Consider the following 228,624-nt stretch of genomic DNA (forward strand, 5'->3'; position numbering starts at 1 on the left):
GGCGCAGGTCGGCCTCGATGACGGGGCGGATGCCGGGGCGTCGCACCTTCACCACCACCTCGGCGCCGTCGTGCAGTCGCGCGCGGTGCACCTGCGCGATGGAGGCCGCGGCCAGCGGCGTGGCGTCGAACGAGGCGAAGACGTCGGAAGGCTCGCCCCCGAGGTCTTCCACCAGCTGGTCGTGCAAGGCCTCGAAGGGCACCGCCGGCACGCGGCTGTGCAGCTTCTCGAATTCGGCGATCCACTCGGGGCCGAAGAGGTCGGCCCGGCCGGCGAGGATCTGCCCGAGCTTCACGAAGGTGGGCCCGAGTTCTTCGAGCGCACGCCGCACCTGCAGCGGCGGCGACAGCCGGGCCAGCTCGGCGGCGCTCGTCCAGTGCACGAGCTGGCCGGCTTTTTCGAGCAGGTCGGCCCAGCCCATGCGGCGCACGGCGTCGCCCAGCCCGTGGCGCACCAGCACCGCCACGATCTCCTGCAGGCGGGCCAGCTCGCGTGGCCTCGAAAGCGTGCTGCCTGTCATGGCGCGGTCATTCATGCGGGCGAGTCTAGGGCTTGATGGCGCTGCACCGCCACCGCCCGCGCGCCACAGCGCTGCCGCTAACTTGATCCCGCGCAAGCCCGCGGACAGAGCTGCGTGTGAACCTCTGCCCACCCGCCCACCATCGCCAGGAGATCGCCATGACCTACCGCAGCCTGCTCGTCCTGCTCGACGACGACCCCTTGTGCGCCGCGCGCGTCAAGGTGGCGATCGACCTCGCCCGCCACTTCGAAGCCCACCTCACCGGCCTCGCGCCCACCGGGCTCGTGGAGCTGCCGATCTCGGTGGAGGCCGCCACGGTGGTCACTGAGCTGGCCCAGGCGGCACAGGCCGAGCTGGGCGACCGCGCCCGTGCCGCTGCGCAGGCCTTCGACGCCGCCTGCGTGGCCGCCAAGCTCAGCGCCTGCCGCTCGGTGGTGCTCGAGGCCGAGCCCGCCGACGCCCTGCTGCAGCAGGCCCACAGCCACGACCTCATCGTGCTGACCCAGCCCGACCCGGCCGAGACGGGCTACACCATGCGCCGCGCGGTGGTCGAACGCCTGGTGCTCTTCAACGCACGGCCCACGCTGCTGATCCCCTATGCCGGCACGGTGGAGGCCCCGTTCCAGAACGCCCTCGTCGCCTGGGACGGCAGCCGCGAGGCCGACCGCGCCATCGCCGATGCCCTGCCCTTCCTGCGCAAGGCACGCCGCGTCGACGTGGCGGCCTGGCGCGAAAACGGCCTGCTGGCCGACACGACACCCAGCTCGGAACTCGAAGCCCTGCGCGAATGGCTGGCCCGCCATGGCGTCACGGCCACGGTGCGCAACGAAGTGGCCTCGGCGCCGATCGCCGATGCGATCCTGTCCCGCACCGCCGACCTCGACACCGACCTGCTCGTGATGGGTGGCTACGGCCACACCCGCTGGACGGAGCGGCTGCTGGGCGGCGCCACGCGCGGCGTGCTGGCCACGATGACCGTGCCGGTACTGATGTCACGCTAACGTCGCCCCGATGAGCATCCGCCACCTCGACCGCCTGCTGGAGCCCCGATCCGTTGCCGTCATCGGAGCCTCCGGGCGGCCGGCGAGCGTGGGCGCGACCGTCTGGAACAACCTCAACGGCGGCGCGTTCGCGGGCCCGGTGTGGCCGGTCAACCCGAAGCACCGCGCGCTCGGCGACACGCCCGTCTTCGCACGCGTGCAAGACCTGCCCGCCGCGCCCGACCTCGCCGTCATCTGCACGCCGGCCCCCACGGTGCCCGGCCTGATCGAAGAACTCGGCCGCCTGGGCACGCGCGCGGCCATCGTGATGACCGCCGGGCTCGACCGCGACACGCGCAACGCCATGCTGGCCAATGCGCGGCCCCACCTGCTGCGCGTGCTGGGGCCCAACTGCCTCGGGCTGCTCTCGCCGCGCATCGGCCTCAACGCGAGCTTCGCGCATGTGGACGCGCGCGCCGGCAGTCTGGCGTTCGTGTCGCAGTCGGGTGCGCTGGTCACGGCCGTGCTCGACTGGGCACGCCCGCGCGGCATCGGCTTCTCGCACATGATCTCGCTCGGCGACCACGCCGACGTCGACTTCGGTGACCTGCTCGACCACCTGGCGAGCGACGCCAACACGCGCTCGATCCTGCTGTACATCGAGTCGGTGGAGTCGACGCGCAAGTTCATGTCGGCCGCCCGCGCCGCCGCGCGCAACAAGCCGGTGGTGGTGGTGAAAGCCGGCCGCGGCGCGCGCGGCGCTGCTGCCGCCGCCTCGCACACCGGCGCCCTCGCCGGCTCCGACCTCGTGTACGACGCGGCCATCCGCCGCGCCGGCATGCTGCGGGTCGACACGTTGCAGGAACTCTTCGTCGCCGCCGAGACGCTCACCCGCTTCGGCCACAACCAGGACGACGAGCTCACCATCGTCACCAACGGCGGCGGTGCCGGCGTGATGGCGGCCGACGCCGCCGAACGCGCCGGCGTGCGCCTGGCCAACCCGAGCCCCGCCCTGCTCGCCGCACTCGACGAGAAGCTGCCGCGCACCTGGTCTCGCCACAACCCGGTCGACATCATCGGAGACGCGCCCGCGCAGCGTTACGTCGACACGCTCAACACCCTGCTCGCCACGCGCGACGCCGGCGCGCTGCTCTTCATCCACGCGCCCACCGCCATCGTGCGCAGCGACGACATCGCCCGTGCCTGCCTGCCGGTGGCGCAGCAGGCGAGCGGCCGGCTGCTCTCGTGCTGGCTGGGCGACGACGCGGTGCTGCCCGCGCGCCGCCTGTTCGAAGAAGCCGGCATCGCCGACTACGCTACGCCCGAGCAGGCGGTGGCCGCCTTCGCGATGCTCGGCACCTACCGCCGCAACCAGGCGCTGCTGCTCGAAGCGCCCGCCGTCAATGGGGTGGCCGAGCCGGCACTCGAGACGGCACGGGCCATCGTCGCCAAAGCCATCGAGAAGTCTCAGCTGATGCTCGACGAAGCCTCGGCGAAAGCGCTCATGCGCGCCTATGGCATCGGCGTGGTCGAGACGGTGGCCGTGCCACCCGATCCGCAGGCCGCGGTGGACGAAGCCGCGCGCCTGGGTTACCCGGTGGCGCTGAAGATCCTCTCGCCTCAGCTCTCGCACAAGTCCGACGTCGGCGGCGTGCGCCTCGGGCTGCGCAATGCCGACGAGTTGCGCACGGCGGCGCGCCAGATGCTCGACACCATCCGCGCGAAGCGCCCCGACGCGCAGCTCGAAGGCTTCACCGTGCAACCGATGGTGGCGCGCCCCCATGCGCAGGAGCTGATCGTCGGCGCGAGCGTCGACCCGGTGTTCGGCCCCGTCATCCTCTTCGGCCAGGGCGGCACGGCAGTCGAGGTCATGGCCGACCGCGCACTCGCACTGCCACCGCTCAACCGCGTACTCGCACGCGACCTGATCTCGCGCACCCGCGTGGCGCGCCTGCTCGCCGGCTACCGCGACCACCCGCCCGCCAAGCTCGATGCGATCTGCGACGTGCTGGTGGCCGTCTCGCGCCTCTTGGCCGACCTGCCCGAGATCGCCGAACTCGACATCAACCCGCTGTGGGCCGACGCCGACGGCGCCATCGCCCTCGACGCGCGCGTGCGCCTGAGCCCCACGCCTGTGGCCGGTGCAGCCCGCTTCGCCATCGCACCCTACCCGGCGGGGCTGGCCACGCGTGCCAGCTGGCACGGCCGCACGCTGGAGTTGCGACCCATCCGCCCCGAAGACGCGGCGATGCACGCCGACTTCGTGGCGAGCCTGTCGCCCGAGGACCTGCGCTTCCGCTTCTTCAGCACCCGCCGCGAGATGCCGCCGAGCGAGTTGGCGCGGCTCACGCAGATCGACTACGACCGCGAGATGGCCTTCGTTGCCATCGACACGCATGGCGGCGGCACGCCCGAGATCCTGGGCGTGGCGCGGGCCGCGTGCGACCCCGACAACATCGACGCCGAGCTGGGCGTCGTCGTGCGCTCCGACCTCAAGGGCCAGGGCCTGGGCACGCTGCTCATGGACCGCCTCACCGAGCACCTGGTGGCCCGCGGCACGCAGCGCCTCGTCGCCCTCGTGCTGCACGACAACAGCGCCATGCGCGACCTCGCCCACGAGCGCGGCTTCGTGCGCGACGAAGCCTGGCGCGACCCCGGCAGCCTGCGCCTCGTGCTGCCCCTGCAAGCGCCGCCCACCTGATGAAGAAAACCGCCTCCCCCACGGGCCCCGGCCTGCGCGAACGGCGCGACAGCCCCTGGCTGCGCGACGCCGCCACCCGCGCCGCCCCCGAAGCCACCGCCCCCACCCCGCCGCTCGACCGGCCCTGGGAGATCGACAGCCCCTTCCCCACCACCGTGGCGCCGACCACCGCGCTCGGGGCCTTCTTCGACTGGTGGACCAACCTCGCCGCCTCGCCCGCGAAGCAGGCCGAGCTGGCGCACGAAGCGGCGCAGCTCGCGGCCGACACCTGGTCGGTGTGGCACGGCCAGCAGGTGATCGACCCGCTGCCGCAAGACAAGCGCTTCGCCGACCCCGCCTGGCAGCAGATGCCCTACCGCGGCCTCGCGCAGAGCTTCCAGCTCTGGCAGCGCTGGTGGCACCACGCCACCACCGGCGTGCCCGGCATCACGCGCCACCACGAAGACATGGTGAGCTTCGCTGCGCGGCAATGGCTCGACATGATCGCGCCGTCGAATTTCGTGAGCACCAATCCGGTGGTGCTCAAGCGCACCGCCGAACAGGGCGGCCTGAACCTCCTGGCCGGTGCGCAGCACGCCGTCGACGACGTGCGACGCGATCTGGCCGACCTGCCCCCGCTCGGCGCCGAGCGCTACCAGCCGGGCGTCGACGTGGCCATCACACCGGGCCGCGTGGTCTTGCGCAACCGGCTGATGGAGCTGATCCAGTACGAGCCCACCACACCCACCGTGCACCCCGAGCCGGTGCTGATCGTGCCCGCGTGGATCATGAAGTACTACGTGCTCGACCTGTCGCCCTCGAATTCGATGGTCCGCTTTCTCGTGTCGCAGGGCTTCACCGTGTTTGCGATCTCGTGGAAGAACCCCGGCAGCGACGACCGCGACCTCGGCATGGACGACTACGCCCGCCTCGGCGTGCTCGACGCGCTGGAGGAGATCGCCCGCATCGTGCCCGGCGCGTCGGTGCACGCCGCGGGCTACTGCCTCGGGGGCACGCTGCTGTCCACCGTGGCGGCGTGGCTGGGCCGGCACGGCCGCACGGCCCACAAGGGTGCGCCGCTCAAGACCGTCAGCCTCTTCGCCGCGCAGACCGACTTCACCGAGCCCGGCGAGCTGGCGCTCTTCGTCGACGAGGCGCAGGTCGCCTTCCTCGAGCGCCTGATGGCCCGCCGCGGCTACCTCGACAAGCGCCAGATGCGCGCCACCTTCCAGCTGCTGCGCTCCAACGATCTGGTGTGGTCGCACCGGCTGCGCAGCCACCTGCTGGGCGAGCGCGAGCCGATCAACGACCTCATGGCCTGGAACGCCGACGGCACCCGGCTGCCCTACCGCATGCACATGGAGTACCTGCAGGGCCTCTTCCTGCACAACGCGCTGGCCCGCGGCGAGTGGCGTGTGCAGGGCTCGCCGGTGCACCTGTCCGACATCCGCGTGCCCGTCTTCAACGTGGGCACCGTGCAAGACCACGTGGCCCCGTGGCGCTCGGTCTACAAGCTCAACACCCTGTGCGACGCCGAGCAGACCTTCGTGCTCACCGCCGGCGGCCACAACGTGGGCATCGTCAACCCGCCCGGCAACCCGGTGCCGTCGAGCTACCGCCTGCACACCCGGCAGGCCAGCGACCCGCTGCTCACCCCCGACGAGTGGCTCGCCGCCACACCGCTGAACCCAGGCTCCTGGTGGACGGCCTGGGTCGCCTGGCTCAGCCAGCACTCGGGGCGGCGCCGCGCGCCGCCTTCGCTGGGATCGGGGCGCACCCCACCGACGCAGCGGGCCCCGGGCCTCTACGTGTTGGAGCGCTGAGGCACCGGGGCGTCATCGCCCGGGCCTCACCCAGAGGACGGGCCTGACACGGGGCCGCTAAGATCGCCCGCCGCGCCAACGGCCTCGGCAGCCCACCCCGTACCCATGCAATCCATCCTCGACTTCCTGCCCACCGGGTGGCCCGAGAGCAATCTCATGATTGCCTTCGGCGTGCTGCTGGCCTTCGGCACCCTGGGGGGCCTGCTCGCCGCGCGGGTGCGCTGGCTGCCCACGATCACCGGCTTCATGGCCTGCGGCCTCGTGATCGGGCCGAGCGGCATCGGGCTCCTGCCGCAGAGCACGCTCGACGGGGCACGTGCACTGGTGGACATCGCGCTCGGGCTCATCCTCTTTCGCCTGGGTGCGGCGCTGCACCCGTGGGCGGTGGCGCGTGACCGCCGGTTGCTCATCACGAGCCTGGTGGAGAGCCTCGCCACCTTCGCGGCCATCCTTGCGCTGATGCACCTGCTCGGCGCCTCGCACACGGTGGCCACGCTGGTCGCTGCGATTGCCGTGTCGTCGTCGCCCGCCGTGCTCATCCACGTGGCCGAGGAGCTGCATGCCAGGGGCCCCACCATCGAGGCGGCCATGTCGCTGGTCGCGATCAACAACGTGCTGGCGTTCGTGCTGTATTCGATGACGCTGCCGCTGGCCTTGCAGACCGCGCGCTTCGATTTCCTGGACTCGCTCGCCCTGCCCGCCTACCAACTGGTGGGCGCGGTGATCGTCGCGCTCGCGGTCGGCTTCATCGCCACGCGCATCGCGCGCCAGACGCGCCGCAACGAGCAGCATTTGCGCTTCGCGCTGGTGGTGGGGGCCGTGATGCTCTCGCTCGGGCTGGCGGTGGCACTGAAGGTGTCCACGCTCTTCACCGCGCTTGCGCTCGGCATCGTTTGCCGCTGGTTGCAAGGCCGCTCGCGGCTCACGCGGGTGGAGTTCGGCGGCGGGGGCGACGTGTTCTTCATCATCCTCTTCGTCGTGGCGGGCGCGAACCTGCACCTGTCCGACCTGGTGAAGCATGCGCCGGCCGCCCTCGGCTTCGTGCTGATGCGCTGCCTCGCCAAGGCGGTGGCGGTGTATGCGTGCGGGCGGGCGTTCGGCTTTGCCCACCGGCGCTCCACGGCGGTGAGCCTGATGCTGCTGCCGATGGCGGGGCTGGCCATCGGCCTCGTGCAGTCCACGGCCGGGCTGGTGCCCGACCTCGGCGCGCAGGTGGCTGCGGTGGTGCTGGCGGCAGTGGCCGTCTTCGAGACCTTCGGCCCGCCGCTGGTGGCCTATGCCCTGCGCCTGTCGGGCGAGGCGCGGCCCGTGGACGACCCACCGCAGGCTAGGCCGTCTGCAGCAGATGGATCAGCACATCGATGACGTCTCGCCCGCCCGGTGAACGCAGGCGGTGCTGGCGCAGGGTGCGCGCGAGTTCGCTCGGCCCAAGCTGGCGGTAGTCGGATCGGATCAGGATGCCCGCGATGGCGCGCTGCACGTCGAGCGAGCGCGCCGCCGGGAAGAGCCGCGCGATGGCCTGCAGGCTCTGCGCATCGGCCAGGCGCTGCTTGGCGAGGGTTTCGAGGGCACGCGCCTGCGCGGTTGCCGAGGTCATGCGGCCGATGCCGGCCGCGATGGCCCGCACTTCCGCCACGTCGGCCAGCGGCCGGTGCCGCAGGTAGACCTGCGCCACCGCCACGTCGCCGTCGCTTGCGCTCGTGAGGGCGCGCAGCGTGCGCTCGTGGCCGGGGCGGTCGCCCAGGCAGGCGAGCGCGGCCGAGTGCGCCACGTTGTCGGGGCGTGAGCCGCCGAGGGCGAGCACCTTCGAGGCGAGCGACGCATCTTGCGCTGCCACCTTGGTGCAGATGTGGTCGACCTCGTGCAGGCCCAGCGTGCCGCGCGACATGCGGGTGGCCACCATGCGCACGAACTCGGCCTGCTCCTCCTCGGCGCTGAGCCAGCCCAGGTCGTGGGCGAGCGCCATCATGCGGGTCTGCGCGCTGGCGCGGTCGGCGTCGCGCGCGAGTTCGAGGAAGCGTGTGCGGGTGCCGTCGTCGCGGCGGATGCGCTCGAGCGCCGCGGCCACCTCGGGCTGGCGGCGCTTCTCGGGCCCGATGGCCGCGGCGAAGCGCTCCAGGTGGTCGAGGAACATGCGCGACTCGGCGGGGCTGCGACGCAGCATGGCGTGCAGCGATTCGACCTTGCTCGCATCCGACGTGCGCGTGTCGGTGAAGCGGCACATGTCTTCGCGGTAGCCGCTGCGGGCCTCCGACGCATCGATGCCGCGTGTGGAGACCATCGAGGTCGGGCCGAAGAGCTGCAGCAGCGTCGGGCTGGCCCGGCCGCCGGCCACTTCGCCGCCCGGGGCCGACTGGAAATAGCGGTCCATCAGCGGGCCGGCGTAGCGGCCGAGCGGTGCCTTGGAGGCAAAGCCGTAGAGCAGCGGCACGTCCTTGAAGATGGTGCGCAGGCGGTCGCGGTTGCTCTGGCCGTACTTCACGTTGAGCGCGGCGGCCACGCGTTCGGCATCGCTCTGGGTGTGGCCGGCGCGGGTAAGGCTGCGCAGCACCTCGCCTTCGGCCACGTGGCGCGGGTCGTCTTTCAGCGTGTTGCAGCCGAAGAGGTAGACCTCCTTCACGTGCGCGAGCACGCCGTCGCACGAGTTGCTGCACGACGCACGCTCCAGCTCGGTCACGGGCAGGTTGTCGCGGTCGCCGAGGCGGTCGGTGTAGAACTCGGTGCCGTCGTCGAAATGGCCCGAGATGACGAGCGCATCGCACTGCACGCCGCTGCGGCAGGCGTTGGCAAACCAGTCGGGCTGGTTGCTCTGCACCAGCTCGACGAAGCGGTAGTCGCCCGCCGGCAGGTGGCGCTTGAAGCTCTCACGCTCGTCCGACGAGTTGATCGTGATGGTGCAGACCGTCTTGGGCTCGGCGTGGGCCGCGTGGGGCAGCACGGCGGCCAGGGCCGACAGCAGCAGAGCGCCCGCCCGGGGCAGGCGGCGAAGCACGGCGATGGGGTACAGCATGCCCTCGAGTTTTTCACGGCACGCGCGCCCGTGGGGCAGATGTAACGGAATCTTCGTGCGCTTTGCTCACCCAGCGGCGTTCAGCCGTTCTCGAGCCTCGCCAACAGCGCGTCCACCATCTCCCCACCACGGCCAGCCGGGCGCTTGCGGTGCTGCGAAAGCACCTGCCGCAGCTCGGCCGCGTCGATGCCGCGACGGTCGGCGCGGATGAGGACGCCGGCGATAGCGTTCTGCACCTCGACGGAACTCGTCTTCGCGTACTGCTCCGACAGTTTCAGCAGCACCTCGCGGTCGGACACGTAGTGCCGCCCCACCACTTCGAGCGCACGCACCTGGGCGTCGCCGGCCGGCATGTCCACGATGCGCTGCGTGAGCCGCCGCAGCTCGGCCACGTCGGCGATGGGCCGGCGCCGCAGGTAGGCCTGCGCGGCCTGCACATCGGCCTCGCGGGTGCTGGCGAGCGCATCGAGCGTCTGCGCGCGGCCCTCGGCGCTGCCGAGGCAGGCGCGCATGGCGGCGTGCGGCACGGTGTCGGCGGCACCGCCAGTCAGCACGCGGCGAGAGAAAGCGCCGTCGAGTTCACCGTCTTCGTTGAGCCGGCAGGCGAGATCGATCTCGGAGATGCCGACGGTCTTGCGCGACTGCAGCTCGCCAAGCATCAGCGCGAGCTCCTGCCAGCGCTGGTCGTCGTCGAGCCAGCCGAGGTTGCGCGCGAGGTTCACCAGGCGCACGCGGGTGGGGGCCTGGGCCGCTTCGCGCTGGCTCGCGAGGAAACGCTCGCGCGTCGCACTGTCGCCGGCGATCTCGGCCAGCTCGCGCGCCACGGCGGGCTGCGCGCGGGTCTTCTCGTCGAGCGAGCCGGCCAGGCGCTGGATGCGGTCGAGGTAGCGCATGGCGCTGCCGTCGGGCCGGCGCATGAGCTGGTGCACGAAGTCGAGCTTGCCGGCCAGCGGCACGCGCTCGTCGGCAAAGCGGCACATGTCGCGGCGGTCGGCCATCGCCGCATCCCCCCGTTTCGCACCGGGCGCCGAGGCGAGCGAAAACACCGAGAAGGCGCGCAGCAGCGCCGGGTCGGCGCGGCCGGTGCCGATCTTGGGCTTGCGCTGGCGCAGGTGGCGCTCGAGCGTGTCGGCCGCGATGGGCCCGAGCGGCGCAGCCGACGAGAAGCCATAGATGACCGGCACCCCGGCGAAGAGCTGGCGCATTCGGCCGCGGCTGCTCTGGCCATGGCCGGCATCGCCGAGCAACTTGAGTTCGGCGTTGGCTTCGCCCAACGAGCGCCGCTGGCGCACCGACTCGTGCACCGCCTCGGCCGAAGCGCTGCTCTGGGCGTGGCGGCTGAGCGTGTTGCAGCCGAAGAGGTAGACCTCCTTCAACTGCGAGAAGAGGCTGGGGCACGAGGCACTGCACGAGGCGCGCTCCAGCTCGGAGACGGTCACGAACTCGTGCACGTCGATCTGGTCGGAAAAGAATTCGTTGTCGCCGTCGAAATGGCCCGATACCACCAGCACGTCGCAGCGGGTGGCCGCCTTGCACGAGGAGGCCAGCCAGTCGGAGCGCCCGCGTTCCACGAGTTCGACGAACTCGTATTTCGAGGCCGGCAGGTAGCGCCGGAACACCTCTTTCTCGTCGGGCGAGTTGACGGTGACGGTGCACACCGTCTGCTTGGCATTGCCTGCCGCCTCGGCTGGCGACAGCACCGCGGTCGAGAGCCACAGGAGGAGCAGAAAGGCGGGCTTGAGCATGGTCGGCAGGCGGGTTGGGCGCAGATCCTTGAAACAGTTTTTAACCCATCAGCAACCGGCGTGCCGCACCGCGCCGGCAAAGGCCACACGGCTGCCTGACCGGCGTCAACTCCGGTCGGTGAGCCGCGTGATGCCCAGCGCCTTCAGCACGTATTTCTCGTAGACCGGCTCGGAATTGCCGGTCTTCATCTTGTGCAGGAAGTACTTCTCGAAGGCGATCTTCGCCAGGTGCACCCATTTGCCCTTCTTGAACCAGTTGACGTTGCGCGGCGGGATCTGCGGCAGCGCCACGAAGGCGGCACCGGTGTCACCCATGTCGGCGAGGCAGATCGCATTCCAGGTGCCGCGGGCGTCGGCGGGTTGGCCTTGGATGTCGGCCACGATGTTGTGCACGATGGCGGTGACCATCGACTCGATCATGTAGCCCGTCTTGGGAGCGCCGGTGGGCACGGGCGTCGCTTCGACCGGCGGGATGGCCACGCACACGCCGGCCGAGAAGATGTTCTTGTACTTCTTGCTGCGCTGGTGCTCGTCGATCAGCACGAAGCCGCGCGGGTTGCACAGGCCCTCGACGGCGGCCACCGGGTCCACGCCCTTGAAGGCCGGCAGCATCATGCTGAACTTGAAGGGCAGCTCGTGCTCCTTTTTCACCTGGCCCATGTCGTCGAGCTCGGTCACGAACATCTTGCCGGCCTCGACCTTCGTGACGCGCGCGTTGCAGATCCACTTCACGTCGTGGTTGCGCAGCTCGCTCTCCAGCATGGTCTTCGAATCGCCCACGCCGCCCAGGCCCAGGTGGCCGATGTAGGGCTCGCTGGTGACGTAGGTGATGGGCACCTTGTGGCGCAGGCGGCGCTTCTGCAGGTCGCGGCTGAAGATGAAGGTGAACTCGTAGGCCGGGCCGAAGCAGCTCGCGCCGGGCATCGCGCCAATGATCGCGGGGCCCGGTTCTTCCAGGAACTTGCGGTACTCGCCGAACGTGTGCTCGGCGTGGTCGACGGTGCAGATCGACTGGGTGAAGCCGCCGTCCGGGCCGGCGCCGGGCACTTCTTCGAAGGCCAGGCGCGGGCCGGTCGTGATCACGAGGTAGTCGTAGGCGATGCGGCTGCCGTCCTTCAGCTCCACCGAATTGCCTTCGGCATCGAGGCGCACCACCGGCTGCGCGATGAACTCGATGCCCTTGGCCGCGAGCGCCGGCCCGATGGGCAGCGTGATGGCTTCGCGCTCGCGCCAACCCACCGCGAGCCACGGGTTCGAGGGCACGAACTGGAAGTAGTCGACCGCGTTGATGACGGTCACGCGGTGCTCGCGGCCGAGCGCAGCCTTCAACTCATACGCGGCGGGCATGCCGCCGATGCCGGCGCCGAGAACGACGATGTGGGCCATGAGAGTCTCCTTCAGGGACGAGGGGTGTGTAGCAAGGCGTTGGCGTGCTGCACGGTGGCGTCGTCGAGCTCCCCCGCCAGGGCGGCGAGCTGCAGGCGATGGACGATGAGACGGGTGCGTGCTTCGAGCAGCGCGAGTTCGGCAGCCGAGGCGTCGTTCTCGGCGTTGAGCAGGTCGAGCGTGCTGCGGTCGCCGGCCCGCAGGCCTACGCGCGTGGCGTCGAGGCGGGCGCGGCTGGCGTCGAGCGCGGTGGCGAGCGCCGAGATGCGGCTCCTGCCGACCGCGAGATCGAGCCATGCGGCGCGGGTCTGCTGGGCCACGCGCTGGCGTGCCTGGTCGAGCGAGGCTTGCGCCTTGGTCGTGAGCGCGCGGGCTTCGGTGGCCTGGGCGCTGCGCATGCCGCCGGTGTAGAGCGGAATGGCGAGCTGCACGCCCACCGCACTGTTGCGGGCGGTGCTGCTGGCGGTGCCGAAATCACCATCGCCCGAGAGGCGCTCGCGCGCCACCTGCGCCACCACGTCGACGGTGGGCGAGAAGGCTGCGGCCGACGCACGCGAGCGCGCTTCGGCTGCGCGCAGCGAGGCCTCGGCGAGCTTCAGCCCGAGGTTGTGCCGCTCGGCACGGGCCAGCCAGTCGGGCAGCGCGCCGATGTCGTCGACCGGGGCGCCGCTGGGCAGGGCGAGCGTCTCGGTGGGCTCGTTCAGGCCCGCCATGCCGGTCACGTCGGCCAGGGCGTTGCGGGCGAGTTCGAGCTGGGTCTGGGCGGCTAGGCGCTCGGCGTCGAGCGAGGCAGCGCGTGCGGTGGCCTCGTGTACGTCGGTCACCGGGCGGTCGCCAAGGCGGAAGCGGTCTCGCGCTTCGGTGGCGGCCTTGTCGACGGCGCGCTGCTGGCGCTGCAGCAGCTGCAGCCGCTCGGCGGCCAGCGCCGCGTTGAAGTAGAGCTCGGCGGTGCGCAGCATCAGCTCCTGCCGCGCCTGGGCCCACTCGTGCTGGGCCGCGTCGGCCGCGATGGCGAGCGACTCGGCCTGCGCGCTGCGCTCGCGGTTGTAGACCGGCTGGCGCAGGCCGAGCGCGTAACGCGTGGCGGTGCCGCCCGTGACCGAGGTGTCGAATGCCACGCCGGTGGCCGAGCCGAAGCCGGGGGCCGAGAACTGCGCGCCGCGCACGGCGGTTTCGCCGTTGGCATACGACACGCCGCCTTCGAGCACGACGCTCGGCCGCCACAAGGCCCTCGCCTGCTCGCCGCGCGCCGCGCCGGCCTCGCGTGCAGCGCGGGCGACGGCCGATTCGGGTGCGTGTTGCTCGGCGCGCTGCCAGGCTTGCAGGAGGTCGAGTGACCAGGCGGCAGGTGCAAACAGCACGGCCCCTGCGGCCACAACGACCGCCGATACACGCAGGCGCCGTGCGCCGGTCATGACGCCGCCCCGCTCGCGGCAAGCTGCGACTGCACCCAGCGCTGGATGTCGCCAGCCGACATGGCGCCGCTCTTGCGCGCCACCTCCGCGCCGCGGTGGTAGAGCACCATCGTCGGGATGCTGCGGATGCGGTTGCGCACGCTGGCCTGGGGCGAGGCCTCGGTGTCGACCTTGGCGAAGCGCACCTGCGGCATCTGCGCCGCGGCTTGCTCGAACTGCGGCGCCATCATCCGGCAGGGGCCGCACCACTCGGCCCAGAAGTCGACCACCACCGGCAGCTCGGTGCCGTCGATGAAGGACGGGAAGCGCTCGTCGCTGAGCGCCACGGGTTTCGCCGCCATCAGCTCGGTGCTGCATCGGCCGCAGATCGGGGCATCGGCGAGGCGTTGGTCGGGCACCCGGTTCTTGGTGCCGCAGGCGGGGCAGACGAGTTGCATGGCCGGCTCCTGCGTTCAGCAGCCCGCGGGCACGCCGAGCTTGCGCAAGATGATCTCGAGCGGGCACCAGCGCGTGAACGAGCTTTGCAGCAGGTTCACGCCCACGAAGGCGGTGAACGCCAGCCACCAGGTGCTCACGAAGAGCATGCTGCCGGGCACGCCGAGCGCGAGCGACAAGAGGATGAAACTGCCTGCGAACAGGCGGACGAGTTGCCATGAGCTCATGACGTTGCTCCTTCAGTGGGGATGGAAGACGGCTGCGGCACGCTCTGGTGCCGGTAGGCCACGAAATACAGCAGCGGGATCACGACGAGCGTGAGCACCGTGCTGACGAAGATGCCGAAGATCAGCGAGATGGCGAGCCCGTTGAAGATCGGGTCGTCGAGGATGAAAAACGCGCCCAGCATGGCGGCGAGGCCCGTGAGCAGGATGGGCTGCGCGCGGGTGGCGGCCGAGCGCACCACCGCCTCTTCGAGCGGCATGCCGTGGGCGACCTGCAGCCGGATGAAGTCGACCAGCAGGATGGAGTTGCGCACGATGATCCCGGCCAGCGCGATCATGCCGATCATGCTGGTGGCGGTGAACGGCGCCCCCAGCAGCGCATGGCCCGGCATCACGCCCACGATGGTGAGCGGGATGGGCGCCATGATGATGAGCGGCGTGAGGTACGAGCCGAACTGCGCGACGACCAGCAGGTAGATCAGCACCAGGCCCACCGCATAGGCCGCACCCATGTCGCGGAAGGTCTCGTAGGTGATCTGCCATTCGCCGTCCCACTTGAGGGCGTAGTCGCGCCACGGGTCGGTGGGCTGGCGGATGAAGGTCTCGCCGAGCGTGCCGCCGCCCGGCGTCTTCACCTGTGCGAGTGCACCGCGCATCTTGAACATGCCGTAGAGCGGGCTGTCGACCGCACCGGCCATGTCGCCCACCACGTAGTGCACCGGCAAGCCGTCCTTGTGGTGGATGGGCTGCTCGCGCAGCGTGTCGCTCACCGTCACCAGCTCGCGGATGGGCACCACCTGCCCCGCCGCGCCGCGCACGCCGAGCTGCAAGAGCGCATTGAGGTCGCCGTGGCTTTCGGCCGGCAGCTGGATCATGGCCGCCGCCGGGTACTTGCTCTGGTCGTGCAGGTAGGCGGCGGCCTCGCCGGCCAGGCCCGCGCGCAGCGTGCTCACAATGGCGGCCTGAGGCACGCCCAGCATCGCGGCCTTGCGGCGGTCGACCAGCAGCAGCTTGCGCGGCGCATCGGCGATGCCGGAGTCGTCGACATCCACCACACCGGCGGTCTGCTCGAACACCTTGCGCACCGCCTGCGCCACCTCGCGGCGGCCCTGCGCCTCGGGGCCGTAGACCTCGGCCACGATGGGCGAGAGCACGGGCGGGCCGGGCGGCACTTCCACCACCTTCACGTTGGCGCCGTGGCGCTGGCCGATCTTCTGCAGTGCCGGGCGCAGGCGGGTGGCGATGGCGTGGCTCTGCTCGCTGCGCTGGTGCTTGTCGACGAGGTTGACCTGCAGGTCACCCACCTCGCCGCCCGAGCGCAGGTCGTACTGGCGCACCAGGCCGTTGAAGTTGATGGGCGCGGCGGTGCCGGCATAGGCCTGGTAGTCGGTGACCTCGGGCTGCGCCGCCACGTGCGCACCCAGCTCGCGCAGCACGGCGGCCGTGCGCTCGAGCGGCGTGCCGGCGGGCATGTCGACGATGACCTGGAACTCCGACTTGTTGTCGAAGGGCAGCATCTTGAGCACCACCAGGCCGAGCGCCGGCAGCACGAGCGAGACGGCGATGAGGCCCGCCACCGCGAGGCCGAGCAGCTTGCGGTTGCGGCCACCGCGACGTGCGTCGAGCAGCGGGCGGAAGATGCGGTCGAAGAGCGGCCCGAGCTTGGCGGCCAGCCCCTTGGGCTCTTGATGCGCGTGGCCGGTGTGCTTCATCCACAGCCGGGCGAGCCACGGCGTGACGATGAAGGCGATGGCCAGCGACAGCAGCATGCCCATGCTCGCGTTGATGGGGATGGGGCTCATGTACGGGCCCATGAGGCCGCTCACGAAGGCCATCGGCAGGAGTGCCGCGATCACCGTCAGCGTGGCGAGGATGGTGGGGCCGCCCACCTCGTCGACGGCGCCGGGAATCAGCTCGGCGAGCGTCTTCTCGGGGTGCAGCGCCATGTGGCGGTGGATGTTTTCCACCACCACGATCGCGTCGTCGACCAGGATGCCGATGGAGAAGATCAGCGCGAAGAGCGACACCCGATTGAGCGTGAAGCCCCAGGCCCACGAGGCGAAGAGCGTGACCGTGAGCGTGAGGATCACCGCGCTGCCCACGATGGCGGCCTCGCGCCGGCCGAGCGCCACGAACACGAGCGCCACCACGGAAGCCGTCGCGAACAGCAGCTTCTGGATCAGCTTCATCGCCTTGTCGTTGGCGGTGGCGCCGTAGTTGCGCGTCTCGGCCACCATCACGTTGGCGGGGATCAGCGTGTTGCGTGCCGATTGCACGCGCTCCATCACTGCGTCGGCAACGGCGATCGCGTTTTCGCCGGGCTTCTTGGTGATGGCGATGGTCACGGCGGGGGAGTCGCCCTCCTTCGTGCCGTGCCACACATAGCGCTGCGGTGGCAGCGGGCCGTCGGCCACACGCGCCACGTCTTGCAGGAACACCGGCTTGCCGTTGCGCACGCTCACCACGAGCGAGCCCACGTCGCGCGCATCGCGCAGGAAGGGGCCGGCCTCCAGCGCCACCGAGCGGTCGCCGCCGAGCAGCTCGCCCACCGGCGTGCCGAGGTTGGCCGATTGCAGCGCCTGCCGCAGCTCGGCCACGGTGACACCGGCCCCGGCCATGCGCGCCGGGTCGATCTCGACCCGCACCGCACGCCCCGGCCCGCCGACGGTGGCAACCGTGCGCGTGCCGGGCACGCGCTTGATCTCGGCTTCCAGCGTGTGGGCCACACGCTCGAGGTCCTGGGCGCCGGTGTCGGCGTCTTTCGCGTAGAGCGTGAGCGTGACGATGGGCACGTCGTCGATGCCCTTGGGCTTGACGATGGGCTCGCCCGCGCCCAGGCCACGCGGCAGCCAGTCGGCGTTGGCATGCACGGTGTCGTAGAGGCGCACCAGCGCCTCGGTGCGCGGCACGCCCACCTTGAACTGCACCGTGATCACCGCCAGCCCCGGGCGCGACACGCTCATCACGTGCTCGGTGCCGGCGATCTGCGACAGCACCTGCTCGGCGGGCGTGGCCACCATCTGCTCCACGTCGGCCACCGAGGCCCCGGGGAACGGGATCAGCACGTTGGCCATCGTGACGTTGATCTGCGGCTCTTCCTCGCGCGGCGTGACCATCACCGCGAAGGCACCCAGCAGCAGCGCCACCAGGGCCAGGAGCGGCGTGATCTGCGCCGACTGGAAGAAGCGTGCGATGCGACCCGAGACGTTCACGTCAGCGCCCCTTCGCCGCAGCTTGCGCATCGAGCGCCACACGCTCGCCGGCCTTGAGGCCGGAGAGCACCTCGACTTGACTACCGTTGACCGGCCCCAGGCGCACCTGGCGCAAGAGTGGGCGACCATCGGCACCGATCACGTACACGCCGGCCAGCTCGGCACGGCGCACCACGGCGCTCACCGGCACCGCGATGCGCTGCCCCGCCTCGCCGCGCGCCGGCAGCCAGGCGCGGGCGAACATGCCCGGCGACAAGGCCGTGCCCGGCGGCAACTCGAGTCGCAGCTGCACCGTGTGCGTGGCTGCGTCGACCGCCGGCAGCACCTGCCAGCGCAACGGCGTGATGCGACCGGCCGCGGCGCCCGGCACTTCGGCGAGCGGCGCGGCGCCCGACTCGGGAGCGGCGGTCTGCGGCACCGACGCGGTGACGCGCAGCTGCGCCGGGTCGTACACCGTCACCAGCGCGCGGCCAGGCATGGCCATGTCCCCCAGCACCACCGACACCTCGGAGACGATGCCGTCATACGGCGCCTTTACCGTGTAGAAGCCCGACTCGGTGCGTGCCGCCCCGGCCGAGGCCAACTGCGCGGCGGCCTGCGCCTGCGCCGACTTGTGCTGCGATTCGGCCCGCTCGAGCGCCGCCTGGCTGATGTAGTTCTGCTGGAAGAGCTGCTTCTGCCGCTCGAACTCGCGGGTGGCGGCCTCTTGCGCGGCATGCGCGGCCTGCACCTGCGCGGCGGCGGCAGCGGCCTGCTGCTCGGCGGCGCGCGCGTCCAGCCGCAGCAACACCTGGCCGCCCTTCACCCGCTCGCCCGCCTTCACGTTCACCGCGACCACCGCGCCTGGCACCTGGGCGGCAATGACCGTCTGGCGCACGGCCTCCACCACGCCGTCGTAGGCATTGGCCTGTGCGCCCGAGGCGGCAGCCACCTGGACGGCCACCAACTCGGCCGGAGCCGCCACTGAAGCACTCGCCGCAAAGGCGAAGCCAATCGCCCATGCCAGCGGGCCGGCGAAGAGCGCCGCGCGCGTCGAAATGTGCTTCATGCCTGATGCCGTCATGGTTTGCTCCGGTTCATTTAAATGATAGTATTTGCGCAAATAGTTAAATAGTCAAGTAGCCACACGACAACCGAAGAGGCTTCGATGAGGCATGATTCACCACCCTCCACACTTCTGTGCCCGAGCATGCAAGGTTTGACTCCCGAGGCGCTGGCGCAGGTCGCCGCCTATTTCCAGGCGCTGTCGGAACCGACGCGCCTGCAGATCCTCAATCTGCTTCGCGGCGGCGAACACAACGTCGGCGAGCTGGCCACGGCCTGCGGCTACACCTCGGCCAACATCTCGCGCCACCTGGCGCTGCTGATGAAACACGGCCTGGTGACACGTGAAGGCCGCGGCACCGCGGTCTACTACCGCATCGCCGACGAGTCGGTGTACGCCCTGTGCGACCTGGTCTGCGGCAGCATCGCCCGCCAGTGGGACAAGAGCGCCCAAGACCGCAAGGCCTTCGCGCGCGTCAAGGCGCCGAGCCCGGTCGGGCGCAGCAAGCGGGTGTGAGGCAGAGGGGGATGTGATGCACGCGCGCCCTGCAGCGGGTGTGCAGGGTTCGAAGGCTCTTCGTGCTTGGTGCCGGCGGCGGGACTCGAACCCGCACCTCCATGAGGAGCAGGGATTTTAAGTCCCTTGCGTCTACCGATTTCGCCACGCCGGCTGGCAGATGGCTGCGGATTCTAGGTCGGCCCGCCCTCAGAAACTGACGCTGTAGCGCCGCCCCTTGAACGAGAGCACCGCACTCTTCAGGCGGATCTGCTCCAGCACCAGGTCGTTGGCGACCCTGTCGCCTTCCTTGAACACCTGCCCATTGAGGATGAGCATGCGGCTGGCCGGGTTCTTCGAGTAGCTGGCTCCGCTGACCGAGAGCGTCGGCAGTTGACGGCGGATGTCGTCCGGCAGCTCGGAGATCGACGGCACCGGCGTGTCTTCGTCGCGCGGTGCGGCAGGGGCTGCCGCCACGGGTTTCTCTGCCGGCTTGGGAGCGGGCTTGGGTGCCGCGGCGACTCGTGCGGGCGCCGTCGACACCGGAACGCTCTTGCGTTCAACGGGCGCCGGCTGTGCCGCCACGGGCTCTGGAGCGGGCTGCGGTGCGGCGGCGGGCGGGGTTTCGAGCACGGGGGACGGCGCTGGCAGCACCGGCGCTTGCGCCACGGGCGGCGCGACACGCACCGGCTCGGGCTCCACCGCCGAGCGCCCAAGCACCAGCCAGGCAGCCATGCCCACCAGGGCCAGCGACAAGCCACCCACGGCCCACCACAGCGGCTGCACCGAGCGGCCCGCGGGCTCATCGCCGTCGTCGCCATCGGCCACGCCATGCGCGATCTGCTTGCTGTGCAGGCTGGGCACGGCACCACGCTCCCGCTCCGAATCGGCCCTGCGCAGCGCATCAAGGATGTAAGACATCGGCCGCCTTTCAGTTCGACGCCACGGTGGGCAGCAGCCGGGGCTCGTCGACCCCTGCGACCCGGTTGAGGTGCATCAGCGTGATCGGCCCCACCCGGCCATCGGGTTTGAGGCCATGTGCCAGCTGGAAATTCGCGATGCGCTCCTGCAGCGCGGCATCCAGCGTGCCCGGCGTGTTCGGCAGGGCTTCGCCTTGCGCACGCGCGACCTGTTGCGCCACCCAGTCGACCACCGGGCCGTTCTGGCCCACCGGCACGCGGCCGACGTAGGCCGGTGGCGTGCGCCAGAGGGTGGCGAACTCGCCCCGCCACGACTTGGCCAGCGCCGAGAGCAGCACGGTCTGCGTCGCCCCGCCGGCCCCGCGCAGGGTGGCGCTGTCGGCCCCGAGCGACATCAGCAACACGTAGACGGGCTTGCCCGCGTCGTCGTAGACAGTGAGCACGCCGGGGCGGTCAAGCGCGCGCAGCATGGCCAGGCCCCCGTCGTCGCTCTTGAAGCATTGCAGCTGCTGGCGCGCGGCGGTGCCGCACGGGTCGGCCTCGGCCAGGGGCGTCTTCCAGGCGGCCGCGAGTTCGCGCATGGCCTGGGTTTCGCTGCGCAAGCCGTCGAGCGTGAGCGTGGGAGCAGGCTTCACGGCAGACGCCGCCGCAGCCGGCTGCGATGCCACGGTGGCCGCAACGGCCGCCTTGGCGGGCACGGCGGATGCCGCCGCAGCCGCAGCGGTCTTGCCCGAGCCACCGTCGCGCACCCAGCTCACCACGCCGAAGAGCAGCGCCCCCGCCAGCAGCCCGGCCGCAGCGGCGTAAACCGGCTTGCGGTTGAAGCCGCTCACGGCCGCGGAGAGCGGGCGGTCGGCCTCGCCGAAGACTTCGGCCGAGGCGTGGTCGACCATCTCGCGGTTCACCCGCGAGCGGCCTTCGGCATACGCGCCGAGAAGCGATCGGTCGCACAGCAGGTTGATGCGGCGCGGCACGCCGCGCGACAGCTCGTGGATGCGTTTGCGCGCCGCACGGTCGAACGGCACCATGCCGCTCAGGCCCGCCACGCCGAGGCGGTGGCGGATGTACTGCACCGTCTCGCTCTCGGTGAGCGCCTTGAGGTGATACCGCGCGATCACGCGCTGCGCCAGCTGCTCGAGCTCGGGCCGGGCCAGCATGTCGCGCAACTCGGGCTGGCCGATGAGGATGATCTGCAGCAGCTTGCGTTCGCTGGTCTCGAGGTTGGTCAGGAGGCGCAGCTGCTCCAGCACTTCAGGCGAGAGGTTTTGCGCCTCGTCGATGATGAGCACGTTGTTCTGCCCGACCGCGTGGGTCTTGAGCAGGAACTCGTTGATCGGGTCGAGGTATTCCTTGACGCTCTCGCTGCGCACGCGCTCGGCATCGAGCGGGATGCGGAACTCCTCGCACACCGTGCGCAGGAGTTCGATGACGGTGAGCTTGGGGTTGAAGATGTAGGCGACGTTGCAGCGCTTGGGGATCTGCTCCAGGAAGCAGCGACACACCGTGGTCTTGCCTGCGCCGATCTCGCCAGTCAACAGCACGAAACCACCACCGCCGCGCAGGCCATACAGCAGATGCGCCAGCGCCTCGCGGTGCCGCTCGCTCATGAAGAGGTAGCGGGGGTCGGGGGCGATGGAGAACGGCTCTTGCCGCAGGCCGAAGAATTTGGCGTACATCGTGGCCGCGAGTCTATCGCCCACGATGCCCCCTGGGATGCCTGGGCTATGCTGCCGCGGCGCGCACACCACCATGCCGAAGAACCCGTACTACGACCCGACCAAGCCGCATCACCGGCCCGAGGGCTTCCAGAACCGGCACACCGAGTTCACGCCCAAGACACTGGCGGAGGTCTTGCGATGGCGATTCGATGCGACGCGCCACGGGTTGCCCAAGCCGCCGCGCGAGCCGATTCCGCAGGTGCCGGCCGATGTGGCGTTCTTGACGCGCAACGCGCTCGCGCGCCACCAGATGCAGCCGTCCGTCACCTGGATCGGCCATGCCACGGTGATGGCGCAGATCGGCGGCCTCACCTTGCTCACCGATCCGATCTTCTCGACGCGCGCCTCTCCGGTGTCGTTCGCGGGGCCGAAGCGGCACCAGCCGCCAGGCGTGCCGCTCGAGGCCTTGCCGCGCATCGATCTCGTGCTCGTCTCGCACAACCACTACGACCATCTGGATGGCGCGTCGGTCGACGCCCTGCACCGGCAGGCCGGGGGGCCACCGCTCTTCGTGGTGCCGCTCGGGCTGAAGCCGTGGCTGGCCACGCGGGGCGTGCGGCACGCCGTCGAACTCGACTGGTGGGACGCGCACCGCCTGCGGCACGACGGCCGCGAGGTGGAGGTGATGCTGCTGCCGGCGCACCACTGGTCGGCGCGAGGCCTCGACGACCGGATGGCCACGCTCTGGGGCGGCTTCGCCGTGCTGGCCGACGACTGCCACCTCTTCTATGCCGGCGACACGGCCTATTCGCGCGACTTCACCGACATCCGCGAGCGCCTCGCCGATCGGCAAGGGGCGGGCCAAGGTGGCGGCTTCGACATCGCCCTGCTGCCCATCGGGGCCTATGAGCCGCGCTGGTTCATGGCCGGGCAGCATGTGAACGTGGAGGAGGCGGTGAAGATCCACCTCGACCTCGGTGCCAAGCGCTCGCTCGGCGTGCATTGGGGCACCTTCGCGCTCACCGACGAGCCGCTCGACGAACCCCCACGCGTGCTGAAGGACGTGCGCACGGCGCGTGGTCTCGCTCACGACGCCTTCCACACCATCGCGATCGGCGAAACGCTGCGGCTCGCGCCACGGCGTTGAAGCTCAGGGCTGCTCGGTCCATTCGATGCGTGCCCCGAGGGCACAGAGGTTCTCGACGAAGCGCGGGTGGGCTCGCCGGATCGGCGCCGCATGGCGGATCACCGAGCGGCCCTCGATGCTCGCCGCCACCATCAGCAAGGCAATCGCGACGCGGATGATGTAGGGGCTGTCGACCTGCGCGGGCGTGAGCGGCCGGCCGCCGAAACTGATGGCGCGGTGCGGGTCGGAGAGGAACACATGCGCCCCGAACTTCGACAGTTCCGAAGTCCAACCCATCGCGCCGTCGTAGACCTTGTTCCAGAACATCGCACTGCCCTCGGCGCGCACACCCAGCGCCATGAAGATCGGCAGCAGGTCCACCGGCAGATAGGGCCACGGCGCCGCCTCGATCTTCTGCAGCATGTTTCGGGTGAAGGGTTCGGCCACGCGCAGCCCGTCGTGCACGCGGGCATGAGACCACCCGTCGCGGTGCGTGACATGCACGCCGAACTTCGCGAGGCTGCGGTCGATGAGCGGGAAGTGCTCGGGCCGCGAGTTGCGCACCGTCACCTCCCCGCCGGTGATCGCGCCCAGGGCCAAGAAGGTTGTCACCTCGTGGAAGTCTTCGGCAAACCTGAACTCCGCGCCGCCGAGGGCATCGACACCTTCGATCACCAGGCGTGAGGTGCCGATGCCTTCGATGTGCGCGCCGAGGCAGCACATGAACTCGCAGAACTCTTGCACGTGCGGCTCGCAGGCGGCGTTGGTCAACACCGAGCGGCCGCCGGCGAGTGCGGCGCAGAGCACGAAGTTTTCGGTGGTGGTGACGGAGGCGTAGTCGAGCCAATGCTCCGTGGCGCGCAAGGGGCCGTCGCAGCGCACGACGAAGCCGTCTTCGCCGGGCTCGATGTGGGCGCCGAAGTGGCGCAAGGTCTCCACGTGCGGGTCGATCTCGCGCACGCCGAGCGTGCAGCCTTTCACCTCGTCTTCGATGCGCGCCTCGCCGAAGCGTGCGAGCAGCGGGGGCACCAGCATGATGGACGAGCGCATTTCCAAGGGCAGACGGTGGCGGCGCGCGTCGAACATGCTGTGCCGGTGGTGCAGGCCGACGATGCCCCGCGCCATGTCGGCATGCACCTCGCTGCCGATGGATTCGAAGAACTGCAGGATCTTGCGCACGTCGGTGATGTCGGGCACGCCACGCAGGTGCACCGGCTGGCGCGTGAGCAAGGTCGCGCAGAGGATTGGCAGCACCGCGTTCTTGTTGGCCGACGGTTCGATCCGGCCCGACAGCGGCACGCCGCCATGAACGATGAGGTGGGATGAGGCAGTCACGGTTCTGAGCTCCGGTTGGCGCCGCCCGACTTGGCGGCTTGCACGAGAGCTTCCCGCGGGCGTGGGAAGCCGCGATGAAGCCGCGAGCCCTTGTGTGAAGACTGGGTGAACCGCGGCCTGCGTCGGCGCTCCAAACGCTCAGGGCTCGTTCTCTTGCCGCTACCGGCAAAACACGACACCATCCCAGCCAGTTGCCTTCAGCAGTTCATTCGATGAAAACCACCCTCCTCTTCCCTGCCATCGCCATCGTGTGCAGCACGGCCGCATACGGCGCCACACCGGCCGATGCGGCCAAGGCCGCCGAGAGCTGCGAGGCCGCCGTCACCGAGACCATCAAGGAGATGCGCGGCCGCGATGCGAGCGATGTCCAGTTCCAGAAAGACAAGCGCATGCTGTCGCCCACGACCGGCGAAGAGACCGACGTGAAAGGCGCGGGCCGCTACCGCAACGCGGCCGGCGCGTCGGCGCCTTTCACCTACGGCTGTGCCTACAACAGCAAGACAGGCGCGACCTCGGGCATCGTGTTCCGCGACGCTGGCGGCCTGCGCGCGAGCGAAGGGAAGGAATGGCAACCCGACCTCATGAGCGTGTCGCCCGAAGCGTGTGAAACCGCTGTCGCCGCCACGTTGAAGAGCAAACACCCGCGAGTGGGCCGCATCGCCTTCGGCTCCGACTCGCGCCAGCTGCGCCCCGCCCCCGGCGGCCGCGCCAGCCTGGAAGGCATTGGTGCCGTACAGCGTGCGCCGGGCATGAACCTCGTGCAGTTCAACTACCGCTGCGAATTCGAGCCCGGCAACGGCAAGCTGGTCGCCGTACAGGCATTTGAATGACCGGTTGAGCGCGCACCACGCAAAGCAAAACGCCCCGATGAACGGGGCGTTTTTTCAGGGCTGAGCCGAAGCGTCTGGAGGCGCGGGCCGGAGTCGAACCGACCTACACGGATTTGCAATCCGGTGCATAACCGCTTTGCTACCGCGCCGTTGACTGTTGCCGCCGAAGGCATTGGGCGCCTTGGCAAAAAGGGAAGCCGAAGCTTCCCTTTTGAATTTGGAGCGGGATAAGAGGCTCGAACTCTCGACCTATACCTTGGCAAGGTATCGCTCTACCAACTGAGCTAATCCCGCGTGTTCCGATCAACTCAACTGCTTGAATCAACCGAAGCTGAAAGTATAAATGAAAAAAGCTCCGGCCTGCAAGACCGGAGCAGCTTTCAACTCAATGCTTCAGCGAATCGCCACTCGCAGCCGGCGCGTCCACCTTCTTCACGGCTTCTGCGTCGACCTTCGGCGGCTCTTCTTCCGACAGCGCTTGCGGCGCCGACTCGAGTGCAACCTCGAGGACCTGGTCGATCCACTTCACCGGCACGATCTCGAGATGGTTCTTCACGTTCTCGGGAATGTCCTGAAGGTCCTTGGTGTTCTCTTCCGGGATGAGCACCGTCTTGATGCCACCTCGGTGAGCCGCCAACAGTTTTTCCTTCAGGCCACCGATGGCCGTGACTTCACCACGCAGCGTGATCTCACCCGTCATCGCCACGTCGGCGCGCACCGGAATGCCCGTCAACGCAGACACGAAGGCCGTGGTCATCGCGATGCCGGCACTCGGGCCATCCTTCGGCGTGGCGCCATCAGGCACGTGAATGTGGATGTCGCGCTTCTCGAAGAGCTCGTCCTTGATGCCCAGGCGGCGTGAACGGCTGCGCACGACAGAGCGTGCAGCTTCCACCGACTCCTTCATCACGTCGCCCAGCGAGCCGGTGCGGATGATGTTGCCCTTGCCCGGCATCACGGCGCTTTCGATCGTCAGCAGGTCGCCGCCGACTTCCGTCCACGCCAAACCGACCACCTGGCCGACCTGGTTCGCGTTTTCAGCGCGGCCATAGGAGAACTTGCGAACGCCGAGGAAGTCGTTGAGGTTTTCCTCGGTCACGACCACCTTGCCGGTGTAGGTCTTGAGCTGCAGGCCCTTGACCACCTTGCGGCAGATCTTCGACACCTCGCGCTCGAGCGAACGCACGCCGGCTTCACGGGTGTAGTAGCGAATGATCCCGCGCACCGCCGATTCGGTGACGTCGAGCTCTTCGTCCTTCACGCCGTTGTTCTGGCGCTGCTTGGGCAAGAGATACCGCGTGGCGATGTTGACCTTCTCGTCTTCGGTGTAGCCCGACAGGCGAATCACTTCCATCCGGTCCAGCAGGGCCGGCGGAATGTTCATCGAGTTCGACGTCGCGATGAACATCACGTCGCTCAGGTCGAAGTCGACCTCAACGTAGTGGTCGCTGAAGGTGTGGTTCTGCTCGGGGTCGAGCACTTCCAGCAGCGCCGACGACGGGTCACCACGGAAATCCATGCCCAGCTTGTCGATCTCGTCGAGCAAGAAGAGCGGGTTGCGCGTGCCGACCTTCGAGAGGCTCTGCAACACCTTGCCCGGCATCGAGCCGATGTAGGTGCGGCGGTGGCCGCGGATCTCGGCCTCGTCACGCATGCCGCCGAGCGCCATGCGCACGAACTTGCGGCCGGTGGCGCGCGCCACGCTCTGACCGAGCGAGGTCTTGCCGACGCCTGGAGGGCCGACGAGGCACAGGATCGGCGCCTTGACCTTGTCCACGCGCTGCTGCACCGCGAGGTACTCAAGGATACGGTCCTTGACCTTCTCGAGGCCGTAGTGATCCTCGTTCAGCACTTCCTCGGCATGTGCGAGGTCGTGCTTGATCTTGGTCTTCTTCGTCCAGGGCAGGTTGATCAGCGTGTCGATGTAGTTGCGCACGACGGTCGCTTCGGCCGACATGGGCGACATGAGCTTCAACTTCTTCAGCTCGGCGTCGACCTTCTTGCGCGCATCCTTCGGCATCTTCGCCGCGATGATCTTCTTCTCCAGCTCCTCCATGTCGGCGCCTTCTTCGCCGTCACCGAGTTCCTTCTGGATCGCCTTGACCTGCTCGTTCAGGTAGTACTCGCGCTGGCTCTTCTCCATCTGGCGCTTCACACGCCCACGGATGCGCTTCTCCACCTGGAGGATGTCGACTTCGTGCTCGAGTTGTTCGAGTAGCTTCTCCAGCCGCTTGTCGACGGCGAAGAGGTCGAGCACCGACTGCTTGTTCTCGAGCTTCAGCGGCAGGTGTGCCGCGATCGTGTCGGCCAGGCGACCGGCATCGTCGATGCCCGCGATGGAGGTCAGGATCTCCGGCGGGATCTTCTTGTTGAGCTTGACGTACTGGTCGAACTGCTGCGTCACGGCGCGGCGCAGGGCTTCGATCTCAGGCTTGGTGTCGGTCTCGGGCGGCACCGGCGTCACTTCGGCCATGAAGTGCTCGCCGTTGTCGCTGATGCTGTGGGTGTTGGCGCGCTGGATGCCTTCGACCAGCACCTTCACCGTGCCGTCGGGCAGCTTGAGCATCTGCAGGATGCTGGAGACGCAGCCCACCTCGAACATGTCGTCGGGCTTGGGCTCGTCTTTGCCGGCCGCGCGTTGCGCCACCAGCATGATCTGACGACCCGCTTCCATCGCGGCTTCCAACGCCTTGATGGACTTCGGCCGCCCCACGAACAGCGGGATGACCATGTGGGGGAAGACCACCACATCCCGCAGCGGGAGCAGCGGCATGGTGATGGGCTCAGCAGGCAAAACAGGATGTCCGGACATAGGAACCTCTCTTTCTCAGGCCCACATAAGGCCCGAGGAATCAATTGCAAGACACCTGCCCGATAGGCACAGGCTATTCAGGATCCTCAGTCTCAGAGGGGCGTCAGGCACTGGCTTTGGCCTGTTCTCGGTACACCAACAAGGGCTTGGCGTTTTCTTCGATGGTGTGCTCATCGAGCACCACCTTGGCCACGCCGTCCAGCGTGGGCAACTCGAACATGGTGTCGATCAGGGAGAGCTCCATGATCGAGCGCAGGCCGCGGGCGCCGGTCTTGCGAGCCAGGGCCTTCTTGGAGATCGCGCTCAGCGCGGAGGGGCGGATCTCGAGTTCGACCCCGTCCATGGCAAAGAGCTTCTGGTACTGCTTGACCAGCGCGTTCTTCGGCTCGGTCAGGATCTGCACCAGCGCGTCTTCGGTCAGCTCACCCAGCGTGGCGACCACCGGCAGGCGGCCGACGAGTTCGGGGATCAGGCCGAACTTGATCAGGTCTTCAGGCTCGACCTCGCGGAAGACCTCGGACACACGCTTCTCGCTCTTCGAGTGCACCGTGGCACCGAAGCCGATGCCCGACTTCTCGGAGCGGTTCTGGATGACCTTCTCCAGCCCGTCGAACGCGCCGCCGCAGATGAACAGGATGTTGGTCGTGTCGATCTGCAGGAAATCCTGGTTCGGGTGCTTGCGACCGCCCTGCGGCGGCACCGAGGCCATCGTGCCTTCCACGAGCTTGAGCAGCGCCTGCTGCACGCCCTCGCCCGACACGTCGCGGGTGATGGACGGGTTGTCGGCCTTGCGCGAGATCTTGTCGATCTCGTCGATGTAGACGATGCCGCGCTGGGCCTTGTCGACGTCGTAGTTGCAGTTCTGCAGCAGCTTCTGGATGATGTTTTCGACGTCTTCACCCACGTAGCCGGCTTCGGTCAGCGTGGTGGCGTCGGCAATCACGAAAGGCACGTTGAGCAGGCGGGCCAGCGTCTGCGCGAGCAGCGTCTTGCCCGAGCCCGTGGGGCCGATCAGGAGGATGTTGCTCTTGGCCAGCTCGACCTCGTCTTTCGACGTGGCCATGTGCTTGAGGCGCTTGTAGTGGTTGTAGACCGCGACCGACAGCGTGCGCTTGGCCGTGTCTTGTCCGATCACGTATTGGTCGAGGCTGGCCTTGATGTCGGCCGGCACCGGCAGATCAGACTTGGCGGCTCGAGCTTCCGGCGTATCGGCCGGCACCTCATCGCGGATGATGTCGTTGCACAGCTCGATGCACTCATCGCAGATGAACACCGACGGGCCGGCGATCAGCTTCTTCACCTCATGCTGGCTTTTGCCGCAGAAGGAGCAGTACAAAACTTTCTCGCTGGAGGAGCCTTTTTTTTCGGCCATTTAAGTGGGGCGCACGAGGCGTGGAAGAGGCTGGTTGGGATGATAGAGCAAAAGAAAACGGGGCCTTGGCGGTAAAAAAGGCCCCGTTTCGATTGCAGTTACGGGCCTTGGCCCTGTGTTTGCGCGTCAGCTGGTGGCCGGGCCGGCGCGCTTGTTGAGCACCTGGTCGATCAGGCCGTAATTCTTGGCCTCCTCCGGGTCCATGAAGAAGTCACGCTCCATGTCGGCACGGATCTTCTCGATGGGCTGGCCGGTGCGCTCGGCGTAGATGCGGTTGAGCTGCTCGCGGGTCTTCAGGATCTCGCGTGCGTGGATCTCGATGTCAGTGGCCTGGCCCTGGGCGCCGCCCGAGGGCTGGTGGATCATGACGCGAGCGTTCGGCAGCGCGAAGCGCTTGCCCTTGGCGCCTGCCATCAGCAGGAAGGAGCCCATGCTGGCCGCCATGCCCACGCACATGGTCGACACGTCGGGCTTGATGAACTCCATCGTGTCGAAGATCGACATGCCGGCCGTCACCGAACCGCCGGGCGAATTGATGTAGAAGTGGATGTCCTTGTCGGGGTTTTCGCTCTCGAGGAAGAGCAGCTGGGCCACGACCAGGCTGGCGGTCTGGTCATTCACCGGGCCGACCAGGAACACGATCCGCTCGCGCAGCAGGCGGCTGTAGATGTCGTAGGCCCGCTCGCCGCGGCCCGACTGTTCGATGACCATGGGCACCATGCCCAAACCCAGAGTGTCCAGCGCGCTCATGCGTGTGCGTCCTTCAGAAGTGATGCCTACAGGTTGGGCTTGATTATGTCGCCTCAAGAGAGACACGACAGAAATGCGATCGATGGAAAAACAAAGGGCGCCTCGCCGTGCCGGCTGGCGCCCTCTCCTTCTGGCTGAAAGCCCGATCAGCCGGCCATCAGCTCGTCGAACGGCACAACCTTGTCGGTGACCTTGGCCTTGCCGAGCACGAACTCCGTGACGTTGTTCTCGATGACCACGCCTTCGACTTCAGCCATGCGCTCACGGTCGCTCAGATACCAGCGCACCACTTCAGCGGGCTTCTCGTAGCTCTGTGCCATTTCCTCGATGTGGGCCTGCAGCTGTTCAGGCTTGGCCTGCAGGTTGTTGGCGCGCACGAGTTCGGCGACGACCAGACCGAGGCGCACGCGGCGCTCGGCCTGGGGCTTGAAGATCTCTTCGGGGATCGGGGCCTTGTCGGCGTCCTTGATGCCGCGCTTCTTCAGGTCGGCACGGGCCGACTCGATCATGCGGGCGGTCTCGTTGGCGACAAGCGCCGTCGGCAGGTCGAGCTCGGCGGTCTTGGCCACGGCGTCCATCACGGCAGCCTTGTTGCGGGCCAGCACGCGGAACTTCACTTCGCGCTCGAGGTTCTTCTTGATGTCGGCGCGCAGCGACTCGACGGTGCCATCGGGAATGCCCAGGCTCTTGGCCAGGGCTTCGTTCACTTCGGGCAGGTTCTGCGCTTCGATCTTGCTCAACGTGACCAGGAAGTCGGCTTCCTTGCCGGCGACGTCCTTGCCCTGGTAGTCCTCGGGGAACTGCAGCGGGAAGGTCTTCGACTCGCCGGCCTTCATGCCGCGCACGGCCTTCTCGAACTGCTCCAGCATCTGGCCTTCGCCGATGATGAACTGGAAGCCTTCGGCCTTGCCGCCGTCGAAGGGCACGCCGTCGATCTTGCCTTCGAAGTCGATCGTCACGCGGTCGCCTTCGCCGGCGGCGTCGCCCTGGGCGCGCTGGGCGAAGGTGCGGCGCTGCTTGCGCAGGATGTCGAGGGTCTTGTCGATGGCGGCATCGGTGACTTCGGCGCTGATGCGCTCGACTTCGGCAGTGGAGATGTCGCCGAGCTTCACTTCCGGGTAGACCTCGAAGGTGGCGTCGAAGGCGACCTGGCCCTCGGGCGCGTTTTCCTTCTCGGTGATGCGGGGCTGGCCGGCCACGCGCAGCTTGGCTTCGTTGGTGGCCTGCTCGAAAGCCTGGCCGACCTTGTCGTTCATCACCTCGTAGTGAACGGAGTAGCCGTAGCGCTGGGTCACGACGCTCATCGGCACCTTGCCCGGGCGGAACCCGTCGGCCTTGACCGTGCGGGCCAGGCGCTTCAGGCGCGACTGCACCTCGTTGTTGATGGTGTCGGCCGGCAGCGTCAGCGTGATGCGGCGTTCGAGCTTTTCGAGGGTTTCAACAGTGACAGCCATGATGTGTACGGGACTCTCTGGTTGGATAAGGCTGGTGCGCGGGGCGGGACTCGAACCCGCACACCATTGCTGGCGTCAGGACCTAAACCTGGTGCGTCTACCAATTTCGCCACCCGCGCGGGTGCCTGAAAAGTGCATCGGGGTCGCTGGCGCGACCCCGTCACACTGATCCGGCCGAATTCGGGGACCGCGGATTTTAGCCGCTTGTGGCGAGCCTTCCGACCGCGTGTTGCTCCTGCCCGGCAGGTTTGACGCGGAACCAGGCTGCATACATCGCAGGCAAGGCCAGCAGCGTGAGCGCCGTCGCGACGATCAGGCCACCCATGATGGCCACCGCCATCGGGCCCCAGAAGACGCTGCGCGACAGCGGGATCATCGCCAGCACCGCCGCCGCGGCTGTCAGGATGATCGGTCGGAAGCGCCGCACCGAGGCTTCGACCACGGCGTCCCAGGTCGGCACGCCGCGGGCACGGTCCTGCTCGATCTGGTCGATGAGGATCACCGAATTGCGCATGATCATGCCCATCAGCGCGATCACGCCCAAGAGCGCCACGAACCCGAATGGCCGGTTCAGCAGCAAGAGCGCCGCCGCCACACCCGCGATGCCCATCGGCCCGGTCAGGAAGACCAGCATCGCCCGGCTGAAACTCTGCAGTTGCAGCATCAGCAGCGTGAACATGATGAAGAGCATCAGCGGCGCGCCGACGGCGATCGAGCCCTGGCCTTTGCTGCTCTCCTCGACCGCACCTGCCACTTCCACGCGGTAGCCCGCGGGCATCTTGGCGCGGATGGGGGCGAAGAGCGGATCGAGCTGCGCCGTCACCGTCGCGCCTTGCAGGCCCTCGACGATGTCGCCCTGCACGGTGGCCGCGTAGTCGCGGTTCTCGCGCCACAGCACGCCGGGCTCCCACACGAAGTTCGCCTTGGCGACCTGGCTCAGGGGGATGCTGCGGCCGGTGGTGGTCGGCACATAGGCGTTTGCGAGGTCGGTGATCGCCTTGCGCTCTTCCAGCGGCTGGCGCAGCACGATGTCGATCAGCTTGTCACCATCACGGTATTGCCCGACGGTGGTGCCGCTGTTGAGCGTGCGCGCCGCCTGGGCGATGGCCTGGCTCGACACACCCAGCGCCCGCGCCTTGTCCTGGTCGACCTCCAGGCGCAGCACCTTGACCGACTCGTTCCAGTTGTCGTTCACGCCGCGCATGTTGGGGTTCTTCAACATGATGACCTTCACCTCGTCGGCATAGGCGCGCACCTTGGCCGGGTCGGGCCCGACCACGCGAAACTGCACCGGGTACGGCACCGGGGGCCCGTTGGGCAGCAGCTTGGGCCGCGCACGCACTTCGGGGAACTCGGTGGCCAACAGCCCGGGCAGCTCATGCCGCAGCTTCTCGCGTGCGGCCAGGTCCTTGGGCAGCAGCACGATCTGGCTCACGTTGCTCTGCGGGAAGATCTGGTCGAGCACGAGCGCGAAGCGCGGCACGCCGCTGCCCACCCAGGTGGTGACGTGGTCGACGCCTTCAAGCTTCATCAGGCGCGCTTCGACCTTCTTCGTGATCACCTCGTTGGCGCTGTACGACGAGCCCTCCGGGAGCCACAGGTCGACCAGCAGTTCGAGCCGGTTGGAGTCGGGGAAGAACTGGTTCTGCACCTTGCTCATGCCCACCATCCCCAGCGCCAGCGTGCCGACGGTCAAACCGATGGTGATCCAGCGGTGCCTCACGCACCAGTCGACCAACGCACGGAAGCGCGTGTAGAACGGGGTGTCGAAGAGCTCGTGCGGCTGGTCGGCCTCGCCTTCACCGCGGGCATGCGGTTTGGTCTTGAGCAGCACCGTGCCGAGGTAGGGCACGAAGTAGACCGAGACGAACCACGAGATCAAGAGCGCCGCAGCCGTCACAGCGAAGATAGCGAAGGTGTATTCGCCAACCGTCGATTTCGCCAAGCCGATCGGCAGGAAGCCGACCGCCGTGATCAGCGTGCCGGTCAGCATCGGCATCGCCGTCGCGTCATACGCGAAGGTGGCCGCACGCGCCTTGTCGTAGCCCTCTTCGAGCTTGCGCACCATCATCTCGACCGCAATGATCGCGTCGTCGACCAAGAGGCCGAGCGCGATGATCAGCGAGCCGAGCGAGATCTTGTGCAGGCCCACGCCCCAATAGAACATCGTGACGAAGGTGATGGCCAGCACCAGCGGAATGGTGATGCCCACCACCAGCCCCGGCCGCCAGTCGAGCCGCAGCGGCTTGAAGTGCAGCCCCAGGCTCACGAAGCTCACCGCCAGCACGATCACCACCGCCTCGATCAGCACGCCCACGAACTCGTTGACCGAGCGCGCCACCACCGTCGACTGGTTCTGGAACTGGTGCATCGTGATGCCCGCCGGCAGGTCGTCGCGGATTGCATCGGTCGCCTTCTTGAGCGACTGGCCCATCTCGATGATGTCGCCCCCCTTGGCCATCGAGATGCCGAGCGCGATCACCTCCTTGCCCTGGTGGCGCACCTTCACCTGCGGTGGGTCCACATACGCGCGTTTGACCTCGGCGATGTCGCCAAGCTTCAAGCTCGCGCCGTTGGCGCGGATCGAGAAGTTCTTCAGTTGCTCGACCGAGTTGAACTGCCCGCCCACGCGCACCTGCACATAGTCGGTGGGCGCATTGATGACGCCGGCCGACTCCACCGCGTTCTGCTGGCCCAGCTGCGCGAGCACCGCATTGAAGTCGATGCCCAGCTGCGCCAGGCGCTTCTGCGAGATCTCGATGAAGATCTTCTCGTCTTGCGCGCCGAAGACTTCGACCTTGTTGACGTCTTTCACCTTCAGCAGGCGCTGGCGCACCTGGTCGGCGTGCTCCTTCAGCTCGTCGTAGCTGAAGCCGTCGCTCGACAGTGCATAGATCGAGCCATACACATCGCCGAACTCGTCGTTGAAGAACGGCCCGACCACGCCGCCCGGCAAGGTGCCGCGCATGTCGCCCACCTTCTTGCGCACCGTGTACCAGATCTGCTGCACGTCCTTGGGCGGCGTGGAGTCCTTCAGCTGGAAGATGATGAGCGTCTCGCCCGGCTTGGAATAGCTGCGGATCTTGTCGGCGTAGGGCACCTCCTGCAGCGTCTTCTCGAGCTTGTCGGTCACCTGCTCGGCCACCTGCTGCGCCGTGGCGCCGGGCCAGTAGGCCCGCACCACCATCGCGCGGAAGGTGAACGGCGGGTCTTCGTCCTGCCCCAGCTGGAAGTAGGCCGCGAGGCCCAGCACCATGAGGATGACCAGCAGGTAACGTGTCAGCGCCGGGTGCTCCAGCGCCCACTTCGAGATGTTGAACCGCGCCGCACGCACAGCGCCAGATGCATCGCTCACGCCAGCCTCGCTCACTTCACGGCCACGGGGGTGCCGATGTCGGCCGAGGCCGTCGCCGGAGCGCTCGGGTCGACGTAGAACTTGACCTGCTCGCCGGGGTTGAGAACATGCACGCCGGCGGTCACGACTACGTCACCCGGCGAGACACCACCGGTGATCACCGCATCGTTGCCCTCGGCCCCCGCGAGTTGCACCTTCTTGAGCGCCACGGTCATGGTCGTCTTGTCGACCACCCACACGTTCGTCGCGCCCTGCGCTTCACGCAGCGCCGACAGCGGCAGCTTGGTCACGCCGGGCTGGCGCGGCAGCTCGGCCACGATGGTGGCGGTCTGGCCCAAGCGCACGGCAGCGGTGGCCGGCGTCTGGCCGAGGTCGGCCTTCACGGCGAAGGTGCGGGTCACCGGGTCGGCCGCAGCGGCCACTTCACGGATCTGCGCCGGGAATGTGTCGGTCGAGCCCCACAGCCGTGCCTTCAGGCGCCCCGGCTGCGAGGCGAGGCTCTTGAGCAGGTTGACCTTGTCTTCAGGCACGTTGAACACCACGTCGCGCGGGCCGTCGTGGGCGAGGCGTACCACCGGCGCGCCGGCTGCCACCACCATGCCGGGCTCGGCATCGACGCCGGTGATGACGCCGTTGGCGTCAGCCACGAGCGTGGTGTAGCCGGCCTGGTTGCCCTGCACGCTGGCCTGCGCGCGGGCCTGGTCGAACTGGGCCTGCGCGGCTTTGAGCGCCGTCTCGCGGCGCTCGAGTTCCGCCGAGCTGATGAAGCCTTGGTCGCGCAGTTCCTTGAAGCGCTTGAAGTCGGCCTGGGTCTGGTCGAGGTTCGCCTGGGCCGCCACCAGGGAAGCCTGGGCCGCGGCTTGGCCGAGCTTCAGGTCCTGCGGGTCGAGCTGGGCCAGCACCTGCCCGGCCTTCACCGAGTCGCCCACGTTGACGACACGGCGCACGATCTTGCCGCCCACGCGGAAGCCCAGCCTCGACTCGGTACGCGCCCGCACTTCGGCCGCGTATTCATAGGCACCGCCCGCGCTCTCCGTCGAGATGGTGATCGTTCGCACGGCGCGAACCGGCGCGGAAAGAGGTTCGGCCTTGGTGCAAGCGGCCAGAACGGCCACGCTGAGCAACGGAACGAGCAGGGTGTGACGCATGGGGGACCTCGGCAGGACAGGTTTCGAGCAACTGACTGACTGGTCAGTAATGTATTCAGGCAAACCCGGGCCTGTCAAACGACTTTTGCTCGTCGCGAGGCGCCGGATGCGGCAAATGCCGACGTCGGCATGACAAGCCGGCACGGCGACAATGCGCGCCTCTCATGAGCATCGACCACTACGAAAACTTCCCGGTCGCCTCGGTGCTGTGCCCGCCGTCGCTGCGCCCGGCCGTCGCCGCGATCTATTGGTTCGCCCGCACGGCAGACGACCTCGCCGACGAAGGCGACGTGTCTCCTGCCGAACGCACCGCTGCGCTGCGGGCCTATCGCGCCGAACTGAGGTCCGTGGCGCAAGGCCGCACCCCGTCGCCTCGCTGGTCGGCCGTCTTCACGCCGCTCAAGCGCACGCTCGACCAGCACCAACTGCCGCTGGACCTGCTGGAAGACCTGATCTCCGCCTTCGAACAAGACGTGCACCAGCACCAGTACGCCGACCGCGCCGGCGTGCTCGACTACTGCCGCCGCTCGGCCAACCCCGTGGGCCGCCTGCTGCTGCACCTCTACGGCATCCGCGATGCCGGCGCGCTCCGGCAGTCCGACGCCATTTGCAGCGCGCTGCAGCTCATCAACTTCTGGCAGGACCTGAGCGTCGACACCACCCGCGGCCGCGCCTACATCCCGATGGCCGACCTCTCGCGGCACGGCATCCGGCTCACCGCGCTGCTGGCCCGCGACGACTCGCCGGCCGTGCGCCGCGTCGTCGCCGAGATGGTGGGTTGGGCGCGGGGGCTGATGCTGGAAGGGGCCCCGCTCGTCCACACCATTCCCGGCCGCGCCGGCTGGGAGCTGCGCCTCGTCGTGCAAGGCGGCCTGCGCATCCTGGAGAAGATCGAACACGTGCACCACGACACCCTGCACATCCGCCCCACGCTGCGCTGGTACGACGCGCCCCTGCTGCTCTGGCGCGCCCTGCGCATGAAGCCCGGCACGGCCGCCTCGCTGCGGGAGGCCCGCCCATGACGCCCGAGCAATACGTGCAGCAGAAGGCGGCGGCCAGCGGGTCGAGCTTCTACTACGCCTTCCTCTTCCTGCCGCCGCCCCGGCGTGCGGCGATCACCGCCTTCTACGCCTTCTGCCGTGAGGTCGACGACGTGGTCGACGAGGTGCACGACCCCGGCGTCGCCGCGACCAAGCTCGCGTGGTGGCGCAAGGAAGTCGCCACGAGTTTTGGCGGCCAGCCGAGCCATCCGGCGATGAAGGCGCTGATGCCGCATATCGCCGACTACGACATCCGCGCCGAGCACCTCATCGCCGTCATCGACGGCTGCCAGATGGACCTCGACCAGAGCCGCTACCTCGACTTCCCGGGCCTTGAGCGCTACTGCCACCTCGTGGCCGGCGTGGTGGGTGAGGTGGCCTCCGGCATCTTCGGCCGCAGCGAGGCCTCGACGGTGCAGTACGCACACAAGCTCGGCCTCGCGATGCAGCTCACCAACATCATCCGAGACGTGGGCGACGACGCGCGCCGTGGCCGCGTCTATCTGCCGGTGTCGGAGCTGCAGCAGTTCGACGTGAAGGCGCACGAGGTACTCAACCGCGGCTACAGCGAGCGGTTCACTGCGCTGATGACATTCCAGGCCGAACGCGCGCACCGCCTCTACGATGAAGCCGTCGCGCTGCTGCCCGAGGCCGACCGTAAGGCGCAGAAGCCCGGGCTCATGATGGCCAACATCTACCGCACCTTGCTGCGCGAGATCGAGGCCGGCGGCTTCCAGGTGCTGCACCAGCGCATCTCGCTCACGCCCGTGCGCAAGCTGTGGATCGCCGCCCGCACGAACTGGCGAGGCCGTTGATGGCCGCAGCGCGGCGGGTGGCCGTCGTGGGCGGCGGCTGGGCCGGGCTGGCGGCGGCCGTCGAGGCCACACGCCGCGGGCATGAAGTCACGCTGTACGAGATGGCGCCGCAGCTCGGCGGCCGCGCGCGTGCCGTCGACTTCGGCGACGCCCTGCTCGACAACGGCCAGCACATCCTCATCGGCGCCTATGCGCAGACGCTGGCCTTGATGCGCTTCGTGGGTGTCGACCTCGACCGGGCACTGCTGCGCACGCCGTTGAAGGTCACCTATCCCGATGGCGCGGGGCTGCAGCTGCAAGCGGGCTCGCCCCTCATCACCTTCGCCTCGGCGGTGATGCGCTACCCCGGCTGGGGTTGGCGCGAGAAGCAAGCCATGCTGATGGCATCGACCGGGTGGGCGCTGCGACGGTTTCGCTGCGATCCGCAGCTCACCGTGTCGCAGCTCACCGCGCGCCTTCCGGCCAAGGTGCGCGACGAGCTGCTCGACCCGCTGTGCGTCGCCGCCCTCAACACACCGGCCCCTCAGGCCAGCGCTGCGGTGTTCCTGCGTGTGCTGAAAGACGCCCTCTTCTCCGGCCCCGGCTCGGCCGACCTGCTCCTGCCACGGCAACGCCTGAGCGAACTCTGGCCCACCCCCGCGGCACGCTGGCTCAAGGCATCGGGTGCGACGGTGCACGTGTCGACCCGCGTGGAGCGCCTCGTGGCCGACCAAGGGCGCTGGCAACTCGATGGCGCGAGCTTCGATGCGGTCGTGCTGGCGTGCACCGCCAACGAAGCCGCTCGGTTGACGGCCCCGATCGCGCCCGAGTGGTCGGCCCAGGCCGCCCAGCTGCGCTACGAACCCATCGTCACGGTCTACGCGAAGCAGCCCACGCCGAAGCGCCTGCCGCAACCGATGATGGCCCTGCGCAGCAACGACGTGCATCCCGCGCAGTTCGCCTTCGACCTCGGCGCGCTGGGGGGGCCCGATGGCGTGATCGCCTTCGTGGTCAGCGGCGCGGCCGAATGGGTGGCGCGCGGCATGGCAGCCGTCGAACAAGCCGCCCTGCAGCAAGCCCACGCCGCCTTCGGTGGCCTGCCGTTGCAAGCGCTGCGCACCACCACCGAGAAGCGTGCGACCTTCCTCTGCACGCCCGGCCTGCGCCGTCCGGCGCAGCACATTGCGGCCGGTCTCCTGGCGGCGGGTGACTATGTCGAAGGCCCCTACCCGGCCACGCTCGAAGGTGCGACCCGCTCCGGGCTTGCGGCCGGCATGGTCGTCTGATTTTCGCGATGCAAAACGAGCGTGAATCGGGTGAAAATCCCCGCATGAAAAGCAAAGAGGATCAAAAGCCGGCGATCCAGGTGCTGGAGCGCATGTTCTCGCTGCTCGACCTGCTGGCCTCGCACCAGGACCCGGTCTCCCTGAAGCTCATCAGCGAGCAGACCGGACTGCACCCCTCCACCGCCCACCGCATCCTGAACGACCTGACCGTCGGCCGCTATGTCGACCGGCCCGAAGCTGGCAGCTATCGGCTTGGCATGCGCCTGCTCGAACTGGGCAACCTGGTGAAAGCACGCCTCGACGTGCGCGACGCCGCGCTGGGCCCGATGCGCGAGCTGCACAAGCTCACGCACCAGCCGGTGAACCTCTCGGTGCGTCAGGGCGACGAGATCGTCTACATCGAGCGCACCTACAGCGAGCGCTCGGGCATGCAGGTGGTCCGCGCGGTGGGTGGCCGGGCGCCGCTGCACCTCACGTCCGTCGGCAAGCTCTTCCTCGCGCACGACGATCCGCAACGCGTGCGCGCCTACGCCACGCGCACCGGCCTGGCCGGCCATACCCGCAACAGCATCACCGACATCGGCAACCTGGAGCGCGAGCTCTCGAAGGTGCTGCAGTACGGCACCGCGCGCGACGACGAAGAGCTGGAGCTCGGCGTGCGCTGCATGGCCGCCGGCATCCTCGACGACCAGGGCAAGCTGGTGGCCGGCTTGTCGATTTCGGCCCCAGCCGACCGCCTGGAAGAGGCGTGGCTGGAGCGCCTGAAAGCCACGGCATCGCAGATCTCGTCGGCGCTCGGGCACCGCGCCTGAGCCACCCGCCTCAAAGCAAAAGAGCCCGGCAGTGCCGGGCTCTTTTGCTTGAACTTCTGCGCCGGCTCAGGACGTGAGCTTCGGCACTTCGAGCGTCTCGCGCGCCTTCTCGCTCGCGGGCTCGGGCAGCGAGACGGCCGCCGGCACCACAGGCGTCACCGCCGGTGCCGCAGCGGGCACCACCGGCACGAGCGGCGTCACAAGCGGCGTGACGAGGGGCGACACGATGGACGGCATCGTGGGCGTCGCACGCACCGGCGCAGCCGCGGTGATGTGCTCGTTGACCCACTTGCGCACACGCTCGGCGTCGCCGATGCGCGAATACTTGCCGGCCGAATCGAGGAACACCATGATCAGCTGACGACCCGCCATCTGCGCCTGCATCACCAGGCAGCGGCCGGCTTCGGAGATGTAGCCGGTCTTTTGCAGGCCGATGTTCCAGTCGGGGTCGCGCACGAGGCCGTTGGTGTTGCGGAACTGCAGGTTGCGGTGGCCGACGGCCACCTGATGCTCCGGCGACGTCGACAGCTCGCGGATCAGCGGATAGTGATGCGCGGCCTTCACCAGCGTGGCGAGGTCACGTGCGCTCGACTGGTTGCGGCTCGACAGGCCGGTGGGCTCGACGTACTTGGTCGCCGGCATGCCCAATTCGACGGCCTTGCGGTTCATCGCGGCCACGAACGCATCGAGCCCACCCGGGTAATGGCGGCCGAGCGCGTGTGCGGCGCGGTTTTCCGACGACATCAGCGCGAGATGCATCATCTCGCCGCGGGTGAGTTGCGTGCCGACCGTGAGGCGCGAGCGACTGCCCTTCTCGGTGTCGACGTCGTCCTGGCTGATCGTCAGCACCTCGTCCAGCGGCAGCTTGGCTTCGGTGACGACCAGCGCGGTCATGAGCTTGGTGAGCGAAGCGATCGGCAAGACCGCTTGCGGGTTCTTGCTGAAAAGCACTTCGTTGGTGTCCTGGTCCATCACCAGGGCCACGCTCGACTTGAGGTCGAGGGGGTCAGTGGCGCTGTGCAGGCCAGCGATCTGCCCGAAGGAAGGACGAGCGGGCACCACACGCGCAGCACGCAGACGCACGCTGGAACGCTTGACGCTACGCACCGCCACGGCCTTGCTCGACTTGGCCGGCGCCTTGGAGACGACCGCGGCGCGCTTCTTAGCGGGCTTGCCAGCCGCACCGGCCGACAAGGGCAGGCAGGCGGCAAGCACCACGGTCACCAGGCCACGAAACAACAACGACACTGATTTTTGAGTGAGACGCGCCACAACAACTGCCTTTCACGCTCGGTCGCCCGAGTGTAGGTCAACGAAAAAACCCTCGCAAGATCAAAAACTTGCGCGTTTTTCCTAAAGTCAGACCTAGGAGTTGTCAGGTTTGTGAGAAATATCACCCCTGCGCAGCCACGCGCTCGCTCTTGCTGTGCAGCTTGTTCAACGCCGAGAGGTAGGCCTTGGCTGACGCGACGACGATGTCGGGATCGGACCCGACGCCATTGACCACACGCCCGCCGTGTTGAAGCCGCACAGTGACCTCGCCCTGGGATTCTGTGCTGCCCGAGGTGATGGCGTTCACCGAATAAAGCAGCATTTCCGCCCCGCTTTTCACCTGCGTCTCGATCGCCTTGAGGCTGGCATCGACCGGGCCGTTGCCATCGCTTTCGGCATGCAGCTCCTGCTCGCCGGCCGCGAAGGCCACACGGGCGTGCGGGCGCTCGCCGGTCTCGGAGCGCTGCGAGAGCGCCAGCAGCCGGTAGTGCTCGTGCTCGGTGGTCACCGACTCGTCCATCACGAGGGCGAGGATGTCCTCGTCGAAGATGTCGCTCTTGCGGTCGGCCAGCTCCTTGAACTTGGCGAAGGCCGCGTTGATCTCGGCTTCGGACTCCATCTCGATGCCGAGCTCGTGCAGGCGCTGCTTGAAGGCGTTGCGACCCGAGAGCTTGCCCAGCACGATCTTGTTGGCCGTCCAGCCCACGTCTTCGGCACGCATGATCTCGTAGGTGTCGCGCGCCTTGAGCACGCCGTCCTGGTGGATGCCCGAAGCGTGCGCGAAGGCGTTGGCGCCGACCACGGCCTTGTTGGGCTGCACCACGAAGCCGGTGGTCTGCGAGACGAGGCGCGAGGCGGGCACGATCTGCGACGCGTCGATGTCGAGCGAGAGGCCGAAGTAGTCCTTGCGGGTGCGCACGGCCATCACGATCTCTTCCAGCGCGCAGTTGCCCGCGCGTTCGCCGAGGCCGTTGATCGTGCATTCCACCTGGCGCGCACCACCGATCTTCACGCCGGCCAGCGAGTTGGCGACGGCCATGCCGAGGTCGTTGTGGCAGTGCACCGACCAGATCGCCTTGTCGGAGTTGGGAATGCGCTCGCGCAAGTTGAGGATGAAGTTGCCGTACAGCTCGGGGATGGCGTAGCCCACGGTGTCGGGAATGTTGAGCGTGGTCGCGCCCGCGTCGATCACGGCTTCGAGCACGCGGCAGAGGAAGTCGGGGTCGGAGCGGTAGCCGTCCTCGGGCGAGAACTCCACGTCTTCCGTCAGGTTGCGCGCGAAGCGGGTCGAGAGCTTGGCCTGCTCGAACACCTGGTCGGGCGTCATGCGCAGCTTCTTCTCCATGTGCAAAGCGCTCGTCGCGAGGAAGAGGTGGATGCGGGTGGAGTTGCCGCCCTTCAGCGCTTCGGCGGCGCGCGAGATGTCACGGTCGTTGGCGCGCGCGAGGGAACAGACGGTGCTGTCCTTGATCGCCTGCGCGATCGCGCGCACGGCTTCGAAGTCGCCGTTGGACGAGGCGGCGAAACCTGCCTCGATCACGTTGACCTTGAGCCGCTCGAGCTGGCGCGCGATGCGCAGCTTCTCGTCCTTGGTCATCGAGGCCCCAGGCGACTGCTCGCCATCGCGCAAGGTGGTGTCGAAAATGATGAGTTTGTCGGTCATGGGGTGCTCCTCAATGGCTGGCTTTTCCGCGATGTTAGGCGAGTGCTGCTTGCGCGAACTGCAACTTGCCCTGGCGGCGGGCGCGATGCAATCCTGATGTGATGGCTTTCAGCGATGCCGAGACGATGTTGGCATCGATGCCCACGCCGAAGAGCGTGAGGCCGTCGCCCACGCGCAGCTCGAGGTAGGCCACGGCCTTGGCGTCGGCGCCGCTGCCGATGGCGTGCTCGTGGTAGTCGAGCACGCGCACCTTGCTGGCCAGCTGTCGGTTCACGCCTTCGACGAAGGCTTCGATCGGCCCGGCGCCCTGCCCTTCGACCTTCAGGCCGCGGCCGTCGACGTAGACGCTGGTCGAAAGCTTCACCTGCCCGTCGGCGATGGGCGAGATCGTCGCGCGCACGACCTGCGCGTCCCAGGCGCCGGCGGCGCTGTATTCGCGCTGGAAGATGTTCCACAGTTCGGCGGCGGTCTGTTCCTTGCCGGTGTCGTCCATCACGGCTTGCACGACCTGGCTGAACTCGATCTGCAAGCGACGCGGCAACTCGAGGCCGTATTCGTTTTCGAGCAGGTACGAGATACCACCCTTGCCCGATTGGCTGTTGACGCGGATCACCGCGTCGTAGCTGCGGCCGAGGTCCTTCGGGTCGATGGGCAGGTAGGGCATGTTCCACACGTCGCCCTCCTGGCGTGCGGCGAAGGCCTTCTTGATCGCGTCCTGGTGCGAGCCCGAGAACGAGGTGTAGACCAGGTCCCCGACGTAGGGATGGCGCGGGTGCACCGGCAGCTGGTTGCAGTGCTCGACGCAACGGCGTACCTCGTCGATGTCGGAGAAGTCGAGCTTCGGCGACACGCCTTGCGTGTAGAGGTTGAGCGCGATGTTGACGAGGTCGCAGTTGCCGGTGCGCTCACCGTTGCCGAAGAGGCAGCCTTCGATGCGGTCTGCCCCCGCCATCAAGGCGAACTCACCCGTGGCGGTGCCCGTGCCGCGGTCGTTGTGCGGGTGGACCGAAAGCACGATGCTGTCGCGGCGCGCGAGATTCCGATGCATCCACTCGACCATGTCGGCAAAGATGTTCGGCGTCGAACGCTCGATCGTGGTGGGCAGGTTGATGATGCACTTGCGCTCGGGCGTCGGCTGCCACACCTTGGTGACAGCATCGACGATGCGCTTGGCGAAGTCGAGCTCGGTGTCTGAGAAGGTCTCGGGTGAATACTCGAAACGCCACTCGGTTTCGGGCTGGTCGGCGGCGAGCTGGTTCATCAGCTTCGCGTGCTCCACTGCAAGGGCGACGACGCCCTCCTGGTCGAGGCCGAGCACCACGTCGCGCATCACCGGCGCGGTAGCGTTGTAGAGGTGCACGATCGCGCGCTTGGCGCCCTTGAGCGACTCGAAGGTGCGCCGGATCAGCGGCTCGCGGGCCTGCGTGAGCACCTGGATCGTCACGTCATCCGGCACGAGATCCTGCTCGATCAAGGTGCGCAGGAAGTCGAATTCCGTCTGCGATGCCGAGGGGAAACCGACCTCGATCTCCTTGAAGCCGATGCGCAGCAGCGTCTCGAACATGCGCAGCTTGCGCGGCAGGTCCATCGGCTCGATCAGCGCCTGGTTGCCGTCGCGCAGGTCGGTGCTGAGCCAGATCGGCGCGTCGGTGAGAACGGCATCCGGCCAGGTGCGGTCGGCCAAGCCGATGGGCGCAAAGGGTCGGTACTTCTGCTGCGGTTGCTTCAACATGGTCATCCCCTGAAGAGAGTTGAACGGCAACCAGCAAACCCAAATGCAAAACGGCCCGATGCTGGTTGCAAACGGGCCGTTGAGAACGAAAACGATGGACGTGAACGATCAGCGAGCCCGTGGCACCTCTAGTAGAGCTAGCGCGAGGGAGATCGAGAACGTCATGGCTGGCGAATATATCAGCGTTTGCTTCAGCGGTGCAGGCCTTCTTCGTCGGGCTCGTCCATCGAAGTGGCAATAACGCTCACCGGGCGGCCTTTCACGCGCTTCCAGGCGTAGACACCGTAGCCGGACAGCCCGTAGATCACGAACAGGCCGAACAGCACCAGCGGAGGGTGCAGCGTGATGAAGGCGATGCCAAGTGCAATGGCCACGATCACGATGAACGGGACCGAGCGCTTGAAGCTCACGTCCTTGAAGCTGTAGAACGGCACGTTCGTCACCATCGTGAGGCCGGCATACAACGCAAAGCCGAAAGCGGTCCAACGCAGCCAATCACCCGTGAGCGCCACCTTGAAGCCCGAGTCGTCCATCAGCCAGATGAAACCCATGACAAGAGCGGCAGCCGCCGGGCTGGGCAGGCCCTGGAAGAAGCGCTTGTCGACCACACCGAGGTTGGTGTTGAAACGTGCAAGGCGGAGCGCAGCGCACGAGCAATAGACGAAAGCGGCGATCCAGCCCAGCTTGCCCAGGCCCTTCAGCGCCCACTCGTAGACGATGAGCGCAGGTGCCGCGCCGAAGGAGACCATGTCGGACAGGCTGTCCATCTGCTCGCCGAAGGTGCTCTGCGTGTTGGTCATGCGGGCCACGCGCCCGTCAAGGCTGTCGAGCACCATCGCGCAGAAGATGCCGATGGCCGCCTGCTCGAAGCGGCCGTTCATCGCCATCACGATGCCGTAGAAGCCACCGAAGAGCGCCGCCAGCGTGAAAAGATTCGGCAGGATGTAGATGCCTTTGCGGCGCGGGCGAGCCGGCGCTTCGTCTGCGTCGGCCAAGGGTTGCACGCCGTCATGCATGTCGTTCATCTGCGTGTGAAGAGGTCGGAAACCAAGGCTGGGAGGATACCGCAGCCCCCAGCAAAAACGCCGCAAGGTTTCCCTTGCGGCGTCTCGTGCGGAGAACCGTGATTGATCAGTTCTTGCTCTGGTCGACCAGCTTGTTCTTCTTGATCCAGGGCATCATCGCGCGCAGCTTCTCGCCGACCTGTTCGATCGGGTGCTCGGCCATCAGGCGGCGGCGCGACAACAGCGTGGGAGCACCGGCCTTGTTTTCGAGGATGAAGCTCTTGGCGTAATCGCCGGTCTGGATGTCCTTCAGCACCTGCTTCATGACCTTCTTGGTCTCTTCGGTCACGACGCGCGGGCCGGTGACGTACTCACCGTATTCGGCGTTGTTCGAGATCGAGTAGTTCATGTTCGCGATGCCGCCTTCGTAGATCATGTCCACGATCAGCTTCAGCTCGTGCAGGCACTCGAAGTAGGCCATCTCGGGCGCATACCCGGCTTCCACCAGGGTCTCGAAACCAGCCTTGATCAGCTCGACGGTGCCGCCGCACAGCACGGCCTGCTCGCCGAAGAGGTCGGTCTCGGTTTCTTCGCGGAAGTTGGTTTCGATGATGCCGGCCTTGCCGCCGCCGTTGGCCGCGGCGTAGCTCAGGGCCAGGTCACGCGCCTTGCCCGACTTGTCGGCATGCACGGCGATCAGGTGAGGCACGCCGCCACCCTGGGCGTAGGTGCCGCGCACGGTGTGGCCGGGGGCCTTGGGGGCAACCATCCACACGTCGAGGTCGGCGCGCGGCGTGACGAAGCCGTAGTGCACATTGAAGCCGTGGGCGAACACGAGCGAAGCGCCTTGGCGAATGTTCGGCTCGATGTCCTTGTAGTAGACGGCAGCGATCTGCTCGTCGGGCAGCAGGATCATGACGACGTCGGCGGCCTTCACGGCGTCAGCGACTTCCGCGACCTTCAGGCCGGCCTTCTCGACCTTGGGCCACGAAGCGCCGCCTTTGCGCAGGCCGACGGTGACCTTCACGCCGCTGTCGTTCAGGTTCTGCGCGTGTGCATGGCCCTGCGAGCCGTAGCCAATGATGGCGACGTTCTTGCCCTTGATCAGGCTCAGGTCGGCGTCCTTATCGTAGTAAACCTTCATGTCTAGCTCCTTCTCTCTGTCGTCAGTTCAAAGCGGGGGTTCGGGGATATTTGGTGAGGGGACTCACGCGCGCAGGATGCGCTCGCCGCGACCGATCCCGCTGGTGCCGGTGCGCACGGTTTCCAAAATGGCAGTGCGATCCAGGGCTTCGATGAAGGCATCGAGCTTGGACGCGTCGCCAGTCAATTCAATGGTGTAGCTCTTCTCGGTCACGTCGATGATGCGGCCGCGGAAGATGTCGGCCATGCGCTTCATCTCCTCGCGCTCCTTGCCGACGGCGCGCACCTTGATGAGCATCAGCTCACGCTCGGTGTAAGCGCCCTCGGTCAGGTCGACGACCTTCACGACTTCGATCAAACGGTTGAGGTGCTTGGTGATCTGCTCGATCACGTCATCGGAGCCGGTGGTCACGATGGTCATGCGCGAAAGCGACGGGTCTTCCGTCGGCGCCACCGTGAGGCTTTCGATGTTGTAGCCGCGGGCCGAGAACAGGGCGACCACGCGCGAGAGGGCTCCTGGTTCGTTTTCCAGAAGCAAGGCAATGATGTGTTTCATGGGTGTGCAGCGCGCTCTTCAGGCCGTGGGCGGTAACCCATGACCCTTGGCCACGCTGTCCGTGAATGGAAGTTAGAAATGGCCGAAGCGGTTCGGCGCGTCTCCCAGGCGTTCGGGTGGGCGCGGTAACGCACCACCCTTGGCCGGGTTCAGCGCCTCACAGGTCTTCGGACCCGAGCAGCATCTCCGAAATGCCCTTGCCAGCCTGCACCATCGGCCAGACGTTTTCCGTCGGGTCGGTGCGGATGTCGAGGAACACGGTGCGGTCCTTGAGCTTGATGGCTTCGCGCAGCGCGGGCTCCACGTCGCCCGGCTTCTCGACCAGCAGGCCAACATGGCCATAGGCCTCGGCGAGCTTCACGAAGTCGGGCAGCGCGTCCATGTAGCTGTGCGAGTAGCGGCCCTGGTAGTCCAGCTCCTGCCACTGGCGCACCATGCCCAGATAGCGGTTGTTGAGCGACACCACCTTGACCGGCGTCTTGTACTGCAGGCAGGTCGACAGCTCCTGGATGCACATCTGGATGGAGCCTTCGCCGGTGATGCAGAACACGTCTGAATCGGGCTTGGCCATCTTGATGCCCATTGCATACGGCAGGCCCACGCCCATCGTGCCCAGGCCCCCGGAGTTGATCCAGCGGCGCGGCTCCTCGAAGCGGTAGAACTGCGCGGCCCACATCTGGTGCTGGCCGACGTCGGAGGTGATGTAGGTGTCGCGGTTGCGGGTCAGTTCGCAGAGCGTCTCGACGACGTACTGCGGCTTGATGACCTCGGTGCTGCTCTTGTACTTGAGGCACTCGCGCTTGCGCCACTCGTTGATTTGGCCCCACCAGGTCGACAGCGACTGCACATCGGGCTTGGCCTGCGCTTCCTTGATCTGGGCGATCAGTTCTTGCAGCACGTCCTTCACGTCGCCGACGATGGGAATGTCGACCTTCACGCGCTTCGAGATCGACGATGGGTCGATGTCGATGTGGATGATCTTGCGCTCGACGCTGGCAAAGTGCTTGGGGTTACCGATCACGCGGTCGTCGAACCGGGCGCCCACGGCCAGCAGGACGTCGCAGTTCTGCATCGTCATGTTGGCTTCATAGGTGCCGTGCATGCCGAGCATGCCGAGGAACTTGGGGTCGCTTGCCGGCATGGCGCCCAGGCCCATCAGCGTGTTGGTGCAGGGGTAGCCCAGTAGGTTGACCAGCTCGCGCAACTCTGCCGAGGCATTGCCGAGCACGACACCGCCGCCGGTGTAGATGTACGGGCGCTTGGCCGCCAGCAGCAGCTGCACGGCCTTGCGGATCTGCCCACCGTGGCCTTTGCGAGCCGGGTTGTACGAGCGCATCTCGACGCTCGCCGGGTAGTGGAACGGCGCCGTCTTGAGCGAGACGTCCTTCGGGATGTCGACCACCACCGGGCCAGGGCGGCCGGTGCGGGCGATGTGGAAGGCCTTCTTCAGCGTGGTGGCGAGATCGCGCACGTCCTTCACCAGGAAGTTGTGCTTGACGATCGGGCGGGTGATGCCGACGGTGTCGCACTCCTGGAAGGCGTCGAGACCGATGGCGGGCGTGGGCACCTGGCCGGTGATGATCACCATCGGGATCGAGTCCATGTACGCCGTGGCGATGCCGGTGATGGCATTGGTCACGCCAGGGCCCGAGGTCACCAGCGCCACACCGACATCGCCGGTGGCACGGGCGTAGCCATCGGCCGCGTGAACCGCCGCCTGCTCGTGGCGAACGAGGATATGCTCGATGCTCTCCTGCTTGTACAGGGCGTCGTAGATGTAGAGGACCGCGCCACCTGGGTAGCCCCAGAGGAACTTGACGCCTTCAGCCTGAAGGCAGCGGACCAGGATTTCCGAACCGTTCGGATCGGCGGAGGGGGAGTTTTGCGGCTGCGCCGAGGCGGCGCGTTTGATTTCCGCGGCAGACATGTCCATGTTGAACCTTTGCGAATTTCTCTAACGAAAATCCATCGGTGCACCTCTCCGCGCTCTTGTGAAGCGGGTGTGGTACCTGCTCGGTAATAACGAAGGCGCCCAGGTCGGGCGCCAAATTAAGACCAGATGTTGTGCGAACGCACATTATAGTAGAGCCGCAAGGGCTCGCGGGGCGAGACGGAATTCACGGGTGCCATAATCCCGCCGGTTTTCGAGCGGCCGGCCCCCCGGGCATCCCCTTGGCATCTGACAAAGAACTCTCGGATTTCCTGAAAAGCGTTGAGAGACGCGCCTTCAAGCGCGTCGCGTATGCCGTTCGGGACGACGATGCCGCGCTCGACATCGTCCAGGACGCCATGATCCGTCTGGCCGAGAAATACGTCGACCGCCCCGCCGCCGAACTGCCGCTGCTCTTCCAGCGCATCGTGTCCAACGCGACGATGGACTGGTTCCGCCGCCAGAAGGTCCGCAACGCGGTGGTGCGCAATTTTTCCGAGTACGAATCCTCATCCGAAGACGGAGATTTCGATCTGCTGGAAACTCTGGCGGCCGAAAATGACTCTCCTGCAGCTGAGAGTGCAGCGGACTCGGTTTCCCGGGCGCAGATCATGCTTGCCATCGATGGTGAAGTGGCCAGGCTGCCTGCCCGTCAACGAGAAGCCTTCCTGCTGCGTTACTGGGAGGAACTCGATGTCGCCGAGACAGCCGCCGTGATGGGTTGCTCGGAGGGAAGCGTCAAGACTCACTGCTCTCGTGCAGTGCACGCCTTGGCCGATGCCCTGAAGGCAAAGGGAATTACGCTATGAACCGCACCGAACTTCGTCCTTACGCACCTGCCGAGCTGGAAGCCTTTGAGGCCCGGCTCGCCCTGCGCATGACCGCTCGGTTGACGGAAAAGTCCGCCGAGCTGCCGCAAGACGTCACCGAGCGGCTGCGCTTCGCCCGCGAGCAGGCACTGCAGCGCGCCCAGGCGGCGCGCGCCACCACGAGCGCGGCGTCTGCCACCGTGGCCAATGGCGGTGGCACCCTCGTGCTGGGCAACCCTGGCGGCTCCGGGCGGTGGATGCAGCTTGCCGCATGGCTGCCGCTCGTGGCGCTGGTGGGGGGTCTGGTGTTGATCCAGCGCCTGCACACCCAGAGCCAGATCGCGGCCGCAGCTGAAATCGACGCGTCCATCCTCGCAGACGACCTTCCCCCCGCAGCCTACAGCGACCCCGGGTTCGTGGAGTTTCTGAAAACTCCCCGCGATTGACCGGAGTCGCGACCGTGCCCCCACTCTTCCGCCTCGACCGTCTCACGCGGCGCAGCAGCGCTTTCTGCGGTTTGGCGCTGGCATCGTTTGCGCTGCTCGCGATCGCCCTGCCGGGCGTGGCCCAGACGACTTCGACCGCCTCCAATACCAAAGGTGCGCAGGCGGTTCCACCGGGTGGTGTGACCTGGTCCTCCCTCAGCCCCAGCCAGCAGCATGCGCTGCGCCCACTCGAAGCCGAGTGGGGGCGCATTGACAGCCCGCGGCGCTCGAAGTGGCTCGAGATTGCCGATCGCTTCCCCTCGATGTCGCCCGCTGAACGGGCCCGCGTGCAGACCCGCATGACCGAATGGGCCAAGCTGACACCGCGCGAGCGCGGCCAGGCCCGCATGAACTTCCGCGAGGCCCAGCAGGTGCCCGCGCAGGAGCGCAAGGCCAAATGGGACGAGTACAACGCGCTTCCGCCTGAGAAGCGCCAGCAACTCGCGGCCAAAGCCGTGCCCTCGGCGCGCAAGCCGACCAGCGAGGTCGCTGCCGACTCGAGCCGGAAGTCGAACGTGGTGCCCAACCCGTCCTACGCCCCCAAACCCAAGCCGGTCGCCCCCACCGTGGCGCAAGCCCGCCCTGGGGCCACCACCAACCTGATCACCAAACGGCCGAACCCGCCCGCCCATCAACCCGCGGGGCTGCCGAAGATCGCGGTGACCTCGGGTTTCGTCGACCAGTCGACCCTGCTGCCCAAGCGTGGCCCGCAAGGGGCCGCGACCCGGTCGGCTGCGGCTCCAGCCTCAGCCCCTTCCCGTCAATGAGTTCGCTCCCAGCCGCCTCGGGCGGCGAATGGCAGGCACCCAGCCTGCGCCGCCGGTTCGCCTGCCTGCTCTACGAGTCGTTGCTGCTCTTTGGTGTCGGCCTCGTGTCCGGCGCCCTGGGCACGCTGCTCGTGAAGATCACCGGGCTGGCCTCGGCCAGCTCGCGCGACGCGTTGCTGCAAGGGGTAGGCATTGCGGTCTACGGCCTGTACTTCGTCTGGTTCTGGACGCGCCGTGGCCAGACGCTCCCCATGCAAACTTGGCGCATCCAGCTGGTGACGAGCCGCGGCGAACGCCTGGGAGTCGTCCGTGCCCTCGTGCGCTATGTGGCATGTGCCCTGTGGATCGCGCCCGCGGCCGTGCTGGCCAAGGTCAACCACTGGCCACCGGCCACGACGATGGTGGCTGTGGCCATCGGCGTCGTGGCGTATGGCCTGCTCGCCCTGCTCCACCCTCAGCGCCAGTTCTGGCACGACGCCCTGTGCGGCACGCGCCTCGTCACGGTGGATTCCGGCAAGCCTGTGGCCACATAAAACCATCGAATTCGCCGGGCACAATCGCGGCCCATGAGCAATTCTTTCAAGGGCCGCACCGGCCTTGACCGCATCGTCCGCGCCACCGGCTATTCGTTCGACGGCCTGAAGACGGCTTACCGAGGCGAGAGCGCCTTTCGGCAGGAAACCTGGCTCGCCGTCGTGCTCATCCCGGCATCGTTCTGGGTGGGCCGCAGCTGGGTCGAAGTAGCCCTGCTGGCTGGCAGTGTGCTGCTGGTGATGATCGTGGAACTGCTGAACTCGGGCATCGAGGCGGTGGTCGACCGCGTGTCGTTCGAGCTGCACGATCTCTCCAAGCGAGCCAAAGACCTGGCCAGTGCTGCCGTGTTCCTCTCGCTCGTGTTGTGCGGCAGCATGTGGGCGGCCGCGCTGTGGCATCGCTTCCTGTGAGCCACTTCTCGCTGTGCATCTATTGCGGCTCCAAGGTCGGGCTGCACGTGGGTTATGAAGCCGCCGCTCGCCGGGTCGGCACGCTGATCGGCGAGCGTGGATGGCAGCTCGTCTACGGCGGCGGCAACGCCGGCCTGATGGGCGCCGTGGCGAACGCGACGCTCGCCGCAGGCGGTCGGGTCGTCGGTGTGATCCCGAAATCGCTGATGGACCGCGAGCACGGCCACACCGGCCTGCATGAGCTGCACGTGGTCGACACCATGCACCAGCGCAAGCAGATGATGGCCGAGCGGGCCGACGCCTTTCTCGCCCTGCCAGGCGGCATCGGCACTTTCGAAGAACTGTTCGAGGTGTGGACGTGGCGCCAGCTCGGCTACCACGACAAGCCGGTCGGCCTGCTCAACGTCGAGGGCTATTACGACCGGCTCCTAGCCTTCCTCGACCACAGCGTCGCGCAAGGCTTCGTGCTTCCTGCACAGCGCCCGCTGCTGCAATCGTCATCGGATCCGGTCGAGTTGCTCGACGGCCTGTCGCATGACGCAAAGTCAGCCACCGCCCCCGACGACTACCGAAAGATCTGACCCAACAAAAAGCCCGCTTGAAGCGGGCTTTTTCGTGAGCGAAGAAGAAAGCTCAGACGGCCGCTTCGTCGGTCTCGCCGGTGCGGATGCGCACCACCTGCTCCACCGCCGTGACGAAGATCTTGCCGTCGCCGATCTTGCCGGTCTTGGCGGCTTTCACGATGGCCTCGATGCAGCGGTCGACGTCGCCGTCTTTGACCACCACCTCGACCTTCACCTTCGGCAGGAAGTCGACCACGTATTCCGCGCCGCGGTACAGCTCGGTGTGGCCCTTCTGGCGGCCGAAGCCCTTGACCTCGGTCACGGTGAGCCCCGTCACGCCAACCTCGGCGAGGGCTTCACGCACTTCTTCGAGCTTGAAGGGCTTCACGATCGCGGTGATCTGTTTCATGACGGACTCCGGGGCAGCAAAAAGATGGGCGTAGTTTAAGCGCGGAACTTCGAGGTCACGGGGTAGCGCCAATCCCTACCGAAGGCACGATGGGTAATGCGGATGCCCACCGGCGACTGGCGACGTTTGTATTCGTTGATCTTGATGAGTCGCGTGACGCGCTCCACATCGGCGGGTGCGAAGCCGGCCGCGACGATCTCCTCGATGCTCTGGTCTTCTTCCATGTAGCGCTGCAGGATGGCGTCGAGCACCTCGTAGGGCGGCAGGCTGTCCTGGTCCTTCTGGTCGGGGCGCAGCTCGGCCGAAGGCGGGCGCGTGATGATGCGCTGCGGAATGACCTCGCGGCCCTGGGCGTTCTTCCAGTTGGCCAGGCGGTAGACGAGCGTCTTGGCCACGTCCTTGATCACGGCGAAGCCGCCGGCCATGTCGCCGTAGAGCGTGCAGTAGCCGGTCGCCATCTCGCTCTTGTTGCCGGTGGTCAGCACGATGGAGCCGAACTTGTTCGACAAGGCCATCAGCAGGATGCCGCGCACGCGGGCCTGGATGTTCTCTTCGGTGGTGTCTTCCTTCAGGCCGGCGAATTCGGATGCCAGGCTTTGTCGGAAAGCTTCGAACATCGGCACGATCGAAATCTCGTCGTAGCGCACACCCAGGCGTTCGGCCATGTCGCGCGCGTCGATCCAGGAGATGTCGGCCGTGTACGGCGACGGCATCATCACCGTGCGCACCTTCTCCGGCCCGAGCGCATCCACCGCCACCGCCAGCACCAATGCCGAGTCGATGCCGCCACTCAAGCCGAGCAGCACGCCGGGGAAGCCGTTCTTGCCGATGTAGTCGCGCACGCCGGTGACGAGCGCACCCCAGGCCTGCGCTTCGATCTCGGGCACCGACGCGACCGTGCCCTGCACCTCGCTCGCACTCACCTCGACCAGCAGCAGCGACTCTTCGAAAAACGGCGCACGGGCGCCGACCCGCCCGCTCGCATCGAGTGCAAACGAGGCGCCATCGAACACCACTTCGTCCTGCCCGCCGGTGAGGTGCGAATACAGCACCGGCATGCCGATGTCTTGCGCGCAAAGGCGCATGCGCTCCTCGCGCTCGGCCACCTTGCCCAGGTGAAACGGCGACGCGTTCAGCACGCACAACACCTGGGCCCCCGCCGCTTTCGCCGCACGCGGTGGCTCATCGAACCACGCGTCTTCGCAGATGTTGATGCCGAACTTCAGCCCGCCGACCTCGACCACCAGCGCACCCTGCCCTGCGTCGCGGCCCGAGGCAAAGTAGCGCCGCTCGTCGAACACCTGGTAGTTCGGCAACTCGCGCTTGCAGTACGTCGCCACGACACGACCGCCATCGAGCACCGACGCCGCGTTGTAGCGCTGCTGCACGGCATGCGACTTCGACCTAACATCGCCGCGCTCACCCCATTGATGCGGATGCCCCACCACCACATGCAGCCCCGGCAGATCGGCCAGCGCTTGCGCGCATTCGGCGAGCGCCTGCGCACACGACTGCATGAAGGCCGGGCGCAGCAGGAGGTCTTCCGGGGGGTAGCCGCACAGCGCGAGCTCGGGTGCGAGCACCAGTTGCGCACCCTGCGCATGCGCACGCCGCGAAAACTCGACGATCTTGCGGGCGTTGCCGGCCAGATCGCCGACCGTTGCGTTGATCTGCGCGAGTGCGACCTTGACCCTGGCGTTCGATGACATATGCGTGAGGAAAAAAGCTCAAAGAATTATGTCATCCGGGTCCACGACCACCCGGGTGATGTGGACGCCGCGCAGTGGAATGCGCTGCTCCATCAGCAGCCCAGCGCCACGCCCTTCATGCGGCACGAGTACCTCGTGGCGATGCACGAGTCGAAGAGCGCGATCGACCAGACCGGGTGGCAACCCCAGTTCCTCACCGTGTACGACGATGACGCACTCGTCGCGGCCTGCCCGTTGTACCTGAAGTCGCATTCCTACGGCGAATACGTCTTCGACTGGGCGTGGGCCGACGCCTACCAGCGCCATGGCCTGCGCTACTACCCGAAGCTGCTGAGCGCCGTGCCCTTCACGCCGGTGCCCGGCCCTCGCCTGCTGGCGTGCGACGCCGCGGCACGCGTGGCGCTCCTGCGCGGCATGGCGCAGATCGCAGCCGATGCCAAGCTCTCGTCGGCCCATGTGCTCTTCCTCGATGAAGCCGACCAGCAGGCCGCACGGGACGCCGGCTGGATGATGCGCAGCACCGTCCAGTTCCATTGGCAGAACCGCGAGCCGCAGCGCTACGCCGACTTCGCCGAATTCCTCGCCAGCCTGCAGCGCGAGAAGCGCAAGAAGATCCAGCAGGAGCGCCGCAAGGTGGCCGACGCGGGTGTCACGTTCACCGCGCAGCAAGGAGGCGAGATCTCACGCGAGGACTGGGACTTCTTCTACCGCTGCTACACCCGCACCTACCGCGAGCACCACTCGTCGCCCTACCTCACGCGCGACTTCTTCCAGCGCATGGCCCACACGATGGCCGAGAACTGGCTGCTCTTCATTGCCCGCCGCGGCGACACGCGCATCGCCGCGTCGCTGATCGCCATCGACCCCGGGCGCCGCGCCGCCTACGGCCGCTACTGGGGCGCGACCGAGCACGTCTCCTGCCTGCACTTCGAGGCCTGCTACTACCAGCCGCTCGCCTGGTGCATCGCGCAGGGCTACCAGCGTTTCGAAGGTGGCGCCCAGGGCGAGCACAAGATGGCGCGCGGGCTGCTGCCGGTGCAGACCTGGTCGGCACACTGGCTGGCGCACCCGCAGTTCGCGCAAGCCGTGGCCGATTTCCTCGAACGTGAAGGTGCCGGCGTCGAGAGTTACCTCGACGAGTTGAACGAGCGTCAGCCCTTCAAGGCTTGAAGTCGCCAGAGACCGCCGTCACGAAGCTCTCAGGCTTCACGTACTTGCGCAGCGCGGCGTTCACCTGCTCCAGCGTGAGCTTGCCCAAGGCCTCGTCGACCCGGGCCGACACCGCAAACGTGCGGTTGAGGTCAAGGTTCGCCGCGAGCGCTGCGGCCAGGTTGCGGTCTTGTGCGCGCGACAACTGGCGGAACGCCAGCAGGCCTCGCTTGCCTTCGGTGAGCTCTTGCGCGGTGAAGCCCTCCTTCAGCGCACGCGCCAGCTCGTCACGGAAGGCGGCTTCCACTTTCGCCAGGTTCTGCGGCGCGAAGATGGCGCTGCCCTGCAGCATGGAATGCGGCTCGTGGCTGTTCCAGATGATGCCGGTGCGCACGTCGTAAGACAGGCCCTCGTTTTCGCGGATGCGCTTCCACAGCCGCGATTGGCCTCCTGTGCCGAGCAGGTAGTTGGCCATCGACAAGGCCGGGTAGTCTTCGTCGAGGTCGTGCAACGGCACGCTCTGGCGCACGAGCAAGGTCGCGTTCTGCTTGTCGGGTGCGGCGAGCTGCAGTCGCTGCGGCTTCACCGGCGCGATCGGGCGTGGCACGCGGGTGTAGGGCTCGCCGCCCGTCCAGCCACCGAGGGCCTTGTCGAGCGCAGCGCGCACCGAGGCGACGTCCATGTCACCGGCCGCGCCGAACTCGCTGCGTGCCGCGCTGTAGAAGCGCTTGTGGAAGGCCTTGAGCTGGTCCGCGGTGACGGCGTTGATGTCGCTCACCATCTCGTCGAAGCTGCTGGTGTAGCGCACGTCACCACGCGGGTACGGGTTCATGGCACGCGACACCGCGTTCTCCGCAAGCGCCTCGGGCTCCTTGCGCTGCTGCTCGATGTCGGCCAGCGCGGCGCGCTTCAGCTCGTCGAGCACTTCGGGCGGGAACGACGGGTTACGCAGCACGTCGCCGACGAGCGCGATCGCCTCGGGCAAGGTTTCGCGGCGCGAGGTCAGGCTCACCGTAACGACCCCACCGCCACCGCCGATGCGCATCTCGGTCTTGAGCGCATCGAGCCGGTCCTGGATTTGCTGGCGCGAGAGCGTGGTCGTGCCCTTGTCGAGCATGGCCGCCACGAACTCGGGCAACTCGCCTTGCCCGAAGAGCGTCTTCTCGTCACCGAAGCGCAGAGTGAGCAGCGCGGTGACCGCACCGCCCCGCGCACCTTTGGGCAACAGGGCAACCTTCAGCCCACCCAGCTCGAAGCGCTGCGTGAGGCGGTCGATGTTGGCGGGTGTCGCATCGAAGGCCTGCACCGCCACGGCAGCGGCTTGCGGCTTGAAGCTCTTCAGTTCCGCCGCCACGTCGGCCCGGCGCGGAAGCGGCGCGCGCACCGGCGCGTCAACCGGCAGGTAGGTGCCGAGCGTGCGGTTCGACGGCAGCAGGCGCTCGACCGCCACGCGCTGCACGTCGGCGAGCTTCACGTCTCGCACACGGTCGCGCAGCAGGAAGAAGAGACGCCAATCGCCCTGGGCCACCGATTCGCTGAGCGCCACGCCCACCGTCTCGGGGTTGGTGAAGGCCTGTTCCCACGCCTTCAGCCACTGCGCCTGGGCGCGCTTGAGTTCCTCTTCGGTGACGGGCTCCTTGGCGATGGACTCGACGGTGGCGAGCAGCTCGTTGCGCGCCTTGTCCACGTCGAGGCCCGGCGCCAGCTGCGCGCCGAAGATCGCGAAGCCCGGCTCGGCCAGGCCTTGCGAAAAGGCATACGTTCCGGCCGCGAGCTGCTTCGCGGTCAGCCGCTTGTGCAGCCGGCCCGACGGCGTGTCACCGAGGATCTGGTTGAGCACCTCGATGGCCGCGAAGTCGGGGTGGGCGGCAGGCGGCACGTGATAGGCCGCCATCAGCAGCGGCACGCCGCCCGTGCGGCGCAGCGTGACGCTGCGCTCGCCGTCTTGCACCGGGTCGAGCGTGTACTGCGTGGGCAGCTTGCGCGCGGGCTTCTTCAGCTTGCCGAACGATTGCGCCACCCAGGCCAGCACCTTGGCCTGGTCGAACTTGCCGGCCACGATGAGCGTGGCGTTGTCAGGCTGGTAGTACTGGCGGTAGAAGGCCTGGAGGCGCGGGATATCGACGTTTTCAACGTCGGTGCGCGCGCCGATCGTGTTCTTGCCGTAGTTGTGCCACTGGTACATGGTGGCCAGCGTCTTCTCGAAGAGGATGCGCTCGGGGCTGTTCTCGCCCATCTCCATCTCGTTGCGCACGACCGTCATCTCGGTGTCGAGGTCTTTGCGGGCGATGAAGCTGTTGACCATCGCATCGGCCTGCCAGTCGAGGTACCACTTCAGGTTTTCGTCGTTGCTGGCGAAGCTCGCGAAGTAGTTGGTGCGATCGAACCACGTACTGCCGTTGGCGTTCAGGCCACGCTTGGTGAATTCGCCCAGCGCATTGCGCGTTTTCGGCGTGCCCTTGAAGAGCAGGTGCTCGAGCAGGTGCGCCATGCCGGTCTCGCCGTAGTTCTCATGCCGCGAGCCGACGTGGTAGGTCATGTTGACCGTGGTGGTCGGTTTGGCTTCGTCGGGAATCAGCAGCAGCTGCAAGCCGTTGGTGAGGCGGTACTCGGTGATGCCCTCGACCGACTGCACCTTGCTCACACCGGGCGGCAGCGCTTGCGCCAAGACAGGCGGCACGAAAGCCAACAACGCAAGATGGAAAGCGGCCCACCAGATTCGACGCAGCATCGGCACCTCTCGGATCAACGGAAAGTCAGTGTAGAGCCGGGTCGATGGCCCGAGTTCCGGCATGAAAAAGGGGAGCCGCAGCTCCCCTTCTTTGTCATCAATACAAAAGCGCGACTTACTTGCCGGGCTTGTAGGCCGCGATGCCGTTCGCGATCTCCTGGCGGGCCGACTCGGGGCCTTCCCAACCGACGACCTTCACCCACTTGCCGGCTTCGAGGTCCTTGTAGTGCTCGAAGAAATGCTGGATGGCCTTGAGGCGCATCTGGTTGATGTCTTCCGGCTTCTGCCAGTGCGTGTAGATCGGCAGGATCTTGTCGATGGGCACGGCGAGCACCTTGCTGTCGCCGCCGGCCTCGTCTTCCATCTTCAGCACGCCGATGGCGCGGCAGGTGACCACCACACCAGGGGTCAACGCAAACGGCGTGATCACGAGCACGTCGACCGGGTCACCGTCATCCGACAGCGTCTGCGGCACGTAGCCGTAGTTGCAGGGGTAGTGCATCGCCGTCGTCATGAAGCGGTCGACGAAGAGTGCGCCGCTTTCCTTGTCGACCTCGTACTTGATCGGGTCGGCGTTCATCGGAATCTCGATGATGACGTTGAATTGCTCGGGCGCCTTGGCGCCGGGGGTCACGTTGTGAAGGCTCATGGTCTCGGTCTCTAGTCGTAATGCGCGGGAAAACCCGAAGTGTAGCCGCCACATCCTTACGCGAACCCTCGCGGGCACCCCTTGAATGACCGATGGAAAACACCATGCGCGCTTCGTTTGCCAGGGTCAGGGCCATCCCGTAGCATGCGCCGCAGACCCGGCCGTACCCCGCCCCCGGGGTGAAGTAGTGCCTGGCGCAGTCTCTCTCACGTGTTTGAACAACCGATAAGAGGAGTCCCACTGATGTCGACGAACCTGGCGCTTTACTTTGCGCTTGCCTGCGGCATTGCCGCAGTTTTATACGGCTTCGTTCAGAGAAGCTGGATCCTGGGCCAGAACGCTGGCAATGCCCGCATGCAAGAAATCGCGGGTGCCATCCAACAGGGCGCCGCGGCGTACCTGGCCCGCCAGTACCGAACGATCGGCATCGTCGGCGTGGTGCTCGCCGTGCTCATCGGCATCTTCCTCGACGTGACGACGGCCGCTGGCTTCGTCGTCGGCGCCGTGCTCTCGGGCGCTTGCGGCTTCATCGGCATGAACATCTCGGTGCGTGCCAACGTGCGCACCGCGCAGGCCGCAACGCAGGGCATCGGCCCGGCGCTCAACGTGGCGTTCAAGGGCGGCGCGATCACCGGCATGCTGGTGGTGGGGCTCGGCCTGCTGGGCGTGACGGTCTTCCTGCTGTACCTGCTCAACGGTGGCAGGCCCGTCGCCGACGGCACGCTGTCGACGCTGCTCAAGCCGCTGCTGGGCTTTGCCTTCGGCTCGTCGCTGATCTCGATCTTTGCGCGTCTGGGCGGCGGCATCTTCACCAAGGGCGCTGACGTCGGCGCCGACCTGGTGGGCAAAGTCGAAGCCGGCATCCCCGAAGACGACCCGCGCAACCCCGCCGTGATCGCCGACAACGTGGGAGACAACGTGGGCGACTGCGCCGGCATGGCGGCCGACCTCTTCGAGACCTACGCGGTGACGCTGATCGCCACCATGGCGCTCGGTGCGCTGATGGTGACGGGTGGCGCGATCAACGCGGTCGTCTTCCCGATCGTGCTGGGTGCCGTGTCGATCATCGCGTCGATCATCGGCTGCAGCTTCGTGAAGGCCTCGCCCGGCATGAAGAACGTGATGCCGGCGCTCTACCGCGGCCTCATCGTCGCGGGCGTGCTGTCGCTGATCGCCTTCTTCTTCGTGGCACGCACCATGTTCCCGGCGCCCGTGGCGCTGGCCGGTGGCGGCACCGTGAGTGCGATGTCGCTCTTCGGTGCCTGCGTCGTGGGCCTGGTGCTGACCGCCGCGATGGTGTGGATCACCGAGTACTACACCGGCACCGACTACAAGCCGGTGCAGCACGTGGCGCAAGCCTCGACCACAGGCCACGGCACCAACATCATCGCGGGCCTCGGCGTGTCGATGAAGTCCACCGCGTGGCCGGTGATCTTCGTGTGCATCGCCATCTTGGCGTCGTACTGGCTGGCAGGCCTCTATGGCATCGCCATCGCCGCGACGTCCATGCTCAGCATGGCTGGCATCGTGGTGGCGCTCGACGCCTACGGCCCGATCACCGACAACGCCGGCGGCATCGCCGAGATGGCCGAGCTGCCCGACAGCGTGCGCGACATCACCGACCCGCTCGATGCGGTGGGCAACACCACCAAGGCGGTGACCAAGGGCTACGCGATCGGCTCGGCCGGCCTTGCGGCGCTCGTGCTCTTCGCCGACTACACGCACGCGCTCGAGTCGCGCGGCATGCACGTGAGCTTCGACCTGTCGAACCACATGGTGATCGTGGGCCTCTTCATAGGCGGCCTGATCCCCTACCTCTTCGGCGCGATGGCCATGGAGGCCGTGGGCCGCGCCGCAGGTTCGGTGGTGGAAGAGGTGCGCCGCCAGTTCCGGGACATCAAGGGCATCATGGAAGGCACCGGCAAGCCCGAATACGGCAAGGCGGTCGACATGCTGACCACCGCTGCGATCAAGGAAATGATCGTCCCGAGCCTCTTGCCGGTGGTCGTGCCGATCCTCGTCGGCCTGCTGCTCGGCCCGGCCGCACTCGGCGGCCTGTTGATGGGCACCATCGTGACCGGCCTCTTCGTCGCCATCTCGATGTGCACCGGCGGCGGCGCATGGGACAACGCCAAGAAGTACATCGAAGACGGCCACCACGGCGGCAAGGGCTCCGATGCGCACAAGGCGGCCGTGACCGGCGACACCGTGGGCGACCCCTACAAGGACACGGCCGGCCCCGCCGTGAACCCGCTGATCAAGATCATCAACATCGTGGCGCTGCTGATCGTGCCGCTGCTGCCGATGGCGTCTGCCACCAGCAGCACGGCAGCACACAGCACGCCGGCCGCTGCATCGGCACCCGCCGCAGCAATGCCAGAGGCGGCCGCGTCGATGGCCTCAGCACCGGCTGCTCCAGCGGCTGCGAGCGCGGCCAGCCAATAAGCGCGCATCGCACAACGGAAAGGGCTCCATCGGAGCCCTTTTTCTTTGGCCGCGAGAAAGCAAAAAGCCCGGCACCTTTCGGTACCGGGCTTGTGCTGTTCAATGGTCGGGGTGGCGGGATTCGAACTCGCGACCCCTTGCACCCCATGCAAGTGCGCTACCAGGCTGCGCTACACCCCGACGAGCCGCGCAGTATAGCCTGAAAAATCCGGGCTTCCGCCTCAGACGACGAGCAAGCCGCGAATGGAGATGAGCTCCTGTCGCATCTGCCCCATCGACACTTCGGTGGTGATGACTTCGGGGACGGGCACAGGCTCCTCCGCAGCCGACGCGGCCGTGTCATCGGCCACCATCACGTCACCCTCGTCGAGGCCTTCCAGGTCTTTGCCGTCTGAGACCGAAGCTGGTTCGCCACGGCTGTGGACCAGCTCGGTCAGCCGGTTGCGTGCGCCACTGATGGTGAAGCCCTGCTCATACAACAGCTCGCGAATGCGGCGGATGAGCAGCACCTCATGGTGCTGGTAATAGCGGCGGTTGCCCCGCCGCTTCATGGGTTTGAGCTGCGTGAACTCCTGTTCCCAATAGCGCAGCACATACGGCTTCACGCCGCACAAATCGCTCACTTCTCCGATGGTGAAGTAGCGTTTGGCAGGAATGGCGGGAAGCGCTTTCTCCATTTAAATCAATAAGATCAGGAGAGAAAGCTAGACTTTACTCGAAGTCGTCTCCCGCAGGGATGTCGCCTTGGACAACCCCCTTAAGTTTGTGGCTCGCGTGAAATGTGACGACGTTGCGGGCCTTGATCGGGATGGCCTCGCCCGTGCGCGGGTTACGGCCGGGCCGCGGCGCCTTGCGGCGAATGTTGAAGTTGCCAAACCCCGACATCTTGACGTCTTCTCCCGCAACCAGCGTGCCATGGATGATGTCGAAGAAGGCTTCGACCATGTCCTTGGATTCGCGCTTGTTCAGCCCGAGCCGCTCGAACAACAGCTCAGCCAGCTCGGCCTTGGTCAGCGTCGGCGTCTCCAGCGTCGGGAGAATCACCCGGTCGGGCGCTTTCTCTGGAGGTGGGGTGCTCATTCGGGTTATCCAGTAGGTCAAGCGCGCAGCCGAACGCCGAGCTTCTGGCTGAGCGCAGCCACCACGTCAGCCTTGACCGACTCGATGCGCTCGTCGGTCAGCGTGCTCGAGTCGTCCAGGATCTCCAGGCGCAGCGCCAAGCTGCGCTCACCGGCCGCCATGTCGGTCGACGCTCCGGCGGCGGGCTTGTAGACGTCGAAGAGCTTCACCGAGCGCACGAGTTGCGAGTTCGCCGCTTTGGCAGCGTCGATCAGCGCATCGTGGCTCACCTGCTCACCAGCGATCACCGCGATGTCGCGCCAGGCAGATTGCTGGCGCGGAATGGATTGGAAGGCCGGCAGTGGCTGCTCCATCAGTGCCGCCGCATCGAGTTCAAACACCACTGGCGTGCCCGGAAGCTCGTAGGCCTGGCGCCACTGCGGGTGCAACTCGCCGACGAAGCCGATGGCGCGGCCATCGACCTCGACACGCGCCGAACGCCCCGGGTGCAACGCAGGGTGAGTCGCCGGCACGAAGCGCGCGACACGTGGCGCCAGCAGCGCTTCCACGTCGCCCTTCGCATCGAAGAAATCGACTTGGCGTGCCTTGGTGCCCCACTGGAGCTCGTCGACCGACTCGTAAGCCAACCCCGCCACGCGCATCGGCTGTTCGATGCCCGCCACCGTGCCCACACCATCGATCACAGCCGCATCTCGCTTGAAGACACGCCCGACCTCTGAAATGCGCACCCGCGTGGCCTTGCGGGCGAGGTTGAAGCGCAGCACCGAAACGAGGCTGCCGATCAGGCCCGAGCGCATCACCGACAGCGGGCTCGCAATCGGATTGAGCACGCGGATCGGGTTGTCATTGCCCGCAAGCTCGCGCTCCCAGCGTTCCTCGACAAAGCTGAAGTTGATCGTCTCCTGATAGTCGAGTGCCGCCAACGCATGGCGCAGCGCATGCACACCGCGGCGCGACTCGCTGCGCACATGCGCGCGGATCGGCGCCACCGGCGGGGTGTCGGGCAGGTTCTGATAGCCCAGCACGCGCACGACTTCTTCGATCAGGTCTTCCTCGATCTGCAAATCGAAACGCCAGCTCGGCGGCGTGACGGTCAGCAGGCCCGGCGCTTCGGTCACGTCCAGGCCCAGGCGGCGCAGCACTTCCACGCACTGGGCCTGCGTGACCGGCATGCCGATCACCTTGGCTGCGCGCTCGACGCGCAGCGGCACCGGCTTGCGTGCCGGCAGCTCGGTCGTCTGGTCATCCATCGCACCCGGCTCACCACCGCAGATGTCGAGGATGAGCTGCGTGATGCGCTCGATGTGCTCAACCGTCTGCGCTGGATCGACGCCACGCTCGAAACGATGACCAGCATCGGTGCTGAAGTTGTAGCGGCGCGAACGCCCTGCCACCGCCTCGGGCCACCAGAAGGCAGCCTCGACGTAGACGTTGCGCGTGTCGTCGGACACGGCCGTTGCATCACCACCCATGATGCCGGCGAGCGACTCGACGGCCCGATCGTCAGCAATCACCCCGACCTGCTCGTCGACTTCGATCGTGTTGCCGTTCAACAGTTTGAGCTGCTCGCCTTTGCGACCCCAACGCACGACGAGGCCGCCGTGGATCTTGTCGAGATCGAAGATGTGCGATGGGCGGCCGTACTCGAACATCACATAGTTCGAGATGTCGACGAGTGCCGTCACCGAGCGCTGGCCACAACGCGCAAGGCGGTCGATCATCCATGCAGGAGTTTTTGCCTTGGTGTCGACGTTGCGGATGATCCGGCCCGAGAACCGCCCGCACAGATCGGGCGCTTCGATGCGCACCGGCAGCTTGTCGGCGTGAGCCACTTTCGCCTTCGCGAAGTTCGGTTTCAGCAACGGCGATCCCGTCAGCGCTGCCACTTCGCGTGCGATGCCGTAGACGCTCAAGCCGTGCCCGAGGTTCGGCGTGAGCTTGAGCGTGAAGAGCGTGTCGTCGAGTTTCAGGTGCTCGCGGATCGAGGCACCCACCGGCGCGTCGTCGGCGAGGATCAAGAGACCGCCGTGGTCCTCCGACAATTTGAGTTCGCGGGCCGAGCACAACATGCCCTGGCTCTCAACGCCGCGCAGCTTGCCGAGCTTGATCTCGAACAGTGCACCGCCCTCTTCCGCCGGCGGCAACTTGGCGCCCACCAGCGCACATGGCACCTTGATGCCGGGACGCACGTTGGGTGCGCCACAGACGATGTTGAGCGTCGGGCCGCTGCCCGTGCGCACCTGGCAGACATTGAGGCGATCGGCGTTGGGATGACGCGCGACGTCCAGCACCTCGGCGACCACCACGTTGGAGAACGGCGGCGCGACCGGGCGCAGCTCTTCGACCTCCATGCCGGACATGGTCAGCAGGTCGGCCAACTGCTCGGTGTTGAGGGGCGGGTTGCAGAACTCCCGCAGCCAGGACTCTGGAAATTGCATCTCGTCGTCTGCTCTGGATTACTTGAATTGAGAGAGGAAGCGCAGGTCGCCTTCGAAGAACATGCGCAGGTCGCTCACGCCGTAGCGCAACATCGCCAGGCGGTCGATGCCCGAACCGAAGGCGAAGCCGATGTAGCGCTCCGGGTCGAGCCCCATGTTGCGCACGACCTGCGGGTGCACTTGGCCCGAGCCCGACACTTCCAGCCAGCGGCCCTTCAACGGCCCGCGTTCGAACATGATGTCGATCTCGGCGCTGGGCTCGGTGAAGGGAAAGTAGCTGGGGCGGAAGCGCAGCTTGAGCTCGGTCGTCTCGAAGAAGGCCTGGATGAAGTCGAGGTACATCGACTTCAGATCCTTGAAGCTCACGTTCTCGCCGATCCACAGGCCTTCGACCTGGTGGAACATCGGCGAGTGCGTGGCGTCGCTGTCGACGCGGTAGGTGCGGCCCGGCGCGATGACGCGGATGTCGGGCATCTTCGACTGGCCTTCGTACTTCTTCGCGTGCGCCTGGGCATATCGCACCTGCATCGGCGAGGTGTGCGGGCGCAGGTTGAGCCAGCGGCCTTCTGCGTCTTTCATGTCGACGTAGAAGGTGTCCTGCATCGAACGCGCCGGGTGGTTCTCGGGGTTGTTGAGCGCGGTGAAGCTGTACCAGTCGGTTTCGATCTCGGGGCCGTCGGCCACGTCGAACCCCATCGAGCCGAAGATCGCCTCGATGCGCTCCATCGTGCGGGTGATCGGGTGCAGGCCAGCGGTGCCGCGTTTGCGGCCGGGCAGCGTGACGTCGAGCGCTTCGGCTTTCAGCTGCGCCTGCAGTTCCGCATCGGCCAGAGCCTGGCGGCGTGCATTCAGCGCAGCTTCGACACGCTGCTTGGCGGCGTTGATGTCAGCGCCTCGGGTCTTCTTCTCTTCGGGCGATAGGGCGGCCAGGCCCTTGAGCAACTCGGTGACACGCCCGGCTTTGCCGAGGTAGCGCGCCTTGGCGTTCTCCAGATCGGCAGGTGCGGCGGCCTCGTTGAAGTCGGCCTGCGCAGCTTGCACCAGTTGATCGAGATCGTTCATCGGTTCAGTGGGACGGAAGAATGCGGATTCGGGACAAACAAAAAAGGCCGCACACGAGGTCGGCCTTTGAAAGCTTGCGTGCGCCGGGCCGTACTGCACCCGGCGTGATCACGACATCAAGCGAGCTGGGCCTTCACCTTCTCGACGATGCTGCCGAAAGCGGCAGGATCATTCACAGCCATGTCGGCAAGGACCTTACGGTCGATGTCAATGTTGGCCTTCTTCAGGCCGGCCATGAACTTGCTGTAGGTGACACCCAGGCCACGGCTCGCCGCGTTGATACGGGCGATCCAGAGCTGGCGGAACACACGCTTCTTGGTACGGCGATCGCGATAGGCATATTGCCCAGCGCGCATGACCGCTTCCTTGGCGATGCGGAATACGTTCTTGCGGCGGCCGCGGAAACCCTTGGCGAGTGCGAGAACTTTCTTGTGACGAGCACGTGCGGTTACACCACGTTTGACGCGAGGCATGACGTTTCCTTTCTAGAAATCAGAGACCGGCGAACGGCAGCATTTGCGCCATTCCTGCCATGTTGGTCTCGTGGACGCCGACAGCACCGCGGAGCTGGCGCTTGTTCTTCGTCGACTTCTTGGTCAGGATGTGGCGCTTGAACGCCTGACCGCGCTTGACGGTGCCACCCGGACGAACGCGAAAACGCTTCTTCGCACTGCTCTTGGTCTTCATTTTGGGCATGACTGCTCCTTCTAAATTGCTCCTGCAGGCGCCCGCGAAATCTCTCGCGGTCTTGTAAGCCTGCAGAGGCTTCTTGCATCGCCCTGGTGACCAAACCAAGGTGATGAACTCTTCAAACCAGCTCTATCGCTTCTTCGGCCCGAGGACCATGATCATCTGGCGGCCTTCGAGCTTGGGCATATTCTCGACCACCGAGCAATCTGCCAGGTCGTCGCGAATGCGCTCGAGAAGCCGCATGCCGATGTCCTGGTGGGTGATCTCGCGGCCGCGGTAGCGCAGCGTGACCTTGCCTTTGTCGCCGTCTTCCTCGATGAAGCGGCGCAGGTTGCGCAGCTTGATCTGGTAGTCGCCTTCATCGGTACCCGGGCGGAACTTGACTTCCTTGATCTCGATGACTTTTTGCTTGGACTTGGCTTCCGCCGCGCGCTTCTGCTCCTGGTACTTGAACTTGCCGTAGTCCATCAAGCGGCACACAGGCGGGTCGGCCTGCGCGGCGATCTCGACAAGGTCAACGTCCAGCTCACCTGCCATCCGCAAAGCTTCTTGCAGGGGGACGATGCCCAGCGGCTCGTTCTCCACCCCGTTCAGCCGGACTTCCGGCGCCATGATTTCGCGGTTCAGGCGGTGCTTGCGTTCCACGTTGGGAGCGCGGCGGTCAGCAAAGGTAGCGATAGTTCAAATCCTTCAGCGAACCCCAAGGCGACAGGGCCCAAAAACAATCAACGCGCGCCAGGCAACCGGACCTTTCGTCAAACACGATTGGCAATGTCACCCGCGATCTTCGAGCTGAAGTCGGCGAGGGGCATCACACCGAGGTCTTGGTTGCCGCGAGCGCGCACGGCAACAGCCCCGTTCGCCTTCTCCTTGTCACCAACGACCAGGAGGAACGGGACCTTTTGCAGGGAATGCTCGCGGATTTTACGGGTAATTTTCTCGTTGCGCAAATCGCTTTCGACTCTAAGCCCTTGTTTTTGAAGCGTTTTCACCACCTCCGAGGCGTAATCCGCCTGGTCGTCGGTGATGCTCATGACCACCGCCTGCACCGGCGACAGCCAGACCGGCAGCGCGCCCGCGTGTTGCTCGATCAGGATGCCGATGAATCGCTCCAGGCTGCCGACGATGGCCCGATGGAGCATCAAGGGCCGATGTCGGGCGCCGTCTTCACCCACGAAATCGGCGTCCAGGCGCTCCGGCAGGTTCGGATCGACCTGGATCGTGCCGCACTGCCAGGGGCGCCCGAGCGCATCCTTCAGCGTGTACTCGATCTTCGGGCCGTAGAACGCCCCCTCGCCCGGCAGGTACTCGAATTCACAGCCGGACGCACGCAAGCCGTCGGCCAGGGCGGCCTCGGCCTTGTCCCAGCTTTCTTCGGTCCCGATGCGGTTCTCGGGCCGCGTGGAGAGCTTGTAGATGATGTCGGTGAAGCCGAAGTCCTTGTAGACCTTCTGCAGCAGCGTCGTGAACGCCGTCACCTCGGCCTGGATGTGCGCTTCGGTACAGAAGATGTGACCATCGTCCTGCGTGAAGCCGCGCACGCGCATGATCCCGTGCAGGCCGCCCGTCGGCTCGTTGCGGTGGCACTGGCCGAATTCGCCGTAACGCAGCGGCAGCTCGCGGTAGCTCTTGATGCCTTGTTTGAAGATCAGGATGTGCCCGGGGCAGTTCATCGGCTTCAGCGCGTACTCGCGCTTCTCCGATTCCGTGGTGAACATGTTCTCGCGGTACTTGTCCCAGTGGCCGGTCTTCTCCCACAGGCCCTTGTCGAGGATCTGCGGCCCCTTCACCTCCTGATAGCCGTTCTCGCGGTAGACGCGGCGCATGTACTGCTCGACCTCCTGCCAGATCGTCCAGCCCTTGGGATGCCAGAAGACCGTGCCGGGTGAATGCTCGTCGATGTGGAAAAGATCCAGCTCACGCCCGAGTCGACGGTGGTCGCGCTTCTCGGCTTCCTCGAGCATGTGCAGGTACTGCTGCAACTCGTCTTTGGTGGCCCAGGCCGTGCCATAGACCCGCTGCAGCATCTCGTTGCGATGGTCACCGCGCCAATAGGCACCAGCCACCTTCATCAGCTTGAAGTGCTTCAACTTGCCCGTACTCGGCACGTGCGGGCCGCGGCAGAGGTCTTCGAACTTGCCTTCGCGGTACAGCGAGACGTCTTCGTTCGCCGGGATGCTCGCGATGATTTCGGCCTTGTAGTGCTCGCCCAGGCTCTTGAAATAGGCCACGGCCTCGTCGCGCGGCAGCACACGGCGCTCGACCTTCTCGTCCTTCTTCGCCAGCTCCGTCATCTTGGCTTCGATGGCGACCAGGTCTTCGGGCGTGAAGGGTCGCTTGTACGAGAAGTCGTAATAGAAGCCGTTTTCGATGACCGGGCCGATCGTGACCTGCGCCTCGGGGAAGAGCTCCTTCACCGCATACGCCAGCAGGTGCGCGGTCGAATGGCGGATGACTTCCAGTCCGTCGGCGTCCTTGTCGGTCAGGATCGCCAGCGTCGTGTCGGCTTCGATGCGGTGGCTGGTGTCGACGACCTTGGCCTCGGCGCCCTGCCCCACGCGGCCCGCCAAAGCGGCCTTGGCCAGGCCGGCACCGATGGAGGCCGCGACCTCGGCCACCGTCACGGGGCCTTCGAACTGACGCTTGGAACCGTCGGGCAACTGAATGGAAATCATGATGAGCAAACTCCAGAAAGCAAAAAGCGCGGTGACGAACCGCGCTTTTTGATGATGACGAGAAGAGACGTGACGAAGCCGCGGCCGACTAAACCTTTACCTGCCGGGTCGTAGTTCGCGGTGTCATAACCAGGGTGCCCTTCTCGCTCTTGTGGATTGCCAGTGGTGTACTGGGGAGCAGGAATTCTAGTTCAGCCCCGCGCGCGGTATTCGGAAAAGATGCCCAGTTCCACATACCGGCTCGACTCCAACAGACCTGCGGCGCTGAGCGACGCGATGACCTGGGCGGGCGGAATGCAGCCGGCGATGGTGTCCCAGTAATAGCGCCACAGCATCGGCGTGGTGGACGACTTCGACACGAAGCGCGCCAGCAGAGGCACCACACCGCGCATATAGGCCTTGAGCACCCAGGTGCCGAGCCGGCTCTGCGGCATCGTGATCTCGAGGATGAGCAATCGGCCGCCCGGCTTCAGCACGCGGCGGAACTCGGCACAAGCCTTCGAGAAGTCGCTGATGTGACGCAGCGCGTAGCCCATCACCAGGAAGTCGACCGAGGCGTCGGGCACCGGAATCTCTTCCGCACGGCCCAGCTTGCACACCACTTCAGCCGGCAGCTTGGCCTGAGCCATCATGCCGGGGCTGGGGTCGACACCGATCAGCTTCGACGGCTCGCCCGTGATCTTCAAAATCTCTTGCGACACGATGCCCGTGCCCATGCCCACGTCCACCACCATCATCCCGGGCTTGAGACCCGCGCGCTTCAGCGCACGCCCCCGGTAGCTCGGGCCGGTGCCAAAGCCCAGAATGGCTTCGAGCTTGTTGTAGTCGACCGCCGTGTCGTCGAAAGTCTTGCGCAGGAAACTCTCGCGGGCCTGCAGGTCGTCGGACGGGTAATAGTCCGGCAGCGGCTGGTGCGGAAGTTGAACGGCTTGGGCACTCGGGCGGCCTTGCGGCGTGGTCATGTACGGCTCCTCCTGTGGTGGACGACGGTCGTGTGTCGGTGATCAAAGTGGCAACGCGGCGATGGGCTCGCGCCGCTCGACGAGTTGCTGGAACTCGTCTCGCAGGCGTTCGCTCTCCGCCACTGCCTGCCTCCAGGCCCTCACCCGGGCAGGCACATCGTGGGTATAGCGTTTGAAATCGTTGCGGTCCGGGAGCTTGCCATTGGGAAGCGTGGCAATCCATTCGGGATTAGGCGATACAACCACCACATTATCCAGGTGGGCGCTGGCGCGATGGCGGTGCTTCAGCGCCTTGTCGAGCCAACCGGGAATAATCGTCTTCTGGAAGTGCGGATAGAGCACCAGGCCGTCGCGCAGCGAGGCGTAATTCAGGTGCAGGTGGTAGTCGGTGATGCCGCCGTCCCAATATGCACCGCGCGGGCCGCCGGGAATGTCGTGCACCGCATCCAGCCAGAATGGGATCGAGCAACTCGCCAGAATGCTCGGCTGCAGGTTCTGGGCATCGAGCGCGACGACGCGCGTGCTGTAGTCGTGGGTGTGCAGCGGGAAGGCATCACGCGCATCGGAAAAGATCACACGCTCGAGCCACGCCCCCATCGCCTTGCGGCTCACGACGTTGGTGGCGAAGGCGCCGAGGTAGCCCAGGGGCGTCGTGACCCGTGACAAGCGACGGCCTTCGCGCTTGAGCACGTGCCGCCCCCGGCTGGTGAACACATGCAGCCGAAACTTCGGATGGCTCAGCACCTGCGTTTCCTGGCCGGCGAAGTGCTCCAGCAGCTTGGCGCCAAACACCTCGCTCACGTGCGTGGGCGTGGGCGGCTTGCCGGCCTTGTGCTCGTATTCCTGCGTGATGTAGTCGTCGGCCAGTCGAGCGAAGGCCTGGCGCGGGTTGCCGAGACAGGCTGTCGCCATGCGCCACGCGCCGATCGACGCGCCGATGAGGTGAACGGGCTGCGTCACATCCTGCAACCACTCGCCGAAGATGAACTGATCGAGCGGGCCGAGCACCAGACCCTTCGGCCCCCCGGCCGCACCGGGGATGGCGCGCACGTCGGCCGCCGCGAGCCCGTGCTCGCGCAGGTGTTTGATTGCACGCGGGCCGGCGTGGACCTGCAGGGCTTGCATGACGACGGGCCGATCAGCGCTTGGTCTGCAGCTTGGCGAACGCAGCCGCCATCGCCGAAGGCGTCTGCGCCTGCCCGGGGGCACGCTGGCCGCCCATGCGCTCGCCGCGTGCTGCCGGCCGGTAGCTGTTGTCGCCGCGCTCACCCCGAGGTGCCGGCGCGGTGTCGAGCTTCATCGTGAGCGAGATGCGCTTGCGGGCCAGGTCGACCTCCAGCACTTTCACTTTCACGATGTCGCCCGTCTTCACCACTTCGCGCGCGTCGTTGACGAACTTGTTCGAGAGCTGGCTCACGTGCACCAGGCCGTCCTGGTGCACACCGAGGTCGACGAAGGCGCCGAATTGGGCCACGTTGCTCACTGTGCCTTCGAGCGTCATGCCCGGTTGCAGGTCCTTGATGTCTTCCACGCCGTCGTTGAAGCGCGCCACCTTGAAGTCGGGGCGCGGGTCGCGGCCGGGCTTTTCCAGCTCGGCGAGGATGTCCTTCACCGTGATGGCACCGAACTTGTCGTCGGCGAACGCCTCGGGCTTGAGCGCACGGATCACGTCGCTTCGGCCCATCACCTCGGTCAGTGGCTTGCTCACCTTGGCCAGGATCTTCTCGACGACCGGGTAGGTCTCGGGGTGCACGCCCGATTGGTCGAGCGGGTTCTCACCGCCGCTGATGCGCAGGAAGCCGGCGCTTTGCTCGAAGGTCTTGGCGCCGAGCCCGCTCACATCGAGCAACTGCTGTCGGCTCTTGAAGGCCCCGTTGGCATCGCGCCAGCGCACGATGCTGTTGGCCACCGCGGTGCTCAGGCCCGACACACGCGCCAGCAGCGGCGCCGAGGCGGTGTTGAGGTCCACCCCCACCGAGTTCACGCAGTCTTCGACCACGGCGTCGAGGCTCTTCGCCAACTCGCCCTGGTTCACGTCGTGCTGGTATTGGCCAACGCCGATGCTCTTGGGTTCGATCTTCACGAGTTCGGCCAGCGGGTCCTGCAGACGTCTCGCGATGCTGACGGCGCCACGCAGGCTCACATCCAGATCGGGCAGCTCCTTGCTCGCGAACTCGCTTGCCGAGTACACCGAGGCGCCCGCCTCGCTTACCACCACCTTCTCGATGTGGGTGCCAGGGGCGAGCTGCTGGATGCGCTTGATGAGGTCGGACGCCAGCTTGTCGGTCTCGCGGCTCGCCGTGCCGTTGCCGATGGCGATGAGGTTCACGCCGTGCGTGGCACACAGGCGACCCAGCGTGTGGATGGAGCCTTCCCAGTCCTTGCGCGGCTCGTGCGGGTAGACGGTGTTGGTGTCGAGCACCTTGCCGGTGGCATCGACCACCGCCACCTTCACGCCGGTGCGGATGCCGGGGTCAAGCCCCATCACCACGCGCGGGCCGGCGGGTGCGGCCAGCAGCAGGTCGCGCAGGTTTTCGGCGAACACCTTGATCGCCACCTTCTCGGCCTCTTCGCGCAACCGGCTGAAGAGATCGCGCTCGAGGCTCAGGCTGAGCTTGACCTTCCAGGTCCAGGCGATGGTCTTGCGGATCAGGTCGTCGGCGGGCCGCTTGGCGTGGCTCCAGCCCAGATGGCGGGCAATGCGCCCTTCGGCGAGCGTGGGCTGGCCGGGCACCACTTCTTCGTCGACCACCAGCTTGGCGTCGAGGATTTCCTGGGTGCGCCCGCGGAACACCGCCAGCGCCCGGTGCGACGGCACGCGGCCGATCGGCTCGTCGTAGTCGAAGTAGTCGCGGAACTTGGCCACGTCGGCGTTGTTCTCGTCCTTGCCGTCCATCAGCTTCGACTTGAGCAGGCCCTCTTCCCAGAGCCACTCACGCAGCTTGCCCACCAGCGCGGCGTCTTCCGCCCAGCGCTCACTGAGCAGGTCGCGCACGCCGTCGAGCACGGCAAACGCATCGGCAAAGCCGGCGTCGGCATTGATGAAGGCGGCTGCTTCGGCCGCGGGGTCGAGCGTGGGGTCGGCAAAGAGCTTGTCGGCCAGCGGCTCCAGCCCCGCTTCGCGGGCGGTCATGCCCTTGGTGCGGCGGCGCGGCTTGTAGGGAAGGTAGAGGTCTTCCAGTTCCTGCTTGGTGGGCACGGTTTCGATGGCCGCACGCAACTCGGGGGTCAGCTTACCTTGCTCATCGATGCTCTTGAGTACCGCGGCGCGGCGCTCTTCGAGCTCGCGCAAGTAGCCGAGGCGGCTTTCCAGCTCGCGCAGCTGCGTGTCGTCGAGGCCGTCGGTGGCCTCCTTGCGATAGCGGGCAATGAAGGGAACGGTGGCGCCACCATCGAGCAACTCCACCGCGGCGTTCACCTGGGCCGCGCGAACCTTCAGTTCGCCAGCCAACTGAAGAAGAATCTTGTTCAAGTACAGCGGTCCGCAGAGGGACGAAAAACGAAAGCGGCGAAGTGTGCCACACGGTCATTTCGCCTCGGACGCAGCCCCTTCGGATGGTTCGGGAACGATGCCACGCTGATCGGGCGGAAGCGTGGCGCGCAGCGCGTCGATCTGCTCTTTCTTCTGCGCCGGGCTCAGGTTCGGGTTCTGGTCGATCACGGCGGCCATCATCACGGCGCGAGCGTTGCGCAGGTCTTGCCCGAAGAGTGCGCTGGCCGTGCCGTCGTCGAAGTGGCGGCGCTGGATGAGGGCGACCTTCGCGAAGTAGTCGTCAACGCTTTCCGCCGTTTCAGGAATGGCCAGTTGCGCGCCCTCGCTGCGCAGGTCCACCTGGTAGCTGCGGTAGCCCTGCAGCAGCTTGAGCGCCTTCTCGGCTTCCTCCTTCGGCAAGCCCTGCCGCAGGGTGTATTCCAGCTTCGCGGTTTCCTCCGGGGTGGGTGGGTCCGACATCTGGAGCATGAGGGTGTCGAGCGTGGCCCGGGTGTCGGCGTCGACGTTCAGCCCGCCCCCGAACCCGAGCTGGAAAAGCCGGGAAACGTCCATGCGCGTACCAAGGACATCCACCTCCACGAGGGCCGGGTTGCCGCCTGAATCGCGGGCGCCGCCCGAAGGCGCCTCAAAGCCGCTTGGTTTTGTGTTTGAAGCGTTTCCGTGGATCGGCTCACTCGCCGTCGGGGCCTCGTTCGCCCCGAACCAGACCCCGCCCACCGCGGCGGCCACGAGAGCCACCCCGAGCCCGGCGAGGACAGCACGCCGCTTCCACCACGGCACATTGTTTAGATGCACAGCCATTCAAAAAATCTTTCTACCCAATCAGTATTGAGTTGCTACGACCCAGAAACCGCCCCGAAAGCCTCACATAAGTCGATAAATCGTGGATCAGGGAAATCGATGAAACGTTTTAAACGCACTGTCGTTCAACATTCGCGAGCCGAATTAGAACAGCCGTACACAAATAGTTCGTCCTCGGCGCTAGTTCAACCCCAGGAGACACCATGCAACTTGCACTGAACCCCACATTGCGCCATCTCGCGCGTTTCGCCAAGGCCTCCGTGCTGGCGGCCACCCTCGCCCTCACCGGCCTGGCCAACGCCCAGTACCAGAAGGGCCCGGACCCCACGGTCTCGGCGCTCGAGCGCACCGGCCCCTTCACCGTGCGCACCCAGACCGTCTCCCGCACTGCGGCGAGCGGCTTCGGCGGCGGCACCATCCACTACCCGACGGCCTCGGGCACCTACGGCGCGATCGCCGTCTCGCCGGGCTTCACGGCCTATGAGTCGTCGATCAGCTGGATCGGCACCCGCCTGGCCTCACATGGCTTCGTGGTCATCACCATCGACACCATCACCACGGGTGACCAGCCCGACAGCCGTGGCCGCCAGCTGAAGGCCGCGCTCGACTACGTGGTCGCGCAAAGCCGCCGCAGCACCAGCGGCGTGTACAACAAGGTCGACTCCAGCCGCCTCGGCGTGGCGGGCCATTCGATGGGTGGCGGCGGCACGCTCGCGGCAGCCCGCGACAACCCGTCGTACAAGGCGGCCGTGCCGCTCGCTCCGTGGCACACCACCAAGAGCTGGCGCACCGTGCGCGTTCCCACCCTGATCATCGGCGCCGAAAACGACGCCATCGCCGGGGTGGCCTCGCACTCGATCCCGTTCTACACGAGCCTGCCGTCGACCACCTCGAAGGGCTACGCCGAGCTGAACGGTGAAGGCCACTTCTTCCCGCAGCTGTCGTCGAACTACCCGATCGTCGGCCGCTACATGATCTCGTGGTTCAAGCGCTTCATGGACAACGACACGCGCTACAGCCCGTTCCTGTGCGGCAGCCAGCACCAGGGTGACCTGGGCGTCTTCGGCCCGTTCTCCGACTACCGCGAGAACTGCCCGTACTGATCCGGCGGTGAGTTGGCGCGCGACACGATCGCGCCCTCAAACCCACAGGGCGCCAGCCTCGGCTGCGCGCCCTGTTTCTTTTTTTGGGCCGCGACAACTCAGCAACGCCGTACAACGCAAAAAGAGCACGCTAGTGCACCATCCACGCGTCGACATTGAACGGGCGTCTAAAACCGCTTCTAGATCGGCGCCGATCCCAAAAACCAGGAGACACCATGCAAGTTGCTTCGAAGCCCACCCTGCGCCACCTGGCGCGATTCACGCAGGCATCCGTCCTCGCGGCTGCCGCCCTGTTCGCCGGCGTCGCCAGCGCGCAGTACCAGAAGGGCCCGGACCCCACGGTGGCCGGTCTCGAGCGTGACGGCACCTTCGCCATCCGCACCACCACCGTCTCGCGCCTGAGCGCCAGCGGCTTCGGCGGCGGCACCATCTACTACCCGACCGCCACCGGCAGCTACGGCGTTGTCGCCGTGTCGCCCGGCTTCACCGCCTACCAATCGTCGATCAGCTGGATCGGCAGCCGCCTCGCCTCGCACGGCTTCGTCGTCATCACCATCGACACCAACACCACCTCCGACCAGCCCGACAGCCGCGCACGCCAGCTGAAGGCCGCGCTCGACAAGGTCGTGAGCCTGGCCAGCAGCCGCACCAACGTGCTCTACGGCAAGGTCGACTCGTCGCGCCTGGCCGTGGCCGGCCACTCGATGGGCGGTGGCGGCAGCCTGGCGGCTGCGCGCGACTACCCGTCGCTCAAGGCGTCGGTGCCGCTGGCGCCGTGGCACACCACGAAGAGCTTCTCGACGGTGCGCGTGCCCACGCTGATCGTCGGTGCCGATGGCGACACCGTCGCGAGCGTGACCTCCCACTCGATCCCGTTCTACACGAGCATCCCGTCGAGCACACCCAAGGGCTACCTCGAGCTCAACAACGAAGACCACTTCTTCCCGCAAGACAGCGGCGAGTACGGCCTGGTCGGCAAGTACATGATCTCGTGGTTCAAGCGCTTCGTCGACAGCGACACCCGCTACAGCCCGTTCCTGTGCGGCGCTCCGCACCAGACGCAGATCGCCAACACGCTGCGTGTGTCCGACTCGCGCACGAACTGCCCGTACTGATCTTCAGTCGGGCCAAGGCACGCCGGCCGTCGGGAGACGCGCCGCGTGCCTTCAGCAAAGCCCTGACCACGCCAGTGCGCCGGCTCCCGCCGCGCGCCCGGTCGCCAGGCAAGCAGTGAGCAGGTAGCCGCCCGTCGGCGCCTCCCAATCGAGCATCTCACCCGCGCAGAAGATGCCGGGCCGCCGTGCCAGCATCAGGCGCTCGTCGAGTGCTTCGAAGCGCACGCCACCCGCGGTGCTGATGGCTTCGTCCAGCGGCCGTGCCGCCACCAGCTTCACCGGAAGGGCCTTGATCGCCTGCGCGAGCCGGCCTGCGTCGGCCAGCTCGTCCTTCGACAGCAGCTCGTGGAGCAGCCCGGCCTTGACGCCATGCAGCCCAAGCCGGCTCTTCAGGTGCGTGGACAACGAGCGCGGGCCACGCGGATGGGCCAGCTCGCCCCGCACCCAGTCGAGGCTGCGCGCCGGCAGCAGGTCGAGATGGATGAGCGCATCGCCGTGCGCCTCGATCTCTTCGCGCAGCCCGGCCGACGCGGCGTAGATGAGACTCCCCTCCAGGCCGGTCTGCGTGAGCACGCATTCCCCGACCTGATCGAAAGCCACGCCCTGCCGAGGCTGGAACGACAGGCGCACCGACTTCAACGGCTGCCCCGCGTACCGCTCCTGCAGGTGGGCCGACCAGCCGACGTCGAAGCCGCAGTTGGACGGCCGAAGCGGCGCGAGTTCGTCGGCCGACAGGCCCAGCCATTGCGCCCAGGCGCCATCGGAGCCAAGCCTCGCCCAGCTCGCACCACCGAGCGCGAGCACGACCGCATCGACCTCGACCGACTGCGCCCCGCCCGGAGCCTCGAACGCCAGCGTCACGCGGTCGCCTGCGGCCACGCCCTGGCAGCGGTGCCGCATGTGAAACCGGACTCCGGCCGCACGCAGCCGCTGCAGCCACGCGCGCAGCAACGGTGCCGCTTTCATGTCGGTGGGGAAGACGCGGCCCGATGAGCCCACGAAGGTGTCGACGCCCAGGCCCTGGGCCCAGGCCCGCAGTTGCTCGGGGCCGAAGCTGTGCAGCCAGTGTTCGAGATGCGCCCTCTGCGCGCCGTAGCGGCCGAGAAAGCGCTCCAGCGGCTCGCTGTGGGTGAGGTTGAGGCCCCCCTTGCCCGCGAGCAGGAACTTGCGGCCCACCGAGGGCATGCCGTCGTAGACGTCGACCTGCGCCCCGCCCTGCGCGGCCACCTCGGCGGCCATCAGGCCGGCCGGCCCTCCGCCCACGATGGCGATGTGCGGAGTTCGAGAAGGAGCGTTCATGGAGGCAGCAGGCGTTCGACGACAGCCCGCATTGTCGGCGGGGCAGCGCCTCCCCGCCGCTGCCTCCCGGAGACGATCAGTCGGCGGCGCGCAGCGCGGCCTTCAGCTGCTCGCCCAGCTCGGGCTTGGCGGCAAACGGGTCGGTCGGATTGCGGTGCTGCAGGATGTCTTCCATCCGCGTCTGCACACCACCGAGCGCGTGCGGGTGGCTGAAGATGTAGAAGCGGCCTTCGGCCACCGCATCGAACACCGACTGCGCCATCGTGGCCGCCGTCACCTTGCCGCTGCTCACGGCCTTGTCGCTCATGGCGCGGGCGATGAGCTGGCTCTTGGTGGGCTTGGCATCGGCGTCCGTCATCTCGGCCGGGCGGTTGCGTGCGCTCTTGCTGATGCCGGTCGGGATGAAATACGGGCACAGCACCGAGGCGCCGATCTGGTCGGTGACGAGACGCAGGTCTTGAAAGAGCGTCTCGCTCAAGGCCACCACCGCGTGCTTGGTCACGTTGTAGACGCCCATGTTCGGCGCATTCAGCATGCCGGCCATCGAGGCGGTGTTGACGATGTGGCCTTCGTAGGCGGGGTTCTTCTTCGCCGCGTCGAGCATCATCGGCGTGAAGACGCGCACGCCGTGGGCCACGCCCATCAGGTTGACGCCGACGACCCACTCCCAGTCTTTCAGCGACTGTTCCCAGATCAGGCCACCGCCGCCGACGCCGGCGTTGTTGAACACGAAGGTCGGCGCACCGAAGCGCTCGAAGGTGGCGGCGCCGAGTGCTTCCACTTCGGCTGCCTTGGCCACGTCGAGCTTGAAGGGCAACACCTTGGCACCCAGGCCTTCGATCTCGGCCGAGGCGGCGTCGAGCGCGTCTTTCTGCACGTCAGCCATCACGACGTTCATGCCGAGCTTGGCGGCGATGAGCGAGGCTTCGAGGCCGAAGCCCGAGCCCGCGCCGGTGATGACGGCAGTGCCGCCCTTGAAGTTCTTCATTTGCTTTCTCCTGAGTCAGTTTTCGGCTTCTTGATCTGGTAACCGATGCGCGGGAAGTGCACATGCAGCGTGCCGGCACGTGGGTCCTGGCGTTCGATCACCACTTCGTTCTGGTTGAGGCCGACCAGCACACCCGCGACGAGGTCGGTGGCGTAGTCGGTGGGTGACACCGTCACGGCGTCACCCGCTGCGAACCCGGCATCGGCCTCCACCTTCGTGGCCGCGAAGCCGTGGGTGCTTGCGGCCAGGTCGAGTGCAGCATCGCTGCGCATCTTCTCGGGCGTGCCGTGGCCGAAGGCGGCCACCCGCTCGTACCAGGCGAGCAGGCGGGTGAACGGTGCCAGCACGGTCGCCACCGGCGGCGCGCGGCGGATGTACCAGAGCGACTGCGCCACCGAGAAGTCGGCGATGCAGGCATGCGTGCCCAGCAGGAAGGGTCGCCCGTCAGCCAGCTCGGTGTCGAGCCAGCCAAAGTAGCTGGCGAGCTGAGCCGCGCCGTCGGCCACGGTGGCACGGCGCAGGTTGGGCGTCATCGCGGCCCGGTCGGCGGCGAAGGCCTTGAGGAAGTCGGGCGGTGCGTCGCCAAACAAGTGCTGCGCCCCGGCCGGCTGCATGGTGTACGGAATGGCGGCCCAGAAGAGCGTGGAGTCGGCCCACTGCGCGAGCATGTGCTGCAGGCCACCGGCGGCCACCGGGTACAGCGGCGGCTGCGGTGCCATCGCATCGATCACGCGGCACATCAGCGCGGTGTCGCAGTAGATGTCGGCACCGACCTGCAGGAAAGGCGTGCGCCGGTAACCGCCGGTGAGCGCCACCACGTCGGGCTTGGGCAGCATCACCGGCACCGTGACCGACTTCCACGCCAGGCCCTTGTAGCCGAGGATGAGGCGGACCTTCTCCGAGAAAGGCGAGCCCGCGTAGTGGTGCAGCACGAGGTCGGACATGAGCGTGTTCCTTTTCAATCCGACGCGTTGTTGCGCATGATCTTGCGGCCGCCTGCCGGCAGGCCCTTGAGGTACTTGAAGGTGCCGCTAGCCTGCGCGACGAGCGCGCCCTTTTCGTCGAACACCTGCGCTTCGCAGAACGCGAGCGAGGCGGTGCCATGCACCCGTTTGCCCTTCGCATGCAAGCGGCCAAGGCCCGGGCGCATGAAGCTCGTCTTCATCTCGATGGTGACGACGCCGATGCCGTTGCTCTGGCCTTCTCCGCTCATCCCCGTGGCACGCGCGGCATGCGCCATCGTCACGTCGAGCAGCGTCATCGTCACACCGCCGTGCGCCACGCTCCACGAGTTGCACAGCTCCTCGCGCAGCGTGACGGCAATCTCCGCTTCGCCGTCTTCGAACTTCAGCAGCTCGAAGCCGAGGTGTTCGACGAAGGGGATGAAGGTGTGGAACTTCATGACGCCGATGCCGGCTCAGCCGCCGTGGATGGCGGAGACGCCGCCGTCCACCGCGAGGATCTGCCCGGTGATGTGCTTGCCCGCGGCGGACGCAAACAACAGCGCCGCACCCTTCAGGTCATCGTCGTCGCCAATGCGTTGCAGCGGAGCACGCGAGGCCATCTTGTCGGTGCCCACGCGCTCGATCGTGCCCTTGGTCATCTTGCTCGGGAAGAAGCCCGGCGCGAGCGCGTTGACGGTGATGCCGTACTTGCCCCACTCGCCTGCCAGCGTGCGCGTGAAGTTGACGGCCGCGCCCTTGCTCGTGCCGTAGGCGATGTACTGGATGTCGGGGCCGGCGCCCGAGAGGCCGGCGATCGACGCCACATTGATGATGCGGCCCTGCTTGCGCGGGATCATGCTCAGCTTGCCAATGGCCTGGCTCATCAGGAAGATGCTCCGGATGTTGAGGTTCATCACCTTGTCCCACGCCTCGAGCGGGTAGTCCTCGGCCTTGGCGCCCCAGGTGGCGCCGGCGTTGTTGACGAGGATGTCGACGTTGCCCAGGCGCGCCATCGCATCGGCGGCGATGCGGTGGATCTCCTCGGGCACGCTCGCGTCGGCGGCGACCCAGAGCGCGTCGATACCGCGCGCCTTTAGGTGCGCGGCCGACTCTTCCAGGTCGGCGGCCTTGCGCGAGGTGAGCAGGATGCGCGCACCGGCCTCGCCGAGCGCTTCGGCGATCTGCAGGCCGAGGCCGCGCGAGCCGCCGGTGACGAGTGCGGTCTTGCCGCTGAGGTCGAAAAGTTTCTGGACGGGGGTGCTCATGGTGTTTTCTTCTCCGGTGCGGAAGCGTTGTCGTCTTTCATGCGCGAGCGCACGTAGATGAGGGCGAAGCCGAGCGCGGCGACCCCGCCGCCGATGGCAAGCACGGTGGTGCCGAGCGCGCTTTCGGTGCGTTGTACGTAAAGCCCGAGGCCGACGGCCAGCAAGCCGCCGTAGATCAGGACCCAGATGAGGTTGTCGACCGTCGTCGTCTTCATGCTCAGAACCAGTCGTCGTGCATCGTGCGGCAGGTGTCGTCGCGCGTCTCCACCACCTTGAGCCACGCCGGCACACGCGGCAGCTCGTAGCGGAAGAAGAAGCGCGCCGCGGCGAGCGTGCCCTGGCGCAGGTTCTCGTCGGTCTTCGACGCTTGCGCACAGAGCGCCACGTCGAGCCAGATCCAGGCGAGCACCGTGTGGCCGAAGGCCTGCAGGTAGGGCACCGCGTTGGCAAGCGCATCTTCCGGCACGCCGGTCGCCCAGGCCGCTTTGGTGGCGTTGCCCAGGTGCTTGAGCGCACCGGCCAGCGCGTTCGCGGGCTCGGCCCACTCGGGCGTCTGCACCGCGCGCTCGATCGTCGCGTTGACCTTGGCAGCCAGGAGCGCAAGGCCCTTGCCACCATCCATCACCACCTTGCGGCCCAGGAGGTCGAGCCCCTGGATGCCGTGCGTGCCTTCGTGGATCATGTTGAGGCGGTTGTCGCGCCAGTACTGCTCCACCGGGTAGTCACGCGTGTAGCCGTAGCCGCCGTGGATCTGGATCGCCAAGCTGTTGGCTTCCAGGCACCACTCGCTCGGCCAGCTCTTCGCGATGGGCGTGAGCATCTCCAGCAACAGGCCGGCTTCGGCGCGCTTGTCGGCGTCACCCGTGTGCAGTTCGTCGACGAGACGTGAGCAATACAGCTCCAGCGCGAGCGCGCCTTCGCAATACGACTTCTGCGCCAGCAGCATGCGCTTCACGTCGGCGTGCTGGATGATCGCGACCTGCGGCTGCTTGGCATCCTTGCCGCCCACACCGATCGGGCGACCTTGCGGCCGACCCTTCGCGTATTCGAGGCTCGCTTCGTAGCCCGCATACCCCAGCATTACCGCACCGAGGCCCACGCCGATGCGCGCCTCGTTCATCATGTGGAACATGCACTTGAGGCCGTCACCCGGCTTGCCCACGAGGTAGCCGATCGCACCGGCCTTGCCCCGCACCGGGTACTTGCCTTCGCCGAAGTTGAGCAGCGTGTTCGGGATGCCGCGGTAGCCGAGCTTGTGGTTCAGGCCGGCGAGTGCCACGTCATTGCGTTCACCGGTGAGCTTCGCGTCGGCGTCGACCAGCTTCTTCGGCACGATGAAGAGCGAGATGCCCTTGGTGCCGGGGATCAGGTTGCCATCCGGCCCGGGAATCTTGGCCAGCACCAGGTGCACGATGTTTTCGGTGAGCTCATGCTCGCCGTTGCTGATCCACATCTTGTTGCCGCGCAGGCGGTAGCGTGGGCCGAGCGGGTCGCGCTCGAAGTCGTCGCCATCGGGCGTGGCGCGGGTGAGGATGTCGGACAGCGACGAGCCGGCCTGCGGCTCGGAGAGGCACATGGTGCCGAAGAAGCGGCCGGCGAATTCGTTCTTCGCGAAGACGTTCTTCTGCGCTTCGGTGCCATGGGCCATCAGCAGGTTGGCGTTGCCGGCGGTCAGCATGCCGCCACCGCCGAGGCCGATGCTGGCCTTCGAGAAGAAGGTGTTGGCCGCCATCTCCACGACGCAGGGGAGCTGCATGCCGCCCACGTCGTAGTCTTGCGCGGCGGCCAGCATGCCGGATTCGACATACGCCTTGGCCGCGTCGTGCGAGGCCTGCGGCAGGATCACCTTCTCGCCGTCGAAGTGCGGCTCCTGCGTGTCGGACAGGCGGTTGAACGGCAAGAACTTGTCGCGCGCGATCCGCTCGCAGGTGTCGAGCACCGACGAGAAGGTCTCGCGCGAATGGTCGTTGAATCGCTCGCGTTGGGTGAGCTGCTCGGCAGCGAGCCAGTCGTAGAGCAGGAAGTCGAGGGTGGCGCGGTAGGTCATGGAAATATCCGTTCGCCCTGAGCTTGTCGAAGGGCTGGTGCGATGCGAGAGGGCTTCGACAGGCTCAGCCCGAACGGTGGCGGTCTCAGAGCACTTCGAACACGCCCGCAGCACCCATGCCGCCGCCGATGCACATGGTCACCACCACCCGTTTCGCACCGCGGCGCTTGCCTTCGATGAGCGCGTGGCCGGTGAGGCGCTGGCCGCTCACGCCATAGGGGTGGCCGACCGCAATCGCGCCGCCATTGACGTTGAGGCGGTCCATCGGGATGCCCAGCGTGTCGGCGCAATACAGCACCTGCACGGCGAAGGCTTCGTTGAGTTCCCAGAGGTCGATGTCGCTGACCTTGAGGCCGAGTTTCTTCAGCACCTTGGGCACGGCGAAGACCGGGCCGATGCCCATCTCGTCGGGCTCGCAGCCAGCCACCGCAAAGCCGAGGAAGCGGCCCAGCGGCTTGAAGCCGCGCTGCTCGGCCAGCTTCTCGTTCATCAGCACGCAGGCGCCGGCGCCGTCGCTGAACTGGCTCGCGTTGCCGGCGGTGATGAGGCCGCCCGGCAGTGCGGGCTTGATGCCGGCGATGCCTTCTTTCGTGGTGCCGGCGCGCAGACCTTCGTCGGCGCTGATCGTCACTTCCTTGGTGCGCAGGCCCATCACCGGGTCGGCCACGCCCGCCACGGTGGTGACCGAGATCATCTCGGCGTTGAACTTGCCGGCTTCCTGCGCCGCGCAGGCCTTCTGCTGGCTGGCGGCACCGTACTCGTCCATGCGGTCGCGGCCGATGTTGTAGCGCTTGGCCACCTGCTCGGCGGTCTGCAGCATGCTCCAGTAGATCTCGGGCTTGTGCTCCTTCAGCCAGCCGTCGGCGGCCATGTGGCGGTTGGCTTCGTTCTGTACGCAGGAGATGCTCTCCACGCCACCAGCCACGTACACGTCGCCCTCGCCCGCGATGATGCGCTGGGCGGCGGTGGCGATGGTCTGCAGGCCGCTGGAGCAGAAGCGGTTGATGGTCATGCCGCTGGTCGTGATCGGCAGGCCGGCGCGCAGTGCGATCTGGCGGGCGATGTTGCCGCCGGTCGCGCCTTCGGGTGTGGCGCAGCCCATGATCACGTCATCGACCTCGGCCCCTTCGATGCCGGCGCGCTCGACGGCGGCCTTCACCGCAAAGCCGCCCAAGGTCGCACCGTGGGTCATGTTGAAGGCACCCTTCCAGCTCTTGGCGAGCGGCGTGCGGGCGGTGGAAACGATCACGGCTGAGGTCATGGGGTACTCCGAGGTGTTCTTGGGATCAAGCCGCCTTCTGGGCCGGCAGGTAGATGCTGTTCTTGGGCTTGGCGAAGACCTTGCGCAACGCGGGCTCGAACTCACTGATGGGCAACGTCTCAGCCTTCGGGTCGAAGGCCGGGTTGTCGTAGAGCGCGCAGAACTCGGCCGTGCGCTCGTAGCTCGGGTGGCCTTCGAACTGGTCGCGCAAGTGACGGTCGAGGCCCAGGTGGTGGAAGAAGTAGTAGCCCTGGAAGATGCCGTGGTTCTGCACCATCCAGAGGTTCTCGGCGCTGACCCAGGGCTTCAAGATCGCCGCGGCGATGTCGAAGTGGTTGGCCGGGCCGAGCGTGTCGCCGATGTCGTGCAGCAGCGCGCACACCACGTACTCGTCGTCGCGGCCGTCCTTCATCGCGCGCGTGGCGGTCTGCAGCGAGTGGGTGTAGCGGTCGACGGGAAAGCCGCCGTAGTCGCCTTCGAGAAGCTTCAGGTGCGCGATGAGGCGATCGGGAAGGCCGCGCTGAAAGGCGCCGGCTTCTTCTTTGATGATGGACCAGTCTTCGGCGGTGCTGGTCTCCATGCTGGTGAAGGTGGCGCGTTTCATCGGCAGTGTCTCCTTAGCTGAACGTCTTGCCCTCGGCCGCTAGCTTGGCAAGCAGCGGCGCCGGCTCCCAGAACTTCGCATCGTCGAGCGGGTTCTTCTGGAAGCGCTTCATGGCCGCGACCACGTTGAAGAGGCCTTGCGTGTCGGCATAGCACATCGGGCCGCCGCGGAAGGCGGGGAAGCCGTAGCCGGTGAGGTAGACCATGTCGATGTCGGACGCGCGCAGCGCGATGCCCTCTTCGAGGATCTTGGCACCTTCGTTCACGAGCGCGTAGACCAGGCGCTGCACGATCTCCTGGTCGCTGATCTTGCGCGGGGTGATGCCCTTCTCGGCCCGCACCTTCTCGATCATCGCGACCACTTCCTTCGACGGGATCGCATCGCGCTTGCCGGGCTTGTAGTCGTACCAGCCGGCATTGGTCTTTTGGCCGTAGCGGCCCATCTCACACAGCACGTCGGCCGTCTTGCTGTAGATCATGTCGGGCTGCTCGACGTAGCGGCGCTTGCGGATGTACCAGCCGATGTCGTTGCCGGCGAGGTCGCCCATGCGGAATGGGCCCATCGCGAAGCCGAACTTCTCGATCGCGCGGTCAACCTGCTCGGGCGTGGCGCCCTCTTCCAGCAGGAAGCCGCCCTGGCGCGAGTACTGCTCGATCATGCGGTTGCCGATGAAGCCATCGCACACGCCCGAGACCACGCAGGTCTTCTTGATCTTCTTGCCGAGCGCCATCACGGTGGCGAGCACGTCTTTCGCCGTCTTCTCGCCGCGAATGACTTCCAGCAGCTTCATCACATTGGCCGGGCTGAAGAAGTGCGTACCGATCACGTCCTGCGGGCGCTTGGTGAAAGCGGCGATCTGGTTCACGTCGAGCGTGGAAGTGTTGCTCGCAAGGATGGCGCCGGGCTTCATCACCTCGTCGAGCGCCTTGAACACCTTCTCCTTCACGCCCATGTCTTCGAACACGGCCTCGATCACCATGTCGGCGTCTTTCAGGTCGCCGTAGTTGAGCGTGGTGGTGAGCAGCGCCATGCGCTCGTCGAGCTTCTCCTGCTTGAGCTTGCCCTTCTTGACCTGCGCTTCGTAGTTCTTGCGGATGGTGGCGACGCCGCGGTCAAGCGCCTCCTGCTTCATCTCGAGCATCACCACCGGCAGGCCGGCGTTGAGGAAGTTCATCGCGATGCCACCACCCATGGTCCCGGCACCGATGATGGCGAGCTTCTTCACATCGCGCACCGGCGTGTCGGCCGGCACGTCGGGGATCTTGCTCGCGGCGCGCTCGGCCACGAACACATGGCGCAGTGCACGGCTCTCGGGCGTGAGCATCAGTGACTGGAAGGTCACGAGCTCCAAGCGCATGCCTTCGTCGAAGGGCTTGTAGACGGCGTTGGCCACGGCCTCGACGCATTGCAGTGGCGCCGGGTAGTTGCGCGACATCGCGCCGACGGTGTTGCGGGCGAACTGGTAGTAGCCGTCGGCGTTGGGGTGCGTGGCCTTGAGGTTGCGCACGAGCGGCAGCGGGCGCTTGTCGGCGACTTCAGCGGCCAGTGCGAGCGCAGCGTTGAGAACGTCGCCGTCGACCAGCTTGTCGAACAGCTTCTGGCCCGGCAGCGACGCGAGCATTTCGCTCTTTACCGGCTCGCCGCTCACGATCATGTTCAGCGCAGCTTCGACGCCGAGCACGCGCGGCAGGCGTTGCGTACCACCGGCACCGGGCAGCAGGCCGAGCTTCACTTCAGGCAGCGCCACTTGCGTGCCTTTGGCCGCCACGCGGTAGTGGCAGCCAAGTGCCAACTCCAACCCGCCCCCCATGCACACGCCGTGGATCGCGGTCACCACCGGCTTGCTCGACGCTTCGACGGCAGCGATCACGCTCAGCAGGTTCGGCTCGGCCATTGCCTTGGGCGAACCGAATTCCTTGATGTCGGCGCCACCGGAAAACGCGTTGCCGGCGCCAGTGATCACGACGGCCTTCACGGCGCCGTCGGCCTCGGCCTTTTCCAGCCCTTGCGTGATGCCCAGCCGGGTGGCATGACCCAGGCCGTTGACCGGCGGATTGTTCAGCGTGATGACGGCGACGCTGCCGCGCAATTCATAGGTGGCGCTCATGGCGGATGACCCTTCTGAAGCCGGATGGAACGGCAAAAAGCGAACGATCGTTCGAGTCTAGAAAACAGAACGGCCGGCTCCTGTCTCGTCAGCGACAAACCGGCGGGCCGGGGTGTCGTGCGAAGCAGTGCCGGCCGAGGTGGCTCGCGGCTTCAGTCGATCTTAGACCTCCAGCCACTCCTTGCGAATGGCCGCGTCAGCGCGCAGCTGGGCCGGCGTTCCTTCGAACACCACCTGGCCGTGGCCCATCACGTAGCAACGCTCCGAGATCTCGAGCGCGATGGTGAGCTTCTGCTCGACCAGCAGCACCGAGATGCCACGGCGCTTGAGTTCCTTCAGGTACTCGGCCACGAGTTCGACGATCTTGGGCGCGAGGCCTTCGGTCGGCTCGTCGATCATGATGAGGTCGGGGTCGCCCATCAGCGTGCGGCACAGCGTGAGCATCTGCTGCTCGCCACCCGAGAGCACGCCGGCCTCGGTGTGCTGGCGCTCCTTGAGCCGCGGGAACATCTGGTACATGTCGTCGAACGACCAGCGCGGCTTCTTGCTCGTGCCTTTCTCCCCGAGCATCAGGTTCTGGTGCACGGTGAGCTTGGGGAAGATGTCGCGGTTCTCGGGCACGTAGCCGATGCCGGCGTGGGCGATCTGGAAGGCCTTCTTGCCGAGGATTTCTTGATCGCGCCACTTGACCGAGCCGTGGCCGTCGACCAGGCCCATGATCGTCTTGGCAGTGGTCGAGCGACCCGAGCCGTTGCGGCCCAGCAGCGCCACGATCTCGCCCGGCTTCACGTCGAGGTTCACGCCATGCAGCACATGGCTCTTGCCGTAGAAGGCGTGCAGGTCTTTGAGTTGAAGCATCGTCATGTCAGGCCTCCTGCCGGGCCGTCCCAAAGGAGGCCTGCGCCCCCTCGGGGGGAAGTGAACGGAGTGAACGTGGGGGCGTCATGTCAGTGCCCCGCAGCTTGCTGTTCGGCCAGCACGGAGCCGAGATAGGCCTCCTGCACACGCGCATTGGCGCGCACGGCATCGGGCGTGTCGAAGGCGATCACCTCGCCGTACACCAGCACGGCGATCTTGTCGGCCAGGCCGAACACCACGCCCATGTCGTGCTCCACGGTGAGCAGCGTCTTGCCGACGGTGATCTCTCGGATGAGCTGGATGAAGCGCGAGGTCTCGCTCTTGCTCATGCCGGCGGTCGGCTCGTCGAGCAGGATCACGCTGGCACCGCCGGCGATGGTGATGCCGACCTCGAGCGCACGCTGTTCGGCGTAGGTGAGGTTCATCGCCGCTTCGTCGCGCTTGGCTTCGAGCTTGATCATTCGCATGACCTGCTCGGCGCGGTCATTCGCGTCGTGCAGGTTGGCGAGGAACTTCCAGAACACGTAGCGATAGCCCATCGACCACAGCACCGCGCAGCGGATGTTCTCGAACACCGACAGGCGCCCGAAGAGGTTGGACACCTGGAAGCTGCGCGCGAGCCCGCGGCGGCTGATCTCGAACGGCCGCAGGCCGTCAATGCGCTGGCCATGCAGCTTGATCTCGCCACTCGTGAGACCGAAGCGGCCGCTGATCAGGTTGAACAGCGTGGACTTGCCGGCGCCGTTGGGGCCGATGATGGCCACACGCTCGCCTTCCTTCACCTTGAGCGAAGCGCCACGGATGATTTCGGTCTTGCCGAAGCTCTTGCGGCAGTCATTGAGCTCGATGGCCCAACCGCCCTTGTCGTTTGCCACGTTGCCCTGGCTCATGCAGCACCTCTGCGGTGAATCTCTTTTTCGATTTCTTCCTGGATGGCGCCCCACTTCGCATGGAAGCGGCGACGCACCAGCTCGAACAGCCCACCACCCACCAGCAGCAGCGCGGCTGCTCCGATCCAGTTGGTCATGTCCTTGGTGTTGAGCACCTGGCCCATGAACTTGATGGTGTCGCCGGTGCCGGCTTCGAGCTGCACGTGATAGACCATCTCGATGATGGCGGCACCACCGACCAGCCACACCACGGTGGTGAGGAAGAGGCCCACGTAGCTCAGGGCCAGACGCTTCCACTTGCCGAACGCCGCCACGCGCACGTTCATCATGATCAGGCTGGCGATGCCGCCGGGGGCGAACATCACCATCACCAGGAACACGATGCCGAGGTACAGCAGCCAGGCCTTCGTCATCTCAGACAGCAGCACGAAGGCCAGCACCGCCAGCACCGCGCCGATGATCGGGCCGAAGAAGAACGAGGCACCCCCGAGGAAGGTGAACAGCAGGTAGCCGCCCGAGCGCGCCGCGCCCACCGACTCGGCCGTCACGATCTCGAAGTTGATCGCCGTCAGGCCGCCACCGATGCCGGCGAAGAAGCCGGCGATGATGAAGGCGATGTAGCGCACCACCTGGGTGTTGTAGCCGACGAACTCCACACGCTCCGGGTTGTCGCGCACCGCATTGAGCATGCGGCCAAGCGGCGTGCGCGTCAGCATGAACATCAGGCCGGTGCAGACGAAGCAGTAGACCGCGATCAGGTAGTACACCTGGAGGCCCGGGCCGAAGGTGATGCCGAAGAACGGCTCGCCGACCACGCGGTTGCCGCTCACGCCGCCCTCGCCGCCGAAGAAGCCCGAGAACATCAGCGACATCGCGAACACCAGCTCGCCCACACCCAGCGTGATCATCGCGAAGGTGTTGGCCGCCTTCTTGGTGGTCACCCACCCGAGCAGTGCGGCGATGCTCGCCCCCGCCAGCCCGCCCACGATGGGCAACAGGCTCACGGGAATCGGCAGCTTGCCACCGCCCACGAGGTTGAGCGCATGGATCGTGAAGAACGCGCCCAGGCCGGTGTAGACGGCATGGCCGAAGCTCAGCATGCCGCCTTGGCCGAGCAGCATGTTGTAGCTGAGGCAGATGATGATCATGTAGCCCATCTGCGACAGCACCGTCAGCGCCAAGCTGCTCTTGAAGAGCAGCGGGGCCACCAGCAGGAGCAGTGCAAAGCCGCTCCACAGCAGAAGACGGCCCACGTTGAAGGGCTGGAATTGGAAGTATTGTGTTTTGCTCATGTCAGCCCTCACGCGTGCCCATGAGGCCCTTCGGGCGGAAGATCAGCATCAGCACCAGCAGGACATAGGGAAGGATCGGGGCCACCTGCGAGATCTTGAGTTCCATCAGGGGGTAGCCGAAAGTGGACGGAGAGACGCTCACGTTGAGATGGCGCAGCGCCGTCAGCACCGACTGGTCCATCGCGACGGCAAAGGTCTGCACGATGCCGATGAGCAACGACGCGGCAAACGCGCCGGCCAGCGAGCCCATGCCACCCACCACCACCACCACGAAGATGATCGGGCCGACCGCAGCGGCCATGCCGGGCTCGGTGACGTAGGCGTTGCCGCCGATCACACCGGCAAGGCCTGCAAGCGCAGCACCGCCGCCGAACACCAGCATGAAGACGCGCGGCACGTTATGGCCGAGCGCTTCGGACATCTCAGGGTGCGTCAGCGCCGACTGGATGATGAGGCCGATGCGGGTCTTGGCCAGCAGCAGCCAGACCGAGAAGAGCATCAGCAAGGCGACCAGCATCATGAAGCCGCGGTACATCGGGAACTGCGTGCCGTAGATCGTGAACAGCGGGCCACTGAGAGCCTCGGGCACCTTGTAGTCGACCGGCAGGCGCCCCCAGGTGAGCTGCACCAGCTCGAGCAGCACGAACGACAGGCCGAAGGTGATCAGCAGTTCGGGCACGTGGCCGAACTTGTGCACGCGGCGCAGGAAGAAACGCTCGAAAGCCGCACCGGCCAGGAAGGCCAGCAGCGGGGCCACGATCAGCGCGGGCCAGTAGCCCACGTATTTCATCGTGGTGAACGCGAAGTAGGCGCCGAGCATGTAGAAGCTGGCATGGGCGAAATTGAGCACGCCCATCATGCTGAAGATCAGGGTCAAGCCCGAACTCAGCATGAACAGCAGCAGCCCGTAGCTGATGCCGTTCAGTAGCGATATGGTGAAGAACTCCATCGCGTCGTCAGGTCCAATTGGTGAGTGTGGAAAGCCGATGTACGCATGCGTGGCAAGCCATGCGAAGCCGAAGCATTGCTGCCGCAAAAAAACACGGCAGCGTACTACGTGGCGTAACGCTGCGCGGTCGCGGTCGAGACACGATCAGTACCTCGCCCACCCGTGCGCGAGCAGTGCGCACCGTAGTTGATTTCCAGGGTGCCCGAGATAGGGACTACCCCGCTGCAACGCACAAAAAGAGGCAAGCCCGTGAAGACTTGCCTCTCTTTGCAGAGACATGCAGAGATCGCTCGCAGAAGGCCTTCGCAGACCTTCCGCAAGCGGGCTCGGGAATCAGCCCGGGCGCTTCATCTGGCAGGTGGTCGGGGTGCTGGCCACATACGGCTCGAACACCTTCTCGGCGTGCCAGGTGTTGCCGGTGTTCTCACGGTTCACCGGGTTCTTCTTGTCGACCTTGTTCCAGCTGGCCAGGTACAGCGTCTGCTGCAGCTGGTGGTCGCTGGCGCGCATCTGGATGTCACCCGAGTACGACTTGACCGACAGGCCTTCCATCGCCTTGGCGACCTTCACCGGGTCGGTCGACTTGGCCTTGGCAATGCCGCCGCTGAGGATGTCGAACAGCGACAGCGAGGTGGCGGTGCTGAAGTCTTCACCCTTGAAGCGGGTCTCGAAGGCCTTCATGGCTTCCTGGTACTCGCCCGGCAGGTTCGGGTAGCCCGGGTAGACATAGCGCACCTTGCCCAGGCCGTAGTTGCCCAGCGCGGTCGGCGAGCCGGCAGCGCCAGCGTAGTAGGTGTACCAGTTGACGTTCAGGCCGGCGTCTTGGGCGGCCTTGAACAGCAGGGCCATGTCGTTGCCCCAGTTGCCGGTGATCACGGTGTCGGCACCCGACTGCTTGATCTTGGCGACGTAAGGCGAGAAGTCCTTCACCTGGGCGATGGGGTGCAGGTCTTCGCCGACGATCTGCACGTCGGGGCGCTTGCGGGCCAGGTTTTCCTTGGCGAACTTGGCGACCTGATGGCCGTGCGAGTAGTTCTGACCAATGATGTAGACCTTCTTGATGTCCTTCTGGTCCTTCATGTAGGTCGTCATCGCTTCCATCTTCATCGACGTGTCGGCGTCGAAGCGGAAGTGCCAGTAGTTGCACTTGCTGTTGGTCAGGTCAGGGTCGACCGCAGCGTAGTTGAGCAGGATGACTTCCTTGCCGGGGTTGCGCTCGTTGTGCTTGCTGATGGCGTCGATCAGGGCCATGGCGGGGGCCGAACCATTGCCGTTGACGATGTAGCGGATGTTCTGGTCGATGACGGCCTTCAGGACGCTCAGGCTTTCCTGGGCCGAACCCTTGTTGTCGAACGGAACGATCTCGTACTTCACGCCCGCCGGGTTGCCCTTGCCGCTCTTGCGATCGGCGACGGACTGGAAGGTGTGCAAGATGTTCGTGCCGATGTTGGCCATCGGACCCGACAGCGGGTCAACGAATGCCAGCTTGACGGTCTCCCCGGCCTGGGCGAACGCTGCGCTCACGCTGAGCGACAGGGCCGCTGCGGCCACCGACATGCCGAACATCTTCTTCGCGAATTTCATGACTTCTCCTTGGTGCACAAAAAACAAAACCCCATGAACATACCTGAATAGACCCTTCGGCCGATTCAAGGATTACCCGGAATCGCACGACAGTGCAAACCCTCTCTCCCGCTCTGCAGAACTGGCGTCTAACCAGGGAGCTGATGGTCTTTGAACGTCTCTCGCAACTTGAGTTTCTGGATCTTGCCGGTCGCCGTATGAGGGATTTCGCTAACGAAGGCCACGTCGTCCGGGATCTGCCACTTCGCGATGCGGCCCTCGAAGAACCCGAGCAGCTCTTCGCGGGTCAGCTCGGCGCCCGGCTTCTTCACGACGACCAGCAAGGGGCGCTCGTCCCACTTCGGGTGCCGGCAGGCGATGGCCGCGGCCTCGTGCACCGCCGGGTGGGCCATTGCGATGTTCTCGAGGTCGATGGAGCTGATCCATTCGCCGCCGGACTTGATCACGTCCTTGCTGCGGTCGGTGATCTGCATGAAGCCGTCGGCATCGATGGTGGCCACGTCGCCGGTCGGGAACCACTCGAGCCCTTCGACCTTCACGAGTGGTGACTCTTCGCGCTGGTAGTAGCTGGCGATGACCCAGGGGCCTCTCACCACCAGGTTGCCCGACGCCTTGCCATCCCACGGCAGCGGCTTGTTGTCGTCATCGAGGATCAGCATGTCGACGCCGTAGACCACACGCCCTTGCGTGAACTGCAGGCGCTCCTTGGCTTCCTTGCTGAGCGACACGTGCTTGCCCTTGAGCTTGGCCAGCGTGCCGAGCGGCGACATCTCGGTCATGCCCCACGCATGGATCACTTCGACGCCGAACTCGTCTTGCAGCGTGCGCAGCATCGACGGCGGGCAGGCCGAGCCGCCGATCACCGTGCGCTTGAAGGTGCTGAACTTGAGGTCGTTCTGCTTCACGTAGTTGAGGAGGCCGAGCCACACGGTCGGCACGCCGGCGCTGAAGGTGACCTTCTCGGTCTCGAAGAGCTCGTGCAATGACTTGCCGTCGAGGTGCGGCCCCGGCATCACGAGCTTGGCGCCGACGAGCGCCGCGGAATACGGCAGCCCCCAGGCGTTGACGTGGAACATCGGCACCACCGGAAGGATGGTGTCGGCCGCCGAGCAACCCAGCGCATCGGGCAAGGCGCTCGCGTAGGCGTGCAGCAGCGTCGAGCGGTGGCTGTAGACGGCGCCCTTGGGGTTGCCGGTGGTGCCCGAGGTGTAGCAGATGCTCGAGGCGGTGCTCTCGTCGAACTCGGGCCAGGCGTAGTGGCCGTCTTCGGCCTCCACCAGCTCGTCGTAGCAGAGCAGGCCCTTCAGGCTGCTGGCGGCCGGCATGTGCGCGCGGTCGGTCATCAGCACGAAGTGCTTCACGCTCTTGAGCATCGGCGCGATCTTCTCCACCAGCGGCAGGAAGGTGAGGTCGAAGCACAGCACCTTGTCCTTCGCGTCTTCGGCGATCCAGACGATCTGCTCCGGGAAGAGCCGCGGGTTGATGGTGTGGCACACCAGCGCCGAGCCGGAAGCAGCATAGTAGATCTCGAGGTGCCGGTAGCCGTTCCAGGCCAGCGTGCCCACGCGGTCGCCGGCTTCGCAGCCGAGCCGCGCGAAGGCCTGCGCCAGCTTGCGCGCACGCAGTTCGCAGTCCTTGTAGGTGTAGCGGTGGATGTCGCCTTCGGTGCGCTTGGAGACGATCTCGGTGTCGGCCGAATGCCGCGCCGCGTGCTTGATGAGCGACGAGATCATCAGCGGCATTTCCATCATCTGGCCCATCAGGTGCGCCATGTTCTTACCTCGTGAGATTGCTGCAATGCAACGGATGATAGGAACGAGGCAAGATGCGCGATTTCACTGTTTACCCCTAGAGAAATCGCAGTCGGACGCGCTCGCTACACTGCCGCGATGGTTGAAGTTTTCGATGGCGCCGAAGCGTCGGTTGTGCTTGAGCGCCGATGGCCGAATCGCTTTGCCACGCTGGGCGATCGTTTCTACACGCCCATGCAGCCGCAAGGCCTGCCCGAGCCCCATTGGGTCGCGTGGAGCGAGCGGTGCGCCGAGCTGCTGGGCTGGCAAGGCCAACGCGACGAGCTGCTGCCGGTCTTGAGCGGCAATGCCTCGCTGCCCGGCATGCAGCCGCTGGCCAGCGTCTACAGCGGCCACCAGTTCGGCGTGTGGGCGGGCCAGCTGGGCGACGGCCGCGCGCACCTGCTCGGTGAGCTCGACACGGCCAGCGGGCCGATGGAGATCCAGCTCAAGGGCGCCGGCCTCACGCCCTACTCGCGCATGGGCGACGGGCGTGCGGTGCTGCGCTCGTCGATCCGGGAGTTCCTGTGCTCGGAGGCGATGGCCGCACTCGGCGTGCCGACGACGCGCGCCCTGTGCATCACCGGCTCGGCCCTCCCCGTGCGCCGCGAAACCCTCGAGACGGCGGCGGTGGTCACGCGCGTGGCGCCGAGCTTCATCCGCTTCGGGCACTTCGAGCATTTCACGCACACCGCCGAAGACACCGAGGCGCTTCGTCAGCTCGCCGACTTCGTCATCGCCCACCACTACCCCGAGTGCGCCACTTTGGCGCAGCCCTATGCGGCTCTGCTCGAAGCGGTGGCGCGCAAGACGGCCGAGCTGATGGCCTGGTGGCAGGCCGTGGGCTTCTGCCACGGCGTGATGAACACCGACAACATGTCGATCCTCGGCCTCACCATCGACTATGGGCCCTTCGGCTTCCTCGATGCCTTCGACCCCGGCCACGTCTGCAACCACTCTGACCACCAGGGCCGCTATGCCTATGCGCGGCAACCCAACGTGGGCTTCTGGAACTTGCACGCGCTCGCACAAGGGCTGATGCCGCTGATCGACGATGCCGACGCCGCGCTTGCCGCGCTCGAGCCCTACAAGACAGCCTTCCCCCAGGCCCTCACGCGGCAGATGCGCGCAAAGCTCGGCCTCGCGACCGAGCACGACGGCGACATGGCGCTGATCGACGGCCTGCTCAAGTGCATGGCCGCCGACCGCACCGACTTCAGCATCACCTTCCGCCGCCTCGCCCAGTTCAACTCGGCCGAAGGCGCGAGCAACGATGTGGTGCGCGACATGTTCCTCGACCGCCCCGCCTTCGACGCCTGGGCGCAGGCCTACAGTGCGCGCCTGCGCGCCGAAGGCAGCGTCGATGCCGAGCGCGCAGCGCGCATGAACCGCGCGAATCCGAAATACGTCTTGCGCAACCACCTGGCCGAGGTCGCGATCCGCGCGGCCGAGCAAGGCGACTTCAGCGAGACACACAAACTGCTGAAAGTTCTGGAGCGTCCCTACGACGAACAACCCGAGCATTCGGCCTATGCCGACTTCCCGCCCGAATGGGCGAAAACTATCGAAGTGTCGTGTTCATCATGAGCAAGTACAAAGTTGAAAAGTCAGATGCAGAGTGGCGGGCGCAGCTCGACCCGATGCAATACGAAGTGGCGCGCCACGCGGCCACCGAGCGCGCCTTCACCGGCAAGTACTGGGATCACTTCCAGAAGGGCCAGTACAACTGCATCGGCTGCGGCACGCCGCTCTTCAAGTCCGACACCAAGTTCGACGCCGGCTGCGGCTGGCCGAGCTACTGGGAGCCGATCAACAGCGAAGTGATCGAGCGCGTGGTCGACAAGAGCCACGGCATGGTGCGCGTCGAAGTCCGCTGCAACAACTGTGGCTCGCACCTCGGCCACGTCTTCGAAGACGGCCCCGCCCCCACCGGCGACCGCTACTGCATCAATTCGGCGGCGATAGACTTCAAGCCTTCGACCTGACCCCCGCGGCGCCTCGCGCGCCGCCGCCCCGATGAAGCTCCTTCTCGATTTCCTCCCGCTGCTGCTGTTCTTCGGCACCTTCAAGTTCGCCGAGGCGCACAAGGAGTGGGCCGCAGCCTTCTGCAGCAATCACCTGAGCTTCCTGGTCTCGGGGGGCGTGGTCGGCGTCGAAGAAGCCCCGGTGCTGCTGGCCACGCTGGTGGTGATTGCCGCCACGCTCGTGCAGGTGGCCGTGCTCAAGCTGCGTGGCAAGAAGATCGATCTCATGCTGTGGATCACGCTGGCGCTCGTGGTGGTGCTGGGCGGTGCGACGGTCTGGTTCCACAACGCCACCTTCATCAAGTGGAAGCCGAGCGCGGCCTTCTGGGCGATGGGCCTCGCCTTGTGGGTGAGCCAGGCCATCTTCAAGAAGAACCTGCTGCAGTCGATGATCGGCGGCGAGCTGCACCTGCCGCCCACGGTGTGGCAACGCCTCAACTTCGCCTGGGTCGCGTTCTTCGGCCTGATGGGCCTGCTCAACCTCTACGTCGCCTACAGCTACAGCACCTCGACCTGGGCCACCTTCAAGGTCTTCGGCGTCTACGGGCTGATGATCGCCTTCACGGTCGCCCAGGTGATCTACCTGAGCCGCTACCTGAAAGACGCGCCCGAATCGGCGCCGGCCGCCGACAAGCAGCCCTGAGCCAAGACGACATGCACGTCACCGCCTCGGAGATCGAGGCCGCACTGCGTGAGCAGCTGCAGCCCGAAGCGCTCTCCATCACCGACGACAGCCACCTGCACGCGGGCCATGCCGGTGCCCGCGAAGGCCGCCATTTCAGTGTGCACATCGTCAGCAGCCGCTTCGCCGGAACGCCCCGTCTGAAGCGGCATCGCCTCGTATATGATGCCCTCCGCCTTTTGATCCCACGCGGCATTCACGCCCTGGCGATCGACGCCCGGGCTCCCGGCGAAGGCTGACAACGACAGGCGCCGCAGAGACGCCGATTCGCACCAGCGACAGACGACAACACCTCCCCTTTTCCATTCACCCGCCTCCATTCATTCGCTGAAAGGCAATCTGCCATGAAGAAGCTGTCCATCACCGCTCGTGCCTCGTTGCTGGCCCTCGCGATCCCCCTGCTGCACGGCTGCGCCGAGACCGGCAAGGCCACGGGCGAAGGCGCCGAAGCCGCAGGCAACGTGGCCATCGTCAACGGCAAGTCCGTGCCCCGCTCACGCGTGGAAGTGCTGCTGCAGCAGGCCACGCGCGGCGGCCAGCCCAAGACGCCCGAACTCGAAGCGCAGGTCAAGGACGAGATCGTGCTGCGCGAGATGTTCATGCAGGAAGCCGAGAAGCTCGGCCTTGCCCGCACGGCCGACTACAAGGCCCAGATGGAACTGGCCCGCCAGAGCATCATGATCCGCGAGCTCTTCAACGACTACAGCAAGAAGAACCCGGTCACCGACGAAGAGATCAAGGCCGAGTACGAAAAGGCCAAAGCTCAACAAGGCGGCACCGAGTACCACGCACGCCACATCCTGGTGGAGAAGGAAGCCGAGGCCTTGGCGCTGATCAAGCAGATCAAGGGCGGCGCCAAGTTCGATGAGCTCGCAAAGGCCCACTCGAAGGACCAGGGCTCGGGCTCCAACGGCGGCGACCTCGACTGGGCCAACCCCAACTCCTACGTGCCGGAGTTCGGCCAGGCCCTCACCAAGCTGAAGAAGGGTGAGATGACCGAGACGCCGGTGAAGACGGAGTACGGCTACCACATCATCAAGCTCGAAGACACGCGCGAGGCCGGCTTCCCGAGCCTCGACGAAGTCAAGCCGCGCATCCAGCAGAGCCTCGCGCAGCAGAAGCTGGCGAAGTACCGCGAAGACATCAAGGCCAAGGCCAAGACCGACTACAAATTTTCGTCACAGAACTGAGCCCCCCAGTCGCTGCGCTCCTGCCCCCGAGGGGCGCCGCCTGGCGGCCCGGCAAAGCCGGCTCCGCGGGCGTGGCTCGATGCGGGCCGGCTTCGCGGCCCTTCACAAAAGCACTCTTCGGAGTGCTTTTCGCTTTCTAGTTGGGGACGAGGCGACCAGCCTCGATCTTGAGCTGCCGGTCGCAGCGCGCCGCGATGCTGCGGTCGTGCGTGACCAGCACGAGCGTGGTGCCGGCTTCGCGGTTCAGCTCGAACATCAGCTCCATCACCTTCTCGCCGGTGGCGAAGTCAAGGCTGCCGGTGGGTTCGTCGGCCAGCAGCACCGCCGGCTTCACGACGAAGGCGCGTGCAAGCGCCACACGCTGCTGCTCGCCGCCCGACAGCACCTTCGGGTAGTGCGTGAGCCGCTCGCCCAAGCCCACCCGGTGCAGCATCTCTTGCGCCTGCAGGCGCGCGTCCACCCGGCCCTGCAGTTCGAGCGGAAGCATCACGTTTTCGAGCGCCGTCAAGTTGCCGAGCAGCTGGAAGCTCTGGAAGACGAAACCGAGCTTGGCCGCCCGCACGGCCGCGCGGGCATCTTCATCGAGTGCGAACAAATCGGTGCCCGCGAGGCGAACCGTGCCGGTGCTCGGCGTGTCCAAGCCAGCAATGATCGACAGCAGCGTGCTCTTGCCCGAGCCGCTTGCGCCCACGATGGCGGCCGATTGGCGCGCCGCGAGCGTGAAGTCGATGTCGTGCAGTATCGTCAGCGGGCCGCTCACATCCTGCACTTGTTTGGTGACGTGCTCGACGGCAATGATGGATTCGGACATGGATGGAACGATGAGCTCGATGACACGCAGAACGCTGCTGGCCCACTTTACCGTGCTTGCCCTGGTGGCCGCCGGTGGTGGGCTACCGGCCAGGGCCGAAGCTCGCCACACCATCCTCGTGGTCGGTGACAGCCTCTCGGCTGAATACGGCATCGAGCGCGGCAAGGGCTGGGTCGCGCTGCTGGAGCAGCAGCTTGCGCAAGACAAGCAAAGCGCCACGGTCGTCAACGCCAGCATCAGCGGAGACACCACCTCGGGCGGGCGCTCGCGCCTGCTGGCCCTGCTCAAGCAGCATCGGCCCACGCTCGTGGTGATCGAGCTCGGCGCCAACGACGCACTGCGTGGCCTGCCGCTCAAGATGACGCAAGACAACCTGCTCGCGATGACGCGTGCCGCGAAGGCGACGGGCGCGAAGGTGCTGCTGGTGGGCATGCAGGTGCCCCCGAACTACGGCCGGCGCTACAGCGAAGATTTCGCGGCGCTCTTCGGCTCGGTCTCCAAGTCGGAGGGCACCGCCCTCGTGCCCTTCCTGCTGAAAGGTGTGGCCGACGTGCCGAATGCCGAGGCGCTCTTCCAGGCCGACCGCATCCACCCGAAGGCGCAGGCTCACCCGACCATGCTCGCCAATGTGTGGGCCGGGTTGAAGCCGCTGCTGCGCTGAGACGCGGGCACCGGCCTCAGCCGCACTCGCAGCATCACCTGGACCGCTCGCCGCGCTCGGGCCGCTCGCCACCGTTACCACCCCGGTCGGGGCGCTCGCGCGGTTCTTCGCGCACGCGAGGGATGAACGCATCTCGCGGCGGCGGCTGCACCTGCGGACGCATCACCTGAGGCGGCTGCGCGGGCGTCACCTGCGGAGGCGGCGCCTGCCGCACCGGCGGCTGGGGTTGCGGCTGAGGCTGCGGAGCCTGCACGCGGGGCGGCGGTGCCTCGGGGCGACGGCGGTCTTCGCGGGGCGAACGGTCGTCACGCGATCGATCGTCACGCGGCGGGGCCACGCGCTCCACGTCGCGATGCGGTGGCGCCGAGAAGCCAGGCTGCTGGGGGCGCTGCGGCGCGGGTTGCATCTGTGGCGGCTGAGGCTGCGGGGCTGGCGGTGTGACGCGCGGCGGGGCTTCCACGCCGGGGCGACCGACGAAGCCGGGTTGTGCCGGCGGGTTCGGCGCCGGCCGCACGATCGGTGCCTCGCGTCCGTCACGCCCTCCCCTGCCATCGCGCCCGTCACGGCCATCGCGAGGATCCCCGTCCCGCCCCCGCGCATCGCGCTCGGGCACACGCACATCTCGCTCGGGCGCACGCGGCGCCGAGATCACGGCCGGCGCACGTGGGCCACCGGCGTCGGCATCACGCCCGGGGCCCGGCCTCGGTGCTCCCGGGCGCGACACGCGCGGATCCACCACCTGCCGTGGCGAGCCGGGCTCGAACCGCGGAGGGGCCACGACGGGCGCATCGGCGCGCGGCCGTTCATTGCGGATTTCGCGCCAAGTGCGTTCGTTGACGGGCCGGAACGCCGGCGCCACCGGCTGGCGGCGCTCCACCACCTGCGAGGGCACCACGGTCACGGCGCGCTGCATGTCGCGGTGCACGTAGCGGGTGTTGGCCACCACCTGGCCGGGGTTGTTGATGATCGTCGTCACGTTGGTGATGTTGGTGACGTGCGTGACGTTCACGTTCTGCACGTAACGCGGGCTCACGCGGTAGCCTGGCACGAAGACCTCGCGCGGCCCGAGCGGGAACCAGCCGACCGTGGGCGCACTGCCCACCCGCACCGACACGCTCACACCCGGTCGGCCCACCCAGGCCACGAGTGCCGGCGCATAGACCGGCCGCTGCACGTAGCGGCCCGGCGCCCAGCACCACGCGTTGCGATACCAGACCCAGCGCCCGTAGTGGAAGGGCGCGAAGCCCCAGGGTGCATCGTCGACCCAGGTCCAGCCCCAGGGGCTGATCCATGCCCAGTGGCCCATGCGGTACGGCGCCCAGCCGGCCACCACGGTGCGCGGGATCCAGACCGCGCCGTATTCGGTCTGCGGCTCCCAACGGCCGTAGCGGTCGAGGTCTTCCACGCCGGTCATCTCGGGCGACACGTAGCGTGCCGACACGCTGCGCTCGTCGCGCGCGTTTTCGGCGGCCACCCAGTTCGAGAAGTCGTCGCGCCGCGGCTCGGTGATCGAGTACTGCGGCGCGCCGCGCTCCTTCCAGAATTCGACGCGCTGGCCCTGTTGCACCGTGAGCGCGGTGCCGTCGGCTTCGTAGCGCGCGCGGCCGTTCGACGCGGTCACGCTGCTGGTGCCGTCGGCACGGTCGAAGCGGTACTGGCCCGGGCCCTCGGTGACGAACCGGCCTTCATCGGTGCCGAGGCCGAATTCGTCGGCCGCCTCGCGGGTGCGCAGGTGCGCCGCGACGCTGCCATTGAGCAGGTACAGGTCGACGCGGTCGTCGTCCAGGCGCTGCACCTCCACCTCGGTGTTGGCACTCAGGTGCAGCACGGTCGACCCGATGCGCACCTCGGCCCGGCCATCGGCCTCGGTCGACAGCCGGTCACCGGTGGTGACGGGCCGGTTGCGCACAGCGCTGATCCACTCGTTGCTGTCGGTGGCGTAGATCCACACCTGGCCCCTGACCTCGGCGATGCGCCCGGCGCGGCCCGGCGGGTCGGCCTCGGCCGCCTGGACGGGCAGCGCCAGCAGGCTCAGCAAGGCGAGGCCGAACCACAAGGCCAGCCAGTGGGGCCACGCCAGGCGGTGGCGAGAAAGAGCGGAGGAAGTCGTTTTCATGGGCATGTCTCGCATTCGAGCGCTGTCAACAGCCGCGGTTCCGGTTCAACGCAGGGGAAGTGCCCCGCGCTGACCACAGAAACGTTTCTTCGCAATCGAGACGCCGGAAGCGGGGGGTCAGTCGTCTTCGGCCGGGTCCAGCTCGGGAAAGAGCACGCTCGTGAAGCCGAAACGGCTGAAATCGCGCACCCGCATCGGGTAAAGCTTGCCGATGAGGTGATCGCATTCGTGCTGCACCACGCGGGCATGGAACCCGTCGGCCTCGCGGTCGATGCGCTCGCCCTTTGGGCCGAAGCCGGTGTAGCGGATGCGCGCGAAACGCGGCACCACGCCGCGCATGCCCGGCACCGAGAGGCAGCCTTCCCAGCCCTCCTCCTCGTCGTCGGACACCGGCGTGATCTGCGGGTTGAGCAGCACCGTCTCGGGCACGGGTGGCGCGTCGGGGTAACGGTCGTTCTTCTTGAAGCCGAAGATCACGAGCGCCAGGTCGACGCCGATCTGCGGCGCGGCCAGCCCGGCCCCGTTGGCGGCGTGCATGGTGTCGAACATGTCGGCGATGAGCGCGTGCAGCTCGGGGGTGTCGAAGCGCTGCACGGGCTTGGCGACGCGCAGCAAGCGCGGGTCGCCCATCTTCAGGATTTCGCGAATGGCCATGCCGGCATTCTGGTTCAGGAGAGCGAGCAGGTGAAGCTCGTGGCCAAGGCCGGGTTGCCGCCGATGTAGCGCGCGAAGGTCGGGAAGCGGCACAGCGGGCGCATGCGGTTGATCTGCCCGTTGGCATCGGTGCCGAAGATGACGAGGTTGCGCGACGAGGGCCGCGCATTCGCCTCCACCCACTGCACCGTGGCATCGAAGTAGTCGGCATAGAAGGGCCCCACGCCGCCCCCGCAGTGCTGCACGCCGGGCAGCAGGAAGAGCTCCATGTGGGCATCGCGCACCGCGTCGCCGCCCGACATCACGCCCGCTTCCACGAAGTACTTCACCGAGCCCTTGTAGCTGATGGCCCAGTCGTGCGTGCCGTGCACGAGCACGAGCTTGCGGCCCTGTGCGAAGAAGGTGCTGAGGTTGGGCGACGCATCGAGCGTGGCCGCCGCTGCGGCCAGCTGCGGCTGGAAGTTGGCGGGCGAGAAGTTCGCGAGCGTGTTGTAGCCCGGGTCGTTGGCAAGCCAGTAGCGCACCATGCCGTCGGCGAAGGTGAACTGGTTGGTGAGCGGCTGTGCGGGCGGGTTGCCGATCCAGCCCGGCCAGCCGATGTCTTCGCCACCCGGGCTCCAGCCGGGGTACACGAGCGTGCCGTTGGGCAGGCGGTATTCGGAATAGATCGTGCGCGCTGCGGCGACCTGCGGCGCGGTGAGGCAGCTGTCGTTGTCGGCGCCGGTGCACTGCAGCGCGCCGGGGTCGAAGTTGCAGGCCCAGGGTTGGCCGACGAGGCCGTCTTGCAGGCCATCGGCGGCATCGCAGCGCGCGACCACCGCATTGGCGATGGTGCGAGCCTTCGCCGCGTTGATCGCCGCACCCGGTGCGCTGTAGGCCTGGGCGTTGCGGATGAAGGCCTGGAACATCTCGGTGAAGCTCACCGCCGGCATGACCGCGAGGATGCCGTCGTAGTCGGCCGGATAGCGGCTCGCCTGGATCAGCGCCTCGCGGCCACCGTTGGAGCAGCCCTGGAAGTAGTGGCGCTGCGCGTCGCGCCCGTAGCGGCGGCGCACCAGCTCCTTGGCCACGCCGAGCGTGGTGTGCGGCGCGAGGTAGCCGAAGTCGTTCTTCGCCTGTGCGTTGTTGAGCGCCCACGAGGCATCGAGCGGGTCGCCCACGTGGCCGCCATTCGAGGCCACGCGCACATACGACGAGATCGAGGCCTGCGGCACGAGCTGCAGTACGCCGTCCCAGCCGCCACCGCCGTTTTGCACCAGCTTGTTGTTCCATTGCGTGGGCAAGTGGACTTCGAAGTTGAAGCCCGGCCGCACCGAGCCTTCGACGCGGCAGTATTCGCCGATGCCGCCGCTCGCGGCCACCGTGGTGGCGCGGCTGATGGTGGCACCCGCGACGGTCTGCCCGGCGAGGCTGGTGCAGGGGTTGGGGGCCGCGGAGGTCTCGCCTCCACCGCAGGCCGACACGCCGGCCACGAGGATCGACAGCGCCATGAGGCGCCGGGAGGTTGAGTGGGTGTGCTGCATGGCGTCCTTCCCTGTGTGTGGGCCTGCACGGCTTTGCGTGCATTCTGCGGCTGTGTTAGCTTTCGGCCCCTGCCGGCGCCCGCCGGCTTTGCAACCGGCTGTACGGTGAGATCCCTTCTGCGTTCGTGGCGAATCTGGTGGCTGGCGCTGGCCGTGGTGGCGGCGCCGCAGCTGTCGCTCGTGCACGCGCTGTCTCACCTGGCGCCCGCGGTCGCCACCGCGAAAAGCGCAGACGAGCGCCAGCAAGCGCCCGAGAAGGCCTGCGACAGCTGCCTGCTCTTCGCACACCTGGGTCAGGCCCTCACCGCGCAGCACACCTGGGCCGCCCTCGACACCCAGGCCGCGGCGCCGGTGTCGGTGGCCCTCACGCAGATCGCCCTGCGTGCCCCCGCCCACTTCCAAGCCCGCGCCCCACCCGTCTTCCTGTGACCTGACCGAAGCCGCTCGACACCGAGCGGCGCATTTCCATTTCCGTCACACAGGACTTCTTCCATGTTCGCAATCCGCACCGCGGTCGCAGGCGCCTGCCTGGCCGCGACCCTGCCCGCCTTCTCGCAAACCGCCTCGACCGCCGCGCCCCCCGCGCCGAGCTTCAACCCCGCGATCTCGCTCATCCTCAACGGCACCTACGCCAACCTCTCGCGCGACCCCGAAACCTACCGCTTCCAGGGCTTCATCCCGAGCGGCGGCGAGATCGGCCCGGGTGGCCGCAGCTTCCAGCTCGGTGAATCGGAACTCACCCTCAGTGCCGCGATCGACCCCACCTTCAACGGCCGCTTCACCGCCGCCGTCACGCCCGAGAACGAAGTGGAGGTGGAAGAAGCCTGGTTCGAGCGCACCGGCCTCTTCAACGGCGCCACGCTCAAGGGCGGCCGTTTCCTCTCGTCGTTCGGCTACCTCAACGGCCAGCACGCCCACACCTGGGACTTCACCGACGCACCGCTCGCCTACCAGGCCTTCTTCGGCGGCGCGCTGAAGAACGACGGCCTGCAGCTGCGCTGGCTGGCTCCGACCGACCGCTTCATCGAACTCGCGGCCGAGGTCGGCGCCGGCCGCACGTTCCCCGGCAGCGACACCTCGCGCAACGGCGCGGGCGTGTTCGCCCTGATGGCACACACGGGCGACGACATTGGCACCAGCTCGAGCTGGCGCACCGGCATCTCGTGGCTGCGCCACCGCGCCAGCCAACGCACCTTCGAAGACAGCGACAGCCTGGGTACGCCGGTGACCAACAGCTTCACCGGCCGCAGCACGACCTGGGTGCTCGACGCCGTCTACAAGTGGGCCCCGCAAGGCAACGCCACCGGCCGCAGCTTCAAGCTGCAAGGCGAATACTTCCGCCGCAGCGAAAGCGGCATGCTCGACTTCGACACCACCTCGCAAGCCGGTGGCCCTTTGAGCGACAGCTACCGCAACACGCAGAGCGGCTGGTATGCACAGGCGGTCTATCAGTTCATGCCACGCTGGCGCGCTGGGCTGCGCTACGACCGGCTCGATGCGGGCAACGCACGCATCGGTCTCGTCGACAGTGGCACGCTCACCGCGGCCGACCTGCCCTCGCTCGTCAAGGCCAAGCCCGAGCGCAGCACGGTGATGCTCGACTACTCGCCGACGGAGTTCAGCCGCGTGCGCCTGCAGTTCGCCGCCGACCGCAGCCGGGGCGACGGCACCGATCGCCAGGTCTTCCTGCAGTACATCATGAGCCTCGGCGCTCACGGTGCGCACACGTTCTGAGGAGGCCACGCCATGAACCTTCGACACGTCTTGTGCGTGGTGTTGGTGGGCTTCGGCCTGCAGGCGCACGCTGCGCTGAAAGTCGTCGCCTGCGAACCGGAGTGGGCGGCGCTCGCCACCGAACTCGGCGGCGATCAGCTGCAGGTCTCGTCGGCCACGACGGCCCTGCAAGACCCGCACCGCATCGAAGCACGCCCGAGCCTGATTGCGCGGGTGCGCAACGCCGACCTGCTCGTCTGCACGGGCATGGAGCTCGAAACCGGCTGGCTGCCGGTGCTGCTGCAGCAGTCGGGCAATGCCAAGGTCGCACCCGGTGCGGCGGGCTTCTTCGAAGCCGGCAAGTTCGTCACCCCGCTCGACGTGCCGGCCCGGCTCGACCGCAGCGACGGCGACGTGCACGCCGCCGGCAACCCGCACATCCAGCTCGACCCGCGCAACATCGCGCTCGTGGCCAAGGCACTCGCCGATCGCCTGGCGCAGCTCGATGCGGTCAATGCACGGGTCTACCAGGAGCGCCACACCGCCTTCGCCGCACGCTGGGCCGACGCCCAGCGCCGGTGGGAGCAGCAGGCCACGCCGCTCAAGGGGGTCGCCGTGGTGGTGCATCACCAAAACATGCGCTACCTGTCGCACTGGCTGGGCCTGCGCGAAGTCGGCACGCTCGAGCCCAAACCCGGGCTGGAGCCGAGCGCCGGCCACCTGGGGGCGCTGAAGGCGCAGCTTGCCAAACAACCGGCGAAGCTCGTGCTGCGCGCGGCCTACCAGGACCCGCGGGCCTCGCAGTGGCTCTCTGAGCAGGCGCGCATCCCAGCCGTGGTGCTGCCCTTCACCGTGGGCGGGAACGAACAGGCGAAAGACCTGTTCGGCCTCTTCGACAGCACGCTGTCGCTGTTGCTCGCGGCGGCACGATGAGCCTCGACCTCGCCATCCTCCTCGCCCCGTTCGTGGCGGGCCTGCTGGTGCTCGCCACCCACGTGCCGCTCGGCGCGCAGGTGCTCAAGCGCGGCATCGTGTTCATCGACCTCGCCATCGCGCAGATCGCAGCACTCGGTGTGATCGTCGCCGGCCTGCTCGACGTGGCGCCCGGAGGCTGGCAGGTGCAGCTGGCCGCCGCCACCGCGGCGGTGGCCGGCGCGCTGCTGCTCACCTGGACGGAAAAGCGCTGGCCCGAAGTGCAGGAAGCGCAGATCGGTGTGCTCTTCGTGCTGGCGGCCACGGCCGGCATCCTGCTGCTGGCGAAGAACCCGCACGGCGGCGAGCACCTGCGCGACCTGCTCGCCGGTCAGATCCTGTGGGTGGGCTTCGCGCAGCTGTGGGTGCCGGCCGCGATCACCGCGCTCATCCTCGCGCTGTGGTTCGGCTGGCGCGAACGGCTGCCACGGCTCGGCTTCTACCTGCTGTTTGCTTTGGCCGTCACCGTCTCGGTGCAGCTGGTGGGCGTGTACCTCGTCTTCGCCAGCCTGATCGTGCCGGCCCTCGGCGTGCGCCAGCACCCCGAGCGTCGGCGCCTGCCGTTGGCCTATGCCATCGGCCTCGGCGGCTATGCGCTCGGGCTGGTGCTGTCGTCGCTGTTCGACCTGCCGAGCGGTGCGCTCATCGTGTGGTGCCTGGCGGTGCTGGCCGTGCTCGCGCACGCCAGCTCACCGCGGCGTCGTTCAGCCGCCTGAGGCCAGCAGCTCGCGCAAGGCCGCTTCGTCGATCACGGCGACGCCGAGTTCAGTGGCCTTGTCGAGCTTGCTGCCGGCCTCGGCGCCGGCCACGACGTAGGTCGTCTTCTTCGACACCGAGCCCGAGACCTTGCCGCCCTTGGCCTCGATCATGTCCTTGGCCTCGTCGCGCGAGAGCGAGGGCAGCGTGCCGGTCAGCACGAACACCTTGCCGGCCAGCGGCTTCGGGCTCAGGTCGCCGGCGCCTTCCTTCTCTTCCCAGGTCACGCCGACGGCCTTCAGGCGCTCCACCACCTCGCGGTTGTGGTCCTGCCGGAAGAAGGTGTGGATGCTCTCGGCCACGATCGGGCCGACGTCGGGCACTTCGAGCAGCTGCTCGACGGTCGCGTCCATGATCAGATCGAGCTTGCCGAAGTGCTTGGCGAGATCCTTCGCGGTCGTCTCGCCCACCTGCCGGATGCCCAGCGAGTAAAGGAAACGGGCGAGCGTCGTCTTCTTGCTCTTCTCCAGGCCCGCAAGCAGGTTCTGCGCACTCTTCTCGCCCATGCGCTCCAGCGCCATGAGCTTGGCCAGACCCAGCGTGTAGAGCTCCGGCAGCGTGCGGATCAGGCCCGAGTCGATCAGCTGGTCGACCAGCTTGTCACCCAGGCCTTCCACATCCATCGCGCGCCGGCCGGCGAAATGCAGGACGGCCTGCTTGCGCTGCGCCGGGCAGAAGAGCCCGCCGCTGCAGCGCCAGTCGGCGCCGCCCTCTTCACGCGCGATGTCGCTGCCGCAGACGGGGCATTTGCCGCCGAGTCGCTTGTAGAGATCGAAAGGCTCGCCGACGTTGGCGGGGCGCTTCTCCAGCACCACGCCCACCACCTCGGGGATCACGTCACCGGCGCGGCGCACGATGACCGTGTCGCCGATGCGCACGTCTTTCCGGCGGGTCTCGTCTTCGTTGTGCAGCGTGGCGTTGCTCACCGTCGTGCCGCCCACGAACACCGGCTCCAGCTTGGCCACCGGCGTGAGCTTGCCGGTGCGGCCGACCTGGATGTCAATGTCGCGCAGCAGCGTCATCTGCTCCTGCGCGGGGTACTTGTGCGCCACCGCCCAGCGCGGCTCGCGCGACACGAAGCCGAGCTGTTTCTGCAGCTCACGCGAGTTGACCTTGTAGACGATGCCGTCGATGTCGAACGGCAGGCTGTCGCGCTTCTCGCGGATCTTCTGGTGGAAGGCGACGAGCCCCTCGGCACCCTTCACCACCACACGCTCGTCGCTCACCGGCAAGCCGAAGCGCTGCAGCGCGTCCAGCATCTCGCTGTGCGTGGGCGGCACCTCCCAGCCCTGCACGTCGCCCAGGCCATAGGCGAAGAAGCTCAGCGGCTTCTTCGCTGCGGCGGCCGAGTCGAGCTGGCGCACAGCACCCGCCGCCGCGTTGCGCGGGTTCACGAAGGTCTTCTCGTTCTTCGCACCTTGCGCGATCAACTGGCGCTGCCGCTCGTTGAGCTTCTCGAACTGGTCACGGCTCATGTAGACCTCGCCGCGCACCTCGAGCACCGGCGCCTCCACGCCCGTCAGCCGCAGCGGGATCTGACCGATGGTGCGGATGTTGTGCGTGACGTCTTCGCCCTTCTCGCCATCGCCGCGCGTGGCGGCCTGCACCAGCACGCCGTGTTCGTACCGCAGGTTGATCGCGAGCCCGTCGAACTTCAGTTCGGCCGCGTACTCGACCGGCGGGTCCGCGTCGGTGAGCTTCAACTCGCGGCGCACTCGCGCGTCGAAGGCAACGGCGCCGCTCGATTCGGTGTCGGTCTCGGTGCGGATGCTCAGCATCGGCACCGTGTGGACCACCGGCGTCAGGCCATCGAGCACTTGGCCGATCACCCGCTGCGTGGGCGAGTCAGGCGTCAGCAGCTCGGGGTGCTCGGCCTCGATGCCCTGCAGCTCCTGAAAGAGCTTGTCGTACTCGGCGTCCGGTATCTCCGGGTCGTCGAGCACGTAGTAGCGGTGGGCGTGGTGGTGGAGTTGCTCGCGCAGCTGGGCTGCGCGTTTCGAGGTGGCATCGGGCGTCATGCCGGAATTTTGCGGCAAGGCCGAGGCCCTGCGTCGGCTGGCGAACCGTGTCAGCTGAAGAGCCGCCGCGCCACCATCGACCCCGCCGCAATGTCGCGCGCCTCCAGCGCCTCGTACAACTTGCCCAGCTCGGCGCCAATCGCCGCAAAACCGGCAGGGCTCAACGGCTGGCCGTTGTCGTCGACGATGGCGGCATCCATGCCCAGCGACAGCGCCTGCGCGCTCGCCTGCCAGGCGATGAAAGGCTCGGCCTTCGCTTCGGTCTGCGGCACGTCGAAGCTGAGCGTCACGTCGCGCACGGCGGCCTGGTTGGGGTCGTCGGCCAACGCGGCTTGCGCATCGAAGGTCAGGGTGAGGATGGGCGGTGCGCCCTCCTCTTTCGACGGCATCACCAGGCGGCCGGGCACCATGCCGGGCACGAAGCCGTGGCGGGCGGCGTGCTGCTGGATGTAGCCCACGCTCCAGGCCACCGAGCGGGCTTGCAGGTGCACGGCGAGCTGCGCGTCGTGCTGGCCGGCGAAGGCGTCGAGCTCCTTGGCACGCGCCGCAGCGTCGAGCATGTCGGGGAAGTCGGCCATCGCGCCAATGGCGTCGGCCATCGGCTGGATCTTCTGCACGAATTCCGAATACTCGATCTCGTTCAACGCGCCGGTGCGGTTGGCCAGCTGCACACCGGCCTGCAGCTCGCCGTAGTGGCGGCCGGGCAGCGGGGCTTCCCACTCGCCGGTCTCGGTGTTGAGGCCTTCGATCAGGAAAGGCTTGCTGCCGGCGCGGCGCGTGGTGGGCTGATGCGCCAGCACGAGTTCGCCAGTCACGGGAGATTCGAGCGTGAGCGTCGCAATCGCATCGACCAGCGCATCGATGCGCGGCGTCGCGCGCCGCACCGTTGCGATGGGCAGGGGCGACACGGGTTTGTCGTCGTCGAGCAGGACAGGCGCGGCGTCTTGCAGCACAGGCTCGGCGGGCAGGTCGCCCAACACCGGCTCGATGAGGTCGCGCGGCGCCTGGCGCTCGCGTGGCTCGGGCGCCGGCTGTTCGGCGCGCTTCGGCCCGGCTTTGCGGGCCTGCCACGCGCCATGCGCGACCACCCCGGCCAGCACCACACCTCCGAGGCCGGCCAGCGCGATGGTCAGGCTGTTCATGGGCTCAGGCCGCTTCCGCCATGCTGACGGCCGACTCCATGTCGACCGCCACGATGCGCGAGACCCCCTGCTCCTGCATGGTCACGCCGATCAGCTGCTCGGCCATTTCCATCGCGATCTTGTTGTGGCTGATGAAGAGGAACTGCGTGCCGCTGCTCATCTCCTTCACGAGCTTGGCGTAGCGCTCGGTGTTGGCGTCGTCGAGCGGCGCGTCCACTTCGTCGAGCAAGCAGAAGGGCGCAGGGTTGAGCTGGAAGATCGCGAACACGAGCGCGATGGCGGTCAGCGCCTTCTCGCCACCCGAGAGCAGGTGGATCGTGCTGTTCTTCTTGCCCGGGGGCTGGGCCATCACCTGCACGCCGGCATCGAGGATCTCGTCGCCCGTCATCACGAGCTTGGCCTGCCCGCCGCCGAAGAGGCTGGGGAACATGCGGCCGAAATGCGCGTTGACCTGATTGAAGGTGTTGCCCAGCAGGTCGCGCGTTTCGAGGTCGATCTTGTGGATGGCGTTTTCGAGTGTGGTGATGGCTTCGTTCAGGTCGGCGTTCTGCGCATCGAGGAAGGTCTTGCGCTCGCGCGAGGCGGTGAGTTCGTCGAGTGCCGCCAGGTTCACGGCGCCCAGCGCATTGATCTCGCGGTTGATGCGGTCGATTTCGCCTTGCAGGCCGTAGAGCTTGACGTTGTTCTCGGCGACGTTTTTCGCCAGCGCTTCGAGGTCGACTTCGGCGGCGGTGAGCTGCTCCATGTACTGCGCGCCGCCGAGCTGCGCGGCCTGCTCTTCGAGCTGCAGCTTGGTGATGCGGTCGCGCATCGGCTGCAGGCTCTGCTCGTGCTGCAGGCGCTGCTCGTCGGCACGGCGCAGGCGCAGGGTCAGGTCGTCGTACTCGCTGCGCTTGGCGCCCAACGCGGCTTCGCGCTCGAGCTTCACGGCGAGCGCGGCCTCCAGGCCGGCCTGGGCCGACGCGTCGGTGAGGCGGGTCAGCTCTTCCTGCAGCTGCACGGCCGACTGTTCGTTCGACGCGACCTGCTGCGTGGCGGTCTCGATGCTGCGTTGCAGCTCGCTGCGGCGCGCGGCCAGCGAGCGTGAGGAGAACTGCGCTTCCTGCGCCTGACGTTCCAGCGAGCGCAGCTGCTCTCGCGCCTCGGAGAGCTTCCGCTCCGCGGCAATCACCGCTTCTTCCAGCTCGGCGTGGCGCTCCTGGGTGTTGGCGAGCTGCATGTCGAGCTCTTCGAACTTGGCTTCGCCGGTGGCGCGGCGCTCGTTCAGCTCTTCGAGCTGGCCATCGACTTCGGCCAACTCGGCATCGAGCTGGCCACGGCGAGTGCTCGTGGCTTCAGCTTGCTGAGACAGGCGCAGCAGCTCCACCTGCAGCTGGTGCGCACGCGTCTGCGTCTCGCCGGCTTCGCGGCGCGCGGTGACGAGGCGCTGAGACGCATCGGTGTACGCCGCTTCGGCGCGCACCAGGCTGCTGCGCGACTCTTCGGCGATCAACGCCTGCGCCTTCGACTGGCGCTCCAGGTTCTCGATCTCCTGCGCACGGGCCAGCATGCCGGCCTGTTCGGAATCGGGTGCGTAGAACGCGACCGCGAACTGGCTCACCGCGTGGCCCTCGCGGGTCATGATCACTTCGCCGTGTGTCAGCTTGTCGCGCGCCGCAAAAGCTTCGTCGATGTTGGCGGCGGTGTAGACGCCTTCGAGCCAGTCGTTCAGCAGCGCCTTGAGGCCGGCATCGCCCAAGCGCAGCAGATCGGACAGGCGCGGCAGCGTCTGGTGCGTGTTGGCAATCGCCGCTTGCGGCGGCGTGTAGAACGCGAGCTTGGCCGGCGGCGCGTCGGCGGCAAACGCACGTGCCGTCTCGATGCGGCCGACTTCCAGCGCGTTGATGCGCTCGCGCAGGGCCGATTCGAGCGCCGTCTCCCAGCCCGATTCGATGTGGATCTTGGTCCACAGGCCTTGCAAGCCTTCGAGGCCGTGCTTGGCGAGCCAGGGCTTGAGCTTGCCTTCGGTCTGCACCTTCTCTTGCAGCGCCCGCAGCGCTTCGAGGCGCGCGCTCAGGTCGGACAGCTTGCCGCTCTCGGCGTTGACCTGCTCCTGCTTGGCGCGGCGGTCTTCGTCGAGCGCGGGCACCTGCTCGCTCAGCTCGTGCAGGCGCTCGTCGGCCACGGCTTGCGCCTCTTCGGCCACGGCCGATTGCTGCTTCAGCTCTTCGAGCCGCGCCATGTCGGGCGATGCCAGCTGGCGGCGCTCGCCATCGAGCCGCTCGCGGCGGGCGTTGAGTTGCTTGCGCTGGTCGTCGATGTTGCGGCTCTCGGCGGCCAGCACCTGGATCTGCTGCTGCACGCTCGTGACCGAGCTGCGCTGCTCGTTGGCGCGGCTTTGCGCGGCGCGCACGGCGTCTTCGGCATTCGGCAGGTTGCCGGCTTGTTCTTCGGCTTGGGCGGCGAGGATCTCGCTCTGCTCGTCGGCGGCCGCGATCTGCTCGGCGATCTGCTCCAGCTCGGCCTGCGCTTCGGCCTGACGTTCTTCCCACTGCTCGTTTTGCGTCTTCAGCTCGACGAGGCGCTGCTCCACGCGCTGGCGGCCTTCGACCACGTAGCGGATGCGCTCTTCGAGCCGGCTGACTTCGAGCGAGGCCTCGGCCAGCGAACCCTGCGCGGTGTGCAGCTCGTCGCTCGCCGCGTAGTGCGCCTGGCGAATCGTCTCCAGCTCGGCTTCGCCGTGGCGCAACTCGGCCATGCGGGCTTCAAGCGCGTTGGTCGCTTCCAGCACTTCCTTCTTCACCCGCTCCTGCTCGATGGCGGCGTCGCGGTGCTTGAGGAACCACAGCTGATGCAGCTTGAGCGAGCCGCTCTCCTGCAGCGCGCGGTACTGGCTCGCCACCTCGGCCTGCTTCTCGAGCTTCTCGAGGTTGGCATTCAGCTCGCGCAGGATGTCTTCGACGCGGGTGAGGTTCTCGCGCGTGTCCTTGAGGCGGTTTTCCGTCTCGCGGCGGCGCTCCTTGTACTTGGAGACACCCGCGGCTTCTTCGAGGAAGAGGCGCAGCTCTTCAGGCTTCGATTCGATGATGCGGCTGATCGTGCCCTGGCCGATGATGGCGTAGGCGCGGGGGCCGAGGCCGGTGCCGAGGAAGACGTCTTGCACGTCGCGGCGGCGCACCGGCTGGTTGTTGATGAAGTAGCTGCTGGTGCCGTCTCGCGTGAGCACGCGTTTCACCGCGATCTCGGTGAACTGGTTCCACTGGCCGCCAGCGCGGGCGTCTTCGTTGCTGAACACGAGCTCGACGCTCGCGCGGCTCGCACCCTTGCGATTGCCCGAGCCGCTGAAGATCACGTCTTGCATCGACTCGCCGCGCAGTTCGCTGGCCTTCGATTCACCCAGCACCCAGCGCACCGCGTCCATGATGTTGGACTTGCCGCAACCGTTGGGGCCGACCACGCCGACGAGCTGGCCCGGGAGCTGGAAATTCGTGGGCTCGGCGAAGGACTTGAAGCCCGAAAGCTTGATGGAATTCAGACGCATGGGGAGAGCTGTGCCAGGTGCGGCTTCGGCGTGCGCCGAGCGCGTCTAAGTGCTTGATTTACTTGGGAAATTACGCCATCCGGCGGGTTTCCAGCGAGGCGCGATGATACCATCGCACCCCCTCTGATCCCCCCGTAGAAACCTCTCGACACGCCATGGCCAAGATGTCCGCCAAAGTTGCCGCTCCGAAGCAGAAACCTGCCTCGCCAAAACTCAACCAGCGCGAGAAGCCGGCCAACCCGCCGACCGCGCCGAGCAAGGACCTGCAGGTCTTCGAAAACCCGGCGCCGCAGCGCGACTACGTCATCCAGTTCCAGGTGCCCGAGTTCACCTGCCACTGCCCGCTGACCGGCCAGCCCGACTTCGCGCACTTCACGATCGACATGATTGCCGACAAGCTCTGCATCGAGCTGAAGAGCCTGAAGATGTATTTCTGGAGCTACCGCAACGAAGGCGCGTTCCACGAGAAGGTGACCAACACCATTCTCGACGACATCGTGAAGGCGTCGAACCCGCGCTTCGTGCGCATCACCGCCAAGTGGTACGTGCGCGGTGGCATCTACACCAACGTGGTGGCCGAGCACCGCCAGAAGGGCTGGAAGCCGCAGCCGGCCGTCGAGCTGCCCAAGCACGTGGAAGAGCGCGGGCTGCTCTGACCGGTCAACGCATGGGCGCGCCGAGCGCCATCGTCCAGTAGTGCGTGTAGGTGCTGCGCGGCCCGCCGAGCACGCAGGCCACGCCCACGTGCACCAGGTCGGGTTTCATGAGGTTGGCGCAGTGGCCGGGGCTGTCGAGCCACTGCTGCACGGTGCCGTCGACCGAGCCGCGGCCACCGGCGATGTTCTCGGCCAGCGTGCGCCAGTTGTAGCCCACCGCGTCGGCACGCTGCCGCAGCTCGGTCTTGTCGGACCCGGTGTGCGAGAAGAGGTTGGCGGCCACCATGTCGCGCGAATGGCGCTCGGCGGCGCGGGCGAGCGCGTCGTTCCAGGCGAGCGGTGGCGCAGGGCCGAAGCGGCCGGCGCTCCCGCAGCTCGCACCGCGCGCACGGGCCGCGTTGACCCGGCCCAGCACACTGGCTTGGAAGTTGGGAATGCCGCAACTGCGCGCCGCGGGCGTGGCGGGTTGCGGCACCGGAGCCGCGGCCTGCGGGCCGGTGGTGCAGGCCGCGGTTGAAAGCCCCAGCAGGACGGTCGACACGAGCGTTCTCATGCCGAGGTTGTAGCAAACCGCGATCCGGCACCTCCTTTGCCAGGGTTTCGGCATGGCCAAACCCGACATTCGCATCGGCATCTCCGGCTGGCGCTACGAACCCTGGCGCGGGGTGTTCTACCCCGAAAAGCTGGCCCAGCGCCGCGAGCTGGAATACGCCTCGCGCATGCTGCCCACGATCGAGATCAACGGCTCCTTCTACTCGCTGCAGCGGCCCGAGTTCTATGCGCAATGGGCCGCCGACACGCCCGACGACTTCGTCTTCGCGGTGAAGGGCCCGAAGTACATCACGCACATGCGGCGGCTGAAGGAGGTGGAGACGCCGCTCGCCAATTTCTTCGCCAACGGGCTCTTCGAGCTGGGGCCGAAGCTCGGGCCGATCCTCTGGCAGTTCCCGCCCATGCTGCCGTTCATGGCCGAGCGCTTCGAGGCTTTTTTCGCACAGTTGCCTCGTGACACCGAAGCAGCCGCCGAGATCGCCGCCAAGCACGACAAGCGCGTCGAAGGCCGCACCAGCCTTCAGCCCGACGCCAAGCGGCCGATGCGCCACGCGGTGGAGATCCGCCACGAGAGCTTCGCCGACCCGGCGTTCATCGCGCTCTTGCGCAAGTACCGCATCGCGCTCGTCGTGGCCGACACGGCGGGCAAGTGGCCGCTGCTCGAAGACTTGACCGCCGACTTCGTCTACCTGCGCCTGCACGGCGACAAGGAGCTGTATGCCAGCGGCTACAGCGACGCCGCGCTCGAACGGTGGGCAGACCGCATTCGCACCTGGAGCAAGGGCGGCCAGGTGGACGAAGCTCGCCTCGCCTCGCCCAAACCAGCGCCCCGACGCGCCAAGCGAGACATCTACGCCTACTTCGACAACGACGTGAAGGTCCATGCGCCTTACGACGCGGCCACGCTCATGCGCAAGCTCGACCTTCAGAGCGGCCTTGGCGAAAAGGGCCAGCCGGTCTGGCCTCCCGGCTGGAAGGCACCGGCGATCCGCACCGGTTCCGACGGTTTCGGGAAACGCGCTCCCCGATAATCGGGCGCATGAACCCTCTGCTGGCCAAGCTGCACCCCTACCCCTTCGAACGGCTGAGCGCTCTCAGCAAGGACATCACCCCCAACCCCGCCTACAAGCCGATCAGCCTCGGCATCGGCGAGCCCAAGCACGCGACGCCGCAGCTCATCCTCGATGCGCTGGTGGCCGGCTTCGGTGGCCTCGCGGCCTACCCGGCGACGGCGGGCGACCGCGCCATGCGCGAGTCGTGTGCCGGCTGGCTCGCCCGCCGCTATGGCGTGACGGTGGACGCCAGCACGCAGGTGCTGCCCGTCAACGGCTCACGCGAAGCGCTTTTCGCCCTGGCCCAGACGGTGATCGACCCGACGAAGCCCGGCGCCACCGTCGTCTGCCCCAATCCCTTCTATCAAATCTACGAGGGCGCGGCCCTGCTCTCCGGCGCTACGCCGCACTACGTGGCGAGCGACCCGAAGCGCAACTTCGCCGCCGACTGGGACGCCGTGCCCGAGAGCGTGTGGGCCAAGACCCAGCTGATCTACGTCTGCTCGCCCGGCAACCCGACCGGCGCGGTGATGCCGCTGGCCGAGTGGAAGCGCCTCTTCGAGCTGAGCGAGCGCCACGGCTTCGTGATCGCCTCCGACGAGTGCTACTCCGAGATCTACTTCCGCGAAGAGCCACCGCTCGGCGGCCTCGAAGCCGCCGCCCAGCTCGGCCGCCAGGATTTCAAGAACCTGATCGCGCTCACCAGCCTCTCGAAGCGCTCCAACGTGCCCGGCATGCGCTCGGGCTTCGTGGCCGGCGACGCGCAGATCATCAAGAAATTCCTGCTCTACCGCACCTACCACGGCAGCGCCATGAGCCAGATGATCCAGCACGCGAGCATCGCCGGCTGGAACGACGAGCAGCATGTGGTCGACAACCGTGAGAAGTACCGCCGCAAGTTCGCGCAGGTGATGCCCGTGCTCGAGCAGGCGCTCGACGTGAAGCTGCCCGACGCGAGCTTCTACCTGTGGGCGGGCGTGCCGGGTGGAGACGACGTCGCCTTCGCCCTCGGGCTCCTGGCTCAATACAATGTGACCGTCCTGCCCGGCAGCCTGCTCGCCCGTGAAGTCGACGGTGTGAACCCAGGCAAAGGCCGGGTGCGGCTGGCCCTGGTGGCCGAGGTCGAGGAATGCCTCGAAGCCGCGCACCGCATCCGCTCTTACGTCGCTTCTCAGTGAAGTCCCTCTAAGCCCAAAACCTCTCATGACCCAACAGCTCCAGAACATCATCGACCTCGCCTGGGAGGGCCGTGCGAGCCTCAACCCGCAAAACGCGAGCCCCGAGATCCGCAATGCCGTGACGCAAGTGGTCGACGACCTGAACGCCGGCCGTACCCGCGTGGCCGACCGCAAGGGCGTGGGCGACTGGACGGTGAACCAGTGGGTCAAGAAGGCGGTGCTGCTGTCGTTCCGCCTGAACGACAACGCGCTGATGCACGCAGGCGACCTCGCCTTCTTCGACAAGGTGAAAACCAAGTTCTCGAGCCTCAGCGAAGAAGAAGTGCGCGCGACCGGCGTGCGCATCGTGCCGCCGGCCGTGGCCCGCCATGGCAGCTACGTCGCGAAGAACGTGGTGCTGATGCCTTCTTACGTCAACATCGGCGCCTACGTGGATGAAGGCACGATGGTCGACACCTGGGCCACCGTGGGCTCGTGCGCGCAGATCGGCAAGAACGTGCACCTCTCGGGCGGCGTGGGCATCGGCGGCGTGCTGGAGCCGCTGCAGGCCAACCCGACCATCATCGAAGACAACTGCTTCATCGGCGCCCGCTCCGAAGTGGTCGAAGGCGTTATCGTCGAAGAGAACTCGGTGATCTCGATGGGCGTGTACATCAGCCAGAGCACCAAGATCTACAACCGCATGACGGGTGAGATTTCCTACGGCCGCATTCCTTCGGGCTCGGTGGTCGTGAGCGGCTCGCTGCCTGCGGTCGACGGCAGCCACAGCCTCTACTGCGCGGTGATCGTCAAGCGCGTCACCGCCGAAACGCGCGCCAAGACCAGCATCAACGAACTGCTGCGCAGCTGATTTCCATAAAAACGAAGAAGTCTCGCCTCGCTCTCTGAACCTGATGGATCGAGCCCCTGAAAGGACTCCGATGAACACCACGACGAGCAGCACCGCCGCATCCGGCGGCAACATGGAACGCGTGCTGCGGCTGATGGCCGAGAAGAGTGCGTCCGACGTCTACCTGTCGGCCGCCACGCCCATCCTCATCAAGATCAACGGGCAGATCCTCCAGCTCTCCGACCAGCCTCTGAGCGCAAGCCAACCGCGCCAGCTGCTGGCCGAGCTGCTCACCCCGAGCCAGCTCGAAGACCTGGAAGACACGGGCGAGCTCAACGTGGGCATCGGCATCAGCGGCGTGGGCAGCTTCCGCCTGAGCGCCTTCCGCCAGCGTGGCTCGATTGCGGCCGTCTTCCGCTGCATTCCGCACGACATCCCGGCGCTGGGCAGCCTCAACCTGCCGCCCGTGCTCAACACGATGATCCTGGAAAAGCGTGGGCTCATCCTGCTGGTGGGCGCCACCGGCACCGGCAAGAGCACCACGCTCGCCTCGATGATCGAGCAGCGCAACCAGCAGATGGCCGGCCACATCCTCACCATCGAGGACCCGATCGAGTTCATCTTCCACAACAAGCGCTCGATGGTGAACCAGCGCGAGGTGGGCCGCGACACGCAGTCGCTGCAGATCGCGCTGAAGAACGCGCTGCGCCAGGCACCCGACTGCATCTACATCGGTGAAATCCGCGACCGCGAGACGATGACGATGGCGATCTCGTATTCGCTGTCGGGTCACCTGGTGGTGTCGACGCTGCACGCCAACAACAGCTACCACGCGCTCGGCCGGATCTTGTCGTTCTACACGCCGGAGTCGCGCCCTGCGCTGCTGTCGGACCTGGCCTCGGGCTTGAAGGCGATCGTGTCGCAGCGCCTCGTGCGCGCCTCGGCCGGTGGCCGCCGCCCGGCGGTGGAGGTGATGCTCAACACCAAGCTCGTGTCCGAACTCATCGAGCAAGGCGACTTCAACGGCGTGAAAGAGGCGATGGAAAACTCCATGGCCGAAGGCTCGCAGACCTTCGAGGCCGACCTCGCCCGCCTCATCGGCGAAGGCGTGATCACGCGCGACGAAGGCCTGGCCTATGCTGACTCGCCGACCAACCTGATGTGGCGCCTGCAGAACGACACCGAGCCGGTGTCGCGCCTGCAACCCAAGAAGGAAGAAGTCGACGACCAGCCGACCTTCACCGAGATCACGCTCGACGTGCCCGGCGACGACGGCCGCAACAGCGGCTTCCGGGCCACGCGCTTCTGATCGATGTCGGCTGCCTTTTCGTCGACGCTCGGACTGACCGAACAGCTGATCGCCCGCCGCTCGGTCACCCCCGACGATGGTGGCTGCCAGGACCTGATCGCCAAGCGCCTCGCGCCCCTCGGCTTCGAATGCGAGACCCTCGCCTTCGGGCCGGATGCCTTCCGCGTCACCAACCTCTGGGCCGTGCGCCGGGGCCGGCCGGGCAGCAAGCTGCTCGTCTTCGCCGGCCACACCGACGTGGTGCCCACCGGACCGCTGACGCAGTGGACGAGCGACCCCTTCGTGCCCACCCACCGTGAGGGCAAGCTCTATGGCCGTGGCGCGGCCGACATGAAAACCTCCATCGCCGCCTTCGTGGTGGCGGCCGAGGAATTCGTCGCGCAGCACGGCGAGCGTTGCGGGGGCATCGCGCTGCTCATCACGAGCGACGAGGAAGGCCCCTCGGTCGACGGCACCGTCAAGGTCTGCGAAGCGCTCAAGGCGCGCGGCGAGAAGCTCGACTACTGCATTGTCGGCGAACCCACCTCGGTCAACACGCTCGGCGACATGATCAAGAACGGCCGGCGCGGCTCGCTCTCGGGCAAGCTCACCGTCAAGGGCGTGCAAGGCCACATCGCCTACCCGCAGCTCGCCAAGAACCCGATCCACCTCGCCGCCCCGGCGCTGGCCGAGCTGGCCGCCATCGAGTGGGACCGCGGCAACGAATACTTCCCGCCGACGAGCTGGCAGATGTCGAACATCCACGGCGGCACCGGTGCGTCGAACGTGATCCCCGGCGAGTTGGTGATCGACTTCAACTTCCGCTTCTCGACCGAGCAGACGCCCGAAACGCTCAAGGCCCGGGTGCAGTCGGTGCTCGACCGGCACGAGCTCGAATACGCGATCACCTGGTCGCTGAGCGGCGAGCCCTTCATCACGCCGCGTGGCGCACTGGTCGACGCGCTCGATGCGGCGATCCGCAGCGAGACGGGCGTCACGACCGAACTCTCGACGACGGGCGGCACCTCCGACGGCCGCTTCATCTCGAAGATCTGCGAGCAGGTCGTCGAATTCGGCCCGCTCAACGAGAGCATCCACAAGATCGACGAACACGTGCGCGTGGCCGACATCGACCCGCTCAAGAACATCTACCGCAAGACACTGGAAGGACTGCTGCTGTGAAGCTCATCGACTGCATCACCGCGCAAGCCGCCCGCCTCAAAACGGCGGGCGTTTCGTTTGGGCATGGCACGACCAACGCGTTCGACGAGGCCGCGTGGCTCGTGTTGTGGGCGCTCGGCATGCCGATCGACGAGCTGGAGCCGCACGCCAAGCGCGAGCTCTCCGACGCCGAACTCGCGAAGATCGACGCGGTGATCACCGAGCGCATCGAGACGCGCCGCCCCGCCGCCTACATCACGAAGGAAGCCTGGCTGCAGAACGTGCCTTTCTACATCGACGAACGCGCCATCGTGCCGCGCTCCTTCATCGCCGAGCTGTTGGCCGATGGCGAGGGCGAAGGCACGCTCGACGCGTGGCTCTCCGAACGCACGCAGCGCGTGCTCGACCTGTGCACCGGCAACGGCAGCCTGGCCGTCATCGCGGCGATGGCCTACCCTGAGGTCACGGTCGACGCCGCCGACATCTCCGATGACGCGTTGGCGATTGCGAAGATCAACGTCGACAAGCACAAGCTCGGCAAGCGCATCACGCTCATCAAGTCGGACCTGCTGAACGAGCTGAAGGGCCCCTACGACCTGATCGTCTGCAACCCGCCCTACGTCAACGCACAGAGCATGCGAGAGCTGCCGAAGGAATACCTGCACGAGCCGCAGCTGGCGCTGGCCGGTGGCGACGACGGCATGGACCTGGTGCGCCGCATCCTGAAAGACGCCCCCTCGCGCATGAGCGACATCGGCGTGCTGGTGCTGGAGATCGGCAACGAGCGCCCCCACTTCGAGCACGCGTTCCGCAAGCTCGAAGTGGCGTGGCTGGAGACGAGTGCGGGCAGCGACGAGGTGCTGCTCGTGACCCGAGACGCGCTGCAACGCTGGCAGCGCTGAGCTCCGTTCAGACCTTCGCCAGCGCCTGCTCGAAGTCGGCCTGCAGGTCGACGTAGTCTTCGATGCCGACCGAGATGCGCACCAGCGATTCGCTGATGCCCATCTTCTGGCGTTTCTCCAGGCCCATCTCCCAGAAGATGGTCTGTGCCACGGGGATGGCCAGCGTGCGGTTGTCGCCCAGGTGGCTGGACTTGATGACCAGCTCCAGCGCATCGAGCATGGCGAAGGTGTCATGCCCCGGCTTCAGCTCGAAGCTCATCAGCCCGCCATAGGCCTTGAACCAGCGCTTGGCGTTCTCGTGCTGGGCGTGGCTCTTCAGGCCCGGGTAGTACACCGCCGCCACCTTGGGGTGCTGCTCCAGCCAGGTGGTGAGCTTCAGGGTGTTGTCGCAGACCCGGTCCATGCGCAGGGTGAGCGTCTCGGCCCCGTTCGAGATGCGGTGCGCCGCCTCGGCGCCGAGCGTGGCGCCGAAGTCGCGCAGGCCCTTCTTGCGGATCTGCAGCAGGCCCCAGCTCTTGGGCGCGCCCTTCTTGTAGGACGCCTGGATGTTGGGGAAGGTCGACCAGTCGAAGAGCCCGGTGTCGGTGATCGCGCCGCCCAGCACGTTGCCGTGGCCGCTGATCGACTTGGACAGCGAATTCATCACCAGGCCAGCCTTCACCACGGAGGGCCGGAAGAGGTACGGCGTGGTCATGGTGTTGTCAACCACGTACAAAATGCAGCGTTCCGCACACAGCTTGCCGATGCCTTCGAGGTCGGCCACCTGCGTTCTCGGGTTGGCAATCGTTTCTACGAAGACAATACGGGTCTTGGGCGTGATGGCCTGGGCCACCAGGCGGGCGTCGGTCGCATCGACCAGCGTCACCGAGCAGCCCAGGTTTTCAAGCGTCGTGAACAGGCTGGCCGTGTTGCCGAAGAGGAACTGGCTGGCCACGACGTGATCGCCCTGCTTGAGCAAGGCGATGAACATCGAGCCGATGGCGCCCATGCCGGTGGCGAAGCTCACGGTGCCCACGCCGCCTTCCAGCAGCGTGATCTTGGCTTCGAGGGCTTGCGTGGTGGGGTTGCCCTGGCGGGCGTACACATGGCCGCTGCGCTCGCCCTGGAAGACCGAGGCGAGCTCGGCGGCGGTCTCGTAGCCATAGGCCGCCGAGGTGTGCAGAGGTTTGTGGGTGGCACCGTGCTCCACGCCGCCCAGGCGGTCGGCATGGAGAAGTTGGGTGGTGAGGCCGCGGCTCATGTTGGGTCTCGCAGGAATTTGGATTGAAGTCTGAGCATGATAGTCATCAAGAACGTCACCCTGCGCCGCGGCACGAAGATCGTGCTGCAGGACGCGAGCGTCACCCTGCAGCCGGGTGAAAAGATCGGCCTCGTCGGCCGCAACGGAGCCGGCAAGTCGTCGCTCTTCTCCCTGCTGACGCATCGGCTGCAGTCCGATTCGGGCGACGTTTCCATCCCGCCGCGCTGGCGTGTGGGCGAAGTGGCTCAGAACATGCCCGAGACCGAGCAAGGCGCCACCGATTTCGTGCTCGAAGGCGACACCCGCCTGATGGAAGCCAACGCCGCACTCGCTGCGGCCGAAGCCGCCGACGACGGCCACGCGATGGCCGACGCCCACCAGGAGATCGCCGAAGCCGGCGGCTTCGAAGCCCGCCCGCGCGCCCAAGCCCTGCTGATGGGCCTGGGCTTCCGCCTCGACCAGCTCGACGACCCGGTCAACAGCTTCTCGGGCGGCTGGCGCATGCGCCTGCAGCTCGCGCGTGCGCTGATGTGCCCCGCCGACCTGATGCTGCTCGACGAGCCCACCAACCACCTCGACCTCGACGCCCTCGTCTGGCTCGAAGCCTGGCTGCAGAAGTTCGAAGGCACGATGATCGTGATCAGCCACGACCGCGAGTTCCTCGATGCGATCACCAAGGTCACGCTGCACCTCGATGAAACACGCCTGACCCGCTACACCGGCAACTACACCGCCTTCGAAGAGATGCGCGCCGAGCGCCTGCTGCAGGCGCAGGCCAACTACGCCAAGCAGCAGGAGCGCATGGCGCACCTGCAGAAGTTCATCGACCGCTTCAAGGCCAAGGCCAGCAAGGCCAAGCAGGCGCAAAGCCGGGTCAAGGCGCTGGCCCGCATGGAAAAGCTGGGCCCGGTGCTCACCAGCAGCGACTTCCAGTTCGAGTTCCGCGAGCCCGTCTCGCTGCCCAACCCGATGCTCGCGTTCTCGATGATGTGCTGCGGCTACAACGGCGTGCCCATCGTCAAGGACATCAACCGCTCGGTGCTCGCCGGCCAGCGCATCGGCATCCTCGGTGCCAACGGCCAGGGCAAGTCGACGCTCGTGAAGACGATTGCGCACGAGATCCCGCTCATCTCGGGCGAGGTGACCGAAGGCAAGGGGCTGTCGATCGGCTACTTCGCGCAGCAGGAGCTCGACGTGCTCTCGCTCGACGACGGCCCGCTGATGCACATGATCCGCCTCGCGCGCGACGTGGGGCCGCAGGCGCGCGAGCAGGAGCTGCGCGACTTCCTGGGTTCCTTCCGTTTCGTCGGCGACATGGTCCAGCAGGCGGTGGGCACGCTCTCGGGCGGCGAGAAGGCCCGCCTCGTGCTCGCGATGCTCGTGTGGCAGCGCCCCAACCTGCTGCTGCTCGACGAGCCGACCAACCACCTCGACCTCACCACCCGCGAGGCGCTCTCGATGGCGCTCAACGAGTTCGAAGGCACGGTGATGCTGGTGAGCCACGACCGGGCGCTGCTGCGCGAGGTATGCGACGAGTTCTGGCTCGTCACCGAAGGCACCGTGAAGCCCTTCGACGGCGACCTCGACGACTACCAGAAGTGGCTGCTCGAAACCTCACGCGAGATGGCCCGAGCCGCGAAGGATGCGGCCAGCGGCAAGGTCAGGAAAGAGAAGCAGGCCGCCGTGGTGGCCGCAGCACCGCCGCCCGAGCCGGCCAAGCGCGAAGACCGCAAGCTCTCGGGCCAGGCCCGCCAGAAGCTCGCGGAGCAGACCAAGCCGCTGCGCAAGGAGTTGGAGACGCTGGAAAAGCGCATCGCCGCGCTGACCCAGGAGAAAGACAACATCGAGGCGGCCTCGGCCCGCCCCGACCTCACGCCGGCCCAGCGCGTGGAGCAAGGCAAGCGGCTCAAGCAGATCGGCGACGAGACCGAGCAGGCCGAAGGCCGCTGGCTCGAACTCACCACGCAGATCGACGAGCTCTCGGCGGGCGCCTGATCAGAGCCTGAACGCGCGCACCGCCTCGGCGAGCTTGCTCGCCTGGTGCTTGAGGCTTTCGGCCGCGGCGGCCGACTCTTCCACCAGCGCCGCGTTCTGCTGCGTCACCTGGTCGAGCTCGGCCACCGCGCCGGTGACCTGCTCGATGCCCGCGTGCTGCTCATGCGCCGCATGGCCGATCTCGCCGATGAGGTCGCTCACGCGCTGCACCTGCGCGACGATGTCGCTCATCGTCGCGCCGGCATCGTTCACCAGCTGTGAGCCCGACTCCACGCGTGTCACGCTTTCGCCGATCAGGCTCTTGATCTCGCGCGCCGCGCCAGCACTGCGCTGGGCCAGCGAGCGCACCTCGGCGGCCACCACCGCGAAGCCACGCCCCTGCTCACCGGCGCGCGCCGCTTCCACCGCCGCGTTGAGCGCGAGGATGTTGGTCTGGAAGGCGATGCCGTCGATCACGCCGATGATGTCGGCGATCTTCTTGGAGCTCTGGGCGATGTCGCTCATGGTGGCGACCACCTGGCCCATCATCTCGCCGCCCCGCGCGGCCACGCTGGTGGCGGAGCTCGCGAGCTGCGAGGCCTGCTGCGCGTTGTCGGCGTTGCTGCGCACCGTGCTCGCCAGCTGCACCATCGAGGCGGCCGTGCGCTGCAGGTTGGCCGCCTGCTCTTCGGTGCGCTGGCTCAGGTCGATGTTGCCGGCGGCGATCTGGTCGGAGCCCGTGGCGATGGAGTCACTCGACGACTTGATGTGCGAGACCACCTCCGCAATCGCACCGGCAGAGCCGCCCAGTGCGCGCAGCATCTGGCCCAGCTCGTCTTGCGTCTCGGCACGTGCACGGAAGCTCAGGTCGCCACTCGCCAAGGCGTTCGACGCGGCCAGCGCCTGTGCCATCGAGCGCGAGGTGGTGCGGGCGATGGTCACGATGAGCCACGCCGCCGCCAGCCCACCCAGCACGATGACAGGTGCCAGCAGCCACAGCAGGCGCCGCGTGGCGGCCAGCTCACGCTCGAATTCGGCGTTGAGCACCTCGAAGGTGGCCGCGCCAAGTGCGTACTGCGCGTCGACGTGACCCGTCATCGCACTGAAGAACTGGCCCGGCGCCAGGGTGAGCGCGGTCGCCTCCAGCACCTGCGACTGGATGAGCTTCACCGCCTCGTCGGCCCCGGCCGCGGCCTGCTGGCGACGCTCGGCCAGCGGGCCGAGCGCGGCGGCGTCCGCATCGGTCGCGTGGTCGAGGTCGGCGTTCACGCGCGCGGCCTGGTCCTGCACGGCTTCGACGAGCTGATTCAGCGTCACCCGGTCGGTCGGGTCGAGCTGGCCCTTGGCCAGGTAGCCGGCCCCGCGGGCGCGGGCCTGGCCGAGGTATTCGCTGAGCTGGGGCAGGCTGCGCAGAGCGGCCAGGCTCAGGTGGTGCGTGGCGGCCACGGTGTCGCGCGACAGGCCGCTCGCGTCCATCAAGTCGTCAACGAGCGCCAGCTCTTCCTTGATCAACGCGCTGTGGCGCGCAAAGCTGGCCGGCAGCGCGAGCTGGCCGCCGGCCACATCGGCCGACAGCGCCTGCCATTGCGCACGCATGCGCTCGCGGCGGCTGCTCACGCGCGCGCTGGGCGTGGCACCGGCGGCGTCGAGCACCTTGGCGATGGCCGCGTCGACCTCCTGCTGCTTGGCCTGCCGCGGCGTCTGTTTGCTGGCGTCGCCGCTGAGCAAGGTGTTGGTGAGACCCCGATGCTGCTGCGTGAGCTGCACCAGGCGCAGCACCTCGGCCACGGGCGCGAGGCCCGCCTGCTGCCGCTCCCGGGCGTGGATGTGCTTCAACTCACCGACCACCACATAGGCCGTGGGTGGCACCAGCAACACCAGGGTCAACCCACCGAGCACCGCAAACTTCTGCCAGATCTTGAGCCGGCCAATCCAGGATTTCATGAACGAGAGAGCGCGAGGCCTTGAGACAACCCCAGCTCTATCGACGCGGCAGCGCCCGACTTGAACGCGCACGCTTGAGGTGCGTCCAATGCCCCTCGTCGGGTCACGGGATTTATATTGCGCACAATTTAATTGCTCAATTCATTTATCATCCGTCCCCATGCGATCCCTCCGCAACGACTCTCAACAGGCCCGCGCCGACTGGCTGCAACTCGACCAGCAGCTGTGCTTCGCGCTGTATTCCACGTCGCTGGCGATGACCAAGCTCTACAAGCCGCTGCTGGCGCCGCTGGGCCTCACCTACCCACAGTACCTGGCGCTGCTGGTGCTCTGGGAGCGCGACGGCCTGGGCGTTGGCGAGTTGGGCGAGCGGCTCTTCCTTGACTCCGGCACGCTGACCCCACTGCTCAAGCGGATGGAATCCGCCGGCTGGCTGAAGCGCGAGCGCGACTCGGCCGACGAGCGCCGCGTCGTCGTCAAGCTCACGCCCGAAGGCCGCGCGCTGCGCCAGAAGGCCAAGAGCGTGCCGTTGCAGCTGAGCCAGGCGATGCAGTGCGACGTCAACGACATCAACAGCCTCACGCAGCGGCTGCAACAGCTGCGCGCCAATCTCCTCGATGGCACCGCGGGTGATGCCGCGGCGGCACATTGACCTTTCCTTCTTTCCACCACCCCTGAACGGAGCTTCACATGGCCCTCGAAAAAGTTCTCTACACCGCCCACGCCACCTCGACCGGCGGCCGCACCGGCACGTCCGAATCGTCCGACGGCGCGCTCAAGGTCAACCTGAGCACCCCGAAGGAGCTGGGCGGCGCGGGTGGCCCAGGCACCAACCCCGAGCAGCTCTTCGCCGCCGGCTACTCGGCCTGCTTCATCGGCGCGATGAAGGCCGTGGCCGGCGCACAGAAGATCAAGCTGCCGGATGACGTGTCGATCACGGCCGACGTGGGCATTGGCCCCATCACCGGAGGCTTCGGCATCCAGGTGGCCATGGCGATCAAGATCCCCGGCTTCGAGAAGGCCCAGGCCGAAGCGCTGGTGGCCGCGGCCCACAAGGTGTGCCCGTATTCGAACGCCACCCGCGGCAACATCGACGTGACGCTGACGGTGATCTAGCAGGGCGTCAGGAGCTGAAGGATCAGCTCCACCCGCGCCTTCACAGGCGTGAGTTCCCCGGCCGACGGCAGCACGTCGTCGGCCCGTCCGATCACCCGGCCGTTGCCGCAGCGGCTGCTGCGCCACACCGTCACCCCCTGGTCTTGGGCTTCGAGCAGCGCAGCTTCGAGCGCCGTGTGCACCGTGCCGTTGCCGGTGGCCGCGACCACCAGGCCCTGCACGCCGATCTCGCAGGCCGCGCGCACGAGTGCACCACTCGCCCCGGCGTGGCTGGTCACGATCTCCACCTGCGGCCAGGCGTCGTCTTCCACCGGCAGCCATTGCAGCCCGAGCGCTTCGCCCTGCGGCCAGGCGCGCCACGCCGTCACACGGCCCTCTTCCACCACACCGAGCAAGCCGGCGTCGCCCGAGCTGAACGCGTCGAGCCGGTAGGTGTGGGCCTTGCGCACGTCGGTGGCGGCGTGCACCGCCCCGGCGGTCACCACGACCACGCCTTGCGCGCCTGACGTGCCGGCCACGGTCACGGCGTCGAGCAGGTTCTGCGGGCCGTCGGCATTCAGCGAGGTGGCCGGTCGCATGGCGGCCGTCATCGCCACCGGCTTCTTCGGCGCGAGCACGCGTTGCAGGAAATAGGCGGTCTCTTCGAGCGTGTCGGTGCCGTGGGTCACGACCACGCCGGCCACGTCGTCGCGCGCCAGGTGATGGGCCGTGCGCAGCGCGAGCGCGCGCCAGATGGCAAAGCCCATGTCCTTGCTGTCGGCCTGCGCCACCTGCTCGCATTCGAGTGGCAGGCCCGCCAGCGCCGGCACGGCCTTCACCAGCGCTTCGACACCGAGCTGCGCCGCGGTGTAGCCCACGTTGTCAGCCGCATCGGCGGCGGTGCCGGCGATGGTCCCGCCGGTGCCCAGCACCACGATCGTCCGAGAAGTGTTTTGCATTTCTTGATGAGCTGGATGAAAATACAGGCACTGGATGAAACCTCAGGACGGCCCACGATGGAAGCGCCCAAGCTCACCGAACGCCAACAGCAGATCCTCGATCTCGTGCAAAGCGCCATCGAGCGCACCGGCGCCCCACCCACCCGCGCCGAGATCGCGAGCGAGCTGGGCTTCCGTTCCGCCAACGCCGCCGAAGAGCACCTGCAAGCCCTGGCCCGCAAAGGCGTCATCGAGCTCGTGGGCGGCACCTCGCGCGGCATCCGGCTGAAGTCTGACACGTTGCGCGCGCTGAACGAGATCCGCGGCAAGCAGTTCAGCCTGCCCCTGCCCAGCCTCTCGCAGCTCACGCTGCCGCTGGTGGGCCGCGTGGCCGCCGGCAGCCCCATCCTCGCGCAGGAGCACATCGACCAGACCTACCTGATGGAAGCGAGCATGTTCCCGCGCCGCCCCGACTACCTGCTCAAGGTGCGTGGCATGAGCATGCGAGACGCCGGCATCATGGACGGTGACCTGCTCGCCGTGCAGAAAGCCAAAGACGCGAAGAACGGCCAGATCGTCGTGGCCCGCCTGGGCGAAGACGTGACCGTCAAGCGCTTCCGCCGCACCCGCACCAGCATCGAGCTGCTGCCCGAGAACCCTGACTTCAAGCCCATCGTCATTCCCTTCGGTGACGTCGACTTCGAACTCGAAGGCATCGCCGTCGGCCTGATTCGCAACAACATGATGATGTGAGGCGGATCATGGCCTCGATCAAATCACCGAAGGCCCGCAGCGCAGATGAGTGCGAGCGGCTGGAGCAGCTGCCCAACATCGGCCCCTCGCTGGCAGAAGACCTGCGGCTGATCGGCATCCACCAGCCGCAACAGCTGCGCGGCAAGGACGCCTTCGTGCTCTACCAGAAGCTGTGTTCGGTGACGGGCACCCGGCAAGACCCCTGCGTGCTCGACACCTTCATGGCGGCGACCGATTTCATGGGCGGTGCGGCACCGGCGCCCTGGTGGAACTACACAGCGCAACGCAAGGCGCTGTTCGGTCAGGTGTAGGTGCGTGGGATAGAGCTGAGGGTTTGAGCGAGAGCGCAGCGGCGGGGTACCGTGTTGCGTTCATGTCCCCCTTCCTTGAGCCTCCCGGCTCAAGGAATTCCTCCTAATACTTGTATCTTTCTTTCACCCCCTTGCAGGAGACTGCAGGGAGAGCCAAGTTCGCGGTCGGCGCGCCAAACCTGATCCTTACGAGAGCTTGCAGTTCGAAGTGAAGCTATTGGCCAACGCGCCGGCCCGTTCTTCCCACAACCGTGTAGCCCGAACAGTTGCCAATCATGAACATGCATCCGCAAGTCAGGGTAGCGAGCGGCGAGCAGCGGCCCAACGCAGGCATCGACGTGTCCAAACAGCATCTGGATGCTTGTTGGAGCGAAGTTGAACTGCGCGTGGCCAACGACGCCGGTGGGTGGAACGAGCTGATCGCCAGGCTCGTGGCCGAGCGCGTAGACCTCGTGGTCATAGAAGCCACGGGAGGCTACGAGCGAGGCTTGGTGTGTGCGCTGCAGGAAGCGGACGTAGCCGTCGCACGGATCAATCCGCGCCAAGCGCGCGACTTTGCCAAGTCGATGGGTGTACTGGCCAAGACCGATCGGGTGGACGCACGCTGCCTGCGTGACCTGGCCGACGTGCTGGCACGGCACAAGGAGCGCCACAAGTACATCACCGCTCCGTCGGACCCGCAGCGTGAGGCGCTCAACTCGCTGATGCTGCGGCGGCGCCAGCTGGTGGACATGCGTGCCGCAGAAGCCAACCGCCTGGCGGTGGCGGCGCACAAGAAGGCCAAGAGCAGCGTCCTGGCCGTCAAGCGTGTGCTGGATAAGCAGATCGAGCAAATCGACCAGGAAATCCAGCGGCACATCGATGACCACTTCGACAGCCAGAGGCAGCTGCTGGACAGTGTCAAAGGCGTGGGTGCAGTGACCATCGTGACGCTGCTGGCGGCCTTGCCGGAGTTGGGCAAGTTGAACCGGCGGGCCATCGCCAAGCTCGTGGGGACGGCCCCCATGGCGCACGATTCGGGCCCGCGCAAGGGAAGTCGCCACATCTGGGGTGGTCGTGCGGCGGTGCGCTCGGTGATCTACATGGCGGCGTTGTCGGCGAGCCGAAGCAACCCGGTCATCAGCACGCACTACCAGCGCTTGGTGGCCGCAGGCAAGCCCAAGAAGGTCGCGCTGGTGGCCTGCATGCGCAAGCTTCTCGTCATCCTCAACGCAATGCTGCGTGACGGCTCCGCATGGAATCCCGACAAACACATCCCTCTCAAGACCTCTTCTTGACTTGACACCGAACACAGTTGCTTCACTCCACACGGCACCCCACCACTGCGCTCGGGCACGCATGTGCACGTCCCTGCAGGCATGCCCCCAGGGTCTCGCGGGAAGGGCGTGGGGTGAACGGCGGAGTGAAGTATTAGGAGGAATTTGGTGACCCGGGAGGGTCACCAAAGGGGGACATGAACGGAGCCGTTCACCCCGCGCCCTTCCCGCCGCGCCAACCGACGCAAGCGAGAACTCAGGCAGCCCGAGGCTTCAACACCAGCACCCGCTTCGCCGGCTCCGCCGCCCACACCGGCACACCCTGCACCTCACGCCAGCGGTCCATGAAGCTCCTGTACAGCGGCGAAAAGACGATCCCCGACTGCCCCGTCGAATGCATGAAGCGCGACTTGCTCGGGTCCGCCAGGTCATACACCGCGCGAAACGACGGCCCGTGTTCATCGAGGTACAGCTCGCCCGTGGTCGCATCCGGTTTCTGCGACACCCGCGATACGTTGACCGTGTAGGTGTCGCCACCCACCGGCGTGCGCAGCTCGAAATACTTCGCGAGCAGCTTCACCCGGCTGAACGGCCGGTGCTCCGAACGCGCCTGGTGCGCCTTGCCCCACTGCCACTTCGACACATCCGCCCCCTGCAGGGCTTGCAGCTCGTCGAGGGCGCGGGTGAACGCGGCGTTGACCTGGTCCTGGCAGCTCTCTTGCGCCGGGGTGCCCTTGTCGTCGCACCACCAGGCGTCGTTGCGATCCAGCGCGCCTTCGAGCGCCTCGCGGAAGCTGCGGGTGGCGATCAGCTTGTCGAACTGGGTGGCGCCCACCTCGTCGCGGAAGAGGCCCACGGTGAGCTGCCGCGCCCAGGCCCAGGCGATGAGCGGCGCGGCCTTGTCGGCGGCCATCGTGCCGTCGAACGCGGCCAGCTCCTTCTGCGCAGCGCCTGCCAGTGCGTGCGGCGACTGCGCCTTGCGCAGGAAGGGCAGCAGCCGCTGCGTGCCGAGCGACAGCACATCGGCCTGCATCGCCTGCAGGCTCTCCAGGCTGTGCTTGGGCTTGGCATCGAGCAGCTGCTCGATGCGCTGCTGCCGGTACGGCGCGGCCCATTCGCTGGTCAGGAAGTGCGGGTAGTCGGCCGCGTGGATGCGCTGGTTGGCGGTGGCGATCCAGCCGCGCGGCGGGTCGGTCTCGCGGGGCGTCCACGTCGGCTCGAGCACGCCGGCCCAGTCGTAGCGGGCGTCCCAGCCCGGCGCGGGCACCAGGCCCTTGAGGTCGTTTTCCGGCTTGCGCACCGGCACGCGGCCGGCCGACACCATGCCGATGTGGCCGTCGACGTCGGCCACCACCATGTTCTGCATCGGTGCCAAGTGCTTGCCGGCGGCGGCGATGAACTCGGGCACCGAACGCGCGCTGTTGAAGGCGAGCGCGGCGTCGAGCGTGCCGCTGTCCTTGTCGAGCGCCGTCCAGCGCATGGCCAGCACGTAGGCGGGGCGCGACGACGAGACGATGCCCTCGGTGGCGCCGCCCACGTCGGAGATCACCGGCCCGTGCCGCGTGCTGCGTGCGGTGAGCGTCACCTCGCTGCCGCCGCGCACCTTGATGGTTTCGGTGACGCTCGCGAACTTGGCCCAGCCCTCGGGCGTCTGGTACTCGTTGGCATCGTTGGGGTTGACGCGCTCGAGGTAGAGGTCTTGCACGTCGGGCCCGGTGTTGGTGAAGCCCCAGGCGATGCGCTCGTTCTGGCCCAGCACCACCATTGGCAGGCCCGGCATGGTGGCGCCGGCCACCTTGAAGCCGGGCGCTTCCATGCGGGCGAAGTACCAGAGCGCCGGGGCGGTGAGCTTCAGGTGCGGGTCGTTGGCGAGCAACGGCTTGCCGCTCTCGGTGTGCGAGCCGTGCACCACCCAGTTGTTGGAGCCCACGCCTTCGATGCCCGACTCGGGCGCCGCGCTGAGCGCCGTCTGGCCGAGGTTGGCGTTGAGCTTCAGGTTGCGGTAGAGCGCGGCGTAGTCGGCGGTCGGCAGCGGCTTCTCGCCGGGATACGGCGGCAGCAGCTCCTGGATGCGCTCAACCGGCATCTGCAGGGCCATGCGAAGCCGCAGCAATTCACCCGACCAGTTGGCGCCCAGGTCCCAGGCCATCATCGTGGCCCAGCCCATGCTGTCTTCGGGCACCCAGGGCTCGGGCTGCACGCCGGTCAGCATGAACTCGGGCGGGCGGGCGCTCAGCTCGTTCTGCACATAAGCGTTGATGCCGGCGGCGTAGGCGGTGAGCGCGGCGCGGCCTTCGGCGCTGACCTGTTCCCACTGTTGGGCGGCCATGCGGCGCACGCCCAGGGCGCGCAGGAACTTGTCGGTCTCCAGCGCCGATTCGCCGAAGGCTTCGGACAGGCGGCCGCTCGCGATGCGCTTGTGCGTCTCGAGCTGCCAGAGCCGGTCTTGCGCGTGCACGTAGCCGAGGCCGAAGAAGGCGTCGTCACGCGAGGCGGCCTTGATGGTCGGGATGCCGTCGGCGTCACGCTCGATGCGCAGCTCGCTCTTCGGGCCGCTTTGCAGCGTGATCGTGCCCTGGGTGGTGGGCAGAACGCGCCGGCTGTAGATCCACAAGGCCACGGCCACGATCAGCGCCAGCCACAGCAGCGCCCAGGCGCCGCGACGTATCCATTTCATGTGTTGTTGTCCTGTCTCCATCGAACGGGACAGAGCGTAACCGGATGCACGCTGCGCAGGCCATCCTGCGAAACGACGAACGCTGCGCCGTATTGCCGGTCTCAGCGGCTGCTGACGGCGAGCCGCAGGCCCAGCCCGATGAACATCGCCCCCGCGGCACGCTGGCACCACAGCCCGAGGCGGCTGCCCTGCACCTGCTGCGCGAAGCGCTCGCGCGCGGTGCCGGCGAGCCAGGCAAAGGCGAGCGTCACGAGCGTGCCGTTGACGGTGAAGACGAGGCCGAGCAGCCCGAAGCCCAGTGCCTGGTGCGGCGCATTCGGCGTCATGAACTGCGGCAGGAAGGCGAGGAAGAAGAGCGCCACCTTGGGGTTGAGCGCATTGGTGAGCACGCCGCGCCAGAACACGCGGCGCGCGTCGAGCGCCACCGGCTGCTGGGCCTCGCGCAGGCGCGCCCGCAGCATGCCGAGGCCCATCCACACCAAGTAGCCGGCGCCGGCCCACTTCACGAGGTTGAAGGCCAGCTCGGAGCTGGCCAGCAGGGCCGACAACCCGACCGTCGCGAGCGCCACGTGGAAGAGGCAGCCGGCGCCAATGCCCAGCGCCGCCAGCAGGCCCGCACGGCGCCCGCCGCTCGCGGCATGGCCGGCCACGTAGAGCATGTCGGCACCCGGCGTGATGTTGAGCAGCAGCCCGGCCGCGATGAACAGCGGCAGGTCGTGCACCCCGAGCGCCTCGAGCATCAGAGGCCCGCCAGAAAATCGCTCTTGCCGAGCTCCACACCGTTGTGGCGCAGCAGGGCGTAGGCGGTGGTCACGTGGAAGTAGAAGTTGGGCGTGGCGTAGTGCTTGAGGTAGGCCTCGCCTTTCATCACGAGCACGCCGTCGCGGCGGGGCACGTTGATGTCCTTCTCTTCAGTACCCGCGATCTGCTCGGCCGGCACCGATTGAACGAACGCGATCGTCTTGGCGATGCGTGCCTTCAGGTCGCCGAGGCTTGCCTCGTTGTCGTCGTGCTTGGGTGCCTCCACGCCACCCAGGCGGGCGATGCAGAACTTGGCCGTGTCGCAGGCGATCTGCACCTGGCGGGTGAAGGGCAGCATGTCGGGGGCGAGGCGCGACACGAGATAGACGGCCGGGTCGAACTTCTTCGCCTGCGCATGGGCCTCGGCCTTCTCGATGAACTTGCTCAGGTTGGTGAGCATGCGAACGAACATGGGCACGCTGGCCGAGTGCATGGTGATGGGCATGGGGAATCTCCGTTGTCGTCTTGGTACTTTTGAGAGGCCGGATGCTACTGTGGACGGGGCACAATCGACGGGTCCTTCCGAGATGGCCTCACAGCGCACCTGATGAACATCATCATCCTCGACGACTACCAAGACGCGGTGCGCAAGCTCAAGTGCGCCGCGCGCCTCGAACACCTCAACGCCAAGGTCTTCACCAACACCGTCAAGGGCATCGGCCAACTCTCGGTGCGCCTGCGCGACGCCGAAGTGCTGGTGCTGATCCGCGAGCGCACCCACTTCCCGCGCCAGCTGCTGGAAAAACTCCCCAAGCTCAAGCTGATCGCCCAGACCGGGCGCGTCGGCCCGCACATCGACGTCGACACCTGCACGCGCCTGGGCATCGCGGTGGCCGAGGGCACGGGCTCGCCGGTGGCGCCGGCCGAGCTGACCTGGGCGCTGATCATGGCCGCCATGCGACGCCTGCCGCAGTACATCGGCAACCTGAAGCACGGCGCCTGGCAGCAGTCGGGGCTGAAGTCGGCCTCGATGCCGGCCAACTTCGGCATCGGCATGGTGCTCAAGGGCAAGACACTCGGCATCTGGGGCTACGGCCGCATCGGTGAACTGGTGGCCGGCTACGGCCACGCCTTCGGCATGAAGGTGATCGTGTGGGGAAGCGAGTCCTCCCGCGAGAAGGCCGTGGCGGCCGGCCACACCGCCGCCGAGTCGCGAGAAGCCTTCTTCGAGCAGGCCGACGTGCTGAGCCTGCACAAGCGCCTGTCCGACGAGACGCGCGGCATGGTCAAGCTCGACGACCTGACGCGCATGAAACCGACTGCGCTGCTCATCAACACCTCGCGCGCCGAGCTGATCGAAGAAGGTGCACTCGTCTCGGCCCTCAACCGCGGCCATCCCGGCATGGCGGCCGTCGACGTGTTCGAGAGCGAGCCCATCCTGCAAGGCCACCCGCTGCTGAGGTTGGAAAACGCCATCTGCACACCGCACATCGGCTACGTCGAGCAAGACAGCTACGAGATGTACTTCGGCGCCGCCTTCGACCACGTCGTCAACTTCGTGAACGGCAACCCGACGGGCATCGTGAACCCCGCGGCACTGAAGGTTCTTCGCGGATGACGGCCACGGCGGCCCTCACGCCGCACCAGCAAGTCACCCGCGCCCGCTGGGCGCTGATGGCCGGCAACTTCGCCATCGGCTGCGGCGTGATGGTGGTGGCCGGCTCGCTCAACGACCTCATCCGCTCGCTCGGGGTGAGCGTGGCGCTCGGCGGGCAATTGATCTCGATCGCCGCGGTGATGATGTGCTTCGGCGCCCCGGTGCTCGCCGCCCTGCTCGGCCACTGGGACCGGCGCCGCCTGCTGGTGCTGGCGCTCGTGTGGTTTGCCATCGGCCACGGGCTCTCGGCCATCGCGCCCAACTACGCGCTGCTGCTGCCGCTGCGAGCGCTGTGCGTCGTGGCCGCGGCCGTCTACACGCCGCAGGCCGCCGCCGCCATCGGCTTCGTGGCGCCGCCCGAGGAGCGCGGCCGCTCCATCATCTTCATCTTCCTCGGTTGGTCGGTCGCCTCGGTGGTGGGCATGCCGGTGCACAGCTTCATCGGTGAAGCCTTCGGCTGGCGCTATGCGTTCGGGCTCGTCACCGTGCTCTCGGCGGGCGCGGCCTGGTGGGTGTGGGTGGTGATGCCCGACGGCATCAAGCCGCCGACCATGCGGCTGGCCGAGTGGCGCGAGGTGTTCACGCACCCGGTGCTGATGGCGATCATCCTCGTCACGGCCCTCTCGGGTGCGGGGCAGTTCACGCTCTTCGCCTACATGGCGCCCTACTACCGCCAGGTGATCGGGGCCAACGCGGCCGAGACCAGCTTTCTCTTCTTCTGGACCGGCGCCTTCGGCCTGCTCGGCAACCTGCTGCTCTCGCGCTACATCGACCGCGTGGGGGCGGCGCGCATCGTGGCGCTCGCGATGATCGGCACGGCCTTCAGCATGCTGATCTGGCCGCTCGCGACCGGCGTGATCACGATGGCGCTCGTCATCCTGCCGTGGGGCCTGGGCGGCTTCGCCTCGAACTCGGCGCAGCAGGCGCGGCTCGGCTTGGCGGCGCCGCACCTCGCCACTGCGCTGATGGCGCTCAACTCATCGGCCATCTACCTCGGCCAGGCGGTGGGTGCCGCGGGCGGCGGCATCGTGGTCGCTGCGCACGACGCGCTCGGCGAATCGGGCCACGACCTCTACAAGAACCTGCACTGGATCGCGCTCGCCTGGACGGTGGTCGCCATTTCGCTGAGCGTGTGGGCCCAGCGCCAGACGATCAAGCTCGGCGGGAAGGTCTGAGCCGCGTTCACCAGCGCTGGTGCACGTAGGGCTTGGCGAAGCGCTCGTAGACCTGCTGCACCGCGGCCATCGTCTCGGGCGTGATCGGCGGCAGGTCGGCCGCCGCGGCGTTGTCTTCCACCTGCTTCGGCGAGCGCCCGCCGGGAATGCTGCAGGTCACGGCCGGGTGCATCTGGATCCACCGCAGCGCGAACTGCGCCAGCGTCTGGCCGGCGGGCACCAGAGGCTTCAGCGCTTCCACCGCCTGCAGGCCCAATTCGAAGTCGAGGCCGGAGAAGGTCTCGCCCTTGTCGAAGGCCGCACCCTCCCGGTTGAAGTTGCGGTGATCGTCTTGCGCAAACGTCGACTCGCGCGTGAGCTTGCCGGTGAGCAGCCCTGACGACAGCGGCAGCCGCGCGAGGATGCCCACGCCGCGGCGCTGCGCCTCGCCGAAGAAGAGATCGGCGGGCCGCTGGCGGAAGATGTTGTAGATGATCTGGATGGACTGCACGCCGGGGTACTCGATCGCCTTCAGCGCCTCTTCCACCTTCTCGACGCTCACGCCGTAGTGGCGCAGCTTGCCGGCCTTCACCAGGCCGTCGAGCGCGTCGAACACCTCGGGCCGGTACAGCACCTCCACCGGCGGGCAGTGCAGCTGCAGCAGGTCGATGGCCTCGACTTCCAGGTTCTTCAGGCTTCGCTCGATGAAGGCGGTGAGATTGGCCTTGTTGTAGCCATCGGCGATGTGCGGCGACAGACGCCGGCCCGCCTTGCTCGCCACGTAGAACGGCTCCGAGCGCTCGCGGCGCAGGCACGCGATGAGACGCTCGCTGTGGCCGTCGCCGTACACGTCGGCGGTGTCGAAGAAATTGATGCCGAGGTCGAGCGCGCGGTGCAGCGCCTTCATCGACGCTTCGTCGTCCACCGCGCCCCAGGTGCCGCCGATGGCCCAGGCGCCGAAGCTCACGGTCGACACATTCCAGCCAGTGCGGCCGAGGGGGCGGTATTGCATCTGAGTCTCCTGCGTTCGTGCTGTCTGATGAGGCGCGCAGGATAGGCAGACGCATCGCCCACGTCCAATCTCGATTGCAATGGGCGCGATGCCGTAACCGGCATGTATCGCGAATCATCCTGCTCGGCCAGCGAGGCTATAGTGCCCGCGACTTTCCGAGACCCCGATGGCTTCCGACGAGACCCCCTCCGCACCCACCGGAGCCCGCAGCGGCCGGGTGCGCCTGACGCTCGCCGACGTGGCCGCCACCCTCGGCATCAGCCGCACCACGGTCTCCAACGCCTTCAACCGGCCGGAGCAGCTCTCGAAGGAGTTGCGCGAGACCATCCTCAGCACCGCACGCGAACTCGGCTACTTCGGCCCCGACCCGAAGGCCCGCGCGCTGCGCCGCAAGGAGTTGCGCGAGGTGGCGCTCGTGTTCCACCACGACCTGCCCTACGCCTTCAACGACCCGCTCACGCTCGACTTCATGCGCGGCGTGGCGCGGCAGCTGCAGCAACGCGGGCTCACGCTGCAGCTCATCCCGATGTTCTCGCGGCAGATCGAGCCCACGCTCGACGTGGCCTTCAAGACCACCGCCGATGCGCTCATCTTCCATGCCGAGGTGGCGCCGGAGTTCGCCTCGATGGTGCGTGCTGCGCCACTGCCGCTGGTGGTGGTCGACACCATGGTGCCCGGCGCGCCCTCGGTGTGCCTCGACGACCGGCGCGGCGCCGAGCTTGCGATGGCGCATGCGCTCAAGGCCCAGCCCGACGTGGTGCTGGTGCTCTGTTTCTTCGTGGCCGAAGAGCCGATGAAGCGCGCCCAGGCTGCGCGTGCGCCGCGCAGCCCGTTCAACACCTGCGAGCGTGTGGCCGGCTACGCGCAGGCGGCACGGCGCGCGGGCTTCGACGCCTCGCGCATCGTCTGGCACATCGTCGACGACGGCGACCCCGAAGCCGCCGCGCTGCGCGCGGTGGAGCAGGAGCGTGCGCGCCTCAGCAAGCACCAGCGCATCGCGGTCGTCGCGATGAGCGACCGCATCGCACTCGCCGCGATGGGCGCCATGCGCACCTGGCCGAAGGTGGAGCTGGTCTCGGTGGTCGGCTTCGACGACATCCCCGCGGCCGCCGCGGCCGGCCTCACCACCGTGCGGCAAGACGGCGTCGAAAAAGGCGAAAGCGCCGTGCGTGTGGTGCTCGACGACGAACCGTCGGTCGTGCTGCCCTTGACGCTGGTGCCGCGCGACACCTGAAAACCCGTACCTCAGGTACATCCCGAGACCTAGGGTTAGCCCGCTCTTTCTCGATTCAGAAGCTTCACTAAAGTCGCGCTCAGCCTGAAGTCGAGGCATTCGCTGGGTGTAACTGCGTTACATCTGAATCGTTCAAGAGCACAAGAAATCGTCCCCGCACAACCCATGAAGAGCGAGCCCCAGACCGCGCTGGCCCCGGCGTCCCACGACCGTGATTGGTGGCGCGGCGCCGTCATCTACCAGCTCTACCCGCGCAGCTTTGCCGATGCGAACGGCGACGGTGTCGGCGACTTCGCCGGCATGGTCGAGCGCCTTCCCTACGTGGCGAGCCTGGGCGTCGACGCCATCTGGGTGTCGCCTTTCTTCCGCTCGCCGATGAAGGACTTCGGCTACGACGTCAGCGACTACCGCGACGTCGACCCGCTCTTCGGCACGCTGCAGGATTTCGACAGCCTCGTCGCGAGGGCTCACGCGCTCGGACTGAAAGTGATCGTCGACCAGGTGCTCTCGCACAGCTCCGACCAGCACCCCTGGTTCATGCAGAGCCGCGCGAGCCGCGACAACGCCCGCGCCGACTGGTACGTGTGGGCCGACCCCAAGGCCGACGGCACCCCGCCCAACAACTGGCTCAGCATCTTCGGCGGCTCGGCCTGGCAGTGGGACACGCGCCGCCGCCAGTACTACCTGCACAACTTCCTCGCGAGCCAGCCCGACCTCAACTTCCACAACCCCGAGGTGCAGGCGCAACTGCTCGACGACCTGCGCTTCTGGCTCGACCGTGGCGTGGACGGCTTCCGCTTCGACGCCTGCATCTTCCACTTCCACGACCTCAAGCTGCGCGACAACCCGCCGGCGCAGAAGGCCGACACGCTCTCGGTGCCCGCCTCCAACCCCTACAGCTTCCAGCGCCACCTCTACGACAAGACGCAGCCCGAGAACATCGGCTTCCTGCAGAAGATCCGCACCCTGCTCGACGAGTACGGCGCCGCGAGCGTGGGCGAGATCGGCGACGACGACTCGATCAAGACCATGGCTGCCTACACCAGCGGCGGCGACAAGCTGCACATGGCCTACAGCTTCAACCTGCTGGCCACCGAGAGCAGCGCGGGCTACATCCGCCGCCAGGTGGAAGAGCTCGAAGCGCAGATCGCCGACGGCTGGACGAGCTGGTCCATCGGCAACCACGACGTGCCGCGTTTCCTGAGCCGCTGGGGCGGCGTTGGCGCGACGGCCGACTACACCAAGGTGGCGCTCGCCATGCTCGCCTCGCTGCGCGGCAGCGTCTGCTGGTGGCAGGGCGACGAGCTCGCGCTGACCGAAGCCGACATCCCCTACGAGAAGATCCAGGACCCTTACGGCATCACCTTCTGGCCCGAATTCAAGGGCCGCGACGGCTGCCGCACGCCGATGCCGTGGTCTCGCGAGCTGGTGCATGCCGGCTTCAGCGGTGGGCGCGAGGTCGAGCCCTGGCTGCCCGTGCCGGCCGAGCACGCAGCGCGCGCGGTCGATGCGAGCGAAACCGACCCGGCCTCGCCGCTGCACTTCATGCGAAGGCTCCTGGCCTGGCGCAAGACGCAGACGCGGTTGCTGCGCGGCGGCATCCGCTTCGTCGACGTGCCTGAGCCGGTGCTGGCCTTCTATCGTTCGCCCGACGACGGCGGCCCGGAGCTGTTGTGCATGTTCAACCTCGGGCGCACGGCCATCGAGATCGCGGCACCGGCCAAGGGGCTGCGGCAGATCCTGACGCGCGTCGACGAGCATCTGGAAGCCACCCTCCACGGCGAGCGCATCACCCTGCCGGCGCATGGTTTCTTCTACGGGCAGCACAGCAGCGTCTAAGGTCCCGTCATGGCCACCCTCAAGCTCAGCGGTTTGCGCAAGTCCTACGGCGAGGTCGAGATGCTGCACGGCATCGACCTCGACGTGAACGACGGCGAATTCCTCGTCTTCGTCGGCCCGTCGGGCTGCGGCAAATCGACGCTCCTGCGCTGCATCGCCGGCCTGGAGGAGATCACCGCCGGCGAGCTGTACATCGGCGAACGCCTGGTCAACGAGGTGCCGCCCGCAGAGCGCGGCATCGCGATGGTGTTCCAGAGCTACGCGCTCTACCCGCACATGAGCGTGGCCGAGAACATGGCCTTCGGCCTGCGCCTGGCCGGCTACAGCAAGCAGGAAATGAAAGACGCCGTGCATCGCGCCGCGCAGACGCTGCAGATCGAGCACCTGCTCGACCGCAAGCCCAAGGCGCTCTCCGGCGGCCAACGCCAGCGTGTGGCCATCGGCCGCGCCATCGTGCGCAAGCCCGGGGTATTCCTCTTCGACGAGCCTCTCTCCAACCTCGACGCCGCCCTGCGCGTGCAGATGCGCGTGGAGCTCTCGCGCCTGCACCGCGAGCTGCGCACCACCATGGTCTACGTGACGCACGACCAGGTGGAGGCGATGACGCTCGCCGACCGCATCGTGGTCGTCAACGCCGGGCGCATCGAACAGGTCGGCGCGCCGCTCGATCTCTACCACCGCCCGGTCAACAAGTTCGTCGCCGGCTTCATCGGCTCGCCCAAGATGAACTTCCTCGACGTGACGCTGGGAGACGCGGACCACGTGGTGCTGAAGGACGGCAGCGTCGTGCCCGTGTCGCCGAGCAGCGACGCCGCACGCACCGCCGCCGTCGGCAAGCCCGTGACGCTCGGCATCCGCCCCGAGCACATCGTCGCCAACAGCACCGCTGCCGATGGCGCGGTGAAAGCCACCGTGCAGCTCGCCGAGCACCTGGGCGACACCACCTACCTGCACCTGCTGGTGCCCGGCGCGCCCGAGCCCCTCACCGTGCGCACCGCGCCCGACAACCCGCTCAACACCGGCGACACCGCGTGGCTGCACCTGCCACGCGAGCGCTGCTTCATCTTCGACGAGCAGGGACGCACCCTGCCATGACCTCTGACCCCCGCTCCGTTCGCACTGAGCCTGTCGAAGTGCAGCGCATGGCTTCGACAGGCTCAGCCCGAACGGATTGAATCCCGCAGATCACAACCAGGAGACACACAGCATGCAGACCAAACGCACCCTCCTCGCGGCCGCGGCCGCCCTCACCCTCGGCGCCGCCTTCGCGCCGCTCGCGCAGGCCGCCGAGCCCGGCAAGCTGCTCGTCTGGATCAACGGCGACAAGGGCTACAAGGGCATCATCAAGATCGGCGAGGAGTTCACCAAGAAGACCGGCATCCCGGTCACGGTCGAGTACCCCGAAGACGCACCGAGCAAGTTCCAGGCAGCCGCGGCCGCCGGCAAGGGCCCCGACATCTGGATCTGGCCGCACGACCGCATCGGCGAGTGGATCGAAGGCGGCCTGCTGCAGCCGGTGACGCCGAGCAAGAAGGTGCAGGCCGACATCGACCCGCTGGCCTGGAAGGCCTTCACGGTCGGTGGCAAGACCTGGGGCTACCCGCTGTCGGTGGAAGCCGTGGCGCTCGTCTACAACAAGGCGCTCGTGCCCACCCCGCCCAAGAGCTTCGAAGAGGTGATCGCGCTCGACAAGAAGCTCTCGGCCTCGGGCAAGAAGGCCATCCTCTGGGACTACAACAACACCTACTTCACCTGGCCGCTGCTCGCCGCCAACGGGGGCTACCCGTTCAAGCAGAAGGCCGACGGCACCTACGACGCCAAGGACACCGGCGTCAACAACGCCGGCGCACTGAAAGGCGCCGAGCTGCTGTCGAAGATGATCAAGGACGGCGTGATGACCAAGGGCGCCAATTACGCCGAGATGGAAGCCGGCCTTGCGCAGGGCAAGGTGGCGATGATGATCAACGGCCCCTGGTCGTGGGACAACCTGAAGAAGGCCAACGTCAACTTCGGCGTCGCCAAGATCCCGACCGTCGCCGGCAAGAAGGCCGCGCCCTTCGTCGGCGTGCTCGGCGCGATGGTCACCAAGGCCACGCCCAACAAGGATCTGGCGGTCGAGTTCCTCGAGAACCACATGCTCACCGTCGACGGCCTGAAGAAGATCAACGACGACGTGCCGCTCGGCACGCCGGCCAACAAGGCCTTCTTCAACGAGCTCAAGAACAACCCCAACATCCAGGCCACGATGGCGAGCGCACAAGACGGCGCGCCGATGCCCAACAACAAGGAGATGGGCCGCTTCTGGTCGTCGATGGCCTCGGCGCTGCAGAACATGACCGAGGGCCGCCAATCGCCCAAGGAAGCCATGGACGCCGCCGCCAAGCGCATCGCTGCACCCTGAGCCGTCACGTAGCGGGCCATGCCGACACACAAGAAAAACTCGCCGCGCTGGTTCGGCCCGCTCATCCTGATCGCGGCCCTGCTGGCCGCGCTCTACATCGTGGTGGTGGTCCACGCAGCAGGCCAGACGCTGCTGGCCGCCACCCTTCTCTTCATCACCGCGCTGGCGGCTTGGCTCTACACCACGCCACGCTTCTATGCGTGGCGCTATCTCTTCCCGGGCATCGCGGCAGCGATGGTGTTCGTGGTGTTCCCGATGCTCTACACCATCGGCATCGGCTTCACCAACTACAGCTCGGCCAACCTGCTGAGCTTCCAGCGGGCCACGCAGTACCACCTCGACGAGACGGCGCCCGCCGAGGGTGACCCGCTCGCGTTCACGCTGCATGCGGATGGCCCCGAGTTCCGCGTGCGCCTGAGCGACCCCGACGACGAAGCGAGAGCCTGGGTCTCGGGACCGCTCGCACTCAAGAACAACGCCCCGCTCAAGCTCGCGGTCGAGCCGGCACCACAGGTGAAGCTGCCGCTCGGCGAGCCGCTGCCCCTGCGCGACGTGATCCAGCGCCAAGCGGCGCTCAAGGCCCTGACCTTCGCGCTGCCCGACGGCCGCCAGGTGATGATGACCGGCCTGCGCCAGTTCTCGGGCCTGGAGAAGGTCTACGAGCAGCGCGAACCTGGCGTGCTCGTCAACAAACGCACCGGCGAGCTGCTGAAGGCGAACCACAGCACCGGCTTCTACGAGAAGGCCAACGGCGAGCGCGTGACACCCGGCTTCCAGGTCGGCGTGGGCTTCGACAACTACCGCCGGATCTTCACCGAGCCCGCCTTCCGCGAGCCCTTCCTGCGCATCTTCGTGTGGACGGTCGCCTTCGCCGCGCTCACCGTGCTCTTCGCCGCCTCGCTGGGCATGCTGCTCGCCGTGCTGCTGAACTGGGATGCGCTGCGCTTCAAGGGCGTCTACCGCGTGCTGCTCTTCCTGCCGTATGCGGTGCCGGGTTTCATCTCCATCCTCGTGTTCCGCGGGCTCTTCAACAACAATTTCGGCGAGATCAACCTGATCCTCGATGCGCTCTTCGGCATCCGCCCGACCTGGTTCTCCGACCCGACGCTTGCGAAGGCGATGCTGCTCATCGTCAACGTGTGGCTGGGCTACCCCTACATGATGTTGGTGTGCATGGGGCTCATCCGCGCGATTCCCGCCGATCTGTACGAGGCCTCGGCGGTGGCCGGCGCGGGGCCGCTGACCAACTTCTTCCGCATCACCGCGCCGCTCGTGATCAAGCCGCTCACGCCGCTGCTCATCGCCGCCTTCGCGTTCAACTTCAACAACTTCGTGCTGATCTCGCTGCTCACCGGCGGGCGGCCCGACTTCCTCGACACCACCGTGCCCGCCGGCACCACCGATCTCCTGGTGTCGTACACCTACCGCATCGCCTTCGAAGATTCGGGCCAGCAGTTCGGCCTGGCTGCCGCGGTCTCCACCGTCATCTTCCTGATGGTCGCGGCGATCTCGATGGTGCAGATCAAGTTCACGCGGATCGCGCGCGATCCGGCGCGCTGAAAGGAACACGGCACATGGCCATCGTCGTCGCCAAATCGCAGCGCTGGCGTGTGCTGCTGGCGCATGCCTTCCTGATCGGTCTCGTGATCGTCACGATCTTCCCGTTCCTGATGATCCTGTCGATCTCGTTCCGGCCCGGCAACTTCGCGACCGGCAGCTTGATCCCCGACCGCATCAGCCTCGAACACTGGACGCTCGCGCTGGGCATGTCGTACACCGCCCCCGATGGCAGCCTGGTGCAGCCCACCTTCCCGGTGCTGCGCTGGCTGTGGAATTCGGTGAAGGTGGCCGCACTCACCGGCCTCGTCACGCTGCTGCTCTCCACCACCGCGGCCTACGCCTTCGCGCGCATGAAATTCCGCGGCAAGGAAGCCTCGCTCACGGGGCTGATGCTGGTGCAGATGTTCCCGAGCGTGCTGGCGCTCGTGGCCATCTACGCCATCTTCGACCGCATCGGCAACGTCTTCCCCGCCTTCGGCATCGACAGCCACTGGTCGCTGCTGCTCGCCTACTCGGGCGGCATCGCGCTGCACGTGTGGACCATCAAGGGCTACTTCGACACCATCCCGGCCGAGATCGAAGAGGCCGCGAAGGTCGACGGTGCGACGCCGTGGCAGGCCTTCCGCATCGTGCTGCTGCCCATGGCGCTGCCCATCCTGATGGTCGTCTTCCTGCTGGCCTTCGTGGGCGCGATCATCGAGTACCCGGTCGCCTCCATCCTGCTCAACGAGCAGGCCAAGCTCACGCTCGCGGTCGGCTCCAACCTCTTCCTCTACGAGCAGAAGTACCTGTGGGGCGACTTCGCGGCGGCGGCCATCCTCTCGGGCCTGCCGATCACGGTCGTCTTTGTGCTGGCGCAACGATGGATGATCTCGGGCCTCACCGCCGGGGGCATCAAGGGATGAAGCGGCTGCTGGGCCTGCTGCTCGCCGTGCTGGCTGCGGCGGCAGCGGCGAGCCCCGGCCGCTTCGCCGACAACCCCATCGTCTACTTCGTCATCACCGACCGCTTCTTCAACGGCGACCCGTCGAACGACACCGCCTATGGCCGCACACGCGAGGCCAAGCCCGAAGACGACGTGGGCACCTTCCACGGCGGCGACCTGAAAGGCCTCACCGCGAGGCTGAAGGAAGGCTGGTTCCGCGAACTCGGCGTCAACGCGATCTGGATCACCGCGCCCTACGAGCAGATCCACGGCTGGGTGATCGGCGGCAACAAGGCCTTCAAGCACTACGCGTACCACGGCTACTACGCGCTCGACTACACCGTGCTCGACAAGGCGATGGGCACGCCGGCCGACCTGCGCGAGCTGGTCGACACCGCGCATGCGCAAGGCATCCGCATCCTCTTCGACGTGGTGATGAACCACCCGGGCTACCTCGACCTCCAGACCGCGCGCGAAGTCGGCCTCAAGGTGCTGTGGCCGGGCTCGGAGAAGGCGACGCTGGCCAACTACCACTCGTTCATCGACTACAACAACTTCGCCTTCGGCGACTGGTGGGGCCGCGACTGGGTGCGCGCCGGCCTGCCGGGCTACCTCGACGGTGGGCGAGACGAACTCACCAAGCAGCTGGCCTTCCTGCCCGACTTCCGCACCGAGAGCACGGCCCATGTGACGCTGCCGAAGTTCCTGCGCGACAAGCCCGACACCCGCGCCCGCGACCTGCCCGAGACCACCGTGCGCGGCTACCTCGTCGCCTGGCTCGTGCAGTGGGTGCGCGAGTACGGCATTGATGGCTTCCGCGCCGACACCGTCAAGCACGTCGAGCCGGCCGCGTGGGCCGAGCTGAAAGCCGCCGCCACGACCGCGCTCGCCGAATGGAAGAAGGCCAATCCCGACAAGAAGATCGACGCCGAGCCCTTCTGGATGGTGGGCGAAGACTGGGGCAAGGGCCCGCAGCGCGACCCGCTGCACGACAGCGGCTTCGACGCCCTCATCAACTTCGACTTCCAGAACGTGGCCCTGCGCGACCCGCAACCCGAGAAGCTCTACGCGAGCTACGCCAGCCTGCTGAGCGGGCGGCCAGGCTACAACACGCTCAGCTACCTGTCCTCGCACGACACCGAGCTCTTCGACCGCAAGCGCCTCGCCGATGGCGCCGCCTGGCTCATGCTCGCCCCGGGCGGGGTGCAGATCTACTACGGCGACGAGACACGCCGCCCGCCCGGCCCCGCCCCGAGCAGCGACCCGCAGCAGGCCACCCGTTCCGACATGAACTGGGGCAACGTCGACACGAGCCTGCTCATGCACTGGCGCAAGCTCGGCCAGTTCCGCCGCGCGCACGTGGCGCTGGCTCGCGGCGCACACCAGAAGCTGGCCGACAAGCCCTACACCTTCAGCCGCATCGATGCGGCCAGCGGCGACCGTGTCGTCGTCGCGATGGAAGCGAGCGATGCCGAGCACATCGTCGTCGGCGATGTCTTCCCCGACGGCAGCACCGTGCACGACGCTTACAGCGGAGAGACCGCCCTCGTGCACCGGGGCCGCGTGGCGCTGCGCGCCGGGCACTGGGTGCTTCTCGAACCTGTTCGCTGACGAAACGGCGCAGAAACTGCGTTCAGGGTAAGCCCCCATGGAGAAATAAAACACCGAAATAAAATGCCGCCATGTTTCGAGCCTGACCCGGGCTTCGACGTCTGAACAGCGGCCATGACCCGTCTCCAGTCCAAGCAGATCTCGCTGCTGCACCTCTACCAGGTGCTGCACACCGTGCGTCTCGGGCGTTCGCCCGTGTCGCGCGCCGAGATCGGCCAGGCCACGGGCTTGAGCCAGCCGGCGGTCTCTTCCCTCACCCGCCGCCTGTTGGAGAGCGGTGCGCTGATGGAAGTCGGCGCGCGCCCTTCGCTGGGCGGTGGCCGCCGCGAGCGAGAGCTGGCGGTGAACCCCGATTTCGCCTGGGTCGTCGGCGTGAAGGTGTCGATGCACCAGATCACCCTCGCCCTCGTCGACTTTGCCGGTGGCGTGCGCGACACCTTGAAGGTGCCCATTTCCGCCCCGATGACGCAGGCCGCGCTGGTGCAGCGCCTGGTCAAAGAGATCAAGGCCTGCCTGGCCGGCGCCGACCCGCAGGTGCGCCAGCGCCTGGCCGGCGTGGGCGTGGCGGTGCCGGGCATGGTCGACTCCTTGCGTGGCGAGGTGCACTGGTCGCCGCTGCTCAAGCCGGGCCGCAAGGAGGAAGCCGCCCCCCTCGCCGCCCCGCTCACCGACGCTTTGGGCGTGCCGGTGATGATCGAGAACGACGCCAACATGCTGGCGCTGGCCGAGCAATGGTTCGGCCAGGCGGCGCGCCTGTCCAACGTGGCGGTGGTCACGCTGGAGCACGGCCTCGGCCTCGGTCTCGTGCTCGACGGAGAACTCTTCCGCGGCCACTCGGGCCTCGCCGCCGAGTTCGGCCACATCCAGGTGGTGCCCGATGGGCGCGCCTGCCGCTGCGGCAAGCAAGGCTGCCTCGAAGCCTACGTGGCGCACAGTGCGGTGGTGGGCCAGGGCCAGGAGGCCGGGCTGCTGCCCGCGGGCGAGCTGGGCTCGGGCGAGATCGAGACCGCGTATGTGGAGCTCGCCGCCAAGGCCCGCGCCGGCAACCGTCGCGCACGCCAGATCTTCGAACAGCAAGGCGAGCTGCTCGGCCGCTGGCTGGGCAACATGGTCAACCTGCTCGCGCCGCAGCTCGTGATGCTCGACGGCATGCAGGAGGGCACCGAGCTCTTCCTCGACTCGCTCCGGCGCGCGATGCACGAGTCGCTCGCCATCCCGCACCGCCAGCGCGAGCTGCTGGTGGTGCACCACCGCGGCGACGAGACCTGGGCGCGCGGCGCGGCATCGCTGGTGCTGCAACGCCTGGACGAGTCTGCAGAGATTCTCGAATCGGTGTCACGGCACGGCTTCGAGACTGAACCCGACGGGCCCAGACCCGTCACCTGATCCCCCAAACGCGCCTCGAGCGCAATCACAACGCACGGAGACATCATGAAACTCACCCACGCACTGTTTGCCACTGCTCTGACAACGTTTTCAGCGCTCGCTGCCGCCCAGACGGTCGTCGGCGTGAGCTGGTCCAACTTCCAGGAAGAGCGCTGGAAGACCGACGAGGCCGCCATCAAGGAGCAGCTCGCCAAGCTCGGCGCGAGCTACGTGAGCGCCGATGCCGGCGGCTCGCCCGAGAAGCAGCTGGCCGACGTCGACGGCCTGATCGCCAAGGGCGCGAAGGCGCTGATCATCCTCGCGATGGACAAGGACGCCATCGTGCCGGCACTCGCCAAGGCCAAGCAGCGCAACATCCCGGTCGTCGCCTACGACCGCCTGATCGAGCAGCCCGGCGTCTTCTACATCACCTTCGACAACAAGGAAGTCGGCCGCCTGCAGGCCAAGGGCGTGTTCGCCGCCAAGCCGAAAGGCAACTACGTGATGATCAAGGGCTCGCCCACCGACCCGAACGCCGACTTCCTGCGCGCCGGCCAGGGTGAAGTGCTCGCGGCCGCCATCAAGAAGGGCGACATCAAGATCGTCGGCGAGGAGTACACCGAAGGCTGGAAGCCCGAGGTTGCGCAGAAGAACATGGAGCAGATCCTCACCCGCAACAACAACAAGGTCGACGCGGTGGTGGCCTCCAACGACGGCACGGCCGGCGGCGTGGTGGCAGCGCTCTCGGCGCGCGGCATCAAGGGCGTGCCCGTGTCGGGCCAGGACGGCGACCATGCCGCGCTCAACCGCGTGGCCCTCGGCACGCAGACCGTCTCGGTGTGGAAAGACGCCCGCGTGCTCGGCCGTGAAGCCGCTGCCGCCGCGGTGACGCTCGCCGCCGGCAAGAAGGTCGACGGCTCGGTGGTCTGGTCCGACGGCGAGAAGAAGGTGCCGATGACCTCGAAGTTCCTGGCGCCGGTGGCCATCACCGCCAGCAACCTCGACGTGGTCATCAAGGCCGGCTGGGTCAGCAAGGACGTGGTGTGCAAGGGCGTGGCCGCGGCCACTGCGCCGGCCGCCTGCAAGTAAGCAGCACTTCCTGTTCGGAAGACGCCCCGCAGCCCTCCCATCCGTTCGGGCCCCAGCCCTCCCACCCGTTCGGGCTGAGCCTGTCGAAGCCGCGCGCTGCACTTCGACAAGCTCAGTGCGAACGGAGACGGGTGGCGGGGCATCTCCAGGGTCCTAGGCTCTACCATGTCCCTCCCTCTCCAGATCAGCGCCCTCGACCTGCGGCTGTCGCTCATGGCGACCGTGCTCGCGGTGATGGCCGTGGTCTTCCACCTGCTGACCGGCACCTTCCTCACGCCGGAAAACCTCTACAACATCGCGCAGCAGACCGCCGTAGTGGGCATCGTCGCGACCGCCGTCGCCCTCATCATCGTGGCGCGCCAGATCGACCTCTCGGTCGGCTCCGTCATGGGCTGCGTGGGCGTGCTCATCGCCTTCCTGCAATACACCTCGGGCTGGCACTGGGTGCCGGCCTCGCTCGCGGGCCTGGCGCTCGCGCTCGTCGTCGGCCTCTACCAGGGTTGGCTCACCGCCTACCTCGGCGTGCCCTCCTTCGTGGTCACGCTCGGCGGGCTGATGTCCTTCCGCGGTGCGGCCTTCCTGATTGCCGACGGCAAGACGCAGCCGATCACCGACCCCACCTTCCTCGCGCTCGGCGGCGGCCTCGACGGCTCGCTCGGCCCCGCGCTCAGCTGGGCGCTCGGTGCGGCGCTCTCGGCACTCGTGATCTTCAACACCGCCGCTCGCCGCCGCAGCAAGCGCAGCCACGGCTTCACCGTGCGCCCGCTGTGGTTCGACGCCGCGTTCACCGGCCTCGTGTTGGCGATGCTGCTCGGCTTCGTGGCCGTCACCTGCTCTTATCAACTGCCCGGCAAGGACGCCGCCCAAGGCGTGCCCATCCCCGTCGTGATCTGGGGCGTGGTCGTGATGGGCATGGCCTTCATCGTGCGGCGCACGCGCTTCGGCCGCTACGTCTACGCCATCGGCGGCAACCCGGAAGCGGCGCTGCTCGTCGGCATTCCGGTGAAGCGGGTGATGCTGATGCTCTTCCTGCTGCTGGCGGTGCTCGTGACGATCGCCTCGGTCGTCTCGGTCGCCCGCCTCAACGCCGGCACCAACTCGCTCGGCACGAACATGGAGCTCTACGTGATCGCCGCGGCGGTGATCGGCGGCGTGGCGCTGTCGGGCGGCAGCGGCACCGTGCTCGGCTCGGTGCTGGGCGCACTCATCATCCAGTTCCTCGAAAGCGGCCTCTTGCTGCTCGACGTCGGCATCGGCCAGCGCATGGTCATCATCGGCCAGGTGCTGATCGTGGCGGTGGTGTTCGACGTGCTCTACCGCCGTTGGACCGGGGAGCGTCTGACATGAACACCCCCATGCCCATGACCGCCCCGCTCGTTGAAATCAAAGACGTGCACAAGGCCTTCTTCGGCGTGCGTGCCGTCGAAGGCGTGAGCCTCAGCGTCTACCCCGGCGAAGTGGTGGCCGTGCTCGGCCACAACGGCGCCGGCAAGTCCACGCTGATGAAGATGCTGGCGGGTGCCTTCCCCATCGACAGCGGCGAGATCCTCGTCAACGGCCAGCCCGCGAAGATCGACACGCCTGCGGATTCGCAAGCGCTCGGCATCGAGACCATCTACCAGACGCTCGCACTCGCCGACAACCTCGACAGCGTGGCCAACCTCTTCCTCGGCCGCGAGCTGCTCACACGATTCCGCACGCTCGACGACGACGCGATGGAAGTCGCCGCACGCGAGGTCTTCCACCGCCTCAACCCCAACTTCAAGAACATCCGCGTGCCGGTGCGCTCTCTCTCGGGCGGCCAGCGGCAGGTGGTGGCCATCTCGCGTGCCCTCTACTTCAACGCCCGCGTGCTCATCATGGACGAGCCCTGCGCCGCGCTCGGCCCCGAGGAGACGCGCATGGTCCACGAGCTCGTGAAGAAGCTCAAGGCACAGGGCGTCGGCATCTTCCTGATCACCCACGACATGCCCGACGTGTTCGGCCTTTCCGATCGCCTCACGGTGATGAAGAACGGCCGCACCGTGGGCACCTACAAGACCGCCGAGGTCACCGAGGACGAAGTGCTCGGAATGATCATCGGCGGCAAACCACTGCCCGGCAGGACCAGCTCTCCACCACAGAGCCCCTGACCGGCAGATTTCAAAACGCCTGTTCTCCGCCAACACCACCACCTTCCTTTTCTTCATCCAGAACACAGGAGACAAACCATGCACACACTGACCAAGCGGGCCGCGCTTCAGCGCCTGGTCATCGGCACGGCTGCCGCCGTTGGCGCCTTCGGCGCCCAGGCGCAGACCACGACGCTGACCGTCGCGTCCTTCCCAAGCTTCGACCTGGCCGTGAAGGCCGCGATCCCGTTGTACAAGAAGGTCAACCCCAACGTGGAGATCAAGCTCGTGAGCCTGGCCTTCGCCGACCACCACACCGCGATGACCACCGCGCTCGCCGCCGGCGGCAACGTGCCCGACGTGATGGGCGTGGAGCTGAGCTACATCGGCCGGCTCGTCGAGTCGAAGGGCCTGGAAGACCTGGGCAAGCCGCCCTACAACGGCATGGCGCTGGCGCCGAAGTTCGCCAAGTTCACCGTGCCGCTGGCCATGAGCGGCTCGGGCACGCTCGCGGCCATCCCGGCCGACATCGGCCCCGGCGCCCTCTTCTATCGCAAGGACATGCTCGACAAGGCCGGCGTCTCCGAGGCCGACCTCACCAAGAGCTGGGAGTCGTACATCGAGGCCGGCAAGAAGGTGAAGGCCGCGACGGGCGCCTACCTGATGGCCGATGCGGTCGACATCAAGGACATCTACATCCGCTCGGGGCTCAAGGCCGGCGAAGGCATCTATTTCGACAAGAAGGGCCAGCCGCTCGTCAACACGCCGCGCTTCCAGAAAGGCTTCGAGCTGGCCAAGGCCGCGCGCAACGCCGGCATCGACGCCAAGGTCAAGGCCTGGTCGCCCGAGTGGGGCGAAGGCTTCAAGCGCGACAAGGTCGCCTCGCAAATGATGGGCGCGTGGCTCGGCGGCCACCTGAGCAACTGGCTCGCCCCCGACTCCAAGGGCCAGTGGCGCTCGGCCCAGCTGCCCAACGGCGCCTTCGCCTCGTGGGGCGGCTCGTTCTACGCCATTCCGCAGAAGGCGCAGAACAAGGCCGCGGCCTGGGAGTTCATCAAGTTCATGACGACCAACAAGGAGATGCAGATCGAGGCTTTCCGCAAGCTCGATGCCTTCCCCGCGCTGGTCGAGGCGCAGTCCGACCCGTTCGTCAACGAGCCCATCGAGTACTTCGGCGGCCAGAAGGCACGCCAGCTCTGGAAGGTCTCGGCCGACAAGATCCAGGCCATCGCGGTCGACAAGTACGACCCCGTCGCCAACGAGATCGTCAACGCCGAACTCGACAAGGTGCTCGAGCAGAACAAGGACATCAAGACCGCCTTGGCTGACGCGCAGTCGGCGATCAAGAAGCGCGTGCGTCGCTGATGCACTGACGGAGCCCCAGCATGTACCTCGGCATCGACCTCGGCACCTCGGAGGTCAAGCTCGTGCTGCTCGCCACGAGCGGCAGCATCGTCGCGCAGGCCGGCGTGAAGCTCGGCATCTCGCGGCCCCACCCGGGCTGGAGCGAGCAGGCGCCGGCCGACTGGTGGGCCGCCACGCAGGCCGCCGTGGTGCAGCTGCGCCAGCAGGCGCCGCAGGCGTGGGGCGCCGTGCGCGCCATCGGGCTTTCGGGCCAGATGCACGGCGCCGTGCTGCTCGATGCGCATGGCGAGGTGCTGCGCCCTGCCATCCTCTGGAACGACCTGCGATCTGCGCAGCAGTGCGAGGGCCTCACAAGGGCCCTTCCCACCCTGCCGCAGATCGCCGGCAACCTCGCGATGCCGGGCTTCACCGCGCCCAAGCTCGCATGGGTGCGCGAGCATGAGCCAGGCGTCTTCGAGCGGGTGGCCAAGGTTCTGCTGCCGAAGGACTACTTGCGCTTTCGCATGACGGGCGCCTTCGTCAGCGAGATGTCGGATGCGGCCGGCACGCTGTGGCTCGACGTGGCCAAACGCGCGTGGTCAGAGGAGCTGCTCGCGGTCACCGGCCTCACCCGTTCGCACATGCCCGAGCTGGTGGAGGGCAGCGCCGTGTCGGCACGGCTGTCGCCCGAGGTCGCGTGGGCCTGGGGCCTGCCGCCGTCGACGATCGTCGCCGGTGGCGGCGGCGACAACGCGGCGAGCGCGGTCGGCATCGGCGCGGTGAAGCCGGGCGACGGTTTCCTCTCGCTCGGCACGAGCGGCGTGCTCTTCGTCGTCAACGACCGTTTCCGCCCCAACCCGGCGTCGGCCGTGCATGCCTTCTGCCATGCGCTGCCGGGGCGCTGGCACCAGATGGCGGTGATGCTCTCGGCGGCCTCGTGCCTGCATTGGGTGACGCAGCTCACCGGCGCCGGAAGCGAAGCCGCGCTGCTCGCCCGCACCGAAACCTTGACCGCGGCCGAGCGCCAGGCCGCACCGATCTTCCTGCCCTACCTCTCGGGCGAGCGCACGCCGCACAACGATGCCAATGCACGCGGCGTGTTCTTCGGCATGAACCACGACACCGATGCGCGGGCGCTTTGCCATGCCGTGCTCGAAGGCGTGGCCTTCGGGCTGCGCGACGGGCTCGACGCCCTGCGCGCGGCCGGCACCGACGTGGGGCCGCTTGCGCTCGTGGGCGGCGGTGCACGCAGCGCCTTGTGGGCGCAACTGCTCGCCGATGTGCTCGGCGTCGAGATCCGCACGCTCGACGGCGGCGAGGCCGGCGGTGCGCTGGGCGCCGCACGCCTGGCCTGGCTCGCCGATGGCGGCGACGAGGCCGAGGTGTGCCGCCCCCCCGCGCTGCGCGAGCGTTTCCTGCCCGACTCCGCGCGTGCCCCGGCGCTCTTCGCCCGCCACCAACGATTCCGCGGCCTCTATGTCGCCACCCGCGAGCTCTTCTCTTCCAACTGAGCGCGCGAACTGAACCCTTTCCCTGGAGAAGTACCCATGAGCTACCTGAAGACCATCGCCCCCATCAAGTACGAGGGCGAGAACAGCACCAACCCCCTCGCCTTCCGCTTCTACGACAAGGACCGTGTCGTGCTCGGCAAGCGCATGGAAGACCACCTGCGCTTCGCCGCCTGCTATTGGCACACCTTCTGCTGGAACGGCTTCGACGTCTTCGGCTACGACGGCAGCTTCCAGCGCCCGTGGCACAAGATGGCCGACCCGATGGAGGCCGCGCGCGCCAAGGCAGAGGTGGCCTTCGAGTTCTTCAGCAAGCTCGGCGTGCCCTACTACTGCTTCCACGACTTCGACGTGGCCCCCGAAGGCGCCACGCCGCGCGAGAGCACCGACCGCCTCCGCCGCATGGTCGACGTGCTGGGCGAACACCAGCAACGCACCGGCATGAAGGTGCTGTGGGGCACCGCCAACCTCTTCAGCAACCGCCGCTTCATGAGCGGCGCGGCGACCAACCCCGACCCCGAAATCTTCGCGATGGCCGCGCTGCAGGTGAAGGAGGCGATGGACGCGACGAAGAAGCTCGGCGGCGAGAACTACGTGATGTGGGGCGGCCGCGAAGGCTACGAGACCCTCATCAACACCGACATGAAGCGCGAGCTGGCGCAGATGGGTCGCTTCCTCTCGATGGCGGTCGACCACAAGCACAAGATCGGGCTCGAGGGCCCCATCCTCATCGAGCCCAAGCCGCGCGAGCCGACCAAGCACCAGTACGACTTCGACGTGGCCACCGTGTTCGGCTTCCTCAAGCAGTACGGCCTGGAGAAGGAGGTCAAGGTCAACATCGAGGCCAACCACGCCACGCTCGCCGGCCACAGCTTCGAGCACGAGATCGTGACGGCGCTCACCCTCGGCATCTTCGGCTCGCTCGACATGAACCGCGGCGACATGCAGTGCGGCTGGGACACCGACCAGTTCCCCAACAACATCCCCGAGACGGCGCTCGCGATGTACTACATCCTGCAGGCCGGTGGCTTCACCACGGGTGGCCTCAACTTCGATGCGAAGGTGCGCCGCCAGTCGATCGACGCGGAAGACCTCTTCATCGGCCACATCGGCGGCATGGACGTGGCGGCACGCGCGCTGCTGATCGCCGAGAAGATGATCCAGGACGGCGGCCATGCCCGCGCCGTGGCCGAGCGCTACGCCGGCTGGGACGGGCCGTTGGGCCGCGACATCCACGCCGGCAAGTTCGACCTCGCCGCGCTGGCCCAGCGCACGCTCGACCGCAACACCGACGTTGCGCCTCGCTCCGGCAAGCAGGAAGCGCTGGAGAACTGGTTCAACCGCTTCGTCTGATCCACGGCCCTCCCCTCCCCGTTCGCCCTGAGCTTCGAAGGGCCCTGCGGCATGCGCTGCCCTTCGACAAGCTCAGGGCGAACGGAAATTTGCGAGATCCCATGAACATCCAGAACCCCATTCTGCCGGGCTTCCACCCCGACCCGGCCATCCTGCGCGTGGGCCGCGATTTCTACCTCGCCACCTCCACTTTCGAGTGGTGGCCCGGCGTGCGCATCCACCACTCGCGCGATCTCGTGCACTGGCAGCACCTCTCTTACGCACTGACGCGCAAGAGCCAGCTCGACATGCGCGGCAACCCCGACTCGGCCGGCATCTGGGCGCCCTGCCTCAGCTACCGCGACGGGCTGTTCTACATGGTGTTCACCAACGTGCGCAGCAAGCTCGGCGGCTACAAAGACACGCCGAACTACGTGGTGACCGCGCCGCACCCGAGCGGCCCGTGGTCGGAGCCGGTCTACCTGCACAGCCGCGGCTTCGATGCCTCGATGTTCCATGACGACGACGGCCGCAGCTGGGTGCTCAGCATGCAGTGGGACCACCGCCCCGGGCACAACGCCTTCCACGGCATCCTGCTGCAGGAATACGACCACGAGAAGCGCTGCGTCACCGGCCCGGTGAAGAACATCTTCCCCGGCACCTCGCTCGGCGTGGTGGAAGGCCCGCACCTCTACAAGCGCGACGGCTGGTACGTGCTGCTCACCGCCGAGGGCGGCACCTTCTACGAGCACGCGGTGACGATCGCGCGCTCGCGCAGCATCGACGGCCCCTACGAGCTGAGCCCGCACCACCCGATGCTCACCGCGTGGCAGAAGTCACCCGCCGGGCTGCAACGCGCCGGCCATGCGAGCCTCGTCGACACGCCCGAGGGCGAGTGGTACATGGCCCACCTGTGCGGCCGGCCACTCGAATGGCGCGAGCACCCGCCGGCCACGCCGCCCGAGAGTTACGACGGCCTGCACTGCAACCTGGGCCGCGAGACCGCGCTGCAGCGCGTCGAGTGGACGGCCGATGGCTGGCCGCGCCTCGCGCATGGCGACAACGCACCCCGCACAGAAGTGCCAGCGCCCAAGCTGCCACCCGCGCCGGTGGAGCGCGAGCCGGTGCGCGACGACTTCGCGTCCACGGCCCTTTCGGGCCACTGGAACACGCTGCGCGAGCCGCATGACCCGAGCTGGCTGTCGCTCGCGGCACGCCCCGGCCACCTGCGGCTCGTGGGCCGCTGCTCGCTGATGTCGACCTTCGACCAGAGCCTGGTCGCGCGGCGCCAGCAGCATTTCGACTGCGAAGCCGAGACGGTGGTCGAGTTCCAGCCGGTGGTGTTCCAGCAGATGGCGGGCCTCGTCGCGTACTACAACACCCAGAACCACGCCTACCTGCACGTCTCGCACGACGAAGAGCGCAACGGGCGTGTGCTGCGCCTGTCGGTCAACGACCACGGCAAGCTGCGCGAAGCCGCGGCGCCCATCGCCATCGGCGACGCCCCGCGGGTGTGGCTGAAGCTGCGTTTCGAGGGCGAGGCGCTGCGCTTCTCGTATGCGCTGGCCGAAGGCGACTGGCGGCCGTTCGGCGAGACGCTGCGCGCGGCCATCCTGTCGGACGAACACGCCACGCGTTTCGACGACGGCTTCCCGCGCAGCTTCGGCTTCACCGGCAACTACATCGGCCTCGCCTGCCAGGACCTGAGCGGCTCAGGCCTGCACGCCGACTTCGACTACTTCGACTATTCGCCGCAGTAAAGGCCAGTAGACGAGAGACCTCAGGCCGAGAGCGCCTCGTCGACCACCGCCGGCAGGCCGGCGAGGTCGCTCTGCAACTGGTCGGAGAAGCCTTCGGGCACATCGCGCAACACGTCGCGCGGCAGGAAGACTTCGGTGCCGCCGGCCGGCGCCTGCTTGAGGTAGACGGTGAGCAGGAGGTTGGGCTTGGCGCCCTCGCTTTCCATCATCACCGGCGTGCCGCCCTGCGACGACTCGAACACGAGCATGTAGCGCGATTCGCCCGTCACCTCGTTGAGCTTCTGGGGCAGGCAGGCCAGCACATGCATGCCGTGGCGCTGCGCACTGGCTTCGATGCGCTGAACCGTTTCCGACACTCCGTAGCGGCTGACCTTGGCGAGCGTGAGCCGCTCGTCGTCGCTTGCAAAACTTCTGCCACCGCTGACGGCCGCGACCATGATCGCGACACCACTGGTCATCCAGAAGCGAAACGGTTTCTTCATCAGAAAGCTCCTTTTGCGCTCGGAGCACCGACGTTACGACTGCTTCAAACCGTCGGTCAAGGCACTGCAAAGCGAAGAAACGTAAAAGCACTCGGGTGCTTCCCGCAGTCGTCTGATGACGCACTGCCGCATGTGTTCCGCGAGCATGACGCCGATGTGTGACAACACGTTGAACCCTCACCTCGTGAGGGGGTTCGCCACCTGCTATTTCGTGCCGAAGATCTTGTCGCCGGCGTCTCCGAGGCCGGGAATGATGTAGCCCAGCTCGTTGAGATGGCTGTCGATGGCGGCCGTCCAGCAGCGCACGTCGGGGTGCGCCTGCTGCAAGGCGGCGATGCCTTCGGGTGCGGCCACGAGCACGAGGGCGCGCACGTCGCTGCAGCCTCGTCGCTTCAGCAGGTCGATGGTGGCGATCATCGAGCCCGCGGTGGCGAGCATCGGGTCGACGATGAGCGCGGTGCGCTCGTCGAGGTGGCCGACGAACTTCTCGAAGTAGTGCTCGGGCTGCAGCGTCTCGTGGTTGCGCGAGAGACCCACCACGCTGATCTTGGCGCTGGGGATCATGTCGAGCACCCCATCGACCATGCCCAACCCGGCGCGCAGGATGGGCACCACCGTGACCTTGCGGCCCTTCACCTGGTCGACTTCGACCGGCCCGCTCCAGCACTCGATGGTGGTCTTCTCGAGCGGGAAATCGGCCGTGGCCTCATAGGCCAGCAGGCGCGCCAGCTCGTGTGTCAGCTCGCGGAATTTCTTGGTGGAGATGTCGGCCTCGCGCAGCAGGCCGATCTTGTGCTTGACGAGGGGGTGCTTGACGTCGATGACGGGCATGGGGCTTCCCTTTATTCCGTTTGCAGCAGCGCAGGCAAGATCCGCGCCGCCGTGCCGCGCAGCAGCAGGTGGGCATCGTCGTCGATCTCGCTGGGCTCGGGGTTGAGGATGATGACCTTGGCCCCGGCACGGCGCGCGGTGTGGGCCAGGCCGGCGGCCGGGTAGACGGCACCCGAGGTGCCGATCACGAGCATCACGTCGCAGCTCTGCGCCAGAAGCTCGGCACGAGACAGGGCCTCGGCCGGCAGCATCTCGCCGAACCACACGACACCGGGACGCACGAGGTTGCCGCACTGCTCGCAACGCGGCGGACGTGTCGGAGATGCCCACTCCGTGTCGCACGCCGGATCTCTCGGACAAGCGTCGAGCCAATGGTCCTGAAGGATGTCGCCATGCAGGCGTATCACGTCGGTGCTGCCAGCGCGCTGGTGCAGGTCGTCGACGTTCTGCGTCACGACGGTCACGCGGCCGCGGTGCGCTTTCTCGTACTGCGCGAGCGCCACATGGCCGGCATTCGGCTGCGCACGCTGCACGCCCTGGCGGCGCTCGGCGTACCAGTCCCACACCAGGGACGGATTGGCGCGAAAGCCCTCGGGGCTCGCGAGCTGTGCCGGGTCGAACTTCGCCCACAGGCCGGTCTGCGCGTCGCGGAAGGTGGCGATGCCGCTTTCGGCCGACATGCCGGCGCCGGTCAACACCGCCAACGTGCCGGCGCCTTGCACCAACGCACGCGCTTCACGCAGGGGCGCCGGCTCATTCATCCGCGATGCTCGCGCTGGCGCAGCGCTTCGTACAGGCACACCCCCGAGGCCACCGACACGTTGAGGCTTTCCACCGCCCCTTTCATCGGCAGGCGCACGAGCTCGTCGCAGGTCTTGCCGGTGAGCTGGCGCATGCCGGCGCCTTCGGCCCCGAGCACGAGCGCCACCGGGCCGCTGAGGTCGATGTCGTAGAGCGATTTCTCGGCCGCGTCCGACGTGCCGATGATGCGGATGTCGCGCTCCTTCAGCTCGCCCAGCGTGCGGGCGAGGTTGGTCACCATGAAGTACGGCACCGTCTCGGCGGCGCCGCTCGCCACCTTGGCCACGGTCGCGTTGATGCCCACCGCGTGGTCTTTCGGCGCGATCACCGCATGCGCGCCGGCCCCATCGGCCACGCGCAGGCAGGCGCCGAGGTTGTGCGGGTCGGTGATGCCGTCGAGCACCAGCAGCAGCGGCGGGCCGTCGACCGCGTCGAGCGTGTCGTCGAGCGAGTGGCTCTTCGCCACCGCGTTCACGCGTGCCACCACGCCCTGATGGCGGTGCGTGCCGCAGAGTTTCTGCAGGCGGTCGTCGTCGCTCTCGATCAGGCGCACGCCGGCGTCTTTGGCGCGCTCGATGAACTGGCGCATGCGCTGGTCGCGCCGCGTCGCATCGACGTGGATCTCGGTGATGGAATCGGCAGCGGTCTTCAGCCGCACGGTGACGGCGTGGAAGCCGAAAAGAATCGAAGTCTTGGCACTCATGCGGCGATGGTATCTGCGCCACCGCCACGGCGGCTCAGTTCAACGCCTTGTTCACCACGTCCATCAGCTGCTGGTACTGGTAGGGCTTGGCGAGGTAGGCATCGCAGCCGGCCGCGAGGATGCGCTCGGCATCGCCCTTCATCGCAAGCGCGGTGAGCGCCACCACCTTGATGTGCGAGGTGCTGGGGTTCGACTTCAGCCGGCGCGTGACCTCCAGCCCGTCGAGCCCGGGCATCTGCACGTCCATCAGCACGAGGTCGGGCTGTTTGTCGTGCGCGAGCTGCAGGCCGATCTCGCCGCTTTCGGCCGCGAGCGTCGCATGCCCGGCCTTGTGCAGCACCAGCTGGGCGAGCTTCAGGTTCTGCGGGTTGTCTTCGACGACGAGGATGTTGGCCATGCAGTGCTCCTGTTCAAACCAGCGGGGCCGGCCGGCTCGACAAACGCCCGAGCGTGAAGAAGAAGGTCGCGCCGCGGCCTGGGGCCGACTCGACCCACAGGCGGCCACCGTGCTTGTCGATCACGCGCTGCACGATGGCCAGGCCCACGCCGTTGCCCTGGAAGTTGGAATCGGAATGGAAACGCTGGAACGGCCGGAAGAGCCGCTCGCCGGCCGCGTGCGCATCGAAGCCGGCGCCGTTGTCGTGCACGTAGAAGACGGGGCCGCCGTCTTTCTCGTCGCCCTCTCGCGAGCCGAAGTCGATGAAGGGGCGCGGCACACCGGCGCTGTATTTCCAGGCGTTGGAGAGCAGGTTCGACAAGGCCACTCGCAGCAGGCGCTGGTCGCCCTGCGCCTGCAGGCCCTGCTGCACCTGCCACGACGCATGCTCGCGCGGGCGCAGGGCCTCCAGCTCCGTCAGCAGCGACTGCGCCAGGTGCGACAGGTCGACCGGCTGGATCTGCATTTCGGTGCGGCTCATGTTGCCGAGCAGCAGCATGTCGTCGATGAGGCTGTTCATGCGGTGGGCCGCACTCTGGATGTAGCCCACGTATTCGAGCGTCTTCTCGTTGAGCGGGCCGGCGTGGCCCAGCTGCATCAGGTCGGCAAAGCCGGCGATCTGCCCGAGCGGCGTGCGCAGGTCGTGCGAGACGGAGTAGCTGAAACCTTCCATCTCGGCATGCACCGTGCGCAGCTCGCGGTACGCCTTTTCGATGGCGTGCGCGTGCAGCTCGGCCTCGGCGCGCAGGCGGTGCATGCGGATGAAGATGGCTGCCTTGGCGCGCAGGATCTCCGGCACGATGGGCGAGAGGATGTAGTCGACCGCGCCGAGCCGGTAGCCGCGGTAGGTGTCCTGCTCGTGCACGTAGACCGCCGAGACGAAGACGATGGGCGCGTCGAGGCCGGGGCATTTGTCGCGGATGGCCTGCGCCACCTGAAAGCCGTCCATGCCCGACAGGTGCACGTCGAGCAGCACCATCGCGTAGGGGATGTCGCCGCACTTCTCGAGCGCTTCCTCGCCGGAACTCGCCATGTGCAGCTGCGCCCCCAGGTCGCTGAGCGTGGCCTGGTAGAGGCGGCGGTTGGCCGGGTTGTCGTCGACGATGAGGATCGCGGGGTCGGCGTGCATGCGGTTCCTGTGCAGGGGGTTGTCAATGCCAGGTCGCGTGTTGCCGCCCGGCCAACGCGCGCTTGACTTCGGCCAGCAGGCCGATCGAGTTGAAATGGGTCTTCTCCATCACCTGCTGCACCTTGCCGCTGAGCAGGGCGCGGTCTTCGCGGGTGAGCAGCTTGGCGGTGAGCACGATCACGGGGATGCCCGCGGTCTCGGGGCTGTTGCGCAGGCCCTGCACCACGTCGAAGCCGGTCACCTGCGGCATCATCAAATCGAGCACGATGAGCGCCGGCGCCTTGGCGCGCACGATGTCGAGCGCCTCCTGGCCGCCATAGGCGCCCACCGGCGTGTAGCCGGCCACCTGCAGGTGCTTGCTGACGAGCGACACCGCCTTCGGGTCGTCGTCGACCACCAGCACGCGCGCCCCTGAGTGCGGCTCGTCGAGCCCCGCCGCGGCGAGCGCGGCCAGCAGGTCGCCCTGCGTCACCGGCTTCACCAGCACCTGCGCGGCGCCGAGCGCGAAGCCGCGCTGCACCTCGTCGGTGATCGAGACGATGACGACGGGGATGTTGCTGGTCTCGGGCTGCTCCTTGAGGCGGGCGAGCATGTCCCAGCCATCCATGCCGGGCAGGATGATGTCGAGCACCACGGCGGTCGGGTTGAGTTCGGTGGCGCGCCGCAGGCCGTCTTCCGCGGAGCCGGCGAACTCGACCTGGTAGCCGTTGGATTCGAGCTGCAGGCGCATGAGGTTGGCGGCACGCGGGTCGTCTTCGACCACGAGCACGAGCGGCTTGCCCTCGCCTTGGGCGATGGCGGGCACGCGGGCGTCGCCGTGCGCGCCTTCGGCGATCGCGGGGGTCTGGGCGATATCGGCCTTGGCCTCGACTTCGCACCACGGCAGCCACACCGCGAAGGTCGAGCCCTTCTCTTCCACGCTGCGCACCATGAGGCCGCCACCGTGCAGCTCGGCCAGCCTTCTCACCATCGTGAGGCCGAGGCCGGTGCCGGCGTACTGGCGCGAGAGCGACGAATCGATCTGCACGAAGGCCTGGAAGAGCATCTGCAGGTCGGCCGGCGCGATGCCGATGCCTGAATCGGTGACGCGCAGCTCGAGGTAGTGCTCCCACCGCGCATCGGCGGGCGGGAAGACGCGCGTGCCCGGCTCGGGCTCGATGCCGAACACCCGCTCGGCCGGCACACGCTCCATGGCGAGCGTCACGCTGCCGCCCTCGGGCGTGAACTTGAGGGCATTGGAGACGAGGTTGTAGACGATCTGCTTGGCCTTGCGCATGTCCAGGCACAGGTGGCCGATGCCGGGCGGGCACTGCACGTTGAGCCGCACGCGTGCCGTGGCGGCCCGCTCGCGCAGCACCGACATCGTGCTGGTCGCGAGCAGCTGCGGGTCGGCATCTTCGAGTTCGAGGATGACCTGGCCCGACTCGACCTTCGACAGGTCGAGGATGTCGTTGATGAGGGACAGCAGGTGCTTGCCGCTGCCGTGGATGTCTTCCACGTACTCCTGCTGCTCGGGGCCCAGCGGCCCGGTGAGGCCGTCTTTCATGATCTCGGAGAAACCGATGATCGCGTTGAGCGGCGTGCGCAGCTCGTGGCTCATGTTGGCGAGGAACTCGCTCTTCATGCGGTTGGCCCGCTCCAGCTCGGCGTTCTTGCGCTGGATGTCTTCGCCGCGGCTGCGCAGCTGATCCGTGAGCAGGCTCATCTCTTCGAGGTGGTTGAGGTTGTTGAGCGCCACGGCGAGCTGGGCCGACAGGCGCTCGACGAACTCGCGGTCGCGCTCGCCGAGCGGGCGCCCGGCGCCAAGCACCAGCACGCCCAGCAGGCGCGACTGGTATTGCACCGGGCACATCAGCACCGCGGCCGGGCGCACGGTGGCCAGGCCCGTCTCGATGTTCATCGCCCCCGCGCCCTCCAGCCCTTCGAGGTAGAGGCTGCGCCCTTCGCGCGCGGCGGTGCCGAGCGGCCCTTCGTCGAGGCGCACCATGCGCTTGATGTCGGCCGGCGCGGCGCGCGAGGCGTCGAGCCGCAGGCCGCCGGCCCATTCGTCGTAGCAATAGAAGGCCCCCACCGGGAAGAGCGGGTTCTCGCCCAGCAGCGACAAGGTGCCGTCGAGCACCCGCTGGCGGTCGTTCTCGGCGTTGTAGAGCATGAGCGCGCGGGCATGCACCGCATCGAAGGCGCGCTCCTCGGCCACCAGCACCTCGGCCACCGCACGCGCCTTGAGGTCGCGCGACATGCGCCAGAAGGTGGTGGGCAAGAGCACCAGCAGCAGGGCCACGAAGCTGCCGAAGAGCAGCACCGTGCTGCGCGTGCGCGCCGCCTGCACGGACTCGCGCTCGGCCAGCAGGCGGTCTTCCTCGGCCACCAGCCGATCGATGTGCGGGCGGATGTCCGACAGCGCCTGCGAGCCGATCTCGATGCGCTGCTCCGCCGAGTAGGGGTTGCCGCTCTGCAGCAGCCCGTCGCTCACGCGGTAGACGGCCATGCGGGTGCCGACGTCTCGCCGCAGGTCGGCCACGCGCGAGGCCTGGTCGGGGTTGTCGGCCGTGATGCGGGCGAGTTCGACCAGGCCTTTCTCGAGCGACTCGAGCGCCAGGTCGCGCTCGCTGCGGTAGGGGGTGAGCCGTGTCACGAGATAGGCGCGCTGGCCGGCCTCGGCCCGGTACAGGCTCGACTCGAGGTCGCGGATGACCGCTTTCACCTCATGCGTGTGGTTCACGAAGCGGCCGGCCTCGACCGTCTGGCGGGCGTAGTCCCACGCAAAGTAGCCCAGGGCTGCCACGGCAGCCGCGGCCACCAGCATGCCGAACAGCATGGCGCGCTGCATCGAGATTCGTTTCATGCGGTCTCCTCGGCGCGAAACGTACCCTTGCTCACACCTCGCCACAACTGACACATGTGTCAGGCCACGCCGCCAGCAGGCCCATCGACCACAGGCGAATGCCACCTGCCTACGATGCGCGCTTTCATGGCGGTGTCATCGCGCATCCCTAACGTGCGCCGGCTTCCACAACACGAGGAGAACTGGCGATGCGGATCCTGAACGAGCTGTCCCTGAACAAACTGCCGATGACGCTGGCCGTGCTGGCCGCCTGTGCCGGCTGCGCGGTGCCCGCCGCGGCCGAGCCGCATGGCAGGCACGCAGACCGCGCCACCCCGGCCCCGCTGGTCATCGGCCATCGCGGCGGCGCCAACGGCTACCTGCCCGAGCACACGCTCGAGGCCTATGCCCTCGGCATCGAGCTCGGCGCCGACTACGTGGAGCCCGACCTCGTGGCCACGAAAGACGGCCACCTGATCGCCCGCCACGAGCCCAACCTCATCGCCACCACCAACGTGGCCAGCCTGCCGCAGTTCGCCAACCGCAAGCGCCGCGCCATCGTCGACGGCGCCGAAGAGGAAGGCTTCTTCGCCAGCGACTTCACGCTCGCCGAGATCAAGCAGCTGCGCGCGGTGCAGTCGTTCGGCGACCGCGACCCGAGCTTCAACGGCAAGTTCGAGATCCCCACGCTGCCCGAGATCATCGAGTTCGTGAAGCGCAAGTCGCGCGAGAAAGACCGCCAGATCGGCATCTACCCCGAGACCAAGCACCCCACCTACCACCAGAAGCTCGGCCTGCCACTGGAAGACCGCCTGCTGGCCGCCCTCACCCGCGCCGGCTGGAACCACCGCAACGCGCCGGTCTTCATCCAGAGCTTCGAGACGGCCAACCTCAAGTACCTGCGCTCGCGCACCAGCGTGCGCCTGGTGCAGCTGGTGGATGCGAACGACGTGAACGCCGACGGCTCGCTCGACTTCACCCCGCCCTACGACCGCCCGTATGACTGGACGGTGGCCGGCCGCCCGGGCCTCTTCCGCGACCTGCTCACGCCGCAAGGCCTGGCCGAGGTGCGCAGCTACGCCGACGGCATCGGCCCGTGGAAAACCTACCTCGTCAGCAGCGCGTGCATCACCGTTCGCAACGGGGCGTGTGCCGATGCCAATGGCGACGGCCTGGTCGACGAGCGCGACCGCCGCCTGCTGCCGGCCACCGACATCGTGGCCAATGCCCACAAGCTCGGCCTGGTGGTGCACCCCTACACCTTCCGCAACGAGCCCAAGCGCCTGGCGAGCAACTACACCGGCAACCCGGTCAATGAGTACCTGGCCTTCTACGAGCTGGGGGTCGACGGCCTCTTCAGCGACTTCGCCGACACCGCCTTCGCGGCCCGCGCGATGTACCTGCTGAAGAACGACCCGGACTACGCGCGCTGCCTGGTCAACGAGCGGCGTTGCGAGCGCAACTGACGGAACGCGGCTTGCTGCGAACGGGGCATGGCCCACACACCGATGCCACCTTCGCCAACGCCGCCCAATCGGCCTGCGTCGGCCCCGACGCCGGTCGACCTCGCCGAGGAATCCGTCGCCGGGGAAGAAGACCCGGGGGCGGCGCTCGAATCGCTGGTCGACCCCAAGGCCGACACGCCGATCAGCGAACCAGCGCCACCACCGCCATCAGCAGGCCGATGAGCACCGGCTGGTGGACCATGTAGAAGCTGAGCGACCAGCGGCCCAACACCGCCAGCGGCGAGAGCCGCTGCGGCAGCGCGCCCGAGAACCACTGGCGCCGGTGCTTCAGCACCCACTGGCCCGAGGCCAGGCCCCACCACATCACGCCGAGCCAGGGCAGCACCGGCGCGTAGTCTTCGGTGATCGGCTTGTGCGTCACGAGACCCACCCAGTTGGTGAGCCGGGTGTCGAAGAACGGGTGCTGCACGAAATGCGGCAAGAGCACCGCCACCAGGCCCATCGGCCACAGCCACACGCCGGCGTTCGCCGTGAGGCGGCACAGGATCAGCATCACCGCAAACCCGTGCAGCACGCCGAAGCTGATGTAGCTGCGCGGGAACATCAGGTACGAGCCGGCGGTGACCAGCAGCGCACAGCCTGCCACCTGCGCCCAGCGCCGCCAGAAGCGCGGCCAGCTCTGGCCCTGCTCCCACGCGATGGCCTGGCCGAGGCCCGAGACGAAGACGAAGAGCGTGACGATCACCGAACGCTGCACCGTCCAGAACGGGTCGCGGTAGAAGTTCTCGTGGATGAACTTGAAGTAATTGAGGTCGAAGCAGAAATGGAAGACCGCCATCCACAGGATGGCGACCGCACGCAGCGCGTCGAGCCGGTCGAAGCGTTGGCTGGCGGGCGTCGCGCTCACTTGAGGCCGACCTGCGGGCCGCTGAGCGGCTTGGCCGACGCGAGCACGCGGTCGAGGTGGCCGCCGAACTCGCGGGCGTCCTGGTAACCGATCACGCGCGAGCCCGGCAGCTCGTTGCCGGCGGGCGCGAAGAAGATCAGCGCCGGCGGCCCGAAGAGCGTGTAGCGCTTGAGCAGTGCCCGGTCGTCGTCGTTGTTGGCGGTGACGTCGGCGCGCAGCAGCGTCATGCCGGCCATGCGCTTGGCCACGGCGGCATCGGTGAAGGTGAACTTCTCCAGCTCCTTGCAGGCCACGCACCAGTCGGCATAGAAGTCGAGCATCACGGGCTTGGTAGACGCGCGCACGGCGGCGTCGAGCTCGGCCAGGCTGCGCACGGTCTGGAACTGCACCTCGGCCACGGCCGGCTGCGCTCCGCGCCCCAGGTGCGCCAGCGGGCGCGTGAGTTCACGCCCGCCGGTTGCCGCGCCGACCACCTGGGCGACGGCAAAGAGCCCGAGCAGCAGGCCGGCGCCCTTGGCGATCTTGCGCACGGCCGTGGCCGGCTTCGGCAGCGCGGTGAAAGCGCCCAGGCAACCGGCCGCCACCACCAGCACCCCCGCCGTGAGCAGCATGCCGGCCCAGGTGGGCAGCACTGGGGCCACCATCCACACCGCCACCGCCAGCAGCATCACGCCGAAGACGAGCTTCACATAGGTCATCCAGGCGCCGGCCTTGGGCAGCAGCGCCCCGGCCGAGAGGCCCACCAGCAGCAGCGGCACGCTCATGCCCACCGCCATCGAGAAGAGCGCGGTGGCGCCCAGCAGCACGTCGCGCGTCTGGCTGATGTAGACGAGCGCCCCGGCCAGCGGCGCGGCCACGCAGGGGCCGACGATCAGCGCCGACAAGCCGCCCATGGCGAGCACGCTCAGGTGCTGGCCGCCCTTGAAGCGCTGCGAGAAATGGTTGAGCCGGTTCTGCAGCGCCAGCGGCATCTGCAACTCGTAGAAGCCGAACATCGAGAGCGACAGCACCGCGAGCAGCAGGGCGAAGGCGCCCAGCACCCACACGTTTTGCAGCGCCTGGCCCAGCCCTTCGCCGGCCAGCGCCGAGGCCACGCCGAAGAGCGTGTAGACGAAGGCCATGCCGAGCGAATACGCCACCGCGAGCGAGAAGCCACGCGCCTTCGACACCGGCTGGCCCTGGCCGACGATGATCGACGAGAGGATGGGCAGCATCGGCAGCACGCAGGGCGTGAACGACAGGCCCAGGCCCAGCAACAGGAAGAGCCCGACCACGAGCGCGGTGCTGCCCGATTGCAGCGCGCGGCCCACCGGCTCGGTGGGTTCGGCGGTGGCGCTGGCGGGGGCGGCCACTTCGGGCTGGGTGGCGACGGAGGTTTGAGCCGGCGCCAGGCCGGTGAGCGCGGAGGTCACGACGCTCGCGTTGCCACCGCCGGGCGTCCAGGCCGCAGCCTGGGCTTCGTTGAGGTAGGTGAAGCGCGGTGCGCCGCCAGCGCCCTGCCCCGGCTCGACCTTGAAGCCGCGCTTCTGCGGCGAGTAGCACAGGCCCTTGTCGGCACAGCCTTGCAGGCCGATGCCCAGCTTGAACGGCGTGGCCGGCATCTGCGCCAGCGCGACCGTCATGGTGACCGAGTCGCGGTAGGTCTCCACGTCTTTCTGGAAGGTCTCGTCGTACTTGACCTTGCCGGGCGGCAATTTCGCCTCGGTGACCTGCACGCCGGCCGGCTGGGCGTCGGCGTTCATGCGCTCTCGGTAGAGGTAGTAGCCGGGGGCGATGTCGAAGCGCACCTCGATGTGCGTGGCGTCGAGCGCACGGGCGGAGAGGCGGAATGCCACCTCCGGGTCGAGGAACTCGTCGGCGGCCAGTGCGCCCGTGGCCAGCACCAGGCTGGCCAGCGCCCCGGCGGCGAGGCGCAGCGCGCCCTTGAAATGTGCCCAGGTACTCATGGTTCGCATTCTCCGACAGCGCGGGCGGCAAAGCGTTCCCAGGCGAAACAGCCCTTCGGTGCCTTTTTTCCGGCTTTTTTGCGCCAAATCCACGCCAAGTCGGGGCGGAACGCTTCATGCATGCCGATGGCGCGTCGCAGCAAACCAGGAGAGCGGAGATGTTGGACGTGACACAGACCCAGTTTTCACACGTGAAACCGGGCGACACCGAATGGCGGGGCGAGGGGCTTCGCGATTTCTTTCTCTACCGCGACCTCGGCGTGGCCGAAGCCACGCACGGCAAGGTCATCGCCCACCTCGTGAAGGCCAACATGGCACCCGAAAAGGGCACCGGCTGGCACCGCCATGAGGCGGAGTTCCAGATCGTCATCATGATCAAGGGCTGGGCCCGCTTCATGTACGGCGACAAGGAAACGCTCGTCTCGGCCGGCGACTGCGTGCACCAGCGGCCGGGCATCGTGCACTACCTCTTCGACTACTCGCCCGACATGGAGTACCTGGAGATCGTGAGCCCGGCCGACTTCAAGACGGTCGACGTCGAAGGGCCGTGCGAGGTGCCGCCCTTTACGCCGTGGAAGTGAACCAGGCGGCTCTCGCCGCCCGGTTCAAAAATCCATGTCGAGCTCTTCGATGTCGTCGGGCTCCGCCTTGGCGGCGGCCACCCATTCCTTCATCTCCGGCATCGCCATGATGGTCTGGCAGTACTGCGCGCACGACTTCGGCAGCTTCACGTCATAGGTGAGGAACCGGGTGCACACCGGCGCGTACATCGCGTCGGCCATCGTGCGCTGCTGGCCGAAGAGAAAGGGGCCGCCGTAGGTGGCGAGGCACTCGGTCCAGATCTCGACGATGCGGTCGATGTCGGGCTGGGCGCCGGCCCAGATCTTGTAGCCCGGGTGACGGGCCTTGAGGTTCATCGGCAAGGACGAGCGCAGGTTCGAAAAGCCCGAGTTCATCTCGCCGCTCACCGAGCGGCAATGCGCGCGGGCGATGCGGTCGCTGGGCATCAGGCCGGCGTCGGGCTTGATCTCGTCGAGGTACTGCGCAATCGCGAGCGTGTTCCACACCTTGGCGCCCTCGTGCGTGAGGCACGGCACGCGGATCGACGGGGCGAGCAGCAGCAGCTCCTTGCGCGCGTCGGCATCGTCGGGCGGGACCATCACCTCCTCGAAGTCGAGCCCGGCGAATTTCGCGAGCAGCCAGCCGCGCAACGACCACGACGAATAGTTCTTGCTCGACAGGCTCAGCGTGGCCGCGGCCTTCTTCGCTGCCTTGGGTGCGGGCTTACCGGCCGCTTGGCCGGCCGGTTTGGCGGCGGTCTTCTTCGGAGCGGGCTTGGCGGCAACGGTGGGCATGAGGCGTGTCTCCCCTGGTTGTTGGCTGGCCAATGAACTGCAAGGCATGTGCCAAACCGGCACCCCAACGCGGTGCTCGTGCGTTGGCGCGCAAGTTGCAGAAGCACGAGCACATCGAACAGCGCGAGAGGAGACGCCCATGTACGAGGCCTACCAAGCCCATGCCGACTTGATGTGGCCGCTGCGCACCTTCGCCCGGAGCACCCTGCCCTGGCTGCGCGACAAGAGCCTGGGCCTGGATGCGGTCGACACCCACCGCAAGTTCGCCGCGATGCTCGAAGTCATCAAGCTCGGCGAGATCACGCACCATCGGCCGCCCTTCGACATCGACCAGGTGCTCGTCAAGGGCGAGCCCGTCGGCGTGACGGAAGAAGCGACCCACGTCACGCCCTTCGGCACGCTGCTGCACTTCAAGAAGGCACTGCCGGCCGGCGCGCCGGTGCAGCCGCGGGTGCTGATCGTGGCGCCGATGTCGGGCCACTTCGCCACGCTGCTGCGCGACACCGTCGAGACCATGCTGGTGGACCATGACGTCTACATCACCGACTGGCACAACGCACGCGACGTGCCGCTGATGCACGGCCGCTTCGGCCTCGACGAGTACACCGAGCACCTGATGGACTTCCTGCGCGTGCTCGGGCCCGGCGCGCACCTGATGGCGATCTGCCAGCCGTGTGTGTCGGCGCTGAGCGCAGTGGCGCTGATGTCGGAAGACGGCGACCCCGCCACGCCCGCGAGCCTCACGCTGATGGCCGGCCCGATCGACTGCCGCATCAGCCCGACCGAAGTGAACAAGCTCGCGATGACCAGGGGCATCGAGTGGTTCGAGAGTCACCTGGTGAGCCGCGTGCCCTGGCGCTTCAAGGGCGGCGGCCGGCGCGTGTACCCGGGCTTCATGCAGCTCACCGCGTTCATGTCGATGAACAAGGAGCGGCACATCGAAGCCTTCAAGACCTACTACGCCAACCTCGCGAAGCCCGACCCCGACGAAGAGACGATCCAGGCGGCCGAGCACACCCGCAAGTTCTACGAAGAGTATTTCGCGGTGGCCGACCTGCCGGCCGAGTTCTACCTGGAGACGGTGAGCCTGGTGTTCCAGGAGTACGCGCTGCCGCAAGGGCAGCTCAAGTTCCGCGGACGCACGATCGACCCGTCGAAGATCCGCCGCACCGCGCTGCTCACGGTGGAAGGCGAGCGCGACGACATCTGCGCCACCGGGCAGACGCTCGCCGCGCAAGACCTCTGCACCAACCTGCGGCCGTACATGCGGACGCACTACGTGCAGGCCGGGGTCGGGCACTACGGGGTGTTCAGTGGCCGCCGCTGGCGTTCACAGATCTACCCCGTGGTGAGAGACGTGATCCACGTCTCTCAGTGACTCACATCACTTCTTGCGCAGCTTGGCCAGTTCGGCCTGGGTTTCGTTCCAGAGATCCTGACCCACGTTCGCTGCGATCGAGGCGTTGATCGCGCCCAGCTTCTCGCGCATGCGCGCCGCTTCCGAGGCCGGCAGCTCGTTGATCTGCATGCCCTTGCCCTTCAAGTCGGCGAGCGCCTTGGCGGCTTCGTCGCGCGTGTCCTTGCGCTCGAAGTCGCGGCTCTTCACCGCGGCGTCTTGCAGCACCTTCTTCTCGGCGGGCGAGAGTTGGTCCCAGAACTTCTTGCTCACCGTCACGATCCACGGGCTGTAGACGTGGTTGGTGACGGTCAGGTACTTCTGCACCTCGTAGAACTTGCTCGAGAGGATGGTGTTGTACGGGTTCTCCTGGCCGTCGACCGCCTTGGTCTCCAGCGCGCTGAAGAGCTCGCTGAAGGGCAGCGGGATGGCGTTGGCGCCGAGCGTCTTGAAGCTGTCGAGGAAGACGTTGTTCTGCATCACGCGCAGCTTGATGCCGTCGAGGTCTTCCAGCTTGGCGACCGCACGCTTGTTGTTGGTGAGGTTGCGAAAGCCGTTCTCCCAGTAGACGAGGCCGACCAGACCCTTCTCTTCGAGCTTGGCCTTGACCTTGTTGCCCACCGGGCCGTCGAGCACGGCGTCGGCCTCTTTGGCGTTGTTGAAGAGGAAGGGCGTGTCCCACAGCGCCATCTCCTTCGTGATGCCCACGAGCGTGGCGGTCGAGCCGACCATCATCTCCTGGGCGCCGCCGATCAGCGCCTGCTGCATCTGCACGTCGGTGCCGAGGCTGGCGGCGCCGAAGGCGCGCACCTTCATCTTGCCGCCCGAGAGTTTCTCGACCTCGTCGATGAAGACTTTGGTGGCGCGGCCCTGGTTCGACTGCTCGTTGAGGCCGTAGCCGAAGCGGATGAGGCGGGGTTTGATGTCCTGGGCGAAGGCCGGGGCGACGCAGGCGGCGGCCAGCGCGGCGATGAGGGTGCGGCGGAAGAGTCTCATGGTTTGTCTCCTGTTGGGCATGGCGAGAGAGCGAAAGCGGTCACCGCATCCACTTGACGGGCGCGATGACGATCTGGGGAAACACGACGAACAAGGTGAGGATCGCGAGGTAGACGGCGAGGAAGGGGTTCACCCCTTTGATGACCTGGTCGAGCCGAAGCCGGCCCACTCCGGCCACCACGTTGAGCACGGTGCCCACCGGCGGGGTGATGAGGCCGATGGCGCCGTTGAGCACGAACATCAGGCCGAAGTACACCGGGTCGATGCCGGCCTTGGCCGCGATCGGCAGCATGACCGGCGCGAAGATGAGGATGGTGGGCGTGAGGTCGAGCGCCGTGCCGATCAGCACCAGCACGATCATCATCACCGCCATCAGCACGCGCGGGTGCTCCACCAGGGGCCCAAGCCAGGCGGTGAGCGTGGCCGGCAGGTCGGCCAGCGTCACCATGTAGCTCGTGACCTGCGCCCCGGCGCAGAGAAACATCACGATGGCCGTCGTCTTGGCCGCGCGCACCAGCACGCCGTGGAACTGCGGCAGCGTCATCTCGCGGTGCACGAAGAAGGCGATGACCATCGCGTAGAAGGCCGCCACCACCGCCGCTTCGGTGGGCGTGAAGACACCCGTCTTCATGCCGCCGATGATGATGAGCGGCATCAGCAAGGCCCAGAACGCCTTGACGGTGATCTTCACGCGCTCGCCCATCGGCACGGGCGGGTTCTCGACCAGCGTCATGCCACGCACCTGCAGCTTCCAGGCGACCACCAGCCCCACGCCCATGATGAGCCCGGGCACGATGCCCGAGAGGAAGAGCGAGGAGATCGAGGTGTTGGTCGTCACGCCATAGATCACGAACGGCATCGACGGCGGAATGATGGGCGCGATGATCCCGCCCGAGGCGATGAGGCCGGCGCTGGTCGCCATCGGGTAGCCGTGGGCCCGCATCATCGGCAGCAGGATGGTCGCGAGCGCTGCGGTGTCGGCCAGGGCCGAGCCGCTCATGCTGGCCATGAGGATGGCGGCGCCAATGGTCACGAAACCCAGGCCGCCCTTGATGTGGCCGACCCAGGCCTGCGCCATGTCGATGATGCGGCGGCTGATGCCGCCCGCGTTCATCAGCTCGCCGGCGAGGATGAAGAACGGCACCGCGAGCAGCGGGAAGCTGTCGATGCCGGCCACGAGGTTCTGCGCGAAGAGCTGGGTGTCGAAGAAGCCGAGCACCCAGGCCATCGAGGCCCCGGTGAGCACGAGCGCAAAGGCCATCGGCACGCCGATGCCCATGAAGCCCAGCATGGCGACGATGAAGATGACGGCGACGAGGCCCTGGTCCATGACGTGTTCCTCTCGCCTCTCACTCGACGTCGACTTCGTGGCCGAAGTCGATCGGTTTGCCGCGCAGCAGGTCGACGAGCGCCATCACGCCGATGGCCGCCGAGCACAGCAGCGCCGGCAGCGGCAACAGCGCGGCCGGGTAGCCGAGCACCACGCTCTTGCTGCCCATGCCCACCACCACTTGCTGCCAGGCCCCCCAGCCCACCAGCACGCAGGTGGCGACCACCAGCGCGTGGATCACGCGTGTCAGCACCTTCAGCGCCACCGGCCTGGCCTGCAGGGGCCGCAGCAGGCTCGTGAACGCCATGTGCTCGCCCAGCGGGTAGGCCGCGGTCGCGCCGATGAAGACCATCCACACGAAAAGCAGGCGCGAGAGTTCTTCGCTGGCCGCGATGCCGCTGCCGAAGCCGTAGCGCAGCACCACGTTGATGAAGACGGCCAGGGCCATCACGGCCAGGGCGAGCGCCATCGCCATCTCGGCCAGGCGTTGCGCACCGTTGCGCGGGGCGTCGTGTCGGGTCATGGGTTGCTCCTGATCCAATCGGCCACACGGTCGGCCAGCACATCGCGCGGCAATAGCGCATCGATGCACAGCACGCCCGGCTCGCCGTGCGGTGGCTCCAGCGTGGCGAACTGGCTGTCGACGAGACTCGGCGGAAAGAGATGCTCGCCCGCCCGTGCCGCCACGCGCTGCAGGGCCTGCGGCTTGTCGATCTCCAGGTAGACGAAGCGCAGGCCGGCGTCGCGGCTGCGCAGCAGGTCGCGGTAGCTGCGCTTGAGGGCCGAGCAGGTGAGCGCCGCCGACTGGCCGCGCCGTTGATGGTCGGCCAGCAGCCCACCCAAGATGGCGAGCCACTCGGCACGGTCGTGGTCGGTGAGGGCGATGCCCTGGCGCATCTTGGCCTTGCTCGCCTCGAGGTGGTAGTCGTCACCCTCGATCAGCGTCCAGCCCATGCGCTGCGCCACCGCCTGGCCCGCGCTCGACTTGCCGCAACCGGCCACACCCATGAAGACGACGGAAGACATTGGATAGCGCTATCTCGTTGAAGCCGAAAAACGGCTCTGCATGCGGCCGCCCGTTCCTGTTGTTGCAACAAGCCCCATCCGGCTCCCACCAGGTTCCTTCAGGGAAACCCACGAGGCTTTGGCCTTGCTGCAACGCGTTGGACAGCGCTATCCTAGACCCCACCGCATTCATCGCCATGCGGGCTAACCCGTATCCCTGACAACACCCATGCCCTCTTCCCGCCGCCCCCGCGCCACCGGCCGTGTGACCCTGGGCGACGTGGCCGCTGCGGCCGGCGTCAGCCCGATCACCGTCTCGCGCGCGTTGCGCGGCGAGCGCAGCGTGGCCGCCGAGCTCGTGGCCCGCGTGCAGGCCGCCGCGCAGCAGCTCGGCTACGTGCCCGATCCGGCCGCCCGCGCGCTCGCCTCGGCTCGCAGCTCGCACGTGGCCGTGCTCATCCCGCTGCTCACCAACACCCTCTTCGTCGACCTGCTCGAAGCGGTGCACCGCACGCTGCTGCCCGCCGGCTTCCAGACGCTCATCGGCGTCACGCACTACGACCCGCAGGAAGAAGAGCAGCTCCTGCGCAGCTACATGGCGCACCGGCCGGCGGGCCTGCTCGTCACCGGCTTCGACCGCACCGAAGCGAGCCGCCAGCTGATCGCCGCAAGCGGCGTGCCCTGCGTGCACGTGATGGAGACGACGCAAGCGCCGGGCGTGCACAGCGTGGGCTTCTCGCAAACCGACGCGGGCCACGCCATCACCGCCCACCTGCTCGCACGCGGCCGCAAGCGCATCGCCTTCGTCGCCGCGCAGCTCGACCCGCGCGTGATGCAGCGCGCCGAGGGCTACCGCCGCTGCCTGCGCGAGGCCGGGCTCTACGACCCGAAGCTCGAGCTGCTGAACCCCGAGCGCTCATCGATGGCGCTCGGTGGCCAGCTCTTCGAGCAGTTGCTCAAGACACACCCCGACGTCGACGCCATGTTCTTCTGCAACGACGACCTCGCCCAGGGCGGCCTGCTGGCCGCACTGCGCCTGGGCGTGAAGGTGCCCGAGCGCGTGGCGGTGGCCGGCTTCAACGACCTCGCCGGCAGCGACCAGATGCTGCCGCCGCTCACCACCGTGCACACGCCCCGCACCGAGATCGGCGAAGAAGCGGCGCGCATGCTGCTCGCGCTGATGCGGCGCGAGCCGGTGGCGCAGGCGTCGGTCGACGTGGGCTACCAGCTGGTGCAGCGACAGAGCACCTGATCACGCGTGCCCGAGGATCGGGTGCGGCTCGTAGCCCTGGCCGAGCTGCTTGAGATCCTCGGCCGACAAGTGCAGCTCCACCGCGGCCGCCGCATCGTCGAACTGGGGCATCTTGCTCGCGCCGATGATGGGCCCCGTGACGCCGGGCTGGTACAGCAGCCACGCGTAGGCGAGCGTCGCCGCACTCACGCCACGCTGGGTGGCCATGGCCTTCAGGCGGTCGACGGTCGCGAAATCGCTGTCGCGGTAGTAGAGGTGCTGGGCCAGGTCGTCGGTCTTCGCGCGTTCCGTGGCGCCGCTCGTCTTGTCGTCTCGCGCACGGTTGCCGGCGAGGAAACCTCTGGCCAGCGGGCTCCACGGAATCACGGCCACGCCCTGGTCACGGCAGAGCGGCAGCATCTCGCGCTCTTCCTCGCGGTAGGCGAGGTTGTAGTGGTTCTGCATGCTGACGAAGCGCGTCCAGCCGTTTTCCTTCGCCACCTGCTGCGCCTTGGCGAATTGCCAGGCCCACATGGAGCTCGCACCGATGTAGCGCGCCTTGCCGGCCTTCACCACGTCGTGCAGCGCTTCCATCGTCTCTTCGATGGGCGTGTGCGGGTCCCAGCGGTGGATCTGGTAGAGGTCGACGTAGTCGGTGTTCAGGCGCTTCAGGCTCGCGTCGATGGCGTGGAAGATGCGCTTGCGGCTCAGGCCATGCGTGTTGAGCGGCACACGCTGGGCCGAGGTGTGGGTGCCGAACTTGGTCTCCATCGACACGGGGAAGAACACCTTGGTGGCGATGACGATCTCGTCGCGCTTGCAGAACTCGCCGAGCAGCTTGCCCGTCAGCACCTCGCTCTCGCCGGCGGAGTAGGTGTCGGCGGTGTCGAAGAAGTTGATGCCGAGCTCGACGGCCTTCCTCACGAGCGGTCGGCTGGCGGCTTCGTCCAGCACCCAGGGCCGCCACTCCGGCGTGCCGTAGGTCATCATGCCCAGGCACAGGCGGGACACCTGCAGGCCGGTCGACCCGAGACGCGTGTATTTCATGGTGTGCTCGATGGTTGAAGCGGAGCCGCAAGGTTAGCGCCTGCCGCAGCGCCGGTCAGCCGGCGCCGCCCACCGTGCCCAGGTGCTCGTGCAGCCGGCGCATCAGCCGCACGAGCTGCTTCACCTCGGCATCGCTCAGCACCGACAGCCACGACTGCACGGCCGCGAAGTCATCGACGTTGCGCTCGCGCCAGAAACGGCGATGCTGCTCGGTGAGCACCAGCCGGCGCGCGCGGCGGTCGGCCGGGTCTGCCGCGATCTCGAGGAAGCCCTTGCGCTCCAGCGCCAGCGCGATCTGCTTGACGTTCTGGTGCGTCATGCCCAGGCCCTCGGCCACGAGCTTGAGCGTGGGCGGCTCGGCCTGGGCCTCGATCCACGACAGCATCGAGCCCTGCTGCACCGTGATGCCGCTGGGTGCGAGCTCACGCTCGAGCAGCCTGCGCAACCGCGCGCCACCGACGAGCAGCAGCCGGAAGGCCCGCACACGCTCGGCAACCTCAGGGGGCACCCCCTCGAGTGACTGGTCCAGGCGTTGCTTGTCCGTTGACATATCCAATATATTACCTATTATCGATCCACATGGAGGACTGACATGATTGCACTGCTGCCTCACTGCGGTTTCCTCTCCGAGACGACACGCATGCTGCACATCGCGCAGGCCCTGCGGGCGCAGGGCGAAGCGGTGAGCCTGGCCACGCACGGCGGCCCTTATGCCGAGGTGCTCAGCCGGGCTGGCGAGCAGGTCACGCCCCTGGCGCCGCACTTCGACCGGGCACGCTGCGAGGTCTTCCTGCGCAACCTCATCCAGATCGGCCGGCCCGGCGTGCGCATGCAGCCGCCCGACGAAGTGCGCGAGAGCGTGCAGGCCGAGGCCGCGTTCCTGCGCGGCGTGGGCGCGCGCGCCGTGGTGTCGGGCTTCACGCTCACCACCTACCTGTCGTCGCGGCTGGCAGGCATACCGCTCATCACCTCGCACGGCGGCTCCTACGTGCCGCCGGTGTTCGAACGGGGCCTGGCGCCGGTGCCCACGACGATGCCGATCCCGGGCACCGAGTGGCTGCCGCGTGCGGCCAAGCGCTTCCTCGCCAACCAGGGCGCCATGCGCATGCGCGACCCGACACGCTTTCTCAACGTGGTGGCCGCCGAACTCGGCGTGGAGCCGGTGCCCACGCTGGCTGCGCTGATGCTCGGTGACCTGACGCTCGTGACCGACGTGGCCGAGGTGCTCGGCGTGCCGGACGACGACATGGCCCGCTGGCAGCCGCAGCGCCCCGAAGCCTTTCGGCCCGGCACCCGGCTGGTGACCACCGGGCCGCTGTTTGCGCGCCTCGACGTTCCGGTGCCACCGGCCGTCACGCCCTTTCTCGATGGCTCACGGCCCACCGTGCTGGTGGTGCTGTCATCGGCGACACCCGAGCTGCTGCGCAAGGCGGTCAAACGCGTGCGCGCCACGGGGGCGCGGGTGATCGTGGGCGCGACGATCCACGACTACGGCGGAAGCGACGACGCCGACGTGGTGGTCGCCGGCCTGCTGCCCAACCACCTCGTGATGCCGCATGTCGACCTCGCCGTGTGCATGGGCGGCCAGGGCACGGTGCAGACCGCCATGACCTGTGGCACGCCGCTGCTGGGCATCCCGCTGCACCCGGAGCAGGAACTCAATGTCGACCTCGCCGCGCGCCACGGCGCAGGCCTGGCGATCGCGCCACGGCATGTCGACACGCCGAAGATGACGGCAATGGTTCGCCGCCTGCTCGACGAGCCAGGCTTCGCCGAGGGCGCGGCACGGGTGCAGCGCTGGTATGCCGGCGTGAACGGCGCCGAGCGAGCCGCCACCGCGATCAGGCACTGGTTGGGGGCCGGACAGGCCGCCCCGCAGCCTGCCACCGAGCGCCTCGCGCTCGCCGGCTGATCCAGCAGCGCCGCCTCAGGGCAGGCGGAACTTGGCCACCTCGGCGGCGAGGTCGGTGGCCTGGTCTTTCAGCGACGACGCCGCGGCAGCCGTCTGCTCCACGAGCGCGGCGTTCTGCTGGGTCATGCGGTCGAGCTCCTGGACGGCGGCACCCACCTGGGTGACGCCGGCGCTCTCTTCCTTGGCCGCCGTCGAGATCTCGTGCAGCAGGTCGCTCATGCGGCGTGCGCTGCCGAGCAGCTCATCCATCGTGGCCCCGGCACCCTGCACCACGCGCGTGCCGGTGTCCACACGCTCCACGCTGGCGGAGATGAGGCTCTTGATCTCCTTCGCGGCCTGCGCGCTGCGCTGCGCGAGGCTGCGCACTTCGCTCGCCACCACCGCGAAGCCCCGCCCCTGCTCGCCGGCGCGGGCGGCCTCGACCGCGGCGTTGAGCGCGAGGATGTTGGTCTGGAAGGCGATGCCGTCGATCACACCGATGATGTCGCTGATTTTGTTCGATGAGGCGTGGATCTCCTGCATGGTGCTCACCACCTGGCCGATCACCTCGCCGCTGCGCTGCGCCACGCCCGAGTTGCTGACGGCCACGCTGGCCGCTTCGTGCGCGTTGTCGGCGGTGTGTTTGATGGTCGAGGAGATCTGCTCCATCGAAGCCGCGCTCTCCTCCAGGTTGGAGGCCGTCTGCTCAGTGCGAGACGACAGGTCCATCGCGGCGGACGCGATCTCGCCACTCGCCTGCACCAGCTGGTCGGACGAACCCCGCACGCGCGACACGATGGTGCGCAGCGAGTGCTGCATCTCCGCCAGTGTGACCATCAGGTGTGCCTGCTCGTCTCGCCCCCACGGCTGAGGGTGGGTGGTGAGGTCGCCTGCCGTCATGGCTTCGAGGTGCTTCTGCACCTCGCGCAAGCCGCCCTGCGTCACCAGGAAGAAGCTGTAGAAGAGGTACACGCCCGCCGCCAGCGCCACGGCGACGATCACGGTCGTCACGTCGCGCACCAGGGCCATGCCGGCCACGCGCTTGGCGATGAGGCGGTCGAGGTCGTCGAGCAGGCGGGTCGAAAACTCGACTTGCGAATCGATCACCTTGGCGGCGGCCTGCGCAAACACCGCCTTGTCCCCCTTGACCGCATCGCCGAAGAACGACGCACGCGACAGCTCGATGAAGCTGCGCAGATCCTTCATCGGCGCATCGGCCTTCAGCGTGGCGGTGAGTTCGGCGGTGGCGCCGGTGCTCTTGGCCAGGCCGATCTTCGTCTGGTCTTCATGGAATTCGACCAGGGGCATGCGGTCGGCCAGCACGCGCATCGCAGCCGGCGTGGCGCCGGAGTCGAGCGCCGGCAGACCGGCGGCCTGCATGCGCGCCACGAGTTCGATCAGCTGCGGGACCCGCGTGGTCGACAGGTCCATCAGGTAGTAGGTGTCGAGGTCTGGGTCGAGGATGAGGTTGGAGCCGTCGGTGGCCTGGCCGAGCACATCGAGCAGGGCCGTCACGAACTGGGTGTGCGCGTTGAAGGCAGCGTCGTCATTCTTGCCTGCAGTGGCCGCCACCGCCTTGTGGGCGTCGACCAGCTTGGCATAGAGCGGCGCGGTGCCGAGCTCCGCACCCAGGCGCTGCTCGACCGCGGCCACCTGTTTGAGCTGAGCCTCGACCTTGCCGGCCAGTTCAGCGGCGCCTGGCGTGCCAACCGCCGCGCGATGTTGCACGCCGAGCCTGAGCGCCGGCATCAGCTCACGGATGTATTCGATGCCCAGGCGTTCCTTGGCCGAGAAGCCGATGGACGCCGCCTTGTCGTTGTAGAAGCTCCAGCCCAAGGCCGCGATGGGCACGAGGAACATGACGGAGACCATGGCCGCCTTGGCCCTGAACTGCATGCGGCGGAACAGGCGCACGCCGGGCGCCCAGGCGCCGTGGTACCGAAAGAATCCATCCGCGTGGTGCTGCGCGTCCGACTGGGTACTCATTCCGATCCTCGTTGTGGCGCCGCGGGCGCCCTGTCCCCACCCTTTTTGGCGGTTTCAGATCGGGTTTCGGCCGGAGCGGTGCGGAACTTGAGTACGGGCGAGCCCGCCGCAGCGTGGCTTTATCCGCGCTTGATCGCGGTCAAGCGACCGAGCCGGGAATGGGGCCGGGCTCCACGCGCACATCGCCGCACTGGGCGCGGTGGCGCAGCGCGTGGTCCATCAGCACCAGCGCCAGCAGCGCCTCGGCGATGGGCGTGGCCCGGATGCCCACGCAGGGGTCGTGGCGGCCGAAGGTCTCGACCGTGGCCGGCTGGCCTTGCAGGTCGATCGACTGGCGCGGCGAGCGGATCGAGCTCGTGGGCTTGATGGCGATGGAGACGGTGATGTCCTGCCCTGTCGAGATGCCGCCGAGCACGCCGCCCGCGTTGTTGCTGCGGAAGCCCTCGGGCGACAGCTCGTCGCCATGCACCGTGCCACGCTGCGCGATGCTGGCAAAGCCGGCACCGATCTCGACACCCTTCACCGCATTCAAGCCCATCATCGCGTGGGCGATGTCGGCATCGAGCCGATCGTAGAGCGGCTCGCCCAGACCCGCGGGCACGTTGCGCGCGGCCACGTCGATGCGGGCGCCGCAGCTGTCGCCCGCCTTGCGCAGCTCGTCCATGTAGGCCTCGAGGCGTGGGATGTCGCTCGCGTTGGCGGCGAAGAAGGGGTTGTTCGGGATGTGCTCGAACGACTCGAAGGGCACCGGGATCTCGCCCAGCTGCGTCATGTGGCCGACGAAGGTGGTGCCGAATTTCTGCTGCAGCCACTTGCGGGCCACGGCGCCGGCCGCGACGGTCGGCGCCGTGAGGCGCGCCGAGGAACGGCCTCCGCCGCGCGGGTCGCGGATGCCGTACTTGTGCCAGTAGGCGTAGTCGGCATGGCCCGGGCGGAAGGTCTGCAGGATGTTGCCGTAGTCCTTGCTGCGCTGGTCGGTGTTGCGGATCAGCAGGGCGATGGGCGTGCCGGTGGTCTTGCCCTCAAACACGCCTGAAAGGATCTCGACCGCATCGGCCTCGTTGCGCTGCGTGACGTGGCGCGAGGTGCCGGGGCGGCGGCGGTCGAGCTCGGGCTGGATGTCGGCTTCGGACAGTTCCATGCCCGGCGGGCAGCCGTCGATCACGCAGCCGATGGCCGGGCCGTGGGATTCACCGAAGTTGGTGACGCGAAAAAGTGTGCCGAAGGTGCTGCCGCTCATGGGCAGCGATTATCCCTCGTGGGCCCGCCGCTCAGAGCACGCGCTCAGAGCCGGGCCTGGGGCTGCGCGTCTTCGGCCGCGGGCCAGTCGCGGATGTAGGCCTTGAGCATGCGGTTCTCGAAGTCCTGGCTGTCGACCACCGCCTTGGCCACGTCGTAGAAGGAGATCACGCCCATCAGGGTGCGCTGGCTCACCACCGGCATGTAGCGCGCATGGCGCTCGAGCATCATGCGGCGCACTTCGTCGATCTCGGTCTCGGGGGTGCAGGTGAGCGGGTGGTCGTCCATCACGCCACGCACGGTACTGTTGCCGACCGTGCCACCGTTGCCGACCACGGCGAGGATCACTTCGCGGAAGGTGAGCATGCCCACCAGGTCGCCGTGGTCCATCACGACCAGCGAGCCGATGTCGAATTCGGCCATGGTCTTGGCCGCGTCGCCGAGAGGCTGATCGGGCGAAACCGTGTACAGGGTGCCGCCCTTGACACGCAGGATGTCCGAAACTTTCATGGGTCTCTCCCGTGGCAGGTGTCGGGCCAATATAGCCCACAATGCCCGGGCGCAACACCCTCGATTTCTGCCAGGGGAACCCCATGCCCGGCTCTTCCGACCCCGGTTTCGACACGCTCTCGCTGCACGCCGGAGCAGCGCCCGACCCGGCCACCGGCGCACGCGCGCTGCCCATCTACCTGAGCACGAGCTTCGTCTTCGAGAGCAGCGACCACGCCGCCGCGCTCTTCAACATGGAGCGCTCGGGGCACGTCTACAGCCGCATCTCCAACCCCACCACCGCGGTGTTCGAAGAGCGTGTGGCCGCGCTCGAAGGCGGCGCGGGCGCGATCGCCACCGCGAGCGGCCAGGCCGCGCTGCACCTTGCGATCGCGACGCTCGCGGGCGCCGGCTCGCACATCGTGTCGAGCAGTGCGCTCTACGGCGGCTCGCACAACCTGCTGCACTACACGCTCGCGCGCTTCGGCATCGAGACGACCTTCGTCAAGCCCGGTGACCTCGATGGATGGCGCGCCGCGATCCGGCCCAACACCAAGCTGCTCTTCGGCGAGACGCTCGGCAACCCTGGCCTCGACGTGCTCGACATCCCGAGCGTGAGCGACATCGCGCACGAACGCGGCCTGCCGCTGCTTGTGGACTCGACTCTCACCTCGCCCTACCTCATCAAACCCTTCGACTTTGGTGCCGACCTGCTCTACCACTCGGCCACCAAATTCCTGAGCGGGCATGGCACGGTGGTGGGCGGCGTGCTGGTGGACAGCGGTCGCTTCGACTGGTCGGCCTCCGGCCGTTTCCCCGAACTCGCAGCGCCGTATGCGGGCTTTCACAACATGGTGTTCGCGGAGGAAAGCACCGTCGGCGCCTTCCTGCTGCGCGCGCGCCGCGAAGGCCTGCGCGACTTCGGCTCCTGCATGAGCCCGCACACGGCGTGGCTGATCCTGCAGGGCATCGAGACCTTGTCGCTGCGGATGGAGCGGCATGTGGCGAATGCGCGCAAGGTGGTGGCGTTTCTCGCCACGCACCCCCTGGTGGCGCGTGTGGGCTACTCCGAACTGCCCGAGCACCCCGACCACCTGCTCGCGAGGAAGCTGCTGCCGCGCGGCTGCGGCTCGGTGTTCAGCTTCGACCTCAAGGGCAACCGCGCGCAGGGCAAAGCCTTCATCGAGGCACTGAAGGTGTTCTCGCACCTCGCCAACGTGGGCGACTGCCGCTCGCTCGTCATCCACCCCGCCTCGACCACGCACTTCCGCATGGACGACGCGGCGCTCGCGCAGGCCGGCATCACGCAGGGAACGATCCGGCTGTCGATCGGCCTGGAAGACGCCGACGACCTGATCGACGACCTCTCGCGCGCGCTCAAGGCCGCGCAGAAGGCGGGCGCATGAAGCTCACCGTGCAAGGCCGCGAGGCCTATGCGTACACGGGCGGCAAGCCCTTCGACGCGTCGCTGCCGGTGGTGGTTTTCATCCACGGCGCGATGCACGACCACAGCATGTGGGGCCTGCAGTCGCGCTCGCTGGCGCACCACGGGTACGCCGTGCTGGCGGTCGACCTGCCGGGCCACGGCCGCAGCGACGGGCCGGCGCCCGCCAGCGTGGAAGCGGCGGCAGCATGGGTCGTGGCCCTGCTGCAGGCAGCCGGCGTCGAGCGAGCCGCGCTCGTGGGCCACAGCATGGGCTCGCTGATCGCGCTCGAAGCCGCCGCCCAGCTCGGCGCGCGGGCCACGCATCTGGTGATGGTGGGCACGGCGTTTCCGATGAAGGTGTCGCCCGCGCTCATCGCCACCGCGGAGGAAACGCCGCTGAAGGCCATCGACATGGTCAACGCGTTCTCGCATTCGACCCTCGCGGCCAAGCCTTCAGCGCCCGCCCCCGGCTTCTGGTTGCACGGTGGCAACCGGGCGCTGATGCGGCGACTGCAGGCGGCCTATGCGGCGCAAGGCCACGGTAACCTGTTCCACCAGGACTTTCTCGCCTGTGACGGCTATGCCCGCGGGCTGGACGCGGCGGCCGCGGTGCAATGCCCCACGCGACTCATCCTCGGCTCGAGCGACCAGATGACCCCGCCCAAGGCCGCCGAGGCGCTCGCCTTGGCGCTGAAGGCCGACAGGCTGGTCTTGCCCGCAGGACATTCCCTGATGGGAGAAGCCCCCGACGGGGTGTTGAATGGCATCAGTTCATTCCTGAGCCGTACACCATGAACACCGCCGCCCTGGACCCGAAGTCGATGAAGAGCTTCGATGAGTTCTACCCGTTCTACTTGAGCGAGCACAGCAACCGCACCTGCCGGCGCCTGCACTTCGTGGGTTCGACCCTCGCCCTGCTCTGCCTGGTGGCGGCGATCTCGCTCGCCGCGCCGCTGTTCATCGTGCTGGGCCTGCTGTGCGGCTATGGCTTCGCCTGGCTCGGGCACTTCGGCTTCGAGAAGAACAAGCCAGCCTCGTTCAAGCGCCCGCTCTGGAGCTTCATGGGCGACTGGGTGATGTACCGCGACATCTGGCTCGGCCGCATCCCGCTTTGACGGGCCGTCTCATGCCTGGAGCACGTCCTTCAGCTTGAGCTCCGAAAAGCGCGCGTGGTCCCAGAAGGCCCGCACTGCGGGCGCCGGGTCGAGCAGCACCTGCTCCAGCAGCGGCCGGGCCGGGGTGCTCTCGGGGTCGCACAGCAGCACGTAGCGCGCACTGCCGGCCTCGTCGAGCCGGCCCACCCAGTCGATGGCCACCAGCGTGTCGAGCAAAGGCTCGATCTGCAGCGGATCGGTACGCAGCCGGGCCGAGAGTTGCGCCGCACTCAGCCCATGCGTGCTGAGCTGGCGCGCGAGCAGCAGCTCCTGCAACATGCCCACGGCGAGCAGGAAGCGGAAGCCGGGCACCGAGGGCCTTCGCACCACCCGCATCTGCAGGCTCGGCGCATAGGCCGCGATCACCGCGCCCAGCAGCACGATCACCCACGCCAGGTAGATCCAGATCAGCAGGATGGGCACGGTGGCAAAGGCGCCATACACCGTGCGGTAGGTGGGCACGCTCGCCAGGTAGAAGGCCAGCCCGCGCTTGGCCACCTCGAACGCCACCGCCACGAAAATGCCGCCGGCCAGCGCATGTCGCCACTGCACATGCGTATTGGGCACGTAGTGGAAGAGGCTCGCCATGCCGGCCGCCAGCAGGGCGAACTGCAAGGTGTTGAGCACCACGCTCACCACGCCCGGCACATCGCTCACCAGACCCTTGCTGGCCGAGATGAAGTACGAGGTGATGGACAGGCTGACGCCCAATGCGAGCGGGCCCAGCGTGACGGCGGCCCAGTACACCAGCACGCGCTGCGTCATGGGCCGCGACTTGCGCACACGCCAGATGGCGTTGAGCGTGCGGTCGATGGTGAGCATGAGCGCGAGCGCGGTGAGAACGAGCACGATGAGGCCGAAGGTGCCGAGCCGGTTTGCCTGGCTGGCGAACTGCGTCAGCGCACCCAGCACCGGGCGTGCGATGGCGTCGGGCACCAGTGCCTGCAGGAAGTATTTCTGCAGCGACACCTGGAACTGGCTGAACATCGGGAACGCGGTGAAGAGCGCCAGCATCACCGTGACCAGCGGCACCAGCGAGATCAGCGTGGTGAAGGTGAGGCTGCCGGCCGTCAGCCCGAGGCGGTCTTCGCGGAAACGCTGGCGCAGCGTGCGCAGGGTGTCGAGCCAAGGCCAGTGCTGCAGCGTCTCGAGCAACTCGCTCGCACGGGCTCGCAAGCTTTGCTTGAAGACGGTCGGGACATTCATTTGCGGCATCATAGCCAGCGATGACCTCTGCACTTCCCTCTGCCGCGCCTGCCGAAGCCGCCGCGCCTGCTTCGATCCCGCCGTTTGTCGCACGCACCCGCGCGCTGGCGCTCGCCAGCCTGATCGCGCTCTTCGTTCTCTGCCTCGCCTGGGAGCTGTGGCTCGCGCCCGTGGGCCGCGGCACGCTCGCGATCAAGGCCCTGCCCTTGCTCATTCCGATCCCCGGGCTGTGGCGCAACCGCATGTACACCTACCGCTGGGTGAGCCTGATGGTGTGGCTCTATTTCACCGAAGGCGTGGTGCGCGCCACCAGCGACCGCGGCATCAGCGCCTGGCTGGCCGGCGCCGAGGTGCTGCTGTGCCTGGCGCTCTTCACCGCTTGCGCGATGCACGTGCGCTGGCGCTTGCGCAGCGCGAAGGAGGCCACGGCATGAGCACTGCACTCGTCAACGCCCTGCGCACGGTGGTCGGCGCCGCCAACGTGATGGTCGACGGCGACCTGTCGGCCTACGAGCTCGATTGGCGCCGCCGCTACCGTGGCAAGGCCCTCGCGGTGGTGCGGCCGGCCAATGCGACCGAAGTGGCGGCCGTGGTGAAGCTGTGCGCACGACACGGTGCGGGCCTGGTGCCGCAAGGCGGCAACACCGGCCTCGTGGGCGGCTCGGTGCCCGACGGCAGCGGCACGCAGGTGCTGCTGACCTTGCAGCGCATGAACAAGGTCCGCGCCATCGACGAGGCCAACCTCACGATGACGGTCGAAGCCGGCTGCGTCCTGCAGGCCGCGCAACAGGCCGCCGCCGCGCGCGGGCTGCTGTTCCCGCTGAGCCTCGCCGCCGAAGGCAGCTGCACCATCGGCGGCAACCTCGCCACCAACGCCGGCGGTACGCAGGTGCTGCGCTACGGCAATGCGCGAGACCTGTGCCTCGGCCTCGAAGTGGTGAACGCCGACGGCGAGCTGTGGGAAGGCCTGGTCGGCCTGCGCAAGGACAACACGGGCTACGACCTGCGCGATCTTTTCATCGGCAGCGAAGGCACGCTGGGCATCATCACCGCGGCCACGCTCAAGCTCTACCCGCAGCCCGCGGCCCGCACCACGGCGCTGGCCTCGCTCGATTCGCTGCAAAACGCGGTGGCGCTGCTGCAGATGGCACAGGCGCGGCTCGGCGCCGGGCTCACCGGCTTCGAGGTGATGAACCGCTTCTCGCTGTCGCTGGTGCGCAAGCATTTCCCACAGCTGCGCCAGCCCCTGCCCGAGGCGGAGTGGACGGTGCTGCTGGAGCAGTCGGACACCGAAAGCGAAGCGCACGCACGCGCCCTCTTCGAAGGGCTGCTCGAGTCTGCGATGGAAGCGGGCCTGATCACCGATGCCGCGGTGGCCGAGAGCATCGAGCAATCGCGCGCCATGTGGCACCTGCGCGAGTCGATCCCGCTCGCCCAGCCCGAGGAGGGGCCGAACATCAAGCACGACATCTCGCTGCCGGTCTCGAGCATCCCGGAGTTCGTGGCGAAGACGGATGCCGCGCTGCAGGCGGCGCACCCCGGCACACGATCGGTCAACTTCGGCCACCTGGGCGACGGCAACCTGCACTACAACCTGCAGGCGCCGCTGGGGGTGGATGGGGCGGAATTCCTGCGGCTGCACGAGCCTTCGGTCAACACCATCGTCTACGACGCGGTGACCGCCTATGGGGGCTCGATCTCGGCCGAGCACGGGGTGGGCGCGCTCAAGCGCGAGGAACTCACGCACCGCAAGTCGCCGGTCGCCTTGCAGATGATGCGGGCCATCAAGCGCGCCCTCGATCCGCAGGGCCTGATGAACCCGGGCCGGGTGTTGTGACCCGCGCGGCGATCAGCGCGCCGCTTCCTCCATCAGCCAGGCACTGAAGTCGCTGACCTCGGGTTTGTCGACCGAGCTCTCCGAACGCAACAGGTGGTAGCCCATCGGTGAGGCCACGCTCTGGCTGAACGGGGTGACGAGCTTGCGCTCTTTCACGAGCTGGTCGACCAACGGCAGCCGGCCCAGCGCCACGCCCTGCCCACGCAGCGCGGCGCTCACCATCTGGTCATAGTCGGAGAAGTACAGCGCAGCGGCGGGCTTGATGTCGAGCTGCATCGCGCGCAGCCACATCGACCAGTCATACAGCGGCGCACTGTGCGACTGCTCGGTGTAGAGCAAGGTGTGGTGGCGCAGGTCCTCGGGCTTCTTGAGTGGCTTGCCCGGCGTGCGCCGCAGGGCCGGGCTGCACACCGGCGTCATCACCTCGCCGAAGAGCTTCACCGCCTGCGGGCCGGCGACGGCACTGGCGCAGTAGCGGATGGCGATGTCGACACCCTCGCGCTCGAGCTTCACCAGGGTGAAGCTGGCCGAGATGCGCACATCCACCCCGGGGTGGCGGGCCGTGAACGACGACAGGCGCGGGATCAGCCACAAGCCGGCAAAGCCCGGCGTGGTGGTGACGACCACCGTCTTCTGGCGCTCAATGTGGCGCAGTTGCTCCGTCGCCCCCTGCAACTGCATCAGCACACCGGTCGCGGTACGCGCGAACAACTCGCCCGCCTCCGTGAGCCGCAAGGCACGGTGCATGCGCTGGAAGAGCGGCACACCGAGGCTTTCTTCAAGCGCCGCGATCTGCCGGCTGACGGCGGACTGGGTCAGCGCCAGTTCATCGGCCGCCCGCGTGAAGCTCAGGTGGCGGGCCGCAGCCTCGAAGGCTTCGAGGAGGTCGAGCGGGGGCAGTCGGTAGCGTCGCATGGGAATCACCTCGCATTCCAATTCTGCATGCAATGGATGCCAAACGATCGTTTGTCATGGAGCCGTCGGCTGCCGACACTGAGTACAAGCCCGCATCCACCGATCGATCACATGACGGCAAGGCATGCAGGCCCCACCTGAAGGAGCTCACCATGCAAGTCGCCATCGTTCCCGTTACCCGCCTGCAACGGCGCCAGACCTTCCAGCTGCGCGCCCGCCGCGGCGAGCGCATCGAGTGCCAGAGCGGCGAACTGTGGGTCACGCAAGACGGCGACCCGCGCGACATCATCCTCGGGCCGCGGGAGTGCTTCACGCTCGACCGCTCGGGCACGGCCGTGGTGTCAGCCTTGAAGGATGCCGCCTTCGTCTACCGCCGCTCGGCCAGCCTCGTGCAGAACCCTCGGCCCGCAGCAGCGGAAGACAAGCTCGCGCTGCCCGATTGCACCGCAGCGGCCTACTGAAGCTTGCCCTTGGCCGCAGCCGGGATCGGCAAGGCCACGACTTCGATGCCTTCTTCCTGCAGGGCCCGGGCGTCTTCGGCCGAAGCCTTGCCGCGAATGGCTCGCTCTTCGGTTTCGCCGTAGTGGATGCGGCGGGCCTCTTCGGCGAACTTGTCACCGACGTCGACCGTCGTCGCCATCACGTGCTGCACGGCCTTCATCCACATCGACTGCAGCGTCATCGCCTGGGTCGTCTCGCCTGAGGCGTCAGCCGCGGCCGGCGCGCTCGGCTCGCGGGCGCCGGAGACGTTCAGGCGGGGCGCCGACGGCAGCTTCGAGATGGCCTTTTCGCCGCACATCGGGCATTCGATCAGCCCGCGCTCGTTCTGGGATTGATAGTCGTCTTCGGAGGCGAACCAGCCTTCGAAGGCGTGGTCGTGGGCGCAGCGGAGGTTCAGGACCTTCATGATGCCCACATTATGGGCGGGGGAATGCAGCCTCCGCAGGCCCCCAACTCAAGGCCCAGCGGCCTGAGCGCCAATTCTGCAACCACAGGAGGCCGATCAAGGTCTTGGCATCGGTCAGCTCGCCGCGCACAGCTTGTGCCTCCAACTCGTCGACGGTCGCGATGCCGACGTCGAGAAACTCCCCTGCATCGAGCGACCGCTCGCCGGCCTGCAGGCCCCGGGCGAACCAGACTTCGATGCCTTCGTTGGAGTAGGCGATGGCGTTGTGCAGGATGCCCGCCCTCGCCCATTCCCGAGCGGTGTAGCCCGTCTCCTCGGCCAACTCGCGGATGGCACACCGCAGCGGCGGCTCGCCCGCATCGAGCTTGCCGGCCGGGAATTCGAGCATCACCTGGCCCATGGGGTAGCGGTATTGCCGCTCGACCACCAGGCGCCCGTCGTCGAGCAGCGGCACGATCATCACCGCGCCGGGGTGCACGATGTATTCGCGCGCCGCGACCTTGCCGTCGGGCAGGCGAACCTCGTCGCGACGCACGTCGAGGAAGTGACCGCGGTAGACCTGCTGCGAGCTGATGCGCTCCTCGGTCAGATGACGGTCGCTCATGGCGAGCTCAGGTCTTGAGCGCGAGCAGCACGGCGTTGGCGCAGACCATCATCAGCCCGCCCGGCAGCAAGCCGAAGAGCAGCACGGCGGCACCGTTGAGCGAGAGCAGCACCCGCACGTCGCCCGTGCTGGTGATGGGCGCCGTCTCGGCCGGCTCGTCGAAGTACATGACCTTCACGAGGCGCAGGTAGTAGAACGCGCCGATGAGCGACAGCACGACGGCCACGATGGCCAGCGTGATGAAGGTCGGGTCGTTGGTCGAGACCAGCGCCTGCAGCACGGCGAGCTTGGCGTAGAAGCCCACCGTCGGCGGGATGCCGGCGAGCGAGAACATGAAGATCGCCATCACCGCGGCATACCAGGGGCTGCGCTTGGCCAGGCCCTTGAAGTCGTCGATCTCTTCGCTTTCGAAGCCGCGGCGCGACAGCAGCATGATGATGCCGAAGGTGCCGAGCGTGGTCAGCACGTAGCTCACCAGGTAGAAGAGCGCCGACGAGTAGCCGTTGGCCGCCGAGAAGGTGTTGTTCGACACCACCGTCGGCGTGAAGCCGAGCAGCATGAAACCGATCTGACCGATGGTCGAGTAGGCCAGCATGCGCTTCAAGTTGCTCTGCGCGATGGCGGCGAGGTTACCGACGACTAGCGACGCCACGGCGAGGAACATCAGCATCTGCTGCCAGTCGGCCGCCACGCCCGACATGCCTTCGACCAGCAGGCGGAAGGTGATCGCGAACGCAGCCAGCTTCGGAGCACCGGCGATCAACAAGGTGACCGCGGTAGGCGCGCCTTGATAGACGTCGGGAATCCACATGTGGAACGGCACCGCACCGAGCTTGAAGGCCAGGCCTGCCACGATGAACACCACGCCGAACACCAGCACGGCCTTGTTGATCTGGCCGGTGGCGATGGCTTCGAAGACCTTCGGGATGTCGAGCGAGCCGGCGGCGCCGTACATCATCGACAGGCCGTAGAGCAGGAAGCCGCTGGCGAGCGCGCCCAGCACGAAGTACTTCATCGCGGCTTCGGTCGACTCGGTGTGGTCGCGGCGCAGCGCGGTCAGCGCATAGAGCGACAGCGACATCAACTCCAGGCCGAGGTACACCACGAGGAAGTTGTTCGCCGAGAGCATGATCGAGATGCCCAAGAGCGAGAACAGGCTCAGCGTGAAGAGCTCGCCCTTCAGGATCTCGCGGTGCTCGGCATACGGGCGGGCATAGGCGAGCGCGATCATCACCGAGATGGCGGCGAAGACACCCAACAGGTGCCCCAGCGGGTCGGTGACGACCATGCGCTGCATGCCATAGATGGTGAAGCCGCCGTCGAAATAGAGCCAGTGCATGACGGCCACCACGGCCAGCGTGGCTTGCGTCAGCAGGTAGGTCGGCGTGCGGCGCGGATGCTTGACCCACAGGTCCACCATCGCCACCACGCAGGCCATCACCAGGAGCACCAGCTCGGGATAGACGGCCAACCAGTTCATGTCTTTCATGTTGTCGGGCTCAGTTCAGCTTGGACACAGCAACGTGCTTGAGCAGCTCGGTCACGCTCACGTGCATGGTGTCGGTGAAAGGCTTCGGATAAAGGCCCATCCAGAGCGTGGCGATGGCCAGCACGGCCAGCATCGCGAATTCGCGGGCGTTGATGTCTTTCAGGGCGCGCACGTTGTCGTTGGCCACCGGGCCGAAGTAGACCCGCTTGACCATCCAGAGGTTGTACGCCGCACCGAACACCAGCGCCGTCGCCGCCAAGGCACCCAGCCAGAAGCTCGCCTTCACGGTGCCCAGGATCACCATCCACTCCCCGACGAACCCGCCGGTACCCGGCAAGCCGCAGTTCGCCATGGCGAAGAAGACCGCAAAGGCGGTGAACTTGGGCATGGTATTGACCACGCCGCCGTAGCTTGCGATCTCACGCGAATGCACACGGTCGTAGAGCACGCCGATGCACAGGAACATGGCCCCCGACACGAAGCCGTGCGAGATCATCTGGATCAGGCCACCCGAGACGCCCAACTCGCTGAAGATGAAAAAGCCCAGCGTCACGAAACCCATGTGGGCGATCGACGAGTACGCCACCAGCTTCTTCATGTCCTGCTGCACCAGCGCCACGAGGCCGATGTAGATCACCGCGATCAGCGACAGCGCCACGATGACCCAGGTCCACTTGTGCGAGGCGTCGGGCGTGATCGGCAGCGAGAAGCGCAGGAAGCCATAGGCACCGAGCTTCAGCATGATGGCGGCCAGCACCACCGAGCCGCCGGTGGGCGCCTCGACGTGGGCGTCGGGCAGCCAGGTGTGCACCGGCCACATTGGCACCTTCACCGCGAAGGCCGCGAAGAAGGCGAAGAAAAGCAAGGTCTGCTCACCCATGGTGAGCGGCACGTTGTGCCAGGTCTGGATCTCGAAGCTGCTGCCCGACTTGAAGTACAGGAAGATCAGCGCGATCAGCATCAAGAGCGAGCCGGCCAGCGTATAGAGGAAGAACTTGAAGGCCGCATACACCCGGCGCGGGCCGCCCCACACGCCGATGATGATGTACATCGGGATCAGCGTGGCCTCGAAGAACACGTAGAACAAGAGGCCGTCGAGCGCAGAGAAAACCCCGATCATGATCCCCGAGAGGATCAGGAACGCGCCCATGTACTGGTTCACTCGCTCATCGATTACTTCCCACGCGGCGATCACTACGATGATGGTGATGAAGGCGGTGAGCAGCACGAACCACACCGAGATGCCGTCCAGGCCCAGGTGGTAGCGCACGCGGAAGCGCTCGATCCAGGCGAAGTTCTCCTGGAACTGCATGGCCGCGGTGCCGTTGTCGAAGCCCGTGATCAACGGGATGGTGACGAGGAAGCTGACGATGGCGGCGACGAGCGCCATCCAGCGCACGGCCTTGGCGTGTTCGTCGCGGCCGAGCGCAAGCAGCAAAACGCCCGCGACGATCGGCAGCCAGATGGCGAGACTGATCAAACCCATGTTCTTGTTCTCCGTGCCCGATCAGCGCCCCAGCGTTGTGCTGAGGTAGGGCCACAACTGCCAGGTCATGAGACCGAGCACCCCGAGGATCATCACCAGCGCATACCAGTACAGGCGGCCGGTCTGCACCTCGCGCACCAGCGAGGCGATGCCGCCCACGCCGCGCGCCGTGCCGTTGATCAGCACCCCGTCGATCAGCCCGGCATCGCCGCCCTTCCACAAGCCCGTGCCGAGCAGGCGTGCGCCCGCGGCCAGCACCTTCTCGTTGAAGGCGTCGAAGTAGTACTTGTTTTCGAGGATGCGATTGATGAAGCCGGTGCGCGCCTTGATCGCGGCCGGAATCTCGGGCTTGACCATGTAGAAGACGTAGGCCGTGACCACGCCCGCGAGCGCCAGCCAGAAAGGCGCCGTCTGCAGACCGTGCAGCGCCATCGCACCCGCGCCATGGAAGGCCTCGGCCATCTCCTTCATCGCATGGTGCTTGGTGAGGTCGACAAAGATCGAATCCTTGAAGAACTCGCCGTACAGCATCGGCTGGATCGTCAGGTAGCCGATGACCACCGACGGGATGGCCAGCAGCGCCAGTGGCAGCCACACCACCCAGGGCGACTCGTGCGGCGTGTGCGGCTCATGGTGGCCATGCTCGTCGTCGTGGTGGTCGTGCTCACCGGGGAACGGCTTGTGGTGGAAGTGCTCCTTGCCGTGGAAGACGAGGAAATACATCCGGAAGGAATAGAAGGCCGTGACGAACACGCCGGCCACCACCGCGAAGTAGGCGAACTGCGCGCCCCACAGGTGGCTCTCGTGCACCGCCTCGATGATGCTGTCCTTCGAGTAGAAGCCCGAGAACAGCGGAGTGCCGATCAGCGCCAGCGAGCCCAGCAGCGAGGTGATCCAGGTGATGGGCATGTACTTGCGCAGGCCGCCCATGTTCCGGATGTCCTGGTCGTGGTGCATGCCGATGATCACCGAGCCCGCGGCGAGGAACAGCAGCGCCTTGAAGAAGGCGTGCGTCATCAGGTGGAAGACGGCGACCGAGTAGGCCGAGGCGCCCAGTGCCACCGTCATGTAACCCAGCTGCGAGAGCGTGGAGTACGCGACGACGCGCTTGATGTCGTTCTGGATGATGCCGAGGAAGCCCATGAAGAGCGCCGTGATGGCACCGATCACGAGGATGAAGCTCAGTGCGGTGTCCGACAGCTCGAAGAGCGGCGACATGCGCGCCACCATGAAGATGCCGGCCGTCACCATCGTCGCGGCGTGGATCAGCGCCGAAATCGGCGTCGGGCCTTCCATCGAATCGGGCAGCCACACGTGCAGCGGGAACTGCGCGCTCTTGCCCATCGCACCGATGAAGAGGCAGATGCAGGTGACCGTGATCAGCATCCACTCCGTGCCCGGGAACGTGAGCTTGGCGAGCTCGCCGGCCTTCGCGAAGGTCTCGCTGTAGTTCAGCGTGCCGGCATAGGCCACGATCAGGCCGATGCCGAGGATGAAGCCGAAGTCACCGACCCGGTTCACCAAGAAGGCCTTCATGTTGGCGAAGATCGCCGTCGGCTTGGTGAACCAGAAGCCGATCAGCAGGTACGACACCAGGCCAACCGCTTCCCAGCCGAAGAAGAGCTGCAGGAAGTTGTTGCTCATCACGAGCATCAACATCGAGAAGGTGAAGAGCGAGATGTACGAGAAGAAGCGCTGGTAGCCCGGGTCTTCTTCCATGTAGCCGATGGTGTAGATGTGCACCATCAGCGACACGAAGGTCACGACGACCATCATCATGGCGGACAGACCGTCGATCAGGAAACCGACTTCCATCTTCAGGCCGCCGAGCACCATCCACTCGTAGACAGTGGCGTTGAAGCGGGCACCGTCGATTACATCTTTCAGCACGAAGGCCGAGATGATGAACGACACCAGCACACCGAGGATGGTGGCGACGTGGCTACCACGGCGGCCGATGAGCTTGCCAAAGAAGCCCGCGAGGATGGCTCCGGCCAGCGGTGCCAGGGGAACTGCCAGCAGCAGGTTCGGGTTCAGGGTGGTCGTCATGCCGTCAGCCCTTCAGCGCGTCGAGTTCGTCGACGTTGATGTTCGAGCGGTTGCGGAACAGCACCACCAGGATCGCGAGGCCGATTGCCGACTCGGCAGCGGCCACGGTGAGGATGAAGAACACGAACACCTGGCCCGCCATGTCGCCCAGGTAGTGCGAGAAGGCCACGAAGTTGAGGTTGACCGCCAGCAGCATCAGCTCGATGGCCATCAGCAGCACGATCAGGTTCTTGCGGTTCAGGAAGATCCCGATCACCGACAGCGCGAAGAGGATCGCGCCCAGCGTGAGGTAGTGCCCGAGTGCAACGGGGCCGGCAAAGAGGCTTGTCATTTGGTCTCTCCAGCCGGCGCGGCCGGGGGTGCGGGAGGTGCAGGCGGCGGCTCGACAACCGGCTGCATCTTCACGATGCGCAGGCGGTCGGCCTTCTTCACCTTGACCTGTTGCGACGGGTCGATCGCCTTGCTGTCCTTGCGCTGGCGCAGCGTGAGCGCGATCGCTGCGATGATGGCCACGAGCAGCACGAGTGCCGCGATCTGCAGCGGGTAGAGATAGTTGGTGTATATCTCGATGCCGAGCAACTTGGTGTTGCCCATCGCGATCGACTTGGCATCGGCCGGCGGCGCATTGACGACGTCGAAGCCCGGGATGAGCACGAGCGCCATCTCCAGCACGATCACCACGCCGACGATGGCCGCAACGGGGAAGTGCTTCCAGAAGCCGACCCGCAACGCGTCGACGTTGATGTCCAACATCATCACCACGAAGAGGAACAGCACCATCACCGCACCCACGTAGACGAGCACGAGCGAGATGGCCAGGAACTCGGCGCGCAGCAGCAGCCACACGCAGGAGGCCGAGAAGAAGGCGAGCACAAGGAAGAGCGCCGAGTGCACGGCGCTGCGGGCCGTGATCACGCGAAACGCGGCGATCAGCAGCACGGCTGAGAAAACGTAGAAGAGCGCGGTGGATGTATCCATGTTTTATGTCGGCGCAAACTGCGACCGCTTACCCTGAGGTATCGAAGGGTCAGCGATAGCGCGCGTCAGCCTCCTTGTTGGCCGCGATTTCCTTTTCGTAGCGGTCGCCCACGGCCAGCAGCATGTCCTTGGTGAAGTACAGGTCACCGCGTTTCTCGCCGTGGTATTCGAAGATGTGCGTCTCGACGATCGAGTCGACCGGGCAGCTCTCTTCGCAGAAGCCGCAGAAGATGCACTTGGTCAGGTCGATGTCGTAGCGCGTGGTGCGGCGCGAACCATCGTCACGCACGTCGGACTCGATGGTGATCGCCAGCGCCGGGCACACCGCTTCGCACAGCTTGCAGGCGATGCAGCGCTCTTCGCCGTTGTCGTAACGGCGCAGCGCGTGCAGGCCACGGAAGCGCGGCGACAGCGGGGTCTTCTCTTCCGGGAACTGCACGGTGATCGTGCGCGACAGGAAGTGGCGGCCGGTCAGGGCCATGCCCTTGAAGAGCTCGGCGAGCAGGAAGCTCGAAAACAGGTTCTTGACGGATGCGACAGCGCTCATGGCATTGCCCTCTGATTACTTCCAGATGTTCCAAGGCGACTGGATCCACAGGCCGACGACCACCAGCCAGACCAGCGTGACGGGGATGAAGATCTTCCAGCCCAGACGCATGATCTGGTCGTAGCGATAGCGCGGGAAGGTCGAGCGAACCCACAGGAAGACGGTCACGACCGCGAAGGTCTTGCCGAAGAGCCAGAACCAGTCCCAGAACCAGGAGGTGGCTTCGATCCACGCCGGCGTCTGCATGCCGATGGCCGCGAACGAGATCGGGGCGAGCCAGCCGCCGAGGAACATGGTCACAGCCAGCGCCGAGACCAGGATCATGTTGGCGTACTCGGCCAGGAAGAACATCGCGAAGGCCATGCCCGAGTACTCGATCATGTGGCCGGCCACGATCTCGGACTCACCTTCCACCACGTCGAACGGGTGGCGGTTGGTTTCAGCCAGGCCCGAGATGAAGTAGACGAGGAAGATCGGCAGCAGCGGCAGCCAGTTCCACGACAGGAAGTTGACCCCCATCGACGCGAACGTGCCCTTGTTCTGGCCGAGCACGATGTCGGTCATGTTGAGGCTGGCCGACACCATCAGCACCACGACGAGCGCGAAGCCCATCGCGATTTCGTAGCTGACCATCTGTGCCGAGGCGCGCAGCGCGCCGAGGAAGGCGTACTTCGAGTTGGAAGCCCAGCCGGCGATGATGACGCCATAGACCTCCATCGAGGTGATCGCCATCAGGAACAAGAGGCCGGCGTTGATGTTCGACACCGCCACCTCGGGACCGAAGGGCACGACCGCCCAGGCGGCCAGTGCCGGCATGATGGTCATGATCGGGCCGAGCAGGAAGAGGCCCTTGTTGGCCGCCGTCGGAAGGATGATCTCCTTGAAGATCAGCTTCACCGCATCGGCGATCGGGGTCAGCAGGCCCCACGGGCCCACGCGGTTGGGGCCGGGGCGGATCTGTGTCCAGCCGATGGCCTTGCGCTCCCAGAGCGTCAGGTAGGCGACGCAGATCATCAGCGGTGCGACGAGCGCGATGATCTTGATCAGGCTCCAGGCCACCGCCCAGGTGTTGGGCCAGGCTTGGGTGAACTGGTTGAACAGGTCGACCATGATCAAGCCTTCTCCACGGTGATGGCACCGAACATCGCGCCCAGCGAGGCGGTGCACGGGTGGCCGGCCGGCACGCGCACGGCGGTCGACGCAAGTGAGGCATCAAGGCGCGCGGGCAGCACGGCTTGCGCCTTGCCTTGCGAGACACGCACCGAAGCGCCTTCACTCAGACCCAGTTGCAGCCAAAGGGCAGACGGGATGTCGGCCACCGGCGGCTTCGCATCGGCCGTGAGTTGCAGCGAGGTGGCGCGGCGCACCAGCGAATCGGTGCAGTAGATCGGCACGTCGGCGATGCGCTCGACGCCGGCCGACGCCGCAGCGGCGGCCGAGGTCGCCACCGCGGCCTTGTTGCTCAGCCGGCCCGCGATCGTGGCTTGGTCGCCCAGCGCTTCTGCCCGCACCTCTTCCGAGGTTTCGAACTCGAAGCCCTTCAGGCCCAGCATGTTGCCCAGCACGCGCAGCACCTTCCACGCGGGGCGGGTGTCGCCGAGCGGGCGCACCACGCCGTGGAAGCTCTGCACACGGCCTTCGGCGTTGACGAAGGTGCCCGAGGTCTCGGTGAAGGGCGAGATGGGCAGCAGCACGTCGGCGTTGTCGACGGCGGCGTTCTTGAACGAGGTGAGCGCGACCACCATCTGGGCGCCGTTCAGCGCGTCGCGTGCGGCGGCCGGGTTCGCGGCGTCGTAGGCAGGTTCGGTGTTGAGCAGCAGCACGCCCTTGAGGCCGCCTTCCGACAGCATCTGGCCAGCGTTCAGGCCGCCGTTGCCAGGCAGCGCGTTGACGAGTTGTGCGCCGACGGTGTTGGCAGCTTCGGTCAGGTAGCCGACCGAAGCACCCGTCTGCTCACCGATCCATTGCGCGAGCGACAGCAGCTGGCTGGCTTGCGGGTGCTGCGCCGCCGCGTTGCCGAGCAGCACGGCCTTGCGTTCACCCGACAGCAACGCGCCCGCGATGGCCTTGGCCGCATCGGTCGCTTCAGTTTGCACCGGCGCCGAGACGCCCTTGCTGGCCGCGACAGCGCTCGCCACTTCGGCCAGCGCCTGCGTCCACAGGCTCGGAGCGACGATGAGGTCGTTCGAGGTCGGGATCAGCCAGTCGTCGGCGACAGCGTTGAGGCGCGAAACCTTCGCGCCCTTGCGTGCGGCCTGGCGAATGCGCTGGGCGAAGAGGGGGTGGTCTTTGCGCAGGAACGAACCCACGACAAGCGCGCTCTGCAGCGTGGAGAGCGAAGCGATCGAGGTGCCGAGCCAGCGCACGCCACCGACATTCGAGAAGTCAGCGTGGCGCAGGCGGTAGTCGATGTTCTCGCTGCCGAGCCCCCGCACCAGCTTGGCCAGCAGGTGCAGCTCTTCGGTCGTGCTGTGGGCCGAGCCCAGCGCGCCGATGGCCTTGGCGCCGTGATCCGTCTTGATCTGCTTCAGGCCATTGGCCACGTATTCGAGCGCCGTGGTCCAGTCGACCGTCTTCCACTCGCCGCCCTGCTTGAGCATGGGGGCGGTCAGGCGCTCTTCGCTGTTGACGGCTTCATAGGAGAAACGATCACGGTCGGCCAGCCAGCACTCGTTGACGTCTTCGTTCTCGAGCGGCACGACGCGCAGCACCTTGTGGTTCTTCACCTGCACGATCAGGTTGGCACCGGTGCCGTCGTGCGGGCTCACGCTCTTGCGGCGCGAGAGCTCCCAGGTGCGGGCGCTGTAGCGGAAAGGCTTGCTGGTGATCGCGCCGACCGGGCACAGGTCGATCATGTTGCCCGACAGCTCGGAGTCAACGGTGTCACCCGTGATCGTGGTGATCTCGGAGTGCTCACCCCGGTGCACCATGCCCAGCTCCATGATGCCGGCCACTTCCTGGCCGAAGCGCACGCAGCGGGTGCAGTGGATGCAGCGGCTCATCTCTTCCATCGAGAGCAGCGGGCCGACTTCCTTGTGGAAGACGACGCGCTTCTCTTCGGTGTAGCGGGACGACGAGCCGCCGTAACCGACCGCCAGGTCTTGCAGCTGGCACTCGCCGCCCTGGTCGCAGATGGGGCAGTCGAGCGGGTGGTTGATCAGCAGGAACTCCATCACGCCCTGCTGGGCCTTGATCGCCTTGTCGCTCTTGGTGCGCACGATCATGCCCTGCGTGACCGGCGTGGCGCAGGCGGGCATGGGCTTCGGAGCCTTCTCCACTTCCACCAGGCACATGCGGCAGTTGGCGGCGATGGAGAGCTTCTTGTGATAGCAGAAGTGCGGGATGTAGGTGCCGGCCTTGTCAGCGGCATGCATCACCATGCTGCCTTCGGCGACCTCTACCTTCTTCCCGTCGAGTTCGATTTCGATCATGTCGTGTTGCCTTGGGGGCCCGCGTCAGACGTAGGCCGGGACCACGCTGGTCTTGTGCTCGATGAGGTGGACGAACTCATCGCGGAAGTGCTTGATCATGGCGCGCACCGGCATCGCGGCGGCATCGCCCAGCGCGCAGATGGTGCGGCCCTGGATGTTGTCGGCCACCGAGTTCAAGAGGTCGATGTCTTCCATGCGGCCTTGGCCGTTGGCGATGCGCTCGACCATGCGGAAGAGCCAGCCCGTGCCTTCTCGGCATGGCGTGCACTGGCCGCAGCTCTCGTGCATGTAGAAGTACGAGAGGCGCAGCAGGCTCTTGACCATGCAGCGCGAGTCGTCCATCACGATGACGGCACCCGAGCCGAGCATGGAACCGGCCTTGGCGATGGAGTCATAGTCCATCGTGCACTCGTTCATGATGGCCGCTGGCAGCACCGGAGCCGACGAGCCGCCGGGGATCACCGCCTTGAGCTTGCGGCCGCTGCGCACACCGCCGGCCAGCTCGAGCAGCTTGGGGAACGGCGTGCCGAGCGGCACTTCGAAGTTGCCCGGCTGGTTGACGTCGCCCACCACCGAGAAGATCTTGGTGCCGCCGTTGTTGGGCTTCCCGATCTCGAGGTACTGCTGGCCACCGTTGCGGATGATCCACGGCACCGCCGCGAAGGTCTCGGTGTTGTTGATGGTGGTCGGCTTGCCGTAGAGGCCATAGCTCGCCGGGAACGGCGGCTTGAAGCGCGGCTGGCCCTTCTTGCCTTCGAGCGACTCAAGCAACGCGGTTTCTTCACCGCAGATGTAGGCGCCGAAACCGTGCGCGGCGTGCAGCTGGAAGCTGAACGACGAACCGAAGATGTTGTTGCCGAGGTAGCCGGCCGCGCGGGCTTCTTCGAGTGCAGCCTCGAAGCGCTCGTACACCTCGAAGATCTCGCCGTGGATGTAGTTGTAGCCAGTGCCGATACCCATCGCGAAGGCGGCAATGGCCATGCCCTCAATCACGATGTGCGGGTTGAACATGAGGATGTCGCGGTCCTTGCAGGTGCCCGGCTCGCCCTCGTCGGAATTGCAGACCAGGTACTTCGCGCCCGGGTACATGCGGGGCATGAAGCTCCACTTGAGGCCGGTCGGGAAACCCGCACCGCCACGGCCACGCAGGCCGGAGGTCTTCACTTCCGCGATCACCTGCTCAGGTGTCATGGGCTCGAGGCCGTTGCCGCCGGCGAGGATGCGACGCAGCGCCTGGTAGCCGCCGCGCGCTTCGTAGTCCTTCAGCGACCAGTTCTTGCCGTCAAGGCCGTCATAGATCTGCGCGCCGATGTGGCGGCCGTGGAAGCAGGTCTCGGTGCCCTTGGCCTGGAACTGCGACAGGTCGATCTGGGGTTGCATGGTCGAACTCACTTCTTGGCGCCGGCGCGCAGGGTGTCGACCAGCGCGTCGAGCCGCTGGTCGTCCATGAAGCTGCACATCTGGCGGTCGTTGACCAGCATCACCGGCGCGTCAGCACACGCGCCCAGGCACTCGCTCTTCTGCACGGTGAACATGCCGTCGGCGGTGGTGCCACCCTCTTCCACACCGAGCTTCTCGCACAGGTGGTTGAGCGCGCCCTGCCCGTTGCGCAACTGGCAAGGCAGGTTGGTGCAGACGTTGAGCTTGAAGGTGCCCAGCGGCTGCTGGTTGTACATGTTGTAGAAGGTCGTCACCTCGTGCACCGCGATGGGCGGCATGCCGAGGTAGTCGGCGATCAGGCGTTCGCCCTCGGCCGACACGTAGCCTTGTTCCTGCTGGAGGATGGAGAGGCAGGCCATCACCGCCGACTGCTTCTGGTCGGCGGGGTACTTGGCGACCTCGCGGTCGAAGCGAGCGCGCGTGGCCTCGCTCAAGGTTGCGGTTGCGGCGCTCACCGGTCGATCTCTCCAAACACGATGTCCATGGTGCCGATCACAGCGACCGCGTCGGCGATCATGTGGCCGCGCGCCATCTCATCCAGCGCCGCGAGGTGCGGGAAGCCGGGCGGACGAATCTTCAAGCGATAGGGCTTGTTGGCACCGTCGCTCACGATGTAGATGCCGAACTCGCCCTTCGGGTGTTCGACGGCGGAGTACACCTCGCCCTCGGGTACGTGGAAGCCTTCGGTGAAGAGCTTGAAGTGGTGGATCAGCTCTTCCATGCTGGACTTCATGTCCACGCGCGACGGCGGCGCCACCTTGTGGTTGTCGGTGATCACCGGGCCGGGGTTGGCCTTCAGCCACTTCACGCACTGCTGGATGATGCGATTGGCCTGGCGCATCTCTTCCACGCGCACGAGGTAGCGGTCGTAGGTGTCGCCATTGCTGCCCAGCGGGATGTCGAAGTCCATGCGGTCATAGACATCGTAGGGCTGGTTCTTGCGCAGGTCCCACTGGATGCCCGAGCCACGCAGCATCGGGCCGGTGAAGCCGAGGTTCAACGCACGCTCGGGAGACACCACACCGATGCCGACGGTGCGCTGCTTCCAGATGCGGTTGTCGGTGAGCAGGGTCTCGTATTCGTCGACACGCTTCGGGAAGTTGTTCGCGAAAGTCTCGATGAAGTCGAGCAGCGTGCCCTGGCGGTTCTCGTTCATCTGCGCGAGCGCACGTGCGTTGCGGATCTTCGAGGCCTTGTACTGGGGCATCGAGTCCGGCAGGTCGCGGTAGACACCGCCCGGGCGGAAGTAGGCCGCGTGCATGCGGGCGCCCGAGGCGGCCTCGTACATGTCGAACAGGTCTTCACGCTCGCGGAAGCAGTAGATGAGCATGTTCATCGCACCGCAGTCGAGGCCGTGCGCGCCGAGCCACATCAGGTGGTTCAGCAGGCGGGTGATCTCGGAGAACATCACGCGGATGTACTGCGCGCGCTCGGGCACCTCGATGCCCAGCAGCTTCTCGATGGCCAGGCAGTAGGCGTGCTCGTTGCACATCATCGAAACGTAATCCAGCCGGTCCATGTAGGGCAGCGACTGGATGTAGGTGCGCGTCTCGGCGAGCTTCTCGGTCGCGCGGTGCAGCAGGCCGATGTGCGGGTCGGCACGCTGGATGACTTCGCCGTCGAGTTCGAGCACCAGACGCAGCACACCGTGTGCGGCCGGATGCTGCGGACCGAAGTTCAGCGTGTAGTTCTTGATCTCAGCCATGGGGTGTGTTGATCGCTGCGCTCAGTGAAGGCCGCCGTAGTTGTCTTCGCGGATGATGCGCGGCGTGATCTCGCGCGGCTCGATGGTCACCGGCTGGTAGATCACGCGCTTCTGCTCGGGGTCGTAGCGCATCTCGACATGACCGCTGACCGGGAAGTCCTTGCGGAACGGGTGGCCGATGAAGCCGTAGTCGGTGAGGATGCGGCGCAGGTCGAGGTGGCCCTCGAAGAGGATGCCGTAGAGGTCGAAGGCCTCACGCTCGAACCAGTTGGCCGAGTTCCAGACCGGCGTGAGCGCGGCCACCGATGGCAGGTCATCATCGGGGCAGAACACCTTCAGACGCACACGCCAGTTGTGGCGTACCGACAGCAGGTGCGAGACGACGGCGAAGCGGGGACCATCGCGCGGCCCATCTTTGTACGAAGAGTAGTCGACACCACAGAGGTCAACCAATTGCTCGAAGTACAGCGTGCCGTCGTCGCGCAGCCGGGTCGCGACGTCGAGGTAGTTGGCAGCAGAAACAGTGATCGTGATCTCGCCACGGTCACGAACGAGGGATTTGATCTTGTCGCCGAACGCGCCTTCGAGCGCGGCCTGGAGTGTGTCGAGTCTGCTCATGTGCTGCTTCAGCGGGCGATCGTGTTTTCGCGACGGATCTTCGTCTGCAGCTGCAGGATGCCGTAGAGCAGCGCTTCCGCAGTGGGCGGGCAACCCGGCACATAGACGTCGACCGGTACGATGCGGTCGCAGCCACGCACGACGGAATAGCTGTAGTGGTAGTAGCCGCCGCCGTTCGCACAGGAACCCATCGAGAGCACCCAGCGCGGCTCGGCCATTTGGTCGTACACCTTGCGCAGCGCCGGCGCCATCTTGTTGCACAGCGTGCCGGCCACGATCATCAGATCGCTCTGGCGCGGGCTGGGGCGGAACAACATGCCGAAGCGGTCGATGTCGTAGCGGGCCGCGCCCGCGTGCATCATCTCCACGGCACAGCACGCCAAGCCAAAGGTCATGGGCCACAGTGAGCCCGTCTTCGACCAGTTGACGAGAGCGTCGACGCTGGTGGTGATGAAGCCTTCCTTGAGAACGCCTTCGATACCCACGGTACTACCTCGCAATCATTCCCAGTCCAGGGCGCCTTTTTTCCACTCGTAGGCGAAACCCACGACGAGGATGCCGAGGAACAACATCATGGCCCAGAAGCCGGCAGCGCCAATTTCGTGCAACGACACGGCCCAGGGAAAGAGGAAAGCAATTTCCAGGTCAAAGAGGATGAAGAGGATGGCCACCAGGTAGTAGCGCACGTCGAACTTCATCCGGGCGTCTTCAAACGCCTCGAAACCGCATTCGTAAGGGGAGTTCTTGGCGGCGTCAGGACGACGCGGCCCGAAGAGGAAACCCAGCACCTGGGGCGCCACACCGACCGCCACACCTACCAGGATGAACAAGATCACAGGAAGGTAGGGGCCGAGGTTCATGGTGGCGTCAGGCTGCTGAATCCGGCAAGGCGCCGGGTAGGTGCCTTGCCGATAGATCTGGTGCCGACGGCGAGACTCGAACTCGCACAGCTTTCGCCACTACCCCCTCAAGATAGCGTGTCTACCAATTTCACCACGTCGGCCTAACGGGTCTGCCGTTCAACTTCCAGCAACGGCGCCTGGATTGCATGAGGAGTTGCTCACCAGACAGCCCGCAATTCTAACCTCAAACACCACGCAATCTCACTGCTGCAGTTTTACCTACAGCGTGATTTGACGCCGGGCAAACGCCCGGCGCGTCACATCACTTGTCGACCGGGATCTGCGCCGGGCCTGACGCCACGGGAGCAGGGGCCGATGCGGCAGGCGCAGCGCCGGGAATGACCGAGCCTGCGGGCGCACTCGCCACTGCGCTGGCGGCGGCAGGCGCCGCACCTGCGCGGTCAAGCACGCTGTTGCCGGTGCTCGACGCCGAGCGACCACTGGAGTAGTACGTCAGGGCAAGCGTGCAGCAGAAGAAGACCGCGGCACAGACGGCCGTCGAGCGCGAGAGAAAGTTGGCGCTGCCCGTGGCACCGAAAAGGCTGCCCGACGAACCACTGCCGAAGGACGCGCCCATGTCCGCACCCTTGCCGTGCTGGATCAGCACCAATCCGATCATCGTCAGCGCTGCGAGGATCTGCACCACCAACACGACATTCATCAACACTTGCATTGCTACGAGCTCCTGGTTTTGTTCTTGAAGGCCGGCGCTCAGGCGGCGGCTTTGCAGATGGCGGCGAAATCGGCAGCCTTCAGCGACGCACCGCCGATCAGGCCACCGTCGATGTCGCCTTGCGCGAACAGCTGCTTGGCGTTGTCGGCCTTCACGCTGCCGCCATAGAGGATCAACATTTCCCCCGACTTCTCCGTGGCCGCATGCAGCTGCGCACGCAGCACGGCGTGCACAGCCTGGGCCTGCTCGGGCGTCGCCGTCTTGCCCGTGCCGATGGCCCACACCGGCTCATAGGCCACGACCACCTGCGAGATGCAGTGGCCAAGCGTGTGGATCACCGCCGACAGCTGGCGCTTGACGACCGCGTCGGTCTGCCCTGCTTCGCGCTCGGCGAGGGTTTCGCCCACGCACACAATCGGCGTCAGCTTGTGGGCCAGCGCGATCTTGGCCTTGTCGGCCACCAACTGGTCGGACTCGCCATGCAGCGCACGACGCTCCGAGTGCCCGACGATCACAAAGTGGCAGCCGAACTCGGCCAGCATGCCAGCCGACACCTCGCCGGTGTAAGCCCCCGACTCATGAGACGAGCAGTCTTGCGCGCCCCACTGCATGCGGCTGCCCTGCAACGACAGCGCCGTGTCGGCGAGATAAGGAAACGGCACGCACACCGCGACCGCCGCATCCCACGGCTCGGCTTCCTTCAATGCGGCCAGCAACTCGGCGTTGGCCACGCGACCGCCATTCATCTTCCAGTTGCCAACCACCAGTTTGCGACGCATCAGTTCAGTTCCTAGAGGTTCACCACGTGAGCACGATCTTGCCGATGTGCTCGTTCGATTCCATCAATGCGTGGGCCTGAGCCGCCTGCTCGGCCGGGAAGGTCTTGAAGATCACCGGCTTGACAGCACCCGACACCAGCCACGGCCACACCTTCGCGCGAAGCGCCTGTGCTATCGCCGCCTTGAACGCCACCGGGCGCGGACGCAGCGTCGAGCCGGTGACGGTGAGGCGCTTGCGCATCACGACACCTGCATCGATGCGCGCATCCACACCGCCTTGCACGGCGATGATCACCAGCCGGCCATCCTCGGCAAGGCAGCTCAGCTCACGTGCCACGTACTCACCGGCCACCATGTCGAGCACGACATCGACGCCGCGCTTGTCGGTGATGCGCGCCACTTCCGCCGCGAAATCCTGGCTGCGGTAGTTGATCGCGTGGTCGGCGCCCAGCGAACGGCAGGCGTCGCACTTTTCATCGGACCCGGCCGTCGCGATCGCCGTCGCACCCGCCGCCTTGGCGAGCTGAATGGCCGTCACACCGATGCCACTTGTGCCACCTTGCACGAGGAAGGTCTCGCCCGCTTGCAGGCCGCCACGATCGAACACGTTGGACCAGACGGTGAAGAAGGTCTCGGGCAAGCTCGCAGCTTCGACATCGCTCAATGCACCCGGAACCGGCAGGCACTGCCCGACAGGTGCGACGCACTGCTCGGCGTAACCGCCACCCGCCACCAGAGCGCAGACCCGGTCGCCCGGTTTGAACCCAGCCGCACGCATGGCCTCACGGTCGCCATCGATGATGACGCCCGCAACCTCGAGCCCCGGCAGGTCTGACGCCCCGGGAGGCACCGGGTAGTGCCCTTTGCGCTGGAGCACGTCGGGCCGGTTGACGCCCGAGGCGCTGACGCGAATCAGCACCTCGCCCGCACCCGCGGAAGGCGTGGGGCGCTCAGCCGGCCGCAGCACGTCCGGCTTGCCGTAGGACGAGATTTCGATGGCTTTCATGGCGCAACGATTCGCTGGGCGGCAACTCGCCGCCCGGCTGCATCACTCCTGCGTGGCAGACGCCTGCGGCTCGCGCTCGATCAGCGCCTTCATCGACAGCTTGACGCGGCCCTTCTCGTCGGTCTCGAGCACCTTGACCTTGACGATCTGGCCTTCCTTCAGGAAGTCGGTGACCTTCTCGACGCGCTGGTGCGCGATCTGGCTGATGTGCAGCAGGCCGTCCTTGCCCGGGAGCAGGTTCACGAGCGCACCGAACTCGAGAATCTTGGTGACCGGGCCTTCGTAGACCTTGCCCACTTCGACCTCGGCGGTGATCTCCTCGATGCGCTTCTTGGCGTAGGCTGCCTTGTCGGCGTCGGCCGAAGCGATGGTGATGGTGCCGTCTTCGCCGATGTCGATCGTGGTGCCGGTCTCTTCGGTCAGGGCGCGGATGGTGGCGCCGCCCTTGCCGATCACGTCACGGATCTTCTCGGGGTTGATCTTCATCGTGTACAGGCGCGGCGCGAACTGCGACACCTCGGCCTTGGCCTCGCCCATCGCTTCGGTCATCTTGCCGAGGATGTGCAGGCGGGCTTCCTTGGCTTGCGCCAGCGCGACCTGCATGATTTCCTTGGTGATGCCTTGGATCTTGATGTCCATCTGCAGGGCGGTCACGCCAGCGGTCGTGCCGGCGACCTTGAAGTCCATGTCGCCCAGGTGATCTTCATCGCCCAGGATGTCGGTCAGCACCGCGAAACGGTTGCCGTCCTTGATCAGGCCCATGGCGATGCCGGCCACGTGCGCCTTGAGGGGCACGCCAGCGTCCATCAGTGCGAGGCAGCCGCCGCACACCGAAGCCATCGACGAAGAGCCGTTCGACTCGGTGATTTCGGACACCACGCGCATCGAGTACGGAAACTCGACACGGTCCGGCAGCACGGCGACGAGCGCGCGCTTGGCCAGGCGGCCGTGGCCGATTTCGCGGCGCTTCGGCGAGCCCACACGGCCGGTTTCGCCGGTGGCGAACGGGGGCATGTTGTAGTGGAGCATGAAGTGCTCGCTGAACTCGCCTGCGAGCGCATCGATCTTCTGCGAGTCGCGGTCGGTGCCGAGCGTGGCGGCGACCAGCGCCTGCGTCTCACCGCGGGTGAAGAGCGCCGAACCGTGCACGCGCGGCAGTACGCCATTGCGGATCTCGATCGGGCGCACGGTGCGGGTGTCGCGGCCGTCGATGCGGGGCTCGCCCGACAGGATCTGGCTGCGCACGATGCGGGCTTCGATCTCGAACAAGATCGTCTCGACCTTCACCTTGTCATAAGCGGCGCCTTCCGCGTCCAGGGCGGCGAACACGTCGGCCGTGGCCTGGCGGGTGGCTTGCGTGCGTGCCTGCTTGGAGCGGATCTGGTAGGCGGCGCGCAGCTTCTCTTCGGCCAGCGTGGTGACCTTGCCGATGAAGGCTTCATCCTTCGCGGGCGGCTGCCAGTCCCAGGCGGGCTTGCCGGCGTCACGCACCAGCTCGTTGATCGCGGCGATGGCAATGTTGCCTTGTTCGTGGCCGAAGACCACGCCGCCGAGCATCACTTCTTCGCTCAGCTGCTGGGCTTCGGATTCGACCATCAGCACCGCGGCCTGCGTGCCGGCGACGACCAGGTCCATCTGCGAGTCGAGGAGCTGGGTCTTGCCGGGGTTCAGCACGTACTGGCCGTTGATGTAGCCCACGCGTGCGGCGCCGATCGGGCCGTTGAACGGGATGCCCGAGATCGCCAGCGCGGCGCTCGCGCCGATCAGCGACGGGATGTCGGCCGAAACTTCGGGGTTCAGCGACAGGACGTGGATCACGACCTGCACTTCGTTGTAGAAGCCGTCCGGGAACAGCGGGCGCAGCGGGCGGTCGATCAGGCGCGAGGTCAGCGTCTCGAGTTCGCTCGGGCGGCCTTCACGCTTGAAGAAGCTGCCGGGGATCTTGCCGGCGGCGTAGGTCTTTTCGAGGTAGTCGACGGTCAGGGGGAAGAAGTCCTGGCCCGGCTTGGCGTTCTTGGCGCCCACCACGGTGGCGAGTACCACGGTGTCTTCCACATCAACCAGCACTGCGCCTGAAGCCTGGCGGGCGATCTCGCCCGTTTCCAGCTTCACGGTGTGCTGGCCCCATTGGAAGGTCTTGGTGACTTTGTTGAACATGCTCATGTGTCTCTCCTATTGCTTGTCAGCGCCTTGCGGGCGGCGCCTTCTGCCCGGAGCACAACAACCTGGCGCGATGCCATTCCAGCGGGGCTCGGCTTCGATGAAGCGCCGGTGGAATGACACATCGTCATCAGTGGCTGTCGGTCTCCAAATGCAAAGAGCCTGTGCTGGCAGGTCCAGACAGGCTCTTCACTTTTCGCTTCGGCTTACTTGCGCAGACCGAGCTTCTGGATCAGAGCGGTGTAGCGCTCTGCGTCCTTGTTCTTGAGGTAAGCCAAAAGGCTCTTGCGGGTGTTGACCATCTTCAGGAGGCCGCGGCGACCGTGGTGATCCTTCAGGTGGGTCTTGAAGTGGGGGGTCAGCTCGTTGATGCGAGCGGTCAGCAGCGCGACTTGGACTTCGGGGGAGCCGGTATCGGCGGCACTGCGGGCATTGGCCTTGACGATTTCGGCCTTGTTCAGATCAGCGACAGACATGTCAGTTTCCAGAAAAATCCGGTCGCCGGCGCCTGCTTGTGATGGCGCTGCGGTTTCCGGTGTTGCGACTTGCGGTGGCGGGAGAAACCTTCCCGCGCCGTGCTAGGTGCTCAAGCCACCGGCGGACCGGCGGCGCAAAGCCCGTCGATTATAGCCGAAGGGCGTCGGCCAGCCGGGCCACCCCTTGTATGAGCCGGGACGAGTCGCGGGCGGCGAAGCACCAGCGCAGCCAACCTTCGGCCTCGTCGCCGAACGCCGAGCCGGGCGCCAGCCCGAGGCCGTGACGCTCCACCAGCCGCTTGGCGAACGCCAGGGAGTCGTTCTCCCCGTCGACGCGGAAGAAGGCGTACATCCCGCCCCGGGGCAAGGCCACGGTGACACCCGGGAGCGCGGCCAGACGCGGAACCAGCGTGTCGCGGCAGGCCCGAAGCCGGCTGACGAGCCCGGGCACCGACTCGCCCGCCTCCGACAGGGCCGCCAAACCACCCTTCTGCACGAACACCGGCGCGCAAGAGGTGTTGAACTCGATCAGCTTCGCCACTTCGCCCGACAGCCCCGCTGGCAGCACCAGCCAGCCCAGGCGCCAGCCGGTCATGAGGAAGCTCTTGGAGAAGCTGTGCGCGACGATCAGCCGGTCGGTCGGGTCGGCGATGTCGAGGAAGCTGGGGGCCGCCCGGTGGCCAGGCTCGAAATAGAGCCGCTCGTAGACCTCGTCGGCCACGATCCAGGTGCCCGTCTGGCGGCAGCGCTCAAGGATGGCCCGCTGCTCGTCGGGCGTCAGCGTCCAGCCCGTCGGGTTGTTGGGCGCGTTCAGGATCACCGCGCGCGTGCTCGGGGTGATGGCCTCCAGCAGCGCCTGCAGGTCGAGCACCCAGGCGCCCTCGCGCACGTTGAGCGACACCCGCTTCACCTGTGCGCCGAGGATCACCGGCTGCGCCGTCACGTTGGGCCACACCGGCACCACGGCCACCACGTCGTGACCCGGCTCCAGGATCAGTTGAGCCGCGATCATCAGTGCGCTCACACCGGAAGACGTGACCGCGATGCGCTCCACTTCGACCGGCCGGTGCAGGCCGCTCGTGTAGGCGCTCAAGGCCTCGCGCAGCGCCGGCAGCCCGAGGTTGTGCGAATAGAAGGTTTCGCCTGCCTGCAGGGACGCAATCGCCGCATCGCGCGCCAGGCTGGGCGTGACCTCGTCGCTCTCGCCGAACCAGAACGCCAGCACGTCGCTGCGGCCGAGGCCGGCGTTGGCGACTTCGCGGATCTTGGAGGCCGGCAGGCCGGCAATCGCTTGCCTCATACCGACGACAAGTCCCAGCGTGGCTGCACGTCGAAGCCGTACTCCTCGCGCGGCTGCGCCAACCCGCGCTGCAGGCGCATCGCCGCGGCGAGCGCGATCATGGCGCCGTTGTCGGTGCACAGCGCTAGTTCCGGGTAATGCACCTTCACGCCCCGCTTGGTGCAGGCCGCGTTGAGCTGCTCGCGCAAGCGCGCGTTGGCCCCCACCCCACCAGCGACCACCAGGCGCTTCAGGCCGGTCTGCTTCAGCGCCGCCAGCGACTTCTTCACCAGCACGTCGACGATCGCCTGCTGGGTCGAGGCCGCGAGATGGGCCTTGTCCTGCTCGCAGACGTTGGAGCCGAGCTTGAGAACCTGAGTGCGCACAGCGGTCTTCAGGCCGGCAAACGAGAAATCGAGGTTGCCGCTGTGCAGCAGCGGGCGCGGCAGCTCGAAGGCATCGGCGCTGCCGAATTCCGCCAACCGCGCCAACGCCGGCCCACCGGGGTAGCCGAGGCCCAGCATCTTGGCCGACTTGTCGAAGGCTTCACCCGCCGCGTCGTCGATGGTCTCGCCGAGCAATTCATAACTGCCGACGTCATCGACCCGCATCAGCTGCGTGTGCCCACCCGACACCAGCAAGGCCACGAACGGGAACTCGGGCGGGTCGGCGGCCAGGAACGGAGACAGCAGATGCCCCTCCAGGTGATGCACCCCCACCACCGGCTTGCCCAGCGCCGCCGCCAGCGCACAGGCCACACCCGCCCCCACCAGCAGCGCACCGGCGAGCCCCGGGCCGCGGGTATAGGCCACCACGTCGATGTCTTGCAAGCGCTGGCCCGACTCGGCCAGCACATGCCCGGTCAGCGGCAGCACCCGCCGGATGTGGTCACGCGAGGCCAGCTCTGGCACCACGCCGCCGTAGGCCTGGTGCATGTCGATCTGGCTGTGCAGCGCCTGGGCCAGCAGCCTCGGCACGCCATGCGTATCGGCATCGACCAAGGCCACACCTGTTTCGTCGCACGACGACTCGACCCCCAGTACGTTCATCCGAAAGAGTGTACCGAGCGCAACACTTCGTCCTCGAAAGCCTGTGGATCCCTACAGCTGCGCATCGGTGTTTTCCCGTGAACGCCGCCCGAAGGCCCCAAGACCTACTTCCCGTGCACCAGGGTGGCGCTCTACCCTGCGCGTCCCGGCCCGAAACCTGCGTTCGCCGGGGAACAAATATGAGAGTCGTTGGGGGATCCACATGAAGGAATACCGTCTCCTGGCCTGGGCCGAGCTGCCCGCGCCGTACCACCGCATTGCCTACCGGCGCATGCTGACCGACCTGTCGCACCGCTACATGACGCTCGCCCAGCTGGTCTCGGCCAGCGGCCTCAAGCGCCAGGAAGTACGCGAGTTCCTTGACATGCTGGAGGCGCGCGACCTGCTCATCGACCGCGAAGGCTTCGCCAACGACTCGGTCTTCGGCTCGCTGCGCCCGCTGGGCGGCTGGATCCGCAAAGCGCTCAACGCCTCGGCCACCGACCGCTGAGCGCTGCCAACTCCATCACGAAGCCCGCCCCCTACGCGGGCTTTTTGCTTTCTGGCGTGGATGTTGCTCACCCGTGCACCATGAAAGCGCCCCTGCGCCCCACCATTCCGTCGACCACCTTGCGCATCGTGATCGTGGCGCCTGACCTCGCGCCCGATGCATCCGACCCCGAAGCCGGCACCGAGGCGGAACGTTCGCGCGCGCTGCGCATCGGCCTGCTGGAGCATGGCTACAACATCGTGGCCGTGCTGCCGGCCGACGTCTTCCTGCCCGACCGCCTGGCGCAGATCGCGCCCGACATGATCATCGTCGACGCCGAGAGCCAAGCGCGCGACACGCTGGAGCACGTGGTGATGGCCACGCGCGAGGAGCGCCGCCCGATCGTGCTCTTCACCAACGACGACGACACCACGCACGTCGGCGCGGCCATCGCGGCGGGCGTGACCGCCTATGTGGTGGCAGGCCTCGCGCCCGAACGCGTCAAGCCCGTGCTCGACGTGGCCATGGCGCGTTTCCAGCACGAAGAAGGGCTTCGCCGCGAGTTGGCCGACGCACGCACCGAGTTGTCGGACCGCAAACTGATCGACCGCGCCAAGGCACTGCTCATCCGCCACCACGGCCTGAGCGAAGAAGAGGCGTATGCGAGGTTGCGACGCACCGCAATGGAGAAGCGCCTGAAGCTCGCCGACGTGGCGCAGCGCCTCATTGATGTGAGCGACCTGCTCGGCTGAGGTGCGACACCGGCGTTCGCACACCGCCTTGGTGCAATGCAACACCACAAACCTCACGAACGGCCCTGGCACGGCCCTTGCGAATTGAAGGGCAGAAGGTCAACGGCGATCTTCTGAAGACATCGACAACGCACCAATGACGGTGCCTTGCCGACAGGACGATGGCGTCCCCACGCGCTGGGCTAACCCCCAGCAAGTGCGGACGCCTTTTTGTTTTTCCGCTTTAGTTGCTTCGTCATTCACTCACTCACGCACCGAGACCACGCCATGACCATCGATCGAAAGGCACTCATGAGCCGCCGCACCCTCATCAAAGCCGCTGCCGCCACAAGCGCTACGGGCCTTGTTCCCGGACTCAATACCGCCGTCTATGCCGCGGGCTCCGACAAGCCCGAGAAGGAAGAAGTCAAGATCGGCTTCATCCCGCTGACCGACTGCGCCTCGGTCGTGATGGCCTCCGTGCTCGGCTTCGACAAGAAATACGGCGTCAAGATCATCCCGACGAAAGAGGCCTCGTGGGCCGGCGTGCGCGACAAGCTCGTCAACGGCGAGCTCGACATGGCCCACGTGCTCTACGGCCTGGTCTACGGCGTGCACCTCGGCATCGCCGGCCCCAAGAAAGACATGGCCGTGCTGATGAGCCTCAACAACAACGGCCAGGCGATCAGCCTGTCGAAGGCGCTGGCCGACAAAGGCGCGGTCGACGGGCCTTCGCTCGCCAAGCTGATGGCCAAGGAGAAGCGCGAATACACCTTCGCCGGCACCTTCCCGACCGGCACCCACGCGATGTGGATGCACTACTGGCTCGCGGCCGCCGGCATCAACCCCCTGAGCGGCGCCAAGCTCATCACCGTGCCGCCGCCCCAGATGGTGGCCAACATGCGGGTGGGCAACATGGACGGCTTCTGCGTCGGCGAGCCGTGGAACCACCGGGCCATCATGGACGGCATCGGCATCACCGCCAACACCACGCAGGACATCTGGAAAGACCATCCCGAAAAGACGCTCGGCACCACCGCCGACTTCGTCAAGAAGCACCCCAATACCTGCCGCGCCGTGATGATGGCCGTGCTCGAAGCCAGCCGCTGGATCGACGCCAGCCTGCAGAACAAGATGAAGATGGCCGAGACGGTGGCCGAGAAGTCGTACATCAACACGGGCGTCGATGCGATCAACCAGCGCATCCTGGGCCGCTATCAGAACGGCATGGGCAAGACCTGGGACGACCCCAACCACATGAAGTTCTTCAACGACGGCGCGGTCAACTTCCCGTACCTCAGCGACGGCATGTGGTTCCTCACGCAGCACAAGCGCTGGGGCCTGATCAAGGAGCACCCCGACTATCTGACGGTCGCGAAGCAGGTCAACCAGATCGACCTCTACAAGTCGGTCGCCTCGGCGATGAAGATCAACGTGCCCAAGGACGTGATGCGCACCAGCAAGCTGATCGACGGCGTGGTGTGGGACGGCAAGGACCCGAAGAAATACGCCGACGGTTTTGCCATCAAGGCTTGACGACGACATCCACCCAAGGAGTACCCCATGGTCAGTGCAGTCTTCCACTCCCCGCTCGGTACCTCGAAAGAGGCTTCCACGAAATCGGCAGCCCCTGCTGCCGCGCCCGTGAAGGCCGAGCCCGCGGCCCCGGCCGTGCCCAAGGTGCCGCGCGACTGGTCGGCCCTCTGGCTCAAGGTGCTGCCGCCCCTCATCGGCATCGCCTTGCTCGTGGGCATCTGGCACCTGCTCACGATGAAGGGCGGCAACTTCCCGACGCCAGGCGCCACCTTCGATGAAGCGGTCAAGGTCTTCAGCGACCCGTTCTACAGCAAGGGCCCGAACGACCAGGGCATCGGCTGGAACATCCTCTTCTCGCTGCAGCGGGTCGCGGTGGGCTTCGGGCTGGCAGCACTCGTGGGCATTCCGATGGGTTTCATGATCGGCCGCTTCGCCTTCCTGTCGAACATGGTGTCGCCGCTGATCAGCCTGCTGCGCCCCGTGTCGCCGCTGGCGTGGCTGCCGATCGGCCTGCTCGTCTTCAAGGCCGCCAACCCGGCCGCCATCTGGACGATCTTCATCTGCTCCATCTGGCCGATGATCATCAACACCGCCGTGGGCGTGCAGCGCGTGCCGAGCGACTACTTGAACGTGGCGCGCGTATTGAACCTTTCGGAGTGGAAGGTGATCACGCAGATCCTCTTCCCCGCGGTGCTGCCCTACATGCTGACCGGCGTGCGCCTCTCGGTGGGCACGGCCTGGCTCGTGATCGTGGCGGCCGAGATGCTGACCGGCGGCGTGGGCATCGGCTTCTGGGTGTGGGACGAGTGGAACAACCTCAACGTCACGCACATCCTGATCGCCATCTTCGTGATCGGCATCGTGGGCCTGTTGCTCGAATGGGCGCTGATCTCGATCGCCAAGAAGTTCACCTACGCCGAAACCTGATCCTCGACCGGAGCCCCACACCATGAAGAACTTCATTCAAGTGCAACAGGCCGAGATGGTGTTCAACACCAAGAAGGGCCGCTTCCATGCGCTGCGCGACATCAACCTCGACGTGGCGCAGGGCGAGTTCGTCACGCTCATCGGCCACTCGGGCTGCGGCAAGTCGACGCTGCTCAACCTGATCGCTGGCCTCACGCTGCCGTCGAGCGGCGCGCTGCTGTGCGACAACCGAGAGATCGCCGCGCCCGGCCCCGAGCGGGCAGTGGTGTTCCAGAACCACTCGCTGCTGCCCTGGCTCACCTGCTTTGAAAACGTGCACCTCGCGGTAGAGCGCGTCTTCGGCGGCAAGGAGAGCAAGGCCCAGTTGAAGCAGCGCACCCTCGCGGCACTCGATCTCGTCAACATGGGGCATGCGGTGACCAAGCGGCCACACGAGATCTCGGGCGGCATGAAACAGCGTGTGGGCATCGCCCGGGCGCTGGCGATGGAGCCCAAGGTCCTGCTGATGGACGAGCCCTTCGGCGCCCTCGACGCCCTCACCCGCGCCCACCTGCAAGACGAGCTGCTGAAGATCGTGGCCCGCACCAAGAGCACCGTGGTGATGGTGACGCACGATGTGGACGAAGCCGTGCTGCTGTCCGACCGCATCGTGATGATGACCAACGGCCCGGCCGCGACCATCGGCGAGATCCTCTCGATCGACCTGCCGCGCCCGCGCAACCGCGTGGACCTGGCCGAAGACACGCGCTACGTGCACTACCGCAAGGAAGTGCTCGACTTCCTGTACACACGCCACGGCCACGTGGAAAAAGCGGCCGCCTGAGCCGCGAGTCGTTGGGGCAAGCGCCGCAGGCGGGAAGGCCTGCGGCTTGCTTGCGAATACACCGTCACACGCATGACGCGTGATTGAGGAGGACCCATGTCATCACCCGGCGCGCCCGGTCTTGCGATCTCCCCTGCCCTTCCATCCGCCCCACCGCTGCTGCGACGCACCGGCCGCAAGGTGCAGCTCAACCTGGGCAAGTACCGCGAGATCATCATCGCGGTCGCCTTCTTCCTGCTCTTCGACCTGGCCGTGCTGGTCTTGAACTTCTACGTGTCGTTCCAGATCGCCGAAGACGCCGTGTCCATCAACCTCGCCGGCCGGCAGCGCATGCTGTCGCAGCGCATGTCGAAGGCGCTTTACGCGAGCGAGCTGGCCTCCGCCAGCGGCCCCGCTCCGTCGAGCCTGCTCGACGAATTGCACAACGCGAGCCGGCTCTTCGACAACACGCTGCAGGGCTTTCGCAACGGCGCGCAGGTGACCGGCGGCGACGGCCGGCCGGTGTTCCTGCCCGCCGCCTCGGGCCCCAAGAGCGCCGACATCCTGACGCGCGCCGTGGCCATCTGGGAGCCCTGGCGCCGCCAGATGGACCTGCTGCGGGAGTCGGGCAGTGCCTCGCACGCGGCCTACGTGAAGGCCGCGGCCGACTACGCCCGCGCCAACAACCTCGCGCTGCTGGGCATGATGAACGAGCTGACCACCGACCTGGAAGCTGCCGCCTCGCAACGCGCCTCGGTGCTGCGCATGGTGCAAACAGGTGGCATCGTGCTCGCGCTGCTGAACTTCCTCTTCATTCTCTTCAAGTTCATCCGGCGCCTGCGACTGTCCGACGCGGCCGTGGAGCAGGCGAGCGGCGAGACGCAGGAGATCCTCTCCGTCGTGCGCGAAGGCCTCTTCCTGCTCACCCCCCAGATGACGCTCGGTACGCAGATCTCGCACTCGGTGAGCGCCATGTTCGGCCGCTCCGCCCAGGCTGGCGACAACTTCATCCTGCTGCTCTCGCCGCTGGTGTCGCCCAAGACGCTGGAAGACGCCCGCGGCTACATCGAGCTGCTCTTCACGCCGCACGTGAAGGAAGACCTGGTGCAGAGCATCAACCCGCTCACCGAGGTGGAGCTGACGCAGACCGATTCGCTCGGCCAGAAGCGGCAGCGTTTCCTCTCGATGCAGTTCAGCCGCGTGGTGGAAGACAGGATCGTCAAGCACCTGCTCGTGACCGTGCAAGACGTGACGCCGCGCATCGAGCTCGAACGCAAACTCGAAGGCGAGCAGAAGCGGGCCCAGCGCGAGTTCGACCTCCTGGTGCAGGCCTTCGAAGCCGACCCCGCCGCGCTGGCCGCCTTCGTCGACCGCGCCGAGGCCAGCCTGCTCGAAGTCAACGACCTGCTGCGCCAGGTCGACGCCAGCTCCGACGGCAAGCAACTGCGCCGCTCCGTCGACCGCATCTACCGCCACGTCCACGCCATCAAGGGCGAGGCCTCGATGCTCTCGCTGGAGCTGCTGGCGAGCACGGCACACGAGTTCGAGTCACAGCTGCAGCCACTGCGCGAAGCGGCCACGATGAGCGGCGAAGCCCTGCTCGCCTTGCCCCTGCCGCTGGAAGAGCTGCTGACGCGCCTGCAGGCGCTGAAGCGCTCGGTGCTGCGCGATCGGCACCGCCTGCCTACGGTGGCGCCGCAGCCGGGGGTCGATGCCCTCGGCGCGCAGCTCAGCGCGCTCGTCGATCGCATTGGCCAAGACACCGACAAGCCCGCCCGCCTCAACGCCAAGCTCGATGCCATCACCGAACTGCCGACCCGCGTGCGCGACGCGCTGACGCAGATCGCGGTGCAGCTGGTGCGCAACGCCGTGGTGCACGGCGTGGAAGACGCCGCCACGCGCGAGGCCCGAGGCAAGCCGGTGCGGGCGCGCATCGACGTCGAGGTGGCCCGAGACGAAAACGACCAGGTGCACCTGCTGGTGCGCGACGACGGCGGCGGCCTCAACCCCGAGCGCGTGCGGCAGCGCCTGCTCGCACTCGGCTGGTTCAACGAAACCCAGCTCGCCGAGATGAGCGTGTCACAGATCGTGGCGCAGGTGTTCAAACCTGGGTTCAGCACCGCTGAGGCGGCGGGTGAGCACGCTGGCCGAGGGGTGGGGCTCGACATCGTGGCCCATGAAGTGCGCCGGCTGGGGGCGCGACTGCTCGTCTCGAGCCGATCCCAGGAAGGTACGACCTTCCGTGTGAGGCTGGCGACGTGAAGCTGCTCGTCGTCGACGACTCGAACATGGTGCGCTCGCGCATCGCCCGCGTCGTGCAAAGCGGTGCACTGGGCGACGTGACGCTGCTCGGCCTGGCCCGCAACGGCGAAGAGGCCTTGCGCGCGGCACGCACCGCCCCGCCCGATGTCGTCACCATGGACCTCACCATGCCTGAGATGGACGGGCTCGAGTGCATCCCGGTGTTGCTCGCCATGCACCCACGCACGCGCATCCTCGTGATCAGCGCGCTCGACGACAAGTCGACCGCGATCCGCGCCCTGCGGCTGGGAGCGCACGGCTTCCTGCCCAAGCCCTTCACCGATGACGGCCTGCAACTCGCCCTCAAGGGGCTTTTCGAGCATCACCTATGAGCGCATTGAAAGAATCCGACCTGCGCCTGTTCGTCGATTCGGTGCGGCGCTATTTCGATGTCACGAGCCGCATCGAGCCGGAGATCACCTCGGCCTACCTGGGCGTCGATGCGATGCCGGGGCACGACTTCAACGGCATCGTGAGCTTCTCTGGCCGCTACCGCGGGCAGGTGGTGGTCTCACTCCCGGCGGCGGCGCTGAAGGAGTTGCTGCTGATCCAGCGCGAGACCGATCTCTCGCAGGCCAGCCTGCTCGATGCGGTGGGTGAGATCGCCAACACGCTGGCCGGCAATGCTCGGCGCTCACTGGGCAAGGACCTGGAGATTTCCGTCCCCAAGGTCGTGCACGGCAAGCCGTCCGACGGCACCCGCACGCGCAAGCACCCCTACGTCATCACCTTTCGCTGGAACCGCTACCCGGGCGTCGTGTGCGTCGACCTGGCCGAAGCAGCGTGAAGCGCTGAAGACAGGCACGGCACTTGCGAGCTGAGAGACTGCAGGTGCTCATCGCCTGCCTTCTGTCTCCTCAGTAGGGCTAGAGCCCTTTCCCCCACCCTCTGGCCCGTGCGGTCAGAGGGTTCTTTTCTTTGGGCTCAGTGCTTCTCTTTGGCGTGGTTGATCGAGTACTTCGGAATCTCGATCGTCACGTCTTGCTGCGCCAGGATCGCCTGGCAGGACAAGCGTGAGTTGGGCTCCAGGCCCCAGGCGCGGTCGAGCAGGTCTTCTTCCGCTTCGTCCATCTCGCCCAGCGAGTTGAAGCCCTCGCGCACGATCACATGGCACGTGGTGCAGGCGCAGCTCAGGTCGCAGGCGTGCTCGATCTCGATGTTGTTGTCGAGCAAGGCTTCGCAGATGGAGGTGCCGGTTGGCGCTTCGATGCTGGCGCCCTTGGGGCAGTACTCGGGGTGGGGGAGGATTTTGATAACTGGCATGGTCAGACTTCTTCCACCTTGCGGCCGGCGAGGGCCTGGCGGATGCCGCGGTTCATGCGCTCGGCCGCAAAGGCTTCGGTGCCTTTGGCGAGCGCTTCCACGGCGGTGTCGATGGCGGCGTGGTCGTCGCCTTGGCGAGTTTGGTCGAGCGCCTGCATGAGCGCGTCAATCTCGGTGCGCGATGTGGCGTCGAGCAGGTCGCCGTCGGCTTGCAGCGCCGACGCCGTGGCCAGCAGCATGCGCTCGGCCTCGACACGCGATTCGCGCAGGCTGCGGGCCTTCATGTCGGACTCGGCGGTGGTGAAGCTTTCGGTCAGCATGCGCGCCACTTCGTCGTCGGTCAGGCCATAGCTCGGCTTGACGTTGATCGAGGCCTGCACCCCCGACCCTTCTTCACGCGCGCTCACCGCCAGCAGGCCGTCGGCGTCGACCTGGAAGCTCACGCGGATGCGCGCTGCACCCGCGACCATCGGCGGGATGCCTCGCAGCTCGAAGCGTGCGAGCGAGCGGCAATCGCTCACGAGTTCACGCTCGCCCTGCACCACGTGGATGGCCATCGCGGTCTGGCCGTCCTTGAAAGTGGTGAAGTCTTGCGCCCGGGCGGTGGGGATGGTGCTGTTGCGCGGGATGATGCGTTCGACCAGCCCACCCATCGTCTCGAGGCCGAGCGAGAGCGGGATCACGTCGAGCAGCAGCAGCTCGTCGGCCCCTGTGTTGCCGGCCAGGGCATTCGCCTGGACCGCGGCGCCCAGCGCCACGACTTCATCGGGATTGAGGTTGGTCAGCGGGGCCTTGCCAAAGAACTCGGCGACGGCCGCCTGTACCTGCGGCATGCGGGTGGAGCCGCCGACCATCACGACGCCCTGCACCTCGTCCTTGGCCGCCTTGGCGTCGCGCAGCACCTTGCGCAAGGCAGCGATGGTGCGGCCGACCAGCTCGGCGCCCAGCTGGTGGAATTCATCGCGCGTCACGCGCACCGAGAGCTCGCCTTCGGCCAGCGGACAGGCGAGCGTGGCGTGGTCGGTGCTGGAGAGCTTCTCCTTCGCCGCACGGGCCGCCACCATCACGGCGCGCTTGTCTTGCGGCGTCGTCGCACGCAGGCCGCTCTTCATCAGGGCCCAATCGGCGAGCAGGCGGTCGAAGTCGTCGCCGCCGAGTGCCGAATCGCCCCCGGTCGCCACCACCTCGAACACACCTGCGCTCAAGCGCAGCAGAGAGACGTCGAAGGTGCCACCGCCGAGGTCGTACACCGCGTACAGCCCCTCGCTGCCGTTCTCGAGCCCGTAGGCGATGGCGGCCGCGGTGGGCTCGTTGATGAGGCGCAGCACGTTGAGGCCGGCGAGTTGCGCGGCATCTTTCGTGGCCTGACGCTGGGCGTCGTCGAAGTACGCGGGCACCGTGATCACGGCCCCGAAGATCTCGTCGTCGAAGCTGTCTTCCGCACGCTGGCGCAGCGTGGCGAGGATCTCGGCCGACACTTCGACCGGCGACTTCACGCCGGCCACCGTGTTCAGCTGCACCATGCCCGGCGCATCGACGAAGTCATACGGCAACTTCTCGCGCTGGGCAATGTCGGCGAGGCCGCGGCCCATGAAACGCTTGACCGAGACGATGGTGTTCGCCGGGTCGACCGCCGCTTCGGCATGGGCATCATGGCCAATCTGGCGGCGCGTCTTGTCGAGGTAGCGCACCACCGACGGCAGGATCACGCGGCCCTGCGCATCGGGCAGGCACTCGGGCACGCCGTGGCGCACGGCGGCCACGAGCGAGTGCGTGGTGCCGAGGTCGATGCCTACCGCGATGCGCCGCTGGTGCGGGTCCGGGCTTTCGCCCGGCTCTGAAATCTGAAGCAAAGCCATGTCGTTATTGTCCCAGCGCTTCCAGGCGCTGATCGATGTCGTCGGCAAAGCGCTCGACGAACATGAGGGCTCTGACCTGCTCGGCTGCCGCCTCGAAATCGCCTTGCTCGTCGCAGGTGCGCGCCAGCCGTTCGAGCGCGTCGCGGCGATGGGTGTTGACGCTGTCGGCCAGCGCCTCCACGTCGCTCAGCAACGTGGCCTCTTCGAGCGCTTCACGCCATTCCATCTGCTGCATGAGAAACCCCGTGGGCATGGACGTGTTGCTCTCGCTGTGCACCGGCACGCCGTGCAGCTCGCACAGGTAGGCGGCACGCTTGATCGGGTCTTTCAGGCGCTGGTAAGCCTCGTTCACGCGCACGGCCCATTGCATCGCCACACGCTTGGCCGCCGAGCCCTCGGCCGCGAACTTGTCGGGGTGCACCTGCGCCTGCAGTTCGCGCCAACGGGCATCGAGGGTGGCGCGCTCCTGATGGTGCCGCCGCGGCAGGCCGAACAGGGCGAAATCATCGTCGTCCAGCTTCACGGCACGCTCGCTTCACAGATGACAAAAGAACCAGACAAAACAAAGGCGCGACAACGCCGCGCCTGTGGCACACCCGCCGGGCTCAGACCCGGAACGATTCACCGCACCCGCAACGATCCTTCTCGCGCGGGTTGTGGAACTTGAAGCCTTCGTTGAGGCCCTCACGCACGAAGTCGAGCTCGGTGCCGTCGAGGTAAGGCAAGCTTTTGGGATCGATCAGCACCTTCACGCCGTGGCCTTCGAAGACGATGTCTTCTGGCGCCACGTCATCGGCGTATTCGAGCTTGTAGGCCAAGCCCGAGCAGCCGGTGGTCTTGACGCCCAGGCGCACACCGACACCCTTGCCCCGTTTGGTGAGATAGCGCGTCACATGGCGTGCCGCTGCTTCCGTCAGCGTGACCGCCATCATCAATGCGCCTTCTTCGCCTTGTAGTCGTTGACCGCAGCCTTGATCGCGTCCTCGGCCAGGATCGAGCAGTGGATCTTCACCGGCGGAAGCGCCAGCTCTTCAGCGATCTGCGTGTTCTTGATGGTCAGCGCCTCGTCGAGCGACTTGCCCTTGACCCACTCGGTGACGAGCGAACTCGACGCGATGGCCGAGCCGCAGCCATAGGTCTTGAACTTCGCGTCTTCGATCAGGCCCGTCGCCGGGTTCACCTTGATCTGCAGCTTCATCACGTCGCCGCACGCCGGGGCGCCGACCATGCCGGTGCCCACGCTCTCGTCACCCTTTTCGAACGAACCCACGTTGCGGGGGTTCTCATAGTGGTCTACGACCTTTTCGCTGTATGCCATGTCAGTACTCCAGAATCCTTCGTGCGCCGGTGGTCAGTGAGCAGCCCATTGGATGGTGCTCAGGTCGATGCCGTCCTTGTGCATCTCCCACAGCGGCGACAGCTCGCGCAACTTGGCCACGCGGTCCTTCAGCGTGTTGATCACGTAGTCGATCTCGTCGACGGTCGTGAAGCGACCGATGGTCATGCGCAGCGACGAGTGCGCGAGCTCATCGCTGCGGCCGAGCGCACGCAGCACGTAGCTCGGCTCCAGGCTCGCCGAGGTGCAGGCGGAGCCCGACGACACCGCGATGCCCTTGATGCCCATGATCAAAGACTCGCCCTCGACGAAGTTGAACGACATGTTCAGGTTGTGCGGCACACGCTGCGTCGGGTGGCCATTCAGGAAGGTCTGCTCGATGTCGGACAGGCCCTTCATCAGCCGGTCGTGCAGCATGCGGATGCGCTCGCTCTCCACACCCATCTCTTCGCGGGCGATGCGAAACGCTTCACCCATGCCGACGATCTGGTGCGTGGGCAGCGTGCCTGAGCGCATGCCGCGCTCGTGGCCACCGCCGTGCATCTGCGCTTCGATGCGCACACGGGGTTTGCGGCGCACGTAAAGCGCGCCGATGCCCTTGGGGCCATAAGTCTTGTGCGAAGCCAGGCTCATCAGGTCGATGGGCAGCTTGGCGAGGTCGATCTCGACCTTGCCAGTGGCCTGCGCCGCGTCGACGTGGAAGATGATCCCGCGCTCACGGCACATCGCGCCGATCGCGGCGACGTCTTGAATGACGCCGATCTCGTTGTTCACGTACATCACCGACACGAGGATGGTGTCGGCGCGCATCGCGTCCTTGAGCTTGTCGAGGTCGAGCAGGCCGTCTTCCTGCACGTCGAGGTAGGTCACCTCAAAGCCCTGGCGCTCCAGTTCGCGCATGGTGTCGAGCACGGCCTTGTGCTCGGTCTTGACGGTGATGAGGTGCTTGCCGCGCGTCTTGTAGAACTGCGCGGCACCCTTCAAGGCCAGGTTGTTGGACTCGGTGGCCCCAGAGGTCCAGATGATCTCGCGGGGGTCGGCCCCAATCAGCGCCGCCACCTGTTCGCGGGCCTTCTCCACCGCCGCCTCGGCTTCCCAACCCCACGCATGGCTGCGCGATGCCGGGTTGCCGAAATGTTCGCGCAACCACGGAATCATCGCGTCCACCACGCGCTGGTCACACGGCGTGGTGGCGCCGTAGTCCATGTAGATCGGGAAATGCTGGGTCATGTCCATGACGAAAGGCGAGAGAGACGGTTTACTTGCTCAGGGCGCCGCCCAGCGCGAAGACCGAATTGGGGGCGGTGATCTTGATCGGCTTGACGACCGGCTGCGTGGAGATGGCGCGCTTGACGGGGTGCTCTTCGATCGACACACCCTTGGCGAGTTGCTCTTCCACGAGCTTGCGCAGCGAGATGGAATCGAGGTACTCGATCATCTTGGCGTTGAGGCTGGACCACAGGTCGTGCGTCATGCAGCGGCCGGCGTCGTCGCCCATGCAGTTTTCCTTGCCGCCGCAGCCGGTGGCGTCAATCGGCTCGTCGACGGCGACGATGATGTCGGCCACGGTGATCTCGTCGGACTTGCGGCCGAGTGAATAGCCGCCGCCAGGGCCACGGGTGCTTTCCACGAGCTCATGGCGGCGAAGCTTGCCGAACAGCTGCTCGAGGTAAGACAGAGAAATTTGCTGGCGAGCGCTGATGGCAGCCAGCGCAACGGGGCCGGTGTTCTCGCGCAGGGCGAGATCGATCATGGCGGTAACGGCAAAACGGCCTTTGGTGGTCAGTCGCATGAAATCCTCCTGGTGCCGGTGACAGCACGATTAGTCAATGAAAGCGATCAATGGTGGCTTCACGCTCGCAAGCACCGCCCTCATGGGGCGGGTTAACCCGCGGATTAATCCGACAGGTTTACTCAAGTATATATGAAACCCACTGATTCGGTCGGCATTGGCTAAGGAAGTTCCCCCTCGGTGAGCAGGCTCATTGGCCTGCTTTTCCACCCTGACACTTACTTCGACCCGGCCGGTTCGGGTGACACATTGTCGGTCCCCGGAGCCCCAAATGCTTGCTCTCTTAAGGTCGCAAGCTGATCCCGCACCCGCGCGGCTTTCTCGAATTCGAGGTTGCGAGCGTGTTCGAGCATCTGTTTTTCCAGCTGTTTGATGCGTTTTGCGAGGTCTTTCTCGGACAAGGCTTCAACCGCCGCAGCCTCCAAAACCCTCTGCGCGTCCTTGGTTTTCTCGCTATAGACGCCGTCAATCAGGTCGCGCACCTGCTTTTGAATGCTGCGCGGCGTGATGCCTTCGGCCTCGTTGTGCGCCATCTGCTTGGCGCGCCGCCGCTCGGTCTCGGTCAGCGCGAGCTTCATGGAGTCGGTGATCTTGTCGGCATAGAGGATGGCCTTGCCGTTCAGGTTACGGGCGGCGCGGCCGATGGTCTGGATCAGTGAGCGCTCCGAACGCAGGAAGCCTTCCTTGTCGGCATCGAGGATGGCCACGAGCGACACCTCGGGGATGTCCAGCCCCTCGCGCAGCAGGTTGATGCCCACCAGCACGTCGAAGGTGCCCAGTCGCAGGTCGCGCAGGATCTCGACACGCTCCACGGTGTCGATGTCGCTGTGCAGGTAGCGCACCTTCACGCCG

204 protein-coding genes and 6 tRNA genes (2 of these 210 cut by a window edge) are annotated in these 228,624 nt (G+C 67.0%); 80 read left to right on the forward strand and 130 right to left on the reverse strand.

All coding sequences use genetic code 11. The annotated features are described in order from the left end of the window. A protein-coding gene (locus tag KF892_05085) for a ubiquinone biosynthesis protein UbiB (GenBank protein ID MBX3624368.1) crosses the window boundary here: on the reverse strand, nt 1–520 show its 5' end (the start). 1,166 nt of this gene lie to the left of the window's left edge; 520 of the gene's 1,686 nt are visible here — the first part of the coding sequence; it begins with the start codon at nt 518–520; the stop codon falls past the left edge of the window. 158 nt (nt 521–678) lie between these two features. Between KF892_05085 and KF892_05090 the strand changes: the two genes are divergently transcribed. From KF892_05090 to KF892_05105, 4 genes are all read left to right on the forward strand, one after another. Next, the gene (locus KF892_05090; protein MBX3624369.1) at nt 679–1,521 is read left to right on the forward strand and encodes a universal stress protein; all 843 of its coding nucleotides are present in this window, start codon (nt 679–681) and stop codon (nt 1,519–1,521) included. 10 nt (nt 1,522–1,531) lie between these two features. Further along, nucleotides 1,532–4,201 (forward strand): bifunctional acetate--CoA ligase family protein/GNAT family N-acetyltransferase, encoded by a 2,670-nt coding sequence (locus tag KF892_05095; GenBank protein MBX3624370.1) that lies wholly within the window; start codon nt 1,532–1,534, stop codon nt 4,199–4,201. Continuing rightward, nucleotides 4,201–6,003 carry an alpha/beta fold hydrolase gene (locus KF892_05100; GenBank protein ID MBX3624371.1) on the forward strand — a complete coding sequence of 601 codons (1,803 nt, stop codon included), beginning with the start codon at nt 4,201–4,203 and terminating at the stop codon, nt 6,001–6,003. The genes KF892_05095 and KF892_05100 overlap by 1 nt, the downstream gene beginning before the upstream one ends. Before the next feature lie 105 nt (nt 6,004–6,108). Next, nucleotides 6,109–7,368, forward strand: a complete 1,260-nt coding sequence (locus tag KF892_05105) for a cation:proton antiporter (GenBank protein ID MBX3624372.1) — start codon at nt 6,109–6,111, stop codon at nt 7,366–7,368. Here KF892_05105 and KF892_05110 read toward each other — a convergent pair. The 8 genes from KF892_05110 to KF892_05145 all read right to left on the reverse strand — a co-directional run bounded on the left by KF892_05110 (nt 7,331) and on the right by KF892_05145 (nt 18,478). Next, entirely contained in the window at nt 7,331–9,013 is a 1,683-nt protein-coding gene (locus KF892_05110; GenBank protein ID MBX3624373.1) for a hypothetical protein, read from the reverse strand. The genes KF892_05105 and KF892_05110 overlap by 38 nt on opposite strands. Nucleotides 9,014–9,093: 80 nt before the next feature. Beyond that, nucleotides 9,094–10,758 carry a hypothetical protein gene (locus tag KF892_05115; GenBank protein ID MBX3624374.1) on the reverse strand — a complete coding sequence of 555 codons (1,665 nt, stop codon included), beginning with the start codon at nt 10,756–10,758 and terminating at the stop codon, nt 9,094–9,096. Between the two features lie 105 nt (nt 10,759–10,863). Continuing rightward, nucleotides 10,864–12,144, reverse strand: coding sequence for an FAD-dependent oxidoreductase (locus tag KF892_05120; GenBank protein MBX3624375.1), 1,281 nt, complete (start codon nt 12,142–12,144; stop codon nt 10,864–10,866). Between the two features lie 11 nt (nt 12,145–12,155). Continuing rightward, entirely contained in the window at nt 12,156–13,559 is a 1,404-nt protein-coding gene (locus KF892_05125; protein MBX3624376.1) for a TolC family outer membrane protein, read from the reverse strand. After that, on the reverse strand, nt 13,556–13,996 hold the full coding sequence (trxC, locus tag KF892_05130) for a thioredoxin TrxC (GenBank protein ID MBX3624377.1): 441 nt from the start codon (nt 13,994–13,996) through the stop codon (nt 13,556–13,558). Before trxC ends, KF892_05125 begins: the two co-directional genes overlap by 4 nt. Nucleotides 13,997–14,011: 15 nt before the next feature. Then, nucleotides 14,012–14,221 carry a DUF2892 domain-containing protein gene (locus KF892_05135; GenBank protein MBX3624378.1) on the reverse strand — a complete coding sequence of 70 codons (210 nt, stop codon included), beginning with the start codon at nt 14,219–14,221 and terminating at the stop codon, nt 14,012–14,014. Then, entirely contained in the window at nt 14,218–17,460 is a 3,243-nt protein-coding gene (locus KF892_05140; protein ID MBX3624379.1) for an efflux RND transporter permease subunit, read from the reverse strand. The genes KF892_05135 and KF892_05140 overlap by 4 nt, the downstream gene beginning before the upstream one ends. Then, a complete protein-coding gene (locus KF892_05145) occupies nt 17,432–18,478 on the reverse strand; it encodes an efflux RND transporter periplasmic adaptor subunit (protein MBX3624380.1) in 1,047 nt (348 codons plus the stop codon). The genes KF892_05140 and KF892_05145 overlap by 29 nt, the downstream gene beginning before the upstream one ends. Nucleotides 18,479–18,619: 141 nt before the next feature. Between KF892_05145 and KF892_05150 the strand changes: the two genes are divergently transcribed. Then, entirely contained in the window at nt 18,620–18,991 is a 372-nt protein-coding gene (locus tag KF892_05150) for a helix-turn-helix transcriptional regulator (protein MBX3624381.1), read from the forward strand. 67 nt (nt 18,992–19,058) lie between these two features. On the opposite strand, the gene KF892_05155 is transcribed toward KF892_05150, so the two are convergent. The 3 genes from KF892_05155 to KF892_05165 form a co-directional block, all read right to left on the reverse strand. Continuing rightward, nucleotides 19,059–19,145, reverse strand: a tRNA-Leu gene (locus KF892_05155). Between the two features lie 35 nt (nt 19,146–19,180). Further along, nucleotides 19,181–19,891 carry a general secretion pathway protein GspB gene (locus KF892_05160; protein MBX3624382.1) on the reverse strand — a complete coding sequence of 237 codons (711 nt, stop codon included), beginning with the start codon at nt 19,889–19,891 and terminating at the stop codon, nt 19,181–19,183. A 10-nt stretch (nt 19,892–19,901) separates the two neighbouring features. After that, a complete protein-coding gene (locus tag KF892_05165; protein ID MBX3624383.1) occupies nt 19,902–21,566 on the reverse strand; it encodes an AAA family ATPase in 1,665 nt (554 codons plus the stop codon). Nucleotides 21,567–21,639: 73 nt separating this feature from the next. Here KF892_05165 and KF892_05170 point away from each other — a divergent pair, with 73 nt between their 5' ends. Continuing rightward, nucleotides 21,640–22,695 (forward strand): MBL fold metallo-hydrolase, encoded by a 1,056-nt coding sequence (locus KF892_05170; protein MBX3624384.1) that lies wholly within the window; start codon nt 21,640–21,642, stop codon nt 22,693–22,695. Between the two features lie 3 nt (nt 22,696–22,698). On the opposite strand, the gene KF892_05175 is transcribed toward KF892_05170, so the two are convergent. Continuing rightward, the gene (locus KF892_05175) at nt 22,699–24,009 is read right to left on the reverse strand and encodes a UDP-N-acetylglucosamine 1-carboxyvinyltransferase (GenBank protein ID MBX3624385.1); all 1,311 of its coding nucleotides are present in this window, start codon (nt 24,007–24,009) and stop codon (nt 22,699–22,701) included. A 212-nt stretch (nt 24,010–24,221) separates the two neighbouring features. On the opposite strand from KF892_05175, the gene KF892_05180 reads away from it, so the two are divergent. After that, nucleotides 24,222–24,839, forward strand: coding sequence for a hypothetical protein (locus KF892_05180; GenBank protein MBX3624386.1), 618 nt, complete (start codon nt 24,222–24,224; stop codon nt 24,837–24,839). 75 nt (nt 24,840–24,914) lie between these two features. Here the strand turns inward: KF892_05180 and KF892_05185 are convergent. The 9 genes from KF892_05185 to KF892_05225 all read right to left on the reverse strand — a co-directional run bounded on the left by KF892_05185 (nt 24,915) and on the right by KF892_05225 (nt 35,730). Further along, a tRNA-Cys gene (locus KF892_05185) sits at nt 24,915–24,988 on the reverse strand. A 69-nt stretch (nt 24,989–25,057) separates the two neighbouring features. Next, a tRNA-Gly gene (locus KF892_05190) sits at nt 25,058–25,133 on the reverse strand. 91 nt (nt 25,134–25,224) lie between these two features. Continuing rightward, nucleotides 25,225–27,651: an endopeptidase La gene (gene lon, locus KF892_05195; protein MBX3624387.1), complete on the reverse strand. Its 2,427-nt coding sequence runs from the start codon at nt 27,649–27,651 to the stop codon at nt 25,225–25,227. 103 nt (nt 27,652–27,754) lie between these two features. After that, the gene (gene clpX, locus KF892_05200; GenBank protein ID MBX3624388.1) at nt 27,755–29,023 is read right to left on the reverse strand and encodes an ATP-dependent Clp protease ATP-binding subunit ClpX; all 1,269 of its coding nucleotides are present in this window, start codon (nt 29,021–29,023) and stop codon (nt 27,755–27,757) included. A gap of 126 nt (nt 29,024–29,149) precedes the next feature. Then, nucleotides 29,150–29,743, reverse strand: a complete 594-nt coding sequence (gene clpP, locus KF892_05205; GenBank protein ID MBX3624389.1) for an ATP-dependent Clp endopeptidase proteolytic subunit ClpP — start codon at nt 29,741–29,743, stop codon at nt 29,150–29,152. A gap of 176 nt (nt 29,744–29,919) precedes the next feature. Further along, nucleotides 29,920–31,227, reverse strand: coding sequence for a trigger factor (tig, locus tag KF892_05210; protein MBX3624390.1), 1,308 nt, complete (start codon nt 31,225–31,227; stop codon nt 29,920–29,922). Nucleotides 31,228–31,259: 32 nt separating this feature from the next. Beyond that, nucleotides 31,260–31,346: transfer RNA gene (locus KF892_05215), tRNA-Leu, on the reverse strand. A gap of 77 nt (nt 31,347–31,423) precedes the next feature. After that, nucleotides 31,424–34,561 (reverse strand): efflux RND transporter permease subunit, encoded by a 3,138-nt coding sequence (locus KF892_05220; protein ID MBX3624391.1) that lies wholly within the window; start codon nt 34,559–34,561, stop codon nt 31,424–31,426. 32 nt (nt 34,562–34,593) lie between these two features. Then, the gene (locus tag KF892_05225) at nt 34,594–35,730 is read right to left on the reverse strand and encodes an efflux RND transporter periplasmic adaptor subunit (GenBank protein ID MBX3624392.1); all 1,137 of its coding nucleotides are present in this window, start codon (nt 35,728–35,730) and stop codon (nt 34,594–34,596) included. Nucleotides 35,731–35,894: 164 nt separating this feature from the next. Here KF892_05225 and hpnC point away from each other — a divergent pair, with 164 nt between their 5' ends. From hpnC to KF892_05245, 4 genes are read left to right on the forward strand one after another with little or no spacing between them, the layout of a single operon-like run. Further along, entirely contained in the window at nt 35,895–36,752 is an 858-nt protein-coding gene (hpnC, locus tag KF892_05230) for a squalene synthase HpnC (protein ID MBX3624393.1), read from the forward strand. Beyond that, nucleotides 36,749–37,585: a presqualene diphosphate synthase HpnD gene (gene hpnD, locus KF892_05235; protein MBX3624394.1), complete on the forward strand. Its 837-nt coding sequence runs from the start codon at nt 36,749–36,751 to the stop codon at nt 37,583–37,585. Before hpnC ends, hpnD begins: the two co-directional genes overlap by 4 nt. After that, nucleotides 37,585–38,850 carry a hydroxysqualene dehydroxylase HpnE gene (hpnE, locus tag KF892_05240; protein MBX3624395.1) on the forward strand — a complete coding sequence of 422 codons (1,266 nt, stop codon included), beginning with the start codon at nt 37,585–37,587 and terminating at the stop codon, nt 38,848–38,850. Before hpnD ends, hpnE begins: the two co-directional genes overlap by 1 nt. 44 nt (nt 38,851–38,894) lie before the next feature. Further along, a complete protein-coding gene (locus KF892_05245) occupies nt 38,895–39,662 on the forward strand; it encodes an IclR family transcriptional regulator (protein ID MBX3624396.1) in 768 nt (255 codons plus the stop codon). Between the two features lie 66 nt (nt 39,663–39,728). Here the strand turns inward: KF892_05245 and pbpG are convergent, their stop codons facing one another. The 7 genes from pbpG to KF892_05280 all read right to left on the reverse strand — a co-directional run bounded on the left by pbpG (nt 39,729) and on the right by KF892_05280 (nt 48,965). Beyond that, nucleotides 39,729–40,934 (reverse strand): D-alanyl-D-alanine endopeptidase, encoded by a 1,206-nt coding sequence (pbpG, locus tag KF892_05250; protein ID MBX3624397.1) that lies wholly within the window; start codon nt 40,932–40,934, stop codon nt 39,729–39,731. Between the two features lie 121 nt (nt 40,935–41,055). Next, nucleotides 41,056–42,597, reverse strand: a complete 1,542-nt coding sequence (locus tag KF892_05255; protein MBX3624398.1) for a 2-isopropylmalate synthase — start codon at nt 42,595–42,597, stop codon at nt 41,056–41,058. Between the two features lie 34 nt (nt 42,598–42,631). Beyond that, nucleotides 42,632–44,329: a 2-isopropylmalate synthase gene (leuA, locus tag KF892_05260; GenBank protein ID MBX3624399.1), complete on the reverse strand. Its 1,698-nt coding sequence runs from the start codon at nt 44,327–44,329 to the stop codon at nt 42,632–42,634. A 191-nt stretch (nt 44,330–44,520) separates the two neighbouring features. Further along, the gene (pssA, locus tag KF892_05265) at nt 44,521–45,354 is read right to left on the reverse strand and encodes a CDP-diacylglycerol--serine O-phosphatidyltransferase (GenBank protein MBX3624400.1); all 834 of its coding nucleotides are present in this window, start codon (nt 45,352–45,354) and stop codon (nt 44,521–44,523) included. A 106-nt stretch (nt 45,355–45,460) separates the two neighbouring features. After that, nucleotides 45,461–46,477: a ketol-acid reductoisomerase gene (gene ilvC / locus KF892_05270; protein ID MBX3624401.1), complete on the reverse strand. Its 1,017-nt coding sequence runs from the start codon at nt 46,475–46,477 to the stop codon at nt 45,461–45,463. Between the two features lie 63 nt (nt 46,478–46,540). Continuing rightward, nucleotides 46,541–47,032, reverse strand: coding sequence for an acetolactate synthase small subunit (ilvN, locus tag KF892_05275; GenBank protein MBX3624402.1), 492 nt, complete (start codon nt 47,030–47,032; stop codon nt 46,541–46,543). 157 nt (nt 47,033–47,189) lie between these two features. Beyond that, nucleotides 47,190–48,965 carry an acetolactate synthase 3 catalytic subunit gene (locus tag KF892_05280; protein ID MBX3624403.1) on the reverse strand — a complete coding sequence of 592 codons (1,776 nt, stop codon included), beginning with the start codon at nt 48,963–48,965 and terminating at the stop codon, nt 47,190–47,192. A 239-nt stretch (nt 48,966–49,204) separates the two neighbouring features. Between KF892_05280 and KF892_05285 the strand changes: the two genes are divergently transcribed. From KF892_05285 to KF892_05310, 6 genes are read left to right on the forward strand one after another with little or no spacing between them, the layout of a single operon-like run. Continuing rightward, nucleotides 49,205–49,771, forward strand: a complete 567-nt coding sequence (locus KF892_05285) for an RNA polymerase sigma factor (GenBank protein ID MBX3624404.1) — start codon at nt 49,205–49,207, stop codon at nt 49,769–49,771. Continuing rightward, nucleotides 49,768–50,217 carry a DUF3619 family protein gene (locus tag KF892_05290; protein MBX3624405.1) on the forward strand — a complete coding sequence of 150 codons (450 nt, stop codon included), beginning with the start codon at nt 49,768–49,770 and terminating at the stop codon, nt 50,215–50,217. The genes KF892_05285 and KF892_05290 overlap by 4 nt, the downstream gene beginning before the upstream one ends. Nucleotides 50,218–50,231: 14 nt before the next feature. Beyond that, on the forward strand, nt 50,232–51,023 hold the full coding sequence (locus KF892_05295) for a DUF3106 domain-containing protein (protein MBX3624406.1): 792 nt from the start codon (nt 50,232–50,234) through the stop codon (nt 51,021–51,023). Further along, nucleotides 51,020–51,556: an RDD family protein gene (locus KF892_05300; GenBank protein ID MBX3624407.1), complete on the forward strand. Its 537-nt coding sequence runs from the start codon at nt 51,020–51,022 to the stop codon at nt 51,554–51,556. The genes KF892_05295 and KF892_05300 overlap by 4 nt, the downstream gene beginning before the upstream one ends. 33 nt (nt 51,557–51,589) lie before the next feature. Next, nucleotides 51,590–51,967, forward strand: coding sequence for a diacylglycerol kinase (locus KF892_05305; GenBank protein MBX3624408.1), 378 nt, complete (start codon nt 51,590–51,592; stop codon nt 51,965–51,967). After that, a complete protein-coding gene (locus KF892_05310; GenBank protein MBX3624409.1) occupies nt 51,964–52,548 on the forward strand; it encodes a TIGR00730 family Rossman fold protein in 585 nt (194 codons plus the stop codon). Before KF892_05305 ends, KF892_05310 begins: the two co-directional genes overlap by 4 nt. Before the next feature lie 52 nt (nt 52,549–52,600). On the opposite strand, the gene KF892_05315 is transcribed toward KF892_05310, so the two are convergent. Next, entirely contained in the window at nt 52,601–52,939 is a 339-nt protein-coding gene (locus KF892_05315) for a P-II family nitrogen regulator (GenBank protein MBX3624410.1), read from the reverse strand. Nucleotides 52,940–52,974: 35 nt separating this feature from the next. Beyond that, on the reverse strand, nt 52,975–54,648 hold the full coding sequence (locus tag KF892_05320) for an NAD+ synthase (GenBank protein MBX3624411.1): 1,674 nt from the start codon (nt 54,646–54,648) through the stop codon (nt 52,975–52,977). Here KF892_05320 and KF892_05325 point away from each other — a divergent pair, their 5' ends adjacent. After that, the gene (locus KF892_05325) at nt 54,649–55,818 is read left to right on the forward strand and encodes an N-acetyltransferase (GenBank protein MBX3624412.1); all 1,170 of its coding nucleotides are present in this window, start codon (nt 54,649–54,651) and stop codon (nt 55,816–55,818) included. Here KF892_05325 and KF892_05330 read toward each other — a convergent pair. Both KF892_05330 and ppa read right to left on the reverse strand, forming a co-directional pair. Then, nucleotides 55,808–58,528, reverse strand: coding sequence for an insulinase family protein (locus KF892_05330; GenBank protein ID MBX3624413.1), 2,721 nt, complete (start codon nt 58,526–58,528; stop codon nt 55,808–55,810). The two genes, KF892_05325 and KF892_05330, sit on opposite strands and share 11 nt — an antisense overlap. A 115-nt stretch (nt 58,529–58,643) precedes the next feature. After that, nucleotides 58,644–59,177, reverse strand: a complete 534-nt coding sequence (gene ppa / locus KF892_05335) for an inorganic diphosphatase (protein ID MBX3624414.1) — start codon at nt 59,175–59,177, stop codon at nt 58,644–58,646. Nucleotides 59,178–59,420: 243 nt separating this feature from the next. Between ppa and KF892_05340 the strand changes: the two genes are divergently transcribed. Next, nucleotides 59,421–61,622, forward strand: coding sequence for a sodium-translocating pyrophosphatase (locus tag KF892_05340; protein MBX3624415.1), 2,202 nt, complete (start codon nt 59,421–59,423; stop codon nt 61,620–61,622). A 103-nt stretch (nt 61,623–61,725) separates the two neighbouring features. Here KF892_05340 and KF892_05345 read toward each other — a convergent pair. The 13 genes from KF892_05345 to KF892_05405 form a co-directional block, all read right to left on the reverse strand. Beyond that, nucleotides 61,726–61,802 (reverse strand) — tRNA-Pro (locus tag KF892_05345). 41 nt (nt 61,803–61,843) lie between these two features. Beyond that, nucleotides 61,844–62,299: a MerR family transcriptional regulator gene (locus tag KF892_05350; GenBank protein ID MBX3624416.1), complete on the reverse strand. Its 456-nt coding sequence runs from the start codon at nt 62,297–62,299 to the stop codon at nt 61,844–61,846. Between the two features lie 34 nt (nt 62,300–62,333). Continuing rightward, nucleotides 62,334–62,702: an integration host factor subunit alpha gene (locus KF892_05355; GenBank protein MBX3624417.1), complete on the reverse strand. Its 369-nt coding sequence runs from the start codon at nt 62,700–62,702 to the stop codon at nt 62,334–62,336. 17 nt (nt 62,703–62,719) lie between these two features. Continuing rightward, nucleotides 62,720–65,140: a phenylalanine--tRNA ligase subunit beta gene (pheT, locus tag KF892_05360; protein MBX3624418.1), complete on the reverse strand. Its 2,421-nt coding sequence runs from the start codon at nt 65,138–65,140 to the stop codon at nt 62,720–62,722. Nucleotides 65,141–65,158: 18 nt separating this feature from the next. Beyond that, nucleotides 65,159–66,202, reverse strand: coding sequence for a phenylalanine--tRNA ligase subunit alpha (gene pheS / locus KF892_05365; protein MBX3624419.1), 1,044 nt, complete (start codon nt 66,200–66,202; stop codon nt 65,159–65,161). A gap of 116 nt (nt 66,203–66,318) precedes the next feature. Further along, nucleotides 66,319–66,675: a 50S ribosomal protein L20 gene (gene rplT / locus KF892_05370; protein ID MBX3624420.1), complete on the reverse strand. Its 357-nt coding sequence runs from the start codon at nt 66,673–66,675 to the stop codon at nt 66,319–66,321. A gap of 19 nt (nt 66,676–66,694) precedes the next feature. Next, nucleotides 66,695–66,898 carry a 50S ribosomal protein L35 gene (gene rpmI, locus KF892_05375; protein MBX3624421.1) on the reverse strand — a complete coding sequence of 68 codons (204 nt, stop codon included), beginning with the start codon at nt 66,896–66,898 and terminating at the stop codon, nt 66,695–66,697. Nucleotides 66,899–67,021: 123 nt separating this feature from the next. After that, nucleotides 67,022–67,519 carry a translation initiation factor IF-3 gene (gene infC / locus KF892_05380; protein ID MBX3624422.1) on the reverse strand — a complete coding sequence of 166 codons (498 nt, stop codon included), beginning with the start codon at nt 67,517–67,519 and terminating at the stop codon, nt 67,022–67,024. Nucleotides 67,520–67,647: 128 nt separating this feature from the next. Beyond that, complete coding sequence (gene thrS, locus KF892_05385) at nt 67,648–69,567, reverse strand: threonine--tRNA ligase (GenBank protein ID MBX3624423.1); 1,920 nt, start codon at nt 69,565–69,567, stop codon at nt 67,648–67,650. A gap of 191 nt (nt 69,568–69,758) precedes the next feature. Beyond that, on the reverse strand, nt 69,759–70,529 hold the full coding sequence (locus KF892_05390) for a class I SAM-dependent methyltransferase (GenBank protein ID MBX3624424.1): 771 nt from the start codon (nt 70,527–70,529) through the stop codon (nt 69,759–69,761). 42 nt (nt 70,530–70,571) lie between these two features. Continuing rightward, nucleotides 70,572–71,654 (reverse strand): phospholipase, encoded by a 1,083-nt coding sequence (locus KF892_05395; GenBank protein ID MBX3624425.1) that lies wholly within the window; start codon nt 71,652–71,654, stop codon nt 70,572–70,574. 13 nt (nt 71,655–71,667) lie between these two features. Then, on the reverse strand, nt 71,668–74,001 hold the full coding sequence (locus tag KF892_05400) for an RNA-binding transcriptional accessory protein (protein MBX3624426.1): 2,334 nt from the start codon (nt 73,999–74,001) through the stop codon (nt 71,668–71,670). Nucleotides 74,002–74,055: 54 nt separating this feature from the next. After that, nucleotides 74,056–74,823: a hypothetical protein gene (locus KF892_05405; GenBank protein ID MBX3624427.1), complete on the reverse strand. Its 768-nt coding sequence runs from the start codon at nt 74,821–74,823 to the stop codon at nt 74,056–74,058. Between the two features lie 203 nt (nt 74,824–75,026). On the opposite strand from KF892_05405, the gene KF892_05410 reads away from it, so the two are divergent. After that, nucleotides 75,027–75,926 (forward strand): alpha/beta hydrolase, encoded by a 900-nt coding sequence (locus KF892_05410; protein MBX3624428.1) that lies wholly within the window; start codon nt 75,027–75,029, stop codon nt 75,924–75,926. A gap of 248 nt (nt 75,927–76,174) precedes the next feature. Then, nucleotides 76,175–77,041: an alpha/beta hydrolase gene (locus KF892_05415; protein MBX3624429.1), complete on the forward strand. Its 867-nt coding sequence runs from the start codon at nt 76,175–76,177 to the stop codon at nt 77,039–77,041. Between the two features lie 51 nt (nt 77,042–77,092). Here the strand turns inward: KF892_05415 and KF892_05420 are convergent, their stop codons facing one another. From KF892_05420 to KF892_05495, 16 genes are all read right to left on the reverse strand, one after another. Continuing rightward, nucleotides 77,093–78,340 carry a TIGR03862 family flavoprotein gene (locus KF892_05420; GenBank protein MBX3624430.1) on the reverse strand — a complete coding sequence of 416 codons (1,248 nt, stop codon included), beginning with the start codon at nt 78,338–78,340 and terminating at the stop codon, nt 77,093–77,095. A gap of 76 nt (nt 78,341–78,416) precedes the next feature. After that, on the reverse strand, nt 78,417–79,328 hold the full coding sequence (locus tag KF892_05425; GenBank protein MBX3624431.1) for an SDR family oxidoreductase: 912 nt from the start codon (nt 79,326–79,328) through the stop codon (nt 78,417–78,419). Next, nucleotides 79,325–80,272, reverse strand: a complete 948-nt coding sequence (locus tag KF892_05430; GenBank protein MBX3624432.1) for a glutathione S-transferase family protein — start codon at nt 80,270–80,272, stop codon at nt 79,325–79,327. Before KF892_05430 ends, KF892_05425 begins: the two co-directional genes overlap by 4 nt. 14 nt (nt 80,273–80,286) lie before the next feature. Next, nucleotides 80,287–80,730 (reverse strand): PaaI family thioesterase, encoded by a 444-nt coding sequence (locus tag KF892_05435; protein ID MBX3624433.1) that lies wholly within the window; start codon nt 80,728–80,730, stop codon nt 80,287–80,289. A 15-nt stretch (nt 80,731–80,745) separates the two neighbouring features. Beyond that, on the reverse strand, nt 80,746–81,537 hold the full coding sequence (locus KF892_05440) for an SDR family oxidoreductase (protein ID MBX3624434.1): 792 nt from the start codon (nt 81,535–81,537) through the stop codon (nt 80,746–80,748). After that, nucleotides 81,534–81,752 carry a hypothetical protein gene (locus KF892_05445; protein MBX3624435.1) on the reverse strand — a complete coding sequence of 73 codons (219 nt, stop codon included), beginning with the start codon at nt 81,750–81,752 and terminating at the stop codon, nt 81,534–81,536. The genes KF892_05440 and KF892_05445 overlap by 4 nt, the downstream gene beginning before the upstream one ends. A 2-nt stretch (nt 81,753–81,754) precedes the next feature. After that, nucleotides 81,755–83,584, reverse strand: a complete 1,830-nt coding sequence (locus KF892_05450; protein ID MBX3624436.1) for an acyl-CoA dehydrogenase — start codon at nt 83,582–83,584, stop codon at nt 81,755–81,757. A gap of 85 nt (nt 83,585–83,669) precedes the next feature. Further along, nucleotides 83,670–84,845 (reverse strand): acetyl-CoA C-acyltransferase, encoded by a 1,176-nt coding sequence (locus KF892_05455; protein MBX3624437.1) that lies wholly within the window; start codon nt 84,843–84,845, stop codon nt 83,670–83,672. Nucleotides 84,846–84,870: 25 nt separating this feature from the next. Then, entirely contained in the window at nt 84,871–85,449 is a 579-nt protein-coding gene (locus tag KF892_05460) for an HD domain-containing protein (protein MBX3624438.1), read from the reverse strand. 13 nt (nt 85,450–85,462) lie between these two features. Further along, a complete protein-coding gene (locus KF892_05465; GenBank protein MBX3624439.1) occupies nt 85,463–87,556 on the reverse strand; it encodes an enoyl-CoA hydratase/isomerase family protein in 2,094 nt (697 codons plus the stop codon). A 162-nt stretch (nt 87,557–87,718) separates the two neighbouring features. Further along, nucleotides 87,719–88,414, reverse strand: a complete 696-nt coding sequence (locus tag KF892_05470) for an ABC transporter ATP-binding protein (GenBank protein MBX3624440.1) — start codon at nt 88,412–88,414, stop codon at nt 87,719–87,721. A gap of 89 nt (nt 88,415–88,503) precedes the next feature. Beyond that, nucleotides 88,504–89,304, reverse strand: a complete 801-nt coding sequence (locus KF892_05475) for an ABC transporter ATP-binding protein (protein MBX3624441.1) — start codon at nt 89,302–89,304, stop codon at nt 88,504–88,506. Continuing rightward, complete coding sequence (locus KF892_05480; protein ID MBX3624442.1) at nt 89,301–90,596, reverse strand: branched-chain amino acid ABC transporter permease; 1,296 nt, start codon at nt 90,594–90,596, stop codon at nt 89,301–89,303. Before KF892_05480 ends, KF892_05475 begins: the two co-directional genes overlap by 4 nt. Before the next feature lies 1 nt (nt 90,597). Next, on the reverse strand, nt 90,598–91,545 hold the full coding sequence (locus KF892_05485; GenBank protein MBX3624443.1) for a branched-chain amino acid ABC transporter permease: 948 nt from the start codon (nt 91,543–91,545) through the stop codon (nt 90,598–90,600). Nucleotides 91,546–91,878: 333 nt separating this feature from the next. Continuing rightward, nucleotides 91,879–93,129 (reverse strand): branched-chain amino acid ABC transporter substrate-binding protein, encoded by a 1,251-nt coding sequence (locus KF892_05490; protein MBX3624444.1) that lies wholly within the window; start codon nt 93,127–93,129, stop codon nt 91,879–91,881. A 128-nt stretch (nt 93,130–93,257) separates the two neighbouring features. Beyond that, entirely contained in the window at nt 93,258–94,901 is a 1,644-nt protein-coding gene (locus KF892_05495) for a fatty-acid--CoA ligase (GenBank protein MBX3624445.1), read from the reverse strand. Nucleotides 94,902–95,018: 117 nt separating this feature from the next. Here KF892_05495 and KF892_05500 point away from each other — a divergent pair, with 117 nt between their 5' ends. The 5 genes from KF892_05500 (at nt 95,019) to KF892_05520 (ending at nt 98,815) form a co-directional block, all read left to right on the forward strand. Next, nucleotides 95,019–96,506, forward strand: a complete 1,488-nt coding sequence (locus KF892_05500; protein ID MBX3624446.1) for a YdiU family protein — start codon at nt 95,019–95,021, stop codon at nt 96,504–96,506. Continuing rightward, nucleotides 96,503–96,904 (forward strand): peptide-methionine (R)-S-oxide reductase MsrB, encoded by a 402-nt coding sequence (msrB, locus tag KF892_05505; GenBank protein ID MBX3624447.1) that lies wholly within the window; start codon nt 96,503–96,505, stop codon nt 96,902–96,904. The genes KF892_05500 and msrB overlap by 4 nt, the downstream gene beginning before the upstream one ends. A gap of 31 nt (nt 96,905–96,935) precedes the next feature. Beyond that, nucleotides 96,936–97,586, forward strand: coding sequence for a septation protein A (locus KF892_05510; GenBank protein MBX3624448.1), 651 nt, complete (start codon nt 96,936–96,938; stop codon nt 97,584–97,586). An 11-nt stretch (nt 97,587–97,597) separates the two neighbouring features. After that, entirely contained in the window at nt 97,598–97,864 is a 267-nt protein-coding gene (locus KF892_05515; protein ID MBX3624449.1) for a BolA family transcriptional regulator, read from the forward strand. Nucleotides 97,865–97,969: 105 nt separating this feature from the next. Next, entirely contained in the window at nt 97,970–98,815 is an 846-nt protein-coding gene (locus KF892_05520) for a peptidylprolyl isomerase (protein MBX3624450.1), read from the forward strand. A gap of 136 nt (nt 98,816–98,951) precedes the next feature. Here KF892_05520 and KF892_05525 read toward each other — a convergent pair whose 3' ends face one another. Beyond that, nucleotides 98,952–99,626, reverse strand: coding sequence for an ABC transporter ATP-binding protein (locus KF892_05525; protein MBX3624451.1), 675 nt, complete (start codon nt 99,624–99,626; stop codon nt 98,952–98,954). A 10-nt stretch (nt 99,627–99,636) separates the two neighbouring features. On the opposite strand from KF892_05525, the gene KF892_05530 reads away from it, so the two are divergent. Next, a complete protein-coding gene (locus KF892_05530; GenBank protein ID MBX3624452.1) occupies nt 99,637–100,287 on the forward strand; it encodes an arylesterase in 651 nt (216 codons plus the stop codon). A gap of 34 nt (nt 100,288–100,321) precedes the next feature. Here KF892_05530 and KF892_05535 read toward each other — a convergent pair whose 3' ends face one another. The 3 genes from KF892_05535 to KF892_05545 form a co-directional block, all read right to left on the reverse strand. Continuing rightward, complete coding sequence (locus KF892_05535) at nt 100,322–102,403, reverse strand: hypothetical protein (protein MBX3624453.1); 2,082 nt, start codon at nt 102,401–102,403, stop codon at nt 100,322–100,324. Nucleotides 102,404–102,520: 117 nt separating this feature from the next. Next, nucleotides 102,521–103,057, reverse strand: coding sequence for a peptide deformylase (gene def, locus KF892_05540; GenBank protein ID MBX3624454.1), 537 nt, complete (start codon nt 103,055–103,057; stop codon nt 102,521–102,523). A gap of 14 nt (nt 103,058–103,071) precedes the next feature. After that, the gene (locus KF892_05545; protein MBX3624455.1) at nt 103,072–104,580 is read right to left on the reverse strand and encodes a tannase/feruloyl esterase family alpha/beta hydrolase; all 1,509 of its coding nucleotides are present in this window, start codon (nt 104,578–104,580) and stop codon (nt 103,072–103,074) included. A gap of 105 nt (nt 104,581–104,685) precedes the next feature. On the opposite strand from KF892_05545, the gene KF892_05550 reads away from it, so the two are divergent. The 4 genes from KF892_05550 to KF892_05565 all read left to right on the forward strand — a co-directional run bounded on the left by KF892_05550 (nt 104,686) and on the right by KF892_05565 (nt 107,981). Then, on the forward strand, nt 104,686–105,009 hold the full coding sequence (locus KF892_05550) for a hypothetical protein (GenBank protein ID MBX3624456.1): 324 nt from the start codon (nt 104,686–104,688) through the stop codon (nt 105,007–105,009). A gap of 63 nt (nt 105,010–105,072) precedes the next feature. Further along, nucleotides 105,073–106,314, forward strand: coding sequence for a hypothetical protein (locus KF892_05555; GenBank protein ID MBX3624457.1), 1,242 nt, complete (start codon nt 105,073–105,075; stop codon nt 106,312–106,314). Nucleotides 106,315–106,326: 12 nt separating this feature from the next. Next, nucleotides 106,327–107,226: a zinc ABC transporter substrate-binding protein gene (locus KF892_05560; protein ID MBX3624458.1), complete on the forward strand. Its 900-nt coding sequence runs from the start codon at nt 106,327–106,329 to the stop codon at nt 107,224–107,226. Continuing rightward, entirely contained in the window at nt 107,223–107,981 is a 759-nt protein-coding gene (locus KF892_05565; GenBank protein MBX3624459.1) for a metal ABC transporter permease, read from the forward strand. The genes KF892_05560 and KF892_05565 overlap by 4 nt, the downstream gene beginning before the upstream one ends. Here the strand turns inward: KF892_05565 and ligA are convergent. The 3 genes from ligA to smc are packed head-to-tail and all read right to left on the reverse strand — an operon-like array spanning nt 107,970 to nt 114,701. Next, nucleotides 107,970–110,039, reverse strand: a complete 2,070-nt coding sequence (ligA, locus tag KF892_05570) for an NAD-dependent DNA ligase LigA (GenBank protein ID MBX3624460.1) — start codon at nt 110,037–110,039, stop codon at nt 107,970–107,972. The genes KF892_05565 and ligA overlap by 12 nt on opposite strands. A gap of 50 nt (nt 110,040–110,089) precedes the next feature. Next, nucleotides 110,090–111,181: a cell division protein FtsZ gene (locus KF892_05575; protein MBX3624461.1), complete on the reverse strand. Its 1,092-nt coding sequence runs from the start codon at nt 111,179–111,181 to the stop codon at nt 110,090–110,092. Between the two features lie 4 nt (nt 111,182–111,185). Next, nucleotides 111,186–114,701, reverse strand: coding sequence for a chromosome segregation protein SMC (gene smc, locus KF892_05580; GenBank protein MBX3624462.1), 3,516 nt, complete (start codon nt 114,699–114,701; stop codon nt 111,186–111,188). Between the two features lie 155 nt (nt 114,702–114,856). Here smc and queF point away from each other — a divergent pair, with 155 nt between their 5' ends. Next, nucleotides 114,857–115,357: a preQ(1) synthase gene (queF, locus tag KF892_05585; protein ID MBX3624463.1), complete on the forward strand. Its 501-nt coding sequence runs from the start codon at nt 114,857–114,859 to the stop codon at nt 115,355–115,357. A 4-nt stretch (nt 115,358–115,361) separates the two neighbouring features. Here the strand turns inward: queF and KF892_05590 are convergent, their stop codons facing one another. Next, nucleotides 115,362–115,898, reverse strand: coding sequence for a CAP domain-containing protein (locus tag KF892_05590; protein ID MBX3624464.1), 537 nt, complete (start codon nt 115,896–115,898; stop codon nt 115,362–115,364). Nucleotides 115,899–115,962: 64 nt separating this feature from the next. Here KF892_05590 and KF892_05595 point away from each other — a divergent pair, with 64 nt between their 5' ends. The 6 genes from KF892_05595 (at nt 115,963) to prmB (ending at nt 122,319) form a co-directional block, all read left to right on the forward strand. Next, complete coding sequence (locus KF892_05595; protein ID MBX3624465.1) at nt 115,963–116,940, forward strand: DUF72 domain-containing protein; 978 nt, start codon at nt 115,963–115,965, stop codon at nt 116,938–116,940. 8 nt (nt 116,941–116,948) lie between these two features. Continuing rightward, the gene (gene dapC, locus KF892_05600; protein ID MBX3624466.1) at nt 116,949–118,139 is read left to right on the forward strand and encodes a succinyldiaminopimelate transaminase; all 1,191 of its coding nucleotides are present in this window, start codon (nt 116,949–116,951) and stop codon (nt 118,137–118,139) included. A 25-nt stretch (nt 118,140–118,164) separates the two neighbouring features. Then, nucleotides 118,165–118,989 carry a 2,3,4,5-tetrahydropyridine-2,6-dicarboxylate N-succinyltransferase gene (gene dapD, locus KF892_05605; GenBank protein MBX3624467.1) on the forward strand — a complete coding sequence of 275 codons (825 nt, stop codon included), beginning with the start codon at nt 118,165–118,167 and terminating at the stop codon, nt 118,987–118,989. A gap of 112 nt (nt 118,990–119,101) precedes the next feature. Continuing rightward, entirely contained in the window at nt 119,102–120,277 is a 1,176-nt protein-coding gene (locus KF892_05610; protein ID MBX3624468.1) for a PilT/PilU family type 4a pilus ATPase, read from the forward strand. Between the two features lie 3 nt (nt 120,278–120,280). Then, nucleotides 120,281–121,438: a succinyl-diaminopimelate desuccinylase gene (dapE, locus tag KF892_05615; GenBank protein ID MBX3624469.1), complete on the forward strand. Its 1,158-nt coding sequence runs from the start codon at nt 120,281–120,283 to the stop codon at nt 121,436–121,438. Continuing rightward, entirely contained in the window at nt 121,435–122,319 is an 885-nt protein-coding gene (gene prmB, locus KF892_05620) for a 50S ribosomal protein L3 N(5)-glutamine methyltransferase (GenBank protein MBX3624470.1), read from the forward strand. The genes dapE and prmB overlap by 4 nt, the downstream gene beginning before the upstream one ends. A 7-nt stretch (nt 122,320–122,326) precedes the next feature. Here prmB and KF892_05625 read toward each other — a convergent pair whose 3' ends face one another. Then, nucleotides 122,327–123,559: a cystathionine gamma-synthase family protein gene (locus KF892_05625; GenBank protein ID MBX3624471.1), complete on the reverse strand. Its 1,233-nt coding sequence runs from the start codon at nt 123,557–123,559 to the stop codon at nt 122,327–122,329. Nucleotides 123,560–123,595: 36 nt separating this feature from the next. On the opposite strand from KF892_05625, the gene KF892_05630 reads away from it, so the two are divergent. After that, complete coding sequence (locus KF892_05630; protein MBX3624472.1) at nt 123,596–125,554, forward strand: ATP-binding cassette domain-containing protein; 1,959 nt, start codon at nt 123,596–123,598, stop codon at nt 125,552–125,554. On the opposite strand, the gene KF892_05635 is transcribed toward KF892_05630, so the two are convergent. Beyond that, complete coding sequence (locus KF892_05635) at nt 125,555–127,477, reverse strand: nitrate- and nitrite sensing domain-containing protein (protein ID MBX3624473.1); 1,923 nt, start codon at nt 127,475–127,477, stop codon at nt 125,555–125,557. Nucleotides 127,478–127,637: 160 nt separating this feature from the next. Here KF892_05635 and KF892_05640 point away from each other — a divergent pair, with 160 nt between their 5' ends. Both KF892_05640 and KF892_05645 read left to right on the forward strand, forming a co-directional pair. Further along, nucleotides 127,638–128,129, forward strand: a complete 492-nt coding sequence (locus KF892_05640) for a MarR family transcriptional regulator (protein MBX3624474.1) — start codon at nt 127,638–127,640, stop codon at nt 128,127–128,129. A 38-nt stretch (nt 128,130–128,167) separates the two neighbouring features. After that, complete coding sequence (locus KF892_05645) at nt 128,168–128,593, forward strand: organic hydroperoxide resistance protein (protein ID MBX3624475.1); 426 nt, start codon at nt 128,168–128,170, stop codon at nt 128,591–128,593. On the opposite strand, the gene KF892_05650 is transcribed toward KF892_05645, so the two are convergent. Further along, nucleotides 128,590–129,531: an asparaginase gene (locus KF892_05650; GenBank protein ID MBX3624476.1), complete on the reverse strand. Its 942-nt coding sequence runs from the start codon at nt 129,529–129,531 to the stop codon at nt 128,590–128,592. The two genes, KF892_05645 and KF892_05650, sit on opposite strands and share 4 nt — an antisense overlap. A gap of 57 nt (nt 129,532–129,588) precedes the next feature. Between KF892_05650 and lexA the strand changes: the two genes are divergently transcribed. The 3 genes from lexA to KF892_05665 all read left to right on the forward strand — a co-directional run bounded on the left by lexA (nt 129,589) and on the right by KF892_05665 (nt 131,851). Beyond that, nucleotides 129,589–130,263, forward strand: coding sequence for a transcriptional repressor LexA (gene lexA / locus KF892_05655; GenBank protein ID MBX3624477.1), 675 nt, complete (start codon nt 129,589–129,591; stop codon nt 130,261–130,263). 8 nt (nt 130,264–130,271) lie between these two features. After that, on the forward strand, nt 130,272–130,574 hold the full coding sequence (locus KF892_05660) for a helix-hairpin-helix domain-containing protein (protein ID MBX3624478.1): 303 nt from the start codon (nt 130,272–130,274) through the stop codon (nt 130,572–130,574). Between the two features lie 281 nt (nt 130,575–130,855). Continuing rightward, entirely contained in the window at nt 130,856–131,851 is a 996-nt protein-coding gene (locus tag KF892_05665; protein MBX3624479.1) for an IS110 family transposase, read from the forward strand. Between the two features lie 235 nt (nt 131,852–132,086). Here KF892_05665 and KF892_05670 read toward each other — a convergent pair whose 3' ends face one another. The 3 genes from KF892_05670 to KF892_05680 form a co-directional block, all read right to left on the reverse strand. Then, nucleotides 132,087–134,507, reverse strand: coding sequence for a penicillin acylase family protein (locus KF892_05670; protein ID MBX3624480.1), 2,421 nt, complete (start codon nt 134,505–134,507; stop codon nt 132,087–132,089). A gap of 101 nt (nt 134,508–134,608) precedes the next feature. Then, complete coding sequence (locus KF892_05675) at nt 134,609–135,247, reverse strand: LysE family translocator (GenBank protein ID MBX3624481.1); 639 nt, start codon at nt 135,245–135,247, stop codon at nt 134,609–134,611. Next, complete coding sequence (locus tag KF892_05680) at nt 135,247–135,753, reverse strand: DUF1993 domain-containing protein (GenBank protein ID MBX3624482.1); 507 nt, start codon at nt 135,751–135,753, stop codon at nt 135,247–135,249. The genes KF892_05675 and KF892_05680 overlap by 1 nt, the downstream gene beginning before the upstream one ends. Nucleotides 135,754–135,855: 102 nt before the next feature. On the opposite strand from KF892_05680, the gene KF892_05685 reads away from it, so the two are divergent. Both KF892_05685 and KF892_05690 read left to right on the forward strand, forming a co-directional pair. Further along, nucleotides 135,856–136,866 carry a D-2-hydroxyacid dehydrogenase family protein gene (locus KF892_05685; GenBank protein ID MBX3624483.1) on the forward strand — a complete coding sequence of 337 codons (1,011 nt, stop codon included), beginning with the start codon at nt 135,856–135,858 and terminating at the stop codon, nt 136,864–136,866. Next, on the forward strand, nt 136,863–138,080 hold the full coding sequence (locus tag KF892_05690; GenBank protein ID MBX3624484.1) for an MFS transporter: 1,218 nt from the start codon (nt 136,863–136,865) through the stop codon (nt 138,078–138,080). The genes KF892_05685 and KF892_05690 overlap by 4 nt, the downstream gene beginning before the upstream one ends. A 7-nt stretch (nt 138,081–138,087) precedes the next feature. Here KF892_05690 and KF892_05695 read toward each other — a convergent pair whose 3' ends face one another. Next, on the reverse strand, nt 138,088–139,071 hold the full coding sequence (locus tag KF892_05695; GenBank protein MBX3624485.1) for an aldo/keto reductase: 984 nt from the start codon (nt 139,069–139,071) through the stop codon (nt 138,088–138,090). A 166-nt stretch (nt 139,072–139,237) separates the two neighbouring features. Here KF892_05695 and KF892_05700 point away from each other — a divergent pair, with 166 nt between their 5' ends. From KF892_05700 to KF892_05770, 15 genes are all read left to right on the forward strand, one after another. Beyond that, entirely contained in the window at nt 139,238–140,305 is a 1,068-nt protein-coding gene (locus tag KF892_05700) for a substrate-binding domain-containing protein (protein ID MBX3624486.1), read from the forward strand. A 165-nt stretch (nt 140,306–140,470) separates the two neighbouring features. Next, nucleotides 140,471–142,144: an alpha glucosidase gene (locus tag KF892_05705; GenBank protein MBX3624487.1), complete on the forward strand. Its 1,674-nt coding sequence runs from the start codon at nt 140,471–140,473 to the stop codon at nt 142,142–142,144. Between the two features lie 9 nt (nt 142,145–142,153). After that, nucleotides 142,154–143,239, forward strand: a complete 1,086-nt coding sequence (gene ugpC / locus KF892_05710; GenBank protein ID MBX3624488.1) for a sn-glycerol-3-phosphate ABC transporter ATP-binding protein UgpC — start codon at nt 142,154–142,156, stop codon at nt 143,237–143,239. A gap of 112 nt (nt 143,240–143,351) precedes the next feature. Further along, a complete protein-coding gene (gene malE, locus KF892_05715) occupies nt 143,352–144,545 on the forward strand; it encodes a maltose/maltodextrin ABC transporter substrate-binding protein MalE (GenBank protein MBX3624489.1) in 1,194 nt (397 codons plus the stop codon). Between the two features lie 18 nt (nt 144,546–144,563). Continuing rightward, on the forward strand, nt 144,564–146,105 hold the full coding sequence (malF, locus tag KF892_05720) for a maltose ABC transporter permease MalF (GenBank protein MBX3624490.1): 1,542 nt from the start codon (nt 144,564–144,566) through the stop codon (nt 146,103–146,105). Between the two features lie 14 nt (nt 146,106–146,119). Further along, a complete protein-coding gene (gene malG, locus KF892_05725; GenBank protein MBX3624491.1) occupies nt 146,120–147,010 on the forward strand; it encodes a maltose ABC transporter permease MalG in 891 nt (296 codons plus the stop codon). Next, nucleotides 147,007–148,641, forward strand: a complete 1,635-nt coding sequence (locus KF892_05730) for an alpha-amylase (protein ID MBX3624492.1) — start codon at nt 147,007–147,009, stop codon at nt 148,639–148,641. The genes malG and KF892_05730 overlap by 4 nt, the downstream gene beginning before the upstream one ends. Nucleotides 148,642–148,755: 114 nt before the next feature. Beyond that, nucleotides 148,756–150,027, forward strand: coding sequence for an ROK family protein (locus KF892_05735; protein ID MBX3624493.1), 1,272 nt, complete (start codon nt 148,756–148,758; stop codon nt 150,025–150,027). A gap of 45 nt (nt 150,028–150,072) precedes the next feature. Further along, nucleotides 150,073–151,095 (forward strand): D-xylose ABC transporter substrate-binding protein, encoded by a 1,023-nt coding sequence (gene xylF / locus KF892_05740; protein MBX3624494.1) that lies wholly within the window; start codon nt 150,073–150,075, stop codon nt 151,093–151,095. Between the two features lie 165 nt (nt 151,096–151,260). Then, complete coding sequence (locus KF892_05745; protein MBX3624495.1) at nt 151,261–152,442, forward strand: ABC transporter permease; 1,182 nt, start codon at nt 151,261–151,263, stop codon at nt 152,440–152,442. 14 nt (nt 152,443–152,456) lie between these two features. Continuing rightward, the gene (locus tag KF892_05750; GenBank protein ID MBX3624496.1) at nt 152,457–153,227 is read left to right on the forward strand and encodes a sugar ABC transporter ATP-binding protein; all 771 of its coding nucleotides are present in this window, start codon (nt 152,457–152,459) and stop codon (nt 153,225–153,227) included. A gap of 78 nt (nt 153,228–153,305) precedes the next feature. Then, nucleotides 153,306–154,571 carry an extracellular solute-binding protein gene (locus KF892_05755; protein ID MBX3624497.1) on the forward strand — a complete coding sequence of 422 codons (1,266 nt, stop codon included), beginning with the start codon at nt 153,306–153,308 and terminating at the stop codon, nt 154,569–154,571. Nucleotides 154,572–154,591: 20 nt separating this feature from the next. Continuing rightward, nucleotides 154,592–156,061 (forward strand): xylulokinase, encoded by a 1,470-nt coding sequence (gene xylB, locus KF892_05760; protein MBX3624498.1) that lies wholly within the window; start codon nt 154,592–154,594, stop codon nt 156,059–156,061. A gap of 36 nt (nt 156,062–156,097) precedes the next feature. Next, nucleotides 156,098–157,411: a xylose isomerase gene (gene xylA / locus KF892_05765; GenBank protein ID MBX3624499.1), complete on the forward strand. Its 1,314-nt coding sequence runs from the start codon at nt 156,098–156,100 to the stop codon at nt 157,409–157,411. A gap of 101 nt (nt 157,412–157,512) precedes the next feature. Continuing rightward, a complete protein-coding gene (locus KF892_05770; GenBank protein MBX3624500.1) occupies nt 157,513–159,150 on the forward strand; it encodes a glycoside hydrolase family 43 protein in 1,638 nt (545 codons plus the stop codon). A gap of 20 nt (nt 159,151–159,170) precedes the next feature. On the opposite strand, the gene KF892_05775 is transcribed toward KF892_05770, so the two are convergent. From KF892_05775 to KF892_05805, 7 genes are all read right to left on the reverse strand, one after another. Then, nucleotides 159,171–159,632 carry a hypothetical protein gene (locus tag KF892_05775; protein MBX3624501.1) on the reverse strand — a complete coding sequence of 154 codons (462 nt, stop codon included), beginning with the start codon at nt 159,630–159,632 and terminating at the stop codon, nt 159,171–159,173. A gap of 204 nt (nt 159,633–159,836) precedes the next feature. Further along, nucleotides 159,837–160,463: a uracil phosphoribosyltransferase gene (upp, locus tag KF892_05780; protein ID MBX3624502.1), complete on the reverse strand. Its 627-nt coding sequence runs from the start codon at nt 160,461–160,463 to the stop codon at nt 159,837–159,839. Nucleotides 160,464–160,474: 11 nt separating this feature from the next. Then, nucleotides 160,475–161,224 (reverse strand): NAD-dependent deacylase, encoded by a 750-nt coding sequence (locus KF892_05785; protein MBX3624503.1) that lies wholly within the window; start codon nt 161,222–161,224, stop codon nt 160,475–160,477. Then, a complete protein-coding gene (gene rlmB, locus KF892_05790) occupies nt 161,221–161,967 on the reverse strand; it encodes a 23S rRNA (guanosine(2251)-2'-O)-methyltransferase RlmB (protein ID MBX3624504.1) in 747 nt (248 codons plus the stop codon). Before rlmB ends, KF892_05785 begins: the two co-directional genes overlap by 4 nt. A gap of 34 nt (nt 161,968–162,001) precedes the next feature. Next, nucleotides 162,002–162,364: a response regulator gene (locus KF892_05795; protein ID MBX3624505.1), complete on the reverse strand. Its 363-nt coding sequence runs from the start codon at nt 162,362–162,364 to the stop codon at nt 162,002–162,004. Between the two features lie 13 nt (nt 162,365–162,377). Then, the gene (locus tag KF892_05800; GenBank protein MBX3624506.1) at nt 162,378–163,532 is read right to left on the reverse strand and encodes a response regulator; all 1,155 of its coding nucleotides are present in this window, start codon (nt 163,530–163,532) and stop codon (nt 162,378–162,380) included. 22 nt (nt 163,533–163,554) lie between these two features. Then, nucleotides 163,555–166,377 carry a response regulator gene (locus tag KF892_05805; protein MBX3624507.1) on the reverse strand — a complete coding sequence of 941 codons (2,823 nt, stop codon included), beginning with the start codon at nt 166,375–166,377 and terminating at the stop codon, nt 163,555–163,557. A 227-nt stretch (nt 166,378–166,604) separates the two neighbouring features. On the opposite strand from KF892_05805, the gene KF892_05810 reads away from it, so the two are divergent. Further along, the gene (locus tag KF892_05810; GenBank protein MBX3624508.1) at nt 166,605–167,822 is read left to right on the forward strand and encodes a glycerophosphodiester phosphodiesterase; all 1,218 of its coding nucleotides are present in this window, start codon (nt 166,605–166,607) and stop codon (nt 167,820–167,822) included. Nucleotides 167,823–168,003: 181 nt separating this feature from the next. Here the strand turns inward: KF892_05810 and KF892_05815 are convergent, their stop codons facing one another. Together KF892_05815 and dsbD are read right to left on the reverse strand one after the other, a co-directional pair. Beyond that, nucleotides 168,004–168,660, reverse strand: coding sequence for a DUF1624 domain-containing protein (locus KF892_05815; protein MBX3624509.1), 657 nt, complete (start codon nt 168,658–168,660; stop codon nt 168,004–168,006). Between the two features lie 65 nt (nt 168,661–168,725). After that, the gene (dsbD, locus tag KF892_05820) at nt 168,726–170,675 is read right to left on the reverse strand and encodes a protein-disulfide reductase DsbD (protein ID MBX3624510.1); all 1,950 of its coding nucleotides are present in this window, start codon (nt 170,673–170,675) and stop codon (nt 168,726–168,728) included. Nucleotides 170,676–170,833: 158 nt separating this feature from the next. Here dsbD and KF892_05825 point away from each other — a divergent pair, with 158 nt between their 5' ends. Then, entirely contained in the window at nt 170,834–171,256 is a 423-nt protein-coding gene (locus KF892_05825; protein MBX3624511.1) for a cupin domain-containing protein, read from the forward strand. Between the two features lie 24 nt (nt 171,257–171,280). Here KF892_05825 and KF892_05830 read toward each other — a convergent pair whose 3' ends face one another. Beyond that, nucleotides 171,281–172,030 carry a glutathione S-transferase family protein gene (locus KF892_05830; protein MBX3624512.1) on the reverse strand — a complete coding sequence of 250 codons (750 nt, stop codon included), beginning with the start codon at nt 172,028–172,030 and terminating at the stop codon, nt 171,281–171,283. 139 nt (nt 172,031–172,169) lie between these two features. On the opposite strand from KF892_05830, the gene phaZ reads away from it, so the two are divergent. Further along, nucleotides 172,170–173,408, forward strand: a complete 1,239-nt coding sequence (gene phaZ / locus KF892_05835; GenBank protein MBX3624513.1) for a polyhydroxyalkanoate depolymerase — start codon at nt 172,170–172,172, stop codon at nt 173,406–173,408. Between the two features lie 6 nt (nt 173,409–173,414). Here the strand turns inward: phaZ and KF892_05840 are convergent, their stop codons facing one another. Genes KF892_05840 through KF892_05855 form a run of 4 tightly spaced genes read right to left on the reverse strand, consistent with a single transcriptional unit; the run spans nt 173,415 to nt 176,760 of the window. After that, entirely contained in the window at nt 173,415–174,422 is a 1,008-nt protein-coding gene (locus KF892_05840) for a TRAP transporter substrate-binding protein (GenBank protein MBX3624514.1), read from the reverse strand. 40 nt (nt 174,423–174,462) lie between these two features. Then, the gene (locus tag KF892_05845) at nt 174,463–175,752 is read right to left on the reverse strand and encodes a TRAP transporter large permease subunit (protein ID MBX3624515.1); all 1,290 of its coding nucleotides are present in this window, start codon (nt 175,750–175,752) and stop codon (nt 174,463–174,465) included. Nucleotides 175,753–175,771: 19 nt separating this feature from the next. After that, entirely contained in the window at nt 175,772–176,275 is a 504-nt protein-coding gene (locus KF892_05850) for a TRAP transporter small permease subunit (protein ID MBX3624516.1), read from the reverse strand. Beyond that, nucleotides 176,272–176,760, reverse strand: coding sequence for a gluconokinase (locus tag KF892_05855; GenBank protein ID MBX3624517.1), 489 nt, complete (start codon nt 176,758–176,760; stop codon nt 176,272–176,274). The genes KF892_05850 and KF892_05855 overlap by 4 nt, the downstream gene beginning before the upstream one ends. A 226-nt stretch (nt 176,761–176,986) precedes the next feature. On the opposite strand from KF892_05855, the gene KF892_05860 reads away from it, so the two are divergent. Then, the gene (locus tag KF892_05860; GenBank protein ID MBX3624518.1) at nt 176,987–178,009 is read left to right on the forward strand and encodes a substrate-binding domain-containing protein; all 1,023 of its coding nucleotides are present in this window, start codon (nt 176,987–176,989) and stop codon (nt 178,007–178,009) included. On the opposite strand, the gene KF892_05865 is transcribed toward KF892_05860, so the two are convergent. Beyond that, on the reverse strand, nt 178,010–179,035 hold the full coding sequence (locus KF892_05865) for an aldo/keto reductase (protein MBX3624519.1): 1,026 nt from the start codon (nt 179,033–179,035) through the stop codon (nt 178,010–178,012). A 55-nt stretch (nt 179,036–179,090) separates the two neighbouring features. Then, on the reverse strand, nt 179,091–179,585 hold the full coding sequence (locus KF892_05870; protein ID MBX3624520.1) for a winged helix-turn-helix transcriptional regulator: 495 nt from the start codon (nt 179,583–179,585) through the stop codon (nt 179,091–179,093). Nucleotides 179,586–179,627: 42 nt separating this feature from the next. Between KF892_05870 and KF892_05875 the strand changes: the two genes are divergently transcribed. Then, a complete protein-coding gene (locus KF892_05875) occupies nt 179,628–180,947 on the forward strand; it encodes a hypothetical protein (GenBank protein ID MBX3624521.1) in 1,320 nt (439 codons plus the stop codon). 15 nt (nt 180,948–180,962) lie between these two features. On the opposite strand, the gene KF892_05880 is transcribed toward KF892_05875, so the two are convergent. The 3 genes from KF892_05880 to KF892_05890 form a co-directional block, all read right to left on the reverse strand. Further along, nucleotides 180,963–182,357, reverse strand: coding sequence for a hypothetical protein (locus KF892_05880; protein MBX3624522.1), 1,395 nt, complete (start codon nt 182,355–182,357; stop codon nt 180,963–180,965). Nucleotides 182,358–183,051: 694 nt separating this feature from the next. After that, complete coding sequence (gene aroC, locus KF892_05885; GenBank protein ID MBX3624523.1) at nt 183,052–184,152, reverse strand: chorismate synthase; 1,101 nt, start codon at nt 184,150–184,152, stop codon at nt 183,052–183,054. A gap of 44 nt (nt 184,153–184,196) precedes the next feature. Further along, nucleotides 184,197–184,661: a CBS domain-containing protein gene (locus KF892_05890; GenBank protein ID MBX3624524.1), complete on the reverse strand. Its 465-nt coding sequence runs from the start codon at nt 184,659–184,661 to the stop codon at nt 184,197–184,199. An 83-nt stretch (nt 184,662–184,744) separates the two neighbouring features. On the opposite strand from KF892_05890, the gene KF892_05895 reads away from it, so the two are divergent. From KF892_05895 to KF892_05905, 3 genes are read left to right on the forward strand one after another with little or no spacing between them, the layout of a single operon-like run. Further along, a complete protein-coding gene (locus KF892_05895; protein ID MBX3624525.1) occupies nt 184,745–186,046 on the forward strand; it encodes an O-acetylhomoserine aminocarboxypropyltransferase in 1,302 nt (433 codons plus the stop codon). Next, nucleotides 186,043–186,861 (forward strand): alpha/beta hydrolase, encoded by an 819-nt coding sequence (locus KF892_05900; GenBank protein ID MBX3624526.1) that lies wholly within the window; start codon nt 186,043–186,045, stop codon nt 186,859–186,861. The genes KF892_05895 and KF892_05900 overlap by 4 nt, the downstream gene beginning before the upstream one ends. Further along, the gene (locus KF892_05905) at nt 186,858–187,181 is read left to right on the forward strand and encodes a DUF962 domain-containing protein (GenBank protein MBX3624527.1); all 324 of its coding nucleotides are present in this window, start codon (nt 186,858–186,860) and stop codon (nt 187,179–187,181) included. Before KF892_05900 ends, KF892_05905 begins: the two co-directional genes overlap by 4 nt. Nucleotides 187,182–187,190: 9 nt before the next feature. Here the strand turns inward: KF892_05905 and KF892_05910 are convergent, their stop codons facing one another. After that, entirely contained in the window at nt 187,191–188,435 is a 1,245-nt protein-coding gene (locus KF892_05910; GenBank protein ID MBX3624528.1) for a YihY family inner membrane protein, read from the reverse strand. Nucleotides 188,436–188,446: 11 nt separating this feature from the next. On the opposite strand from KF892_05910, the gene KF892_05915 reads away from it, so the two are divergent. Beyond that, nucleotides 188,447–188,860, forward strand: a complete 414-nt coding sequence (locus KF892_05915) for a DUF2069 domain-containing protein (protein ID MBX3624529.1) — start codon at nt 188,447–188,449, stop codon at nt 188,858–188,860. Further along, nucleotides 188,857–190,263 carry an FAD-binding oxidoreductase gene (locus KF892_05920; GenBank protein ID MBX3624530.1) on the forward strand — a complete coding sequence of 469 codons (1,407 nt, stop codon included), beginning with the start codon at nt 188,857–188,859 and terminating at the stop codon, nt 190,261–190,263. Before KF892_05915 ends, KF892_05920 begins: the two co-directional genes overlap by 4 nt. Before the next feature lie 12 nt (nt 190,264–190,275). Here KF892_05920 and gcvA read toward each other — a convergent pair whose 3' ends face one another. Next, entirely contained in the window at nt 190,276–191,178 is a 903-nt protein-coding gene (gene gcvA / locus KF892_05925; GenBank protein MBX3624531.1) for a transcriptional regulator GcvA, read from the reverse strand. 152 nt (nt 191,179–191,330) lie between these two features. On the opposite strand from gcvA, the gene KF892_05930 reads away from it, so the two are divergent. After that, a complete protein-coding gene (locus KF892_05930) occupies nt 191,331–191,639 on the forward strand; it encodes a DUF2917 domain-containing protein (protein MBX3624532.1) in 309 nt (102 codons plus the stop codon). On the opposite strand, the gene KF892_05935 is transcribed toward KF892_05930, so the two are convergent. From KF892_05935 to tsaD, 24 genes are all read right to left on the reverse strand, one after another. Then, nucleotides 191,633–192,085, reverse strand: coding sequence for a DUF1178 family protein (locus tag KF892_05935; protein ID MBX3624533.1), 453 nt, complete (start codon nt 192,083–192,085; stop codon nt 191,633–191,635). The two genes, KF892_05930 and KF892_05935, sit on opposite strands and share 7 nt — an antisense overlap. A gap of 10 nt (nt 192,086–192,095) precedes the next feature. After that, nucleotides 192,096–192,689 (reverse strand): NUDIX hydrolase, encoded by a 594-nt coding sequence (locus KF892_05940; GenBank protein ID MBX3624534.1) that lies wholly within the window; start codon nt 192,687–192,689, stop codon nt 192,096–192,098. A 7-nt stretch (nt 192,690–192,696) separates the two neighbouring features. Then, nucleotides 192,697–194,178 carry an NADH-quinone oxidoreductase subunit NuoN gene (gene nuoN / locus KF892_05945; GenBank protein MBX3624535.1) on the reverse strand — a complete coding sequence of 494 codons (1,482 nt, stop codon included), beginning with the start codon at nt 194,176–194,178 and terminating at the stop codon, nt 192,697–192,699. A gap of 10 nt (nt 194,179–194,188) precedes the next feature. Continuing rightward, nucleotides 194,189–195,664, reverse strand: a complete 1,476-nt coding sequence (locus KF892_05950) for an NADH-quinone oxidoreductase subunit M (protein ID MBX3624536.1) — start codon at nt 195,662–195,664, stop codon at nt 194,189–194,191. Nucleotides 195,665–195,685: 21 nt separating this feature from the next. Then, on the reverse strand, nt 195,686–197,713 hold the full coding sequence (gene nuoL / locus KF892_05955; protein ID MBX3624537.1) for an NADH-quinone oxidoreductase subunit L: 2,028 nt from the start codon (nt 197,711–197,713) through the stop codon (nt 195,686–195,688). A gap of 4 nt (nt 197,714–197,717) precedes the next feature. Continuing rightward, nucleotides 197,718–198,044: an NADH-quinone oxidoreductase subunit NuoK gene (gene nuoK, locus KF892_05960; protein ID MBX3624538.1), complete on the reverse strand. Its 327-nt coding sequence runs from the start codon at nt 198,042–198,044 to the stop codon at nt 197,718–197,720. Continuing rightward, on the reverse strand, nt 198,041–198,691 hold the full coding sequence (locus KF892_05965; protein MBX3624539.1) for an NADH-quinone oxidoreductase subunit J: 651 nt from the start codon (nt 198,689–198,691) through the stop codon (nt 198,041–198,043). The genes nuoK and KF892_05965 overlap by 4 nt, the downstream gene beginning before the upstream one ends. Nucleotides 198,692–198,740: 49 nt before the next feature. Beyond that, on the reverse strand, nt 198,741–199,238 hold the full coding sequence (gene nuoI / locus KF892_05970; GenBank protein ID MBX3624540.1) for an NADH-quinone oxidoreductase subunit NuoI: 498 nt from the start codon (nt 199,236–199,238) through the stop codon (nt 198,741–198,743). Nucleotides 199,239–199,253: 15 nt separating this feature from the next. Then, nucleotides 199,254–200,348, reverse strand: coding sequence for an NADH-quinone oxidoreductase subunit NuoH (nuoH, locus tag KF892_05975; GenBank protein MBX3624541.1), 1,095 nt, complete (start codon nt 200,346–200,348; stop codon nt 199,254–199,256). A 2-nt stretch (nt 200,349–200,350) separates the two neighbouring features. Beyond that, entirely contained in the window at nt 200,351–202,669 is a 2,319-nt protein-coding gene (gene nuoG / locus KF892_05980; GenBank protein ID MBX3624542.1) for an NADH-quinone oxidoreductase subunit NuoG, read from the reverse strand. Between the two features lie 24 nt (nt 202,670–202,693). Continuing rightward, nucleotides 202,694–204,049, reverse strand: coding sequence for an NADH-quinone oxidoreductase subunit NuoF (gene nuoF, locus KF892_05985; protein ID MBX3624543.1), 1,356 nt, complete (start codon nt 204,047–204,049; stop codon nt 202,694–202,696). Between the two features lie 8 nt (nt 204,050–204,057). Continuing rightward, nucleotides 204,058–204,564 (reverse strand): NAD(P)H-dependent oxidoreductase subunit E, encoded by a 507-nt coding sequence (locus KF892_05990; protein MBX3624544.1) that lies wholly within the window; start codon nt 204,562–204,564, stop codon nt 204,058–204,060. Continuing rightward, nucleotides 204,561–205,814, reverse strand: a complete 1,254-nt coding sequence (locus KF892_05995; GenBank protein ID MBX3624545.1) for an NADH-quinone oxidoreductase subunit D — start codon at nt 205,812–205,814, stop codon at nt 204,561–204,563. The genes KF892_05990 and KF892_05995 overlap by 4 nt, the downstream gene beginning before the upstream one ends. 21 nt (nt 205,815–205,835) lie before the next feature. Beyond that, nucleotides 205,836–206,432, reverse strand: coding sequence for an NADH-quinone oxidoreductase subunit C (locus KF892_06000; protein ID MBX3624546.1), 597 nt, complete (start codon nt 206,430–206,432; stop codon nt 205,836–205,838). Nucleotides 206,433–206,440: 8 nt separating this feature from the next. Then, the gene (locus KF892_06005; GenBank protein MBX3624547.1) at nt 206,441–206,917 is read right to left on the reverse strand and encodes an NADH-quinone oxidoreductase subunit B; all 477 of its coding nucleotides are present in this window, start codon (nt 206,915–206,917) and stop codon (nt 206,441–206,443) included. A gap of 15 nt (nt 206,918–206,932) precedes the next feature. Then, entirely contained in the window at nt 206,933–207,292 is a 360-nt protein-coding gene (locus KF892_06010; GenBank protein MBX3624548.1) for an NADH-quinone oxidoreductase subunit A, read from the reverse strand. Nucleotides 207,293–207,350: 58 nt separating this feature from the next. Next, nucleotides 207,351–207,435: transfer RNA gene (locus tag KF892_06015), tRNA-Leu, on the reverse strand. A gap of 161 nt (nt 207,436–207,596) precedes the next feature. Then, on the reverse strand, nt 207,597–208,007 hold the full coding sequence (gene secG / locus KF892_06020) for a preprotein translocase subunit SecG (protein MBX3624549.1): 411 nt from the start codon (nt 208,005–208,007) through the stop codon (nt 207,597–207,599). A 38-nt stretch (nt 208,008–208,045) separates the two neighbouring features. Then, nucleotides 208,046–208,786 (reverse strand): triose-phosphate isomerase, encoded by a 741-nt coding sequence (gene tpiA / locus KF892_06025; GenBank protein MBX3624550.1) that lies wholly within the window; start codon nt 208,784–208,786, stop codon nt 208,046–208,048. A gap of 19 nt (nt 208,787–208,805) precedes the next feature. Then, on the reverse strand, nt 208,806–209,792 hold the full coding sequence (locus KF892_06030) for an NAD(P)H-quinone oxidoreductase (protein ID MBX3624551.1): 987 nt from the start codon (nt 209,790–209,792) through the stop codon (nt 208,806–208,808). A 42-nt stretch (nt 209,793–209,834) separates the two neighbouring features. Then, nucleotides 209,835–211,955, reverse strand: a complete 2,121-nt coding sequence (gene pnp / locus KF892_06035; protein MBX3624552.1) for a polyribonucleotide nucleotidyltransferase — start codon at nt 211,953–211,955, stop codon at nt 209,835–209,837. Nucleotides 211,956–212,158: 203 nt separating this feature from the next. Beyond that, complete coding sequence (rpsO, locus tag KF892_06040) at nt 212,159–212,428, reverse strand: 30S ribosomal protein S15 (protein MBX3624553.1); 270 nt, start codon at nt 212,426–212,428, stop codon at nt 212,159–212,161. Nucleotides 212,429–212,576: 148 nt separating this feature from the next. After that, entirely contained in the window at nt 212,577–213,728 is a 1,152-nt protein-coding gene (locus tag KF892_06045) for a pyridoxal phosphate-dependent aminotransferase (GenBank protein ID MBX3624554.1), read from the reverse strand. Then, a complete protein-coding gene (tsaD, locus tag KF892_06050) occupies nt 213,725–214,756 on the reverse strand; it encodes a tRNA (adenosine(37)-N6)-threonylcarbamoyltransferase complex transferase subunit TsaD (GenBank protein ID MBX3624555.1) in 1,032 nt (343 codons plus the stop codon). Before tsaD ends, KF892_06045 begins: the two co-directional genes overlap by 4 nt. A gap of 202 nt (nt 214,757–214,958) precedes the next feature. On the opposite strand from tsaD, the gene KF892_06055 reads away from it, so the two are divergent. From KF892_06055 to KF892_06090, 8 genes are all read left to right on the forward strand, one after another. Continuing rightward, a complete protein-coding gene (locus tag KF892_06055; protein ID MBX3624556.1) occupies nt 214,959–215,246 on the forward strand; it encodes a hypothetical protein in 288 nt (95 codons plus the stop codon). 80 nt (nt 215,247–215,326) lie between these two features. Further along, nucleotides 215,327–215,977, forward strand: coding sequence for an ANTAR domain-containing protein (locus KF892_06060; GenBank protein ID MBX3624557.1), 651 nt, complete (start codon nt 215,327–215,329; stop codon nt 215,975–215,977). A gap of 267 nt (nt 215,978–216,244) precedes the next feature. Further along, complete coding sequence (locus tag KF892_06065; GenBank protein ID MBX3624558.1) at nt 216,245–217,492, forward strand: ABC transporter substrate-binding protein; 1,248 nt, start codon at nt 216,245–216,247, stop codon at nt 217,490–217,492. A 27-nt stretch (nt 217,493–217,519) separates the two neighbouring features. Further along, nucleotides 217,520–218,419, forward strand: a complete 900-nt coding sequence (ntrB, locus tag KF892_06070) for a nitrate ABC transporter permease (protein MBX3624559.1) — start codon at nt 217,520–217,522, stop codon at nt 218,417–218,419. A 22-nt stretch (nt 218,420–218,441) separates the two neighbouring features. Beyond that, complete coding sequence (locus KF892_06075; GenBank protein ID MBX3624560.1) at nt 218,442–219,242, forward strand: ABC transporter ATP-binding protein; 801 nt, start codon at nt 218,442–218,444, stop codon at nt 219,240–219,242. Between the two features lie 96 nt (nt 219,243–219,338). Beyond that, nucleotides 219,339–221,483, forward strand: coding sequence for a type IV pili methyl-accepting chemotaxis transducer N-terminal domain-containing protein (locus tag KF892_06080; protein MBX3624561.1), 2,145 nt, complete (start codon nt 219,339–219,341; stop codon nt 221,481–221,483). Beyond that, a complete protein-coding gene (locus KF892_06085; protein ID MBX3624562.1) occupies nt 221,480–221,854 on the forward strand; it encodes a response regulator in 375 nt (124 codons plus the stop codon). Before KF892_06080 ends, KF892_06085 begins: the two co-directional genes overlap by 4 nt. Continuing rightward, the gene (locus KF892_06090) at nt 221,851–222,309 is read left to right on the forward strand and encodes a chemotaxis protein CheX (GenBank protein ID MBX3624563.1); all 459 of its coding nucleotides are present in this window, start codon (nt 221,851–221,853) and stop codon (nt 222,307–222,309) included. Before KF892_06085 ends, KF892_06090 begins: the two co-directional genes overlap by 4 nt. A 137-nt stretch (nt 222,310–222,446) precedes the next feature. Here KF892_06090 and fdx read toward each other — a convergent pair whose 3' ends face one another. The 8 genes from fdx to uvrB form a co-directional block, all read right to left on the reverse strand. Continuing rightward, the gene (gene fdx / locus KF892_06095) at nt 222,447–222,785 is read right to left on the reverse strand and encodes an ISC system 2Fe-2S type ferredoxin (protein ID MBX3624564.1); all 339 of its coding nucleotides are present in this window, start codon (nt 222,783–222,785) and stop codon (nt 222,447–222,449) included. Nucleotides 222,786–222,787: 2 nt separating this feature from the next. Continuing rightward, entirely contained in the window at nt 222,788–224,644 is a 1,857-nt protein-coding gene (gene hscA, locus KF892_06100) for a Fe-S protein assembly chaperone HscA (protein ID MBX3624565.1), read from the reverse strand. Between the two features lie 4 nt (nt 224,645–224,648). Then, nucleotides 224,649–225,167: a Fe-S protein assembly co-chaperone HscB gene (gene hscB, locus KF892_06105; protein ID MBX3624566.1), complete on the reverse strand. Its 519-nt coding sequence runs from the start codon at nt 225,165–225,167 to the stop codon at nt 224,649–224,651. Nucleotides 225,168–225,249: 82 nt separating this feature from the next. Next, on the reverse strand, nt 225,250–225,573 hold the full coding sequence (iscA, locus tag KF892_06110; protein MBX3624567.1) for an iron-sulfur cluster assembly protein IscA: 324 nt from the start codon (nt 225,571–225,573) through the stop codon (nt 225,250–225,252). A gap of 2 nt (nt 225,574–225,575) precedes the next feature. Next, nucleotides 225,576–225,962, reverse strand: coding sequence for a Fe-S cluster assembly scaffold IscU (iscU, locus tag KF892_06115; protein ID MBX3624568.1), 387 nt, complete (start codon nt 225,960–225,962; stop codon nt 225,576–225,578). A gap of 33 nt (nt 225,963–225,995) precedes the next feature. Next, nucleotides 225,996–227,210 carry an IscS subfamily cysteine desulfurase gene (locus tag KF892_06120; GenBank protein ID MBX3624569.1) on the reverse strand — a complete coding sequence of 405 codons (1,215 nt, stop codon included), beginning with the start codon at nt 227,208–227,210 and terminating at the stop codon, nt 225,996–225,998. A 28-nt stretch (nt 227,211–227,238) separates the two neighbouring features. Further along, a complete protein-coding gene (locus KF892_06125) occupies nt 227,239–227,772 on the reverse strand; it encodes a Fe-S cluster assembly transcription factor (protein MBX3624570.1) in 534 nt (177 codons plus the stop codon). 218 nt (nt 227,773–227,990) lie between these two features. Next, on the reverse strand, nt 227,991–228,624 hold the 3' end of the coding sequence (gene uvrB, locus KF892_06130) for an excinuclease ABC subunit UvrB (GenBank protein MBX3624571.1). 1,460 nt of this gene lie beyond the right edge of the window; the window shows 634 of its 2,094 coding nt (coding positions 1,461–2,094); the start codon falls outside the window, past its right edge; its stop codon occupies nt 227,991–227,993.

The organism is Rhizobacter sp., assembly GCA_019635355.1.
GTDB lineage: Bacteria > Pseudomonadota > Gammaproteobacteria > Burkholderiales > Burkholderiaceae_C > Rhizobacter.

Excerpts from the sequence above, each read along its gene's own strand:
- KF892_05090 (MBX3624369.1), top strand. The coding sequence starts at position 679 with ATGACCTACCGCAGCCTGCTCGTCCTGCTCGACGACGACCCCTTGTGC.
- KF892_05095 (MBX3624370.1), top strand. The coding sequence starts at position 1,532 with ATGAGCATCCGCCACCTCGACCGCCTGCTGGAGCCCCGATCCGTTGCC.
- KF892_05100 (MBX3624371.1), top strand. The coding sequence starts at position 4,201 with ATGAAGAAAACCGCCTCCCCCACGGGCCCCGGCCTGCGCGAACGGCGC.
- KF892_05105 (MBX3624372.1), top strand. The coding sequence starts at position 6,109 with ATGCAATCCATCCTCGACTTCCTGCCCACCGGGTGGCCCGAGAGCAAT.
- KF892_05110 (MBX3624373.1), bottom strand. The coding sequence starts at position 9,013 with ATGCTGTACCCCATCGCCGTGCTTCGCCGCCTGCCCCGGGCGGGCGCT.
- KF892_05115 (MBX3624374.1), bottom strand. The coding sequence starts at position 10,758 with ATGCTCAAGCCCGCCTTTCTGCTCCTCCTGTGGCTCTCGACCGCGGTG.
- KF892_05120 (MBX3624375.1), bottom strand. The coding sequence starts at position 12,144 with ATGGCCCACATCGTCGTTCTCGGCGCCGGCATCGGCGGCATGCCCGCC.
- KF892_05125 (MBX3624376.1), bottom strand. The coding sequence starts at position 13,559 with ATGACCGGCGCACGGCGCCTGCGTGTATCGGCGGTCGTTGTGGCCGCA.
- trxC (MBX3624377.1), bottom strand. The coding sequence starts at position 13,996 with ATGCAACTCGTCTGCCCCGCCTGCGGCACCAAGAACCGGGTGCCCGAC.
- KF892_05135 (MBX3624378.1), bottom strand. The coding sequence starts at position 14,221 with ATGAGCTCATGGCAACTCGTCCGCCTGTTCGCAGGCAGTTTCATCCTC.
- KF892_05140 (MBX3624379.1), bottom strand. The coding sequence starts at position 17,460 with ATGCGCAAGCTGCGGCGAAGGGGCGCTGACGTGAACGTCTCGGGTCGC.
- KF892_05145 (MBX3624380.1), bottom strand. The coding sequence starts at position 18,478 with ATGAAGCACATTTCGACGCGCGCGGCGCTCTTCGCCGGCCCGCTGGCA.
- KF892_05150 (MBX3624381.1), top strand. The coding sequence starts at position 18,620 with ATGCAAGGTTTGACTCCCGAGGCGCTGGCGCAGGTCGCCGCCTATTTC.
- KF892_05160 (MBX3624382.1), bottom strand. The coding sequence starts at position 19,891 with ATGTCTTACATCCTTGATGCGCTGCGCAGGGCCGATTCGGAGCGGGAG.
- KF892_05165 (MBX3624383.1), bottom strand. The coding sequence starts at position 21,566 with ATGTACGCCAAATTCTTCGGCCTGCGGCAAGAGCCGTTCTCCATCGCC.
- KF892_05170 (MBX3624384.1), top strand. The coding sequence starts at position 21,640 with ATGCCGAAGAACCCGTACTACGACCCGACCAAGCCGCATCACCGGCCC.
- KF892_05180 (MBX3624386.1), top strand. The coding sequence starts at position 24,222 with ATGAAAACCACCCTCCTCTTCCCTGCCATCGCCATCGTGTGCAGCACG.
- lon (MBX3624387.1), bottom strand. The coding sequence starts at position 27,651 with ATGTCCGGACATCCTGTTTTGCCTGCTGAGCCCATCACCATGCCGCTG.
- clpX (MBX3624388.1), bottom strand. The coding sequence starts at position 29,023 with ATGGCCGAAAAAAAAGGCTCCTCCAGCGAGAAAGTTTTGTACTGCTCC.
- clpP (MBX3624389.1), bottom strand. The coding sequence starts at position 29,743 with ATGGTGCCCATGGTCATCGAACAGTCGGGCCGCGGCGAGCGGGCCTAC.
- tig (MBX3624390.1), bottom strand. The coding sequence starts at position 31,227 with ATGGCTGTCACTGTTGAAACCCTCGAAAAGCTCGAACGCCGCATCACG.
- KF892_05225 (MBX3624392.1), bottom strand. The coding sequence starts at position 35,730 with ATGCGTCACACCCTGCTCGTTCCGTTGCTCAGCGTGGCCGTTCTGGCC.
- hpnC (MBX3624393.1), top strand. The coding sequence starts at position 35,895 with ATGAGCATCGACCACTACGAAAACTTCCCGGTCGCCTCGGTGCTGTGC.
- hpnD (MBX3624394.1), top strand. The coding sequence starts at position 36,749 with ATGACGCCCGAGCAATACGTGCAGCAGAAGGCGGCGGCCAGCGGGTCG.
- hpnE (MBX3624395.1), top strand. The coding sequence starts at position 37,585 with ATGGCCGCAGCGCGGCGGGTGGCCGTCGTGGGCGGCGGCTGGGCCGGG.
- KF892_05245 (MBX3624396.1), top strand. The coding sequence starts at position 38,895 with ATGAAAAGCAAAGAGGATCAAAAGCCGGCGATCCAGGTGCTGGAGCGC.
- KF892_05255 (MBX3624398.1), bottom strand. The coding sequence starts at position 42,597 with ATGACCGACAAACTCATCATTTTCGACACCACCTTGCGCGATGGCGAG.
- leuA (MBX3624399.1), bottom strand. The coding sequence starts at position 44,329 with ATGTTGAAGCAACCGCAGCAGAAGTACCGACCCTTTGCGCCCATCGGC.
- pssA (MBX3624400.1), bottom strand. The coding sequence starts at position 45,354 with ATGAACGACATGCATGACGGCGTGCAACCCTTGGCCGACGCAGACGAA.
- ilvC (MBX3624401.1), bottom strand. The coding sequence starts at position 46,477 with ATGAAGGTTTACTACGATAAGGACGCCGACCTGAGCCTGATCAAGGGC.
- ilvN (MBX3624402.1), bottom strand. The coding sequence starts at position 47,032 with ATGAAACACATCATTGCCTTGCTTCTGGAAAACGAACCAGGAGCCCTC.
- KF892_05280 (MBX3624403.1), bottom strand. The coding sequence starts at position 48,965 with ATGGACATGTCTGCCGCGGAAATCAAACGCGCCGCCTCGGCGCAGCCG.
- KF892_05290 (MBX3624405.1), top strand. The coding sequence starts at position 49,768 with ATGAACCGCACCGAACTTCGTCCTTACGCACCTGCCGAGCTGGAAGCC.
- KF892_05300 (MBX3624407.1), top strand. The coding sequence starts at position 51,020 with ATGAGTTCGCTCCCAGCCGCCTCGGGCGGCGAATGGCAGGCACCCAGC.
- KF892_05305 (MBX3624408.1), top strand. The coding sequence starts at position 51,590 with ATGAGCAATTCTTTCAAGGGCCGCACCGGCCTTGACCGCATCGTCCGC.
- KF892_05315 (MBX3624410.1), bottom strand. The coding sequence starts at position 52,939 with ATGAAACAGATCACCGCGATCGTGAAGCCCTTCAAGCTCGAAGAAGTG.
- KF892_05320 (MBX3624411.1), bottom strand. The coding sequence starts at position 54,648 with ATGTCATCGAACGCCAGGGTCAAGGTCGCACTCGCGCAGATCAACGCA.
- KF892_05325 (MBX3624412.1), top strand. The coding sequence starts at position 54,649 with ATGCGTGAGGAAAAAAGCTCAAAGAATTATGTCATCCGGGTCCACGAC.
- KF892_05330 (MBX3624413.1), bottom strand. The coding sequence starts at position 58,528 with ATGCTGCGTCGAATCTGGTGGGCCGCTTTCCATCTTGCGTTGTTGGCT.
- ppa (MBX3624414.1), bottom strand. The coding sequence starts at position 59,177 with ATGAGCCTTCACAACGTGACCCCCGGCGCCAAGGCGCCCGAGCAATTC.
- KF892_05340 (MBX3624415.1), top strand. The coding sequence starts at position 59,421 with ATGTCGACGAACCTGGCGCTTTACTTTGCGCTTGCCTGCGGCATTGCC.
- KF892_05350 (MBX3624416.1), bottom strand. The coding sequence starts at position 62,299 with ATGGAGAAAGCGCTTCCCGCCATTCCTGCCAAACGCTACTTCACCATC.
- KF892_05355 (MBX3624417.1), bottom strand. The coding sequence starts at position 62,702 with ATGAGCACCCCACCTCCAGAGAAAGCGCCCGACCGGGTGATTCTCCCG.
- pheT (MBX3624418.1), bottom strand. The coding sequence starts at position 65,140 with ATGCAATTTCCAGAGTCCTGGCTGCGGGAGTTCTGCAACCCGCCCCTC.
- pheS (MBX3624419.1), bottom strand. The coding sequence starts at position 66,202 with ATGAACGATCTCGATCAACTGGTGCAAGCTGCGCAGGCCGACTTCAAC.
- rplT (MBX3624420.1), bottom strand. The coding sequence starts at position 66,675 with ATGCCTCGCGTCAAACGTGGTGTAACCGCACGTGCTCGTCACAAGAAA.
- rpmI (MBX3624421.1), bottom strand. The coding sequence starts at position 66,898 with ATGCCCAAAATGAAGACCAAGAGCAGTGCGAAGAAGCGTTTTCGCGTT.
- thrS (MBX3624423.1), bottom strand. The coding sequence starts at position 69,567 with ATGATTTCCATTCAGTTGCCCGACGGTTCCAAGCGTCAGTTCGAAGGC.
- KF892_05390 (MBX3624424.1), bottom strand. The coding sequence starts at position 70,529 with ATGACCACGCCGCAAGGCCGCCCGAGTGCCCAAGCCGTTCAACTTCCG.
- KF892_05395 (MBX3624425.1), bottom strand. The coding sequence starts at position 71,654 with ATGCAAGCCCTGCAGGTCCACGCCGGCCCGCGTGCAATCAAACACCTG.
- KF892_05405 (MBX3624427.1), bottom strand. The coding sequence starts at position 74,823 with ATGGCTGTGCATCTAAACAATGTGCCGTGGTGGAAGCGGCGTGCTGTC.
- KF892_05410 (MBX3624428.1), top strand. The coding sequence starts at position 75,027 with ATGCAACTTGCACTGAACCCCACATTGCGCCATCTCGCGCGTTTCGCC.
- KF892_05420 (MBX3624430.1), bottom strand. The coding sequence starts at position 78,340 with ATGAACGCTCCTTCTCGAACTCCGCACATCGCCATCGTGGGCGGAGGG.
- KF892_05425 (MBX3624431.1), bottom strand. The coding sequence starts at position 79,328 with ATGAAGAACTTCAAGGGCGGCACTGCCGTCATCACCGGCGCGGGCTCG.
- KF892_05430 (MBX3624432.1), bottom strand. The coding sequence starts at position 80,272 with ATGTCCGACCTCGTGCTGCACCACTACGCGGGCTCGCCTTTCTCGGAG.
- KF892_05435 (MBX3624433.1), bottom strand. The coding sequence starts at position 80,730 with ATGAAGTTCCACACCTTCATCCCCTTCGTCGAACACCTCGGCTTCGAG.
- KF892_05440 (MBX3624434.1), bottom strand. The coding sequence starts at position 81,537 with ATGAGCACCCCCGTCCAGAAACTTTTCGACCTCAGCGGCAAGACCGCA.
- KF892_05445 (MBX3624435.1), bottom strand. The coding sequence starts at position 81,752 with ATGAAGACGACGACGGTCGACAACCTCATCTGGGTCCTGATCTACGGC.
- KF892_05450 (MBX3624436.1), bottom strand. The coding sequence starts at position 83,584 with ATGACCTACCGCGCCACCCTCGACTTCCTGCTCTACGACTGGCTCGCT.
- KF892_05455 (MBX3624437.1), bottom strand. The coding sequence starts at position 84,845 with ATGACCTCAGCCGTGATCGTTTCCACCGCCCGCACGCCGCTCGCCAAG.
- KF892_05460 (MBX3624438.1), bottom strand. The coding sequence starts at position 85,449 with ATGAAACGCGCCACCTTCACCAGCATGGAGACCAGCACCGCCGAAGAC.
- KF892_05465 (MBX3624439.1), bottom strand. The coding sequence starts at position 87,556 with ATGAGCGCCACCTATGAATTGCGCGGCAGCGTCGCCGTCATCACGCTG.
- KF892_05470 (MBX3624440.1), bottom strand. The coding sequence starts at position 88,414 with ATGCTTCAACTCAAAGACCTGCACGCCTTCTACGGCAAGAGCCATGTG.
- KF892_05475 (MBX3624441.1), bottom strand. The coding sequence starts at position 89,304 with ATGAGCCAGGGCAACGTGGCAAACGACAAGGGCGGTTGGGCCATCGAG.
- KF892_05480 (MBX3624442.1), bottom strand. The coding sequence starts at position 90,596 with ATGAGCAAAACACAATACTTCCAATTCCAGCCCTTCAACGTGGGCCGT.
- KF892_05485 (MBX3624443.1), bottom strand. The coding sequence starts at position 91,545 with ATGGAGTTCTTCACCATATCGCTACTGAACGGCATCAGCTACGGGCTG.
- KF892_05490 (MBX3624444.1), bottom strand. The coding sequence starts at position 93,129 with ATGAAATTCGCGAAGAAGATGTTCGGCATGTCGGTGGCCGCAGCGGCC.
- KF892_05495 (MBX3624445.1), bottom strand. The coding sequence starts at position 94,901 with ATGGCGCACCTGATGGGCCAGATGATGGAAATGCCGCTGATGATCTCG.
- KF892_05500 (MBX3624446.1), top strand. The coding sequence starts at position 95,019 with ATGGTTGAAGTTTTCGATGGCGCCGAAGCGTCGGTTGTGCTTGAGCGC.
- msrB (MBX3624447.1), top strand. The coding sequence starts at position 96,503 with ATGAGCAAGTACAAAGTTGAAAAGTCAGATGCAGAGTGGCGGGCGCAG.
- KF892_05510 (MBX3624448.1), top strand. The coding sequence starts at position 96,936 with ATGAAGCTCCTTCTCGATTTCCTCCCGCTGCTGCTGTTCTTCGGCACC.
- KF892_05515 (MBX3624449.1), top strand. The coding sequence starts at position 97,598 with ATGCACGTCACCGCCTCGGAGATCGAGGCCGCACTGCGTGAGCAGCTG.
- KF892_05520 (MBX3624450.1), top strand. The coding sequence starts at position 97,970 with ATGAAGAAGCTGTCCATCACCGCTCGTGCCTCGTTGCTGGCCCTCGCG.
- KF892_05525 (MBX3624451.1), bottom strand. The coding sequence starts at position 99,626 with ATGTCCGAATCCATCATTGCCGTCGAGCACGTCACCAAACAAGTGCAG.
- KF892_05530 (MBX3624452.1), top strand. The coding sequence starts at position 99,637 with ATGAGCTCGATGACACGCAGAACGCTGCTGGCCCACTTTACCGTGCTT.
- KF892_05535 (MBX3624453.1), bottom strand. The coding sequence starts at position 102,403 with ATGAAAACGACTTCCTCCGCTCTTTCTCGCCACCGCCTGGCGTGGCCC.
- def (MBX3624454.1), bottom strand. The coding sequence starts at position 103,057 with ATGGCCATTCGCGAAATCCTGAAGATGGGCGACCCGCGCTTGCTGCGC.
- KF892_05545 (MBX3624455.1), bottom strand. The coding sequence starts at position 104,580 with ATGCAGCACACCCACTCAACCTCCCGGCGCCTCATGGCGCTGTCGATC.
- KF892_05555 (MBX3624457.1), top strand. The coding sequence starts at position 105,073 with ATGTTCGCAATCCGCACCGCGGTCGCAGGCGCCTGCCTGGCCGCGACC.
- KF892_05560 (MBX3624458.1), top strand. The coding sequence starts at position 106,327 with ATGAACCTTCGACACGTCTTGTGCGTGGTGTTGGTGGGCTTCGGCCTG.
- KF892_05565 (MBX3624459.1), top strand. The coding sequence starts at position 107,223 with ATGAGCCTCGACCTCGCCATCCTCCTCGCCCCGTTCGTGGCGGGCCTG.
- ligA (MBX3624460.1), bottom strand. The coding sequence starts at position 110,039 with ATGACGCCCGATGCCACCTCGAAACGCGCAGCCCAGCTGCGCGAGCAA.
- KF892_05575 (MBX3624461.1), bottom strand. The coding sequence starts at position 111,181 with ATGAACAGCCTGACCATCGCGCTGGCCGGCCTCGGAGGTGTGGTGCTG.
- smc (MBX3624462.1), bottom strand. The coding sequence starts at position 114,701 with ATGCGTCTGAATTCCATCAAGCTTTCGGGCTTCAAGTCCTTCGCCGAG.
- queF (MBX3624463.1), top strand. The coding sequence starts at position 114,857 with ATGGCCAAGATGTCCGCCAAAGTTGCCGCTCCGAAGCAGAAACCTGCC.
- KF892_05595 (MBX3624465.1), top strand. The coding sequence starts at position 115,963 with ATGGCCAAACCCGACATTCGCATCGGCATCTCCGGCTGGCGCTACGAA.
- dapC (MBX3624466.1), top strand. The coding sequence starts at position 116,949 with ATGAACCCTCTGCTGGCCAAGCTGCACCCCTACCCCTTCGAACGGCTG.
- dapD (MBX3624467.1), top strand. The coding sequence starts at position 118,165 with ATGACCCAACAGCTCCAGAACATCATCGACCTCGCCTGGGAGGGCCGT.
- KF892_05610 (MBX3624468.1), top strand. The coding sequence starts at position 119,102 with ATGGAACGCGTGCTGCGGCTGATGGCCGAGAAGAGTGCGTCCGACGTC.
- dapE (MBX3624469.1), top strand. The coding sequence starts at position 120,281 with ATGTCGGCTGCCTTTTCGTCGACGCTCGGACTGACCGAACAGCTGATC.
- KF892_05625 (MBX3624471.1), bottom strand. The coding sequence starts at position 123,559 with ATGAGCCGCGGCCTCACCACCCAACTTCTCCATGCCGACCGCCTGGGC.
- KF892_05630 (MBX3624472.1), top strand. The coding sequence starts at position 123,596 with ATGATAGTCATCAAGAACGTCACCCTGCGCCGCGGCACGAAGATCGTG.
- KF892_05635 (MBX3624473.1), bottom strand. The coding sequence starts at position 127,477 with ATGAAATCCTGGATTGGCCGGCTCAAGATCTGGCAGAAGTTTGCGGTG.
- KF892_05640 (MBX3624474.1), top strand. The coding sequence starts at position 127,638 with ATGCGATCCCTCCGCAACGACTCTCAACAGGCCCGCGCCGACTGGCTG.
- KF892_05645 (MBX3624475.1), top strand. The coding sequence starts at position 128,168 with ATGGCCCTCGAAAAAGTTCTCTACACCGCCCACGCCACCTCGACCGGC.
- KF892_05650 (MBX3624476.1), bottom strand. The coding sequence starts at position 129,531 with ATGCAAAACACTTCTCGGACGATCGTGGTGCTGGGCACCGGCGGGACC.
- lexA (MBX3624477.1), top strand. The coding sequence starts at position 129,589 with ATGGAAGCGCCCAAGCTCACCGAACGCCAACAGCAGATCCTCGATCTC.
- KF892_05660 (MBX3624478.1), top strand. The coding sequence starts at position 130,272 with ATGGCCTCGATCAAATCACCGAAGGCCCGCAGCGCAGATGAGTGCGAG.
- KF892_05665 (MBX3624479.1), top strand. The coding sequence starts at position 130,856 with ATGCATCCGCAAGTCAGGGTAGCGAGCGGCGAGCAGCGGCCCAACGCA.
- KF892_05670 (MBX3624480.1), bottom strand. The coding sequence starts at position 134,507 with ATGAAATGGATACGTCGCGGCGCCTGGGCGCTGCTGTGGCTGGCGCTG.
- KF892_05675 (MBX3624481.1), bottom strand. The coding sequence starts at position 135,247 with ATGCTCGAGGCGCTCGGGGTGCACGACCTGCCGCTGTTCATCGCGGCC.
- KF892_05680 (MBX3624482.1), bottom strand. The coding sequence starts at position 135,753 with ATGCCCATCACCATGCACTCGGCCAGCGTGCCCATGTTCGTTCGCATG.
- KF892_05685 (MBX3624483.1), top strand. The coding sequence starts at position 135,856 with ATGAACATCATCATCCTCGACGACTACCAAGACGCGGTGCGCAAGCTC.
- KF892_05690 (MBX3624484.1), top strand. The coding sequence starts at position 136,863 with ATGACGGCCACGGCGGCCCTCACGCCGCACCAGCAAGTCACCCGCGCC.
- KF892_05695 (MBX3624485.1), bottom strand. The coding sequence starts at position 139,071 with ATGCAATACCGCCCCCTCGGCCGCACTGGCTGGAATGTGTCGACCGTG.
- KF892_05700 (MBX3624486.1), top strand. The coding sequence starts at position 139,238 with ATGGCTTCCGACGAGACCCCCTCCGCACCCACCGGAGCCCGCAGCGGC.
- KF892_05705 (MBX3624487.1), top strand. The coding sequence starts at position 140,471 with ATGAAGAGCGAGCCCCAGACCGCGCTGGCCCCGGCGTCCCACGACCGT.
- ugpC (MBX3624488.1), top strand. The coding sequence starts at position 142,154 with ATGGCCACCCTCAAGCTCAGCGGTTTGCGCAAGTCCTACGGCGAGGTC.
- malE (MBX3624489.1), top strand. The coding sequence starts at position 143,352 with ATGCAGACCAAACGCACCCTCCTCGCGGCCGCGGCCGCCCTCACCCTC.
- malF (MBX3624490.1), top strand. The coding sequence starts at position 144,564 with ATGCCGACACACAAGAAAAACTCGCCGCGCTGGTTCGGCCCGCTCATC.
- malG (MBX3624491.1), top strand. The coding sequence starts at position 146,120 with ATGGCCATCGTCGTCGCCAAATCGCAGCGCTGGCGTGTGCTGCTGGCG.
- KF892_05730 (MBX3624492.1), top strand. The coding sequence starts at position 147,007 with ATGAAGCGGCTGCTGGGCCTGCTGCTCGCCGTGCTGGCTGCGGCGGCA.
- KF892_05735 (MBX3624493.1), top strand. The coding sequence starts at position 148,756 with ATGACCCGTCTCCAGTCCAAGCAGATCTCGCTGCTGCACCTCTACCAG.
- xylF (MBX3624494.1), top strand. The coding sequence starts at position 150,073 with ATGAAACTCACCCACGCACTGTTTGCCACTGCTCTGACAACGTTTTCA.
- KF892_05745 (MBX3624495.1), top strand. The coding sequence starts at position 151,261 with ATGTCCCTCCCTCTCCAGATCAGCGCCCTCGACCTGCGGCTGTCGCTC.
- KF892_05750 (MBX3624496.1), top strand. The coding sequence starts at position 152,457 with ATGACCGCCCCGCTCGTTGAAATCAAAGACGTGCACAAGGCCTTCTTC.
- KF892_05755 (MBX3624497.1), top strand. The coding sequence starts at position 153,306 with ATGCACACACTGACCAAGCGGGCCGCGCTTCAGCGCCTGGTCATCGGC.
- xylB (MBX3624498.1), top strand. The coding sequence starts at position 154,592 with ATGTACCTCGGCATCGACCTCGGCACCTCGGAGGTCAAGCTCGTGCTG.
- xylA (MBX3624499.1), top strand. The coding sequence starts at position 156,098 with ATGAGCTACCTGAAGACCATCGCCCCCATCAAGTACGAGGGCGAGAAC.
- KF892_05770 (MBX3624500.1), top strand. The coding sequence starts at position 157,513 with ATGAACATCCAGAACCCCATTCTGCCGGGCTTCCACCCCGACCCGGCC.
- KF892_05775 (MBX3624501.1), bottom strand. The coding sequence starts at position 159,632 with ATGAAGAAACCGTTTCGCTTCTGGATGACCAGTGGTGTCGCGATCATG.
- upp (MBX3624502.1), bottom strand. The coding sequence starts at position 160,463 with ATGCCCGTCATCGACGTCAAGCACCCCCTCGTCAAGCACAAGATCGGC.
- KF892_05785 (MBX3624503.1), bottom strand. The coding sequence starts at position 161,224 with ATGAATGAGCCGGCGCCCCTGCGTGAAGCGCGTGCGTTGGTGCAAGGC.
- rlmB (MBX3624504.1), bottom strand. The coding sequence starts at position 161,967 with ATGAGTGCCAAGACTTCGATTCTTTTCGGCTTCCACGCCGTCACCGTG.
- KF892_05795 (MBX3624505.1), bottom strand. The coding sequence starts at position 162,364 with ATGGCCAACATCCTCGTCGTCGAAGACAACCCGCAGAACCTGAAGCTC.
- KF892_05800 (MBX3624506.1), bottom strand. The coding sequence starts at position 163,532 with ATGCACGCCGACCCCGCGATCCTCATCGTCGACGACAACCCGGCCAAC.
- KF892_05805 (MBX3624507.1), bottom strand. The coding sequence starts at position 166,377 with ATGAAACGAATCTCGATGCAGCGCGCCATGCTGTTCGGCATGCTGGTG.
- KF892_05810 (MBX3624508.1), top strand. The coding sequence starts at position 166,605 with ATGACGCTGGCCGTGCTGGCCGCCTGTGCCGGCTGCGCGGTGCCCGCC.
- KF892_05815 (MBX3624509.1), bottom strand. The coding sequence starts at position 168,660 with ATGGCGGTCTTCCATTTCTGCTTCGACCTCAATTACTTCAAGTTCATC.
- dsbD (MBX3624510.1), bottom strand. The coding sequence starts at position 170,675 with ATGAGTACCTGGGCACATTTCAAGGGCGCGCTGCGCCTCGCCGCCGGG.
- KF892_05825 (MBX3624511.1), top strand. The coding sequence starts at position 170,834 with ATGTTGGACGTGACACAGACCCAGTTTTCACACGTGAAACCGGGCGAC.
- KF892_05830 (MBX3624512.1), bottom strand. The coding sequence starts at position 172,030 with ATGCCCACCGTTGCCGCCAAGCCCGCTCCGAAGAAGACCGCCGCCAAA.
- phaZ (MBX3624513.1), top strand. The coding sequence starts at position 172,170 with ATGTACGAGGCCTACCAAGCCCATGCCGACTTGATGTGGCCGCTGCGC.
- KF892_05840 (MBX3624514.1), bottom strand. The coding sequence starts at position 174,422 with ATGAGACTCTTCCGCCGCACCCTCATCGCCGCGCTGGCCGCCGCCTGC.
- KF892_05845 (MBX3624515.1), bottom strand. The coding sequence starts at position 175,752 with ATGGACCAGGGCCTCGTCGCCGTCATCTTCATCGTCGCCATGCTGGGC.
- KF892_05850 (MBX3624516.1), bottom strand. The coding sequence starts at position 176,275 with ATGACCCGACACGACGCCCCGCGCAACGGTGCGCAACGCCTGGCCGAG.
- KF892_05855 (MBX3624517.1), bottom strand. The coding sequence starts at position 176,760 with ATGGGTGTGGCCGGTTGCGGCAAGTCGAGCGCGGGCCAGGCGGTGGCG.
- KF892_05860 (MBX3624518.1), top strand. The coding sequence starts at position 176,987 with ATGCCCTCTTCCCGCCGCCCCCGCGCCACCGGCCGTGTGACCCTGGGC.
- KF892_05865 (MBX3624519.1), bottom strand. The coding sequence starts at position 179,035 with ATGAAATACACGCGTCTCGGGTCGACCGGCCTGCAGGTGTCCCGCCTG.
- KF892_05870 (MBX3624520.1), bottom strand. The coding sequence starts at position 179,585 with ATGTCAACGGACAAGCAACGCCTGGACCAGTCACTCGAGGGGGTGCCC.
- KF892_05875 (MBX3624521.1), top strand. The coding sequence starts at position 179,628 with ATGATTGCACTGCTGCCTCACTGCGGTTTCCTCTCCGAGACGACACGC.
- KF892_05880 (MBX3624522.1), bottom strand. The coding sequence starts at position 182,357 with ATGGACCTGTCGACCACGCGGGTCCCGCAGCTGATCGAACTCGTGGCG.
- aroC (MBX3624523.1), bottom strand. The coding sequence starts at position 184,152 with ATGAGCGGCAGCACCTTCGGCACACTTTTTCGCGTCACCAACTTCGGT.
- KF892_05890 (MBX3624524.1), bottom strand. The coding sequence starts at position 184,661 with ATGAAAGTTTCGGACATCCTGCGTGTCAAGGGCGGCACCCTGTACACG.
- KF892_05895 (MBX3624525.1), top strand. The coding sequence starts at position 184,745 with ATGCCCGGCTCTTCCGACCCCGGTTTCGACACGCTCTCGCTGCACGCC.
- KF892_05900 (MBX3624526.1), top strand. The coding sequence starts at position 186,043 with ATGAAGCTCACCGTGCAAGGCCGCGAGGCCTATGCGTACACGGGCGGC.
- KF892_05905 (MBX3624527.1), top strand. The coding sequence starts at position 186,858 with ATGAACACCGCCGCCCTGGACCCGAAGTCGATGAAGAGCTTCGATGAG.
- KF892_05910 (MBX3624528.1), bottom strand. The coding sequence starts at position 188,435 with ATGCCGCAAATGAATGTCCCGACCGTCTTCAAGCAAAGCTTGCGAGCC.
- KF892_05915 (MBX3624529.1), top strand. The coding sequence starts at position 188,447 with ATGACCTCTGCACTTCCCTCTGCCGCGCCTGCCGAAGCCGCCGCGCCT.
- KF892_05920 (MBX3624530.1), top strand. The coding sequence starts at position 188,857 with ATGAGCACTGCACTCGTCAACGCCCTGCGCACGGTGGTCGGCGCCGCC.
- gcvA (MBX3624531.1), bottom strand. The coding sequence starts at position 191,178 with ATGCGACGCTACCGACTGCCCCCGCTCGACCTCCTCGAAGCCTTCGAG.
- KF892_05930 (MBX3624532.1), top strand. The coding sequence starts at position 191,331 with ATGCAAGTCGCCATCGTTCCCGTTACCCGCCTGCAACGGCGCCAGACC.
- KF892_05935 (MBX3624533.1), bottom strand. The coding sequence starts at position 192,085 with ATGAAGGTCCTGAACCTCCGCTGCGCCCACGACCACGCCTTCGAAGGC.
- KF892_05940 (MBX3624534.1), bottom strand. The coding sequence starts at position 192,689 with ATGAGCGACCGTCATCTGACCGAGGAGCGCATCAGCTCGCAGCAGGTC.
- nuoN (MBX3624535.1), bottom strand. The coding sequence starts at position 194,178 with ATGAAAGACATGAACTGGTTGGCCGTCTATCCCGAGCTGGTGCTCCTG.
- KF892_05950 (MBX3624536.1), bottom strand. The coding sequence starts at position 195,664 with ATGGGTTTGATCAGTCTCGCCATCTGGCTGCCGATCGTCGCGGGCGTT.
- nuoL (MBX3624537.1), bottom strand. The coding sequence starts at position 197,713 with ATGACGACCACCCTGAACCCGAACCTGCTGCTGGCAGTTCCCCTGGCA.
- nuoK (MBX3624538.1), bottom strand. The coding sequence starts at position 198,044 with ATGACAAGCCTCTTTGCCGGCCCCGTTGCACTCGGGCACTACCTCACG.
- KF892_05965 (MBX3624539.1), bottom strand. The coding sequence starts at position 198,691 with ATGGATACATCCACCGCGCTCTTCTACGTTTTCTCAGCCGTGCTGCTG.
- nuoI (MBX3624540.1), bottom strand. The coding sequence starts at position 199,238 with ATGAGCGCTGTCGCATCCGTCAAGAACCTGTTTTCGAGCTTCCTGCTC.
- nuoH (MBX3624541.1), bottom strand. The coding sequence starts at position 200,348 with ATGGTCGACCTGTTCAACCAGTTCACCCAAGCCTGGCCCAACACCTGG.
- nuoG (MBX3624542.1), bottom strand. The coding sequence starts at position 202,669 with ATGATCGAAATCGAACTCGACGGGAAGAAGGTAGAGGTCGCCGAAGGC.
- nuoF (MBX3624543.1), bottom strand. The coding sequence starts at position 204,049 with ATGCAACCCCAGATCGACCTGTCGCAGTTCCAGGCCAAGGGCACCGAG.
- KF892_05995 (MBX3624545.1), bottom strand. The coding sequence starts at position 205,814 with ATGGCTGAGATCAAGAACTACACGCTGAACTTCGGTCCGCAGCATCCG.
- KF892_06000 (MBX3624546.1), bottom strand. The coding sequence starts at position 206,432 with ATGAGCAGACTCGACACACTCCAGGCCGCGCTCGAAGGCGCGTTCGGC.
- KF892_06010 (MBX3624548.1), bottom strand. The coding sequence starts at position 207,292 with ATGAACCTCGGCCCCTACCTTCCTGTGATCTTGTTCATCCTGGTAGGT.
- secG (MBX3624549.1), bottom strand. The coding sequence starts at position 208,007 with ATGCAAGTGTTGATGAATGTCGTGTTGGTGGTGCAGATCCTCGCAGCG.
- tpiA (MBX3624550.1), bottom strand. The coding sequence starts at position 208,786 with ATGCGTCGCAAACTGGTGGTTGGCAACTGGAAGATGAATGGCGGTCGC.
- KF892_06030 (MBX3624551.1), bottom strand. The coding sequence starts at position 209,792 with ATGAAAGCCATCGAAATCTCGTCCTACGGCAAGCCGGACGTGCTGCGG.
- pnp (MBX3624552.1), bottom strand. The coding sequence starts at position 211,955 with ATGAGCATGTTCAACAAAGTCACCAAGACCTTCCAATGGGGCCAGCAC.
- rpsO (MBX3624553.1), bottom strand. The coding sequence starts at position 212,428 with ATGTCTGTCGCTGATCTGAACAAGGCCGAAATCGTCAAGGCCAATGCC.
- KF892_06045 (MBX3624554.1), bottom strand. The coding sequence starts at position 213,728 with ATGAGGCAAGCGATTGCCGGCCTGCCGGCCTCCAAGATCCGCGAAGTC.
- tsaD (MBX3624555.1), bottom strand. The coding sequence starts at position 214,756 with ATGAACGTACTGGGGGTCGAGTCGTCGTGCGACGAAACAGGTGTGGCC.
- KF892_06055 (MBX3624556.1), top strand. The coding sequence starts at position 214,959 with ATGAAGGAATACCGTCTCCTGGCCTGGGCCGAGCTGCCCGCGCCGTAC.
- KF892_06060 (MBX3624557.1), top strand. The coding sequence starts at position 215,327 with ATGAAAGCGCCCCTGCGCCCCACCATTCCGTCGACCACCTTGCGCATC.
- KF892_06065 (MBX3624558.1), top strand. The coding sequence starts at position 216,245 with ATGACCATCGATCGAAAGGCACTCATGAGCCGCCGCACCCTCATCAAA.
- ntrB (MBX3624559.1), top strand. The coding sequence starts at position 217,520 with ATGGTCAGTGCAGTCTTCCACTCCCCGCTCGGTACCTCGAAAGAGGCT.
- KF892_06075 (MBX3624560.1), top strand. The coding sequence starts at position 218,442 with ATGAAGAACTTCATTCAAGTGCAACAGGCCGAGATGGTGTTCAACACC.
- KF892_06080 (MBX3624561.1), top strand. The coding sequence starts at position 219,339 with ATGTCATCACCCGGCGCGCCCGGTCTTGCGATCTCCCCTGCCCTTCCA.
- KF892_06090 (MBX3624563.1), top strand. The coding sequence starts at position 221,851 with ATGAGCGCATTGAAAGAATCCGACCTGCGCCTGTTCGTCGATTCGGTG.
- fdx (MBX3624564.1), bottom strand. The coding sequence starts at position 222,785 with ATGCCAGTTATCAAAATCCTCCCCCACCCCGAGTACTGCCCCAAGGGC.
- hscA (MBX3624565.1), bottom strand. The coding sequence starts at position 224,644 with ATGGCTTTGCTTCAGATTTCAGAGCCGGGCGAAAGCCCGGACCCGCAC.
- iscA (MBX3624567.1), bottom strand. The coding sequence starts at position 225,573 with ATGGCGGTCACGCTGACGGAAGCAGCGGCACGCCATGTGACGCGCTAT.
- iscU (MBX3624568.1), bottom strand. The coding sequence starts at position 225,962 with ATGGCATACAGCGAAAAGGTCGTAGACCACTATGAGAACCCCCGCAAC.
- KF892_06120 (MBX3624569.1), bottom strand. The coding sequence starts at position 227,210 with ATGACCCAGCATTTCCCGATCTACATGGACTACGGCGCCACCACGCCG.
- KF892_06125 (MBX3624570.1), bottom strand. The coding sequence starts at position 227,772 with ATGCGACTGACCACCAAAGGCCGTTTTGCCGTTACCGCCATGATCGAT.